The sequence below is a fragment of the Marinomonas aquimarina genome (genome assembly GCF_900089755.1).
GTDB lineage: Bacteria > Pseudomonadota > Gammaproteobacteria > Pseudomonadales > Marinomonadaceae > Marinomonas > Marinomonas aquimarina.
Genome location: NZ_FLOC01000007.1, coordinates 1 through 167,054, shown reverse-complemented (window position 1 = coordinate 167,054; position 167,054 = coordinate 1). Strand labels below are relative to the sequence as shown.

Annotated in this window: 157 protein-coding genes; 69 read left to right on the top strand and 88 right to left on the bottom strand. The window is 50.4% G+C overall.

The annotated features are described in order from the left end of the window. Nucleotides 1–494 precede the first annotated feature (494 nt). The gene (gene purL, locus MAQ5080_RS07850; protein WP_067208513.1) at nucleotides 495–4,391 is read right to left on the bottom strand and encodes a phosphoribosylformylglycinamidine synthase; all 3,897 of its coding nucleotides are present in this window, start codon (nucleotides 4,389–4,391) and stop codon (nucleotides 495–497) included. Between the two features lie 104 nt (nucleotides 4,392–4,495). Then, on the bottom strand, nucleotides 4,496–5,032 hold the full coding sequence (gene tadA, locus MAQ5080_RS07845; protein ID WP_067208510.1) for a tRNA adenosine(34) deaminase TadA: 537 nt from the start codon (nucleotides 5,030–5,032) through the stop codon (nucleotides 4,496–4,498). Between the two features lie 48 nt (nucleotides 5,033–5,080). Here tadA and MAQ5080_RS07840 point away from each other — a divergent pair, with 48 nt between their 5' ends. Beyond that, nucleotides 5,081–5,491, top strand: coding sequence for a CBS domain-containing protein (locus MAQ5080_RS07840; protein ID WP_082861060.1), 411 nt, complete (start codon nucleotides 5,081–5,083; stop codon nucleotides 5,489–5,491). A gap of 54 nt (nucleotides 5,492–5,545) precedes the next feature. Here the strand turns inward: MAQ5080_RS07840 and MAQ5080_RS07835 are convergent, their stop codons facing one another. The 4 genes from MAQ5080_RS07835 to MAQ5080_RS07820 form a co-directional block, all read right to left on the bottom strand. Next, entirely contained in the window at nucleotides 5,546–5,788 is a 243-nt protein-coding gene (locus MAQ5080_RS07835) for a cold-shock protein (protein WP_067208506.1), read from the bottom strand. 65 nt (nucleotides 5,789–5,853) lie between these two features. Next, nucleotides 5,854–8,637 (bottom strand): valine--tRNA ligase, encoded by a 2,784-nt coding sequence (locus tag MAQ5080_RS07830; protein WP_067208503.1) that lies wholly within the window; start codon nucleotides 8,635–8,637, stop codon nucleotides 5,854–5,856. A gap of 85 nt (nucleotides 8,638–8,722) precedes the next feature. Further along, the gene (locus MAQ5080_RS07825) at nucleotides 8,723–9,184 is read right to left on the bottom strand and encodes a hypothetical protein (RefSeq protein ID WP_067208501.1); all 462 of its coding nucleotides are present in this window, start codon (nucleotides 9,182–9,184) and stop codon (nucleotides 8,723–8,725) included. A 284-nt stretch (nucleotides 9,185–9,468) separates the two neighbouring features. Continuing rightward, nucleotides 9,469–10,926, bottom strand: a complete 1,458-nt coding sequence (locus MAQ5080_RS07820; RefSeq protein ID WP_067208498.1) for a leucyl aminopeptidase — start codon at nucleotides 10,924–10,926, stop codon at nucleotides 9,469–9,471. Nucleotides 10,927–11,055: 129 nt separating this feature from the next. Between MAQ5080_RS07820 and lptF the strand changes: the two genes are divergently transcribed. Continuing rightward, on the top strand, nucleotides 11,056–12,174 hold the full coding sequence (lptF, locus tag MAQ5080_RS07815; RefSeq protein WP_067208495.1) for an LPS export ABC transporter permease LptF: 1,119 nt from the start codon (nucleotides 11,056–11,058) through the stop codon (nucleotides 12,172–12,174). Continuing rightward, nucleotides 12,167–13,228, top strand: a complete 1,062-nt coding sequence (gene lptG / locus MAQ5080_RS07810; protein WP_067208492.1) for an LPS export ABC transporter permease LptG — start codon at nucleotides 12,167–12,169, stop codon at nucleotides 13,226–13,228. Before lptF ends, lptG begins: the two co-directional genes overlap by 8 nt. Before the next feature lie 21 nt (nucleotides 13,229–13,249). Here lptG and MAQ5080_RS07805 read toward each other — a convergent pair whose 3' ends face one another. Next, complete coding sequence (locus tag MAQ5080_RS07805; protein WP_067208489.1) at nucleotides 13,250–13,672, bottom strand: RDD family protein; 423 nt, start codon at nucleotides 13,670–13,672, stop codon at nucleotides 13,250–13,252. A gap of 116 nt (nucleotides 13,673–13,788) precedes the next feature. Then, nucleotides 13,789–14,949 carry an aminotransferase class I/II-fold pyridoxal phosphate-dependent enzyme gene (locus MAQ5080_RS07800; protein ID WP_067208485.1) on the bottom strand — a complete coding sequence of 387 codons (1,161 nt, stop codon included), beginning with the start codon at nucleotides 14,947–14,949 and terminating at the stop codon, nucleotides 13,789–13,791. Nucleotides 14,950–15,116: 167 nt separating this feature from the next. On the opposite strand from MAQ5080_RS07800, the gene dksA reads away from it, so the two are divergent. From dksA to pgi, 8 genes are all read left to right on the top strand, one after another. Then, nucleotides 15,117–15,551, top strand: coding sequence for an RNA polymerase-binding protein DksA (gene dksA / locus MAQ5080_RS07795; protein WP_067208481.1), 435 nt, complete (start codon nucleotides 15,117–15,119; stop codon nucleotides 15,549–15,551). Between the two features lie 3 nt (nucleotides 15,552–15,554). Then, a complete protein-coding gene (gene gluQRS, locus MAQ5080_RS07790; RefSeq protein ID WP_067208478.1) occupies nucleotides 15,555–16,436 on the top strand; it encodes a tRNA glutamyl-Q(34) synthetase GluQRS in 882 nt (293 codons plus the stop codon). 65 nt (nucleotides 16,437–16,501) lie between these two features. Next, nucleotides 16,502–17,926, top strand: coding sequence for a sigma-54 dependent transcriptional regulator (locus MAQ5080_RS07785; protein ID WP_067208474.1), 1,425 nt, complete (start codon nucleotides 16,502–16,504; stop codon nucleotides 17,924–17,926). 538 nt (nucleotides 17,927–18,464) lie between these two features. Further along, nucleotides 18,465–19,895 (top strand): polynucleotide adenylyltransferase PcnB, encoded by a 1,431-nt coding sequence (gene pcnB, locus MAQ5080_RS07780; RefSeq protein WP_067208471.1) that lies wholly within the window; start codon nucleotides 18,465–18,467, stop codon nucleotides 19,893–19,895. Between the two features lie 8 nt (nucleotides 19,896–19,903). Then, nucleotides 19,904–20,389, top strand: coding sequence for a 2-amino-4-hydroxy-6-hydroxymethyldihydropteridine diphosphokinase (gene folK, locus MAQ5080_RS07775; RefSeq protein ID WP_067208467.1), 486 nt, complete (start codon nucleotides 19,904–19,906; stop codon nucleotides 20,387–20,389). 2 nt (nucleotides 20,390–20,391) lie between these two features. Continuing rightward, nucleotides 20,392–21,219 (top strand): 3-methyl-2-oxobutanoate hydroxymethyltransferase, encoded by an 828-nt coding sequence (gene panB, locus MAQ5080_RS07770; RefSeq protein ID WP_067208464.1) that lies wholly within the window; start codon nucleotides 20,392–20,394, stop codon nucleotides 21,217–21,219. Then, on the top strand, nucleotides 21,216–22,067 hold the full coding sequence (panC, locus tag MAQ5080_RS07765; RefSeq protein ID WP_067208461.1) for a pantoate--beta-alanine ligase: 852 nt from the start codon (nucleotides 21,216–21,218) through the stop codon (nucleotides 22,065–22,067). The genes panB and panC overlap by 4 nt, the downstream gene beginning before the upstream one ends. Before the next feature lie 30 nt (nucleotides 22,068–22,097). Then, the gene (pgi, locus tag MAQ5080_RS07760; RefSeq protein WP_067208458.1) at nucleotides 22,098–23,741 is read left to right on the top strand and encodes a glucose-6-phosphate isomerase; all 1,644 of its coding nucleotides are present in this window, start codon (nucleotides 22,098–22,100) and stop codon (nucleotides 23,739–23,741) included. A gap of 81 nt (nucleotides 23,742–23,822) precedes the next feature. On the opposite strand, the gene MAQ5080_RS07755 is transcribed toward pgi, so the two are convergent. From MAQ5080_RS07755 to nrdR, 16 genes are all read right to left on the bottom strand, one after another. Beyond that, a complete protein-coding gene (locus MAQ5080_RS07755) occupies nucleotides 23,823–24,395 on the bottom strand; it encodes an Lcl C-terminal domain-containing protein (RefSeq protein ID WP_067208455.1) in 573 nt (190 codons plus the stop codon). Continuing rightward, the gene (locus MAQ5080_RS07750; protein WP_067208452.1) at nucleotides 24,388–25,758 is read right to left on the bottom strand and encodes an Lcl C-terminal domain-containing protein; all 1,371 of its coding nucleotides are present in this window, start codon (nucleotides 25,756–25,758) and stop codon (nucleotides 24,388–24,390) included. Before MAQ5080_RS07750 ends, MAQ5080_RS07755 begins: the two co-directional genes overlap by 8 nt. Nucleotides 25,759–25,899: 141 nt before the next feature. Continuing rightward, nucleotides 25,900–26,376 carry a transcription elongation factor GreA gene (greA, locus tag MAQ5080_RS07745; protein WP_067208449.1) on the bottom strand — a complete coding sequence of 159 codons (477 nt, stop codon included), beginning with the start codon at nucleotides 26,374–26,376 and terminating at the stop codon, nucleotides 25,900–25,902. Then, nucleotides 26,376–29,594 (bottom strand): carbamoyl-phosphate synthase large subunit, encoded by a 3,219-nt coding sequence (gene carB / locus MAQ5080_RS07740; RefSeq protein WP_067208446.1) that lies wholly within the window; start codon nucleotides 29,592–29,594, stop codon nucleotides 26,376–26,378. The genes greA and carB overlap by 1 nt, the downstream gene beginning before the upstream one ends. Nucleotides 29,595–29,611: 17 nt before the next feature. After that, nucleotides 29,612–30,742, bottom strand: coding sequence for a glutamine-hydrolyzing carbamoyl-phosphate synthase small subunit (gene carA / locus MAQ5080_RS07735; RefSeq protein WP_067208442.1), 1,131 nt, complete (start codon nucleotides 30,740–30,742; stop codon nucleotides 29,612–29,614). Between the two features lie 248 nt (nucleotides 30,743–30,990). Beyond that, nucleotides 30,991–31,542, bottom strand: a complete 552-nt coding sequence (locus tag MAQ5080_RS07730) for a DJ-1 family glyoxalase III (RefSeq protein WP_067208438.1) — start codon at nucleotides 31,540–31,542, stop codon at nucleotides 30,991–30,993. 12 nt (nucleotides 31,543–31,554) lie between these two features. Further along, entirely contained in the window at nucleotides 31,555–32,013 is a 459-nt protein-coding gene (gene rimI / locus MAQ5080_RS07725; protein WP_067208433.1) for a ribosomal protein S18-alanine N-acetyltransferase, read from the bottom strand. A 7-nt stretch (nucleotides 32,014–32,020) separates the two neighbouring features. Beyond that, nucleotides 32,021–32,827 carry a hypothetical protein gene (locus MAQ5080_RS07720; protein ID WP_067208429.1) on the bottom strand — a complete coding sequence of 269 codons (807 nt, stop codon included), beginning with the start codon at nucleotides 32,825–32,827 and terminating at the stop codon, nucleotides 32,021–32,023. Nucleotides 32,828–32,986: 159 nt separating this feature from the next. Then, entirely contained in the window at nucleotides 32,987–33,472 is a 486-nt protein-coding gene (locus MAQ5080_RS07715; RefSeq protein ID WP_067208425.1) for a phosphatidylglycerophosphatase A family protein, read from the bottom strand. A 17-nt stretch (nucleotides 33,473–33,489) separates the two neighbouring features. After that, complete coding sequence (thiL, locus tag MAQ5080_RS07710; protein ID WP_067208422.1) at nucleotides 33,490–34,440, bottom strand: thiamine-phosphate kinase; 951 nt, start codon at nucleotides 34,438–34,440, stop codon at nucleotides 33,490–33,492. Between the two features lie 65 nt (nucleotides 34,441–34,505). Beyond that, nucleotides 34,506–34,985, bottom strand: a complete 480-nt coding sequence (gene nusB / locus MAQ5080_RS07705; RefSeq protein WP_067208418.1) for a transcription antitermination factor NusB — start codon at nucleotides 34,983–34,985, stop codon at nucleotides 34,506–34,508. After that, the gene (gene ribH / locus MAQ5080_RS07700; RefSeq protein WP_067208415.1) at nucleotides 34,985–35,464 is read right to left on the bottom strand and encodes a 6,7-dimethyl-8-ribityllumazine synthase; all 480 of its coding nucleotides are present in this window, start codon (nucleotides 35,462–35,464) and stop codon (nucleotides 34,985–34,987) included. The genes nusB and ribH overlap by 1 nt, the downstream gene beginning before the upstream one ends. 15 nt (nucleotides 35,465–35,479) lie before the next feature. Beyond that, the gene (gene ribBA, locus MAQ5080_RS07695; protein ID WP_067208412.1) at nucleotides 35,480–36,619 is read right to left on the bottom strand and encodes a bifunctional 3,4-dihydroxy-2-butanone-4-phosphate synthase/GTP cyclohydrolase II; all 1,140 of its coding nucleotides are present in this window, start codon (nucleotides 36,617–36,619) and stop codon (nucleotides 35,480–35,482) included. Nucleotides 36,620–36,651: 32 nt separating this feature from the next. Next, nucleotides 36,652–37,320 carry a riboflavin synthase gene (locus MAQ5080_RS07690; protein ID WP_067208409.1) on the bottom strand — a complete coding sequence of 223 codons (669 nt, stop codon included), beginning with the start codon at nucleotides 37,318–37,320 and terminating at the stop codon, nucleotides 36,652–36,654. Then, a complete protein-coding gene (gene ribD / locus MAQ5080_RS07685; RefSeq protein ID WP_067208405.1) occupies nucleotides 37,320–38,459 on the bottom strand; it encodes a bifunctional diaminohydroxyphosphoribosylaminopyrimidine deaminase/5-amino-6-(5-phosphoribosylamino)uracil reductase RibD in 1,140 nt (379 codons plus the stop codon). Before ribD ends, MAQ5080_RS07690 begins: the two co-directional genes overlap by 1 nt. After that, on the bottom strand, nucleotides 38,460–38,933 hold the full coding sequence (gene nrdR / locus MAQ5080_RS07680; protein ID WP_067208401.1) for a transcriptional regulator NrdR: 474 nt from the start codon (nucleotides 38,931–38,933) through the stop codon (nucleotides 38,460–38,462). Nucleotides 38,934–39,261: 328 nt separating this feature from the next. Here nrdR and ettA point away from each other — a divergent pair, with 328 nt between their 5' ends. Continuing rightward, nucleotides 39,262–40,923: an energy-dependent translational throttle protein EttA gene (gene ettA / locus MAQ5080_RS07675; RefSeq protein ID WP_067208398.1), complete on the top strand. Its 1,662-nt coding sequence runs from the start codon at nucleotides 39,262–39,264 to the stop codon at nucleotides 40,921–40,923. 165 nt (nucleotides 40,924–41,088) lie between these two features. Here the strand turns inward: ettA and MAQ5080_RS07670 are convergent, their stop codons facing one another. The 3 genes from MAQ5080_RS07670 to MAQ5080_RS07660 all read right to left on the bottom strand — a co-directional run bounded on the left by MAQ5080_RS07670 (nucleotide 41,089) and on the right by MAQ5080_RS07660 (nucleotide 43,440). Then, complete coding sequence (locus MAQ5080_RS07670) at nucleotides 41,089–41,493, bottom strand: type II toxin-antitoxin system HicB family antitoxin (protein ID WP_067208395.1); 405 nt, start codon at nucleotides 41,491–41,493, stop codon at nucleotides 41,089–41,091. 9 nt (nucleotides 41,494–41,502) lie between these two features. Then, nucleotides 41,503–41,688 carry a type II toxin-antitoxin system HicA family toxin gene (locus MAQ5080_RS07665; RefSeq protein WP_067208392.1) on the bottom strand — a complete coding sequence of 62 codons (186 nt, stop codon included), beginning with the start codon at nucleotides 41,686–41,688 and terminating at the stop codon, nucleotides 41,503–41,505. 138 nt (nucleotides 41,689–41,826) lie between these two features. Continuing rightward, complete coding sequence (locus tag MAQ5080_RS07660; RefSeq protein WP_067208389.1) at nucleotides 41,827–43,440, bottom strand: methyl-accepting chemotaxis protein; 1,614 nt, start codon at nucleotides 43,438–43,440, stop codon at nucleotides 41,827–41,829. 202 nt (nucleotides 43,441–43,642) lie between these two features. Here MAQ5080_RS07660 and MAQ5080_RS07655 point away from each other — a divergent pair, with 202 nt between their 5' ends. Both MAQ5080_RS07655 and MAQ5080_RS07650 read left to right on the top strand, forming a co-directional pair. Beyond that, nucleotides 43,643–44,881, top strand: a complete 1,239-nt coding sequence (locus MAQ5080_RS07655) for a DUF2868 domain-containing protein (RefSeq protein WP_067208387.1) — start codon at nucleotides 43,643–43,645, stop codon at nucleotides 44,879–44,881. Nucleotides 44,882–44,885: 4 nt separating this feature from the next. Then, nucleotides 44,886–46,244, top strand: a complete 1,359-nt coding sequence (locus MAQ5080_RS07650; protein ID WP_067208385.1) for a GTPase/DUF3482 domain-containing protein — start codon at nucleotides 44,886–44,888, stop codon at nucleotides 46,242–46,244. A 15-nt stretch (nucleotides 46,245–46,259) separates the two neighbouring features. Here the strand turns inward: MAQ5080_RS07650 and MAQ5080_RS07645 are convergent, their stop codons facing one another. From MAQ5080_RS07645 to MAQ5080_RS07635, 3 genes are all read right to left on the bottom strand, one after another. Beyond that, nucleotides 46,260–46,973 carry a 1-acylglycerol-3-phosphate O-acyltransferase gene (locus tag MAQ5080_RS07645; RefSeq protein ID WP_067208382.1) on the bottom strand — a complete coding sequence of 238 codons (714 nt, stop codon included), beginning with the start codon at nucleotides 46,971–46,973 and terminating at the stop codon, nucleotides 46,260–46,262. 66 nt (nucleotides 46,974–47,039) lie between these two features. Continuing rightward, nucleotides 47,040–47,990, bottom strand: a complete 951-nt coding sequence (gene rlmF, locus MAQ5080_RS07640; protein ID WP_067208380.1) for a 23S rRNA (adenine(1618)-N(6))-methyltransferase RlmF — start codon at nucleotides 47,988–47,990, stop codon at nucleotides 47,040–47,042. Nucleotides 47,991–48,073: 83 nt separating this feature from the next. Continuing rightward, entirely contained in the window at nucleotides 48,074–49,006 is a 933-nt protein-coding gene (locus MAQ5080_RS07635; RefSeq protein WP_067208377.1) for a LysR family transcriptional regulator, read from the bottom strand. 113 nt (nucleotides 49,007–49,119) lie between these two features. Here MAQ5080_RS07635 and MAQ5080_RS07630 point away from each other — a divergent pair, with 113 nt between their 5' ends. Both MAQ5080_RS07630 and MAQ5080_RS07625 read left to right on the top strand, forming a co-directional pair. After that, the gene (locus MAQ5080_RS07630; RefSeq protein ID WP_067208373.1) at nucleotides 49,120–50,121 is read left to right on the top strand and encodes a DMT family transporter; all 1,002 of its coding nucleotides are present in this window, start codon (nucleotides 49,120–49,122) and stop codon (nucleotides 50,119–50,121) included. Between the two features lie 64 nt (nucleotides 50,122–50,185). After that, nucleotides 50,186–50,602, top strand: a complete 417-nt coding sequence (locus MAQ5080_RS07625) for a CBS domain-containing protein (protein ID WP_067208369.1) — start codon at nucleotides 50,186–50,188, stop codon at nucleotides 50,600–50,602. A gap of 7 nt (nucleotides 50,603–50,609) precedes the next feature. Here the strand turns inward: MAQ5080_RS07625 and MAQ5080_RS07620 are convergent, their stop codons facing one another. From MAQ5080_RS07620 to MAQ5080_RS07580, 9 genes are all read right to left on the bottom strand, one after another. Then, nucleotides 50,610–50,972 (bottom strand): DUF6164 family protein, encoded by a 363-nt coding sequence (locus tag MAQ5080_RS07620; protein WP_067208367.1) that lies wholly within the window; start codon nucleotides 50,970–50,972, stop codon nucleotides 50,610–50,612. 73 nt (nucleotides 50,973–51,045) lie between these two features. Then, nucleotides 51,046–51,588: a DUF3833 domain-containing protein gene (locus MAQ5080_RS07615; RefSeq protein ID WP_067208363.1), complete on the bottom strand. Its 543-nt coding sequence runs from the start codon at nucleotides 51,586–51,588 to the stop codon at nucleotides 51,046–51,048. Between the two features lie 25 nt (nucleotides 51,589–51,613). Beyond that, on the bottom strand, nucleotides 51,614–52,312 hold the full coding sequence (locus MAQ5080_RS07610; protein WP_156496543.1) for a hypothetical protein: 699 nt from the start codon (nucleotides 52,310–52,312) through the stop codon (nucleotides 51,614–51,616). Then, a complete protein-coding gene (locus MAQ5080_RS07605) occupies nucleotides 52,305–52,829 on the bottom strand; it encodes a DUF2878 domain-containing protein (RefSeq protein WP_067208357.1) in 525 nt (174 codons plus the stop codon). The genes MAQ5080_RS07610 and MAQ5080_RS07605 overlap by 8 nt, the downstream gene beginning before the upstream one ends. Before the next feature lie 26 nt (nucleotides 52,830–52,855). Further along, nucleotides 52,856–54,118: an SAM-dependent methyltransferase gene (locus MAQ5080_RS07600; RefSeq protein ID WP_067208354.1), complete on the bottom strand. Its 1,263-nt coding sequence runs from the start codon at nucleotides 54,116–54,118 to the stop codon at nucleotides 52,856–52,858. 10 nt (nucleotides 54,119–54,128) lie between these two features. Beyond that, nucleotides 54,129–54,905, bottom strand: a complete 777-nt coding sequence (locus MAQ5080_RS07595; protein ID WP_067208351.1) for a DUF1365 domain-containing protein — start codon at nucleotides 54,903–54,905, stop codon at nucleotides 54,129–54,131. Then, complete coding sequence (locus MAQ5080_RS07590; protein ID WP_067208348.1) at nucleotides 54,905–56,158, bottom strand: NAD(P)/FAD-dependent oxidoreductase; 1,254 nt, start codon at nucleotides 56,156–56,158, stop codon at nucleotides 54,905–54,907. Before MAQ5080_RS07590 ends, MAQ5080_RS07595 begins: the two co-directional genes overlap by 1 nt. A 12-nt stretch (nucleotides 56,159–56,170) precedes the next feature. Further along, entirely contained in the window at nucleotides 56,171–56,926 is a 756-nt protein-coding gene (locus MAQ5080_RS07585; protein ID WP_067208345.1) for an SDR family NAD(P)-dependent oxidoreductase, read from the bottom strand. Next, nucleotides 56,927–57,376, bottom strand: coding sequence for a nuclear transport factor 2 family protein (locus MAQ5080_RS07580; protein ID WP_067208342.1), 450 nt, complete (start codon nucleotides 57,374–57,376; stop codon nucleotides 56,927–56,929). It lies immediately after the preceding gene. A 165-nt stretch (nucleotides 57,377–57,541) separates the two neighbouring features. Between MAQ5080_RS07580 and MAQ5080_RS07575 the strand changes: the two genes are divergently transcribed. From MAQ5080_RS07575 to MAQ5080_RS07540, 8 genes are all read left to right on the top strand, one after another. Beyond that, nucleotides 57,542–58,117, top strand: coding sequence for a sigma-70 family RNA polymerase sigma factor (locus MAQ5080_RS07575; RefSeq protein ID WP_067208339.1), 576 nt, complete (start codon nucleotides 57,542–57,544; stop codon nucleotides 58,115–58,117). A 5-nt stretch (nucleotides 58,118–58,122) separates the two neighbouring features. Beyond that, nucleotides 58,123–58,806: a ChrR family anti-sigma-E factor gene (locus MAQ5080_RS07570; RefSeq protein WP_067208336.1), complete on the top strand. Its 684-nt coding sequence runs from the start codon at nucleotides 58,123–58,125 to the stop codon at nucleotides 58,804–58,806. A gap of 84 nt (nucleotides 58,807–58,890) precedes the next feature. Continuing rightward, nucleotides 58,891–59,076 (top strand): PFL_1563 family small protein, encoded by a 186-nt coding sequence (locus MAQ5080_RS07565; protein ID WP_067208333.1) that lies wholly within the window; start codon nucleotides 58,891–58,893, stop codon nucleotides 59,074–59,076. A 147-nt stretch (nucleotides 59,077–59,223) separates the two neighbouring features. Next, nucleotides 59,224–60,957: a bifunctional ornithine lipid synthase OlsF gene (gene olsF, locus MAQ5080_RS07560; protein WP_067208330.1), complete on the top strand. Its 1,734-nt coding sequence runs from the start codon at nucleotides 59,224–59,226 to the stop codon at nucleotides 60,955–60,957. Nucleotides 60,958–61,314: 357 nt separating this feature from the next. After that, nucleotides 61,315–61,620 (top strand): isoamylase early set domain-containing protein, encoded by a 306-nt coding sequence (locus MAQ5080_RS07555; protein WP_067208328.1) that lies wholly within the window; start codon nucleotides 61,315–61,317, stop codon nucleotides 61,618–61,620. 259 nt (nucleotides 61,621–61,879) lie between these two features. Further along, nucleotides 61,880–63,337, top strand: a complete 1,458-nt coding sequence (gene betB / locus MAQ5080_RS07550; RefSeq protein WP_067208325.1) for a betaine-aldehyde dehydrogenase — start codon at nucleotides 61,880–61,882, stop codon at nucleotides 63,335–63,337. Nucleotides 63,338–63,351: 14 nt separating this feature from the next. Next, nucleotides 63,352–65,016, top strand: coding sequence for a choline dehydrogenase (gene betA / locus MAQ5080_RS07545; RefSeq protein WP_067208322.1), 1,665 nt, complete (start codon nucleotides 63,352–63,354; stop codon nucleotides 65,014–65,016). Between the two features lie 273 nt (nucleotides 65,017–65,289). Further along, nucleotides 65,290–65,736, top strand: a complete 447-nt coding sequence (locus MAQ5080_RS07540; protein WP_067208318.1) for a GNAT family N-acetyltransferase — start codon at nucleotides 65,290–65,292, stop codon at nucleotides 65,734–65,736. On the opposite strand, the gene MAQ5080_RS07535 is transcribed toward MAQ5080_RS07540, so the two are convergent. Next, nucleotides 65,733–66,413, bottom strand: a complete 681-nt coding sequence (locus MAQ5080_RS07535) for a zinc metallopeptidase (protein WP_231870808.1) — start codon at nucleotides 66,411–66,413, stop codon at nucleotides 65,733–65,735. The two genes, MAQ5080_RS07540 and MAQ5080_RS07535, sit on opposite strands and share 4 nt — an antisense overlap. A gap of 88 nt (nucleotides 66,414–66,501) precedes the next feature. On the opposite strand from MAQ5080_RS07535, the gene MAQ5080_RS07530 reads away from it, so the two are divergent. Beyond that, on the top strand, nucleotides 66,502–67,092 hold the full coding sequence (locus MAQ5080_RS07530) for a DNA-J related domain-containing protein (protein WP_067208315.1): 591 nt from the start codon (nucleotides 66,502–66,504) through the stop codon (nucleotides 67,090–67,092). A gap of 53 nt (nucleotides 67,093–67,145) precedes the next feature. After that, entirely contained in the window at nucleotides 67,146–68,300 is a 1,155-nt protein-coding gene (gene mltA / locus MAQ5080_RS07525) for a murein transglycosylase A (protein WP_067208311.1), read from the top strand. Here the strand turns inward: mltA and MAQ5080_RS07520 are convergent. From MAQ5080_RS07520 to MAQ5080_RS07505, 4 genes are read right to left on the bottom strand one after another with little or no spacing between them, the layout of a single operon-like run. Then, the gene (locus MAQ5080_RS07520; RefSeq protein WP_067208308.1) at nucleotides 68,266–69,087 is read right to left on the bottom strand and encodes an energy transducer TonB; all 822 of its coding nucleotides are present in this window, start codon (nucleotides 69,085–69,087) and stop codon (nucleotides 68,266–68,268) included. The genes mltA and MAQ5080_RS07520 overlap by 35 nt on opposite strands. Beyond that, nucleotides 69,084–69,524: an ExbD/TolR family protein gene (locus MAQ5080_RS07515; protein WP_067208304.1), complete on the bottom strand. Its 441-nt coding sequence runs from the start codon at nucleotides 69,522–69,524 to the stop codon at nucleotides 69,084–69,086. Before MAQ5080_RS07515 ends, MAQ5080_RS07520 begins: the two co-directional genes overlap by 4 nt. Then, a complete protein-coding gene (locus tag MAQ5080_RS07510; protein ID WP_067208301.1) occupies nucleotides 69,521–69,943 on the bottom strand; it encodes an ExbD/TolR family protein in 423 nt (140 codons plus the stop codon). Before MAQ5080_RS07510 ends, MAQ5080_RS07515 begins: the two co-directional genes overlap by 4 nt. Continuing rightward, on the bottom strand, nucleotides 69,933–70,607 hold the full coding sequence (locus MAQ5080_RS07505) for a MotA/TolQ/ExbB proton channel family protein (protein ID WP_067208298.1): 675 nt from the start codon (nucleotides 70,605–70,607) through the stop codon (nucleotides 69,933–69,935). The genes MAQ5080_RS07510 and MAQ5080_RS07505 overlap by 11 nt, the downstream gene beginning before the upstream one ends. Nucleotides 70,608–70,752: 145 nt before the next feature. Here MAQ5080_RS07505 and MAQ5080_RS07500 point away from each other — a divergent pair, with 145 nt between their 5' ends. Genes MAQ5080_RS07500 through MAQ5080_RS07490 form a run of 3 tightly spaced genes read left to right on the top strand, consistent with a single transcriptional unit; the run spans nucleotide 70,753 to nucleotide 75,109 of the window. Beyond that, nucleotides 70,753–72,075: a DASH family cryptochrome gene (locus tag MAQ5080_RS07500; protein ID WP_067208294.1), complete on the top strand. Its 1,323-nt coding sequence runs from the start codon at nucleotides 70,753–70,755 to the stop codon at nucleotides 72,073–72,075. Continuing rightward, a complete protein-coding gene (locus tag MAQ5080_RS07495; protein ID WP_231915734.1) occupies nucleotides 72,072–73,562 on the top strand; it encodes an FAD-binding domain-containing protein in 1,491 nt (496 codons plus the stop codon). Before MAQ5080_RS07500 ends, MAQ5080_RS07495 begins: the two co-directional genes overlap by 4 nt. Beyond that, the gene (locus tag MAQ5080_RS07490; RefSeq protein WP_067208286.1) at nucleotides 73,559–75,109 is read left to right on the top strand and encodes a cryptochrome/photolyase family protein; all 1,551 of its coding nucleotides are present in this window, start codon (nucleotides 73,559–73,561) and stop codon (nucleotides 75,107–75,109) included. Before MAQ5080_RS07495 ends, MAQ5080_RS07490 begins: the two co-directional genes overlap by 4 nt. Nucleotides 75,110–75,133: 24 nt before the next feature. Here MAQ5080_RS07490 and MAQ5080_RS07485 read toward each other — a convergent pair whose 3' ends face one another. The 6 genes from MAQ5080_RS07485 to MAQ5080_RS07465 form a co-directional block, all read right to left on the bottom strand. Next, entirely contained in the window at nucleotides 75,134–76,453 is a 1,320-nt protein-coding gene (locus tag MAQ5080_RS07485; protein WP_067208283.1) for an MATE family efflux transporter, read from the bottom strand. Nucleotides 76,454–76,494: 41 nt separating this feature from the next. After that, nucleotides 76,495–76,683, bottom strand: coding sequence for a DUF2256 domain-containing protein (locus tag MAQ5080_RS17220; protein ID WP_082861059.1), 189 nt, complete (start codon nucleotides 76,681–76,683; stop codon nucleotides 76,495–76,497). After that, complete coding sequence (locus MAQ5080_RS07480) at nucleotides 76,652–77,917, bottom strand: multidrug effflux MFS transporter (RefSeq protein ID WP_067208281.1); 1,266 nt, start codon at nucleotides 77,915–77,917, stop codon at nucleotides 76,652–76,654. The genes MAQ5080_RS17220 and MAQ5080_RS07480 overlap by 32 nt, the downstream gene beginning before the upstream one ends. Nucleotides 77,918–77,987: 70 nt before the next feature. Continuing rightward, on the bottom strand, nucleotides 77,988–79,550 hold the full coding sequence (locus MAQ5080_RS07475) for a cation:proton antiporter family protein (RefSeq protein WP_067208278.1): 1,563 nt from the start codon (nucleotides 79,548–79,550) through the stop codon (nucleotides 77,988–77,990). Nucleotides 79,551–79,631: 81 nt separating this feature from the next. Continuing rightward, the gene (locus MAQ5080_RS07470; RefSeq protein ID WP_067208271.1) at nucleotides 79,632–81,212 is read right to left on the bottom strand and encodes an L-lactate permease; all 1,581 of its coding nucleotides are present in this window, start codon (nucleotides 81,210–81,212) and stop codon (nucleotides 79,632–79,634) included. A 116-nt stretch (nucleotides 81,213–81,328) separates the two neighbouring features. Further along, a complete protein-coding gene (locus tag MAQ5080_RS07465; protein WP_067208269.1) occupies nucleotides 81,329–82,210 on the bottom strand; it encodes a LysR family transcriptional regulator in 882 nt (293 codons plus the stop codon). A gap of 130 nt (nucleotides 82,211–82,340) precedes the next feature. Between MAQ5080_RS07465 and MAQ5080_RS07460 the strand changes: the two genes are divergently transcribed. Both MAQ5080_RS07460 and MAQ5080_RS07455 read left to right on the top strand, forming a co-directional pair. After that, nucleotides 82,341–83,903, top strand: a complete 1,563-nt coding sequence (locus tag MAQ5080_RS07460; protein ID WP_197464587.1) for an NADH-quinone oxidoreductase subunit L — start codon at nucleotides 82,341–82,343, stop codon at nucleotides 83,901–83,903. Further along, nucleotides 83,903–86,305, top strand: coding sequence for a DUF2309 domain-containing protein (locus MAQ5080_RS07455; protein WP_231870807.1), 2,403 nt, complete (start codon nucleotides 83,903–83,905; stop codon nucleotides 86,303–86,305). The genes MAQ5080_RS07460 and MAQ5080_RS07455 overlap by 1 nt, the downstream gene beginning before the upstream one ends. 357 nt (nucleotides 86,306–86,662) lie before the next feature. On the opposite strand, the gene MAQ5080_RS07450 is transcribed toward MAQ5080_RS07455, so the two are convergent. Next, complete coding sequence (locus MAQ5080_RS07450; RefSeq protein WP_067208262.1) at nucleotides 86,663–88,357, bottom strand: flavodoxin domain-containing protein; 1,695 nt, start codon at nucleotides 88,355–88,357, stop codon at nucleotides 86,663–86,665. Nucleotides 88,358–88,476: 119 nt separating this feature from the next. Here MAQ5080_RS07450 and MAQ5080_RS07445 point away from each other — a divergent pair, with 119 nt between their 5' ends. From MAQ5080_RS07445 to MAQ5080_RS07405, 9 genes are read left to right on the top strand one after another with little or no spacing between them, the layout of a single operon-like run. Further along, the gene (locus MAQ5080_RS07445) at nucleotides 88,477–89,082 is read left to right on the top strand and encodes a PepSY-associated TM helix domain-containing protein (protein ID WP_082861058.1); all 606 of its coding nucleotides are present in this window, start codon (nucleotides 88,477–88,479) and stop codon (nucleotides 89,080–89,082) included. An 11-nt stretch (nucleotides 89,083–89,093) separates the two neighbouring features. Then, nucleotides 89,094–89,570, top strand: a complete 477-nt coding sequence (locus MAQ5080_RS07440; RefSeq protein WP_067208255.1) for a DUF2271 domain-containing protein — start codon at nucleotides 89,094–89,096, stop codon at nucleotides 89,568–89,570. A gap of 19 nt (nucleotides 89,571–89,589) precedes the next feature. Beyond that, nucleotides 89,590–90,399 carry a DUF4198 domain-containing protein gene (locus MAQ5080_RS07435; RefSeq protein WP_067208252.1) on the top strand — a complete coding sequence of 270 codons (810 nt, stop codon included), beginning with the start codon at nucleotides 89,590–89,592 and terminating at the stop codon, nucleotides 90,397–90,399. Continuing rightward, nucleotides 90,399–90,704 carry a hypothetical protein gene (locus MAQ5080_RS07430; RefSeq protein WP_067208249.1) on the top strand — a complete coding sequence of 102 codons (306 nt, stop codon included), beginning with the start codon at nucleotides 90,399–90,401 and terminating at the stop codon, nucleotides 90,702–90,704. The genes MAQ5080_RS07435 and MAQ5080_RS07430 overlap by 1 nt, the downstream gene beginning before the upstream one ends. Next, nucleotides 90,691–91,131: a hypothetical protein gene (locus MAQ5080_RS07425; protein WP_067208246.1), complete on the top strand. Its 441-nt coding sequence runs from the start codon at nucleotides 90,691–90,693 to the stop codon at nucleotides 91,129–91,131. The genes MAQ5080_RS07430 and MAQ5080_RS07425 overlap by 14 nt, the downstream gene beginning before the upstream one ends. A gap of 8 nt (nucleotides 91,132–91,139) precedes the next feature. Continuing rightward, nucleotides 91,140–91,988, top strand: coding sequence for a metal ABC transporter solute-binding protein, Zn/Mn family (locus MAQ5080_RS07420; protein WP_067208243.1), 849 nt, complete (start codon nucleotides 91,140–91,142; stop codon nucleotides 91,986–91,988). Next, nucleotides 91,985–92,683: a metal ABC transporter ATP-binding protein gene (locus tag MAQ5080_RS07415; RefSeq protein WP_067208240.1), complete on the top strand. Its 699-nt coding sequence runs from the start codon at nucleotides 91,985–91,987 to the stop codon at nucleotides 92,681–92,683. The genes MAQ5080_RS07420 and MAQ5080_RS07415 overlap by 4 nt, the downstream gene beginning before the upstream one ends. Beyond that, complete coding sequence (locus MAQ5080_RS07410) at nucleotides 92,673–93,569, top strand: metal ABC transporter permease (protein WP_067208237.1); 897 nt, start codon at nucleotides 92,673–92,675, stop codon at nucleotides 93,567–93,569. The genes MAQ5080_RS07415 and MAQ5080_RS07410 overlap by 11 nt, the downstream gene beginning before the upstream one ends. After that, complete coding sequence (locus MAQ5080_RS07405; protein ID WP_067208234.1) at nucleotides 93,560–94,309, top strand: metal ABC transporter solute-binding protein, Zn/Mn family; 750 nt, start codon at nucleotides 93,560–93,562, stop codon at nucleotides 94,307–94,309. Before MAQ5080_RS07410 ends, MAQ5080_RS07405 begins: the two co-directional genes overlap by 10 nt. 150 nt (nucleotides 94,310–94,459) lie before the next feature. Here MAQ5080_RS07405 and xdhC read toward each other — a convergent pair whose 3' ends face one another. The 7 genes from xdhC to MAQ5080_RS07370 all read right to left on the bottom strand — a co-directional run bounded on the left by xdhC (nucleotide 94,460) and on the right by MAQ5080_RS07370 (nucleotide 102,074). Further along, on the bottom strand, nucleotides 94,460–95,299 hold the full coding sequence (xdhC, locus tag MAQ5080_RS07400; RefSeq protein ID WP_067208231.1) for a xanthine dehydrogenase accessory protein XdhC: 840 nt from the start codon (nucleotides 95,297–95,299) through the stop codon (nucleotides 94,460–94,462). After that, nucleotides 95,296–97,656 carry a xanthine dehydrogenase molybdopterin binding subunit gene (xdhB, locus tag MAQ5080_RS07395; RefSeq protein ID WP_067208228.1) on the bottom strand — a complete coding sequence of 787 codons (2,361 nt, stop codon included), beginning with the start codon at nucleotides 97,654–97,656 and terminating at the stop codon, nucleotides 95,296–95,298. Before xdhB ends, xdhC begins: the two co-directional genes overlap by 4 nt. After that, entirely contained in the window at nucleotides 97,649–99,091 is a 1,443-nt protein-coding gene (gene xdhA / locus MAQ5080_RS07390; protein WP_067208225.1) for a xanthine dehydrogenase small subunit, read from the bottom strand. Before xdhA ends, xdhB begins: the two co-directional genes overlap by 8 nt. A gap of 229 nt (nucleotides 99,092–99,320) precedes the next feature. Further along, nucleotides 99,321–99,806: a DUF2059 domain-containing protein gene (locus tag MAQ5080_RS07385; RefSeq protein ID WP_067208222.1), complete on the bottom strand. Its 486-nt coding sequence runs from the start codon at nucleotides 99,804–99,806 to the stop codon at nucleotides 99,321–99,323. Nucleotides 99,807–99,882: 76 nt separating this feature from the next. Continuing rightward, nucleotides 99,883–100,431, bottom strand: a complete 549-nt coding sequence (locus tag MAQ5080_RS07380) for a M23 family metallopeptidase (protein ID WP_197464586.1) — start codon at nucleotides 100,429–100,431, stop codon at nucleotides 99,883–99,885. 108 nt (nucleotides 100,432–100,539) lie between these two features. Then, nucleotides 100,540–101,223, bottom strand: a complete 684-nt coding sequence (locus MAQ5080_RS07375; RefSeq protein ID WP_067208219.1) for a P-loop NTPase family protein — start codon at nucleotides 101,221–101,223, stop codon at nucleotides 100,540–100,542. Between the two features lie 188 nt (nucleotides 101,224–101,411). Then, a complete protein-coding gene (locus MAQ5080_RS07370; protein ID WP_067208215.1) occupies nucleotides 101,412–102,074 on the bottom strand; it encodes an NADPH-dependent FMN reductase in 663 nt (220 codons plus the stop codon). A gap of 210 nt (nucleotides 102,075–102,284) precedes the next feature. Here MAQ5080_RS07370 and MAQ5080_RS07365 point away from each other — a divergent pair, with 210 nt between their 5' ends. Continuing rightward, on the top strand, nucleotides 102,285–103,061 hold the full coding sequence (locus MAQ5080_RS07365; protein WP_067208212.1) for an SHOCT domain-containing protein: 777 nt from the start codon (nucleotides 102,285–102,287) through the stop codon (nucleotides 103,059–103,061). Nucleotides 103,062–103,151: 90 nt separating this feature from the next. Here MAQ5080_RS07365 and MAQ5080_RS07360 read toward each other — a convergent pair whose 3' ends face one another. Beyond that, nucleotides 103,152–105,374: a methyl-accepting chemotaxis protein gene (locus MAQ5080_RS07360; RefSeq protein WP_067332956.1), complete on the bottom strand. Its 2,223-nt coding sequence runs from the start codon at nucleotides 105,372–105,374 to the stop codon at nucleotides 103,152–103,154. Nucleotides 105,375–105,872: 498 nt separating this feature from the next. Here MAQ5080_RS07360 and MAQ5080_RS07350 point away from each other — a divergent pair, with 498 nt between their 5' ends. From MAQ5080_RS07350 to MAQ5080_RS07340, 3 genes are all read left to right on the top strand, one after another. Next, nucleotides 105,873–106,949, top strand: coding sequence for a phosphatase PAP2 family protein (locus MAQ5080_RS07350; RefSeq protein ID WP_082861057.1), 1,077 nt, complete (start codon nucleotides 105,873–105,875; stop codon nucleotides 106,947–106,949). Nucleotides 106,950–107,140: 191 nt separating this feature from the next. After that, complete coding sequence (locus tag MAQ5080_RS07345) at nucleotides 107,141–108,055, top strand: phosphatase PAP2 family protein (RefSeq protein WP_197464585.1); 915 nt, start codon at nucleotides 107,141–107,143, stop codon at nucleotides 108,053–108,055. Nucleotides 108,056–108,115: 60 nt separating this feature from the next. Then, nucleotides 108,116–109,237: a phosphatase PAP2 family protein gene (locus MAQ5080_RS07340; protein WP_067208195.1), complete on the top strand. Its 1,122-nt coding sequence runs from the start codon at nucleotides 108,116–108,118 to the stop codon at nucleotides 109,235–109,237. 113 nt (nucleotides 109,238–109,350) lie between these two features. Here the strand turns inward: MAQ5080_RS07340 and MAQ5080_RS07335 are convergent, their stop codons facing one another. From MAQ5080_RS07335 to MAQ5080_RS07300, 8 genes are all read right to left on the bottom strand, one after another. Further along, on the bottom strand, nucleotides 109,351–110,772 hold the full coding sequence (locus tag MAQ5080_RS07335; RefSeq protein ID WP_067208192.1) for an FAD-dependent oxidoreductase: 1,422 nt from the start codon (nucleotides 110,770–110,772) through the stop codon (nucleotides 109,351–109,353). Nucleotides 110,773–110,857: 85 nt separating this feature from the next. Beyond that, entirely contained in the window at nucleotides 110,858–115,309 is a 4,452-nt protein-coding gene (gene gltB / locus MAQ5080_RS07330; RefSeq protein WP_067208189.1) for a glutamate synthase large subunit, read from the bottom strand. A gap of 399 nt (nucleotides 115,310–115,708) precedes the next feature. Beyond that, nucleotides 115,709–117,322 carry an SPOR domain-containing protein gene (locus tag MAQ5080_RS07325; RefSeq protein WP_067208185.1) on the bottom strand — a complete coding sequence of 538 codons (1,614 nt, stop codon included), beginning with the start codon at nucleotides 117,320–117,322 and terminating at the stop codon, nucleotides 115,709–115,711. A 28-nt stretch (nucleotides 117,323–117,350) separates the two neighbouring features. After that, complete coding sequence (aroB, locus tag MAQ5080_RS07320) at nucleotides 117,351–118,448, bottom strand: 3-dehydroquinate synthase (protein WP_067208182.1); 1,098 nt, start codon at nucleotides 118,446–118,448, stop codon at nucleotides 117,351–117,353. 4 nt (nucleotides 118,449–118,452) lie between these two features. After that, nucleotides 118,453–118,992, bottom strand: coding sequence for a shikimate kinase AroK (aroK, locus tag MAQ5080_RS07315; protein ID WP_067208178.1), 540 nt, complete (start codon nucleotides 118,990–118,992; stop codon nucleotides 118,453–118,455). Between the two features lie 38 nt (nucleotides 118,993–119,030). Beyond that, the gene (locus tag MAQ5080_RS07310) at nucleotides 119,031–120,227 is read right to left on the bottom strand and encodes a secretin GspD/PilQ domain-containing protein (protein ID WP_156496542.1); all 1,197 of its coding nucleotides are present in this window, start codon (nucleotides 120,225–120,227) and stop codon (nucleotides 119,031–119,033) included. A gap of 1 nt (nucleotide 120,228) precedes the next feature. After that, nucleotides 120,229–120,909: a hypothetical protein gene (locus tag MAQ5080_RS07305; protein WP_067208175.1), complete on the bottom strand. Its 681-nt coding sequence runs from the start codon at nucleotides 120,907–120,909 to the stop codon at nucleotides 120,229–120,231. Then, nucleotides 120,906–121,778, bottom strand: coding sequence for a hypothetical protein (locus tag MAQ5080_RS07300; RefSeq protein WP_067208172.1), 873 nt, complete (start codon nucleotides 121,776–121,778; stop codon nucleotides 120,906–120,908). Before MAQ5080_RS07300 ends, MAQ5080_RS07305 begins: the two co-directional genes overlap by 4 nt. 188 nt (nucleotides 121,779–121,966) lie before the next feature. Between MAQ5080_RS07300 and MAQ5080_RS07295 the strand changes: the two genes are divergently transcribed. Continuing rightward, entirely contained in the window at nucleotides 121,967–124,432 is a 2,466-nt protein-coding gene (locus MAQ5080_RS07295) for a penicillin-binding protein 1A (protein WP_067208169.1), read from the top strand. 40 nt (nucleotides 124,433–124,472) lie between these two features. Here the strand turns inward: MAQ5080_RS07295 and MAQ5080_RS07290 are convergent, their stop codons facing one another. From MAQ5080_RS07290 to MAQ5080_RS07280, 3 genes are all read right to left on the bottom strand, one after another. Then, on the bottom strand, nucleotides 124,473–125,210 hold the full coding sequence (locus tag MAQ5080_RS07290; RefSeq protein ID WP_067208166.1) for a glycerophosphodiester phosphodiesterase family protein: 738 nt from the start codon (nucleotides 125,208–125,210) through the stop codon (nucleotides 124,473–124,475). 79 nt (nucleotides 125,211–125,289) lie between these two features. Then, a complete protein-coding gene (locus MAQ5080_RS07285; protein ID WP_067208164.1) occupies nucleotides 125,290–125,634 on the bottom strand; it encodes a hypothetical protein in 345 nt (114 codons plus the stop codon). Then, the gene (locus tag MAQ5080_RS07280; protein WP_067208161.1) at nucleotides 125,631–126,212 is read right to left on the bottom strand and encodes a DUF502 domain-containing protein; all 582 of its coding nucleotides are present in this window, start codon (nucleotides 126,210–126,212) and stop codon (nucleotides 125,631–125,633) included. Before MAQ5080_RS07280 ends, MAQ5080_RS07285 begins: the two co-directional genes overlap by 4 nt. Nucleotides 126,213–126,375: 163 nt before the next feature. Between MAQ5080_RS07280 and MAQ5080_RS07275 the strand changes: the two genes are divergently transcribed. The 9 genes from MAQ5080_RS07275 (at nucleotide 126,376) to MAQ5080_RS07235 (ending at nucleotide 137,975) form a co-directional block, all read left to right on the top strand. Next, nucleotides 126,376–127,110, top strand: coding sequence for a 5-oxoprolinase subunit PxpA (locus tag MAQ5080_RS07275; protein WP_067208158.1), 735 nt, complete (start codon nucleotides 126,376–126,378; stop codon nucleotides 127,108–127,110). Between the two features lies 1 nt (nucleotide 127,111). Continuing rightward, nucleotides 127,112–127,822: a 5-oxoprolinase subunit PxpB gene (gene pxpB, locus MAQ5080_RS07270; RefSeq protein WP_067208155.1), complete on the top strand. Its 711-nt coding sequence runs from the start codon at nucleotides 127,112–127,114 to the stop codon at nucleotides 127,820–127,822. Then, a complete protein-coding gene (locus MAQ5080_RS07265; RefSeq protein WP_067208152.1) occupies nucleotides 127,812–128,735 on the top strand; it encodes a 5-oxoprolinase subunit C family protein in 924 nt (307 codons plus the stop codon). The genes pxpB and MAQ5080_RS07265 overlap by 11 nt, the downstream gene beginning before the upstream one ends. 163 nt (nucleotides 128,736–128,898) lie before the next feature. Continuing rightward, on the top strand, nucleotides 128,899–130,101 hold the full coding sequence (locus tag MAQ5080_RS07260; RefSeq protein WP_067208149.1) for an ABC transporter substrate-binding protein: 1,203 nt from the start codon (nucleotides 128,899–128,901) through the stop codon (nucleotides 130,099–130,101). Beyond that, nucleotides 130,098–133,949, top strand: a complete 3,852-nt coding sequence (locus MAQ5080_RS07255; RefSeq protein WP_082861055.1) for a hybrid sensor histidine kinase/response regulator — start codon at nucleotides 130,098–130,100, stop codon at nucleotides 133,947–133,949. Before MAQ5080_RS07260 ends, MAQ5080_RS07255 begins: the two co-directional genes overlap by 4 nt. An 11-nt stretch (nucleotides 133,950–133,960) precedes the next feature. Then, a complete protein-coding gene (locus MAQ5080_RS07250; protein ID WP_067208142.1) occupies nucleotides 133,961–135,028 on the top strand; it encodes a response regulator in 1,068 nt (355 codons plus the stop codon). 134 nt (nucleotides 135,029–135,162) lie between these two features. Beyond that, nucleotides 135,163–135,720, top strand: a complete 558-nt coding sequence (gene ahpC / locus MAQ5080_RS07245) for an alkyl hydroperoxide reductase subunit C (protein ID WP_067208139.1) — start codon at nucleotides 135,163–135,165, stop codon at nucleotides 135,718–135,720. Nucleotides 135,721–135,918: 198 nt separating this feature from the next. Then, nucleotides 135,919–137,466 carry an alkyl hydroperoxide reductase subunit F gene (gene ahpF / locus MAQ5080_RS07240; protein WP_067208136.1) on the top strand — a complete coding sequence of 516 codons (1,548 nt, stop codon included), beginning with the start codon at nucleotides 135,919–135,921 and terminating at the stop codon, nucleotides 137,464–137,466. Nucleotides 137,467–137,582: 116 nt separating this feature from the next. Then, on the top strand, nucleotides 137,583–137,975 hold the full coding sequence (locus MAQ5080_RS07235) for a DUF3465 domain-containing protein (RefSeq protein WP_067208133.1): 393 nt from the start codon (nucleotides 137,583–137,585) through the stop codon (nucleotides 137,973–137,975). Here the strand turns inward: MAQ5080_RS07235 and MAQ5080_RS07230 are convergent, their stop codons facing one another. Next, nucleotides 137,976–139,166 carry a leucine-rich repeat-containing protein kinase family protein gene (locus tag MAQ5080_RS07230; RefSeq protein WP_067208130.1) on the bottom strand — a complete coding sequence of 397 codons (1,191 nt, stop codon included), beginning with the start codon at nucleotides 139,164–139,166 and terminating at the stop codon, nucleotides 137,976–137,978. A 12-nt stretch (nucleotides 139,167–139,178) separates the two neighbouring features. Further along, a complete protein-coding gene (locus MAQ5080_RS07225; protein ID WP_067208127.1) occupies nucleotides 139,179–139,457 on the bottom strand; it encodes a hypothetical protein in 279 nt (92 codons plus the stop codon). Between the two features lie 175 nt (nucleotides 139,458–139,632). Between MAQ5080_RS07225 and MAQ5080_RS07220 the strand changes: the two genes are divergently transcribed. Then, nucleotides 139,633–140,547, top strand: coding sequence for a DMT family transporter (locus MAQ5080_RS07220; RefSeq protein ID WP_067208123.1), 915 nt, complete (start codon nucleotides 139,633–139,635; stop codon nucleotides 140,545–140,547). On the opposite strand, the gene MAQ5080_RS07215 is transcribed toward MAQ5080_RS07220, so the two are convergent. From MAQ5080_RS07215 to MAQ5080_RS07205, 3 genes are all read right to left on the bottom strand, one after another. Next, nucleotides 140,544–141,017, bottom strand: a complete 474-nt coding sequence (locus MAQ5080_RS07215; RefSeq protein WP_067208120.1) for an NfeD family protein — start codon at nucleotides 141,015–141,017, stop codon at nucleotides 140,544–140,546. The genes MAQ5080_RS07220 and MAQ5080_RS07215 overlap by 4 nt on opposite strands. Beyond that, a complete protein-coding gene (locus MAQ5080_RS07210) occupies nucleotides 141,017–141,964 on the bottom strand; it encodes an SPFH domain-containing protein (protein WP_067208117.1) in 948 nt (315 codons plus the stop codon). Before MAQ5080_RS07210 ends, MAQ5080_RS07215 begins: the two co-directional genes overlap by 1 nt. Nucleotides 141,965–142,118: 154 nt before the next feature. After that, the gene (locus tag MAQ5080_RS07205) at nucleotides 142,119–143,174 is read right to left on the bottom strand and encodes a helix-turn-helix domain-containing protein (protein ID WP_067208114.1); all 1,056 of its coding nucleotides are present in this window, start codon (nucleotides 143,172–143,174) and stop codon (nucleotides 142,119–142,121) included. A gap of 138 nt (nucleotides 143,175–143,312) precedes the next feature. Here MAQ5080_RS07205 and MAQ5080_RS07200 point away from each other — a divergent pair, with 138 nt between their 5' ends. Both MAQ5080_RS07200 and MAQ5080_RS07195 read left to right on the top strand, forming a co-directional pair. Further along, on the top strand, nucleotides 143,313–143,657 hold the full coding sequence (locus MAQ5080_RS07200) for a DUF805 domain-containing protein (protein WP_067208111.1): 345 nt from the start codon (nucleotides 143,313–143,315) through the stop codon (nucleotides 143,655–143,657). Beyond that, complete coding sequence (locus MAQ5080_RS07195; protein ID WP_067208108.1) at nucleotides 143,657–144,181, top strand: hypothetical protein; 525 nt, start codon at nucleotides 143,657–143,659, stop codon at nucleotides 144,179–144,181. The genes MAQ5080_RS07200 and MAQ5080_RS07195 overlap by 1 nt, the downstream gene beginning before the upstream one ends. Here MAQ5080_RS07195 and MAQ5080_RS07190 read toward each other — a convergent pair. Both MAQ5080_RS07190 and MAQ5080_RS07185 read right to left on the bottom strand, forming a co-directional pair. Continuing rightward, the gene (locus MAQ5080_RS07190; protein ID WP_067208105.1) at nucleotides 144,178–145,434 is read right to left on the bottom strand and encodes an MFS transporter; all 1,257 of its coding nucleotides are present in this window, start codon (nucleotides 145,432–145,434) and stop codon (nucleotides 144,178–144,180) included. The two genes, MAQ5080_RS07195 and MAQ5080_RS07190, sit on opposite strands and share 4 nt — an antisense overlap. A 127-nt stretch (nucleotides 145,435–145,561) precedes the next feature. After that, nucleotides 145,562–146,068: a glycine cleavage system transcriptional repressor gene (locus MAQ5080_RS07185; RefSeq protein ID WP_067208101.1), complete on the bottom strand. Its 507-nt coding sequence runs from the start codon at nucleotides 146,066–146,068 to the stop codon at nucleotides 145,562–145,564. A 361-nt stretch (nucleotides 146,069–146,429) separates the two neighbouring features. On the opposite strand from MAQ5080_RS07185, the gene MAQ5080_RS07180 reads away from it, so the two are divergent. Together MAQ5080_RS07180 and MAQ5080_RS07175 are read left to right on the top strand one after the other, a co-directional pair. Then, the gene (locus tag MAQ5080_RS07180) at nucleotides 146,430–148,340 is read left to right on the top strand and encodes a putative bifunctional diguanylate cyclase/phosphodiesterase (RefSeq protein ID WP_067208099.1); all 1,911 of its coding nucleotides are present in this window, start codon (nucleotides 146,430–146,432) and stop codon (nucleotides 148,338–148,340) included. A gap of 97 nt (nucleotides 148,341–148,437) precedes the next feature. Beyond that, nucleotides 148,438–148,968 (top strand): DUF3750 domain-containing protein, encoded by a 531-nt coding sequence (locus MAQ5080_RS07175; protein ID WP_067208096.1) that lies wholly within the window; start codon nucleotides 148,438–148,440, stop codon nucleotides 148,966–148,968. Nucleotides 148,969–148,988: 20 nt separating this feature from the next. Here MAQ5080_RS07175 and MAQ5080_RS07170 read toward each other — a convergent pair whose 3' ends face one another. Both MAQ5080_RS07170 and prlC read right to left on the bottom strand, forming a co-directional pair. Continuing rightward, nucleotides 148,989–149,249: a YheV family putative zinc ribbon protein gene (locus MAQ5080_RS07170; RefSeq protein WP_067208093.1), complete on the bottom strand. Its 261-nt coding sequence runs from the start codon at nucleotides 149,247–149,249 to the stop codon at nucleotides 148,989–148,991. A 430-nt stretch (nucleotides 149,250–149,679) separates the two neighbouring features. Then, nucleotides 149,680–151,710, bottom strand: a complete 2,031-nt coding sequence (gene prlC, locus MAQ5080_RS07165) for an oligopeptidase A (RefSeq protein WP_067208089.1) — start codon at nucleotides 151,708–151,710, stop codon at nucleotides 149,680–149,682. A gap of 166 nt (nucleotides 151,711–151,876) precedes the next feature. Between prlC and MAQ5080_RS07160 the strand changes: the two genes are divergently transcribed. The 4 genes from MAQ5080_RS07160 (at nucleotide 151,877) to MAQ5080_RS07145 (ending at nucleotide 153,802) form a co-directional block, all read left to right on the top strand. Further along, nucleotides 151,877–152,428, top strand: a complete 552-nt coding sequence (locus MAQ5080_RS07160; RefSeq protein ID WP_067208086.1) for a gamma carbonic anhydrase family protein — start codon at nucleotides 151,877–151,879, stop codon at nucleotides 152,426–152,428. After that, nucleotides 152,428–152,880 carry a hypothetical protein gene (locus MAQ5080_RS07155; protein WP_067208083.1) on the top strand — a complete coding sequence of 151 codons (453 nt, stop codon included), beginning with the start codon at nucleotides 152,428–152,430 and terminating at the stop codon, nucleotides 152,878–152,880. The genes MAQ5080_RS07160 and MAQ5080_RS07155 overlap by 1 nt, the downstream gene beginning before the upstream one ends. Nucleotides 152,881–152,984: 104 nt before the next feature. Then, nucleotides 152,985–153,611, top strand: coding sequence for an RNA polymerase factor sigma-70 (locus MAQ5080_RS07150; protein WP_067208081.1), 627 nt, complete (start codon nucleotides 152,985–152,987; stop codon nucleotides 153,609–153,611). Then, nucleotides 153,608–153,802 (top strand): zf-HC2 domain-containing protein, encoded by a 195-nt coding sequence (locus tag MAQ5080_RS07145; protein WP_067208078.1) that lies wholly within the window; start codon nucleotides 153,608–153,610, stop codon nucleotides 153,800–153,802. Before MAQ5080_RS07150 ends, MAQ5080_RS07145 begins: the two co-directional genes overlap by 4 nt. Nucleotides 153,803–153,862: 60 nt before the next feature. On the opposite strand, the gene MAQ5080_RS17505 is transcribed toward MAQ5080_RS07145, so the two are convergent. Further along, nucleotides 153,863–154,000: a hypothetical protein gene (locus MAQ5080_RS17505; RefSeq protein ID WP_197464584.1), complete on the bottom strand. Its 138-nt coding sequence runs from the start codon at nucleotides 153,998–154,000 to the stop codon at nucleotides 153,863–153,865. Nucleotides 154,001–154,253: 253 nt separating this feature from the next. On the opposite strand from MAQ5080_RS17505, the gene MAQ5080_RS07140 reads away from it, so the two are divergent. Genes MAQ5080_RS07140 through MAQ5080_RS07125 form a run of 4 tightly spaced genes read left to right on the top strand, consistent with a single transcriptional unit; the run spans nucleotide 154,254 to nucleotide 156,661 of the window. Beyond that, the gene (locus tag MAQ5080_RS07140) at nucleotides 154,254–154,529 is read left to right on the top strand and encodes a BufA1 family periplasmic bufferin-type metallophore (RefSeq protein ID WP_067208075.1); all 276 of its coding nucleotides are present in this window, start codon (nucleotides 154,254–154,256) and stop codon (nucleotides 154,527–154,529) included. 10 nt (nucleotides 154,530–154,539) lie between these two features. Continuing rightward, entirely contained in the window at nucleotides 154,540–155,436 is an 897-nt protein-coding gene (bufB, locus tag MAQ5080_RS07135) for an MNIO family bufferin maturase (protein WP_067208072.1), read from the top strand. After that, on the top strand, nucleotides 155,420–156,178 hold the full coding sequence (locus MAQ5080_RS07130) for an HvfC/BufC N-terminal domain-containing protein (RefSeq protein ID WP_067208070.1): 759 nt from the start codon (nucleotides 155,420–155,422) through the stop codon (nucleotides 156,176–156,178). Before bufB ends, MAQ5080_RS07130 begins: the two co-directional genes overlap by 17 nt. A gap of 9 nt (nucleotides 156,179–156,187) precedes the next feature. Continuing rightward, nucleotides 156,188–156,661 carry a DoxX family protein gene (locus tag MAQ5080_RS07125; protein ID WP_067208067.1) on the top strand — a complete coding sequence of 158 codons (474 nt, stop codon included), beginning with the start codon at nucleotides 156,188–156,190 and terminating at the stop codon, nucleotides 156,659–156,661. An 82-nt stretch (nucleotides 156,662–156,743) separates the two neighbouring features. On the opposite strand, the gene znuB is transcribed toward MAQ5080_RS07125, so the two are convergent. From znuB to MAQ5080_RS07085, 8 genes are all read right to left on the bottom strand, one after another. Beyond that, the gene (znuB, locus tag MAQ5080_RS07120; protein ID WP_067208064.1) at nucleotides 156,744–157,538 is read right to left on the bottom strand and encodes a zinc ABC transporter permease subunit ZnuB; all 795 of its coding nucleotides are present in this window, start codon (nucleotides 157,536–157,538) and stop codon (nucleotides 156,744–156,746) included. Between the two features lie 17 nt (nucleotides 157,539–157,555). Further along, complete coding sequence (gene znuC / locus MAQ5080_RS07115) at nucleotides 157,556–158,338, bottom strand: zinc ABC transporter ATP-binding protein ZnuC (protein ID WP_067208061.1); 783 nt, start codon at nucleotides 158,336–158,338, stop codon at nucleotides 157,556–157,558. Next, nucleotides 158,335–158,832 (bottom strand): Fur family transcriptional regulator, encoded by a 498-nt coding sequence (locus tag MAQ5080_RS07110; protein WP_067208058.1) that lies wholly within the window; start codon nucleotides 158,830–158,832, stop codon nucleotides 158,335–158,337. Before MAQ5080_RS07110 ends, znuC begins: the two co-directional genes overlap by 4 nt. Beyond that, nucleotides 158,832–159,815 carry a nickel/cobalt transporter gene (locus tag MAQ5080_RS07105; protein WP_156496541.1) on the bottom strand — a complete coding sequence of 328 codons (984 nt, stop codon included), beginning with the start codon at nucleotides 159,813–159,815 and terminating at the stop codon, nucleotides 158,832–158,834. The genes MAQ5080_RS07110 and MAQ5080_RS07105 overlap by 1 nt, the downstream gene beginning before the upstream one ends. Before the next feature lie 80 nt (nucleotides 159,816–159,895). Continuing rightward, nucleotides 159,896–160,507 carry a MarC family protein gene (locus MAQ5080_RS07100; RefSeq protein ID WP_067208056.1) on the bottom strand — a complete coding sequence of 204 codons (612 nt, stop codon included), beginning with the start codon at nucleotides 160,505–160,507 and terminating at the stop codon, nucleotides 159,896–159,898. 35 nt (nucleotides 160,508–160,542) lie between these two features. Further along, the gene (locus MAQ5080_RS07095; protein WP_067208053.1) at nucleotides 160,543–161,175 is read right to left on the bottom strand and encodes a LysE family translocator; all 633 of its coding nucleotides are present in this window, start codon (nucleotides 161,173–161,175) and stop codon (nucleotides 160,543–160,545) included. Between the two features lie 57 nt (nucleotides 161,176–161,232). Then, entirely contained in the window at nucleotides 161,233–161,808 is a 576-nt protein-coding gene (locus tag MAQ5080_RS07090; RefSeq protein ID WP_067208051.1) for a DUF1007 family protein, read from the bottom strand. 3 nt (nucleotides 161,809–161,811) lie between these two features. Further along, nucleotides 161,812–162,774, bottom strand: a complete 963-nt coding sequence (locus tag MAQ5080_RS07085; RefSeq protein WP_067208048.1) for a homoserine kinase — start codon at nucleotides 162,772–162,774, stop codon at nucleotides 161,812–161,814. A 188-nt stretch (nucleotides 162,775–162,962) separates the two neighbouring features. Between MAQ5080_RS07085 and polA the strand changes: the two genes are divergently transcribed. Together polA and MAQ5080_RS07075 are read left to right on the top strand one after the other, a co-directional pair. Further along, on the top strand, nucleotides 162,963–165,728 hold the full coding sequence (polA, locus tag MAQ5080_RS07080; protein WP_067208045.1) for a DNA polymerase I: 2,766 nt from the start codon (nucleotides 162,963–162,965) through the stop codon (nucleotides 165,726–165,728). A gap of 139 nt (nucleotides 165,729–165,867) precedes the next feature. After that, nucleotides 165,868–166,851 carry a GNAT family N-acetyltransferase gene (locus MAQ5080_RS07075; RefSeq protein ID WP_067208043.1) on the top strand — a complete coding sequence of 328 codons (984 nt, stop codon included), beginning with the start codon at nucleotides 165,868–165,870 and terminating at the stop codon, nucleotides 166,849–166,851. Nucleotides 166,852–167,054 lie beyond the last annotated feature (203 nt).

The window sequence follows — 167,054 nt, the reverse complement described above, 5'->3', positions numbered from 1 at the left end:
ACCCTAAGATTAAAGAACGTAAAGCGAATTGACATGGTCACTTGCTTAAGACTTCAAAGTTTTTGAGAAGTCTCCAGCGAGCGCCCACACAAATTATCTGATTATCTATTTTAAAGAGCGTTGACACTGTTGCTTGCTGTTTCCAGTTCGCTTCGCAGTCCGTTGTGGTCTGCCGTGTCAGTGGAGGCGTATAATACGCATCAGAATTTTCAGCGCAAGCACTTTTTGAATTAATTTTAAAAAACATCGAATTTATAAGAGAAAACCGCAGAATTGATTGTTTATTAATCACAATCAAGCACTTATCGATCAATAAATAGACAAAGCAGTTTTTAATGCCCTTCAGAATTGAAAGGGGTCAGATCCCTTAACAGATAGAAGGCATTGGAAGCTGATACTTAGAAGGGATCTGCCCCCTGAGCCACGACCCTTAAAAACAAAAAGCCCGCTACGGAAATCCGTAGCGGGCTTTTAAATACTTTAAAGCTAAGCGATTAGCCTAGGAACTTGCGTGCGTTTTGGAATAGACGCAACCAAGGACCTTGCTCTTGCCAGCCTTCTGGCTTCCAGCTGTGTTGTACCGCACGGTAAACACGCTCTGGGTGAGGCATCATGATGGTGACACGACCGTCTTCAGACGTTACACCGGTAATACCTTCAGAAGAGCCGTTCGGGTTGAATGGGTAACGTTCTGTCGCTTGACCGTAGTGGTCAACGAATTGTAGCGCTACTTGACCATTCGCTTGCAGGATACCTTTGTGTGCGTCATCACGGTATTCCGTTTGACCTTCACCGTGGGCAACCGCGATCGGCATAACAGAACCGGCCATGTCAGCAAGTAGGATCGAGTTAGACTCTTTCACTTCTACCTGAACTAGACGTGCTTCGAACTGTGCAGATTGGTTACGTACGAACTTCGGCCAGTTTTGCGCACCAGGAATCAGGTCATGCAAGTTAGATAGCATCTGACAACCGTTACAGATACCTAGCGAGAAGGTTTCTTGACGGTTGAAGAAGGCTTCGAACTGCTCACGTGCACGAGTGTTGAATAGGATAGACTTCGCCCAACCTTCACCCGCACCTAGTACGTCACCGTAAGAGAAACCACCACATGCAACTAGGCCGTGGAACTCTTCAAGTGAGACGCGACCCGTTAGGATGTCACTCATATGAACGTCAACTGGATTGAAGCCAGCTTTATGGAAGGCTGCTGCCATTTCCACTTGACCGTTAACACCCTGCTCACGCAATACCGCCATGCGAGGTTTCGCACCAGTGCTGATGTAAGGTGCGGCAACGTCCGCATTGATATCGAAGCTTAGTTTCGCAGACAGACCAGGATCTTTCGCATCGAGCAAGTTATCGAATTCTTGCTGTGCTGATTCTGGATTATCACGCAGCGCTTGGATACGGTAGCTTGTTTCAGACCAAGTACGCTGCCAAGTGATACGATCTTGAGAAAGTACTTGTTCACCTTGGAAAGCGAAGTTCAAGGTATCGCTATCGTTTAGTGTTGCAATCGCTGTCGCAGAGACGCCTGCCATTTGGTAAGCTGCTAGTACTGCGTCCACTTCGCTGTTCGCTACTTGGATCACTGCACCTAGTTCTTCGTTGAACAAAGACGCCGCTAGAGACGCTTTATCTTTGGCAACGTTGGTTAGATCAACATCTAGACCGATGTGGCTTGCAAAAGACATTTCAGTCAAGGTTGCAAATAGACCACCGTCTGAACGGTCGTGGTAAGCAAGTAGTTTGCCTTCCGCGTTCAATGCTTGAGTGGTATCAAAGAAGCCTGCCAGAACTGCTGCGCTGTCTACATCAGGTGTTGCGCTGCTTACTTTGTTGAAGACTTGCGCAAGTACCGAACCACCTAGACGGTTTTGACCCGCGCCAAGATCCAATAGGATCAATTGGCTGTCTGCTTGCTTAAGCTCAGGCGTTAATGTCTTACGAACATCTTCAACTGGTGCAAACGCAGAAATAACTAGAGACAATGGTGAAGTAACCGCTTTTTCTTCGCCGTCCTCTTTCCATACAGTCTTCATAGACATAGAGTCTTTACCAACAGGGATGGCGATATCCAGTGCTGGACACAGTTCCATACCGACTGCTTTAACCGTTTGGTATAGCTTCTCGTCTTCACCTGCGTGACCCGCAGCCGCCATCCAGTTTGCAGATAGCTTAATGTGGTTACGTTTGGTGATTTTTGCTGCTGCCAAGTTGGTTAGCGCCTCACCTACTGCCATGCGACCAGAGGCTGGTGCATTCAATAGTGCTGCTGGCGTACGCTCACCCATAGTCATCGCTTCACCTGTGTAGCTGTCTAGAGACGAAGTCGTTACCGCTACGTCCGCTACAGGTACCTGCCATGGACCGACCATTTGGTCACGCGCCACCATACCTGTGATAGTACGGTCACCGATGGTGATCAAGAAGCTCTTAGATGCCACCGTTGGTAGGCTAAGCACGCGCTTCGCTGCTTCAGCCAATTCAACGTCAGAGCCGTCAAAGTCATCGCCTTTCACGTCCGCTTTCGCTGCTTCACGGTGCATTTTAGGTGGCTTACCAAATAGTACAGACATTGGTAGGTCAACTGGGCTGTTATCGAAGTGTGGATCTTCAACTTCTAGGTGCAGTTCTTCTTTCGCTTCACCTACCACAGCAAATGGACAACGCTCACGTTCACAGATCGCTGCGAACTCGTCGATACGGTTAGCCGGAATCGCCATTACGTAACGTTCTTGAGATTCGTTACACCAGATCTCTAGCGGTGACATGCCAAGTTCGTCGTTCAATACTTTACGTAGATCGAACTTACCGCCACGCTCGCCGTCTTTTACAAGCTCAGGCAAAGCATTAGACAGACCACCTGCACCCACATCGTGGATAAAGCTGATTGGGTTGTTATCCCCTAGCTGCCAACAACGGTCGATTACTTCCTGACAACGACGTTCCATTTCTGGGTTGCCACGTTGTACAGAAGCAAAATCTAGATCTTCGTTACCGTCTGCAGAGGCCATAGAAGATGCTGCACCACCGCCAAGACCGATCAACATTGCAGGGCCACCTAGTACTACTAGCTTAGAACCTACTTGGATCTCATCTTTTTCAACGTGCTCACGACGGATGTTACCGATACCGCCTGCTAGCATGATTGGCTTGTGGTAACCGCGTACTTCGTCACCTGTAGGACCTTGTACTGTCTGTTCGAAAGTACGGAAGTAACCTAGTAGGTTTGGACGACCAAATTCGTTGTTAAACGCCGCGCCACCGATCGGACCTTCGATCATGATGTCCAGAGGTGTCACGATACGGCTTGGTTTGCCGTATTGGCTTTCCCATGGTTGTTCAAAACCTGGAAGTTTCAAGTCAGATACGGTGTAACCTGATAGGCCAGCTTTTGGCTTAGCACCAATACCCGTTGCGCCTTCGTCACGGATCTCACCACCAGAACCTGTCGCCGCACCGGCAAATGGCGCAATCGCCGTTGGGTGGTTGTGGGTTTCAACCTTCATCAGAATGTCGATGTTCTCTTGTGAGAAATCGTATTCACGTGTTTCAGAGTTCGGGAAGAAACGGCCCGCTTTGTGACCTTCCATAACCGCGGCGTTGTCTTTGTACGCAGACAAGGTGCCATCTGGGTTATGTTCGTGTGTATTCTTGATCATCTTGAACAAAGAACGTTCTTGTTCTTCGCCATCGATGGTCCAAGATGCATTAAAGATCTTGTGACGACAGTGCTCAGAGTTTGCTTGAGCAAACATCATTAGCTCTACGTCATTTGGGTTACGACCCAATTCTTTGAATGACTCTACCAAGTAGTCAATTTCATCTTCCGCCAAGGCTAGACCAAGTTTTTGGTTAGCTTCTACCAATGCTTCACGACCGCCGCCTAGCACATCAACGCTGGTCATTGGCGCTGGCGTCGCATGGCTGAACATGGTTTCTGCCGCAGCAACGTCTAGCAATACACTCTCCGTCATACGGTCGTGTAGCAATGCTGCGATTTCTGTACGCTGTGCGTCAGAGAATGTTTCGCTTGAATGAATGAAGTACTGCACACCGCGCTCAGCACGCTCTACCAACTCAAGGCCACAGTTATGCAGAATGTCCGTTGCTTTAGAAGACCATGGAGAGATGGTACCTAGACGTGGCACTACCAAAACGTAGTTGTCAGATACTTGAATCGGCGCAGACTTAGCCCCGTAAGTCAGAGCCTGTTCTAGCACGCCTTGTTGCTCTGCTGTCAGTGCCTGACCTGACTTTAGCTCAACAAAATGTAGAAACTGGGCATCGATATCTGTGATAGATGGATACAGATCTTGTAGACCTGCTAAAAGCTTAGCTTTGCGAAACGCAGAAAGCGCCGCGGAACCATGCAGAGTCAGCATGTCGAGTTTTGCCTCATGTGGTAGTTTGGGGAAAAATTTGCCCGTATTTTAAATCAATGAGGCGTTTTGAAGCCAGTCTAGTCTGCGCAATATCATGACTTTCCTTACTCAGTGTCGTTATTTCGCGCCTTAGCCTGTTGTTTTAACCGTTTTTTTTGCTCGCGACGGTACTGAAAAAAGTTTGACAGCTGAGTACTGGCCCGCTCTGCCAGCACGCCACCAAGAGCTTCAACCCGATGATTCAAGAAACTATGGCAGAAAAACTGCTGCTGACTTTCCACCACACCGCTCTTAGGCTCGGTCGCGCCATACACCACACGGGCAATACGACTGTGTACGATCGCCCCAGCGCACATAGAGCAAGGCTCCAGTGTCACGTATAAAGTCGCTTCGGGCAGACGATAGTTATTCACATTTTTACAAGCATCACGGATCGCTTGTATTTCCGCGTGAGCCGTCGGATCGCAGGTATGAATCGGCGAATTAAAGCCTTGGCCGATAATCTTACCACCTTGCACCACGATCGCCCCGACAGGGATCTCACTCTCAGCCTCCGCCTGACTGGCAAGCGCCAAGGCTTTGGCCATCCAATATTCGTCGTTCTCTTGTTGTGAATGACACGGGTCTATTGCGCTGGGCATTTCAAATCTCCTAAACTCAGGGGAACTATTATACAAGGAGTTTGAAGCGTGCAAACTGTAGCAGATTTGATGGTCACCAATCTTGTCACACTCAAAGAAAGTGATTCACTAGCAAAAGCCAAAGCTCTGATGGCAGAAAAGAACATTCGCAACCTACCCGTTATCGACGATGAGAATAATTGCCTAGGCATGCTGACACAGCGCGAATACCTTAAACACGCCTTTTACTTGGTCAGCCAGTTCGGTACTCAGCAGCTTGCCAAAAAAGAAGAGCAAACGCCGGTGCGCAACGCTATGAACAAGGACACCTTGAGCGTAGAACCCAACATGTCTCTCAAAGCCGCGGCCGAGTTCTTTATTGCTAACAAATACGGCAGTCTACCTGTGGTAGAGAACGGCAAACTGGTCGGTATCTTAAGCCCAGTGGACTTCGTCAAACTGGCCCACAGCATGCTTTAAGCGTACTTAAATAACAAAAAACCAGCACTAGGCTGGTTTTTTTATAACAAGAGATCACACCTGGTCAGAGTGATTGAGCGTGGGACGTTTTTCCAGCATGACCTGTGACGCCTGCATACCAAAATCCGTTTCCATGATTTCAAAACTGACGGACTGCCCCTTTTTCAGGGTTTTATGCCCATCCGACAAAATCGATTTATAGTGCACAAATACATCCGGTAAATCATCACGCTTAATAAAGCCGATCCCCTTGGTGTCATTAAACCAGCGCACCTTACCAAAAAATCGTTCTGCCATTGACCACCTCTTATTATTGTTTTGAGCCAATCGCCCTAACCGCTATCGATTAGGGCTGACTGTTCTTACAAAGATTCGATGCTTGTCTTTTGCTCTTCTAAACGAGCCACAACAGATTTCAAATCTTCACACTTGGCCTTTTCTTTCTCTACCACTTCGGCAGGGGCTTTGGCCACAAATGACTCATTGCCTAGTTTGCCTTCGATACGCTGTAGATCTTTACTCGCCTTATCGATTTCTTTTTGCAGACGCGCAAGCTCTGCTTCCTTATCGATTAGACCTGCCATTGGCACAAGCACTTCCATTTCACCCACTAGCGCTGTGGCAGACATAGGCGCCTCCGCACCCGTTTCAAGCCATGTAATGGATTCGATTTTCGCCAGCTTCTGTAGGAAAGTTAGGTTAGCTTCCATACGCGCTTTATCTTGCTCAGAACCATGGCGGAAGAAGACTTCCAGCGGTTTAGATGGTGCAATGTTCATCTCACCACGGATGTTACGCACACCTTCGATAACACCTTTTAGCCATTCAACGTCGGCTTCTGCTGCCGCATCTTTTTTCGCTTCGTCGGTAGCAGGGAACGCTTGCGTCATCACCGTCTCGCCAGTTTGACCAGCAAGAGGCGCTACACGCTGCCAGATTTCTTCCGTGATAAACGGCATCATTGGGTGCGCTAAACGAAGGAAGGCTTCCAATACGCGAACCAAAGTACGGCGTGTACCTGCTAGCTGTGCTGGGGTTGAGTTTTCGTCCCACAGCACAGGTTTAGAAAGCTCTAGGTACCAGTCACAGTATTCGTGCCACATGAACTCGTAAATAGCTTGCGCAGCTAGATCGAATCGGTGCGTATCGTAGGCTTTGTTTACCGCTTCTTCAGCGTGCTGCAGACGGGAAATGATCCACTTATCCGCTAGTGATAGCTCTACATCGCCACCGCTTTGTGCACAGTCTTGGCCTTCTGTGTTCATCAACACGTAACGTGCTGCGTTCCAGATCTTGTTACAGAAGTTACGGTAACCTTCTAAACGGTTAAGATCGAACTTGATGTCACGACCACCAGACGCCAGTGAGCACAGCGTAAAGCGCAATGCATCGGTACCGTACGCAGGCATGCCGTCAGGGTAGGTTTCACGGGTGTTCTTCTCAACTTTTTCGGCTAGGCGTGGCTGCATCATGCCGTAGGTACGTTTCGCAACCAGCGCGTCTAGATCGATACCGTTAATCAAATCCAGAGGATCGATCACGTTACCTTTCGATTTCGACATCTTGTCGCCACGTTCATCACGGATCAGACCAGTGATGTAAACCGTTTTGAACGGCACCTTGTTAGTGAATTTCAAGGTCATCATGATCATACGGGCAACCCAGAAGAAGATGATGTCAAAGCCCGTTACTAGAACGTCTGACTCACCAAATAGATCCAGTTCTTCGGTTTGCTCTGGCCAACCTTGTGTTGCGAAGGTCCACAGTGCAGAAGAGAACCAAGTATCCAACACATCTTCGTCTTGGGTTAGCTCAAGGTCTGCCGCTAGGTTGTACTTAGTACGCACGGTTGCTTCGTCTTGACCCACGTAGAAGTTACCTTCTGCATCATACCAAGCCGGGATTTGGTGTCCCCACCAAAGCTGACGTGAGATACACCAGTCTTGTAGGTCACGCATCCAAGCAAAGTAGGTGTTTTCCCATTGCTTAGGTACGAATTGAATATCACCGTTTTCAACCGCTTCGATAGCCGGTTTCGCTAGGCTTTCCACCGCTACGTACCACTGATTGGTTAGGTACGGCTCCACCACTGTATTACCACGCTCGCTGCGTGGCACTTTTAATTTGTGATCGGCGATTTTTTCCAGAAGACCTAGGTCTTCAAAATCTTTCACCACTTCTTTACGCGCATCGAAACGATCTAGGCCACGGTATTTTTCTGGCGCTTCATTATTGATCGACGCATCATCGGTAAAGATGTTGATCATTGGTAGGTTATGACGCTTACCTACTTCATAGTCATTAAAGTCGTGGGCAGGGGTAATTTTCACACAACCCGTACCGAACTCTTTATCAACGTATTCATCGGAAACGATTGGAATACGGCGGCCAACCAATGGCAGAACCACTTCTTTGCCCACCAATGCAGCGTAACGCTCGTCATCTGGTGCGACCGCCACGGCGGAGTCACCTAGCATAGTTTCTGGACGGGTCGTCGCCACAACAATGTAGTCTTTACCTTCCGCTGTTTTAGCGCCATCCGCTAGCGGGTAACGGAAGTGCCACATGAAGCCGTTCTCTTCTTCTGACAATACTTCTAGGTCAGAAATGGCTGTATGCAGTTTTGGGTCCCAGTTTACTAGGCGTTGACCACGGTAAATAATGCCTTCATCGTACAGGCGCACAAAGACTTCTTGCACCGCTGCCGACATGCCTGGGTCCATGGTGAAGCGTTCTTTGCTCCAATCCACCGAGTCACCCAAGACACGCATTTGATCCGAGATAGTGCCACCAGACTGAGCTTTCCATTCCCATACTTTCTCAAGGAACTTTTCACGGCCCAATTCGGTACGAGTTTGATTCTGTGCGGCGAGTTGACGCTCTACCACCATTTGCGTCGCGATACCGGCGTGATCGCTGCCTGGTTGCCACAAGGTACGCTGACCTTGCATACGCGCACGGCGAATCATAGCGTCCATCAAGCTGTGCTGGAACGCGTGGCCCATGTGCAGACTACCTGTGACGTTCGGCGGCGGAATCATGATAGAGAATGGCGTGCCGTCACCCTTAGGCGCGAAGTAATGATTTTCTTCCCAGCGCGAGTAAATTGGCTGTTCGATACTTTGAGGTTGGTAAGTCTTTTCCATTATGGTGTCTTAAAGCTCTTGGATGGCAAAAATTAAGTTGCGGGAATTATAACGCTTACGCAGCGGCCGAGAAAGTCACGTGAAGCTACTGCTCTTCACGTTTTGAGATTTCTGTCATAACTTCTGCGACCAACTGTGGCAAGCGGCGTTCCAGAACACTGCGAATGGCCGCGGCGATAATCTGCGATTGATCGCTTTTACTGGACTTTTGCGGCGCTGTGGCAAGGGCTTCAGCACTCTGTTTCACTGACGAAGTGACAGTTTGCGCTACCTCTGCCACCGTGTCCTCTGGCGGTTCGTATTGAAACTCTGATTTGCGCGTTTCAGGGGGTTCGTATTGAAAATGCGTGGCCGCTTTTTCCGGCTCTTTGTCGCTTGAAAGCAGTTTTTTCAGATGCATTTCTTGGCTAACAGGCGTGGTAACCTCATCCGCCCCAACCACATCCATCAAAATAGGGATGTCATCTTTGTTGCGCAGCGCGGCCGTTAGGACAGTTTCGTCCGGCTCAGACAAATACATTTGAGCATCAGAAAGCACATCAGACATAAAAAACCACAATCAAAGCCAAGTTTATCGGCATCTTCAGGGGCAAACACGGCCACTGATTATCCCGTTAGGAAACGATCAAGTTGTACAACTTTCGCACTGACGCCCGCAAAAGTCCACCCTCAGCGGAGCGGCTCAATCTATACCCACCATTTGCTGCACACTAGTTACAGTCGCTAACATTTTCATCACGCTAACACTAAAGTCGCTACTCAGCGCCGACTAAAACTAAAAAGCCCCACCGCAATACATGACGGCAGGGCTTTTAAATACTTTAAAAGCAATTAGCTAGCTTTACTCAATAAATATTGAGTTAACAGGCCAACTGGTCGACCACTGGCACCTTTGGCTGCGCCCCCCGTCCATGCGGAACCGGCAATGTCCAAATGCGCCCAAGGGTAGCTTTCAGTAAAGCGCGACAAGAAACACGCTGCCGTAACAGAACCCGCTTCTGGGCCACCGATGTTACCGATGTCAGCAAAGTTACTGTCAAGTTGCTGTTGGTACTCTTCGTCCAATGGCATCTGCCATAATTTATCCGCCGCGTCTTTGCTGGCCACTTTAAGTGCCTCCGCCACGTCTTGTTTGTTGGCGTACATACCAGAGTTAACACTGCCAAGCGCCACGATACAGGCCCCCGTCAGGGTCGCGATATCCACAACAGATTGTGGTTTAAAACGCTCAATATAAGTCAACGCATCACACAGCACCAAACGACCTTCGGCATCGGTGTTCAGCACTTCAACGGTCTTGCCAGACATGGTTTTGACGATATCACCTGGCTTGGTGGCACGACCGCTTGGCATGTTCTCCGCAGCGGCAATCACTGCAGTGAAGTTCAATGCAGGTTTTAGCTCACAGATGGCTTTCATAGTACCAAAGACACTGGCAGCACCACACATGTCGTACTTCATCTCGTCCATTTTCGCACCTGGCTTCAACGAGATACCGCCAGTATCAAAGGTGATACCTTTACCAAGAAGTACATGCGGCGCTTCATCTTCTTTACCACCACGGTAATGCATCACGATTAGGTAGCTTGGTTGATCACTGCCACGGCCAACGGACAGCATACAGTGCATGCCCAGTTCATCCATCTTGGTTTCGTCGAGCAATTCCACTTCGATGCCATAGTCTTCGCCCAACTGCTGAGCTTTCGACGCTAGGTATGCTGGCGTACAAACATTACCTGGTAGGTTGCCCAGTTGACGGGTAAAGGCAGAACCAGCCGCTGTTGCCACACCTACTTTCAGTGCACCTTCGTTTGTGCCTTCGATTTGCAGCGTTTCAACCTTGCTTACTTTCTCTGCATCCGACTGTTTAAAACCAAGGAACTCATAGAAGGCTTCATTTAGCCATTGCGCCAACAAGGTAGTGATATTGTCCGCATCGCGCTCTTTCACTGACAAACCACTCGCCGCGACCGCCACATTAGCGTATGGCAAGGCTTTAATTTGTGCGCCCAATGCCGCTGCTACTTTTTTCACATTCATATCTGACAGTGTGTCTTTACCAGTTCCGACCAACAATAAAGCCGGCTGACCCGCTACTGTGCTTGGTAACAATAAAGTCTGCGCCACTGAGCCTTTGAAAACGGTTTGTTCACGAAGTGCGGCAATTTGACCATTCACTTTTTCATCCGCTTGCGCCGTTGCAGCTGGTAAATCCCCTTCACTTGGAACAAATACCGCAAGCAAGTCTGCCTGGACGTCAGCAACATTGTTGAACAATTGTGTTTTCATATTTCCCATCCAATTCAATAATCTTTCTAAAATACTGGCTACCTACGGCAACTATCGAGATAATATTAGCCGTTTAACTTTTTTGTAGCGATCACCTGAAGTCACGCTAGAACTCCAGTAGAGGTTCCTTTGAAACTATTCAGATACTTGGCTAAAGAAGTGTTGGTGTCAACCGCAGCGGTGACCCTCATCTTACTTCTTGTCATTTTAAGCGGACGCATTTTTAACTATCTCGGTCGCGTCGCGGATGGCCGCATGAGCTTTGACTTCCTATTTATTTTATTAGGTCTACACGTCCCAAGCTTTATTCAGGTCATTTTACCGTTAGCCTTTTTCCTATCGCTGTTGCTGGCCTATGGTCGACTTTACATCGAAAATGAAATGTCGATCCTATTCGCCAGCGGTGTCAGCAAGCTTAAGCTCGCAGGGTACACCCTAGGTATCGCATTTTTTGTGACAGCACTGTCGGCGTTTATCAATTTTTGGCTGTCCCCTACCTTTGAGTATAAAGCCCAAGAAATCACTCAAGCCCAAAATCAATTAACGGCATTTGACTTCTTACAACCCGGCAAGTTCGAAGGTTCTGGCCAACGGGCCACCTATATCGAAGACTTCACCCCCAACGAAGGCTGGATGGAGAACCTCTTTCTCTCTGACAATACCCATAAAGGTGGGCAACTGGTGCCATCACAAACCTTGGCACGCTATGGTGAGCTAGTACGTTTTGCCGAGCACGATGGTTTGCAATACCTAGTACTCAAAGACGGCGTGCGCTACGAAGGCCGCCCAGGCACGGGACATTACAGCATTACCACCTTTGATACCTATGCCATTCGTATTGAAGATACACCGGCCGGTGAAATCACTGCCGAAGAAGCCCAACCGACACTATCCTTGCTGAACGCGAGCGACCCGAAGCTGGTAGCAGAGCTGCATTGGCGCATCAGTTTGGTAGTGATCGTGCCGATTCTCGCCATGATTGGCCTATCGTTGAGCCAGGTAAATCCACGTCAAGGTCGCTTCTTTAAAATGCTGCCCGCCATCGTGTTACTGATCACCTATCTGGGATTGCTTATTTGGGGGCGCACCGCCCTTGAAAAACAGATCATCCCAGCCCAGCTTGGCTTATGGTGGGTGCATATGCTGTTTATTATGATCGCGACTTACACCTTCCTGCTGTTTAACCAAGCGTTTTCTCGAAAAGCGGCGCGTTTACCTGAGCAAAACACTGGAGGCCGTCATGCGTAAGCTCGATCGTTACATTGGCATGAGCGTTTTTCTTGCCGTCTGCTTGGTCGCCTTTGTCTTGCTCGGATTGGATTTTGCCATCACCTTTATCGAAGAGGTCAAAAAGGTAAACGAGCAATACACCGCCGCGACATTAATTCAAGTCCTCGGCTTACGTATCCCGGGGAAACTGGCCGAGTACCTGCCCGTCGCTTCATTGATCGGCACGCTAGTCGGCCTAGGCGCCTTGGCGTCGACCTCAGAGATTACCGTTATGCGCGCCGCAGGGGTGCCCCTATGGCGCTTGGGTTTTGCCGCTTGTAAACCCGTGCTGGCTTTGGCATTAGCTGGACTACTGGTGGCGGAGTATGTTTCCCCGATTGCGGAGCAAAAAGCCAACTTGGTGGACAAGCTACAAGTAGGTGTCAACAGCAACTTCGCCATTACCGGCGGTAGCTGGTTAAAAGCCAACGGCGACTATGTTTACATTGATGCTGCGGACCGCCAAGGTAAGCTGTACAACATCACCATCTACGATCGCGAACAGGACACCTTACAAGCCATCCACACCGCCCGAAGTGCAACCCAAGAATCAGAAAACACTTGGACGCTGCACAACATCGCCACCTCTACCTTTACTGAGGAGCAGGTGATCGTCAGCCATGCCGAGTCACAAGAGTGGTACTCGTCACTCAAAGCAAACTATTTGTACCTGTCGACACAAGAACCTGACAGTCTGTCACTGACGCAGCTGTATCAGTATTCGAGCTTTTTAAAAGAACAGGGGCTTAACCCTGGGGATTATGAGCTGTCTTTCTGGAGTAAGATGTTCCGCCCACTGTCTTCACTGGCACTGGTGATCGTGGCGATTTCAACGATCTTTGGGCCACTGCGATCGTCGACCATGGGGGGGCGTATCTTTTCTGGGGTATTGATCGGTCTCGCGTTTCAGAACACGCTCTACATCATGGGCCGCTTAAGCCTAGTCAGCTCTTTGCCACCGTTGGCGGGTATTCTATTGCCGATCCTAGCCTGCTTTGCAATCGGCCTATATCTGCTCAAACGTCGCCACTAAGGTCTAAAGCAACAACGCAACCTAAGAGGGGTTGCGTTGTTTATGATCAATAAACTCTAACCGAGTTTGCGACAACTTATCGTGCCAAGTCTGTTGATTCTTATCGATCAGAGCCCACAAGAAGCCCAATCCAAAACAGCCCCAAGACACCAACGCAAACACATAGCGAGCCGTCGCTTGTCGTACTGTCAGAGGGGCGCCATTTTCTTGCACCACACGAAACTTCCACACCTGCATGCCTAGGGTCTGACCTGGGTAACGCCAAAACTTTACAAAGAAACCCCAAGCAATCAACAGCAACAACCAAAACAGCCACATACCCTGCACTGCTTCGCCATCATTGGCCATTACAGCAATCCAACCGACTAAAAAGTACAAGGCAATTAATAGTAAGGAATCGTAGAACGCCGCTGCCAAGCGACGCCATAAATGAACTTTGTGCATTGCTACCCTTCACTTTTCTATGTTCATCACAATGGAAACTATAATGCAGAGTAATAATGCACATTTGAAGCAGCTTTTAGAAAACCTCAGCAGAACACGATTGAGGTCAATAAAAACTAGGCCTGTATAAAGCGCGCAATGCGCTCTAACGCTTGCTCAATACGCTGACAATCACAGGTGTAAGCGAAGCGCACATATTTGTGGGCATCTTTCATACCAAAGTCTGCCCCAGGGGTAAGCGCGACGAACTCTTGCTCTAATAAAGCTAAACACCATTGCATGGCATCTGTGGTAATGCTCGATACATCGACGTAGACATAGAAAGCCCCCTGTGGCGCAGAAGCAATCGGCAAGCCTAATTTCTCTAACCCCTTAAGCAAGGTCATACGACGTTCGGCAAGGGTTTGTCGACGCTGCTCACATTCGGCCAACACATCTGGCTGGAAGGCTCTTAAAGCTGCATATTGGGCAATCGAAGGGGCTGAGATAAACAGGTTTTGCGCCAGCTTGGTGGCCCCTTCAATAGCCCATTCAGGCACCACAATCCAACCTAAACGCCAGCCAGTCATGGCGAAGTATTTCGAAAAGCTGTTCACCACAAAGATGTCATCACTGACACTCAACGCGGTAAAGTCCTCGCCCTCAAATACTAAGCCTTGGTAAATCTCGTCCACCAACATATGACCACCCTGCTGTTGCACGATATCCCACGCTTTAACGACGTAGTCTTTGGCAAGCACTGAACCGGTTGGGTTCGCAGGCGATGCCAACCACAGCCCCGTGGTTTGCGCCTGCCAATGGGACGCCAGTGAATCTAAGTCAATTTCAAAGTTGTGCTCACTCAAGCACTCCAACATACGCGCTTGAGCACCCACTTGTAACAAGAAGTGTCGGTTACAAGGATAACAAGGGTCTGGCATTAAGACCTCTGAACCGACTTCAGCCATTAAAGAACTCAATAGCAGCAAGGCACCGGATGCCCCAGGTGTGACGACGATACGCTCCGGCGCCACCTGAACTTTATAACGTTCGAGATAGAATTCACTAATCGCCTGACGCAGTTCTGGCAGTCCAGTGGCTGCGGTATAACCCGTACGACCTTCACGAATCGCCGCTATGCCCGCTTCATTCACTACCTCAGGGGCCGTAAAGTCTGGCTCGCCCACTTCGAGGTGAATCACATCCTCTCCCGCAGCTTGCAGATGTTTAGCACGCTCCATCACGGCCATGACTTGAAAAGGGGCTATTTGCTCGACGCGTTTCGCTAAAGTCTGCATACTAATCTTTAAACTCCTTAAAAGTGCGCGACAAAAGAATAAAGTTTTTGCGCAAAAAATGTGGTTATGGCACAAATTATCTGATAACTTTCCGCCCGAAAATTTAAACCACCTTAACTTAATGTAAACAGGTTACCACAAGGACACCTGGGAAGTGAGGCAAGACTATGCCAAGTAAAAATCCTGAATCATTGATGAAAGACTTTACACCTTACGTTGCGGCGAAAGGTGAAGAGTACATGAACGAAAAACAATTGGCGCACTTTAAAAGCATCCTTCTCAACTGGAAGCAAAACCTAATGGAAGAGGTTGATCGCACAGTACACAACTTACAAGAAGAAGCGGTGAACTATGCAGATCCAAACGATCGTGCCAGCCAAGAAGAAGAATTTAGCCTAGAGCTACGTGCTCGTGACCGTGAGCGTAAATTGGTTAAAAAGATCAACCAAACGATCGAACGCATCAACGAAGACGACTACGGCTTCTGTGATGAGTGTGGTATCGAAATCGGTATCCGTCGTCTTGAGGCGCGTCCGACAGCGACCATGTGTATCGACTGTAAGACTTTGTCAGAGATCAAAGAGAAGCAAATCGGCGGTTAATTCATGCCCACTGCTTATCGCGGCCGGTTCGCCCCTTCGCCAACCGGCCCGCTGCATTTTGGCTCCCTCCTCAGTGCTGTGGCCAGCTATTTGGACGCCCGCCAACAGCAAGGGACTTGGTTAATCCGCATCGAAGATGTTGACGGCACACGCTGCTCTACAGCTTTTCAGCAAGCTATTATTAGTACCCTACATAGTTATGAACTGTTCTCTGATGAAGATATTCTGGTTCAATCTGAACGCTACGATTTATATCAGCACCACTTAGAAAAACTGATTGCGCGCGACTTGGCCTACCCATGTCAGTGCACTCGAGCCTCCTTGAAAGCCACACAAGGGTTACATCCAAGCCGCTGCCACAGTGACACCCAAACAGCGCATTCTTGGCGCGCCCAATGCGATCAAGGCATTTACGAGTTTATTGATCCGATTCAAGGGCCGCAGCATTTCGATGTTCGCCAACCGCTGAACCACCCAGTACTGAAGCGCAAAGACGATTACTTTTCTTACCAGCTGGCGGTGGTAGTGGATGACCACCTACAGAACATTAGCCACATAGTGCGCGGCGCCGACTTGCTGGAGACGACCGGTCAGCAACTGTGGTTGTATCAACAGTTTGCCTGGCAAGCGCCTGAGCTTTGCCATTTACCACTCATCATCAATGAGCATGGCGATAAGATCAGTAAACAGAACCACGCTAAAGCCATTCCCAATGGTGAGGTGAGAGTCCTACAACGGGTACTGCATTATCTTGGCCTAAGCAACATCCCTAGCGACCTTAACATAGCACGCTTATTAGACTGGGCCAGTGAGCACTGGTCACAACAGCGCCTATGCCAAGCAAGCCTCCCCCTGCAAGACAGCGATCAAGATTTCATCCGCTAATCCCACACTCGCACACAGGAGCAAAGTGAGTATAATCGTTACATCAAGTTACAAGGGGTGACAGGATGTATCACGTAATGGTGATTTGTGGCGACAACTCGCCACTTAAAGAAGTAGATCGCTGGCTAAGCCGCAATGGCTTTCACGTCAACATTAGCCAAACCATTGAGCAAGCCATCAAGTATTACGAACTGGATGACTTCGAACTGTTACTGATTGATGCTGAGGTTGCCCCCGACGAATCGCTGGCAAAGGTCAGCCAACAAACCTTTATCATCTTTGACCAACGCCCCAGCCTCAATAGCGCCATTGAATACATGGCCAAAGGGGCCAACTACTTTATCCCGTTACCTACCGACCCCGACACCGTACTGGCACAGGTCATCGAAGCGCTCGAAAAGCCGAAGCATGGCCAAACTAAAGGTGCGGAGCTAAAAGCAGATAGCACAGCGGACATCAGCCTGTTTGCCGAGCAAAGCCAGCCTCCCAGCAGCCCAACCTTAGGCTCTCCTGAGAGCGGCATCATCGGTAATAGCCCCGTTATGCACATACTGTTTGATGAACTGCAAAAAGTGGCCAAGACCAATGCCACGGTACTGATCCACGGCGAGTCCGGCACGGGTAAGGAATTGGTGGCCAAATCCATCCACAATCTGTCTAAGCGTAAAAACAACGCTTTAATCAGTGTTAACTGTGCCGCGATCCCGGAAAACTTAATTGAATCCGAACTATTCGGTCACGAGAAAGGCGCGTTCACCGGTGCCGTGTCGGCTCGCGACGGCCTAATCGTGGCAGCGGATCAAGGGACGTTATTCCTCGATGAAATCGGCGAGCTCCCCTTAGAGGCTCAGGCGCGCTTGCTACGCGTACTACAAGAAGGGGAAATTCGCCGCGTGGGTGCGGTCACGTCCACTCAAGTGGACATCCGACTGGTGACAGCTACCCACCGTAACCTGTTGCAAATGGTACAAAACGGCATGTTCCGTGAAGACTTATACTACCGTCTCTATGTGATGGAGCTCACCGTACCTGCCCTGCGCGAGCGTGGCGAAGATATCTCATTGATTGCAAAGACATTACTAGAGAAAGCCTGCAAAAAGCACGATAAACCGGTGCCCCCCTACAGTAAGACCTTTGACAAGGCGATCCGCGCCCACAACTGGCCCGGCAACGTGCGCGAACTGGAAAACGCCCTAGAGCGAGCTATTATTCTGAGTCCAGAAGGCAAACTAGAGGCCAGCAATCTCAAACTGAAAAGCAAAGACAGTCACACAAAGGTAACAAAAGACGTGCACACTGGCGGCGCCTCAGAAAGCCCCTCACAGTTTGTCATTGAAGGCACCACGCTAGACGATTACTTCAAACACTTTGTGCTGACGCACCAACATAAAATGACTGAAACTCAGCTTGCACAGTCTCTGGGCATCTCCCGAAAAAGCCTTTGGGAAAGACGCCAAAAGCTTGGCGTGCCCAGAAAAGTAACGGAATAAAAGTAACACTTGTTACGACACTACCCATCAAAACCTTGCAATATCGTAAAAAAAGTGCACAACATTTTTTAAAATTCCTTATTTTTCAGTATTTTGAGAAAATTGGCACAACAAATGCCTTATATAGGACACAACGATAACAAGATTGACATAATAAAAATAAGTTAATCATTGTGTACGTTCCTTCAAATAAAAATAAAATAAAAGGAACACCGTAGCCTCTGCAAATAAAAATAAAACCTGAGGCTGCGGATGGAAAGATCGCTTTGGATAATTGATTTTTTTAGATATACAAGCCGAAAGGCGATGAAAACATTGCAAAAATAAAAATAAAACCTGAGTAGAACTGCAGAAGCAGCACCCACTTTGTTTTCGGAACTAGTATCTTCGATGTATCCAAAGCGATTATTTTATTTTCGCTTCCCTCTTTCTTTTCTGTCACACCTTTCCAAGCTAATTCCTTCTCTGTTTATCGTGTATCTTCTATCCTAGCCGTGTAGAATAACTACACCCATCAATTGTTGAAATTAATTAAATAATGCTTGCAGGTTTTAGGTCTTTGGTTCGTAAAGCGACTTCCTTATTTGACTCAGATGAGTCTCGACAACTACCTCTAGAAATTCCTAGAGACCAACATACATTCTCGAGAAAGAACATCAGCCCCAATGCGCTGAAAGTTCTATATCGCCTTAATGAGGCAGGATTCGACGCCTATCTCGTTGGCGGCTGTATTCGAGATCACTTGATTGGCATAGAGCCAAAAGACTTCGATGTGGTGACTAACGCCACGCCGGAAGAAGCACACGCACTGTTCTCCAATTCTCGTTTGATTGGTCGACGCTTTAAACTGGTGCACGTCACCTATGGTCGAGAAATCATTGAAGTCTCCACCTTCCGCGCCAATACCGCCGCACAACAGCCAGCCGAACCAGAACAGCAAAAATCCCTAAAAAACAAAGACACGGCGCGCTCATCACACGGCATTATTTTACGCGACAACGTCTACGGTTCGATTGAAGAGGACGCGGAGCGCCGCGACTTCTCTTTCAACGCTCTGTATTACAACATCGCCGATTTCTCAATCAACGATTACTGTGGTGGTCTAGCGGATATTGAAAAACGTCAGATCCGTATCATTGGCGATCCACGTCAGCGCTATCAAGAAGACCCTGTGCGCATGCTGCGTGCGATCCGTTTTGCTGCCAAATTAAACTTTTCCATTGAAGCGGAAACTGCCGCACCAATCAAAGAAATGGCACACCTACTGGACCACATTCCACCGGCTCGTTTATTCGAAGAAGTACTCAAGCTGTTGGGCAGCGGCAACGGTGTCGAGACATTCAAGCTATTGCGCGAATACGGCCTATTCAAGTACCTGTTCCCAGATACCGACGCGCTATTGAAAAGCGGTTGGCAGCGTAAAGACATCGACCCTGAAGCCTTTATTATGCAAGGCTTACTCAACACCGATGAACGCATCCAAAGTGGTCGCAGCACCGCGCCTTATTTCTTGTATGCCATCCTATTGTGGCCAAGCGTCGCGTTGCGCCACGAAGAATTTGAAAAGCAAGGTTTACCAGAGCTACCAGCATTGCACCAAGCCGCAACCATGGTACTGGACAACCAAGTGGCTGCAACGGCGATCCCGCGTCGTTTCTCGACACCGATGCGTGAAATTTGGGATCTGCAATTCCGCTTACCAAAACGTTATGGCAAACGCGCTTTCACCCTGTTGCAACACCCACGCTTCCGCGCCGCCTATGACTTCCTATTGATTCGTGAGCAAAGCGGCACCAACCTAGGCGGTCTAGGCGAATGGTGGAGCAACTTCCAACAGGCTCCTGAAAACCAACAACGCGACCTGATCAACAAAGCCGATGAGCGTAAAGCGGACGATGCGCCAAAAGCCAAACGTCGTCGCCCACGCCGCCGTCGCAGCAGTAACGCGAAACGTTCACAAGAACAGTGAGATCATCTATGAACAAGGTATACATTGGCCTAGGCAGCAACTTAGAAAACCCGTTGGCACAGCTAAAAAGTGCCATTGAACAGCTATCTCAACACAGCGACATTGCCAACTTTCATTGTTCAACCATCTATTCAAGCAAGCCGGTTGGCCCGCAAGACCAACCGGACTACGTCAATGCCGTGGCGTGCTTTGAAACGCAGCTTGATGGCATTGCCACTCTGGATTTGCTGCAAGGTATTGAGCAAGACCATCGTCGTGTGCGTGAACGCCACTGGGGACCAAGAACCCTAGATTTGGACATTCTGCTGTTCAACCAAGACACCATTGCATTATCACGCCTGACCGTACCGCACCCATTTATGCTAGAACGCGGGTTCGTGATCCGTCCCCTGCTTGATCTAGCGCCAGAGCTGCTGCTGCACAATGGCAAAACCGTTGCAGAGCATGTCATTCAACTTGATACCAGCGACTTGGTAGCAATCGAAGAAGCATAACCATGTATTCAGACACGTCAGCGAAAAAACCAGCAAGCCCCATTACCCTGTCCAAGCTACAACGTATGAAGCAAGCCGGTGAGAAGTTCACCTGCCTCACTTGTTACGATGCAACCTTTACCCATGCCATGAACGAAGCAGGCGTCGAAACCATTCTGGTAGGCGATTCTCTCGGTATGGTGGTACAAGGACAAGACAGCACGCTGCCGGTTTCAATCGATGATATGTGTTATCACACGGCTGCCGTCAAACGCGGCAACAGCCATGCTTTCATCCTCGCTGACATGCCTTTTATGAGCTATAGCTCGCCCAACCAAGCCCTAGACAACGCCGCTAAGCTAATGCAAGCCGGCGCTCATATGGTCAAGCTTGAAGGCGGTAGCTGGCTCGCCGATACCGTACGCCTACTGTCTGAGCGTGGCATCCCTGTGTGCGCCCACTTAGGCTTAACACCACAGGCGGTTCACAAACTAGGTGGCTACAAAGTACAAGGCAAGGATCAGGCCGCAGCCGATTTGATCCTTCAAGAGTCATTAGACCTAGTGGCCGCAGGCGCTGACATTTTATTATACGAATGCATTCCTAGCGCGCTAGGCAAGTCTTTAACCGAAGCCGTTAGCGTCCCAGTGATTGGCATTGGCGCCGGCGCCGATACCGATGGCCAAGTACTGGTGATGCACGATATGCTGGGGGTCAACACTGGCCGCCCAGCGCGCTTCGTTAAGAACTTTTTAACCGATGGTCGCACCATTAAAGACGCGTTCGCCGCTTACGTCGACGAAGTGAAGAACGGCACTTTTCCAGCACCCGAGCACACATTTGACGCATGAAAACATTTCACACTGTAGCTGAACTTCGCACAGCCCTAAAAAGCGAACGCCTTCAAGACAAACGCATTGCTTTCGTCCCAACCATGGGCAATCTACACGAAGGCCATATGGATCTGGTCCGCCGCGCTCGCCAAGAAGGCGACGTGGTGGTGTCATCGATCTTCGTCAACCCAATGCAGTTCTCAGCCAATGAAGATCTAGAGCGCTACCCGCGCACCCTAAAAGAAGATCAACACTTGCTGGAGAGCAACGGTTGCGACTACCTATTCGCCCCTACAGCGTTAGAAATGTACCCAGATGGCAAACGCAGCCAAACCCAGATTGAAGTCACGGGTTTGTCCGACATCTTGTGTGGTGCCACACGCCCAGGCCACTTTGTTGGGGTGGCCACGGTGGTGACCAAGCTTTTTAACATTGTTATGCCAGACTGTGCGATATTTGGTAACAAAGATTATCAACAATTAAAAGTCATTGAAGACATGGTGCGCGACCTAAGCTCCAATGTAGAAGTCATTGGCGTGGATATTGCTCGTGCAGAGTCGGGTCTGGCATTAAGCTCGCGCAACGGCTACCTGACTGAGGCTGAGCGCAACACAGCCACAACGATTTACCAAACCCTTCTATGGGCGAAGCAACAAATCCTAGAAGGTCACGTAAGCTACGCTGACATTTGCGAACAAGCTCAACAGAAGCTTGAAGCAGTGGGGTTCAAGCGTGACTACTTTGAAATACGTGCACAACACGATTTACTAACACCATCAGAGAAAGAGACGCGACTAGTGATTCTAGTGGCCGCCTATTTAGGCAAAGCTCGGTTGATCGACAACCTCACCGTTGATCTACCGTAACCCTCTTATACTCAATCTAGGGAGATTGTCATGAGCTCACCAACGCAACACTCCGCGTGGCAAGCACTGGCACAGCATCAGCAAGAGATGGCTTCAGTAAAGATGACTGAGCTCTTTGCTGAGGATGCAACACGTGCCGAGTCTTTCAAAGCATCCGCGGCAGGATGGACATTGGACTACTCTAAAAACCGTGCCAACGCCGACACCATGAAATGGCTGCTGCAATTAGTCGAGCAAGCGGGCATGAAGTCTGCCATCACAGGTATGTTCCAAGGCGATCACATCAACAACACCGAAGACCGCTCTGTTTTGCATGTGGCTTTGCGCGCCAGCAAAGCGCAAGACAGCTTATTGGTTGATGGCGTGAACGTCCTCGATGAAGTGCGCCAAACCTTAGCGCAGATGGAGCAATTTGTTGAACAACTGCACAGTGGCACATGGCAGGGTCACAGCGGCAAGAAAATCACCGATGTGGTATCGATTGGCATCGGCGGCTCCTACCTTGGCCCAAAAGTGGTGGCCGAAGCACTGACGCCGTATAAGAAAGACGACATCAAGGTACACTTTGTTGCCAACATCGATGGTTCAGACATCACTGAAAAGCTCAAACTACTGAATGCGGAAACCACAGTCTTCATCGTTTCCTCCAAATCCTTTGGTACCTTAGAAACCCTATACAATGCCAACGCTGCCCGTGCTTGGTGTATTGCCGAAGGCGTACCAGAAGCAGACATTAAGAAACATTTTGCCGCGGTTAGCTCTAACGTTGAGAAAGCGGTGAAATTCGGCATGGCGGAAGAAAACATCTTCCCAATGTGGGACTGGGTTGGCGGCCGCTACTCACTCTGGTCAGCGATTGGCTTACCGATTGCGGTAGCCGTGGGTATGGATAATTTCTATGAGCTGCTAGACGGCGCCTACGCCATGGATGAGCATTTTAAAACCGCTCCATTTGCCCAGAACTTACCGGTCATCATGGGGGCATTGGGCGTTTGGTACAGCAACTTCCATAACGCTCAAACCCACGCACTGATCCCTTACGATCATTACCTACGTGCTATGCCTGCACACATCCAGCAGTTGGATATGGAAAGTAATGGTAAAGCTAACTTGGTGGATGGCTCAGGCGTAGCGACCGATACCGGCCCAATTATCTGGGGCGGCGCCGGCACCAATGGCCAGCACGCTTACCACCAGTTATTGCACCAAGGTACACGCCTAGTGCCGGTCGACTTTATCGCACCGTTGAAAACCCACAACCCAGTGGCAGATCACCATGCTCAGCTGTTTGCTAACTGCCTAAGTCAGTCGCAAGCGCTGATGGTGGGCAAGAGCCTAGCACAAGCCGAGAAAGAACTGCGTGATGCCGGTGCTTCTGAAGCACAAGTGGCGGCGATTGCACCGCACAAAGTCATTCCGGGTAACCGCCCTAGCAACACCTTACTGACAGAGCAATTAACGCCATTCAGCACTGGCTCTTTGATTGCACTGTACGAGCATCGCACCTTTGTGCAGGGCACCATCTGGGGCATTAACTCGTTTGATCAATGGGGCGTAGAACTGGGTAAAGTATTGGGCACCGACGTCTATCAGCGCCTTGTCACGGATACCGACAACAGCCAATTAGATGCGTCTACCCAAGCCCTGATCGCGGCATTTAAAGACGCTCAATAGCACTCACCTTAAGCTCTTCGCAGCCTAACAATAAAAAAGGCCTTCACGTTGGTGAAGGCCTTTTTCGTTTTGCTCTGCTCACTAGTGTGCGTCCCGCACTAAACGGAAGAAACGAATGTAGTTGTATTCCTGCAATGAGCTACGATCCAATTCACCAGTGCCAAAACTCACCGTCCAAATAAAGGTATCGGTTGAGTCATAGTAGGAAGTCGGCGTTGAGGTGAACAAGGTCATACTATTGATGGTGGTACGATCGTCCGCGGCATCCGTATTTTTCAGTGGAAACACTTCTTCGTTCAAGGATGGTCGAGCGCAACGCTCTTCAACGATACTGCGCAGCTCCTTCACGTTTGGCAAACGCCAATCGTTGTAACCCGCAAAACCCTCCCCTTCATTCAAGGCATCGATGTGCTCTACTGCTGCGACAAAGGTCGACTGCATCGCATCACCGGAGCGGCAATCAGCCCCCGTAAAGCCCTCGACGCAACGCTTCCACATCAAGCCTGTGGTGTGATCTAGCACCACACCATTGTCTTCATCAATGGTAAAGTTTTCATTCGGCGTAGTTGCCGCAATGGTCGAAGTATTACACGCCGCCTGCGCCTGCACAGCCAGTACGCCAGTTAGCATGGAGGCGATCAGAAACTTATTCATGGGCAGTCCTCACTAACATCACACCAGCACTGGTGCCCTTAGACATATTATTCATCTTGCCGAGGTTTTGGCCACTCGACACCGTGTCACGCAAGTAAAGACGCCAAGCACGGCTGGCATCACTGACGTCGTAATAGGGCGATGTGGTCCAATAACTGTCTACCACGGTATCAGCAGTAAACGGGAAGAAGTTGGTGTCAATGGCATAGGTCGTACGACGGGCAAAGCTGTCACCATAGTAGACAATACTCATCAACTCTCGCGCTGTCGGCAGACGCCAATCATTGTAGCCACACAATCCAGCCGCGTTAACCCGAGCACGGAAGTCAGAGGTATTACAGAAGCTGTCAGAGCCGTTGTAGCCAAAGCAGCTATCCGGCGCATTGGTATGCGATTCCACCCCCTCTGTCACACCCGAGCCACTGAGTGTCGGCTCATACCAAGTAAAAGCGTCGTCCGCATCATGCAAGTCACTGCTTAGGGCGTTGCCGCGGGCACTGTCACCAGCCGACTTCACTTCCCACATTAAGCCTGTCACCTGGTCTAAGACGCAATTCCAGTCTTCTGAGTCAGCGGTTAAGACACTGCCATCGTCACCGATTTTGCTCAAGCTAAAGCCAGCAATACCGTCGTCATCACCATTGGCAATGGTGTCCACATCACGACCAAAACTACAGTCTTGGCCTTGGCTAGCACGGTCGCCCTCGGCACAGCCCTCTAGGTGACTGTCCGACGTCGCCGCATAGCGTGTGCCGGTATCATTTAACTCACGCATCTGCACAAAGTCTTGCGCCACAACACCATTATCTTGCGGCACAAATGCCTTGATTGGACTAAAGCTACTGACACTGGTCGACGTCAGTGATTCCTTCGCCACCACGGCGACATAGTAAGGACTGCCATTGCTTAAATACGCCGCAGGAGAGATATAGCTGGTACTCTCTAAATTATCGACGGCGATCATCAGGCTGGATAGATCACTGTCTGCGGTGATTTCTTCCGTGGAGTAATAGACCGTATACGCAGCGGCATTGGGTGCCTCATTCCAGCGTAATACCACCTGTTGATTGGCGGCTACCGCCGTCAAAGACACTGGCGCCTGTAAGGCAGCATCGACCGTATACTCAGCAGGATCCGGTGTCTCGCTAGGATCGGTTGGCGTGGTGGGCTCAGTCGGTGTCTCTGGCTCTTCGGGTTCTTCAGGTTCTTCTGGCGTGGCTGGCTCGGTAGGCGTAGTCGGCTCAGTTGGGGTCGTTGGTGTTTCAGTACCACCATCGGTTTGCTCGCCATCCGCAGATTCCTCAGGCGTACCACAGCCTGACAGTATCGCGGCACAGAATACAGATAAGAGAATTCGGTTCATGAAAGCTCGTCCATTAGTTAAAACATCATGCGTCACACATAACGACTTGTCGGCGACTCTGACAAAAAATTTACTCTATCAAAACAAAAAAACGCCAAGAAGTCTCCCTCTTGGCGTTTTTCATATCAGCGATTGCTGAACTTAGATATGTTCAACGGTCTCAATTTCGTAAACCACTTCACCGGCTGGAATCTGAATGGCGACTTCGTCGCCTTCCATCTTGCCAATGATCGCTTTCGCGATCGGTGATGCGTAAGAAATTTTCTTCGCTTTCACATCCGATTCGTCATCACCCACGATTTTGTAAGTCACCGTTTCTTCTGTATCCACGTTGAACAATGTCACTGTGGTACCGAAGATCACCTTACCTGTGTGTGGGATAGATTTCACATCGATCACTTGTGAGTCTGAAAGCTTACCTTCAATCTCAGAGATGCGGCCTTCACAGAAACCTTGCTCTTCACGAGCCGCGTGGTATTCCGCGTTCTCTTTCAAGTCACCGTGTTCACGTGCTTCGGCGATGTCCGCGATCACACGTGGACGAACCACAGTTTTAAGATGGTTCAGCTCTTCGCGTAGACGCGCTTCACCTTCCATCGTCATAGGTACTTTTTTCATTATTTCCCCGAATGCAGATCTTGCAGTCTTCTGACTTTGATTTCTTCGTTAGCACTGCTAATCGCTAGGCTCATGGCATCAGCGCCGGCCAAAGTCGTGGTGTAACATACTTTGCCTTGCAGTGCTGTACGACGAATCACAGAAGAGTCTGCAATCGCTTGCGTACCAGAAGTCGTGTTGATGATGTAAGCGATTTCGCCATTCTTCAACATATCCACGATGTGTGGACGACCTTCGTTTACTTTGTTGACTTTCTTCACGTCAACACCGTTTTCCGCAAGGAACTTCGCAGTACCACCCGTTGCTACTAGATCGAAACCTAGACCAATCAGACGTTTAGCGACTTCCACTGCACCAGGCTTATCTTGGTCACGTACAGACATGAAAGCACGGCCAGAAGTAGGTAGTACGGTACCACCACCTAGTGCTGCTTTACCGAATGCTTCAGCGAATGTATCGCCCACACCCATAACTTCGCCTGTTGATTTCATCTCAGGGCCAAGAATTGGGTCAACGCCTTGGAACTTGTTGAACGGGAATACCGCTTCTTTCACGCTGTAGTAGTCAGGAATGACTTCTTCAGTGTAGCCAAGCTCAGCAAGAGACTTACCTGCCATGACTAGCGCTGCAAGTTGAGCGAGTGAACGACCGATGCACTTAGAAACGAATGGCACGGTACGTGATGCACGAGGGTTGACCTCGATGACGTAGATCTCACCGTCTTGCACCGCTAGCTGAGTGTTCATCAGACCGATAACACCAAGCTCAAGCGCCATAGATTTGATCATTTCACGGATGTCGTCTTGGACGTCCGCTGGCAATGAGTATGGTGGTAGAGAACAGGCAGAGTCACCAGAGTGAACACCCGCTTGTTCGATGTGCTGCATGATACCGCCGATCACGACTTGCTCACCATCAGAGATACAGTCGATATCGATCTCGATCGCTGAGTTTAGGAAGTGGTCTAGCAATACCGGGCTGTCGTTAGACACTTTTACCGCAGACGTCATGTAACGAGTCAATTCTTTCTCGTTGTAGACGATTTCCATCGCGCGACCACCTAGTACGTAAGAAGGACGTACCACTAGTGGGTAACCGATTTCAGCCGCTTTAACGATCGCTTGTTCCGTTGAACGAACCGTCGCGTTCTTAGGCTGCTTGTAGCCTAGGCGCTGAATCATGCTTTGGAAACGCTCACGGTCTTCGGCACGGTCGATCGCTTCTGGTGTGGTACCGATAATTGGCACACCTTCGTTCTGAAGGGCACGAGCAATCTTAAGCGGTGTTTGACCACCGAACTGAACGATAACGCCAGTTGGTTTTTCAGTACGAACGATCTCTAGTACGTCTTCCAGTGTTACTGGCTCGAAGTACAGACGATCAGAGGTGTCGTAGTCAGTCGAAACCGTTTCAGGGTTACAGTTAACCATGATGGTTTCGAAGCCATCTTCACGTAGACCTAGGGCCGCGTGTACACAGCAGTAATCGAACTCGATACCTTGACCGATACGGTTCGGACCACCACCTAGGATGATGACTTTTTGCTTATCGCTTGGCGCTGCTTCACACTCGTCTTCATACGTTGAGTACATGTACGCAGTGTTGGATGCGAATTCCGCTGCACACGTATCCACGCGCTTGTACACTGGGTGTACGTTGACTAGGTAACGGCGCTCACGTAGAGACTTCTCAGTTACGCTTAGTAGCGATGCTAGACGGGCATCAGAGAAACCTTTACGTTTCAGGCGACGCATGTAATCGTAATCAAGATCTGCAAGACCCGCGTTTTCTAGCGCTTGCTCTTCTTTGATTAGGTCTTCGATTTGTACTAGGAACCATGGATCTACGCCAGTCACTTCGTACACTTCGTCAACGCTCATGCCAGAACGGAAGGCATCACCGATGTACCAAATGCGGTCCGCACCTGGTGCTTTCAGTTCGCGCTGTAGCTTCTCTTTGCTGGTTTCATCAGCAAGATCTAGCTGAGGGTTGAAGCCGTCAGAACCCGTTTCAAGGCCACGCAATGCTTTTTGCATAGACTCTTGGAACGTACGGCCGATTGCCATTACCTCACCTACAGATTTCATCTGCGTAGTAAGACGATCGTTTGCGGTTGGGAATTTTTCGAATGTGAAACGAGGAATCTTCGTTACAACGTAGTCGATTGATGGCTCGAAGCTCGCTGGCGTTAGACCACCAGTGATGTCGTTCTGTAGTTCATCAAGCGTGTAACCGATCGCCAATTTCGCCGCGATTTTCGCGATTGGGAAACCTGTTGCTTTCGACGCTAGAGCAGAAGAACGAGATACACGAGGGTTCATCTCGATAACCACTAGACGACCAGTGTTAGGATCCATACCGAACTGTACGTTCGAACCACCGGTTTCTACACCGATCTCACGCAGTACCGCCAAAGAAGCGTTACGCATGATTTGGTATTCTTTGTCAGTCAGAGTCTGAGCTGGGGCAACGGTGATCGAGTCACCAGTGTGCACACCCATGGCATCGAAGTTTTCGATCGCACAAACGATGATACAGTTGTCGTTTTTGTCACGTACAACTTCCATCTCGTACTCTTTCCAACCGATTAGAGATTCGTCGATTAGAAGCTCGTTGGTTGGCGAAAGATCCAAACCACGAGTACAGATTTCTTCGAATTCTTCCATGTTGTAAGCGATACCACCACCGGTACCACCCATTGTGAACGATGGACGAATGATACATGGGAAGCCAACTTCGTTAAGTACACCAAGCGCTTCGTCCATGTTGTGCGCGATACCCGCACGAGGACATTCTAGGCCGATAGCCTTCATCGCTTCGTCGAAACGGTGACGGTCTTCGGCCTTGTCGATAGCGTCCGCTGTCGCACCGATCATTTCAACATTGTATTTTTCTAGAACACCGTGACGCTCAAGATCTAGGGCACAGTTCAATGCTGTTTGACCACCCATTGTTGGAAGAACAGCGTCTGGACGCTCCTTCTCAATGATCTTTTCAACCGTCTGCCATTCGATTGGCTCGATGTAAGTCGCATCCGCCATAACAGGGTCTGTCATGATGGTTGCAGGGTTCGAGTTCACAAGGATTACTCGGAAGCCTTCTTCACGAAGGGCTTTACAGGCTTGCGCACCTGAGTAGTCAAATTCACAGGCCTGACCGATGACAATCGGGCCAGCACCTAAGATTAAGACGCTTTTTATGTCAGTACGTTTTGGCATAGTCTTCTCGTTCTCGCTTAGGCTTTCGTTGCTTTGATATTTTCAATGAACTGATCAAACAGCGGCGCCACGTCGTGTGGACCTGGGCTAGCTTCAGGGTGACCCTGGAAGCTGAACGCTTTCTTATCAGTACGCGCAATACCTTGTAGAGAACCGTCAAACAACGATTTGTGTGTCGCTTCAAGATTCGCAGGCAACGTTGCTTCATCTACGGCGAAACCGTGGTTCTGGCTGGTAATCATCACTCGGCCAGACTGGATGTCTTGTACCGGGTGGTTGGCACCGTGGTGACCAAACTTCATTTTCACTGTTTGCGCACCGCTTGCTAGTGCAAGCAATTGGTGTCCTAGACAGATACCGAAAACGGGGATTTCAGTTTCTAGGATTTCTTTGATCGCATTGATCGCGTAATCACATGGTTCTGGGTCACCAGGGCCATTTGATAGGAAAACACCGTCTGGATTCAGTGCAAGTACGTCACTTGCTGGTGTTTTCGCTGGTACTACTGTCAAGCGGCAACCACGCTCAACAAGCATACGCAAAATGTTAGTTTTTACACCGTAGTCGTACGCTACAACGTGGAATGGGAATTCCGTTGGAGTAGTGTGGCCGTCTACCAAATCCCAAGTTGACTCAGTCCACTCGTAAGATTTGTCCGTTGTTACTTCTTTGGCTAGATCCATGCCTTTCAAACCAGGGAAAGCTTTCGCTTGTGCTACCGCTTCCTCTTCGTTGATGTTGTCGCCAGCCATAATACAGCCAGCCTGTGCACCTTTCTCACGCAAGATACGAGTCAGTTTACGCGTATCAATATCTGCGATGCCTACTACACCTTTGCGCGTTAGGTACGCGTCCAGTGATTCTTGTTTACGCCAGCTGCTTGCTAGCATAGGTAGGTCGCGGATGATCAAGCCCGAACACCATACTTGGCCAGACTCTTCGTCTTCGGCGTTAACGCCAGTGTTACCAATGTGTGGGTAGGTCAACGTGACCATTTGTCGAGCATAGGAAGGGTCGGTAAGAATTTCTTGATAACCGGTCATAGAGGTGTTAAATACAACCTCTGCGGTTGAGGAGCCATCTGCCCCGATCGACACTCCTCTGAATATAGTGCCGTCTTCCAGAGCAAGAATCGCTGATGTTGCCAAAGGAACCTCCCGTTAGAGCCTATTTTAGGTTGCAAAAAAGCGAGGTAAACTCGTGGCCCACCTCGCTTTCTTAAAATCATGCTGATGTCGTAACAAAACTACTGCTGTGTGATGAGCCGCTACGACTAAATAAATCCGGCCAATTTTACTCTTATATGGTGATAGCGTCCATACAAAAGAACGTCACAAACCACCAACTTCAGTGGTTTTTGCGCATTTTTACTTGACCAAAAAGACAAGTTAAAATATTAGCAAAGCAGACCTTGTGCCACTTCTTGGGTCTTTTCAATGCCCTCAAGGTTCGCCAGAACCGCCAAAGAGAAGGCCATTGCCATCGCTGGGCCTTGGCCAGTAATGATGTTATCGTCCATCACCACAGGCTGATCAGCGATGTATTCTGCGCCCGTCAAACCGGCTTCAAAACCTGGGTAACAGGTCGCTTGCTTGTCCACTACAAAACCGTGGGTACCAAACACCACTGCTGGCGAAGCACAAATCGCCGCCAGCAAAGCATCTTGGATATCATGCTTTTCCAACATATCGACCAATAGCTTGCAATCACGCAGGTGCTCCGCCCCAGGCATACCACCTGGCAGCACAATGGCATCGTACATTTGCTCTGCAACCTCTGTGATCAATACATCAGCGACGATGTTAGTGCCATTCGCCGCTTGGACTTGCTTATCGTCATGCACACTGGCTACGGTCACTTCTGCACCGCCACGACGGAGCACATCAATGATGGTGATCGCTTCAATGTCTTCACTGCCGTTGGCAATCGGTACCAGTACTGTGGTCATGGTTTCTCTCACTTATTTCAATTTGCAGGTCATGAGCACGGCATGTTCAGAGCCGCCCTCTGCTAATGGGTAATAATTTTTACGCAAGCCAACTTGCTCAAAGCCAAGCTGCTGATACAGCGTGATTGCCGCCTGATTGGATTGACGCACTTCCAACAAGCCTTCGATACAGCCTTGTTCTGTCGCCCACTGCAACCAATGCTTTAGCAGTCGTCTCCCCAACCCTTGGCGTCGCCGCTGCACGTCTGTGACGACTAACTCTAGCTCAGATTGGTCAAACAGCAATGAGGCGGTTAACCAGCCTACCAGCTGCCCCGATTCCGAGCACTGTAACAACCAAGTCTGGCGACTGTGTAGCGCCTCTTCAATCAGCTTAAGGCTCCATGGGTGGGGATTGGATTGCTGCTCAAATGCCTGAATGGCCGAAATATCAGCCGCCTGCGCTTCGCGCAGTACATAGGATGGTGTCATAACGACCTCAGTTAAAGCTGGCTTGCATCACTTTCCAAGCCTCTTTACGTAATTCAGGGATGCGCAGCATCTGTGGCAACGCGTGCACTTTGGCCAACGGTAGTGGTTTTAGGACATGCTGTTCACTTAAGCCATCGAAAAACTGCGCACAGTGTTCACCAGCAAGAATCACTCGCTGAGGCTGATGGCCAGCGATCTGATTTGCTAAAAACTGTTCGAAGCCCCCTAACGCCCAATCTTGACGCTGCACCAGATGATGGTTTTTCAGCTTACCAGGCCATTGGAATAGCCCCACATTCCATTCACCAACATCCTGTTTTAAGAGCGCTTTGGCAAGGCTCAAGGCCAGCTTATCCAGTGCCTCTTGCTCTTGGAAAGAGCGCGGCAGATCCGTGATCAGTAGCAATTGCCCAGCCAACAGATAAGCACACATTTGCGTCGGGATCGGCAAGCCAATCACTTTTTCCGACATCACGCTGTCAACCGGCGCTAAGGTTTCTTCAATTGGCTGAAGATCTTCAACGATCACTTCTGGCGCCGCTCCCAATTGACGACGCAAATCGGCCACCGAAGCATCTTTCTGCCTTTCGTCGACCACGGGTGCGGGTGGCACCGGAGGTTTAAAGGTGGATTCTGGTTGGGGTTGCTGAGGTGCAGGCGTTACAGGGGCCACCCCATCGGCGCGCGCCCATGGTTGTGGTGCACGAAACACCTCGCCCTGCACAGGCTGCTGCCCTTGCAGCCAAGTCACGACACCCAATTCTTTTAGGCATTGTGTTTGAAAGGCTTGCTGATGGGTAAGTTCGCGCGACACAGGCACATCCTAGTAACGAAATAATGCTCAAGATTATACGCACAGGAGTAGGCCGCGCCAAACACTCAAATAAGAAGATTGAGCGCTTCTGTCGACCCTGCAGAAGGTTCATATAAAGAGGCGATGAGCATGTCGGCCAAGTCCCCCATGCTCACGACCTTAGCCAATCAGTTGCACAAGACCTTGCAGAGCAAAGAAGGCAAAAATACCGGCTAAGATGTCATCAAACATAATACCGAAGCCACCGTGGACATGCTTGTCCGCTAGCGAGATCGGCCAAGGTTTCCAAATATCAAAGAAGCGGAACAGAATGAAACCTAAGATAATGTAGGTCCACCCCTCAGGGGCCATCCACATGGTAATCCAGTAACCAACAAACTCATCCCAAACAATGCCTGAATGGTCATGCACACCTAAATCATGGGACGTCTTACCACAGATCAAAATCCCCACCAGCGCCGTTACAATCAGCAATAAAAAGTAGTTGCTTACTGATAAGTCTTGAATCAACAGGTACAGTGGAATCGCTGCCAGTGTACCAAAGGTACCCGGCGCTTTATCGACGGTGCCAGAACCACAACCAAAGGCAAGAAAATGGATAGGGTTGCGCCATACTGAATCCGGCACTGGGTGTTTTTCAGCCATAAGTTCTCTCTAAATCATTAAAAGTGCTGCCAGCCTGCTGTGTCACCGTCGTATCCTTCCACCACAAAACCGGACTCAGTGATCTCACCAATGCGTGTACAAGGCAAATGCAAGGTTTGCAGAATCAACTGTATTTCATCGCGCGCACTGTGCGGTGCAGTAAAACACAGCTCGTAGTCATCACCACCGGTTAAAGCCAGAATACCAGCGCTTTCCGGCTGCCAATTGCGCAACATTTCAGAGATCGGCAACGCATTAAACTCGATACGCGCGCCGACACCGGAAGCACGAGTAATATGCTGTAAGTCCTGACCAATGCCGTCGGAGATGTCCATCATGCTGTGCACCACACGTTTCAATGCCATACCCGCAATCAAACGTGGCGAGGGTCGCCAATATTGCTCATAGAAATAGTCAAATCGCTCCGCCGTAACATGCAGCTCACCGGTGACAATCGGTACCGCCGCCGCGGCATCACCCAATGTCCCCGTGACATACACATCGTCACCCACCTGAGCTTGGCTGCGCTTTGGCGTCAATTCTGATTCCACATAGCCATGCACTTGCAAGGTAATCGTCAGCGGCCCCTTGGTGGTATCCCCGCCGACTAATAACAAGCCAATCGGCTCCGCTAACTCCGCCATGCCCTCGGCAAATCCCGCCAGCCACTGAGGGTCGGATTGTGGCAAGGTCAACCCTAAGGTAAAAAATGCAGGCTTGGCGCCCATGGCGGCTAGATCACTGACACAGGTCGCCACGGCGCGGTAGCCAATATCGACTGGATCTGCATCAAAGGGGAAATGTCGCCCCTCAACTAAGGTATCCATTGAGAAGACCAGACTCTGCCCCTCTGGCACCATTACCTGTGCACAGTCATCGCCGATGCCTAATAGGATATCGGAACGACCTTCGGTCTTGGCCATGATTGAGGATTGGAAGATGGAACGAATTAACTCAAACTCTTGCATCGCATTTCCTAAGCTAGATAAAAGAAAAGCCATCAATGGATGGCTTTTCTAACACGGCGTCTGGATTACTTCGCGTTACGACGCGCGGCGATTTCTTCGCGGCGCGCACGCTGGGCTAATTTATCTAAGATGCCGTTCACATACTTGTGACTTTCGCTAGCACCGTACGACTTCGCTAGCTCAACCGCTTCGTTGATCGCCACTCGGTAAGGCACATCTAGGCGCTCTACCAATTCAAACGTACCGATACGCAGCGTTGCTAATTCGATCGCATCCAGCTCCGATAACGGACGGTCTAGGAAAACTTCGAACTGCTCATCCAACGCTTTAGACTTAGACGCTACTCCGTACAACAATTCGCGGAAGTAAGTTTTGTCGCAGCTACTCATGTCGTGGTCAACCGCGAACTGAGCTTCAATTTCGTTTACCGATGAGTGGTTCATTTGCCACTGGTAAAGTGCTTGCAAAGCAAACGAGCGCGATGCGCTACGCAATTGTGAACGAGAAGGTTTCTTTGGCTTTTTCGCCTGTTCTTGATCACTCATTATTTGCCTTCCAATTCACGCAATACAGCAACAGTTTCTAGTGCAGATAGGGCCGCTTCGCCACCCTTGTTACCTGCTTTGGTACCCGCACGTTCGATCGCTTGCTCGATGGTATCCACCGTCAGCACACCGAAAGACACAGGAATGCCAAATTGCAATGCTAGTTGGCCTAGGCCTTTGACACATTCACCGGCAACGTATTCAAAGTGTGGCGTACCACCACGAATCACCGCACCTAGGGCAACGATGGCATCGTATTGGTTTTGCTCAGCAACCTTCTTAACCACCACTGGGATCTCAAACGCACCTGGCGAGTAGATCACAGTGATGTCTTCTTTTTTGATACCGTGGCGCACTAGGGTATCGATGGCACCTTCTTTTAAGCTCTCAACGATGTAGCTGTTAAAACGGCCAACGACAAGCGCGAATTTGGCGCCTGGTGCTGCGAAATGACCTTCATAAGTCTTAATATCGCTCATATCTGCCTCTAAACTTTAAACTTGATCGGCACTAACGGGAGTGCCCTTGTATGGAATGAATTCCACGGCTTCTAAATCAAATCCTGTGACGGAGAATTTTCTTGGTGAACTTAGTAGGCGCATTTTGCAAACCCCAAGATCACGAAGAATTTGAGACCCCGTGCCGACGGTCAAGTAAGTACCTGAACCGCTCTTGTCCGAACCCTTACCCGCAGGCGGGTTAAATGTCGCCGCGAAGCTTTCAGCGAGATCGGTTGGGCGATCTAACGAATCCACCAACACCACTACACCGGCGCCTTCTTTGGCAATGTATTCTAATGCTCCTGACATCGACCATTTTTGCTCGCCATCAGCACTGATGATGCCAGCAATATCACGGGCTGGATCACGTACGTGAACGCGAACGAGTGTCGGTGTATCAGGAGAAATGTCACCCTTCACAAACGCCATATGGCTTAGGCCGTGAACCGTGTCACGGTAGGTGATCAGATTAAATTCGCCCACTTCGGTTTGTACCACTTGCTCAGCTTCACGCTGTACCGTAGCCTCGTTCAGTGTGCGGTAATGAATCAGATCGGCGATTGTACCAATTTTTATGCCATGTTTCTCGGCAAACTTTTCCAAATCTGGACGTCGCGCCATGGTGCCATCATCGTTGATGATTTCGACGATCACAGAAGCCGCTTCATAACCGGCCATGCGCGCCAAATCACAGCCAGCTTCAGTATGGCCAGCACGGGACAACACACCACCAGGGCGCGCCATCAATGGGAATACGTGCCCAGGTTGAACGATATCAGCCGGTTGAGCATTCGCCGCCACGGCACGTTTTACCGTCAGCGCACGATCGGCCGCCGAGATACCTGTGGTGACACCTTCTGCGGCTTCGATCGACAAGGTGAAGTTGGTACTAAACTGAGCACCGTTTTGCGTCACCATCAATGGCAGATTCAGTTGTTCACAGCGCTCTGGCATCAAGGTAAGACAAATCAAGCCACGGGCGTGAACCGCCATGAAATTAATGATTTCCGGCGTGATGCATTCCGCCGGTACAATCAGGTCACCTTCGTTTTCACGATCTTCATCGTCCATCAGAATGACCATTTTGCCTTGACGCATATCCGCCAAGATTTCTTCAATGGTATTGATTGCCATGCTACTTCACCTTTTTTATTCGATTACGGACGTTAACGACGCCCCATAAATCCATGTTCAGCCAAAAATGCGGCGCTTAATGTCGACTCTTTACTTGGCGTAGGGGCCGTTTGCGGAGCAATCAAACGCTCTAAGTAACGCGCGATCTGATCCACTTCTACGTTTACTTTAGTGCCTACGTTATAACCCGACATAATGGTTTCATCGGCAGTATGCGGCACTATGCTAAGCTCAAACTCATCCGCGTCGAGCCCCGTCACGGTTAAACTAATGCCATCGACACAAATGGAGCCTTTCAGGGCAATATAACGCATTAGCTCAGGCATTACTTTGACACGGTAGCGGATACTGCGTGCATCCGGCCAAATTGCACTGATTTCCCCAATTGCATCCACATGACCACTGACAAGGTGGCCACCTAGGCGCGAAATCGGCTGCAGGGCTTTTTCAAGGTTCACGGTTTGACCCACCTGCCATTGGCCCAGTGTGGTGTGGGCTAAGGTTTCCGCCGACACATCGGCCCAGTAGCTGCTGCCTTCTAAACGCGTTACCGTCAGACACACGCCATTGGTAGCGATACTGTCGCCCAGTTTCACATCGGACATATCCAATGTTTGTGCGTGAATCTTTAATGTCAGATCACCGCCTTTGCGCTGTAATTGCGCCACGCGGCCAAAGCCTTCGATGATGCCTGTAAACATTATTCGTCTTCGTCCTCACGGTACAGCGGCTGGTACACCAACTTAATGTCGTTGCCCACTTTCGCCATATCCAACAAGTTTAGCTCAAGCGCATCAGACATGTTCTGAAGTGGCAGGCTAAGCAGTGGACGTGCTTCAGAACCTAGCAGCTTAGGTGCCATATAAATCACCAACTCATCCACTAGGCCGGCGTCTAGGAAGGCTCCTGCCAATACGGCACCGGTTTCCACCAAGACTTCATTGATGCCATCGTCTGCCAGTTGCCCCATGGCTTCCACCAGATCCAAACGGCCATCTTCGGCAAGCGGCAGGAAGCGTACATCGACTTTTTTCTTCTCTAGCGCTTGCAGATGCTCTGGCTCGATTTCTTCTTCGTCACAGAACACCAACACTTCATTCGTTGGGTAAAGAATCTTGGCTTCCGGTGGAATCGATAGCGCGGTATCTAAGATCACGCGCAGTGGCTGACGTACCGTTTTCGTGTCCGCTTCCTGATCGTTTTCGTCGATGCGCACCGTCATGCTGGGATTATCCATGATCACTGAGCCGATGCCCGTGACGATGGCCGAGCTCTGCGCACGCAAACGTTGCACATCTTGGCGCGCGGCAGGACCTGTGATCCACTGGCTTTCACCCGACTCCATCGCTGTGCGACCGTCGACACTCATGGCCATTTTTACGCGCACATACGGTAGGCCCTCTTCCATACGCTTAATAAAGCCAGGATTAAGGGCACGACATTCGTTTTCCAATACCGGTCCGATGACATCAATGCCTGCATCAGAAAGTATTTTGAGACCATTACCCGCCACTTGAGGGTTGGGATCCTGCATACCGTAGACAACTGTCGCGACACCCGCTTTGACCAGTGCTTCCGCACACGGTGGTGTACGACCATGATGACTGCAGGGTTCCAGCGTCACATAAGCGGTGGCGCCTTTGGCATCTGTGGTTAGGCTTGCCAGCGCTTGCACTTCGGCATGCCCTTCGCCGGCTTTTTTGTGAAAGCCTTCGCCGATGATCTGACCGTCTTTGACAATCACACAGCCCACACGAGGGTTCGGATGCGTGCTGTACAAACCCTGACGTGCTAATTGCACTGCGCGGGCCATATATTGTTGATGCAGAGGCTGCGCCATTTATTTCTCCTCAGGGGTGGTTCGACCACTTTCTAGGCGTTCAATTTCTTCGCGGAATTCGCTGATGTCTTTAAAACTACGATACACGGAAGCAAAGCGTACGTAGGCCACTTGGTCTAAGCGCTTTAGCTCTTCCATGACCGCTTCACCGATAATGCGAGAAGGCAATTCACGCTCACCGGTGGCTTGTAGCTTCTCTTTAATACGGGCAATGGCCGTTTCAATCGACTCAATACTGACTGGGCGTTTTTCCAACGCTTTGATAATGCCGGAACGCAGTTTGTCTTCATCAAACGGCTCACGGCTGCCGTCATTTTTGATCAGCTTCGGCATTTGTAATTCGGCAATTTCAAAGGTCGTGAAACGCTCTTGGCAATGTCCACAGGTGCGACGGCGACGGACTTGAGCACCTTCTGAGACAAGGCGGGAATCCAGCACTTTGGTATCTTGAGTACCACAAAAAGGACAACGCATATTGGTTCCAGTGATCGAGAAAGGTTCGTTCGATAACAGTCAGTTTGGTATGACTGATAATGTAGACAAATGATACCAACCTAGGCTCATATTGGCTACTAAAGCCCAAGTTTTGCTCAGCTTGGCAGGCGCTTTTGTGTGGTACATCAAACACTTTCGAAAGCCCCGCTATTTTCATCTTCCTGTCACGGGGACTTATTCTGAATTACACCTTGTTGTGCTATGCTTAGCGCCATTATTTTTAGCCTTCTAATTGGGTTGCTAGCGGCCTGAATAGGCTAAATCAGCGACTCAATTCGTTTTTTCAACTTAGGACAGACATAACCTTATGGCACAGTTTGTATACAGCATGAACCGCGTTGGCAAAGTAGTACCGCCAAAACGCGAGATTCTAAAAGACATCTCTCTATCGTTCTTCCCTGGCGCTAAAATCGGTGTTTTGGGTCTAAACGGTTCTGGTAAATCCACCCTTCTTCGCATCATGGCCGGCGTTGACCAAGAGTACAACGGTGAAGCACGCCCAATGCCAGGTCTAAAAGTTGGTTACCTACCTCAGGAACCTGAGCTAGATCCAAGCAAAGACGTACGTGGCATCGTGGAAGAGTCTGTAGCAGACGTAAAAGAAGCCCTAGTTCGTCTTGACGAAGTCTACGCAGCTTACGCGGATCCAGATGCCGACTTTGATGCACTAGCGGCGGAACAAGCCGAGCTTGAAAACCTGATCACAGCCAAAGACGGTCACAACCTTGATCGTGCCCTAGAAGTGGCGGCAGACGCCCTACGTCTACCACCTTGGGAAGCGAATGTTGAACACCTATCGGGTGGTGAGCGTCGTCGTGTGGCCCTATGTCGTCTGCTACTAGACAAGCCTGACATGATCCTTCTAGACGAGCCGACCAACCACTTGGACGCAGAGTCTGTGGCATGGCTAGAACGCTTCCTGAAAGATTACCCAGGCACTGTTGTGGCGATTACCCACGACCGTTACTTCCTTGATAACGCGGCGGGCTGGATTCTTGAGCTTGACCGTGGTCACGGTATCCCATACGAAGGCAACTACTCTTCTTGGCTAGACCAGAAGAATGCGCGTCTTGAAATGGAAGCGAAGCAACAAGCATCGCACAACAAAGCGATCAAGTCTGAGCTTGAGTGGGTTCGTCAGAACGCCAAAGGCCGTCAGTCTAAGTCGAAAGCACGTCTAGCTCGTTTCGAAGAGATGAACTCGAAAGAATTCCAAGATCGTAACGAGACCAACGAACTGTACATTCCACCGGGTCCACGCCTAGGTACCAAAGTCATCGAAGTCGAAAACGTTTCCAAAGGTTTCGATGGTCGCGTCTTGGTAGAAGACTTCAACATGGTGGTACCACAAGGTGCGATCGTGGGTGTGATCGGTGGTAACGGTGCCGGTAAATCGACACTGTTCAAAATGATCGCTGGTCAAGAACAACCAGACACAGGTTCCGTGACACTGGGTGAAACGGTACAACTTGCTTACGTTGATCAGATGCGTGAGCTAGATGGTGAGAAGACAGTATTCGAAGAGATCTCTGATGGTCAGGACATGATCACAGTGAACAACTGGAAAGTGCCGTCACGTGCCTACATCGGTCGTTTCAACTTCAAAGGTTCTGACCAACAGAAACTGGTGAAACACCTTTCTGGTGGTGAGCGTAACCGTCTGCACCTTGCTAAGCTTTTGAAAGAAGGCGGCAACGTATTGCTATTGGACGAACCGACCAACGACTTGGACGTTGAAACCTTGCGTGCCCTAGAGGAAGCGCTACTAGCGTTCCCAGGCTCTGCCATTGTGATTTCCCACGACCGTTGGTTCCTTGACCGTGTCGCAACACACATCCTAGCGTACGAAGGCGACTCAAAAGCCGTGTTCTTCGAAGGTAACTACGCAGAATACGAAGCCGACTACAAAGCTCGTACCGGTAAAGACGCAACGCCTACACGTATCAAATACAAACGTATCGACGCGTAATCTTCCCGATTACCCGTTTAGACACGAAAAAGCCGCTTCAAATGAAGCGGCTTTTTTACACATAAATAGACCTTTTGTGCTTTGTAGGACCGCACTGCGCGCGGGAACAACGTTGCACACCCAAAAGCACTTCCCTCGGGAACCGAGGTCCTACAATAAAAGCCCCTACGATAACTGCAAAATTTTCTTCGATGCCTCAGCCAAGAACCCAGAGCGGGATTTATACTTGGGATTCGCTGCCACTACTTTATCAATCTTGGTAATCAATAAATGCGGCAGAGTGACATTGATCTTCTCGCTTTTGCCTAGCAGTGGTGTGATATCCACATTTACAATCGCCCATACACCATCTCTGTAGTCTGGATTGTCTTTTAGCTCGGCAATCGGACTCGCCACAGGGATGTCCTCACCGTCTTCGAGCATCAACTCTAAGTGACTAAAAATCGCTTCTTCGGCCATTTCCAAGGCTTCATCAAAGGTATCTCCAGCAGAGAAACAACCTGGCATATCAGGAACGGTAACGCCGTAGCTCTCGCCATTATCTGTGTGTAATACAATGGGATATTTCATGGTTTGTACCTACTCATCAAGCTGGGCTTGTTTTTTGATGCTATTAAAAGTGCCAAGGGGTAAGTCCTTTTTCGGGTGTGGCACTGTGACCGTGCCACGCTTAGTAGGGTGTTTAAACTGCACATGACTGCCTTTGACCCTGAGCTGAAACCAGCCATCTTCTAGCAGCATTTGAATCACATCACGACTCTTCATTAGATCATTCCTTTGATCTGTTCCTAATTAAAAAGATAACCCCAATAACCCCAATTTTCCAGTCTACACATTAACCGGACGTAAAAAAGCCGTATCTGAAGATACGGCTTTTTGAAAGCAATTAAGCCGAAGCGGAACTTACACCTTAAAACTGCCCACCTGGCGATCCAGCTCTTTAAACAGGTCACTGATCTGACGCGATTGCTCTTGCACCAGTTCAGACACCGATTGCACTTCATCGGTTTGATGTTTCATAGACGACAAATTGACGTTGATATCATCGGTGACCGTGGACTGCTCTTGGGTGGCTTGCGCCGTTTGCGCCGCCATTTCCTGCACTTTACCAAAGGACTCTTGCAACGCTCCAAAGATACGAATCACCTCATCAAAGTTCGATACCGTGGTGTCAGCATTCGTACGGCTATTTTGAATGGCTCGCGACGAGCCTTGCACGTTCACCTTCAACTGCTCGATCATGGTTTCGATTTCATTGGTGCTGTCCTGGGTACGCGTTGCTAGGGTTCGCACCTCATCGGCCACCACGGCAAAGCCACGACCTTGTTCACCAGCACGAGCCGCCTCAATCGCTGCGTTTAGCGCCAATAGGTTCGTCTGTTCGGCAATATTACGAATCACTTCCAATACCGAGGCAATGGCTTCTGAGCTTTTCTCTAGCTCTGTGGCACGTGACAAGGCATCGTTGATATCCCCCACTAAACTGTCAATGGCCGCTTGTGAGTTGTTCACCGCACCAATACCTTGGTCTGCCAAAACACTGGAGTTTTTCGCCTCACTTGCCGTGTCATTAGCCACACCCGCCATTTGCTGACTCGACATACTCATCTCATGGGCGGCACTGACAATCGAGTTTGAAGCATTCACGAGGGTCGACGTTACACTGGATGTACGCTCGGCGGCATGTCCCAATTCTCCTGTCATGCCCCCTAGGGAGTGTGCCTGATGATGGATACTGCTGATGATACCGCGCAAACGTTCCACGAAGTAATCAAACTCATTGGCCAAATCCCCTAACTCATCTTTGGCGCTGGAGTTAATACGCTGAGTTAAATCGCCATCCCCTTCAGCGATTTCTTTGATGCGATTCACTAGGTGTGAGACGCGCGCATTTAAACGCTTAGGTACGATGTAACCCGCAATGGCTGCAATCAACACCGCAATGGCAATAACCAGCATCGAGGTTCGTTCAAACACCTCAATGGTGGCAATGGCTTGTTGCTGGTCTTGTGTGGCGCGTTCACGAACGGCCTCACCGGCCTGATCCAACACATCACGAATGCGTGAGAAGCTGGCATCTGCTGTGCTAATCATCGCACGCGGATCTTGGCCCGCCTGAATACGATTCAATAACGCTTGCTCATTGGCTTGCCACTGTTTAAACAGTGCATCAAAGTTTGAGAATTGGCTAAGCAACTGAGTCTCGCCGCGTAACGCCGTGCGATAAGCACGAAAACGATCTAACACCTGTTGCGCATTCTCTTCAAAATCCGCCAAATGAGCACTCACGTCACCCTGTTTATTAACGATGGCGTTGCGTGCCACTAAGGCTTGATAAATATCGCGGTCGGCGTTCAGTACTAAGCTGTTCGCGGCAAAATAACTCTCTGCCTGACGCACCATCCCCTGCTTCTCCATCTCGATCAGGTAAGAGGAAGAGATAAACGAACCAATTAAGATGACCGTTAGCAGGGCAATTGGGGCTGTGACTTTTGTTCTTATAGAATTTAAACGCATGGTATACCCACCTATCCTGTGACTATGCTTCTAGTTTAGCCGATACTAATAGCGCGATTAGAAGATCAGCAATGCCGCGTAACAATTTCAAACAGATTCCTGAAATAATTAACAATTCGCCAATTCCTGTTGCCGATTGCTAGACTCTATATAACGTGTTAACTCGTTAACGCACAAAGATTTATGTCAAGGAAATCACTGCATGACGATGCCACAAAACGAGCAAACAGCCTTACAGGGCCTGACAACAGGTGACGCTCCCCTAAACGTAGCAGATGTCACCTTTATTGAAAGCTATGGCAAGCTACTGGGGCTGGCCAAGTATCTGCAAATGGGCCTAATTCTGGTTTGCTTTATCCTTGGCAGCATTGCCGCACCGCTGGCTTTTCGTACCGATCACGACCAACAATTAAATATTTTCTGGTTATTGATCGTGCTGCTCGGCACCCATTTTTTAAGCCTCTTGTTGTGGCTGTTCAGTCGCTTGCGTCAGCCCACACAGAGCGCTCACCAAAGTGCTTGGTTTACGCTGCTGTTAAAAAAGTTGGCCCCGACGGTCGGGGCCTCTGAGCAAACCTTAGCGCACTTTATTCGCCTGCGTTTTAGCGGTGCCGCTGGGGCATGGCACTTAGGGCGGATCGTGCACAGCGCTTGGACCGGCTACCTCATCGGTGGTTTATTGAGCGCTCTGCTGTTCCTTATGACTCACCAAGTGCAATTTGTCTGGGAAACCACACTGCTAACACAAGCGGATTTTCGCGCCCTCACACAAGCCATTAGTCTAGTGCCAGCTTGGTTTGGCGTCGCAGTTCCAAGTCTCGATGACATTGCCGTGAGCCAAATAAACAGCGCGCTGCAATCCGACGATACCCGTAAAACATGGGCGCTGTGGATCCTCTCCTGTGTCTTGATCTACGGCGTTGCCCTGCGCTTATGCCTCAGCACCCTGTGCCATCTGCTGTATCGCCAACAACGCCAAATCCTATGGCGCTCACTGGCACCACAACCTGCTGTGAAGACCCACAGCCAGCGTGAAGTGATTGATGCGGACCACACTCCCGAGAAGCCAACCGCCGACGGTCCACGCCAGCCGCTAGCAAAGGCGCCACAGAATCAGGGTGAGCCGTTGCAATACTTCTTATTTGAATGGAGTCGTGCCACGCCGGCTGGTTTACCGAAAACGGCGACCATCCAAACCATCAATGACAGCCAAGCGCAACAGGACTATCTTGACGGAACAGCTGACCATGCACGCATCATTGTGATCGACAGCAATGTCAGCCCAGATCGAGGCAGCTTGCGCTTTATGCGCCAAGCGCAGGCGTTTACCAGCCGCTTTTACCTGTCGGGGCAGGACTTCAACGACGCTTGGTCACAGGCTTTACAAGAGCGCGGCATTGCCCCAGATCAGATCGCCCATTTATTGGATAGAAAAGGATGACGCCATGCCTACGTCGTTATTAATCGTCGGCCATGCCAACACCGGAAAAACCTCACTGATCCGCACCTTAATTCGTGATCATGAGTTTGGCGACATTCAAAATTACTCTGGCACCACGCGCCACGTGGAGAAAATCAGCTTACAACTGAACGATCAGCCCCTACTGGATCTCATCGACACACCAGGCTTTGAAGACTCCATTGGCCTGTGGCAGACCCGCCAAGCCGCTGGCTATCAAGCTATGACCCATGAGCAATGGCTCAACGGGGTCCTGCAAGACCAGGGGCTGGCCGAAGATTTTGAGCAAGAGTTTAAAATCCTTAAGCAACTGAGCCGCTGCGACATCATCTTGTATGTCATCGATTTGCGCCAAGCACCACTGGGCAAGTACCTCGATGAGCTGAATATCCTCGCTTGCGCCAATAAGCCTATCGTTCCGATTCTAAATTTCTGTCAGGCACTGGATAACCACGAAGCCGCCTGGAAACGCTGTCTTGCCGAGCGCCAACTGCATGCCCATGTGCGCTACGATACGGTGGCGTTTTATCTGGCCGATGAGCGCAAACTCTATCAAACCCTACAAAGCCTATTGCCGGAGCAATACGATGCCCTCCAAGCTTTGATCAAACAGCGTGAAGAGGACGCCGCGCAGCGGCTAAAGAACGCGCAACAGGCCTTAGCACAGACGCTAGTACAATGTGCCACCAACCACTATGTCTGCCAAAGCACGACCCCAACCGCCCCTGAAACGGCAGCGTTTGAAGAGAGTATTCGACAACAAGAACGCGCCTTGATTAAGCACTGCTTGGCGCTCTATGCGTTTCGTGAAGAAGATGTCGCGCTGGACCATTTGCCTCTGCAAGAAGGCCAATGGCGACAAGATTTATTTGATGCCGAGACACTGAAAAGCTGGGGCATTAGCACCGGATCCAGTGCCGCCGCTGGGGCTGCTATCGGTGCCGGCATTGATATTCTAAGCGCCGGGCTCACACTGGGAACCGCAACGACCATTGGCGCGCTGCTGGGGGCTGGGGTGCAAACGGGACGCTCGTTCAAAGCGACCCTGATGAATAAACTGCGTAAGCGCTCAATTCTGGCACTGAAACCAGACAGTCTGATTGCCCTCATGTGGCGTGGCGCGCAGCTAATCGAACATTTACACCACCGAGGTCATGCGGCGCAGAAGGTCTATCAGGGAAACTCTGCGACGCCCGTCACTAAAGCCGACATGACACAACTGGAAACGCTGTTTAACAAGCTCAGCCAACGCAGTGAATGGCATGGACTCGCTTGGCTACCCGAGCATGATTTGGTGACCCAGTTACAAGCGGCTATCGCCCAAACGCTGGCAGAGGAACCCTAAGCAGCACGCCATAGATTACACTAAGGCCTCATCCAACTCTTCTTGCTTTGCCTGCATCAGGGCTTCGCAGCGGCTGACCAGTGCGGGGATGTCTTTTTCTGTCATACCTTCGGTGTAGATGGGGTCCATGACTTCCACTTTGACGTGTCCGTTATCAAGGCTATTAAGTTTGACTTGATTATGGGTCGAGCTGCACACCACAGGGATAATCGGCACTCCGGCTTGAATCGCCGCATGGAAAGCACCACGTTTAAATGGCAGCCAGCCGCGACCACGACTGCGCGTGCCTTCCGGAAACATCCAAATCGACAACCCGGTGTCACGCATTTGCTCGACAATCTGCGCAATGGTGGCAATGGCCTTATCGCGATCGTTTCGGTGAATCAGAAAGTTACCGGTCGCCCAATACAACCAACCAAAGAAAGGCAGCCATTTCAGGGTGCTTTTACCCACCGTCACCGTGCCATGGGGCAACACATGGGAAAAGGTAAACAAATCATAGTTGTTTTGATGATTGCCCACATATACCGCCTGTTTGACGTCGTAGGCCTTGTAGGAAACATGCTTATGCACGGTTAGACCGAACAATTTGGACACCGGTGCAAAAGCTTTGGCAATGTAATAAACACGGTCTTTGGAGCGCATCAACAGCAGGCTCATCAGCAAGCCCCCTGCGGTCACTAAAATGATCAGTAAAAATAACACCAACAGCCGAATGCATGCGATCATCACAGCCCCTTTTTTATCCTCTGATCTTATCATTCTAGCTTATGATCGAGATGACCATACAAAGCGTTATTTACGCCAGCGGGTATCACGCCAAAAATCGATCTGCGCCGGCTCTAAGAAACTCCAAGCGACAAAGCGGCTAACTTTCTGCCCTTGCGCCATTTCGATGGTTTTTACTTGCGCCGCCCCTACCGCTTGTAACGCGCGGTAGACCGCCGACAAATTTTCTTTGCGCGCCACCAAACTGGTGAACCAGAAGCAGCGCTCTTTGTAATGCACACTTTCTTTGATCATACGCGTGATAAAGCCTGCTTCACCGCCTTCACACCACAACTCAGGGGCATGGCCACCGAAGTTCAAGGTGCTGTTATGGTTGTCCCCTTTCAGCCCCCGCCACTTGCGTTTGTTCTCCGACACCATGGTCGCTTCACTGTCGTGAAAAGGAGGGTTGCACAAGGTCACATCAAATAGATCTTCTGACTGCCAGATGCCATCAAAGATCGACTGCTGATCGTTTTGCAGACGCAGTTTAATACGCTTTTTCAAGCTGGCATTGGCGTCCACCACCGCTTGCGCAGCGTTAATAGCAATCGGGTTCGCATCGCTGCCGACGAACTGCCAGCCGTATTCTTGCGAACCAATGATCGGATACACACAATTCGCTCCCGTGCCCACATCCAAGGCACGAATGCCGCGGCCACGGGGAATCTGTCCGTCATTACTGTTGGCCAATAAGTCCGCAAGATAGTGAATGTAGTCGGCACGACCTGGGATCGGCGGGCATAAATAGCCTTCGGGAATGTCCCAAAACAGCACTCCATAGAAATGATTCAGCAAGGCACGGTTGAGCACTTTGACCGCAGCAGGATCGGCAAAATTGATCGTTTGGCTACCGTATTGGTTCAACTGAATATAAGGCGCAAGCTCAGGACACGAATCCGCCAACAAGGAGAAGTTGTAGCGGCTGCGATGCGGGTTGCGTGGGTGTAGCTTTAGCTTGTGCTCTTTTTTCGACATGCGTTAAGTTGGCCAAATGGGTAGATAACAGGTTGGTAAGCGCCCTTATTTTAAAGGCTTTTACCGTGAACTAACAAATACTACTACGAAGCAGGATAGGGAATCATATCCTGAACGACGCCAGCACAGAGGTTTCGCAGCCAAATCCCTCCCGGATCATTGGTCTGCTCAGAAGGCCAAGTCAGATAATAATGAACCGACGGGTAGTCAAACGGTAGCGGCTTAATCGTTAAACCAAACTGTTCTTGGAAACGATAGGCCAGTAATTGACTGGTACTAAACAGTAATTCGGTTTTCCCCACCGCCTCCAATGCAGACATAAAATAAGGCGTTCTTAAAGTATAGCGCCGCTCACGGGCACGCTCACCTAATGCGCTTTCACTGTAAATATGACTACTACTGCCCCCTAGGGTGACTAAAACATGATTAAAGCTCAGAAAGTCATCTAGGCTAATCGCCGCTTGATCGGCTAATGGGTGATGCTTCGACATGATACAGCCAAACTTTTCTTGCCCAAGTAAGCGCTTATCAAAGCGTGTTGGCAGCTGCATATACTCACTGCACAGCACGGCATCGACGATCTGATTTTCCACCCTAAGCAAACTCGACTCGGTGATCAGGCTGGCTTCTAAGGTAGCGTGGGGGGCAAGTTGATAGAAACGTTCCGCAATAGTGGGCATATAGGCTTGAGCTTGGTAGTGAGAGGTCTGTAGACGGAAGATACGTTCCGATTTCTCCGGTTTGAACTCGCGCTCATTCTCCAAGCCATCCATATGTTCTAGCATTTGCCGCAAAGGCATCTCTAAGGAAAGCGCCTTGGAAGTAGGAATCATGCCCTTGCTGGTACGAATAAATAACGGATCATCAAACGCTTCTCGCAAACGGTTGAGGAGCCGGCTCATGGCAGGCTGGCTCAAGTACAGACGCTCTGCTACGCGACCGACATTCCGCTCCTCTAACAAATATAAAAGCCCCGTCAGACTCTTGATATCCAAATGCATTAGGTTTGATTTCATGAAAGCTTTTTCCACTTATCGAATAATCGTCAACCACATTATGCATTGGATAACACTGCAAAACCACTTCATGCTTAGCGCCTAGTGAGTCAGGTCGGAATAAGGAGGGATCTATGCCATTAACAAGTCGTCAGCAGTTTTTATACGGGCTGTTTTTCAGCAGCGTCTGTGTGCTCTTTTGGAGTATGTTGCCGATCGCCCTGAAGCTCAGTGGCGATTTTTCTGATCCGGTCACGCTCACCTGGTTTCGTTTCGCTGGCGCAGGGGTTGTGCTGCTGGTGTGGCAAGGGCTACATGGTCACTTAGCAGAATTTCGCCAGCTAACAGGCAAAAATTGGCTAACTCTGTTCAGCGCCGGTGCGTTTCTCATCGTCAACTACACTTGCTTTGCTTGGAGTCTAGATTACTTACACCCAGGCATTGCCCAACTCAGTTTCCAAGTGGCGCCTTTCTTTCTCGCCTTAGGGGGTTGGGTATTTTTTAAAGAGTGGATACGTTGGCAACAATGGGCCTGCTTTGCCGTACTCGGCCTGGGTATGCTGCTGTTTTTCCACCCAGTGCTTGGCGGCGGACTTGCGGCACAGTCCTTGGACACGACCCTGATTGGCTTTGTGATTGTGCAAACCGGCGTGGTCTGTTGGAGTATTTATGCGCTGCTGCAGAAGTCATTATTTAGCAAACTGTCGCCCACCAACATCTTGCTTGGCATTTATCTGTTTGCCTTGGTTTCCATGCTGCCCTTCACGCGTCCGAGCGATCTGTTGGCCATGAATACCTCGGAAACACTGGTCGCCGTGTTTTGTAGCCTCAATACACTGGTGGCCTATGGCTCTTTTGCCCAAGCAATGAAGTACTGGCAAACCGTTCAAGTCAGCGTATGTGTTGCCTTAACACCCGTTATCGCCTTCATTCTAACGGAAGTATGCGTGGCACTGGGTCTTTGGAGCAGCGTGATTGTCTCCATTAATGCCGACTCTTTAAGTTTATTTGGCATGGCACTGGTCATTGCCGCGGCCATCATTGTGCAAGTGATCACGGCGGCGTTCAATAAACGTCAGCTAAAGGTCAATCAACGTCAGCTAAAGGTCAATCAAAACGAAAAAGCAGCGGCCTAATACGCAAAAAACAAATCCCCCGCTACACTGAAGCAATAGCCAATGTTGTAATGGGGGGAAGCTTATGAAATTTGATGCCCTGACGGTGCGAGATGTCATGTCCCGTGACACCTTTCATGTCTATCCAAACACGCAAATAGATGACTGTGCTGCACAACTTGCTCTGCATAAGCTGAGTGGCGCCCCGGTAACCGATCGCTACGATCATGTAATTGGTTTTGTGTCTGAACAGGACCTGCTTGAGCCCTTGAGCCAAGCCGTCTACTACTGCCATCAACCGGGCAATGTGGAAAACGTGATGCGCGAGGATGTGTTAACCGTCTCTCCATCCATGCAGGTGATGCAAATCGCTAAATTGATGATGGAAGACAAGCCCAAGATCTTCCCAGTGGTTGAAGACGGCCGCCTCATTGGCGTTATAACTCGTCGTTTGGTGATGAAAACATTACTGCAAGCACACCGCAGCTGTGTCCCGGTCTAGAGCGAGTCTAGCTAGCCAGTTGCTTGCCAATGTAGAACGGAATCACACTGAGGGATAGCACCAACAGCAGTGCTACCAGCGTAAACGCAAACTCCACAGGATTTTGTCGCGCATGGGTTAAAAAGCCTGCGATCCAATCGCGGGCTGTAATCTGTTGCGCTCTAGCAGCCCGCTGTGATTGGTCTTCGGCGATCAGAGCTTTGGCACGCTGTGCTTGCTCTTTATCGCGTACCCAAATCCCCGCCATGGAAATCTGCCAACGCCCGGCACTGGTTTCGTAAAACTCAATCTCATGTTCGTTCAAAAGCGCACGAATATCATCCGCTTCCTCGTCTGGAACATTCTTCAAACGAAATACCAATTGTGCCACGCCAATGTCTCCACTCTATTGTTACTCTTTCATCGCCGCGCAGAATAGCAGACCCCTTTCGGCAAGCAAACGCTTATTCACTTGCTTGGTGAGCCTTTTGGCGAATGCTGAGCGTAATCGAGGCCACTTCAAAACCGAATTTGGTCAGCACAGATTCATTGATTAAATGATCTGGCGTGACCAAATACATGCGATCGTCTACTTTCAAATCAATGGTATCGCCATCGTAAGGCACGCGCAGTACATATTGCATAAACAAAGCATTGCCCGCCGTTTCCAGCTGGCCAGCGCCGACCACATCGCCCGCCGTCGCGGTATAACTGCCATCGCCATTCGGGGTCAAAGTCCAAGTACGCTGCTGGCGTTCGCCGTCATCAAACACAAACCACTCATCTAAGGTGCCGACACCATTCTCCCAGCTGCCGTTTAGATCCGCATAAAAAGAACGCGTGACCTCGCCGCTACGGTCTTTCAGAACGCCATGGGCGACTAGGTCCCCTTGGAAGAACTCTTGTACCTTAAACTCCGGCTGATTATCGGCATAGGCTTCAATACGGGGCGAAGAACACCCACTTAACCAGACAAGGGATAACAACAAAGCAAGAATACGAAACATGACAGCCTCCAACCGCTTTCAACGGTTACTCTGGGTATTGGTAATGAATGTCGACGGTTTGGTATTTACCGGAACTGCTAGCAATATTGCCGCGTCCATTAAAACGCAATAGATTCTGTGTGGCAGGGTCATAGGCCACCGTGATGGGATCGACGGCGAGGGAAACAAACCAAGAAGTCGGAGCAATGGCAAAACACACTGCCTCTTCAGGGGTACCGGATAAACACTCCACGCGCCCCACTTCGAAGCCTACGGTGGTCAAACGGCTCGGCACCAAATACTCAATTTCGCGCTTTTGATTTTGCACCAAGGCATCCCAATGCAATTTGACATAACGATCAAACCCCGCATCCACCAACAGATGCTCATTGACCTTAATGCGTTTATCGAACACCACGGAATCGGACTTCTCACGGTATTCCACCGTCAGCTGATCACCATCGCCGGAGACCTTGATCCACTCGCCGCGTAAGCTATTGGTTTGCTCAAAGGCCGGCGCCTGCTGGTATTCACCATAGCGCAGTAGCTTCTCAGCAAACAATTCGCCGGCAGGATTGTAGTATTTTACTTCGTGCTGGTTGCCCCCCACATAGCGGTGTTTTTCCACATACAACAGCTGTTTTGACTGGCTGTCATATGCTTCACCAATCACAGTTTTAGGGGCTTGTGCACTGACCTGTAGCGCGCACAATGATAGGGTCGCGATTGCAATAAGTTTAAGCACGATGTCTGCGTCCATTGTGTTTGAGTGTGAGTTTGGCGGCAAAAACGCCTATCTGCATCAGCCAAAACCAGATAAACGCCATTAACGCCCAGGTAGCGATGGTAGAACGCCCTAATGACACTTCTGCGAAATCGGCACCAACGATGTAACTCATCGGCGCGAAAAAGGCGGCCAGTGCACTCAACAGCCAAGGGCGATCAATGCCCCAACTCAAGCAATGTAAGAATAACGAACCGACGCCTGCCCAAAGGCCCAGCAGCCAAGGTGGAGGAATGGGGAAGGTCCAGATGGAATTGGGCATCAGTAACCAACCATCAAAAATGAGGGCACCATCAATGACTACGCCTAGCGCAACGAACAAAAGGATAAGCCACCACTCATTCGGGGTGTTTACGAAGTAAACATGATGTACCACAAAATACACCACGATGGCCGCTACTGCCCAGTTATCACCACCGAGCACACAAGCGAACCAAAACAACTGAAAAAAAACAGCATTGAGCAGAGACTTTAACATGTTAGGCCTCCGGCGTTTTCCTACGCCTAATGTCGCGGAAAACGGTAACGGGGTTTGGCGAACACGAATTGCCCGGTACTGATGGCACGCTCACGGAAGCCACCTTCACAGTAGGCTAGGTAGTAATCCCACATGCGGCAGAAGACATCATCGAAGCCTTGCTGTTTGACCGTTTCGAGAGCGTTATGGAAACGCTCACGCCAATCCGCCAAGGTATCTGCGTAGTGCTCGGTAATGTCTTCCAATGCCACAATTTGCAAATCAGTTTTGCGAGCGACCTTGTCAGCAATCACAGCATTAGAGGGTAAACACCCGCCAGGGAAAATGTAACGTTGGATAAAGTCCACTGACTGACGCGCATAATCGTAGCGCTGATCAGCAATGGTAATCGCTTGAATCACCATCAATCCGTCTGGTTTTAGTAGCTCACTGCATTTACGGAAGTAGCTGTCGTAATACTCATGCCCGACTGCCTCAATCATCTCGATGGACACCAGCTTGTCGTATTGACCTTCCAGATCACGGTAATCTTCTAGCAACAACGTCACTCGATCTTGTAGACCCAATTGCAACACTTTGGCCTTAGCGTAATCGTATTGCTCTTGAGAAATGGTGGTCGTCGTCACATGACAGCCATAATGTTGCGCCGCATGAATGGCCATACCGCCCCAGCCGGTTCCGATTTCTAACAAGTGGTCATCAGGACCTAACTCGAGTTTCTGACAAATACGTTCTAATTTGTGGACCGACGCTTCATGTAAGGTCGCCTGTGCGGAAGGATAGATGGCCGCCGAATACATCATGGTCGGATCTAAGAAGAGCTCGAAGAAGTCGTTACCCAAATCATAGTGCGCGGCAATGTTTTTTCGTGAGCCGTTCTTAGTATTGGCATTCAACGCATGAAAGGCTTTAGTCGCCAAACGAGACCATACCGGACGTTTCGCATCGACTTCGTTAATCATACTCAAATTGACACACATCAGACGAATCACGGCAGTCAAATCAGGCGTGCTCCAATAGCCTTTCATGTAGGCTTCTGCCGCACCAATGCTGGTATTACTGAAGACGTCTTTGTAAGCATGGCTATCGTGCACGGTGATGTGGGCATGGTATTGGGCACTGGCCAGACTTTCACCAAAGGTATAAGTATTGTCACCGTCTTCTAGCACCAAATGGCCCACTTCTAAGCGCTGCAAAATCGCCAACACTGCTTTTTTCGCCGCCTTATCAACCATACTGCCACGACGAGTGGTCTTTTTTCCCAATCCGACACTGACTGAGTTGATCATTGCGTACTCCTTAATCCGAAGAATGCCCTAACTTATGTTTAGGGTGATCGTGTATTGGTACACGTTTCATGAACAGCTTTAAGGCTTGCCAATAAATGCCCCATGCCACCTTCGCCGTCATCCAAGGATAACGCCATAAAATCCGATTCAGGCTGGCTTTGCTGATGGCTTCTCGACGCAACGATAAAGTCGCGTCAAACACACATTGCTGTTCACCATCTTGTTCTTTGTTTTGCATGTGAATCGCTAGCTTTTCACCCGGCTGATTACTGCGCCAATCATAGAAATGGTCCATCGGATGAAACGGCGAAACATGCATCGACTTGTTGATATGAATACGCTGAATCGGACGCTCTGGATCACAAGAAAATACGTAAGAGATCTTTTCCCCCCATGGCGTATTGGTCACCTCCAGCATCATGGCACGCAGCTGTTGTTGCTGGTCATAGCAGTAATACACGGAAATGGGATTGATCAAATAACCAAAATATCGGGCATTGGTCAGCAGACGCACAGGACCATCTAACGCCAGCCCTAAGCGGCCATTTACCTCATCCAGCACCGCTTGCTTTAACGGTATGGCTGGGTCACCAAAATAGTCGGCACGTACAAAACGCGCCGGACGCCAGCGCTTCGCTGACCACCAGGGGGAGAGAGCCAATAGCTGTTCCACTTCATCTAAATCAAACAGCACCATGGCCACTTCATATGTGAAAGCATGCTGTCGCGGCGTAAAGCGGCGATGGCGCACCTGCCCGGTATACAAAGCACTGGCCCAATCAGACATTACCAGTTCACTCCTAATGCTTTGGCTACACGTACCCCACTCCAACAGCCGTCTTCATGGAAGCCATTGCGCCAATAGGCGCCACAGAACCAAGTGTTGCCGAAGTTAATCTCGTGCCAACGCTCTTGTGCTTGAATACCGGCAAGGGTAAAGGTCGGATGAGCGTAGCTGTAACGGCCAATGATTTTATTAGGATCAATCCCATCACTGTGGTTGAGCGTCACCACGAAGGTTTCACGGGAGCCTTCGATACCCTGCAAAATGTTCATGTTGTAACTGAGCGTGGCAGGCTTCGTTTGATCAGCACCCAAATGATAGTTCCAGCTCGACCAAGCCAGCTTTGCCTTCGGCAGTAACGCCGTATCGGTATGCAACACCACTTCGTTGTCGCGATAAGGAATCGCCCCTAGAATCTCTCGTTCTTGGGCGGACGCATCCTCGCCTAGCAGCGCCAGCGCTTGATCACTGTGGCAGGCAAAGATCACATGCTCGAATTCCTCGTGGCTGTGGTCAGCGAAGTACAACGTCACCTTACCCGGCGCACGAACCACCTTTTCAATCTGACTATCGAGTCGAATCTTGTCTTTAAATGGCTCTGTTAGTGGTTTTAAGTAGGCTGCTGAGCCGCCCTTAATAACATGCCACTGTGGGCGGTTATTGACACTTAGTAAGCCATGATTCTTAAAGAAGCGGACAAAGAAAATCAGCGGGAAGTCCATCATTTCCTGAAGCGTCGCCGACCAAATGGCACTGCCCATGGGGATCAGGTAATGGCTCGCAAAGGTGTCACCATAGCCTTGGCGTTTTAAATATTCCCCCAACGTAATCGACGCCTCTAACTTGCCCGATTCCAAATCTTGGATCGACTCTTTGTTAAAACGCAAAATGTCTTTCAGCATGGTCAGGAAAGACCAATTCACCACGTTTTTACGCTGCGCAAACAAAGTATTTAAATTGTTACCGCCATACTCCAGCCCAGTACGCTCACAGCTGACGCTAAAGCTCATTTCGGTTGGTTGGGTCACCACTTTTAGCTCTTTCATCAAGCGAATAAAGTTGGGGTAGGTCCAGTCGTTGTAGACGATGAAGCCGGTATCGATATGACGTTCAATACCTTGGTCGTCAACCACCTTAGTGGCCGTATGGCCCCCAATACGCGCATCACGCTCAAACACTGTGATGTCATATTCACTGCGCAGCAAATAGGCTGCCGTTAATCCTGAAATACCACTACCAATGACGGCAACTTTCATGTGTCTTGTCCTTTATTTGGAACGCTTGCGCGCGTTGTGCTTAAACCATGTTCTAGGAAACAAACGAGCCAGTGCCAATACCGCAGACAGACGTTTTGGAAAGGCATATTCGTAAACGCGTTTGCTAATGGCTTGCTCAATACGGTGGGCGGCCTGCTCAGGAGACATAATAAACGGCATATCAAAATCGTTTCGCTGGGTCAGTGGCGTGTCGATAAAGCCTGGCATAATACAGCTTACGGCAATGTCATCCGGTGCCAGATCGAGGCGTAATGAATCCAATAGATAACGCACTGCGGCCTTGCTCGCGCCATAGGCCTCGGAGCGGATAAAAGGCGCTTGCACCGCTTGCGAGCAGACCCCAACTAAGTGCGCCTCTGGGGTGGTTTTTAACAGTGGCAAACACACCTGTAACGAACGCACCATGCCCATGTAGTTGACTTGGTTGACCCGTTCAAACAGCGCCCAATCTGGGGTTTCAATGTCCAAATATTCGCAGGTGCCGGCATTAAGGATGGCCAGATCCAAACGCTTAGTACGTTGCTCCAATGCCGCTTTAGCCGTATCGATGTCACTGTCCTTGGTAACATCGAATGGAATAAAGTAAAGCTCATCTGGATACAGGCGCTGCAGATGTTTCAGCTCACCTTCACGGCGCGCTGACGCGATCACCTTATGGCCGGTCAGTAGATAATGCTTTACTAAGGCCAGCCCTAACCCAGAGCTGGCACCAGTAATCCATACTGTTTTGCTTGTTGTGGTACTCATTTACCCCTCCGTGGTGAGACGTTTGCGCAGTCGTTTGACCGCCCAACCGACAACAGGCACATGTTCGTAAACCATCTGCCCCATATCGTAAACGTCTTCATGATAATAAATACGATCGTCAAACTGGATTTGCGACATGCCACGTACAATAATGGTCTCGCTGCCAAGTTTAGGATGCTGGAAGTACATATTCCATTTTATGTAGGCGGTATCCGTGCCGACTAGTTGGTCTAAGAATTCAAACCGACCACTGCCCACACTTTCACACATGTCATAAAGGTAAGCATGCAGCTTATCTAAACCTTGGACTTGGTGTATCGGATCCCGGAACTTAACCTGACTGGAATAGACTTCGCCAATAGCATCAAGACGCGGATGCTTGACGTCCTTGTAGAACGCTTTAAAGCGTTCAATTAAGGCATGTTTGGGATTCAAGTCGGTTGTCTGCATACAGATTGTCCTGAGCGTCCTAGAATGAAGTATGTCTGTGCGGTAATTACGTTGTAAAAAAGTCTTTAGATCACTGATCCAAGCCAAATACTTCTTCGTATAATGCTACTGCGAAGGGGTCTTCGCCACACCCAGACTGACCCACGTGCACGTTTGGAGCTTAGGATGAACACTGTTTCTGAAACCAGCGCCGACACCAGTTTGGTGGACGCCATAACACAAGTTGCCACCGCCCGAGATACTCGAGCTCTGGAACGCTTGTTTGATCATTACGCGCCACGTATCCGAGCTTTTTGCCTTGCGGCACAGCCTGGTGCCAATTTAATGGCGGATGACATTGCACAGGAAGTGATGATCCGTATTTGGAATAAAGCGCATTTGTATAACCCAGCGACAGCATCGCTAAACACATGGATTTTTACCATCGCTCGTAATGCGCGCATTGATTACATGCGCAAGAATGGTCGTTACCAAAGCGATATAGATCCAGAAGATTTTTGGAGCGAGATGGCGGATGAAAACGCCGATCCATTTCGTGAAGCACAACAGCAACGTGATGAAGAGCGTATCCGTGACGGTTTAAGCCAATTGCCCAATGAACAACAGCAGGTGCTGTCAAAGGTCTATTTGGAAGGTAAAAGCCACTCGGAAGCGTCGCAAGAACTGGGCCTGCCTTTGGGTACGGTGAAGTCTCGCGTACGCCTTGCGTTGCACAAGTTATCCGTAATTATAAAGAGGTAGTCGTTATGCTTAGCTGCCACCCAACACTCGACATATTGACCGAATATTCTGCGGCAAGCCTGCCCCTCGCTCATGCGTTAGCGGTGTCCGTGCATCTTGATCAATGTTCCCAGTGCCGCGAGCAAGTAAGACGTCTTAATATGGTCGGCGCAGAGATGTTAGCCAGCCATACTGAAACCGCCAGCCAAGCGCACATGGCCAAACTTAAAAGCAATGTGTTGGCAGCCATCACACAAGCGCAACCGGACGCCGAGACAGAGGTACGCGAGGGCATGCGGTATGTACCTGAATCCTTGCGCCGCTTTATTCCAAAAGGCTTTAATGCTTTGAACTGGATTCATTTAACCCCCTCGTTCAAGCTGGCTACTCTTAGTAATGAAATGGGTGGGGTACAGATTGCCTTATCCCGCGTCAAACCGGGTGCCCGCCTGCCAAGTCATCGCCACACCGGTAATGAAATTACCGTGGTACTCAAGGGGGCGTTTTCCGATGAAGACGGATTATACCGCGAAGGTGACTTTATTTGTCGCGATCAAAGCCACAAACATCAACCTCGGGTAACCAAAGATGCTGAATGTATCTGCTTGATTGTGCTCGACTCCCCAATCGAGTTTACCGGTTGGATGACCCGTTTACTCAATCCGATCATGCGCTACTTTCACCCTAGTAGTGCATTGAACAGCGGCTAATATCGTCGAAAAAATAAACTAAAGCCATGGCCCTTGAAATTTGATATAATTAGAACTCAATCTAAAAATTACAAGGAATACACCGTGGCTGCAAAAAAGAAACAAGCCGATGTTCCAATGGAGACATCCGCGACAATTGAAAAACAAATGGAAGAGTTTTTGGCACGTGGTGGACAAATCGAGCAAATCGATCCTGGCGTTAGTGGCCAGAGCAATTTTAAAGGCTCACGCCATATCACCCTCGGCAACAGCAAACCTAAAGCCGAATAATTCTCTAAAGCCGATCACCGATCGGCTTTTTTGTGGCGCCACAAAACTGTTCACTTTGTCATCAAGCCGACACAAATTCGTCACTCCCCTGTCACCGTCACTCCCTAGCCTGTTTACGAGATATGTAAAGGTTAGCGGAGCAATATCGTGTTACAAGTCGAACAAATTATTTCCAGTAAGGCCCCCGGTTTTTTTGATAAGAGCCCTCTTATTACCAAACCCACTGTCAGCTTTTTAAAACGTCTTTTTCACGAAAGCGAAGTTAACCAATTCCTCGAGCAACACGGCAGCTGTGTCGGCTTTGAGTTTATTGATCGCGTGCTGGACCATTTCAATTTTGGTTATCAAGCGAGCCAAGTAGATCGCCGCAATATCCCAGCCATTGGCCGCACCTTGATCGTTGCTAACCATCCTCTCGGTGCCTTAGATGGCCTAGCGATTCTGCGCCTTATTGCTGAGATCCGCCCCGACGTTAAGATCGTTGCGAACGACTTGCTGATGGGCTTTGACGCCCTAAAAGGTCTGGTACTGCCAGTCGACAACATGGGCGGCAAAACGGGACGTAAGCAATTAAAAGCCATCATGGACTGCTTACATCGTGAAGAATGCGTCATTATCTTTCCTGCAGGGGAAGTATCGCGCCTCTCACCGAGCGGTGTGAAAGACCTGAAATGGAACTCCAGCTACCTTAAGATCGCTGAGAAAACCAACAGTCAAATCTTGCCCGTGCATATCGGTGGCCGTAACTCGATGATGTTCTACACCAGCTCTTGGGTATACCGTCCATTGTCGACCATGCAGCTGGCCAACGAGATGTTCCGCCAACGCAATCGTCGCATCCCGATTCAAGTGGGTGAACCAATTCCGATTCAAGAATTGGCTAAGTTGCCACTCAGCAGCAAAGAAAAGAACAAGCTGGTGAAGCGTCATTTGTACCGCATTGCCAAGGGTCGCAAGCCTCTGCTTAAGACCGAAAAAACCATCTCGCATCCCCAAAATCGTCAGCAACTAAAATTAGAGCTCAAACGAGCTGAGCACTTGGGATCGACTAAAGACAACAAGCAAATCTACTTGGCCGAATACGAACATGAGTCGAGTTTGATGCAGGAAATCGGTCGCTTACGCGAGATCGCTTTCCGTAAAGTGGGCGAAGGCACTGGCGAGCAAAAAGACTTGGATAAGTACGATCAGTACTACCGCCATTTAGTATTGTGGGACGAAGAGGAGCTGGAAATCGTCGGCGCATACCGCATTGGTGAAGTCTACCGTTACCTAAAATCCGACAAAGACCAAAGCCTTTACAGCAGCACTTTATTTAGTTACAGCTGTGATATGGAGTCTTATTTCGAGCAAGGTATTGAGCTTGGCCGTAGCTTCGTGCAGCCCAAGTATTGGGGCAAACGCAGCCTAGATTACCTCTGGTACGGCATTGGTGCCTACCTAATGAAACACCCAGAAGTACGCTATATGTTTGGTCCCGTCAGCTTGAGTGGCAATTTCCCACCACTGGCGAAAGACATGATTGTGCACTTCTACCGCACCTATTTTGCCGACCAAGATCATCTAGCGGCTTCTTACAACCGTTACACGATTCAGCCAGAGCACAAAGAACTATTGGCTAGCTACTTTACAGGCGACAGCTACGAAGAAGACTTCCGTAGCCTGAAAGAGCAGTTAGGCAATCTCGGCGCCGCCGTGCCGACGCTGTTTAAACAATACAGTGAACTGTGTGACGACGGCGGTGTGCGCTTCCTCGACTTTGGTGTCGACGCAAGCTTTGGCTACTGCGTGGACGGCTTGGTATTGGTGGATTTGAATAAGGTCAAAGACAGCAAACGCAAACGCTACCTAACCTCTCATGAGGCGACTCAAGAGTCGTGATGGGAGTGATGCTTGTCCTGTTGATGGTGTTTGAGATACCACAGATAGGCAAGTTTAAAGACTAAGGCGACGGCTAAAATAAGTAAGACCACATGAGCGAATTCCATGGAAACCTCCTCATTATGATTGTGTTACTGCTAATATTTTAGCCGCTTAAGCCAAGAAATTGTGCATAGTTTAGACAATATGCCCTCATTTTTAGCGCTCATATTATGTAGTATCGGTTATAGGAGCGCTTTACAGTGGCTGGACTGGGGATAACCCCCTAACTTGTCCCCATTGGCGTAAGACTTGCTTGCAAAAAAACTGGATGTGCATAAGTCACATGAATCCTGTTGCGGACTCAAGGAGCTGAAGATGATCGAAAAAACCTATTTGAAAACCAAACCCGAGTGCAAAGTGAAGTTTGCCCTGCCAGTCGACCAACTGGAAGGGGTGAAGAAAGTCCACCTTGTCGGAGACTTTAATAATTGGGACGAATCGGCCACACCGATGCGTAAACAGAAAACCGGCGTATTTTCCTCCACCATCAACTTGGAGAAAGACAAGCAGTATCAATTTCGCTACTTGATCGACGGCACCACTTGGCTCAACGATGACAGTGCCGACGCCTATGCGCAAAGCCCAGTTAGCCCAGAACACAACTGCGTACTCGAAATATAAACACTTTCGTCTACGGTTCCGAAGGGCCTTTACTCATTGAGTAAAGGCCCTTTTTTTGTCTCTGAGCGCCCCAACACCACCACTTTTTCCACCCCGAGCGAAATTTTTTTGCCGTTATCCATTTCAAAATCACTCATTTTATGTACAATGATTTTTATTAAACGCTCATTTAATAAAAAATTAGCCCAGTGCTAAGTTATCTCGAGCCCCCTATTTCAGTCCCATACAGGACCCGTTATTTAGTTTTGAGAGGTGATACATGGCAAATAAGCAGCAATACATCAATGGCCGCTACCTTGCGTCAACGACTGGTGAAACTTTTAACACTTACAACCCAGCAACAGGCGAATTACTAGCAACGATCGAAACTGCCGGTGCTGCTGAACTGCAAGCCGCCATCGACTCTGCGAAACAGGGTCAACGTATCTGGGCCGCAATGAGTGGTGTTGAGCGTGGCCGCATCCTAAAACGCGCGGCTGATCTACTGCGTGAAAACAACGAAGAAATCGCCAAGCTTGAAGTATTGGATACCGGTAAACCGCTGCAAGAAGCCATCGTGGTCGACATCCAAACCGGCGCCGACGTGATCGAATACTACGCCGGCCTAGCCGACAAAATTCAAGGCGACTTCCAAGACCTCGATGCGGACAGCTTCTTCTACTCTCGTCGTGAACCACTGGGCATCTGTGCTGGTATCGGCGCTTGGAACTACCCGATTCAAATCGCTTGCTGGAAATCTGGTCCAGCGTTGGCGGCAGGCAATGCGATGATCTTCAAACCTTCCGAAGAAACACCGCTAACGGCGTACAAACTGGCGGAAATTTTCACTGAGGCAGGCCTTCCTGACGGCGTGTTCAACATCGTGCAAGGCAACGCCAGCACCGGTCAATTGATCACCAACCACCCAGAGATCGACAAAGTATCCTTCACCGGTGAAGTCGGCACAGGTAAGAAAGTGATGTCGGCATCAGCATCATCGCTAAAAGATGTGACCATGGAACTGGGCGGTAAATCACCGCTGATCATTTTCCCTGATATGCCGGTTGACCAAGCGGTATCCGGTGCCATGCTGGCCAACTTCTACACTCAAGGTGAAGTGTGTACTAACGGTACTCGCGTATTTGTTCACGAAGACATGCTAGACGCCTTCAAAGCAGAACTAAAACAGCGTACCGAAGCCATGATCATTGGCGACCCAATGGATATGGACACTCAAGTAGGCTCATTGATTAACCAAGACCACATGGAAAAAGTCCTAGGTTACATCCAAGCGGCAAAAGACGCGGGCGCAACCTTGTTATGTGGCGGCGAACGCCACACAGCAAACGGCTGTGACAACGGCGCTTTCGTTCAACCAACCGTTTTCACTGACTGCACTGACGACATGCCACAGGTTCGTGAAGAGATCTTTGGCCCAGTCATGTCAGTACTAAGTTTCAAAGACGAAGACGAAGCGATCCGTCGTGCCAACGACACAAAGTATGGCCTTGCAGCAGGTGTTTTCACCAAAGATGTGAGCCGTGCTCACCGTGTGATCAAACAGCTAGAAGCGGGGATTTGTTGGATCAACACTTGGGGCGCGTCGCCAGCAGAAATGCCAGTAGGCGGTTACAAAGAGTCTGGTGTGGGTCGTGAAAACGGTATTGAGACACTACGTGCTTACACCCAAGTGAAAAGTGTCTTGGTTTCAATGACAGATATTCCTAGCCCTTACTAAGCAGCGGAGGCAGCATGAGCAACGTATACGATTACATCATTGTTGGTGCAGGTTCCGCAGGCTGTGTGCTGGCGGACCGCCTAACGGCAAGCGGTGAATACAAGGTGTTACTACTGGAAATGGGCGGCTCTGATAAGAGCATCTTTATCCAGATGCCGACCGCTTTATCTTACCCAATGAACACCGACAAGTACGCGTGGCAATTCCACACGGACAAAGAACAAGGCCTAGACGGCCGAGAAATGCACTGCCCGCGCGGTAAAGTGTTAGGCGGTTCGTCTTCTATTAACGGCATGGTCTATGTGCGTGGCCATGCCTGCGACTTCGACGAGTGGGAAGAGCACGGCGCCAAAGGCTGGAACTACCAAACCGTGCTGCCGTACTTCAAACGCGCCGAATCTTGGAAAGGCGGGGCCGACACTTACCGTGGTGGTGACGGCCCATTGTCGACCAACAACGGTAACGACATGACCATGAACCCTTTGTACCAAGCGTTTATCAACGCGGGGGCCGAAGCGGGCTACGGTATGACCGACGACTACAATGGTTACCGTCAAGAAGGCTTTGGTCCGATGCATATGACGGTCAAAGATGGCGTACGAGCTTCCACCTCAAACGCCTACCTTCGCCGCGCCATGAAACGCCCAAACCTAACACTGGTGACCGGCGTACTGACCAAGCGCGTGTTGTTTGAGGGCAAACGTGCGGTGGGGCTTGAGTACCGCCAAAACGGCCAGATCAAGCACTGCAAAGCCAACAAAGAAGTCATCTTAAGTGCTGGCTCGATTGGTTCACCAACGATTTTGCAACGTTCAGGTGTCGGCCCTAAGGCGGTGCTGGACAATGCCCATGTGCCAGTCGTGCACAACCTACCAGGGGTGGGTGAAAACCTACAAGACCACTTGGAAGTCTACTTCCAATACTGGTGTAAAGAACCGGTGTCACTGAACAGCAAACTCGGCCTGATCAGCAAAGGCATGATCGGCACCCGTTGGATTCTGTTTAAAGACGGCTTGGGCGCCACCAACCATTTTGAATCCTGTGGTTTTATCCGCTCTCGCGCTGGACTTAAGTCGCCAAACATTCAATACCACTTCCTACCGGCCGCGATGCGCTACGACGGTCAGGCAGCGGTAGAGGGTCACGGCTTCCAAGTACACGTGGGTCCGAACAAACCCGAGAGCCGTGGTAAAGTCTGGATCGAATCAAACGACCCAGAAGCGAACCCACGTATTCAGTTTAACTACATCAGCACCGAGCAGGACAAACAGGACTGGCGCGATACCATCCGTTTGACCCGTGAACTGCTGCAACAGTCAGCTTTGGATCAGTACCGTGGTGAAGAAATTCAACCGGGTATGCATGTTCAGACGGATGAACAGATCGACCGTTGGGTAAAAGACAACGTCGAAAGCGCCTACCACCCATCTTGTACGTGCAAGATGGGTGCAGACGACGACCCAATGGCGGTTTTGGACGAGGAATGTCGAGTTCGCGGCGTAGAAAATCTACGCGTAGTGGACTCATCTATTTTCCCAACCATTACTAACGGCAACCTCAACGCCCCGACCATCATGGTCGCCGAGCGTGCGGCCGACATGATCTTAGGGAAATCCCTACTTCCGTCTGCGAACGCGCCAGTATGGATCCACCCTGAGTACCAAACTCAACAACGTTAGTTGCTGGGTCCAGCGTTACTCCTTATTTAGGCCTCCTCGGAGGCCTTTTTTTGTGTTTATCCAGCAAGCCTCTCATGTTCCCTCCCCTTTTCAAGGGGAGGGTTATATAGAATCGTACGACCCGACTCCGCTCGGGGAGCAACCTTCGCATCCCCTCAGGTAGCTAGACGAGCGGCCCCCACAAGATTGACTGATTTATAGCAAATCACTTTTTAGTCAAAGACGCACCATGCCTTTTCTTATAAAGTGATCCAAACGATGTAAGGAGCTCACATGAAGATACGGACATTAACCCCTCAAGATTTGGACGCCGCCAGTACGGTCTGTTTAGCGGCTTTTCATCATTCGGTTGCGCCAATGCTGTGCGCTGAAGGCATTGCGACATTTCAAAGCGTCGCAGCACCTGAAGCTTTTCGAGAACGTATGAATAAGGATACGACAATGCTGGTGGCAGAAGCAGACGGTGAAGTCTTCGGTGTCGCAGAGCTGCGCGAAGGCCATCATTTATCCATGCTATTTGTACGCCCTGATAAGCAGGAGCAAGGCATCGGCAGAGCCTTGCTCGAAGAGTTATTGAACCATGCCGGTAGTGATACGGTGACGGTTAAAGCGTCTCTAACGTCCGTCTCTGCTTATGAGAACTATGGTTTTGAGATCACCGGAGAAGTGGGTCAAAGCGCAGGACTCACCTATCAGCCTATGGAACTGGTCATTCTCTAACGTCTCGGCACACGCCAGAACAACAAGATATTCATCAAGGCTGACGCCACATAGGTCATGGCACAAGCGGTCAAAATACGGCGTACTTTGGGGATATCTTGGCTCGGCAAATAGCGGCCTTTTTTCAGCATAGGTAAGGCTTTATTAAAGCTCGCGTCCCACTCCTCCGGCAAGATCGCCAGCTGCACAAACACAGTGACCAAGCCCAACGTGACGATCACCAGACCATGTAGCAGCGGCGTATAGGGCAATCGAAGGGCGGCGCTCAGCAATGGCCAAGCAAACAACATAATCACGGCTAAGCGCTGTACCATCATAGCCACTGGCAAATAGCGGGTGCGTAGGCGTGCCACGGTTTCTTGGCGGTGATGAGCGATGGCATGCCCCACTTCATGGGCCGCCACTGCCACCGACGTCAATGAACGCTCGTTCAAGACATAGGGACTGAGCCGCACCACCTTCGCTTGAATATCATAATGATCTCGCCCCTCATCCGCCGCTTCGACTCTAACATCATGTAATTCATAACGTTTTAGCAGATGCTCAGCAAGCTCCCCACCGCTACCTGGTAGGTCTGGTCGTGGTGAGCGATACTGCTTTAAGACTTTTTTGACCCATATCTGTGGGCCAAAGAAAATCGCTATTAACGCCAAAAGTAACAATATGTAAACTATCATAAATAAAAATAACCTCATGGTTACATGTCGCGCTTTGACCCAGACAATTTGCGTCACCTACACTTTTAAGAAGGCCAGGAGCAACGCAATGAGAAACCCTCTTATTCCAGATATTTTAGCCATTCTTCGCGATCATCCCGAAGGCATCGGCGAATATGACCTGTTAAAAGCGCTTAAGGAAAAGCACGCCATGCTGACAAAGCTAGCAGACGATCCAAATTTACTGCTGTTTCGTCAAAACTTTCTCATCATGAACGCGCTCTACCAATTGCAAAGCAGTCTCTGGCAAGAGGAGCAGATCAGCCTCAACATCACTGGCTTGCACATCCATCTACAATACGGTGCGGCCGAGCCCAACACAGGCACCACAGATATGTCCAATGGCCACGATGCCAAGCTAGCGGCCTACTACTCGGACTGGGAAGAATACGTCAATACGGATAAAGACGATGTCGAGCAGCTACTGCAAAGCTTTTATCTGGGCATTGCTAGCGTAGACGAGCGTAAAGATGCCTTAAAGACACTAGCATTAAACCATGACTTGATTGATGATAAAGACGCGATTAAACGTCAATATCGCAAGCTGGCACGGGACGCACATCCAGACCGTGGCGGCGATCCCGAACGCTTTATCAGTCTGCGCCAAGCCTATGAATGTCTAATGCATGCGCTCGCGTGAACTTATTAAGCAATTCCTCTGTCTGATCGGTTTTACGCCAAGCATTTGTTTCTATGACACCAAGATTCTTAGTTTTACTGCTACCCTTGTTGATTTTATCCGCCTGTAGCACCCGCGAGATTGATTCCTCTAACGATTTCCCCAATAACGGCCGCGACACAGACGCCCCCAAGCGCGAGCAACTCTATTTAGATGAGCGCTTGCCACCTGGCTTGCCCTATCCAGACGCTTCGTTTATTCACGGCATTCAACAGCAGGTGCGCTACCTAGATCGCATCAGCGCCCGCGACTATGAAGTCGGTAACTTGCGCATCAGTCGCGACGACTTGCGTGCCACCGCTGAAGAAATCCGTACCTGGGTCGATCATCCTACCTATTGGCCACAACTCAGTGCCCATCAGATCTCGGGCATGGACCAACGCGGTAATGTGCAAATCACCGGTTATTATGTGCCGGTGATGTCGGTGCGCCATGAACCAGATGACGTCTACAAATACCCTCTGTATCGCAAACCCAACCTGCCTAAGGGCACACCTCTGCCCTCTCGCGAGCAAATCGACTTTGAAGGTGCGCTGGACGGTCAGGGCTTAGAAATTGCGTACACTGCCAGCCTCGTGGATAACTTCTTTTTGCATGTGCAAGGCTCAGGTATGGTCGAGTTTGAAGACGGCGAACGCCGCTTGTTGTCTTGGGGCGGTGTCAATGGACACGCCTACCGCAGTATTGGTAAAGTGCTGATTGAACGTGATGAGATTCCACGCGAGCAGATGTCCGCCCAAGCCATTCGTGAATGGCTCGCAGATCACCCTGAAAAGATGCGCGAAGTGATGGCCACCAACCCAAGCTACCTATTTTTTAGTGAGGGCTTAACGCAGCCAGTGGGCGCCGCCAACGTACCGTTAACGCCCCTGCACTCGGTGGCAGTGGATCCGAAAGTCATCCCGCTAGGCAGTATTTTACTCGGCGAAGTGCCGAAGCTGGATGCTCAAGGCGAGCTGGTCGGCCATGAATTTCGCTTATTGTTGGCGCAGGATAAAGGCGGAGCCATTAAAGGATCTGGCCATATCGATTGGTACCAAGGCATTGGTGAGGAGGCCCACTTCCATGCCGGTCAACTCAAACACTTTGGCCGAGTGTGGTTACTGTTACCACGCTCGGCCAAGTCGACCGCGCTCAGTTTTTCAGCTGAAACGAAACCGGTAAGGTAATCTCTAGTGGGTTAGCACCCATCTCCAAGGTGAACGCTGGCAAAGGTTGCGAGCGTTGTACCATGTCGATGGCCGCCTTATCCAAGCGCGTCGAGCCAGAGCTCTTCGTCACTTGGATCTGTTTGGCGTCACCATTTGGGTACGCCACAAACGAAACCGTGACCACCCCTTCTTCATTACGACGACGCGACGCACGAGGGTAACGTTTGTTGCTGGCTAACTTGGCCGCCAGCTTCGCGTAATAGTCCGCCTTAGCACCGGCCTGCCCACCATTTGAGCTGGCACTGGCACGCCCTGTGGTCGCTTTCTGCTGCACCACCGTTTGCTTGGCATTGGCTTGCTCTGCAACAACCGGAGTCGGCTTTGGTTTCGGCTTAGGCTTAGGTTCTGGCTTCGGCTCAGGTTTTGGTTCCGGTTTAGGCTCTGGCTCTGGTTCCGGTTCAACAATCTCGCTTTTTTGCTTCACCTCAACTTTCGGCACCGGCTTCGGCTCGGGTTTGGGTTCCGGCTCAGGCTCAGGCTCAGGCTCCGGTTCTGGTTCTGGCTCTGGTTCAGGCTCTCGCTCGGGTTCCGGCTCAGGCTCTGGTGGAACGACTTCGGCTTGCGTCACAATACTCTCTTCCTCCGCGCCCATATCACCGAGCATGCCTAGATCAAACTCAATGCCCTGCTCTCCAGCGGCGAGGCTGCCAGAGGCATCACTCGAGCTCAGAAATACGGTATAGAAAGCCCCTGCATGCAAGGACACCGCTAAGCCACCGGCCACGATCCAATGTGTTTTTTTCACTCGGAGGCTCCTTTACTTAGCTGGGTGGCGATACTCACTTTGGTTAAGCCCGCTTGGCGAATTTCAGAAAATAAAGGGCGCATTTTTTCGATGTTCAGTTGACCATCTGCTTTGACCTGTACCCAAAAAGCCTCTGGGTCTTGGGCTTGATCAAACAAGTTGGATAAACGTGTTTGCACCTCTTCAAGCACCACCAGGTCGTCATTTAAGTAGATTTCACCAGCACTGCCCACCACCAGCATAACATTCGGTTCAGTGCTAGGACGCTGCTCGTTAATGGAGTCCGGCGGCGTGATCTTAATTGGGTCAGATTTCTGAATCTGGCCGGCCACCATAAAGAAAATCAGCATCAAGAAGACAACATTGATCAAGGGAATGACGCCGTCATCGCCACTATGACTGTCACGTTGGGCAATAAATTTTTGCTTGATATTCATGGTTGAGATTCATTAAACGCGTTTGCGATCGAGAGCTTCTCTGCTCCCTGCAGTTTCAATTGGTCAGCAAGCGTCATCAATGTTTGTAACGACACCTCGTCAGCGGCTTCAAGAACGAACAAACGATCCTTATTGTTGTGCACGATATCGCGAATTTGGTCACTGTTGCTGACCGAGATGCTACGGCCATCAAACCAAACTTGGCCATCATTACCACGTAATTCAAACATTAACGGATCTTGCTTATCTTGTTCAGGGGTTTGACTCGCGTCTGGGGCAGGCATGGGGGTATCCAAGGTTCTCCATGCGACAAAGGAAGAGGTCAGCATGAAGAACAACAGAAGGATAAAAACCACATCAATTAACGGTGTTAAGCTGACGGCCTGCTTCTTGCGCTTCTGCTCAAGATTAAGCGGCATTCAACACCTCACGCGCCGCCACAGCTGCCAAGCGTTCACCTTCCTTTGAGGTAAAAACCTGAGTCACAGCATCGTTCATGTTGTGTGCCACGCGCTCTACTTTACGCTCTAGCCAAGCGTGCATCGCAATCACTGGAATCGCCACAGCAATACCCACCGCCGTGGTTAGCAATGCTTGCCAGATACCACCGGACAATACCGATGGATCCACTTGCGCACCCGCACCTTCCATCTGTTGGAAAGCCGTGATCATGCCCAATACCGTACCGAGTAGACCTAACAGCGGGCTCAATGAACCAATAATTTCCAGTGGGCGTAAAAATGAACGCAGGTCATGCAACGTATTCATAGCGCGACGCTCTGCTTCTTCACGCACCACCGATGCTTCACGTTTGGTGCTTTGCAGCGCTTCCATACAGTATGCCACGACCCCTTCTACAGGACGTTTATCCGACAAGATCGCCAGTGCATTATTAATATCGTGAGCGCGCCAAGCGTCTAGCGCTGCGTTGATCGCTTTGCGGCTTTCGGCACGTAACAGTGCCAATTGCCATAGTTTCACTATGAAAATCGTCAGCGCGATCATAGAGAAGCCCAGTAGGATCCATACTACAGGCCCGCCAACAATGAGAAAGTCTTTAATCTGTTCCATAGTGCTATTCATTGCACGCTCCAGTTAATAGGGAAAAGTAAATTTATGCCAATGATATTTATTCTCACCTACATTTACAAGAAGATCCTACCGATATTGTTGCAATCCAAAGGACAGTTTGTTGCGTAAATGAGTAAGACAGTAACAGGAGCCCTTTATGAGCATCGGAGTTGTTTGGTTTGGTAATGACTTGCGCACCGCAGATCAAGTCATGTTGTGGCACGCTATGCGGGAAGTAGACCAGCTCATCTGTGTCTATTGTGACCCGTTATTACCGCAACACTCCGCCCTCAACAGTCTCTCTTCCCCCTCCCCTAAGCGTGATCGCTTTTTACGGGATGGTTTGGATGAATTGGCACTCAACTTACAGGCACTCGGCCAAACCCTATGGGTGACACAAAAGCATGCCCAAGTCGCGCTACCGGTTTTGTTTAACGAATTGCCGATTACCCATGTCTACCGCAACCACCATGCGGGTTGGTATGAACAACAGGCGCTCAATCAGATTACATTCGACTTCCCTGATATTCAAATTAAACAATTCTATGGCTTAGGCTTGTTTGCACAAAGCCAGTTGCCTTTTGCGCTGGCAGAACTGCCTGACAGTTTTTCCAAGTTCCGTAAAATGATGGAAACCATTGAGGTGACCGCGCCATTACCTGACGCTGCACAACTGCCACCGATGCCCGCCTTTAGCCTGCCCGACTTTAGCCCGTGGCAAGTGCGACCAGCCAAAACCGAGCAAGCGCGCTTTAATGGCGGCGAACGCGCCGCGCTGACCCAGTTAAGTGATTACTTTGCCACCGACTTGCCCAGCACCTACAAGGCGACGCGTAACGAGCTAGATGGCTGGGAGAACTCGACCAAATTCTCCCCCTGGCTGGCACAAGGCAGTATCTCGGCGCGCCAGATTAAAGCGTGCTTAGAGGTCTACGAAGGCGATCATGGGGCCAATGAGTCCAGCTATTGGATTTTCTTTGAATTGCTCTGGCGCGAGTATTTCCACTGGTACGCCAGCCGCTATGGTAAGCGTCTGTTTGCCGCCAACGGCATCCAGCAGCGCACCACACAACGCAGCTTTTACCCAGAACGCTTTCGTAAGTGGTGTTACGGCAATACCCCCTACCCGATCGTCAATGCCTGTATGAAACAGTTGAATGAAACGGGCTTTATGAGCAATCGTGGCCGTCAATTGGCTGCCAGCTGCCTGATCTATGACTTAGGGGTGGACTGGCGTTATGGTGCCGCCTATTTTGAATCACAATTACTGGATTACGATGTGGCTTCAAACTGGGGCAATTGGCAATACATCGCGGGGGTTGGGGCGGATCCCCGTGGTGGTCGTCATTTTAACCTTGAGAAACAAACTCAGCAGTACGACCCTGAGCATCACTTTATTGAAAAGTGGTACGGCCATCAGTTTGATGAGCAGTTAGATTCAATGGACGCCGCCGACTGGCCCATTTCCCCTAAACCATGATGACCCACACCTCGAAAGCGCCAGTGCTGGTGTGGTTCAAACGCGATCTTCGCCTTAGCGATCACGCTCCGCTGAGCCAAGCCATTGCCACAGGGCATCCAGTGCTGTTGCTGTATGTGTTTGAGCCAGAGCTGATCGATGACCCCCACTATGATGAGCGCCACTGGCGCTTTGTCTGGCAATCCCTCCAAGACATGCAGCAAGACCTCGATGCCTACGCTGCGACACTGCACATCCGCTTTGAAAATGCCTTGTCGGCGCTGCAGGCATTACATCAGCAACTGGGCTTTTGTGCGCTCTACAGTTATCAAGAAATCGGTATCCAACGCACCTTTGAGCGCGATAGAGCGATTCAAGCTTGGTGCCAAACAGAGCAGATCGACTGGCAGGAATCCCCCAGTGGCGCGGTGATTCGCGCACTCAAGGATCGCGATCAATGGGATAAACACTGGCAGCAGCTGATGCGCCGCACGATTGTGCCAACGCCCTTGGCGCACGCGCATTGGTGTACGGCGCAAAGCCCTATCTGCCACCTCCCCAACAGCTGGCAGACACCACAGCGTGGCATGCAAACTGGCGGCGCCACGTTAGCATGGCAAACCTTAGCAAGTTTTTATGATGGCCGCGGTCAAAACTATTACCGTGAACTGTCTAGCCCGCTCACCAGCCGCAACGCTTGTAGTCGCCTATCGCCCTATTTGGCGTGGGGCAATATTAGCCTGCGCGAGGTCTATCAAGACCTGCTCTCACGATGGCACACCAAGGGCTGGCGGTGCACCTTAGTCGCCCTCAGCTCACGCCTGCATTGGCACTGTCATTTTATGCAAAAATTTGAGAGTGAGTGCGACATGGAGTGGCGTCCGATCAATCGGGGCTATTATAATTTTCCTTACCGTCAGGATGATCAGGTCAGCCAGGATTTATACGCTTGGCAAGTGGGGCAAACAGGCTTTCCCATGGTCGATGCGTGCATGCGGGCTTTACACTCTACTGGCTATATAAACTTTCGCATGCGCGCTATGCTGGTGAGCTTTTTGTGCCATCATCTAAATATTGATTGGCGTTTGGCAGCGCATCACTTGGCGCGCCTGTTTTTGGACTTTGAGCCGGGCATCCATTACCCACAATTGCACATGCAGGCGGGCATCACTGGCGCAAATACCATACGCATTTATAATCCAGTGAAGCAATCTCAGGAGCAAGATCCTGAGGGCATATTTTTACGACGCTGGCTGCCTGAATTAAAGGATGTGCCCAGCCCACTGATCCACACACCTTGGGAAATGACGACCATGGAGGAAACCTTGTATCAATGCCGCATTGGCCACGATTATCCCAGCCCAATCGTATCCTTAAGTGACGCAGCCAAAGCCGCCCGCGAACGCCTGTGGGGATTTCGCTCGTCCGCACAAGTGCAACAAGAAAAGCAGCGCATTTTGGCCACCCATGTGCGCCGCAACAGCCGTCGTAGCGGAGACCGCTCATGAGCCAATACCACACCCTGCGCGTTGTCCTTGGCGACCAACTCAACGCGGCCCACAAATGGTTTCGCAAGCCTGAAGCCGGTGTGCTGCATTTGATTGCCGAACTGCATCCCGAAGCCACTTACGTAAAGCACCATATTCAAAAACTGTGTGCTTTCTTTTTGGCCATGGAAAACTTCGCCAAAGCGCTGCAAGATGCGGGACACCATGTGCAGTACCTGACCCTAGATGACACCCAAGGTCAGACTCTGGAATCACTGGTGCTCGGCATGGCCAAGGCCTACCAAGTCAGCCGTATCCAGCTGCAACGCCCCGATGAGTATCGCGTGATGATGGACTACCAGGCCATTGCCAGCAACGCATCGGTGCCGGTATCGCTCACCGATACCGAACACTTTATGCTGCCGTTTGAAGAAATTCCGCGCCATTTCAAGGCCAAAACCACCATCCGTATGGAACACTTCTACCGCAAGATGCGCCAACGTTTTAACATCTTGATGGAAGAGGATCACAGTCCCGTCGGTGGTAACTGGAATTACGACAACGCCAATCGTCAGGCGCTCAAACAGAAAGACTTGGCACATATTCCTGAACCCTTGCTGTTCAGTCACGATGTGACGCATATTGTGCAACGCATCGAACAACATCAGATTCCTTATATTGGCAAAGCGCAGACGCAGCTCTTGTGGCCCGTGTCACGCCATGATTCGCTGACCCTGTTGCAGTATTTCTGTGACCACTTGCTGCCCAATTTTGGCCGCTTCCAAGACGCCATGACCGATCAAACACCCCATGGCTGGAGCCTGTACCACTCGCGTCTATCGTTTGCGCTAAACAGCAAGATGCTGCACCCCAGCCATGTGATCAAAGCGGCGGTACTCAGTTACCGCTATCGCAAAGACATCGACATTGCGCAAGTAGAAGGCTTTGTGCGGCAGATTTTAGGCTGGCGTGAATACGTGCGTGGCATGTATTGGATCAATATGCCGGACTACCATGAGCAAAATGCCCTCAATGCCGAGCGCGATTTGCCGGAGTATTTCTGGACCGGCGACACCAAGATGAACTGTTTGGCCAACGCCATTGGCCAATCTTTGGATTATGGCTATGCCCATCATATTCAACGTCTGATGGTCACGGGTAACTTTTGTATGCTGACGGGTATTCACCCGGATCAAGTGGATGAATGGTATTTGGGCATTTATGTGGACGCCATCGAATGGGTCGAGCTGCCCAACACACGCAGCATGAGCCAGTTTGCCGATGGTGGTTGGGTCGCTTCAAAGCCCTATGCAGCGAGCGGCAGTTACATTCAAAAGATGAGCGATTATTGTTCGTCGTGCCATTACAACGTCAAAGAGAAAGTCGGTGAGCAAGCCTGCCCGCTGAACAGCTTGTATTGGCGCTTTATGATTCAGCACCGCGATAAGCTGCTGAAAAACCCTCGTATCGGCATGATTTACGGTAACTGGGATAAACAAGACAAGGCACAGCAGGATGCCGTGTTAGAACGCGCAGAGTGGTGTTTGGATAATATCGAAGCGCTGTAGCGCTTCGATATTATGGTCTGAATGCTAGGCCGCTTTTACGTCACAGGCGTGTTTAAAGGTATTTTGGTAAATCCACCAAGCGGCAGCGCCGGCCATGATATTGCCCAAGGTGGCACCAATAAATAAGCCCCATAAGCCACCGATCTGACCGCCGATCCACAGACACGGCAAAAAGAACGCAAACAAGCGCAGCGCCGACATCCATAAAGCGCGATAAGGCTTGCCCAAGGCATTGGCCGCCGACACCATCATCATACAAATCCCCAATGGCCCAAGACTGATCGTCACCCACATTAGGTGCCAAGTGACAATCTCGATCACTTGCTCATCGCTGGACATCAAGCCTGCCAGCCAAGATGCCCCAAACCAGACTAACACCGCCACCAAGGTCTGAAACACCAGGACATAGACCACAGCAATACGTATCAACTGTTTGATTTCATTAAATTTACCAGCGCCATAAAAACGGCCCACCATCGGCGGCAAGGTCATGGTTAATGCTAATACGGTGACAATGGCAAAGAATTCAAAGCGCGATCCTACCGCCCATGCCGCAACGGCCGCGGTGCCAAAGCCAGCTAACAGCTTGGTGGCTAACACCGAAGACACAGGAGGCAACAACTGACTGACCATGGCCGGTCCCATGATATGGCCAATTTTGCCTAGGGTTTCAAGCAAGTTCAGACTACTGAAGTCGAACGTTAACCAATGGCTGGACAGACATTTGGGCACAATAATCAGCATGCCGATGGTAAATGCCAGAATGGTGGCAAAAGCGGCACCGACAATGCCCATGTCCAAGACAAAAATAAACAATGGGTCGAGGGCAATGTTCAACAGACTGGAGACCACCATAATGACGCCCGGCAACATGGTATTACCATTGGAACGACAGATGCTGTAAAAGAAATAGATCATCGCCCCCATCCAGGTGCTGAACAACCACCAGCCCCAGTATTCATCAATGATCGGCGCCACACTGTCGGGCGCACTGAGCATATCCAACACCGCCCCGCGGAAAAACCACACCAATAAGGAGACGACAAAAATCCCTAGCGCCCCCAGCACCACCACTAGGCCACCTAGCTGTTTCGCGAACAAGCTGTCATCGGCGCCTAGAGCACGGGATATCAACGAGGTGGAGGCGATACCAAGGCCGACCTGCAGACCGATAAAAATTAAAGCGATCGGTGCCGTGAAACCTTGTGCCGCCAAGGGTAATACCCCCAGCTGACCAATAAAGGCACTGTCTACCAATTGAAAACTCATAATCGACAAGATGCCAAACAACATGGGCCAGGTCATAGAGAAGAGCTGTTTCGCGAGATAGGACGAGGATTGCATTAAGGTTCCTTGGCATTATTGGCTAAGTAGTCAGCGCAGCATTATAAAAGAGAAGCGTGACACTCCGGCGAACTTTCCCCGCTTTTTTCTTGGTTGGCGCGCTGTCGGCGACAGCGCTCGGAGCAGTACTTAACGCCCTCCCAACAACTGGCCCACTTCTTACGCCAAGCAAAGGGGCGCTGACAGATGGGACAGATCTTACTGGGAAGGTGTGGTTTCTTGTGTGACATGGTTCGAGGCTTTATGCATCCGGTTGGCGGTTAACATCAATACGAATGCCAAGCCAGTAAAGATCACATACCCCGCCGCCAATGGCACCACGGTAAAGTTATAGAAGGCACCGATGATCACCGACAGCACCACCGCGGTTAGGCTGGTGAGCGACGACGTGACCGAAGAAGCGATGCCGGCCATCTTTCCTAACGGCTCCATGGCCATGGCACTCATATTGCCAAACAGCAGCCCCATGCTAAAAAAGATCGGTACCCCAAGACACAGAAACAGCCACAGTGGTGGCACGCCGCCTAACAACCAAGCCGCCAACAGCATGCTATTGGCAGCGGTCAGCTTCAGGCTTAGGGCGACCCATACCAAACGTCGCATCCCCAAACGCATCACCAGCTGACCATTGGTAAAAGACGCCAAGCCGGCCCCTCCGGCCATGATGGCAAAGTACAAGGGAAAGGCATCGCCAGTGTCATAGAGGTCTTGGAAGATCGACTGGGACATGCCCAAATACAGCATCAGCCCCGCAAACGTCAGCCCCGACATGCCGGTGTAACACATCACTTCGCGATGGCTGACAATATAGCGCGCCTCGCGGACCAAGCGTTTCAATTCAAAGCGATGACGGTTCTCAGGGGCTAAGGTTTCCGGCTGGCGTGTGATCAGCCAGACAGAAGCGATCAAACCCTGCAACATCAAGGCGGCAAAGATCCAACGCCAATCCCCTACCAATAACACCATCTGACCAAAGGCGGGGGCCAACATGGGCACTAGGATAAACACCACCATGATGTAGGACATGATGCGCGCCATAGCGCGACCTTGGTAAAGATCTCGGACCAGCGCCCGAGACACCGTTTTCGGAGCTGCGACGCCGAGGCCTTGGATAAAGCGCCCAAGCAGCAACACCTCTAAAGTGTGAGCCGTCATCGCAATCAGGCTACCAAGGATATAAATCGCCACCCCCGTCAGAATGCTTTTCTTACGCCCGATGACATCCGATACCGGACCAAACACCAGCTCACCAAACACCATACCAGCGATCAGCGCCGATACTACCCATTGGATTTGGGTTACATCCGTTAGCGCGAGAGCATTCGCCATGTCCCGAAATGCGGGCAACACCGCATCCATACTGAGGGCGGTCAGCGACATAATGGTGGCAAACAGAGCGATAAACTCTTTCTCAGACAGGGCTTTTTGCGGTGCACCACGGGATGCAAGGGTTGGGCGTTTCATGCTTATATCGATATCCTTATGATTAAGCTAATAAGGCTAGCATGAAACGCCCCGTTACGAGAGCAGACGCTTAGCGCAGCAGCGCCAAACTTTCCTCACCGAAGCCGGCACCGGCCTCAGAGTAGAAGTTGAACACGTTATTGATGCCCGCTTCCATCATGTAGTCACGCTCATCTTGGTAGCGGGCAATCGCTGCCACTTGGCCATTAAAGCCAGTGCTGCGCAGCTGTTTCACCACGTTGACGCTGTCATCCGCCGCCGGCAACGCCAGCAGAATCAGCTTCACATTGGACAGGTCCAAGTGCTCCCAAAGGTCGACGTCTTCACCGTCACCAAAGAACACATTGTGATTCTCTTCCTGCATTTGCTTAATACGGAACTTATCCGCATCCATGCCAGCCACATCAGCACCAATCATATTGCTTATCGATTCAAACGCGCCTCGTCCCACGCGTCCAAGCCCCACCACAAGTACTTCCATGTTCTTCGGCTGGGTAAAGCAGTCTTCTGGCAATGGCACTGGATTTTCGTAGTGGCGAATACGGTCCTTGTAACGACGGAAGTAGCTGTGTGCCTTGCGATAAATCACACTGGTAATGACAAACGAGAAGGACACTGCCAAGGCCAAGATCACCAACCATTCGTTTTCGATCCAACCTGCTTGCACACTAAGCGCCACCACAATCAGGCCAAACTCGCTGTAGTTCGACAGCGCCAAAGCACCCAAGAACGAGGTACGACCGCGCAGACGCAAGCTGGTAAAGAAGAAAAAGAACAGCACAAACTTCAGCACCAGCAACGCCGTTAAGAGCAAGCTCAAACCGAGCATTTCCCAAGTGGGCAAGGCACTGAAGCCAATCGATAAGAAAAAGCCAATCAAGAAGATGTCTTTGAAGTTCATTAACGACCGGTTTAGCTCGGAGGCTTTACTATGGGATGCGAGCAGTATGCCGAGGACCAGAGCCCCTAAATCCCCCTTTACTCCAACGAGGTAAAACAGCTCATAGGCCCCTAAGGCAAAGAAAATCCCCGTCAGCGGTAGCATTTCCCCGTGGCCAGATTTGTCTAGAATACGGCCTAACACAGGACGCAGCGGGATCAAGGCAAACAATAGAATTGCCCACAGTGACGGAATTTCACCGGTTGCCAGCACCAGGAAGACCACAGCAACGATGTCTTGCATCACCAAGATACCCAATGCCAATTGACCATGGCGGGTTTTCATCTCACCGGCTTCTTCGAGCAGCTTCACGATACACACGGTACTTGAGAAGCTGAGGGCAAAACCGATCAAGGCTGCGGTACGCAATGACAGCACCTCAAAGGCATGTAAGCCGACCAAACCAAGCAGCGATACCACGCCGATTAACAGAATGGTCCAAGCTCCCATATGACCCAGGGTTGAGGCCCACACTTCACGCTTCAGCAAGTCCTGTACATGCAGTTTTAAGCCAATGCAGAACAGCATCAAGGTGATGCCCATATTGGACAGCTGCTCCAACACGTTCGAGGGTTCGAACTGTAGAAAATTAAGAAGAAAACCTGCCGCCAAAAAACCAATCAAAGGCGGCAGGTTCACCAGCTTGATGGCTAGACCACAGAGAAACGCAAACAGTATCCAAATAAATTCCATAACGACGACGTACTTTTCCTAGAAATAACAGCACCCAACGTGCCCTTGGCAAGAAAGCATAACCACAAAATGCACAGCTTTCTATATGAGTAAGTGCAGAATTAACTGTCCCATCAGGGCGGCAATCAGTGCATACACCAGCATCGGCACTATGGTGCGTTTAATCATCGCCCCTTCTTGGTTTTTAATGCCCAAAATCGTACACACAGCAATGATGTTATTCAGGCAAATCATATTGCCCATCGCAGCGCCTACCGATTGCAACGCTAACACCACAGTGATGGGTAAACTGGTTTGCTCGGCGATGCTGTATTGAATGCCACCAAAAGTCAGGTTTGACACGGTGGCGGAACCAGAGAAGAACGACCCTAGCGCCCCCAACAGCGCCGCGACGTAACTCCAATTAGCGCCCATGGTGCTGGCTAACGTGTTGGCAATGATAAAGATCGGCGCTTGTTCGCCTCCTTGCATCATAAAGTTCACCATCATCAAAGCGCCAATCAAGGCTAGGATGGGCAATTTAATACGCGCCCAGGTGTCGGCCAGCGCATGGCTAAGATGACTTTTTGACAGCGATAAAATCGGAATCAACAGCACTACCGTGACCACAAAAGGAATCAAGGCGGGCACATAAAGGGTCTTATATGACCAAGCAACATCGCTGCCTAAAATAGACGACCAAGACACTATCAAGGCTTGGCTAAGGGCCACATCGCCAACACTGAGCCATGGTGTGCCATCGTTGAGCCAAGCTTTAAAGGGCCACTGCTGGATGCGCGTCACCAACAAAATTCCGATCAATAGAATAAACGGCGACAGGGCTTTAATGACGGCGATATTCGTCAAATTCGCAGACTTCTCAGGCCGATCTGATGACATCTTCTGTAAACCAAGCTGGTATTTCGCCGCCAAAACTGAGCCACATAAGCCCATGGCACCGCCAATCAAGGAGGGAAATTCATAGTTCACCTGCGCCAGCAAGTAAAAGGGCACGGTACAACTTAAGGCACTGATAACAATAAATATTAGGTTGTCACGAATCGCTTGCCAGCTCACTAAAAAACGTAACGCCAACAGCGGAATCATGACGCTGGCCACGAGGTGAATCAGTGCGGTCCATTGCGACGTTGCCAATAATTGCGCATCACTGAGGTCGAGCGCAGCAAAGCCAAACCAGGCCGGCGTCCCCACCGCCCCAAAAGACACCGGCACACTGTTCATAACGAGGGTTAGCAAGGCCACCGGCATGGCCGGAAAACCTAACCCCACCAAAATCGGCGCCGCAATGGCCGCCGGTGTACCGAAGCCCGAAGCCCCCTCCAACATAAAAGCAAACGCCCAGCCAATGATCATCAACTGCGCCACTTTATTGGGGCTGATGCTTTCCAACCACTGGCGTAAGGTATTTTCCGCCCCCGATAGCACTAGCACCCGATTTAATAGAATCGCCCCGGCGACAATGGAAATCGGCGTTAACACGGACAAGCCGCCCGCGATCGCATTGGCCATCAGCGTTAGCAGGTCCGCTTGAAAGTAGAACGCCTGCAGCAATGCTGCCAATGCTGCGGTCATTGGCAAGGCCACATGCGCCGCCAACGGTTGTGGCTTGGTCATGCCCCAGACCAAAAAGACGACTGGGGCAAGCGCTATCAAAGTATCCATACACACTCCAAGTGTTTGATCCCGCCATTATCCCTGTCAGTCAATGCAATTACAGTGCAAGGATCAGAAAAGTGCACGATTGCCGCTAAAAAAATACCTGGCCAGTGTGACAAGGATTATTCCAATTGATGACTACGCAATAAATGCAGTAACACTTCGGGAATGAATTTACGCGGCATTTGCAGCGCATAGAAATGCTCGTACGCCTGCGGAAGCTCTTGATAAACTTGAAGTTTCTTAGCCTCAATCTCGTCTTTTACCACCACTGGCGGCATCACCGATAAAAAGCCACTGTCACGGGCCAAGAGACGCATCATCGCCATATCATCCACTTCTGCTTTGATCTCGGCGCGATATTGCTGGGTGGCACAAAACGACTCAAATACCGAGCGAATGCCCATGTTTCGCGCCGGCAAGATCCAGGTTTTATCTTCATACCCTTCGGGGAAGGGCCGATCGGGCTGTTCACCATAGGGCCCCACAATCGCCACCGATTGCCGTGCCACAAGCTGGTTTTGCCATAAGATGCCGTGCACATCATTGGCCAAAGCCCGGTTGGTCAAGGCGATATCGAGTTCATGATTCAGCAGCCCCTCCATCAATCCATTCATGGTGCGGGCATATAGGGTAAAGCTCACGGTTGGCTCATTGAATAACGGCGTGATAAAGGCTTCGATAAAGTTACGCGATAAGTGGGTTTCAAAGCCGATGTTTAGATGGGTGTGGTCAGTGTTGCCGCTTTTCAGAAATTGCTCTAACTCTTCGCCGGTGGAGAAAATATCTTGCGCGTAGAGCTGCACCCGTTTGCCCACATCGGTCAGTACTAGTCGTCGCCCTTCGCGCTCGAACAGGGGTTGGCCAATATTGTTTTCCAGCTGCTTAATCTGCGCTGAAAGGGCCGATTGTGAGATATGCAATTGCTCTGCGGCCTGAGTGAGATGACCGATACTGGCCACACGCCAGAAATAATAAAGGTGATGATAGTTAAGACGTGCCATGGAAATCCCTCAAGAACGGCCCTTTAATATATAATCAAAACAGAACAATTTATTAAAATATATGTATTTTTATTAACTTTAAAGTCTCTGCATACTGGCGCCATCTTCGATTACTTGTATGGCGAGCCCAATGACCTTCATGACTTTTCTGCTGCCAGCCCTGTTTGCCTTCACAGGGATCTTATGTGGCTTACCCAAATTGCGCGAGCGTGCCGCTGGCATTGCCTTGTTCAGCGCGCGCATCGCACCGCTACTCTTAGCGGCAATTTTGACGTCTTGGTTTTTTGTCACACCCGATCCACAAGCCCCTTTTCATGGATCTTTGTTGAGCGCTCTGATGCTGATTTTGGTGGTGTTTATGGCCTGGGTGCTGGTGCAATTTTCCCAGCACTACATGGCAGGGGAGCAGCGGGTAGCGCAATACTACCGTTCCTTGATGCTGACCCTCGCGGCGGTATCGCTGACGTTAAGCAGTAATCATTTATTAGGCTTTTGGGCTGGCTGGCTAGGCATCAGCTTAGGCCTGCACGTACTGCTCACCTTTTACCCAGAACGTCCACGCGCGATCTTGGCGGCGCACAAGAAGTTTATTCTGGCTCGCGTGGCAGAACTGTCGTTGCTGGTGGCATTCAGCCTATTGTATCTAGAACACAACACTTGGTACCTCAGTGAATTGATGTCCGAAATGCAGGGGCCCTTGTCGACTTACGAACAGATTGCTGCTGTGTTGATCGCCATAGCGGCCCTGATGAAGTGCGCCCAGTTACCGGTACACGGTTGGTTAATGCAAGTGGTTGAAGCACCGACTCCCGTCAGTGCGCTATTACACGCTGGCATCATCAACTTAGGCGGTTACCTGGTACTGACTTTCTACCCTCTGCTACACCTCAGCCCTATCGCCATCTGGCTATTGTTGATTGTCGCGGGTCTAACCACTTTGATCAGCGCCTTGATCATGACCACACGCATCAGTGTTAAAGTCCGTTTGGCCTGGTCCACCAGTGCACAAATGGGCTTGATGTTACTGGAATGCGCCCTAGGTATGTACGAACTGGCGGTCCTACACTTGCTCACCCACTCGGTGTACAAGGCTCACGCTTTCTTAAACTCCAGCAATGCGGTGCATGAATTTCTACTGCGTAAAGTAGCACCGGATGAGACACCAAACGCTCTGGCTTGGGGCGCGGCCGTGCTGTTTGCGACGGCGGCGGTATGGCTTTCGATCTGGCTTTGGGACTACCAAGGACCACTCAGCCCATGGTTGTTGATGGGCATCGCATTAGCCTTATTGGTCGCGCAATGGCGCAGTGTACCCCACCCTACGTCGTTGCTGCGTTTGGCCTTCATCGCGCTGGCGCTGTCTGCCCTGTACGGCGGCTTAAAAACGGCCACTGGCTGGTTATTACAAGACCATATCGCCGCCCACACAAGCGCAGCCTTTAGCGCGGCTGACCTATGGGCCTGTGGCATCTTTATCAGCTTGTTCGTATTGGCGGTCTGCCTGCGCTACTACGCGCATTTACCGTGGGTACGCCGCTTTTCCGTCAACCTGTTTGCGGGGCTTTATTTAGATGAATGGTTTACCAAAATCACCTTAAAAATCTGGCCTGTGACGCTGCCAGCGCATTCAAAAGCCAAACACCACGGTGTCGCTTTGCTGTTCCCTAACTTGTCAAAAGGCTGGAAGAAATAATGATGGATACTCAAGCAACTGTTTCTTTAACGGCGACGCAAAAGACGTCTCTGCAGAAAGCCACACAATGCCTCGCCCCCAACTGGCCACTGGATCGTATGATTGCAGTGAACCCGCTGTGGAAGTTGGTCGACCGCCCGTTTGATCAAGTCGCGACAGACATGTCTTTACTGGCGGGGATTCGCTGTCATATGCCCGTAGCCACCTACTTAGAATGGTATGAGCAAGGTCGTACCGACAACGACTGTCTGTTGCAAGCCGCCAGCGAATACGGCGTTAGCCTGGCGCTGGAGTCTTTGATCATGTATCTCAGTAAAGACTCTGGCCGCGTGCAAAGTTGGCGCAACATCGCTGACTGGGCGGATCTAACCCGTAGCAATCACAAGATGTCTTGGCACGATGAGATCACCCATCAAATCAGTCAGTTCTGTGCCGCTCACTACCAAGAACAGCGTCCTATGCTGAACCGTCAATACCGCCAGCATTCCTTGAACCTGTATCAACACTGGCTGCAAATCGCTCGTCTTGACCGTGGTTTATCGATCATCATGTCCGAAGCCAACCTGGATGAGGAATTTGATTTACTGCCCGACGACCAAGAGAGCCTGTTTGCCGAGGCCATCAACACCTTAAAGGTGACCAATAACAGCCTGCAGCACTATGGACAAGCGCTGTTACTGGACATCAACGGCTGGGGCTCTTACCTCGCTTATCGTGCCTTTGAAGCGGAGAAGCAAGGCAAAACTCAGGACGATGTGCGCTCTCTATTGGCCATTAAAATGGCTTGGGAGTTAGTGGTTTGGCGCTATTTAGAAAAAACCAATAGCGCCGATTTTGAGATACTGAATGAACGCTGGGGACAGCAACTGCTGCATGTGAATGAGCTACGTGGTCAACATCATGATGCGCTCTTGATTCCACGCATCTGGGCCCGCGCTTTAGAGCTTAGCGAGCAACGCAGCTTGCAACAACAGCTAGTCAAGGTCGCGCCACAACGCCCAGACGCGCCAGCATTACAGGCCATATTCTGTATCGATGTACGCTCGGAGGTCTACCGTCGCGCGCTTGAGCATCAAAGCAGCGCCATCGAAACTTACGGCTTTGCTGGCTTCTTTGGTCTGCCGATCGAATACGAGCAAGCGGGTACGCAAGTGGTACGGCCACAGTTACCCGGTCTTGTGCCGGCCGCCATTCGCGTGTTTGAAAGCCAAGCCAACGATGAGCAATTGGCCAAAGACAACCGCAGCGCCAGCTGGAACCGTTGGGGGAACGCAGCGGCCGCTACCTTTTCCATGGTGGAGTCCATGGGCTGGTGGTACGCCTTTAAACTGTTTAAGAAAAGCTTAAGTGGCGACTCTTCGCATGCCTTAGCTCCCAACCGTCACAGCCACTGGACGCTGACACGCCAAGGACGCACCTTGAACATTGATGACCAAGCACAGCTGGCCAAAGGCATTCTTGACACCATGGGGCTACACAACTTTGCCAAAACGGTGATGTTGGTGGGACACGGTAGTCACAGCTGCAATAACCTACAGAGCGCAGGCCTTGAGTGCGGTGCCTGCGGTGGTCAAAGCGGTGAGGTGAACGTTAAGGTGCTGGCGCAGTTGCTGAATAACTTAAAAGTCCGTGAAGCGCTGCAAACCATGGGCTATGACATTCCCGATCAGACTCAGTTTGTGCCCGCACTGCACAACACCATTACCGATCACATCACCTGCTACAGCGATGTCAACGATCCGGCTGTGGTCGATTGGCTCAAACAGGCGACCTACTTAACGCAACAAGAACGCGCCGCCCGAGTCGATGAAAAACTGTTGAGTTTAACACCACAGCAACGAGACGCGGCCTATCAGCGGCGGGCCAGCGACTGGTCACAAACGCGCCCAGAGTGGGGTTTGGCGGACAATCATGCGTTCATCATTGCACCGCGTCACTATACCCGTGAACTGGATCTGCAAGGCCGTAGTTTCTTACACGACTACGACTTTGAACAAGACGGTGACGCCGCAATCCTAGAACGTTTGATGACGGCCCCCATGCTGGTGACCCACTGGATCAATATGCAATACAACCTCTCTACCACCGATAACTTTAAGTTCGGCAGCGGCAATAAAGTACTGCATAACGCGGTCGGTGATCACATTGGGGTATTTGAAGGCAACGGCGGTGATTTACGCGTTGGTTTGGCCATGCAGTCACTGCACGATGGTGAAAAATGGATGCATACGCCAGAACGCTTGGCTGTGTACATTCGTGCTCCAAAGAAGTTCATCGAAAACATTGTTAAAAAGCACGAACTGCTGCAAAACTTGATCAATAACCAATGGCTATACGTTTTTCAGTGGGATGGTCAAGCCGTTAATCGCTACAATTGTGGAGAATGGGCTGCGCAAGCTTGATAGAAGTCAAAGCTGAGCTATAAATATTTATAATGCAAATAATTCTCAATTGTATATTAACATTTGCAAATAATTGTATATAATTCACTCATCGGTGCAGTAATTTTCCGATGCCAAGGTCCACAGCGCTGCACGAAAGGCTGTGACATCTTGGTTGAAACAAAAGCTGAATTTATGCGGATGCTTCGTCATCCGCTTTTTTTTGCCTGATGTTTAGGCCTACACCCGAACTAACAACCCCATCCTAACCTTCCCCTTAAAGAAGCAAGGGGAAGGAACACGAAATATCGCGGGACCACAAAGCTAAGCTTCTCCCCCTTGCTAAGGGGGGAGATTGAGAGGGGGTTATCAAGCTGCCTAATACAAATCCGTATGCAGCTGCTCGTGTAGTTGCTGTGTCGTTAAGATCTCCTCCAGCACGGCCAACACCGATTCACCAAAGCCAACGCGGCTGCCGCAAACATAGATATGGGCCCCTTTTTGCTCGACCCAGTGGCGTAACGTCTGTGCCTGTTGCTGTAACAGGCTTGGCACATACACGCCATCGGATTTCGACCAAGCACAGTCCATGCGCGTCAGAATCCCTTGCTTCTTCAGTTCGTCTAAGTCTTCGGCAAAGTAGTTATCTTGCTCTTGGTAACGCTCACCAAACAGCAGCCAGTTCTCGGTCTGGCTGTGCCATGCGTATTTCTGTTTCAAAAAGCCAATAAAGGGTGCCAAGCCAGTGCCTGCACCGATCATAATAAGCGGCACATCACCCACTAGGCGGAAGTTAGTATGCTCCCGTAAGCTCGCTTTTAAGGTCGCATTAGGCGCTAAGTCGGTTAAATAGCCGGAGCCAACGCCAACACTGCCGTCTTCTCGAATATGGCGCCGCACCAATAATTCGATATGCTCATCCGCGCACGAGGCAATGGAGTACAAGCGCTCCTCTTGCGCTACGCCATCGATTTCTGGCTGTACCGCCAATAGGTCACCCACTTGGTATTGGGCGTGTGGGGCGTACAAAGCAATGCGATAAGCCAAGCGTTCGCTTTGCTGTGGGTTCAAGCAACTGTTTTCGGTGACGGTAAACTCATTGTACTCAAGGGCCACGGGCTGACCCGCAATCCCTAACAGCTGACATACTTGCCCCCACCAAGTGTCCACCGCGCTTAAGTCCATGCGATCCACCGTTTGTGTCGGCAAAAGGCGCTGGAAGCCTTTTTCGTGGAGCAGATCTGAGAGCTGATAACCAAACGCACAAAAAGTCTTATACGTACGATCCCCAAGTGCCAGCACACTAAAGTGAGTATCAAGCGCAGTACTTGGCGTTTGCTGTATGTCTTTCAGCAATCGGTAAGCGGTGTCAGGCGCTTCACCATTACCATGAGTACTGACCACAAAGAAAACTTTGCGGTAGTTTTGTAATTGCTGCGCCGTTAACTCCGACACACAACGCAGATCTACCAAGGATTGTGCTGACTTGGATAGCTGTTGCGCCAAGCGTTTGGCTGTGCCCGTTTGACTGGCATAAGCAATCAAAGTAGCCGACTGACGGTTGCCCATGCGATAACGACGCGTTTCCCAATAACTGCCCAGCACCAGTAAGGTGAGCTGACATAAAACGCGTCCGATATTGACGTCTTGGTTGGCACCAAAGCCATACACCGATGGCAGTAATAATTGCAACGCTAGCAGCGCCATCACAACACCATAACGGCGTGCCATACGGTGTTTCATCACAATTAAGCCAATAACGACCACACTCCAAAGCACACATTCGCTGACTAATGACAAGCCCTGCAGCCACTGCACTTCTTGCACGGAAAATAAGTAGAGCAGCGCGCCTTCCTGAACTTGCGCAATGCCGCCACCGGCCAGTTGATACACCTCATGACCGGCTAGGGTAAACAAGGGCCAAGCAGGGATCTGCACCATGACATGACCGGCATTGGCGGAGGCACTGTCGAGCACGCTCCATAGGTACAACATGAAAAATAATGTCATGGCCGCCGCCACATACATCATGCGATCCAATTGCTGAATCAGCTTAGAAAACCACCAAGACACTCAATTTCTCCGTAAACCTATGTAAATCTTATTGATAACTATTCTTATTATATTGCACAAACGATAATTAAGCGATTATGATTAGCATCCTCAATGATATTTGAAGATTGTTTCCCGTTATGACAAGCAAATTTCTAGCAATGAACCGCTGGGCAAGATGGCTACATATTTACAGCGCTGCCCCCGTTCTATTGCTGATGATGTTTTTTGCTCTGACTGGCGTCACGCTGAATCATCTTAGTTGGAACCTAGGGGACACCGAACAATCGTCACAGTCCTTAGAGTTGCCGAGTGCGCTGCTCGACCTAGACTGGCAAAGCGAGTCGAGCCAAACCGCGTTAAGCGTGCTCGCTTGGTTGGACCAAGAGCATGGCTTTAATGGCGTCGATATTGAGATTAATTGGGAGCTAGAAGAGCAATTGCTTCTGCTCCATTTGGAAGGGCCTCAAGGTAGCTATGCCATAGAGGTATACCCAGAGGATGAAATGGTCGATGTGTTTGTCCGCGATCTGCCCTTCCTAGAAATGTTGAACAACTTACACCGCGGCAAGCATGTCACCGGGTTCTGGCGCTGGCTGTCAGACATCTCAGGAGTGTGCATGCTGATTTTTTGCCTATCAGGCTTATGGCTTTTGATGGTTAACACTGTGCAACGTGCGACCACGTTAAGTTGGGTCAGTATGGGCTCAGTCGTGATGGTGTTAACCGTATATTTAATGCATTAAAGGAGTGCTTAATGCGTTCATTGATTCGTACCTCTGTGTTGGCAGCCTCCTTGGCTGCTGCAGGCTTAGCGCAGGCCACTAGCGTGCAGGTAGACTTCGAAATTCCACGTCCAGATGCCGAGCGTTATGCTAAGCCATACGTAGCGATTTGGGCCGAAAACGGTAGAGAGTCGGAACACTTATTGATTTGGCATTTACAGGGCGAAAAGGACAAATGGTTATCTGATCTGCGCCGCTGGTGGCGCAAGATCGGCCGTTACGACCATCATGTGGATGGCCTAACGGGGGCAACTAAAGGCGCCGGCCATTACAGCGAAACATTCGACGTCAATGACAACTGGGATAAGTTCACGCTTTACCTAGAAGCGGCTCGAGAAAATGGCGGCCGTTCTCTGGTGAAGTCAAAGATCGATCTCAGCAAAGGTCAATCAGAGTACCGCATTCCAGCGGAAGACGAGCTCGGCGACATCCTCATTACCATCAAATAATTCATTCAAGGACTATTCAATGTTTAAGGCAACACTTTGCACCCTTGGTCTGCTGGCTGCGAGCAGCACCATGGCCCACGAACTTATGATCATGCCAACCAAGTCGATCGTGACACAGGCACCAGCGACCGTGGCCATTGATATCTCTGCGTCACATGGTGTCTATCGTCCAGATAAAGGTGTGGGGGTCGACAGCATCACTGTCCTCGATGCTGACGGCAAACGTGTTCGCGATATCGGTACTGTGGTGAAGGGAAAAACACGTACTTCATTTGAATTGCCTATCGAAAACGATGGTACTTACAAGATCATGTACGGCGGCTCTGAGCCAATGTACCTCACCAACTACACCATTGGCGCTCGTGATACACAAAAACGTATCCGCGGCAGCAAGGAAGAAGTCAAAGACCTGATTCCTGAAGGCGCAAAAAACATCGAAACGGTAAAAATGAACCGCTACGGTATGACGTTTATCACCGCCAAAATGCCGACAGATGCAGTGCTGCAACCGTCTAACGAAGGCCTTGAAATCATCCCTGTGACACACCCTGCTGATTACATCAATGGCGAAGAAATCGAATTCAAAGCCTTGTTGGATGGTCAACCTACAGAAGGAGTAGAGATCACGGTAAAAGCCGAAGCGGCGCTGTACAACGGTGACCTAGAGCCAATCAAAGCGACCACTGACGAAGACGGCATGGCCAGTGTCGTGATTGAAAACGCGGGCCGCTACGCGGCAACGTTTGCTTTCCAAGGCGACAACCCTGGCGCGGATGCGGACAAGGCCTTCTACTCTGTGTTTTACACCTTTGAAGTGGTATACGAATAATGACCAAAGCTACCATTCTTATGGGTAGCCTAGTGGCTTTGCTTTCGAGCAAAGCCCTAGCCCACTACCCGACACTTGACTGTGTCCTTGAGCAACAACAAGTCAACTGCGCCGCGGCTTACAGCGACGGCTCCTTAGCCTATAACGAAACCATCGAAGTGCGCAGCTACGATGAAGAGCTACTGCACTCTTTGACCACGGATAATATGGGCGAAATTCATCTTGCCCAGCCGGCCGGTGAATACTATCTGATCTTCGACCCAGGTCACGAGGACCCAGCTGAGTTTGACTATGCCGAGTTCTAAGGTCGAAATCATTTCACCTCTGGACGGCCGTGGTGAAACGCGCAATTTCTTACTGATATGCGCCGGCGTACTGGCCTTAGCGGTATTGCTGCTGTCTATGATTGATCGACAGTCCGGCCAAGCCATGCCTGAGCTACCTCATGAGCTTAGTAATATGGCCACACAAATCAGTAATGCCGTCGAAGAGGTCGCGCTATTAGAGGAAGCCGGACTCATCAGCCAGCCCTATCAACTGATAGATCTACCGCTTCCAAGCTTCAAAAACGCTGTCTTTGAACAACTCGACGAGACCTGCTTTAGCCTGTTTCAAGGGGAGCACGTGTTTGTTGTGGAGCGTCAGAAAGCCGCATGGACAGCACACTGGGCCACCTCGACACAGCCTCTCGATTGTCACGCCGCCGTTACTTGGCACTCGCTAAACCAATAGGATTCTCCATGAGATACTTACTACTCAGCCTTCTCGTTTTATGCAGTACTCACGCCAGCGCTCGTCTACAAGTCGGCGTCACATTGCACCCCTATTACTCTTATGTCAGCAACATTTTGGGCGACCGTGGGGATACCCTGCCGTTGATCTCGAGCGGTTTTAACCCACATAACTACCAATTGAACCCAGCCGATATCGAGCGCCTAAATGGCTTAGATGCGTTGGTGGTGAATGGTATCGGCCATGATTTGTTTGCTACCAACACCGTCGATCGCCTGCAGCCTGAAGGCCTGACGGTGATCTACGCCAACCAAGACGTGCCCTTGATTGGCCATGACGAAAAGGTCAATCCACATTCGTTTGTCTCCATCGATGCGGGGATTCGTCAGGTGTACACCATTGCCAAAGAGCTAGGCAAATTGGACCCTGACAACAAATCTTATTTTTTGAAAAATGCCCTAGCGTACGCCAAGACACTGCGCGCTTTGAAGCTCCCTGTGCAACAAACATTATTGGATAAAGACGTGAGTGACCTACGCATTGCCAGCACCCACGGTGCTTACGCCTACCTGCTACAAGAATTTGGCTTGACCGTCTCTGCAGTCATTGAACCAGCGCACGGCGTGTCGCCAACGGCATCACAGCTCGAAGAAACCATCGAAACCATTCTTCAGCAAAACATCGATGTCTTGTTCACCGAGCTCAATATGGAGAATCAATACGTCAATGTCATTGAGAACGAAACCGGCATCAAAATTTACTACTTCAGCCATATGACCCATGGCGAATACAGCAAAGACCAAGTGGAACGAGAAATGGGCGCCAACCTGAAAAAGCTCGCTGAGGCACTGCAATGATGGGCCCGAGCTTAAAACTGCAGGGGTTAGGGGTGACCATCAAGGGCATGACCTTGTTGCAACCGCTTAATCTGACTTTGTCTGGCAGTCTGTGGCATGGCATCGCTGGCCCGAACGGCGGTGGTAAAAGCACCTTGCTGAAAGCCATCGCTGGGTTGCACAACCATCGCGGCCAGATTGAATTGCACTGGCCTAACGGCAAAAACAACATCGGCTACATGCCACAGCTGTCGCCATTCGACGCTTCGTTACCAGTCACTGCGCTGGATTTTTTGCGTATGCATTGTGATAAACGCCCAGTCTGGCGCCGCTATAAAGGCGACCCGAAAATCGCAGCGGTGGTCGAGCGTGTCGGTATGCAAAAGCTACTCAGCAAACGCCTAGGTACCCTATCCTCCGGTGAGCGCCAACGTGTGCTGTTAGCCTGCGCGTTATTAAACGAGCCACATATTTTATTACTGGATGAGCCCATGGCAGGGGTTGATAAAGACGGTCGCGAACAGATTCTTGAGATCTTAGTCGACTTTAAAGCGCAAGGCGGCACCATCGTGATGATTGAGCACGACTGGCAAATCCTGCAGCAGCATTGCGACACCCTGGCGTGGATCGACGGCGGCTTAGAAGCCCATGACACGCCTACCGCCATCTTCGACAACCTACAAGCGCCAACACTAGGGATGCGTCATGCTAGCTAATATTCACAGTTTCTTTTCTGGCTTAGTAGACAGTGGCATGCTGCCCTCCATGTTTGGCTATGGCTTTGTCGTCAATGCCTTTATCGCCTGTCTCATGATTGGTCCATTACTCGGCATGCTGGGCACCCTAGTGGTGGTCAAACGTTTAGCGTTTTTATCGGAAGCCGTGGGCCACAGCGCTTTAACGGGCGTGTCGATTGGTATTTTGCTAGGCGAGCCAGCCACGGAGCCATGGATCAGTTTGTTTGCCTTCTCAGTGCTGTTCTCGCTGACCTTACAATGGGTCCGTGGCCGCACCACGGTTCCCTATGATGCCTTGATCGGCGTGTTCTTGGCCTTTGCCTTGGCCATGGGTGCGGCACTGCTAATGTTTGTGGCGAAGAAGATCAACGCTCACTTGGTGGAACAAGTGTTGTTTGGCTCGATCCTAACGGCATCCGCTTACGATCTGATCATTCTTGCTGTCATCACTGCCATCGTCATGGCATTGGCCTTCTTTAGTGCCAACCAAGCCTACCTCAATGCGCTGAGTCCAGACATTGCGCGTTCACTCCGCATACCAGTGACATTGCATGACTACGCTTTTGTACTATTGATCGCCTTGGTCACCGTCGCCGCGGTAAAAATCATTGGTGCTATTTTGGTGGGTGCTCTGCTATTGATTCCTGCGGCCAGCGCACGCCTGATGGCCCGCGATCTACGCGGCATGGTTGGCTTTTCTGTCTTAATTGCCACCACCAGCGCCTTAATCGGCGTCTTACTGCCTATGCATATGAAATGGGCGATAGGTACGGGACCGGCCATTATTTTGGTGGCCTGTGTTTGGTTCATCATCGCCATTTCTGTTTTCACTCTACGTAAAGGAAGCTCTGCCGCATGCGCCTAATCGTTTCCAGCCTATTCTTACTTTTGGCCAATATGGCTGTGGCCGCCAACATCGCAACCGTCACCCCGATTGCTTACAGCATGACCTCTGCTCTGGTGGCAGACAGTGATATTGAAGCCACTTATCTACCGCCAACACGCTTGCCAATTAACCGCATTCCGAGCTGGTTAAAGCGCAACGATACTGAGCCAATGGCGCACTTTGATGCCATTGTAAACATCAGCTCACTGCGTCCAGAGCTGGATTTCTACAAGCCCCTGCGCAGTACCAATGTGCGTATTGTGCCGATTGATATCGCCCAAGCCTTGATCCCAGGCGGGGAACAAGTCGCCACCCATGAAGCAGATGAATACTTTTGGCTCAACAGCAATAACGCCCTGCTGATGCTGGGGATTTTGAAACGAGATTTGATCGCCCTGTGGCCCGATCAAGCCGAACAGATCAGCGCTAACTTCCAAGCCACCAGCAAGGCGCTACGCCAAGTGGCATTGGACATTGACGATGCTTTATTGATGTCTGGCTATGATGCGCTGAGCACGGCCAAAGCCTCACTGACGCCGTTTAGCAAATCGCTATTGCTCCCCACTCTTGGTAAAGAAGAGCAAGACGGCATGAATACTTTGATCATCAACACCAAAGGCGGTGATCAGACTTGGCAAGTGGATGATTTCAGTCGCTTCAGCAAACAGAGCTTTATTGAACGTTGGCAGGCCGTTTTACAAGGCATCCCCACCGCGTAACCTCAAGCCGCATCTGTCTTTTGCAACCAAAGCAGAGCGGCCCGCTCTGCTTTCTGTCACATCAGAGTTAGCTGGAAGCCGCGTTTCTAAAGCGCACTCGCGCACAAGATTTCCTTTCTTTGAGTAGCTACTGGCTGCTCTTTTTTTACCTTAGGTTGGCTGATCGAGCTCTTGCTTAAGGGACGCCCAATCAATCGCCTGTTGTTTTTGCTGTGCGGGACGCTGCGCTTGATAAAGGGAAATCAATTGCCCAGCAATGGAAATGGCCACTTCCATAGGTCGTTTACCCGGCACTTGCGCGAGCCCAACCGGACAGGTCAGCTTGGCGATATCGGCTTCACTAAACTGTCGATGGCTTAAACGTTGGCGAAAACGCAGCGCTTTGGTGTCTGAGCCAATCACGCCAATAAATCCAAGATCGCCACGTTTAAGAGCGGCTTCGGTGAGTTCATAATCCAGCTGATGATTGTGGGTCAGCACCAACATATAACTACCCGCTGTTGCTCGGCTTAATTCGCCGACCGGATCATCGCTCAGGCATTGCTGTACATTTTCTGGAATATGTTCCGGGAATTGCTCGGCACGACTGTCCACCCAATGCACGCGCAGCGGCAGCTCTGCCAACAGCGGCACCATGGCTTTGGCCACATGACCGGCGCCAAATAACCACACGTCTTTGCCGCGCTCGGAAAAATGCTCAAACAGCACGGATACCTTGCCGCCACAGCATTGCCCTAAGGTCGCGCCCAGTGGGTATTCTTCAATATGCTGGCAGTCTTGCTGTTTCAGTAGCAATTCTCGGGCTTTGGCAATGGCTTTGTATTCCAAATGCCCGCCGCCAATGGTGTCAAAGCTATGCTCCGTGGTGACCACCATCTTACTGCCGGTTTCCCGTGGCGAGGAGCCACGGGTACCGATCACGGTGACCAGTACATAGGCCTCACCGCTGCGTTGTAATTGTGCGACCACATCGGTCCAAGGTTTCATCATCGGCCCTTCCCTTTTTGCTCAGCAGCCTGTTCTCGTGTCGCCATCATAGCATTCAACACCCGCTCAGGTGTGGCGGGTGTATCCAAAGGCGGACTCACTTGGTAGTTGGACAAGGATGAAATGGCATCGCGTAACGCCGACCATACAGAGATGGCTAGCATAAACGGCGGCTCGCCGACGGCTTTGGAGTGATAGACTGTGTCTTCTTCATTAGCGCGCGCAAACAAGTCCACCTTAAAGCGCTTCGGCGTATCGCTGATCGCTGGGATTTTATAAGTCGCTGGGCCATTACTGAGCAAGACCCCCTTGTCGTTCCACTTCAGTTCCTCGGTGGTGAGCCAACCCATGCCTTGGATAAAACCGCCTTCGATCTGACCACAGTCCAGCGCTGGGTTTAGGCTGCGCCCCACATCGTGCAGGATGTCGACAGCGAGCACTTTGTATTCACCGGTTAGGGTATCCACCACCACTTCCGATACCGCGGCACCATTAGCGAAATAGAAGAACGGACGTCCTTTGGCTTGCTCACGGTCATACCAGATTTTTGGCGTTTTGTAGTACCCCGTGGCTGACAAGGAGACACGGTTTTCATAGGCAAACAGAGCGCCATCGGCAAAGCTCATGGATTCCCCCTGATCCCCCCAATAGATACGCCCGTCGGCAAAGCGCACGCTGTCGCGGCCGCAAGCTTTATGCTCAGCCACACACTCCGCAATACGCTGCTTCAAGGTCAAAGCCGCGTTGCGCGCCGCTTGACCGTTGAGGTCGGTACCACTGGAGGCGGCTGTGGGTGAGGTATTGGGTACCTTATCCGTGCGCGTGGCCGTGATTTGGATTTCATGCGGATCAATGGCGAGGGCTTCGGCCACAATTTGGATAATCTTGGTGTGCAGCCCTTGGCCCATTTCTGTGCCACCGTGGTTCACTTGAATGCTGCCGTCGGTGTAAATATGGATCAGCGCACCGGCTTGGTTAAGGTGCTGTAAGGTAAAGGAAATCCCGAACTTCACTGGGGTCAGTGCTAGGCCTCGTTGCAACACACGACTGGTTTTATTCCACTGCGTGATTTCAGCGCGGCGCGCACGATAGTCACTGTTTTGCTCAAGCTGTTCGATTAATTCTAACAGTACATTGTGCTCAACCGTTTGATGATAAGGGGTGGTATCACGACCACCGGCGCTGTATAAGTTGAGCTTCCGCACATCCAACGGGTCTTTGCCCACAGCCCGAGCAATATCGTCCATGGCGCGCTCAATGATCATCATACCTTGCGGCCCACCAAAGCCGCGAAACGCCGTGTGCGACACGGTATTGGTCCTACAGCGATGACCGGCAATGCTGACATCCGCGAGGTAATAGGCGTTATCGGCGTGAAACATGGCCCGATCAACAATCGCATCAGACAAATCCGCTGAGTGACCACAGTTACCGGCCACCATAATATCCGCTCCCTGGATCAAACCTTGTTCATCAAAACCAATGTCATAGGTGTTGTAGAACGGATGGCGCTTGCCGGTCATAGTCATATCATCAACCCGCGGCAAGCGCAGCTTCACAGGTTTACCGGTTTTCAGCACCAAGGCTGCCGCCATACAGGCCCACCCGGCGGCTTGGCTTTCTTTACCGCCAAAGCCACCGCCCATACGGCGCATGTCCACGGTGATACGATTGGCCGGCACACTGAGGACTTCGGCCACCAACTTCTGCACTTCGCTCGGATGCTGCGTCGAGCTGTACACCAACATGCCACCATCTTCGGCGGGCACCACTAAGGCCACCTGGCCTTCTAGGTAGAAATGCTCCTGACCGCCCACATGCTGCTCGGCCTGCAAGCGTTTCGGGGCTTTCGCCAAGGCGGCTTGGGCATCGCCATGGCTCATAAAATGGGAAGGACGCACAAACTGTTGCGCTGTTAGCGCTTCGATCACATCCAAGGTAGGCACGTCTTCGACAAACTCAATCTTAGCCTGCTTCACCGCGCGGCGCGCTTGCTGCTCGGTTTCCGCCACGACCACAAAGATTGGCTGACCTTGGTATTTGATTTCCTCCGAGGTCAAAATCGGATCGCCACCAAACACCGCGCCGATGTCGGTCACTCCGGGAATATCCTCCACCACAAGAATGTCTACGACGCCTTCACTTTGACGCACGGCCGAGAGGTCCATCCCTGTAATGCGCCCTTTAGCAATCGAACTGTAGCCAACCGCTCCATACAAGGTGCCGCGCGGCTCGAGCATATCGTCCACATAAATGGCTGTGCCCGACACATGTTTGGTGGCACTCTCATGGACACGGGCCACCCCTGTGGTCCCAGCGACTTGACTGGCAGGGCTGCCCTTAGCTTTGAGATTACGCATACTGCACCACCTCCAAGGCTTCAGCCGTGGGATTATCTTGTTCGAGCACCGCACGCAGCAGTAGATTCTGCGCCACTTGCAAACGATAAGCCCCGCTAGCACGCACATCATCAATCGGACTAAAATCTTGTGCCAGCGCCTGTTGTGCTGCCTCGATGCCCTGTTCGCTAAAAGGCTGTCCAAGCAGCGCTTGTTCCGCATGAAACGCTCGTGCGGGGGTGGCTGCCATGCCGCCAAAACCTAGACGCGCTTGCTGCACTACACCGTCCTTGAGTTCAATAGAGAACGCGGCACACACGGCAGAGATATCATCATCAAGGCGCTTAGAAATCTTATATACATACAGCTGTCGCTCTGGCTGCAAAGGTATTTCAATGGCTTCAATAAAGCCCGATGTAGGCAATTTGGTTTGACGGTAGCCAGTGAAAAACTCTGCAATGGGCATGGTGTGGCGACCTGCGGGGCTACGCAAATGTAAGATGGCATCAAGTGCCAACAATACCGGCGGTGTATCCCCAATTGGTGAAGCGTTGGCAATATTGCCACCCAAGGTACCTTGATTACGCACCTGTAACGAACCTAAGCGCTCTAGTAACCGCGCAAAGCTTGGAAAGTGCTGTTGCAGTAGAGGTTCGACATCCGTGTAAGAGAGTGCCGCCCCCAGTTTGAGCCACTGCTCGCTTTCTTCAATCTGTGTCAGCTCTGCCACGCGACCGGTGTAAATCAGGGTGTCGGGCTGCTGCAGCTGTTGCGTAATGGTTAATGAAAAATCGGTTCCGCCTGCCACCAATTGCGCCTTGGGGTGCGCTGTTAACTGAGCCAGTAACTCATCGCTGGAGGTGGGCACTAGAAAGTGACGTTGGCCCGCTTGCATCGAGGCACTGATGGGCTGCTGCAACATGTCCGTTAAACGAGTAGCGACTGCCGCTTCTTGCTGTGCCAACGCGTCTGCAACGCCTTGACCCGCCAGGCTCAGCGCCGCATCAATAATGGGGCGATAACCTGTACAACGGCATAGATTGCCCGCCAAGGCACGCTCTACCTCTGCCCGCGTTGGCTGATGGTCATTCCTATAGAGGCAAAACAGGGACATGATAAAACCCGGCGTACAAAAGCCACATTGAGAACCGTGCTGATCCACCATCGCTTGCTGTACAGGGTGTAAGGCGTCATGCTGTTGCAAATGCTCGACGGTGAGCAATTGCTTGCCATGCAGGCTACCCACTAAGGTAATGCAGCTGTTGAGCGTACGGTAGCGTAAGCGCTGCTTCACCACCTCGGCGACCACCACGGTACAGGCACCGCAATCCCCTGAGGCACAACCTTCCTTACTACCGCGCTGTTCCGCCTTGGTGCGTAGGTATTCGAGCACCGTCATCTCTGGGGCGCTATTCTCGAGACACACTTCTCGATCATTCAGTAAAAAACGGATCATGTTCCCGCTACTCCTATCCAGACAAGGCGACCACACGCTTCCTTGTCACAGTAACCTGTTCTTTTTTCTCAGATTATACAGTTCGTTTTCTGGCAGTCTCGCACACACAGGCGCGCTTCTACCAGCGGATACTGTTTAAGGTAGCAGGATTCTTGCCAAAATTAACCATTCGGTTAAGTTTGACAAAAGGAAGGGTCAGACCGCCATCATAGTGCGGCCGTTGGTGCGGCTATTTTTCTGTGGCGACATTTGCTTGGTAAAAAGCACGGATCTTTTGCTTCAGCAAATATTCTTTCTTCTGCCCTTCTAACATGCCCATTTGGGCACCGTATTGCATCAGTCGAGGCTCTTCTTGCAGGGTTTTCTGACCGGTCGGCGACAGGTAAAAGTCGATCATGTCTTGCATTTCAGCTTTGCTGTAAGTGTTATCGTATTCCAGCGCAATGGCTTGGATCATGGCGTCTAGGTCCAGATCGTTGACAAACCACTCACGGTGCAATTCACGAAACGCTTCTAACTGTTCAGGGCTCAATTGCCAATGCTGAGCTTGTGTGTCAATCGCGGGCATCATGGCATTAAAACCGTCGAGCATCGCTTGTTCGGTACGGAGCACTTCGAGCAGCTCCATGACTTTGGCACTTGGTTGCTCTTGTGCCTGGAGCGATGACATCCCTAAGCTGAGGCATAACGCGGCGATGCAGGTAAAGCGTTTCATGTACAAATCCTTTTATTGCGGTTTCAAGAGCAGAAGATCCTATACGAAACGGCCAACAAATAAAACAGATTCTCATTTACATATTGATCGCAGGGGCAAGATAGTCAATCGGATTTAACCAGTGCGCTTTCTGCTCACCTAGCGTGGCATCATCAATGCGAGATCTATCCGCAAACACCAGACGAATGCCGTAATGTAGGTGCGGCGGCTTGCCTTGGGCGTTACCAGAGCTTCCGACGGTCCCCAGCTGCGTGCCAGCATCGATATACCCTGCCAGATCTTCGACGATGCTATCTAAATGGGCGTAGTAATGTAGACGCCAGTTCGGCCCTAATGCCCAAATGTTTTTACCGCCACGGGCGCTGTCATTGACGGACAGGATAATGTGATGGGTCGCGGCGACAACAGGCGTGCCACGTTCGGCAAAGATGTCCATGCCCTTGTGAACTAAGGACTGACCCCAAGGTTCATACCAGAAGGTGTCAGGATGCCAATCCCGTGATGTTGCCCCGACCACTGGCATTACCTTAGGCTCGGACCAGTTATGATAGGTAGACCAAGCGCCACCTGTGACACCTAAAGCAGCCATCATCAGTGCGCCTGTCGCTAGCCTAACTTTGTTCATGGTGGACTCCATTAAATAGACGTCCTACCACTATCCCTAGCGGCTTCCTCTTTCTCAAGGCGAAATAAGGAAGCGCTGTGATCTAACTTTGAAAGCGTCTTTGAGGGCTTACTCTAGAAACGCTAGCTCATCGTAAGCATTGCGTAACCAGACTTTCATACGTTGACGCTCTGCGATGTTCATTAAGCTGCGGTTATTGGCCACCGCCCAGAAGCTGCTGTTGTTGAAGTCAATTTTTTGCGTCAGCTTGCTTTGTAGCTTTGGCAATTCAATGATGAAAGCCTCGCGTTGCTGCGCTTTTTTGAAGGTCTCGGACTTCTGAAAGCGAGAAAAGTCGGTACCGCGACCAAGGTTTTGTACCACAATGAATTCCAGTTCAGGTTGCTGGTAACGCTCCAACAATTGCTCCAACAACAAAACCGAGTCAGCACCATCATCCATCACGTGCCAAAGGCACACTTGGTAATCCATCTCGTCTAATAGACCAAACACATCAGTATCATCAATCCACTCGCCTAATGGCTTGGCCGCTTGCGCCGCTAGGTCAATGATTAAGTCTTTATCTGGGTTGGCTTCCATCGATTCAAGTAAGCCGTCTAGACTGTCTTCTTCGCCAATCACCACAGGTGATGCGAAGTCGCTGTAAAAGCGTGAAAAGGTGCCGTGCGAGGCATCGCAATCAAATCCTAGAAAAGGCAGCTCTTGGTCAATGTAATACTGCGCCAATAAACGTGCCGTCATTGACTTGCCCACACCACCTTTTTCGCCACCGACAAAATGTACTTTCCCCATGTATCGCTCCCTGTATTAACGGATCATTGCCCTACTATATGCATGGCTTTATGACGGGGTGATGACCCCGTTTAACAAACATACAACCAAGCTTCGAAAATGGGAATGCGCCGCCCCCCTGATCACTCAACTTTCGCAAGCGTTCGACATTTTTTAGAGAAACTTAGGCAAAATGTCGCCAACATTCACTATTTTGGTGCGTTACGCTGAGAAGGATCCTTTTTAAATGCCGCGCTTTGCGCAAAGGGGTCGGACTTATGGCGTTGCACTAACGTCGCTTCGGCCCACCAGAGCAGTTGACTGAAGGTGCGGCCAAAATACCCCCGCCAGCGTTCCTCATCTACGCCTGCAAGCGTTTGTCCGCTGTCATCAAACACTTCTTGCGCCTTGGGGACATGGATCATCGCTGATACGGGTAAACAGCCCAACTCCGCTAAAAAAGCACGCATACCCATGGCTGCTCGCATGCCGCCCCACTGCCCTGCGGAATAGGTAACAATGGCACTCGGCTTAAAAGAGAACAAGGAGCTACCAAAGTGGTTGAGTAGGTTCGCCAGGGCTGGGCTCATTGAGTGATTGTACTCGGGGCTCACCATGACATAGCCATCGGCCTGCTGGATTTTATCCGCCAGTACATCGAGGTCGTGAGGCGCCTTATTTTTGGCGTAGGCAAAATGTGGCTTGAAGACTGCCCCTTGCTCATAATCAAGCGGATCAATCAGCTCGAATGTGTGTTCTGGGTAAGCGCTGCTGAGCAGGGCTAAGCAGGCATTGGCAACCCGCTCGCCCAACCGTGCCGGACGCGGCGGGGTGGACGTTCGTACGGAACCGAGAAAAATCAGAATATTCATCAGTACACCTTTATCGCTTATTGGTCTTAGAAAGCGCCATCGATCTGTATAAATAACAAACAAAAAGGTAGCTAATGTGTCACAATGCGCCACTATCATAGTCACAAACTTGTGGCACTGCCGTGTCACAATGTACCCACGCCCCTCAGTCTGAGCCCGAGTGTATGACTGCATTCTAACAAGGACCGATGCCAATATAGGACACCGATCATGCAACAGCTTACGAACGCCGGACAACAACTTGTTAATGATATCTCATACCGCTATGGGCTGAGCCAGGACGCGGTCGTGCATATGCTCATCGCCGTTAATAATGGCTCAGGTAGCATGGCGCAATTTAACTGCCCAGAGCTCGGTGGCTCAGGCCAGTGGATGCGTGGCGGCATGACCATGGTCGGCGATATGTTTAATAACGGTCTCAAAAATACCGTAGATAATCTCTGTAATGAATTGGCGAATGCGCTTGCTAATACGACCATTTTTCCAGCGCCCAAGGCCGGCGCAGCTAACTCACAACAATGGTGGCCAGCCGATCTTGGCCAGCCGTTTAGCAGCGGCGCGCAAAATAATCTGCGTTACGCCGTCTTCCCCGGCCGTTTAGCCGTTGACGTCAATGGTAGCGTCACCGTATACGATACCTTAAACCATAATATTGGTGGTGTAAGCCAACAACAAGGTGGCAATCAATCACTGACCTTTAGCAGCCAATTCGGCACCGTGTCGGTAGACAGCTTACCCATTATCTCTGGTGCATCGACACAAACGTCTCCGGCACCTCAACACAACAACTTTGCCGAACCGCAACCAGACTATGCGGCTCAACCTGGGCAAGGACTTTCTCAGCCAACCGCTAACACGCAACCCCTACCCGCTAATAGCGATGAAATTTTTGCCCTGTTAGAGAAGCTCGGGGGGTTGTATGAGGCTGGCGTACTTACCCAAGATGAGTTCAATGCTAAGAAGTCTGAGCTACTTAGCCGAATTTAGCCAGCAACCTTGCGAGTATTACGAAAGACAGTCAGTCGAACACAAAAAAATGGCGCCCGATAGGCGCCATTTTTCATGCTTAATCACTTGCTAGGCGACCTTAAATTTATCGACCAGCACATTCAAGTCTCCCGATAGACGCGACACTTCCTCACTGGAGCGCGAGATTTCTTCCACCGTTTGCTCGATCTGCGACGAACTGGCACTGAGTGTCTCGATGTTGCCACTGATTTCGGTCGATACCGACGTCTGTTGCTCTGCAGCACTGGCGATCTGTAGTGTCATGTCATCCACATGATCCACCTTACTCATGGCTTCTCGCAACTTCTCTGCCGTATCGGTGGTTTGCTCAGACACTTTGCGAGAAGACTCAATACCGTTACGAACCAGCTGCTGTGCTTGCTGCGCACCACTTTGCAGTTGACTGATGATATTGGAAATCTGTTCGGTTTCTTGCTGGGTACTCTGTGCCAAAGTGCGCACCTCATCCGCTACCACCGCAAAACCACGGCCACTCTCACCTGCACGGGCAGCCTCAATCGCGGCATTCAGAGCCAACAAATTCGTTTGATCTGAAATACCTTGAATGCTTTCTAGGACCGAGGAAATAGACAATACCTGCTGCGCTAAGGTGTCCACCTGCTCACCTGATTTTTCCAGTTCCTGCGCCATGACCCGCAGCGCTTGTGAAGCAGACTCGGCATTGTGTGCCCCTTCGGTCACCTTGTCTTTGGCATCGCGGGTAGCCCCCGCCACGTTTTGAATGGTCTGCGACACTTCGCCAGAGGTGGCACTCATTTGCGAGGTCGCCGCGGCAATTTGTGTCGTGTTGGCATGCTGCTCGCGGATCGCCCCAGAGGTTTGTTCCGAAATAACGGCCAGTTCATGGGCCGTTTCCGATTGATGCTGGGCACTTTGGCGAATCTGTTGCACTAGGTCACGTAGCGAAGCACTCATCAAGGCCATCGAACGATACACACTGGCATCATTGCTGGGGTTAAATTGCATGGTCAAATCACCATTGGCGATACGATCCGCGATTTCACGCATGGCATTTGGCTCGGCACCTAACGGACGCAACACCATGCGCGCGACCAATAGCGCAATCACTAAGCCAAGTACGGCGGCTAGGATCACTAATAACACACTGATCGTAATCATCTGATTGCGTGCTGCCATGGCTTCCGCTTCATCCATCTCAGCGACAATGCTCCAGCCCAATCCGGCAAACGGCAGTGGGGCAAAGGCGGACAACACTGGGTGACCGTTGTAATCGGTAATAATACGTGTGCCAGACTGATTGCCCTGTGCTGCACGCACCGCCTCCGTATTCACTTTACCGTTCTCTTGATCGGTAAAGGACGCGAATACCGAGCGTCGCTCTGGATCTAAGTAAGAGTCTGAACGCATTAAGTTATCTGCGCCAACGAGATAAGTCTCGCCTGTCTCGCCAAGGCCATCTCGGGTGCCCATGACGGCATTCAGTTGATCAATCGGGAATTGGGCTATCATCACCCCCACTTTCTGGCCATTCTCGAACACCGGAGAAGAGATAAAGCCTGCAGGGGCGTCATACGAAGGTAAGTATAAGGAGAAGTCGGTGACATTCACTTGGTTCGGGCCCAACGCCAACGCTTTATGGTAAGCATCTGCCAAGCCAGAGTTCGCATAGGGGCCATTTTTCAAGTTCGTAGAAAAATCCAACTCTTTAAAAACCGTATAAACCACTGCCCCCTGCATGTCGACAATAAACAAATCGTAGAAGCCAAAGCGCTGCTGAATGGCACGCATATAGGGATGAACACGCTTATGTTCCGCGCTGTAAGCGCTATTGCCTGCATCTTGTAGTAGATTGTCTTTTGCGCCCACTGGGTGTCTATTGTTAGCAATGTACTGGTATTGCAGATATTGCGCCTCTGGGGTCAGCCCATTGACCAAACCCGCCACCGCTTGCATGTTCGCTTGTTCGCTTTGCTCTTGCCAACGCGGTAAAAACTGCTGTTCGTAATAACTGCGAAGCGATTGACGCTGTCCCGCCGAGAGGTCGGTCGGCAGCGAATAAAACGCACTATCAAAAGCCTTCAAGGCCTGCTTTACATCTGGGCTTTGCGCCAATATCTCCACTTCATGGGATAAGGTGTCTAGGTAATGGGTCACCGTCGCTGCTTTTGCACTTCGCGTCGAAGACAAATGATCAAATACGGCTTGGGAAAGGGATTGAGAGGATAGCCACGTCAAAATGGCCGACATCATTAGAGCTGGCAAAACGCCCACACCTAACAAAATAAGTACAATCTTACGCTTAAAACTCATTAGTCCGTCCTATTGTGACTAGTTAAACGATAGAGAAAGAGCCCCATAACAGCCACAAACAACATGACCTGATTATTTTTTATACTTATTTTTCGATTTTGTGATATGAGCAAAAATCTTTCAAGAGAAATATAACTATCTTTTATCAAGCCAACTTTATTTAGCGAAATGTTTCGATAAAGCATTGAAAAGGCTATTAAGAAGCGCGAAATATACGCCTTAAGTATGAGATTAAGATGACTGATTACGCCAAGATTTGTTTCCGCGCAGGCAAAAATTGACATAAATCAATATTTTCACCTCTCACTAATACCCGCCCTCCTCAAAAAGCCATTTCGGCCAATGGCGAGCAAACTGCCACCCTGACGATCTTAGACGTTCCGAGAACTTTGGACTAAAGTTGAATAAAGAGCACCTAACAAAGACCTTCGTCCAGCGGTGGCTCACGCATCTGATAGCTGTTTGTTGACTTCATTAACCCTGACAGAATGGTGAGCTATGACAGTATTGAATACCGCCCCTTTTCAGAGAGACAGATACATTTATGCCACCTGTTTTATGGTGATCGTGCTGCATTTCGTAGCCCATCAAATTCTTGGTACACCTTTTCTCTCCAGCTTTTATATCCTGTTTACCTTTAAAGCCTTTGCGATGACCTGCCTGCTAGGCTTTGTCGTTTACTTTTTCGTACTGCTGTACCGCAGAGAAAAAAGCCCGCTCAGCCAATATGCCAAATTCATTAGTTACCCTTTTAAACACCCTAGCGAAGCGCTGAATATAGCGCTCATGCTGACAGCGATTTCTTTGATCCTATCGGTCTATACCAGCGTCAAAGATGCTATTTCTTTTATCAATCCGTTTTATCTAGATCCCCTACTGATCTCGCTTGAGGAAAAAATCCACTTTGGCTATCAGCCCTGGCAGCTGACTCATGCCCTGTTCAACAGCAGTTTAGCCACAGGTGTGATCAACTTGTTTTATAACCTGTGGTTCTTCTTTTGTTGGATTTTCATCATTTATTTCTGCGTCGCCACCCGCAACGCCCAGTTGCGCCAACAAGCTCTGATCAGTTTTATCGGTTGCTGGATGCTGATTGGCGGGGTCTTAGCGATTCTGTTTTCATCAGTGGGCCCCTGCTTTTACGGCAACGCCTATGATCAGAGCCCCCTATTCGATCCTTTGATGACACTGTTAAATGCGCAGCATAATGAGCTGTTAGAACAAGACATGTACATCGCTGTGTGGGCCTTAAAAACCCAGGATTTACTCTGGTCATCCCATATCGCCAACGCATCTACCTTTGGCGAAGGCATTTCGGCCATGCCCAGTATGCATGTGTCCATGGCAACCCTAATGGCATTAAGTTTATCCGCATTAAATAAAAAGCTTGGCGTGCTAGGCTGGCTTTACCTAGTGATGATTCAAATCGGCTCAGTGCATTTAGGCTGGCACTATGCGCTCGATGGCTATGTGTCGATTCCTTTAACCATCGCGATTTGGTATGCGGTCAAAAAACTCGTTCCGAGCCCTAACGCTATCAGAGAGAAACAACCAAGAATGAGACCCTATGCATAAAACAAGGCAGTTAGGCCATGAGAATAAATTTAGATTCAAAACCCATTAAAAGAGACATGGATATATATCTATTATGTACCCTAATAGTGCTTATCCATTTCAGCACACATCTTCTATTAGATGTGCCTCTTAGTACTTCGATCTACTTTGAGACAATCATAAGAGCCTCTATCCTAACCGGTACACTAGCAATGATTGTCAATTTTATAAGAATCATCATTATTCGTGAGAAGAAGCCCATCAGAGCTTTTTTAAGCCCGCTTCTACACCATATAAAAAACCCTTACGAATCCATCAACTTAATAATCATCCTCTGCTTTGTCTCTGTTGTATTTTCCATCTATACCACCACCAAACAATTTATACCGAACCTGGTGCCTTTCTATCTTGACCCATTTCTAGTAAAAGCAGACTACTATCTTCATTTCAACAACCACCCATGGGAGCTCACTCATAAACTATTCAACACTAGCTTTTTATCAGGAACACTAAACCTATTTTATAACCTTTGGTTCTTTTTCTTCTGGATATTCTTAATGTACTTTTGCTTTTCAAAAAGCAGGGAGAGCCTAAGAAAAAACTCCATCATTACTTTCTTATTATGTTGGGTCATAAACGGAAATATTCTTGCTATCTTATTTTCTTCCGCTGGGCCTTGTTACTACGACAATCTTTACCAAAACTCAGCCCCATTCGGAGCCTTATTTGAGGTTCTCAATGCGCAGAATCTTGAACTTGTACAAAACAATCATTTCCTCGGTATTTGGTCGCTGAACATACAAGACCTGCTCTGGCAGTCCTACATTTCTGGGTCCTCAACGTTCGGTGGGGGGATATCCGCCATGCCAAGCATGCATGTGTCTGTTGCTACTCTTATGGCGCTTTCTCTGGCCAATATGAATAGGATATTAGGCCTCCTTGGCTGGCTTTATCTCATTATTATACTGATTGGCTCGGTACACCTAGGCTGGCATTATGCTCTGGATGGCTACATCTCTATTCTCACCACCGTGGCGATCTGGTATGCGGTGAAGAAGTACCTGCCAAGTTCAATTAACAGAACAACCGAGTCCACTAATACGCCTTCCTTACAGCAGGGGCTTTAACATGACAGGGCAAGGGTACGAAATAGAAACGATTAAGACACCGTCGCGGGCGCTAGTACTATGAACAGACACTTACTAGAAATCCTGTTCCCGATACTAAGAGACAAGGCAATCTACTTTCTGACCTTGCTCATTATTCTATTTCAAGGAATTATTCAGCTTTACCTTGAAACACCGCTATTTGACATAAACCTATATCGAAAGCCATTTCTTATCACTATCGTTATATCATTTATCGCCTATGTCATTTCCTACTTGATTTACCTTATTGCAACACTAGATAAGCGCCCATTAACCAAGTTACTTTCACTCATCGCCAAACCTTTTATCCATTGGCCTGAAAGTTTGAACTTTATCCTACTATCACTTTCCATTGCTTTAATTCTATCTATCTACACATCTATCAAGTCCTTCTTGCCTGAAATAGTGCCTTTCTATTTAGATCCTGTCCTTGTAGAAATAGATAAAACCCTCTTTTTTGGCGTACACCCTTGGGAAATTACACACATGCTTTTTCCTGACGCCTTAACCAGCAGCCTAATAAGCCTGATGTACAGTATATGGTTTTTTGTGATATCCACATTCTTAATCGTATGCATGATTAAGGTGGACCTAAAAGAGAAAAGGCTGCAGATCATCCTATCCTTTATGCTTTGCTGGATCCTCATTGGAAACCTTTCTGCGATAGTATTTTCCTCTGTCGGTCCCTGTTTCTATGGTCTAACGTATCCGGGAGAAGACCCTTATCACGAGTTAATGACCATTCTCAATACTCAAAATGAACGCTTAGAAGCGCAAGGTAGCCCCTTTAAAATTTGGTCGTTATTCATTCAAGACCTACTATGGGAGCACTACAGCTCAGATATAAGAGACATTGGTTCAGGGATTTCTGCACTGCCCAGTATGCATGTCTCCATTACCTATCTAATGTCGACCTCTGTATACAGCATCAACAAGAAGCTCGGTATCCTCTCATGGATATACACCGTTATCATCCTAATAGGGTCGGTGCACTTAGGCTGGCATTATGCGTTTGATGGTTTTGTAGCTATCTTTTTCACTGCCGCGATATGGCTTCTGGTTAAGAAACTCCTAGGCAAAGCGCCAAGCATTTCGCGAGCTAACGCTCTAGAGTTTGTCCCCAGCGGCCAAAAGAAGGCAGTGATTGATCACAACCGTTAAGCAATACGTGAAGTCGAGCGACGATTTCCCCTAAAGGTCTTAGGCAAAAAAAAGCCCCTACCATAGGGTAGGGGCTTAGATGAGACACCACTAAGTGGGTCACATGACGAAACTTAGATGTCTAGGAAGTCCATGATGCCTTCTGCGGCTTTACGACCTTCATCGATCGCTGTCACCACTAGGTCAGAACCACGCACCATATCACCGCCAGCAAAGATCTTTTCATTGGTGGTTTGGAACAGGAACTTGCTATCGCTCGGCGCGAGCACGCGGCCACGGCTATCGGTTTCGATGCCGAATTTCTCAAACCATGGTGCCGGGCTTGGTTGGAAACCAAACGCTACTAGAACCACATCCGCAGGGATAATTTGCTCACTGCCTTCGATGATTTCCGCGCTACGACGGCCATTTTCGTCTGGCTCGCCCATTTGCGTTTCCACTACCTTGATGCCTTCTACTTTGCCATCACCGACGATTTCCACGGGCTGACGGTTAAATAGGAACTGCACGCCCTCTTCACGGGCATTGCGCACTTCTTTGCGTGAGCCTGGCATGTTCTCTTCGTCACGACGGTAAGCACAAGTCACTGTCTTGGCACCTTGACGGATCGAGGTACGGTTACAGTCCATCGCCGTATCACCACCGCCTAGTACCACTACTTGCTTGCCTTTCATACTGATGAAGTCATCTTCGTCTTCTTCAAAGCCTAAGCAGTGGTTTACGTTAGAGATAAGGAAATCTAGCGCATCGTAAACACCCGGTAGATCTTCACCAGGGAAGCCACCTTTCATGTATTTGTAAGTCCCCATGCCTAGGAATACCGCATCGTATTCTTCTAGTAGGTGTTCAAACGGTACGTCGTCACCAACACTGGTACCCAGTACGAACTCAACGCCCATTTCTTCAAACACTTCTCGACGGCGTGTCATCACCGACTTCTCAAGTTTGAACTCTGGGATACCAAAGGTCAGTAGGCCGCCGATCTCTGGGTTCTTGTCAAACACAACCGGCTTGACACCGTTACGAACTAAGATGTCCGCACAGGCAAGGCCTGCCGGGCCCGCACCAACGATGGCGACGGTTTTATCAACCGGCACCACTTGAGACATATCTGGACGCCAGCCTAGTGCGAACGCCGTGTCGGTGATGTACTTCTCCACCGAACCAATCGTCACCGCACCGAAACCGCCTTCACCAAGGGTACAAGCGCCTTCACACAGACGGTCTTGTGGACACACACGACCACACACTTCTGGCAGTGAGTTGGTTTGGTGGCTAAGCTCGGCCGCTTCTAAAATATTGCCCTCAGATACCAACTTCAACCAGTTTGGGATGTAGTTATGTACTGGACATTTCCATTCACAGTAAGGGTTGCCACACTCAAGACAACGATGTGCTTGATCTTTGGCCTGTGGCTCTTCGAATGGACGATAAATTTCCACGAACTGAGATTTACGCGTCAGCAGTGGCTTTTTCTTTGGATCTTTACGATCTACTTCAACAAATTGAAATACGTTGTTCAAGCGCTCAGACATAAGCTGCTATCTCCTGTGGCCGCGCACCGCGCGGCACTCTTTCAAATGGGTCAAACTGGGTTAGGAACGTTCTCTTAAACCAAACTTATTCTGGACGCTGACGTGTGTTCGCCAACAGTTGTCCAAGGCTTGCGGCTTTTGGTTTCACTAACCAGAACTTGCCGATGTAATCGTAGAAGTTCTCTAGGATTTCATGGCCCCACTCGCTATCAGTTTCGCGAACATACTCTTCGATCACGCTACGTAGGTGCGAACGGTATTCTTCCGTCAGCTCTGTGCCTACACGCTGGATCTCAACCAACTCGTGGTTAAATTTATCAACGAAGGTACGATCAAGGTCGAGTACGTAAGCAAAACCACCGGTCATACCGGCACCGAAGTTGTAACCCGTGTTACCCAGTACCGTCACCAAGCCGCCGGTCATGTATTCACAACAGTGATCGCCTGCACCTTCAATCACGGCGTGACAACCAGAGTTACGCACACCGAAACGCTCGCCCGCTGTACCAACGGCGTACAAAGTACCGCCCGTGGCACCGTACAAACAGGTGTTACCAATGATCGCTGACTTATTCGATTCAAACGCCGAACCTTTTGGTGGACGAACCACCAGCTTACCGCCGGTCATACCTTTACCGACGTAGTCGTTGGCATCGCCTTCTAGGTACATGTTCAAACCACCGGCGTTCCAGACACCAAATGACTGACCTGCGGTACCTGTTAGCTTCAAGTTGATGGGTGAATCAACCATGCCTTGGTTGCCGTAACGTTTGGCAATTTCACCCGATAGACGGGCACCGATGGAACGGTCTTGGTTGGTCACATTAAATGCAAACTCACCGCCCTCTTTTTCTTCCACCGCGTTTTGTACCGTTGCCCACATTTTCTCAGCCAACAGACCTTTGTCATGTGGTGGGTTGAACGGTACTTGGCAGTACTGTGGTTTTTCCGCTGGGATCGCATCGTTGTTCAAGATTGGCGACAGATCCAAGTTCGCTTGTTTGCTGGTTTCACCCGGCAATAGCGTTAGCAGATCCGTACGACCAATCAGGTCGGCCATCTTAGTGACGCCCAATTTCGCCATCCACTGACGCGTATCCTCAGCCATAAAGCGGAAGAAGTTTTTAATCATTTCCACCGTACCGATGAAGTACTCTTCACGCAGTTTTTCATCCTGCGTTGCCACACCGGTAGCACAGTTGTTTAGGTGACAGATACGTAGGAATTTACAGCCCATTGCCACCATTGGCGTGGTACCGAAACCAAAGCTTTCAGCGCCTAGGATCGCCGCTTTCACCACATCTAGACCGGTCTTCAGACCACCGTCTGTTTGCAGGCGGATCTTGCCACGTAGATCGTTGGCACGAAGCGCTTGTTGCGCTTCCGCAAGACCCAGCTCCCATGGCGAGCCCGCGTGACGGATCGAGGTAATAGGCGATGCCGCCGTACCACCGTCGTAACCCGAGATGGTGATCAAGTCCGCGTACGCTTTCGCTACACCTGCGGCGATCGTACCGACACCTGGCTCAGACACCAGCTTCACCGACACCAAGGCATCTGGGTTCACTTGTTTCAAGTCGAAAATGAGCTGCGCCAAGTCTTCGATCGAGTAAATGTCGTGGTGCGGTGGTGGCGATATCAGCGTGACACCTGGCACCGAGTAACGTAGACGTGCGATTAGACCGTTTACTTTACCGCCTGGCAGCTGACCACCTTCACCTGGCTTGGCACCTTGTGCCACTTTGATCTGTAGCACTTCAGCGTTAACTAGGTATTCTGGTGTGACACCGAAACGGCCGGACGCGATCTGCTTGATCTTAGAACGACGCTCGGTACCGTGACGTGCAGGGTCTTCACCCCCTTCACCAGAGTTGGAGCGACAACCGAGTTCGTTCATCGCTTGGGCGAGGGCTTCGTGGGCTTCTGGTGACAAGGCACCTAGGGACATACCGGCAGAGTCGAAGCGCGGTAGGATCTGTTCGATCGCTTCCACTTCCTCAACGGCCACTGGCTTAACGTCTTCCTTAAGACCAAATAGGTCACGCAGCATCGACGCTGGGCGAGTGTTAACAAGCTCTGCGTATTTGCTGAAATCTTCAAACTTACCACTGCTTACCGAGGTTTGTAGGTTACGCACCACATCAGGGTTAAAGGCATGGTATTCCTGACCGTGAACGTATTTTAGGTAACCACCTTGGTTGATTGGCTTACGCGCCTTCCAAGCATTGTCAGAAATAAGCTGCTGCTCACGTTGGAAGTCTTCGAACGTCGAACCTTGGATACGGCTTGGTACCCCTTTGAAACATAGATCAACGACTTTGCTGTCTAGACCAACCGCTTCGAATAGCTGTGCGCCACGGTAAGAAGCAACCGTTGAGATCCCCATCTTAGACATGATTTTCATCAGGCCTTTGTTGATACCCTTACGGTACTTCTGGTGACACGCAATTGGGTCACCCAAGACTTCGCCTTTGTCGATCATGTTATTGATCAGACGGTAAGACAGGTATGGGTAAACGGCTGTGGCACCAAAGCCTAACAGCACGGCGAACTGATGTGGATCGCGCGCAAAGCCCGTGTCAGCCACGATGTTGGAATCACAACGTAGACCGGCTTCGGTTAGGTGGTGGTGTACCGCACCCACGGCCATTGGCGCAGGGATTGGCAAGTGACCTTTCTCGATTTCACGGTCGGTTAACACCACGATCACGGCACCGTTACGTACCACTTCTTCGGCACTCAGTTGTAGGTTGCGGATCGCTTGCTCAAGACCAATGTCATCTGGGTTGTAAGTGGTGTTCAGGCGCACTAAACGGAAACGGTGATCATCCATCGCTAACAAACGGCTGTACTTGCGTGGTGACAGCACTGGCGAGGATAAGATGATACGGTTGGCGTGTTTTGGCGTTTCCTCAAACAGGTTACGCTCCACCCCAATCAATGTTTCAAGCGACATCACCACGGATTCACGCAGAGGGTCGATTGGCGGGTTGGTGACCTGTGCGAACTTCTGACGAAAGTAATCCGACACCGGACGCGTCTGGCTCGACATCACCGCCATTGGCGTATCATCCCCCATTGAGCCAACCGCTTCATGCCCACTTTCAGCTAATGGACGGAAGATCTGATCACGCTCTTCAAAAGACACTTGGAACATCTTTTGGTAGGTCGACATTTGCTCTGGTGTGAAAGGTTCAAACGCCATGGTGTGCTCTTGCAATAGAGCCTCAATGCGCAGACCTTCTTGCTTCAACCATTTTTTGTAAGGATGTGCGGACTTCAGTTTGTTATCGATGTCCTCAGTATGCAGCACTTGGCCGGTCTGAGTATCCACCACCAACATCTTACCTGGGCCAACACGACCTTTAGAGACCACGTCTTCTGGCTTGTAGTTGTAAGTACCGACTTCAGAGGCTAGCGTGATGTAACCGTTCTTGGTCACCACCCAACGGGCAGGACGTAGACCGTTACGGTCCAGCATACAGATAGCATGACGGCCATCGGTCATGACTAGGCCAGCTGGGCCATCCCATGGTTCCATGTGCATCGAGTTGAATTCGTAGAAGGCACGGATTTCTGGGTCCATGTTCTCAACGTTTTGCCATGCTGGTGGAATGATCATACGAGCGGCGCGGAAGATATCCATACCACCAGTCACCAATAGCTCCAACATGTTGTCCATCGACGACGAGTCAGAACCGGTTAGGTTAACCACAGGCGTGAGTTCTGGAATTTCTGGCAACAACGGTGAACGTAGTTTGCTACCGCGAGCAATTGCCCAGTTACGGTTACCTTCGATGGTGTTGATCTCACCGTTGTGCGCCAACATGCGGAATGGCTGTGCTAGTGGCCACTTCGGTAGAGTGTTAGTTGAGAAACGCTGGTGGAAAACACAGATCGCGGTTTTAAGTTTTTCGTTACCAAGATCTTTGTAGAAAGTTGGCAGATCCACCGGCATCATCAAGCCTTTGTAGGCCAATACTTTGTCTGACAAAGAACAGATGTAGAAGTTTTCATACTGTGCTAGTGCGATTTCAGAACGACGACGCGCTACGAACAAACGTGTAGCAAACGTGCGCGCATCCAGACGATTGCTGTCGACAAACACTTGTTCAATACGCGGTAGGCAATCTAGTGCAATGGTACCAAGGCAAGAAGGATCCACTGGCACATCACGCCAGCCCACAACGTTTAATCCTTCGGCTGCTAATGCTTTGGTTAAGGTTTCACGCTGTTCATCTGCTAACGTCGCATCTTGGTCCATAAAGACCATGCCCACGCCGTATAGGTCAGAGAACACATGATTGAACAGCGTTTGCGCTTCTTCACGTAGAAAAGCATCTGGCTTTTGAATCAACAGACCACAGCCGTCACCCGTTTTACCGTCGGCAGCGATACCACCACGGTGTGTCATACTGGTTAAGGACTCGATTGCGGTCTTGAGAAGGTCGTGACTTGACGTGCCTTCCATGTGAGCGATTAGGCCAAACCCACAGTTGTCTTTGAACTCGCCAGGACGATAAAGGCCTGCATTCATACACCAACTCCCACAGTTAAAATGTAGAAAACTCTACTCGATTACTTCATATAAAAATTAGGCGGACAAGCAGACTGAAGTGCTTGAGGAATGATTGTTATAGACCCACCTAACCATTCAAACTGCAAACGATACTACTCCGCGATTTGAAAGCGCTCAAATGACGACGCCTAATAATTGACCAAACAGTAGGAAAAACAGCCCCTAGATGAAAACCATTCTCACAGAAAAGGAGAATTATCTATGGTTGGCCGAATTGGGGGCAGAAAAAATCACTGGGATTGGGGGTTATTCAGTTGAATATGGTTTTTTTTACTTTTTTCGCAAGTTTTTTATAAAAAAGCGACAAAAACGACCCTGAAAAAGCATTTCAGCGGCGTCGACAGTCATATTTCTTACTTATTGCGCACCGGCTCTGCGAATATCTTGCTGAATTCCACGCACACTTCGCGCCCAAGGATTCAGCTGTCTTAAGCCTTGCGGTAGGTTCTCGACGGCAGCAATGGCTTCACTGCGGTTACGGTATTCACCGTAAACCACCACGTACCAATCGCGGCCATTGTGCAACGCATGGAAGTAGCTAAAGGCATCTAAACTGCCTTGGTCACGGATAAACTCCTGCACCGTATCCTGGTTATGTGTGCCCAGCAGTTGCAAGGTGTAACGGTTTGGATTGCGCTCTAACCAAGCTTGGGTTTTATCAAATGGGTCACGACTGGCGGTTTGCTCAAGTGGCACACTTTCCGTTTTCGGCTCATTAGTCGCTTGGGCTTGTCCCGCTGTCTGCAGGATCGGAGTGCTCACCACCGGAGAATTGTCTGTATCAGGGGCTGGCGCAGAAGATTCTACCGGGGCCAAACGAATTGGCGCGCTGGCAATATTCGAGGAGGGAGCACTGCCCTGAGCGCTATTATTACTCTGTACTTGGTTCGGTTGCAGCGCTTCCGCTGGAATCGGCGGCAATGACATCGGTGAGTCTTGGCCAATCTGGCGCTGCATGGCTTCGATGCGAGCTATGGTTTCCGAGCTGGCTTGGCGCGGTGCATTCTGACCAATCGGCGCCACTCGTGTGCTATTAGTCGGCGCGTCCTCCTCACCATCGTTAAACACCACTGCCACGAGAATGCCGAGCATGATCACCGACATTAAGGCCATGTGTACCACAGGAAAGCCAAATGACAGGCCCGTCTTAGGTCGCTTAAACCAAGACTTTTTTTCTCCCGCTAACGACTCAGCCGCTTGCGCGTCGCCCATCATGGCCAACGCCGCTTTATTGATTGCGCCAGGCATACCGCCTGACTGCTGGTAGATTTTCTTAATTTGACGCTCATTGAACGGCAGATTAATCCCGCCACCGATCGCGCGCACACGATGCAACAGATAGGCACGGGTTTGTTCTAATGAGAAAGGGGCTAATTCCAGCTCATGACTGAGCTGCTCGTAACGGCTACTTTGATAGGCATCCAGATTGCGCGCCAACGAATGTTCGGTGAATAGAGCAATATGCGGTACTTCTTGCGACTCGGTGGCCAATGACATCATATCCATCAGCATGATGATGGCATCGGTGTTGAGCTCATGGGCATTATCAATCAAGATAATCGCCTTTTGCCCTTTGGCCTCCGCTTCGTGGGCAAACTTTAACAGCGGCCCAAAGGAGGTACCGGCCTGGCTGCTGTCCAACACATCGGCATAGCCAGCATAGATCGCTTGCAACAATTGCCCTGCGGTCATCAGCATACTGGCTTTTACATGACAGAGGATCGCACTGTCGTTTTGTAAACGAATGAATTCTTGCAAGAAGCGTGTTTTACCACTGCCACTGCCCCCCTCCACTACAGAGAGTAGATTCGAGTAGCGACTTAAGTGCTCCAACATCCCCAATTGTTGGTTGCGTTCTTCGCTCGAGAAAAAGACTTGAGTGTCATTAGAGCCAAACGGATTCCTCAGCATCACTTTGGGTTGCTGATCTAAGGCTTCCTCCAGATCGAACTGAAAGTTTGGCTCCGCCATGGGTGTCCTCAAGTCTTAGTTTGCTAGTTTAACCGGCACTCGCCGCTTCAATCGCGTCATTCAGACAGCCATTGAAGTCATCCATAGAAAAGTCCGATGTGACGCAAGCATCGCCCAAAGCATTCAACAAGACTAGGCGTAAATTGCCATCAAGTACTTTCTTATCCAATAGCATACGATCAATAAAGGCTTCTCGCCCCATGCCTTTAGGCGGCAATACCGGCAGCTTAGCTTTGGCTAACAATGCGACACTGCGCTCGACGTCTTGTTCCGTCAGATTGCCCATGCGCCATGATAAATCGACCGCTAATACCGTACCCGCCGCCACGGCTTCACCGTGTAACCATTCACCGTAGCCCATTTCCGTTTCGATCGCATGACCAAAGGTATGACCTAGGTTCAAGATAGCACGAATGCCACCTTCTTTTTCATCTTGTGCTACCACACGTGCTTTTGCGGCACAGGATTCATAGATGGCATGAGTAATTTTCTCATTATCCAGTGCCATAAGATCGTCAACATTCTCTTCCAACCAAGTAAAGAATGGGGCATCACAGATCAAACCGTACTTAATCACCTCTGCCATGCCGGCAGACAGCTCGCGCTCAGGCAGTGTTTTCAAAGTATCGTTATCGATGATCACCGCCTGTGGCTGGTAAAAAGCACCAATCATGTTCTTACCCAGTGGATGGTTGACACCGGTTTTACCGCCCACCGACGAATCCACCTGTGACAACAGCGTCGTCGGTACTTGGATAAATGGCACACCACGCTGATACGTCGCTGCGGCAAAGCCCGCCATATCACCTACGACGCCGCCACCTAGGGCAATAATCGTCGTGGTGCGGTTGTGCTTCGCTTCCAACAAGGACGTCATAATGCTTTCGTAAGTGGCCAGCGTTTTATACTGTTCGCCATCCGGCAGAATACACGTATCGACCTTGTAGTCAGCGCCGAGCAAAGCCACTAGATCCGCCAAATAAATATCGGCCACCGTGGTGTTGGTCACGATCATCACTTGTTTGCCAGCAATCGCTTTACTGAACAATTCTTTTTGCTGGCGAATACCTGAGCCAATGTAAATCGGGTAACTGCGTTCACCTAAGTCAACGGTAAGAGTGCGCATTAGGTTAAACCTCCGTAGCCAAATGCTTTTTAATGGCGTCCATTACTTTGTTTGCAACGGTCTTAGGATGACGGGAGTCCGTCTCAACGATCACGGATGCGACCTCACGGTACAATGGATCGCGCAGGGCGAACAAACGCGTCAAGGTTTCCTTAGGGTTGCCCTGCTTTAACAGCGGGCGATTATTGCTTTTGGACGTGCGCTGTAGCTGTTGCGCCACGGAAGCAAATAAGTAAACCACTAACGGCTGCTGCTTGAGCATGGCACGGTTTTCTTCCTTCATCACGATACCGCCCCCTGTTGCTAACACAACAGGCTGCTGTTCTTCGCTGAGCATGGCTTCTAGCGTTTGCGTTTCGCGGCGACGAAATCCTTCTTCACCTTCCTTTTCAAAGATCCAAGGGATGTCTGCACCAGCGTTCTCTTCAATCACCCGATCGGAGTCGAAAAATTCTCTGTCTAACTGTTGCGACAGAAGGCGCCCAATGGTGGTTTTCCCTGCACCCATCGGACCCACGAGTATAATAGTCGGGGCGTTAATCATGTTTTTGTACTTCGAAGTTAACTGTTTTCGGCTAGTGCCTAGTTTACCGACATTTTTAGCAGTTTTGGCGTGATAAATACAAGTAGTTCCCTTTTTTCTTGTTGTTCAGTACGTTGGCGGAACATTGCGCCGAGTAAAGGCACGTCTCCGAGCACCGGAACCTTGCTAATAGTGACCAATCGCTCCTCACGAAAAATGCCGCCAAGCACCAGGGTTTCGCCATTTCTGACCTCCACTTGAGTCTGCACACGATTGGTTTCTAAGCTCGGCACACCATTGACCATATCGCCCACCGAGTCCTGATGTATGCGCAGGTCGAGCAATAACGTCGAGGCGTCTTTCACCTCAGGTGTGACCTCTAATACCAAACCGGCTTGGCGAAATTCAACACTGAGGTTGTCATCGTTCATCACCTGATAAGGCACCTCAGTCCCCGACTCAATGCGCGCAGGCTGCCCTTCGGAAGTCACAATTTTGGGTCGAGCAAGAATATTGGCTGAACCATTGCGCTCTAACCAATCCAGCGTCGCCGATAAATTCACCAAGCCACTAGTGCCAGCAATGCCCATATTCACCGGTGCCGAAGCAATACCAAGGTCCACATTCCCTAAGACACCATTCTCGGCGGAATCAAGCAGCCGTGCTTGCCAGTTCACTCCTAGCTGCTCTTGAACACTGTCACTGACTTGAGCAATCTCCGCTGAGATTTCAATTTGCCGCATGGGGCTATCAAGCCATACGATGGCGCTTTGCAGTACGCTGTCGCTGCCACAATAGTGGGTCATGATGGCATTGGTGCGGGCATCGATGATGACGCGGATATCAGTAAAGTACTGTTTCACATGCTCCCCCACCAAAGCGGCTTTGGCATGTTTCAAGTGCCAGATGCGATCGTTACAGTGCTCCTTTCCAGTGGTCGTATCATCTGCGGTTTGTGACAGTGCAGGCGCCTGAGACAGGATGGCAATCTGGTCCTGCCAGTGCAGCGACAATTGTAATTGCTGCGCCACTGCCGACAATACTTGCTCCCAAGTTGCCTCACGGATCGACAGCGTCACGTCGGCATCAATCAAGGGATCTAACACCACACTGGTACCCAGTTCGGCCGCTAATTGAGGCAATACCTGCTGCACCGGCTGTTGCCGCACAAACACATCCAATGCCGATGCATTGAGGCTGACAGCGAGCCCACCTAAGGCGAACACAACGCAAGCGATAGCGCGGAACATCGACATATTAGGGCTCCTTATGAGTACTCGCTCTAGGGGATGTGGCAGCACTTAGATACAACTGACGCCGCTCTCCTTGTCCACTTTGTAGTACCACATACTCTTGATCCACTTGGGTCAGGGTTGCCTGTAACTGCGGCAGCCAATTCCCCTCATACAGCCACATTTCCTCTTGATCGACCTTGATTAAGGCGGCCGAACGCTGGCCATGTAGAGTACTGACTAATGTCCCTTGGCTCGGCCACGTTTGCTGGCGTTCAAACGGCAAGATATTCAGATCCGGTTTCAAGGTACTCGGCCGCACAAAGTGCCAAGTAATGTCAGCAAACCACTGATACCCTTCACGGCGCCATTGCACCGCCGTCGGTGTTAGCCAAAAGCGCTTATGCAGTTCATCAATTAGATGGCGCCACGCCGCGATCTCCATGGTTTGCTGTAACCGCATGCCCACCACCGCCTCATCCCCGTAGAGCATTTGCACGGGCAAGTCGTGTGGGATGGTACGGATCGCTTGATTCAAAGCACGCCACTGATTCTCTTGATAGTGGTAATAGCCTATCGAGCGCTGACTCTCATTTTTATGCTGCCAAAGTGCCTGTACCGCCCAAATGGCTAAGGCACATTCTAGAGCTAGCAAGCAGGTTAAATAGCGGCTCGAGGTCAATTTGCGTAACACCACAGTGGTCATATTGGCCCTTCCCCATTCAGCATGATTAGCAGTGGCGGCAACTGCTCTGGCCAATTGGCTTGCCACAGCACAACATCGGCCGCATTGCCTGTCACCGATAAACGAATGCGGCTCTGGCTAACACGCACATCATCCAGCCGGACTGAGGCAGGCAAGGTACGCAAATAGCGTAAGCTGTCCATCATCTCCATGCGCTCCGTGTCCACACTGGGCCAGGGCCACTGAAAGGCGGACATCGGCTCCGGTGTCTGCTTAATAAGGTGGGCGGCGAGCCAGCCACTCGATAACGCGACCAATACAATAAGCGCGACCAAGGTGCAGCGATAGCGGTGCTCGGTTTGACGTTCTAGATAGTCGTCTTCATAAGAGACAAAGGATTGCATAGCACTGGATAACTGACGCCAAGAACTGAGCTGGCTGCGCCAAATCAGTCCTTCGCTGTACAGCTTGGTGATGCCCAACTGCGTAAAGGCGTCAAAGTAAGTTTTGGCTAAGGTAGCCACATGCATCGCCGCGTGCTGTTTATGATGGGTCACATAACTGATCATAGGCGGCAAACTTTCGCGCACCGACATTTGTCCCGCCTGAGTATGGGCAGCCAACAAATGCAGCGACTGAGGTAGGTCTTGGTCCAAATCGCACTGACTAATCTCTAGCCAAGCATCCGGCAATAAAATAGCACTCGGCTTACGCTTACGCTGTCTTAAAAAGCTGGCTAATTGCTGTAACGCCTCGTCTAAAGAACAGTCGGGGGACTCTGCTGGGGCAGCACTCTGATCATCCTGATTCTGAAAGTACTGTTGTTTTGATAGGGCCAACCAGGCGTTATCGCGCCAGATCAACACATAGGGTCGAGCAAAGAAAGACATGGTTCCCTCCATGAATAAGATGTCGCCTTCCGTAGCGTGCATACAAGTATGGCATGTTTTTACACTTGCTTATGCAATCTGCATCATATCTTTACAACAAGATAACATGAATTTTCAGGCCAACAAGCCTCCAAGGGCAACTCAAGTCAGGTATAATCGCCCGAACACTAAATAACCAGTGACCCAACATGGCCAAAACATTCAAAATTCTCTTTATACTTGCTTTGCTCGGCGCATTGGCAGCTGCCGGTATTACCTATGCCGTCTACCTTCAAGTCAAAGACAGCATTCCTACCAAGCAAGAAATGAAAGCCATCGAATTGCAGATTCCATTACGCATTTATACCCGTGATGAGCAATTGATCGGTGAGTTTGGTGAACAACGTCGTACCCCCATCCGCTATGAAGACATTCCAATGGATTTAGAGAATGCTGTGTTGGCCGCGGAAGACAGTAACTTCTACCATCACCCTGGCGTCGACGTCATGGGACTGATGCGGGCGGCTTATCAACTGGTCACCAGTGGTGAAATTCAAAGTGGTGGTAGTACCATCACCATGCAGGTCGCACGTAACTACTTCCTATCCTTTGAACAAACCTTCATGCGTAAATTCACTGAGATCTTTATCTCTTTGAAAATGGAGCAAGAGCTCTCTAAGCATGAAATCCTAGAGCTCTACATGAACAAGATCTACTTGGGTAAGCGTGCCTACGGTTTTGATGCCGCCGCCCAAGTCTATTACGGTAAACATTTAAGTGAGCTGACGCTGGCCCAATACGCCATGATTGCTGGCCTACCGAAAGCTCCCTCGCGCTTCAACCCAGTTGCCAACCCTTCCCGTGCCTTGATCCGTCGTAACTGGATTCTGCAACGCATGTTGACCCTAGGCATGATTGATAAAAATGCTTATCAAGCCGCTGTTGAGGCCCCTGTTACCGCCAAAAACTACGGTATTCAAGCCGATGTCGAAGCCAACTATGTGGCGGAAATGGTACGTCATGAACTGTACCAGTCCTACGGCGATAAGCTCTACAGTGAAGGCTTGGTGGTCTACACCACGATCAATTCTGAGCGCCAGCGCAACGCCAACCAAGCGGTTTACCAAGGCGTATTGGACTATGATGAGCGCCATGGTTACCGTGGTACTCTAGACACTCGCAAAGACCTACTGGACGAAGACTTAGCGACGCAACAAGAAGCACTAGAAGAGTTCAGCAACATTCCGTCTTGGACCATGGCGTTGGTGTTAAAAACCTCCGCTGACAGCGCCTCTTTGCGCCTACAAGATGGCTCGGCGTTTGAACTGCCGTTTAGCGCCATGAGCTGGGCCGCACCTTACTTAAGTGAAAACTCTCGTGGCAAAAAGCCCGAAACCGTCTCTGACGTCTTAGTCGCTGGCGATATTATTCAGCTACGCCCAAGTGACGACAGCACGTGGCGCTTAGCGCAAACACCAGCAGTACAAAGTGCCTTGGTGTCTTTGGACAGCAAAGACGGCGCCATCGAATCGCTGGTGGGTGGTTTTAACTTTTTTGCCAATAAGTTTAACCGCATCACTCAGTCCAAGCGTCAGCCTGGTTCAAACTTCAAGCCGTTTATTTATTCCAGTGCCCTATCGAATGGCTACACTGCTGCCAGCGTGATTAACGATGCCCCAGTGGTGTTCCATGACAGCAACCTAGCCAGTGCCTGGCGCCCGACCAATGACGGCGGAAAGTTCTACGGCCCAACCCGTTTGCGCCAAGCCTTATACCGCTCTCAAAACGTGGTATCAGTGCGCCTACTCGATGAGATGGGCATTCGCACAGCACTTGAGTTTATGAAGCGTTTTGGCTTTGATCCGAACGAATTGCCACACAATTTATCTTTGTCATTGGGCAGCGCGAACCTCTCGCCGCTGCAAATTGCTTCAGGTTACTCGGTATTCTCAAATGGCGGTTACCGTGTGCAGCCATACTTGATTGAGCGTATCGAAGACCGTAATGGTGACATCATTTTCCAAGCGGAACCGGTCACTGTGTGCCAAGACTGCACCTTACTAGAACGACCGCAGAACGATGATTCAAGTGCAACCTTACTCAGCCAGAAAGGTTTGTTCGACACCCAGCAAGGTGTGGTTGAGCGTCCCGTCGCGCCACGTGTGCTGGACGAAGACGTGGCCTACATCATCTATGACATTATGCGTGACGTCATCCGCTACGGTACGGGCCGTCGTGCCCGCGTTCTAGAGCGCGATGACATTGCTGGCAAAACCGGCACCACCAACGATGGTCGTGATGCCTGGTTCTCTGGTTTTAACGGCGATGTGGTGACAACCGTGTGGACCGGCTTCGATGATATGTCGCCTCTGGGTCGTGGCGAATGGGGCGGTTCGGCGTCTCTACCCACTTGGATTGACTACATGCGTCCGGTATTAGCGGACACGCCAGCCAGCTATGTTGATAAGCCCTCTTCCTTGGTGACTGTGCGCATTGACCCCAACACGGGCGAACGCGCTTACCCTGGCCAGAAAAATGCGATCTTTGAGGTGTTCCGCAGAGACCATGTGCCAGCCGCCAATGTCGCTGCCCGCCCCGAAGCAAGGGATGGTCAAAATGCGGATCCCGCCCGGGTAACACCGTCGACAAATTCGGCGCTGGAAAACTTATTCTAGCCGTCCGCTGAATGAAAAAACGCTGCCTCGGCAGCGTTTTTTAATGCTTATGTTCTAGATGGACAAACTGTCGTGGATCATCGGTGACCACGCTGTCCATGCCCCAACGCCAATGTTCACGCACCAGATGTGCTTCGTTGGCGGTATAACACACCAATAAGTAACCCGCCGCTTTGACCGCGCGCGCCTGATGCTCCGTCAAAGGCTGATAATGACAGCCTAGGCAACAGGCATTAATGGCCGCCAGTTTGAGCAACCAATCATGGGGCACTTCTTCAACGAGATAACCTAAATGAACCGTTGGGCTTAAACGGCGGCACAATTGTAAGGCGGGATAATTGAAGCTGGAGAGCAGTAATTTATCAGGGTCCTGCCAACGCTCGGCCAAGGTGGCAAGGATCGCTGGCACCACCGCCTCCACGTTGCGACCGTCATACTTAATCTCAAGATTCAAACCTAAGCCCAGCTCTTGTAGACAATCTATGGCCTGCTCAAATGTGGGGATTTTTTCGCCTTGGTGCTCATGACCAAACCAATGCCCAGCGTCCAGTGACAAGATAGTTTCAAGACTGGCTTCCATGGTGCTGCCAAAGCCGTTGGTACAGCGCTCCAAGCGATCATCGTGAAAGATAATCAAACCACCTTGGGCAATTGGGTAGACATCAATTTCGACCCATTTGGCGCCAGCGGCGGCGGCCGCGCGAATAGAAGCTAAGGTATTTTCTGGCGCCAAGGTGGCCGCACCACGGTGGCCAATGACTTTGCTTAGTTTAAGCATGCGTCCATCCTCCTTTTCCAACCCTAGGGCTAGCCTCGGGTATTGCCAAGTCAGCCACAACTATGACAACCGCTTCCCCCTAAGGAGCCTGCAGCTCGCGCAGGATCGCTTCTATTTCTTGTTTTTTCTTACGTGACTTAAAAAAGTTAGCGTTCACTGAAGCCGCGGTAATGCCAATCAAGGCCGACAACATATCATCGTTGCCAAAGCTGACAATAAAACTGTAGATCAAAAGCACACTGCCAACGATGAGAATCAGTGGCTGATAAGACAAGGTTAACTCACCCGTCTTGCTATTTTGTACGATGGTCACACCGTAAAAGGAGCCGATTGAGCCCACATAAATACGACGTGGGAATGGTTTAAGTTTGGCTGGATAGCCCTTTTCTTCAAGTAATTCGGTGATCTGTTCTAATTGCATCATGATTTATTCTTCGATTGCACGCCACCTGTCACGGCAATGCGCATGGCCTCTTCCATGGAAATGTCTAGCGGGGTCAACTTATCACGCGAAACATACACCGTCATGCCGCCAATTTGATAACTCAAGGGCAGATACACACCAACCAAATCTTGCTCGGCAAATAAGCGTTGCCCCATTTTCTCACCCGTAACAAAACCAATCAGCTGCATTCCTTGGATTTCCAAAGTCACCACGCTTTGCTTACCGGTTTTGTTCGATAGACTGAATACCGTCATCATATCCTGCAGAGCGCCGTAGATGGACTTCACTAGCGGAATTTTTTCAAACAGGCTATGGCTTAACTTCATTAGGTTACGAATGCCATAAAAGTTCACCACCAAGCCCACTACTGCCAACAATAGTAGGCAGGTTAAGACGCCTAAGCCGACGAAGTATTCTTGCTTGGGCCAAACCAATAATACCAATGGGCGTGCCAGCTCTTCCGCTGTCGTAAACAGCCAGTAGAGGAAGTACACCGTGAGGCCGATCGGCAGTACCGTGACCAGCCCTTTTAAAATCAAGGAAATCAGTTTGTTCATTACGCTCTCCAATGGGATCTTTAGAGCATACAAAAGCCGTTCCAACTTGGGTAGCCGCTGACCACGTAAAAGCTCAGTAAAAGCCATGCAACGTGGCGCACTTGTTGCCAAGCGGTTAGCTGGTTACTCTTAGACGATACAACCTTGGTTTTTGGAGTTTAGAATGAAGTTAAATTGTGACATGGGTGAAGCGTTTGGTGCTTGGACAATGGGACGAGATGAGGAGATTATGCCATTTGTCGACCAAGCCAACATTGCCTGTAGTTTCCACGCTTCCGATCCTTTAACCATGAGCAAGACCGTTGCCTTGGCTAAACGACACAATGTCACCATCGGCGCCCACCCCGCTTACCCTGATTTGGTGGGCTTTGGCCGCCGTAATATGGACATCGCACCGCATGAGTTAAAGGCCATCATTCAATATCAAATCGGTGCTCTACAAGGCATTTGCCAAGCCCACGGTACAAAGGTGACTTATGTGAAGCCCCATGGTGCCCTTTACAATACTATGATGTCGAATTTCACGGTGCTAGAAACCGTGATGGAGTCCGTCAGTGAACTCGATGATTCGTTGATCTTAATGCTGATGGCCATTCCTGAAGAGCACCATGTAAAAGCCTTAGCAGGGAAATATGGCTTAAAACTCTGGTTTGAAGTTTTCTCAGATCGACTGTACACCGACGAGGGTCGCCTCACTCCGCGCCAGCAAGCCGATGCTGTCCATAAAGACTTTGGCCTTATCGAACAACAAGTGCAGCAGTTAAGCGAACACGGTACGCTCACCACTGAATCCGGCAAGTCTTTAGCGGTACATGCGGACACTATTTGTGTGCATGGGGATGGCGATCATGCGGTGGAGGCCGTGCAGCGTATCCGCGCGCTCGTGGGTAAGCGCTAATATGAATGAGGCACTCATCTACCCGCCACAGATAGAGCTGGTCAGTGATCATGCCTGCTTACTAACCTTTGCCGAATCCATCAATGATGCGGCAGCGGATGTGATCGCCTTAGTGACTAAAGCTCTACGCAACTGCGAAGGCATCATTGATCTAGTGCCGTCCTATACCACGCTCTTGGTCGTGTTCGACACTGACCATTATGATCGTTTTAAGATTACCAATAAGATCAAAACCTTAGCTAATAAAATTGAGTTAAACAGCACGAATACAAGCGCTCGACGTGAAGTGGTCATTCCCGTTTACTACGCACCTGAAGTAGGACCTGACCTAGAAGAAGTGGCCAGCCAATGCAACTTAACGATCGACGAAGTGATCAAGCTGCACAGCGAAACGGCCTACCGCGCCTACGCCATTGGCTTTGCCCCAGGTTTTGCTTTTTTAGGCAACACCCCTGAGGCCATTCGCATGCCACGTAAAACCACCCCACGCTTAAAAGTACCCTTAGGCAGTGTCGCCATTGCCGAACAACAAACGGCGGTTTACCCCAGTGTTACCCCCGGCGGCTGGCAGATTCTCGGGCGTACGCCTGTGCAGCTGGTTGACTGGCAAAGCGATAGTCTAGCCTTGATTGAAGTGGGCGATACGGTGCGTTTTGAACCTATCACAAGAGAAGAGTTTCTGGCCCAAGGAGGTCAGCTGGATGGCTTTTAAAGTAATCAAACCGGGCATGCTCGCCCTGCTACAAGACATGGGCCGCCATGGCTATCAGCACCTTGGCGTGACCACAGGTGGCCCCATGGATGAACTGGCCTTTCGTTGGGGCAACGCCCTGTTAGACAATGACAGCAATGCCGCGCAGATCGAGATTACCTTCGGTGGCTTTACTGTGGAAGCACAACAGAGCACCAGCATCGCCATCACGGGCGCAGACTTAGGCGCTACGCTGAATGGTAAAGGCATCTTACCTTGGCAAACCTATGCCATTCAAAAGGGCGATGTGCTGGTCTTCCAGCAACCTAAATTCGGTTTGCGTGCCTATCTTGCCGTCAAAGGCGGCTTTTTGGCTACCTCAGTACTCGGCAGTGTGGCCACCGTTATGCGTGAGAAATTGGGCGGTCTGACGGGAAAAGGCGACAAATTAGCCGTTCACGATGTATTGCCCTTTCATAGCACCACCCAACACACCGCACGCCATGTTCCCCGCTTAGCCATTCCCAACTACGAGCAAATGGAAATCAATGTGGTAACGGGGTATCAATTCAAACACTTCTCAGGCTTAGAGCGAGCACGTTTTTTCAGTAGTACTTATAGCGTCAGCCAGAACTGTGACCGCATGGGCTATCGGCTTGAGGGCACCGCGGTGGGGCAAGATCAGCCAGGCATTATTTCAGAAGGCATTGCCTACGGTGCGATTCAGATCCCCAATGACGGCCAGCCGATTGTCTTGTTTCGAGACCGACAAACCATTGGCGGCTACCCCAAAGTGGGCTGTGTTACCAGTTTCTCTGGCGCGTTACTGTCCCAGAAAAAACCTGGAGACCGCATTGGCTTTCGTTACATCAGCGTCGATCAAGCTGAACATGAGCGTCACCTGCAATTAGCGCGAATTCACCAATGGCGCTAGTCAGCGACAACGGTTTTCAGGTGATAAGCATTACATTCAGTGACATATTTGCAGCCGCAGTTTACATTATTTTCTTCTAAACTAATCAGACCTTGAATTCATGTATGGTGCGCTTCTGCGCCCATTCGCTTTGCGCGAAAAACTGTCGACTAGGAAGTATGCTGTGCGCCAACGCCATGCTGTACTGAGCACATTATTGTTAGGCTTACTCTGCCTGCTGTCATTCAACAGCCGTGCAGAGGAGCTTCGCTTTGGTTTTACCGGCCCCCTAACCGGCCCCAGCGCAAAAATTGGTGCGGAGCTAGTGCAAGGCATAGAGCTCGGCTTCAGCCGTATCAACGCTAGCAAACAACTGCCTTACTCACTCAAATTAATCGCCAAAGATGACGGCTATGAACCTAAGCTAACCCCGCCATTGATTCGCAGCATGGTTGAGCAAGACAATATTGCTGGGCTGATCAGCAGCGTTGGAACCCCAACGATTGTCAGCGCTACCCCCACCCTAAAAAAGTATCAGATCCCGCTGATCTTTCCGATTAGTGGCAGCAGCGCTCTCAAGCACAGCGATATCCGCCAGTTAATCTTCACAGAACGAGCCAGTTATCATGATGAGGCCACGCTGTTGGTCAAAACCGTGGTAGAAAAATTCGGCATCGCCCCCAGTGACATAGCGGTCTACCTACAAAAAGACAGCTACGGCGAAGGGACACTGCGCAGTATTAATGAAGCACTGCAATCCTATGGCCACGGTAAAGCGCACGATCTGTTGCAGCTCTACTACGATCGTAACCACCCCGCCGCCGAAGATGCTGTGGCCAAAATTTTATCCCAGCCTAAGCAGCCAAAAGCCATCTTCTTAATCAGCACCTACCCCGCTGCCGCAGAATTGATTTCCTTGCTCGATCAAGTCGGTGTCTCGCCGCTGTTCGCGACCTTTTCCTTCGTCAGCCACGATACACTCATCGCCGAATTGCAACACACGCAAGCCAAACTCCTTTCTACCTTGGTTAGACCCTGCATGGAGCAAAGCCAATCGCCGCTGATTCAGGAGTTCTTTGCCGATGTGCTCGAGTATGGCAATTTAGAAACCACCTCTCCGATGGAGTTAGAAGGCTATTTGGCCGCACGCTACGTGGAAGCGGTACTGTTGCAGCGCGTGACGTCTACAGCGCCAAGCCGCAGCGAACTCCTCGACCTCTTACGCGCCTACCAAGAGTCACAACTCGCAGCTACTTCAGCACTGGTAATTCCACAGGAATTAGAGCATTCTCAATATCCTATCTGGTTAGAGTTTAAAGATTTAAAGAACAAACAAAGTTACTGTGGTAGTGCCATACCGTCTGAATTGATACGAGGTAGCCTATGACTAGAATGGGCCGATTCCAATCGCCGATCTCGCCTTTAGTATGGCTGATGGCTGTATTCAGCCTACTTGCGATCGTCGTGGGCGCCTCCATTCTCGCCAACACTGCCGCTGATCTCAAAAAGCAGCAAATAGATATTCGGGCGCAACAGGCCACCATGATAGGCGCCATCTCAGAATTACGCGAAACCGTGCCCGCCCTGCGTGGCCGCCTACGTCAGGCGCTGCAGGAAGACATTAATGAGTCTTATCTAGACCAAACCATGATGTCTCGCTTCGAGCAGTCGACCAACGCCCTCGTCCAAGCCGCGAAAGCCGACTCCGACTTGGTGGAGCTGGGCGAAGCGCTGCGCATCCGCAGCCATCATATCCACAATTTGACTGACAATGTGGCGCGCTGGTACACCCTGAGGGAGGAACTAACCAAACACTCTGAGCGCGACAGTTTGATGCGTAACAGCTTGGCCAATACCGATGTTATCACCGGCATGCTGCGGTCATTGAATAGCCGCCACCGCTTACAAGAGGGCGTGCTACTGTTTCAATACCGCAGTGCCACGGACAGCGAAAAGCAAGACATTGCGGAACGCTATATGACACTGCGCGCCAGCGCCATCGAAAGCTCTCTGTCCTCCGCGCTGGAAGACATTTTGCAACTCGAACTGGCGCTTAACAGCTTACCTTTAGTCAACTCTCAAGCGCAGCTGTCCGATCTACTCAATAACCGCATATCCCCCACCTTTGAGCGCCTAGACTACGCCATTTCGCAAACCCAAGATCAGTTTCCGGAAGCCTATCGCGACCTAACTCGAGAGTCCGAGAACCTTAAACGCTTAATTTATGGCGAAGGTTTTTACTACAATCAGCTGCATGCGGTCGAACTGGGCGAATCGGGGCTGATGCAGGAACGCTTTGCCTTTATGGCGATGGAGAGTCAACGGCAAGAGATCAGTGCTGAGATCGAAGCCATTTTCTCGCCGCTGTCACGCCTGCTCGATAATATTAGCCATGCGGTACAAGACGAAACCCATCGCCTCGACATACAGATTGAGCAACAACTCTCCAGCCTCAGCACCACCATTGTTTGGGTGAGCAGCATTATCAGCGCCATCATTTTGCTGCTGGCGTGGGCCATTTCACAACGGGTAAGACGTCAAGTTAACACCTTGATCGAAAGCGAAGATCGCTTCCGCTCCATGTTCGACGCCTCCCCTGACCCCGCTTGGATACTGCGAGATAACAGCATCATTGAATGCAACAATGCCGCCGCCAAGGTGCTGCGTTACCCCAGTAAAGAGCGCCTTCTAAAGGCCGAAATGCAGGATGTATCGCCCCCCTCCCAATCCGATGGCAATCACTCTTTAACGCAATTAGAAATTCTCTTTGAGCAGGTGACAGAACAAGGTCACTCCTACCAAGAATGGGTCTTTAAAGACTTTCATGATGAGCTGATTTATGCCGACATGACCATGATTGCCGTGGTGTTAGATGACCAACCGGCCATCATTTGTACGTGGCGCAACATCTCCGAGCGACACAAATACCAGCTTTCCCTACAGCACTACAAACAAGAGCTGGAGCAAGAAATTGCCGAGCAAACCAAAGAGCTGATACAAGCCAAAGACAATGCCGAGCAAGCGAATCATGCTAAGAGCGACTTCTTAGCCAATATGAGCCACGAGATTCGTACCCCAATGAACTCCATCATTGGCATGTCTTATTTGGCGCTGCAAACCCAGCTCAACGAACGTCAGCGCAACTATATTCAAAACGTGCGAAATTCTGCCGAATCCCTGTTGGCCATCATCAATGACATACTCGACTTTTCCAAGATCGAAGCGGGTAAGATTGAACTCGAAAACACACCGTTTTACTTACAAGATGTGTTACGAGAAATCGCTAATTTACTGACCATCAAGGTGGAGGAGCGAGATCTGGAACTGATCTTCGATATTGATGAGAATTTACCGCAAGTGTTTCGCGGCGACGCCACACGACTACGCCAAGTGCTGCTGAACTTGGGTAACAATGCCGTGAAATTCACCCCCCAAGGGGAAGTCATTATCAAAGCCCGTTATCAGCAACACAGTCATGATCAGATCAAAGTGAGCTTTTCGGTAACGGATACCGGCATTGGTATCAGCCAAGAAAATCAACAACACCTATTCCATTCCTTCTCTCAAGCTGACACCTCCACCACACGCCGCTTCGGTGGCACCGGACTCGGTTTAGCGATTTCAAAACAGCTGGTAGAACTGATGGGAGGAGAGATTTGGTTGGAGAGTGAAGAAGGGCAAGGCAGCACCTTCCACTTTACCGTCACCCTAGAACGTGTCGACGATGAGATCCCATTAAGCCAAGGAGCCTCGTCACTGGGCCTTTCCATTGCCCTGATCGTGGATGACAACGACAGCGCACGCGAGGTTTTAAAAGCCAACATGGAGGCCTTGGGCATTCCCTGTCATGAAGCGTCTAGCGGCTATGATGCTTTGGCCATGATCCAACGCGCAGAACAGCAGCAACACCCCTATGAGTTAGTGCTAGTGGACTGGAAAATGCCGGATTTAAACGGCATCGAAACCTGTCGCCAAATCATTGAAAGCTCACCTCATAAGTACCCAACCATGATCATGGTGACCGCGTACGGCCTCGAAAAAGTCAAACAAGCGGCACAAGGTTTAGACATTTCTGGGTTCTTAACCAAACCCATTACCGCCTCTAGCCTGTTTGACTCCATTGCCAACAGTTTCGCTATGACCAATACCACACAAAGCCAGTACCACTCTGCCGAGGCTGATCAAGAGCGCTACGACGACAAACTCTACGATGCGACCCTACTACTGGTAGAAGACAATGAGATCAACCGTGAACTGGCCACTGAATTACTGACCCAAAAAGGCATTCAGGTGGTGGTCGCCGTCAACGGTGAAGATGCTCTGGTGAAGTTGGCAGAAGACGATTTTGACTTAGTACTCATGGACTGCCAGATGCCCATTATGGACGGCTATCAAGCGACCCAAAAAATTCGCCAAATGCCACAGCACGCCGAGCTTCCCATTATCGCTATGACCGCGAACGTTCTGCCACAGGATGTGGAGCGAGCCCTGCAGGCGGGTATGAATGATCACATTGGCAAACCGATTAAGATCGAGCAAATGTTTGCTACATTAGAAAAATGGATGCCAGCGCAAAAATGTCATCGCCAGCGCGCGCCACTTCGCCACGCAACAAACCAGGTTGCCAGCGAAGAGGCCGAGCTGCCTGCCCTACCTCAGATTGATACGGTAATGGGCCTACAGCATACGCAAGGTTTAGCCTTGTATGTGCGCTTGTTAAAGCGTTTTGTCACCAGCCAAGTAGAGCTGGACAGCACCCTACAGCAACTTCTGGCCCGCGAACAATACGACGAAGCAACACGTTTGATCCATACTTTAAAAGGCACCTGCAGCACACTCGGTATGGTGCAGCTTGCGGAATTAGCCGCCACCTTAGAAAGACAACTGGAGCACCACAGCTACTCGGCATCGACTGTCCAAGCGCTGAGCCAAGAGCTGACCATCATTCTCGATGGTTTAGACACTTGGCAAGAGACAACTGCCAGCGCGACGCCGCCTGCCGCGGAGGTGGTGTTCATGAGTGCCGATGACAAACGACAGCAATTAATGCAATTGCAAGACTACCTTGAACAGGGGTTATCCGAGGCGCGGGAGTTAGCCGATAGCTTAGCGCCCCAATTCAGCGATCGCCAAAACAAAGCATCGATGAACGCCCTGAGCAAGGCCATTAGTGTGTATGATTTTGACCGAGCTTTAGAACATACCAAAGCTCTACTGGTTCGTATTAAGGATTAAGCGAGTGAGTTATGCTAGAAAACAACATAAGCATTCATGCGCAGCAAGAAAATGAACAGGACAGCAAACCCACCTTGTTAGTGGTGGACGATATTCCGGAGAATATCGACGTGCTGGTGGCATCACTGCGTGATGAATACCGCATAAAAGTGGCCCTAAATGGCCCGCGCGCACTCACGATCGCAAAAAGTGACGCCAAGCCAGACCTGATTCTGCTCGATGTGATGATGCCAGACATGGACGGTTACGAGGTCTGCAAGCGTCTCAAAGCCGACCCTGTCACCGCTAATATCCCCGTCATTTTCGTCACGGCGAAGCACGACGTGCAAGACGAAGAGCGTGGCTTTGCCATGGGTGCGGCAGATTACATCGCCAAACCCATCAGCCCCCCTTTAGTGCGCGCACGGGTGCGTAACCAAATTGCTCTGTACGATCAGAATCGTCAATTGATGAAGAAAGTACGCGAGCGTACGAAAGAGCTGCACGACAGCAAAGTACGCATCATTCATCACCTTGGTCGCGCGATGGAGTACAAGGACAATGAAACTGGCGCCCATGTGGTACGCATGAGCTACATTTCCAAGCTGATTGCCGAACAATGTGTCGATGATCCGGACTGGGTCGAAAAAGTCTTTCTCGCTGCCCCAATGCACGATGTCGGTAAAATCGGCATCGCCGATGCCATTCTACTAAAGCCCGGTAAGCTGGCGCCTGAGGAATGGGAGGAAATGAAGAAGCACACCCTGTTTGGCGCGGAAATTTTAGACGTCGAGGGCGAGCCATTACTGGATATGGCGCGCACCATTGCTTTGACCCACCACGAGCGCTGGGACGGCAGTGGCTATCCTAAAGGCCTAAAAGGCGACGCCATTCCCTTGGAAGGGCGCATTGTCGCCTTGGCGGATGTGATCGACGCCCTACTCTCGAAACGCCCCTACAAAGAGGCCTGGAGCACGGAACAAGCGTTTGCCTATGTGCGGGATCAAGCTGGCCAGCATTTTGATCCCAAACTGGCGCAAATTGCGCTAGATTTGACCGAGGAAATAGTCGAGTTACGTAGCCAATATCCGGACGAATAGGTTTTTACTATTCTTGATAGTTTTTTTTTATCTAAGTTTTAGTTAATCACAATTTCAATTCGTCACATCGGCCCCATAATATAGGCACTGTTGGTAACGCAAACAGCGAAACACACTTTACTAAGGAGCAATACATGATTAACACTCAGATCAAGCCATTCAATGCAACAGCATTCAAAGCAGGCGAATTCGTTGAGATCTCTGAAAAAGACGTACTAGGTAAATGGGCCGTATTTTTCTTCTACCCAGCTGACTTCACTTTCGTTTGCCCAACTGAGCTTGAAGACCTAGCGAGCAAGTACGAAGAACTACAATCTATGGGTGTTGAAGTATTCTCTGTATCAACAGACACTCACTTCTGTCACAAAGCTTGGCACGACACTTCTGAAGCAATCGGCAAAATCAACTACTACATGGTAGGTGACCAAACTGCGACGATCACGAACAACTTCGGTGTTCTACGTGAAGGTCAAGGTCTTGCTGACCGTGCGACTTTCTTGATCGATCCAGAAGGTACTATCCAAGCAATGGAAATCACTGCAGAAGGCATCGGCCGTGACGCAGAAGACCTAATGCGTAAAGTGAAAGCAGCTCAATACGTAGCGGCTCACCCAGGCGAAGTTTGCCCAGCTAAATGGAAAGAAGGTGAAGCGACTCTTGCTCCATCTCTAGACCTAGTAGGCAAAATCTAAGAAGCCTCTTCCTTTGTTGGGCGCCTAGCGCCCAACATCGGGCTTTGCCTTCCAGTGCAAGGCGTTAAAGCCCACAAGATATTTTTCGAGCCAAGGAACCTCACGCCTCCCTCTCCATATGAAGACAGGTGCTGACCTCACTCGCCCGAAATTTATAGGCACTGTAATCACACTCAACTAAATAACGGATTAAAAAATATGTTAGACGCAAATATGAAACAACAGTTGGGCACATACCTTCAAAACATCGTTAGTCCGATTGCGATTACCGTGTCCTCAAATGGCAATGCTAAATCAGAAGAGCTAGTGGAATTAGCCCGTGAAATTACCGAGCTAAACCAAGCCAAAATTTCTTTGTCTGTGACAGAAAACCCACAAGGCCGCGCACCGCAAATGTCGGTTGGCCCTAAAGATAGCCAAGCGCGCGTGCATTTCGCAGGCATCCCGATGGGACATGAGTTCACCTCCCTTGTACTGGCCCTACTACAAGCCGGTGGTCACCCATCTAAAGCAGCACCAGAATTGCTGCAACAAATTAAAGACCTAGACACTGAGCTGAACTTTGAAGTGTACATTTCCTTGTCATGTCACAACTGCCCAGACGTGGTTCAAGCCGTTAACTTAATGGCAACACTTAATCCGAAAGTCACCGCGACTATGATCGACGGCGGCCTATTCCCACAAGAAGTGGAAGATCGCAAGGTCATGGGCGTACCAGCGGTATTCCTTAACGGCGAACACTTCGGCCAAGGCCGCATGACGCTGGATGAGATCCTAAATAAAGTCGACACTGGCGCCGAAGCGAAACAAGCCGCTGCCCTTGCAGAAAAAGAAGCTTACGACGTATTAGTCGTGGGTGGTGGCCCAGCAGGCGCTGCCGCTGCCATCTACGCAGCGCGTAAAGGCATTCGTACCGGTGTCGTTGCAGAACGTTTTGGTGGTCAGGTATCTGACACCATGGCGATCGAAAACTTTATCTCAGTCAAAGCCACTGACGGTCCAAAATTGGTCGCTGGCCTAGAGCAACACGTCCTAGATTACGATGTTGACTTAATGAAAACGCAAAAAGCGGTTCGCGTTGAGAAGAAAGATCTGATCGAAGTCGAGCTAGAAAACGGCGCGGTACTGAAAAGTAAAACCATTGTCTTGGCAACCGGTGCCCGCTGGCGCGAAATGAACGTTCCTGGTGAGCAAGAGTACAAGAACAAGGGCGTAGCTTACTGCCCACACTGTGACGGCCCATTGTTCAAAGGCAAGAAAACAGCGGTCATCGGTGGCGGTAACTCAGGTATCGAAGCGGCGATCGACCTTGCAGGCCTAGTCGAGCACGTTACCGTACTAGAGTTCAGCGACACTTTACGCGCTGATGATGTACTGGTGAAGAAAGCTAAATCACTACCAAACGTGACCATCATTACGGAAGCGCAAACCACTGAAGTATTGGGTAACGAAGAGCATGTCACAGGCCTTCAGTACACTGACCGTAAAACAGGTGAATCACAGACATTGGAACTGGCAGGGATCTTCGTTCAGATCGGTCTGGTGCCAAACAGTGAGTTCCTAAAAGACACAATTGAATTAACGGAACGTGGTGAAGTAGTGATCGACTCTCACGGCCGTACCTCAATGGAAGGTGTGTTTGCCGCAGGTGACGTTACCAACGTACCATACAAACAAATCATCATCTCCATGGGCGCTGGTGCTACCGCCGCGCTGGGTGCTTTCGACCACTTGATCCGCAACTAAGCAGATCAACGAAACACTGCAAAGCCAACCGCTCTCAGGCAACTGAGGGCGGTTTTTTTATACCCGAAACCCCACCCAATACTGCTACACTCGCACTTTTACACTGCAGGTTTGAAATGAAATATTGCCTCGCTCTATTACTGGTTCTATTTGGTCTCTCAGCGCCAGTCTTTGCCGATGATGTGCGCCTACAACAGGCCTATGCCGCACAACAAAGCGACCTGCAAATCCAAGGCAGCGGCACTGTGATTAAAGTATTAAAAGACGATACTAAAGGTTCTATGCATCAGCGCTTTATCTTACAGCTGGACAGTGGACAGACCTTGCTGGTGGCCCACAATATCGACCTTGCGCCACGCATCCCGACGCTAAAGGTGGGCGATACGGTCGAGTTCTACGGTGAATACGAATGGAATAAAAAAGGCGGTGTGATGCATTGGACGCACCATGATCCACGCGGGCGACACCCACATGGCTGGCTCAAACATAATGGCCGAACATACCAATAGTTAGTGCGTCACTAACCCTAGTATATCCTCTTCAAAATAGGCTAGAGCGCGGCGCTCCATGCGGCGGATACCCGCTTGTTGTGCTGGGGTGAGGTGGTGATATTTTGACGCTGCGCCAAAATCGCCAAATAAAATATGGCTATCTTGATTGATCAGCACATTATGAGCGTAGAGATCCCCATGGCTGACCTGCTTGTTTTCTAAGTGTGCCACGACAGCACGCATCTGCGCGATAATAAAGTCAGCTTGCTCTGCACTAAAAGATTGCCCTTGAGTAAAGGTATCACGAGTACAAGATACCAAGCTCGGCGGCTGACCCAAGTTGTGATAGTCAGCTGGGATGAGAGCCATCAGCAACGCCGCACAGTCAGGCTCATGAATATGCGCCAAGGGTTTGACTAGGTTTTCATGGGCCCCCACGGTCAAGCAGGCATCCAGCTCATCTTGCGGATAACCATCGCTGGTGATGCCGCCTTTATAGACTTTTACAGCCACGTCATCAGCCAAGCCATTTCCATTGTGAGTCCAAGTGGCTCGGGAAATCAGTCCCGATGCCCCCTGCCCCAATACTTCGTGCAGGGCTAAATCTACCGCAGCCACTTGCGTAAAATCCGAATGCTCATCTCGTGGGGCGCAAAACGGATTGCCGGAAAAGGCCAACCAAGCCAGCTGTGGCAGCGTTAGCAGTATTTCAGGAAAAGCCTCTAATTGATTGGCAGCGAGCCGTAATAGGCGCAAGTTAGTCAGATTGGCAAATGTGTGTGGCAACTCGCGAATGGCGTTACCTGCCAGCATCAGTTTTTCTAGGCGCGTTAAGCGACCGATTGCATCAGGCAATGCCGCAATCTGATTATCGGTCAGGATCAACCAACGTGTACACGCGGGCAGGCAGTGCTCTGATACGGTTTTAATCTGACAGGACTTAAAGCCGATCATCTCCAACTCGGGCATTTGTCCCAATACCTCTGGCACCTGCTCAAAGGGATTATTTGAGGCAAAGAAAATGCGCAGTTTCGTCAGGCAAGCAAAGTCCGACGGTAACTCAGTGAGTTGATTATCCGACAGATCGAGTACTTCGAGTGTGTCGGCAAGGGTATAAATTTCCTTTGGAAATTCAGACAGTTGCTCACTCAATTTGAGATGCGTCGCGCCTTGGTAATCACCGCGGCGCAATTGTTCTAGGGTGTGCACGTGCGCTGCAGCCTAGTCCTGAAAGGCGCTGGGTAGCATGTAAAACAATACGAACAAAAACCAGACAATCGCAAAGCTACCAAATACCCAAATCATCCAACGTAAGCCCAGTGGCTTGCTTGGCTTTGTTTCATGATAGCCAGCGCGGAATTGCGCGATGGCTTGATCCGCATCCTGTGCGTCGAATTGCCCCATCTTTTCATAACCACACAGCGTCCACTGCTGAATGGCGTCAGAGTCCTGCTCGGCACGGACAAGGTCATCGCGTTTTAAAACGGTATAGGTCGGCATTGGGTTGTCTCTTGCTAATAGCGCTGTTTTTCATGGGGCAAATGCTACCACTTCTCAACAATGATAGGGAGTCACTTCGTCGCCATTGCCACACTTAGCCAACGCTGACGTCTATGAAAGACCCGCACAACTGTTACAATGCCGCCTTGTTCTCAACTCAAATGGATCTGAGATAATGCCGCTGTTATTTATTCTACTGGTTGCAATCTGGTCAACGGGCTTTATCACAGGCAAATTTATTGTCGGCCTGATCGATCCGAACGTTTACTTAGCCATTCGCTTTACCTTGGCCGGCGCCATATTCTGGTTGTTGGCGATCGTCTTCAAACGCCCTTTTCCGCCCCGCTCAGACTGGCCGAAACACATTATCGCTGGCTCACTGCTCAATGCGTTTTATCTCAGCCTAGCTTACATCGCCCTAGCGCAAGGATTACCGGCAGGGGTGATGGCACTGATTGGTTCGATGCAACCCATATTGGTAACGCTCTTGGCATTGGTATTGATCAAAGAAAAAACCAGCCTGTTCGGCGTGCTGGGCATGCTGATTGCCATCGCTGGCTTACTGCTGGTCATCAGTCCATCGCTACAGCACTCAGAGACCACGGAGAGCTTCAGTGTTTGGTTGGCCATTATCGGACTGGGCGGTGTGATCAGTCTGGCGCTGGGCTCCATTTATCAAAAGATGTCGATCTCTGGCTCCGACATCATTGCCTCGATGGCACTGCAAAACCTATCAGCGGCAGTAATTTCCGGCGGTTTTATGCTGGCACTGCAAGAAAGCTTATTTGTCCACAACCTCACCGCCTACGCCTTGGTTGCTTGGGGCGTGATCGTGCTGTCCTGTGGTGGCGTGTTTCTGCTGGTATGGCTATTGCGCAAAATCCCCGCCTCTCAGGTCTCAACACTGATGTTGCTGGTGCCACCTTTAGCCGCCATCGAAGGCTATTTCCTATTTGATGAAGCGCTGTCCCGTTTGCAGCTGATGGGGGTGGTCACCACATTAGTCGGCGTCTATCTAAGTCGCGTCAAGTGGGGCTCAGGCAAACAGCCAGCGCCAGCAGACGAGGATGGCGCTGAACAGCAGGGTTAATCCGAGGCGTCTTCGGCCGAGGCGGCCTGAATCACGAGCGTGCCCACTTGCACATCAATCACCTCAACCAGTGTCCCTTCCGCGATGGGCTGCTGACTGACGAGACGCCAATCAACACCGGAAAAACGGTAGCTGCCGGGCTGCTTCGCAGACGTAGCCATCGGCAGATAGAAGCTGTGGCCAATCAAATCACTTTGCACGGCTTTGTGTTGCGATGGTGTTTGTATACGTTTAAAGAGGGGCCACAACACCACGCCGAGCAATACGGTATAACCCGTGGTCGCCATAAGCGCCCACTGCCAGGTACTGGGCAGCCAACCGAGGTACATAGATAATGCGGTCAACAACAAGCCTAACCCCGTGAGCAGCAAGACCAGCGTACTCATCCCCAGTACCAAGACTTCGATGGCCAACAGCGCTAACCCTAAAATAGCCAACGCTTCGATAAAGTAAGACGACAAAAACTCCATTACACACTCTTATTCAATTGGTTGATGATCGAGGTGGCTTGCGCCACTAATGCGCTGGCCTCGGTGGCATTATCCGGCAAAATCACCATCGATGATTCTTTCGCAATGGCCTGTTTGGCTTCGATCGCTTTACTGGCCAAATCCAGCTGAATCGCCTTTTGACCGTCTTCGGTATTCGCTTGCGCACCAATGGTTTGTAAGGCCTGCGCCTTGGCATCCGCGACCGCAATGATGGCTTTCGCTTCACCTTCTGCACGCAGCACTTGCTCCGCTTTTTCTGCCTCCGCCGACAACACGATCGCTTGTTTCTCCCCTTCAGCACGGTTGATGGCCGCCTGACGATCGCCTTCGGATTCCAGAATCTGGGCACGTTTCACCCGCTCAGCCTTCATCTGCGCTTCCATCGCTTCCATCACTGACTGCGGCGGAATGATGTCTTTAATCTCGTAACGCAACACTTGGATTCCCCAAGGGCCCGAGGCCTCATTGATAGAGGACACGATATTGGTATTGAGGGCATCACGCTCTTCGAAGGTCTTATCCAATTCCATCTTACCCAGCTCAGAACGCATGGTGGTTTGTGACAATTGAGTCACTGCAAATACATAATCGTCGACGCCATAGGTCGCCTTGTAAGGGTCCAAGACACGGAAGTAGAGCACGCCATCCACATGCAGCGAAATATTGTCTTTGGTGATCGCGCTCTGCTTAGGCACGTCCACCGCCTGCTCCTTTAACGAACGGTCGGCGGCAATTCGATCAATGAGAGGGATAAGGAAGTTCAAACCCGCTTCTCGGGTACTCTGGTATTTGCCAAATCGTTCTATGATATAGGCGCGGTTTTGCGGTACGAAAATAACCGAAGATTTAAGAAACAGCAGTGCAAAGATAAGCAGCGCCACCGGCACCGTAATCAGATAATCTAACAAAAACTGCACGATATCCATGAAACGCTCCTTTTCAGACAGTGATGCGCTGGCAGCGCACGACACAAAAATCGATCAACCGATATACAAACATATACCATATAAGGCGAAAATGCCTCGCTCACCGCATGAATTTCAGCACCTTAGCGCGGGACATTTCAGCCGCCCTATCCACTTACACACTTTGTCGATATTGAGAGGGCGTCATGCCCATGATGCGAGAAAACTCACGATGAAAGTTAGACTTGGTTTGAAAACCTGAATCCAAATAGATTTGCGTGATGGCATCGTCACTGCTGGCAAGACGCTGGGCCGCGTGCGCGATACGGTATTGATTCACCCACTGGGAAATATTTTGCTGCGTGACGCGATTGATGGCAGCGGAAATCTGACGCGCTGGTATGCCACTTTTGCGCGCCAGACGGGCCAAGGTTAAATCTGGGTCGAGAAACATTTGCTGATCGACCACTACCTTCGTCACCTGCGCTACCACGGTTTGATCAGCGGCCTCCGATAGGCCTGCCGCTGGCTCCGCCGCAGTGATGGCTGGCTCCGAGGTGGTATCTTTGGTCGCCTGCAAGCAAGGCGTTGGTGCACTCGGCGGCGCTTCGGAAGTGCTTAAACTCAAGCTCATCACAGCCAAGGCTAACGTGGGCAGTAGTAGCGCGTGCCCTAGAGACAAGATCCACATTGCATGCTGCCCCTGCGCTAACAGAAAGTCTAACGTCAAAGCACCATCAATTAGGGCTGAGAAAAGTAGCATCAGTGCCGCAATCCGCTGTGCCCGAATCGCCCACACCCAATCGCTCAAACGGATATATTCGGGCGGCTGCTGCTCCGTATCAGCGGAGCGCCACAGCAATAAGCTGTACAGCACATACTGAGCAGTGATCAGCGCATCAATGGGCGGTTCCCATAAGGGGTAAGACAACGAGCCAAAAGCAATCAGCATAGGCAGTAATGCATGCCACCCAGACGGGCGGCGGGCGCTTTTCGAACGCGAAAACACCCACCAACCGACAACGGGAATCAAGCTTGCAAAGATCGGTTGTAGCATGCGCAGTAGTGCGAGATCGAATGTCCAACGCAGCCCGACAAGGGCCGTTGTCAGCGCACACAGCAGCAAAAAACCACAGGCCAATAATGCCGAGTGGCGGCGCTGTCCCCACAAACTGCCCGCTAACACTAACAGTAGTAACGACACCACAAAGGGTAATGGAATCGCCAACATGGTTTCTCCTTAACTCAGTCTGTTTCGCTCTCAGTATGTCCTAAGTCGCAAAGCAAGACGTCCTAAATCCTGATCGAGGACGCGTCATCACTGACTTTGACGCATCTTTGATTCTGTTTTTAACACAGGAGACTGCTTATGTATTGGTATATCGATGCCTTGAAACATTACGCCGATTTTCGTGATGTCGCCCACCGACGGGCGTTTTGGATGTTTATGCTGATCAACCTGATCATCAGTGTAGCGATTATTATCATTGAGCTAGCGACCGACCATCCTGGCTGGCTCGATGCCCTGTATTCGATCGCCACACTCATTCCCCTCATCGCGCTGATGACGCGTCGCCTGCGCGATACCGGACTGCCCCTTTATAGCTGGTTGGTACTACTGATCCCCGTTATCGGCCCCTTGCTCATGCTTTACTTCCTTTGCTTGCCGAGCCAGCCTCGAGCTCAACTGACCACTCACACAGGAGTGTTATAATGCCATGCTTTATCAGTGTTCTGATCGCTACCGTTTGCGCACTGTTCGCCACGCACAGTCCAGCGTCACCGCTCGCGGCAATCCCTGCGGATGCCCAAGGCATCGTCTTGATACGCTTTGTTAAAAGTGGCCATTTGCCCTTCTTGCATGGTTTGAAGGGCGAAGGGGTGTACCTCACCCGTAACGCTCAAGGCAGGCTTTGCCAAGTCGCCCCCGTCCCATTGATCGCCGGTGGCTTTAATGGCCAAACCATTGGCTTTGGCGCCAGCCAGCCCATTGAATTGGTCATTTATCAGGCGGAGCTATCACAACGTTTACAGGCTGGTCGCAAGGTCATCAGTACCGATTACGATGTCTCCGACCGTCACATGACTCAGCATGGGGACATTCAAATTCGCTCAGGCCTCACCTTGGCAGAGGGCTTTATCTTGCATCCACGCAAGGCTTGGTCGAGTTGGTTTGGCTTTGCCCCAGCACAACTTGAGTGCGAGCCCGTGCCTGAAGAGCATAACGGAGCCTTTTAAGGCTCCGCATTTTCTGCAGTGGTGTTTGATGCCTGCTGCACTAGGTAATAGCGACGGTAGAAGGTGATCCCCAAAATAAACGCGCACAAGGCTGACAGTCCCCCGATACCAATTGACCAGCGGGCACCAAACGTATCGGCGATCCAGCCCACCAAGGGTGCGCCCAAAGCAGTACTGCCGAGCATGGTGGCCAAAGCAATGGCCATCACGCGACCACGGTAAGCACGTACCGTTGAAAGCTGAATAAAGGTAAACGACGAGATCGTCAGCAACTGCATTGAGAACCCTAATACAATCATCATCAGAGCAAAGGTGAAGAAGCTCGGCGCTAAAGCCAACAAGGTACTGCTGATGGCCACTCCGGCGGGTAAGCATACCAGAAAGCCAAAGGTAGGCTGTTTACGACTGGCGGTCGTCAACGCCCCTGCAATGGAGCCAATCGCCATCATAGAAATTAACAAACCATACTGCCCTGCATGCCCTGCAAAGACCTGAACCGTCATGGCTGATAAGTACACTGGGAAATTCATAATCAACGCGGTGATCATCGCCACCATCGCGAGCACGACAATCATTTCACGGTGCTCGTTTAAGTAGCGAAAGCCCTGTAAAAAGCCCGTACTTTGACTGTTCTCGGCTTTGCCTTGTTGCCCGATCAAGGTGCGCTTACCCAATAGGTACAAGGCCACTAACAAGGGACCAAAGGTCACCACATTTAAAATGAACACCCAACCAGCACCGACCACGGCAATCAAAATCCCGGCAATGGCGGGACCAATCAAGCGTGCAGAGTGAAACGACATCGAGTTCAAAGACACCGCGTTCGGCACCTCTTTTTCGCTCACCACATCCGAGACAAAGGCGTGACGTGCGGGGGCATCAAACGCCGCCACGATACCTAAGCCAAGCGCACAGGCATACACATGCCACAGCACAATCACTTCGGTGATGGCCAACACACCTAAGACGAATGCCAGCAACGCCATCGCGATTTGCGTCCCCAATAACAGCTTGCGTCGATCAATGCGATCAGCGGCCCAACCGGTGATGGGCAATAATAGAATTTGCGGAATAAATTGTAGGAACACCACCACCCCAACAGCCGCTGCATTGTGATCCGACAATTCGGAAATAACGATCCAATCTTGCGCGGTACGTTGTAGCCAAGTCCCGATATTGGAGACAAAAGCCGCGAAGACCCAGAGACGGAAGTTGGCATTGGATAAGGCGCGGAAGGTGGCAGGTAATTGCATTTCGCTAGGAAGGTCCTGTTTCAATAGTGGGGCATACTATTGAAACAGGTTCTGAGAAAGCTGCAATGAAGAACACAATGTTTCCCCGAAAAGCAGCGAAAATACTTATTTCGGTACTTATTAACCGCTAATCAGCCAGTTCAACCACCAAATCACTGCTGATGGACTCGACTGCTTTTTCCAAAGTTTCCACGGAACAGCCAGTCGGCAATAAGACTTCCAATTCTGCTTTGAATAACATTTCAGAGCTCATCGGTGCCGGCTCGCAGTAACTGTTCAGGTCGATCACATTGGCGCCCAACACACTCAGTGTTTTCGACACTTCACGGATAATGCCGGTGCGATCATTGCCCATCACAGATAGCACCACTAACTCACCTGATGCCGTGCGTGTATTCGCCACTTCTACCGACACCTTTAAGCCGACAGTAGACAGATCCTGTAGCGCTTTAATCAGCGATGTTTCATTTTCTTTTGGAACTTCAACGGTCACGATACCGGCAAATTTATCGGCCAGATGGGCCATGCGGCTCTCGCTCCAGTTACCATGATGCTCGGCCACAATATGAGATAAAGCTTCTACCAATCCTGGTCGATCATCACCAATTACCGTTAACACTAAGTGCTGTGTCATAAGGCCATCCTTTTATTGTTGTTACTGCATACGATGATTTCAGTATAAACCTGTCTCTCGACTTACGTCAGCAAGAAAAACACTTTCCTCGACTCGGCAAATAGATATATGTAAGGTTGTAACCAAAATCCGAGTAGGGATTTTCAGACAGTAAAAGCTATCTAAAACAACATGATGAACACAACCGAAGTAAACAAACTTAAAGAATTGCCGTTCACATTCGACAACTTAGATATAATTAAATGCTATCTTAAATAGTGTGCTTTCGATGGAGCAACCAACCTAGTTAGGTAACGCTCCGATCATGGACTGACGCCGATGCGCTGCTTAGTGCATTTTATAGAGATAAAATACGACCCCTATGCTCCCAACAGAATTATCGAAAGTGGAACAAAAAGACGCCGTTTACCTACTCTACAGCAACGTAGGGATGGGGCTGTTCATCACGTTTATCACTTCCACCGTGCTGGTCCTTACCTTTCCCCATGACGGCGCACAACGTGTCTCACAAATGCTCTGGTGGGGGGTACTCAACCTAGTCCTGCTGCTGCGTTTTCTTGACCTTGGCTATTTCTTCATTCGCTCGCGCCATAAGGAAAGTTTCAGCTTCCAACGCGCTTTAACACGTTTTACCGGCGGCGCCCTGCTCACTGCAGCCTTATGGAGCCTGTATTCCGTTATGGTGGTGTACCATCAGGATTGGGCTGAGCTGGCCATCACCTGTATTATCATTGCCGCGTTTTCCGGTGGTTCGGTGACCTTCTTATCTGCGTCTCGAAAAATGTCGATGGTGTATTGCGCCTTGCTATCTCTTCCACTGGCCATCGCCCTCATGCTGTCCCCTATCGAGAATTACGACACGCTGGGCTACCTGACGATTGCCTTTGTCTTCGTGATGGTCACCGGAGCGAGCAAAGCGGCGCGCTATACCGCACGCTCGATTCACTTAAAGCACCAGAATGACCACCTTTTGTCCCATATGGAGCAAGAGGTCGCTAAGCGTACTCAAGAAATCTATTCGTTATCGAATATCGACCCACTAACCGGTCTTTTTAACCGCAAAGCGTTTTCCGAAAAGCTCGAGTACCGTCTACAAACGCAGCCTAACGCCAAGCTGGCGGTACTGTTTATCGACCTAGACGGCTTTAAAACCATTAATGACTCTCTTGGGCACGAGACTGGAGATCAAGTGATCCGCGAGGTCAGCAAGCGCATTCAACAGAACATCGAGCCGTCCGATCTGCTATGCCGTTGGGGCGGTGATGAATTCCTGTTAACGGTGGAACAACACGATCAGTTGCTCGAAGACGCCCAAGAAATCATTGATCTGATTTCTATTCCTTATGTAATCGATGGCTCTAAGTTGTCCCTCGGTGCCACAGTCGGTATCTCCTATTACCCGCAGCATGGCACACAGCATGAGCGTTTGATTCAGCGTGCCGACATGGCCATGTACAACCAAAAACGTTCGAAAAAAGGTCAGGTTGGGATCTTTGATGAATCGCTTCGGGAGCACTTGTTACGTGAAATCCGTTTGCGTGACCATCTGGAAAACGCCATTCATCGCCATGAGCTGTTCTTGGTCTATCAACCTATCATCGCCACAGAAACGGGACGCATTGATTCAGTGGAAGCGCTGCTGCGCTGGCGTTTAGACAATGAAATGATTCCGCCAGATGAGTTCATCGGCATCGCCGAACAATACGGCTTTATTCGTGCCATTGGTTTGTGGGTACTCGGGGAAGCCTGCCTCGCTGGCAAGCGTATGCAGGCTCATCATGAGGGCCTTGGTGTGAGTGTCAACGTCTCGATTCAACAGTTGCTAGACGATGATTTCCCAGAAGAAGTCGCGGCGACGCTCAAGCGTACGGACTTCCCCGCCCATTGCTTGGACTTAGAAATCACCGAATCTCTATTCGCGCACGACAAACATCGCTTGATCAACAACATCAATCGACTAAAAAGCCTTGGGGTACAGGTATCAATTGACGATTTCGGTACCGGCTATTCGTCGCTCTCAGTGATGCAGGAGTTTGATGTGGATTTCGTCAAAATTGACCGCTCCTTTATCTGGACCATGGATACCGGTGGCCGTGCGATCGTTGAAGCCGTTTCGCAAATCGCCAGCGCGTTTGATTACAAGGTGGTGGCCGAAGGGGTGGAAACCGAAGAGCAGCGCCGTTTGTTAACCAATATGGGCATTGAATACTTACAGGGCTACCTGTTCCTGCCACCCGTGCCAGAGCATGAGCTGATGCAACACCTTGGCTAACACGACAAAGATTATGAATTAATTCTGGAACTCTACCTAAAGGGGCGCGTATTGCGCCCTTTTTTTGTCAAACTGAATAGATGACAAGGAGATAACCATGAACAAGAGTCTAACCATTGTAGCCTTAGCCACACTCGTCAGTGCCTGCTCTAATGCCGATTGGCGTACCGCCAGCCGAGAGCCTGCTGGCATTGCCCCCGATCCGCAACAGGAGCAAGAGGCGGTGATCGAGGTCTATGGTGCCGATGCCTTCAGCTGGCGTGGCTGGTTTGCCATTCACACCTGGATCGCTACCAAAGAAGCTGGTGCATCAGAATATAAAGTCCATGAAGTCGTTGGCTGGCGTGTCGAACGAGGTCAACCTGCCTTGTACAGCTATCACACCGAAACACCTGATCGCTACTGGTACGGTGCCAAGCCAGAGAAAATCTTATCCCTTAAGGGCGAGCAAGCGGCGCAGTTGATTCCTAAGATCAATCAAGCGGTGCAGAACTACCCATGGAAAAATGAGTACAGCGTTTTCCCAGGCCCCAACAGTAACACCTTCCCCGCCTGGGTCAGTCTACAAGTGCCCGAACTGGGTTTAGAAATGCCCTTCAGTGCCATCGGCAGTGGCTACGCAAACTAGCGTAGTCATTGCCAAATATATCAGAGCTTCGTCGTGCCAGGGTTCGGTACGAAGTTAATCACGGCCGTATCCCCTTCTGGAGCAGACGAGTGGGGCTGGTTCACTCGGGTCGCGATTTCTTGTGGTTGCGCTTGCACCACCGTTGACTGCTCATCTTCGTAACCACAGGCCACACACTCGCGGTACTGTTTCTCAGCCTCGTCATCGCGCCATGCACGGATTTTGTCCATCTCGTTACAACGCGGGCATACTGCCCCCGCGATAAAGCGTTTGGTTGTCATATACACCTCAAATCTGCTCGAACAATGATTACTTGTCGATTACTGTCTATGGCTTGGCTTTCACTTGGTTCCTTTTCACTCGGCCGTGGCGCATCCCTGCGCCAAAGCACTCGCGCCACCTTCCTTGGTGGCTGTTGAAAAGGAACACAAGTGACGCCTAATCAGACCTTAGTATTCTCTGCGAACGCACTAGCGAGTTGATCCAGATCCCTTTTGACCGCGTCCATGGATGGACGCACGAAACGTTAGGTGCAGGGATGCACCTTCGTTGAGGCAAAAGGGTCTGGAGCAATAAGCCTTTGCTGATCTGTTATTACTCAAAAGCAGACACCATGGATGGCGTCGACCGACCGTGGGGCAGGGATCCCCCACGGTCGGTGTTGAGTAATATCAGCTCAAGAGCACGCCCAGAAACCAGCAGCCTTAGAATTTAAGCCGCAATGCCACTATGGCGTAATAACGCATCGACACTTGGCTCACGGCCACGGAAAGCTTCAAATAGCTCGGCCGCTGGGCGTGATCCGCCATTTGCTAATATGGTATCACGGAAGTGGGCACCGGTTTCAGTGTTGAAAATGCCATCTTCCTCGAATTTAGAGAAGGCATCCGCAGATAGCACTTCCGCCCATTTGTAGCTGTAATAACCCGCAGCGTAACCCCCAGCGAAAATATGCGAGAAGCTATTTTGGAAACGGTTAAACGCAGGCGGTACGGTCACAGCCACTTGGCTACGCACTTCGTCTAATACGTCTTGTGCCTTGATGCCGTCTTTATATTCACGGTGTAAGCGGAAGTCGAATAGAGAGAATTCCAACTGACGCACCATCTGCATCCCCGACTGGAAGTTCTTCGCCGCGAGCATCTTGTCTAATAGATCTTGTGGCAGTGGCTCACCGGTTTCAAAATGACCAGCGATATGCGCTAGGGCTTCAGGTTCCCAACACCAGTTTTCCATAAACTGACTTGGTAACTCGACTGCATCCCAAGCAACACCGTTGATACCTGACACAGACGACACTTCAACCTGCGTTAGCATATGGTGCAGGCCGTGACCGAATTCGTGGAACAGTGTTGTCACTTCATCGTGGGTCAAAAGCGCAGGCTTATCACCGATTGGCTGAGTGAAGTTACAAACAAGGTACGCCACAGGCAGTTGCAGACGGCCATCGTCTAAGCGACGACGGACACGGCATTCGTCCATCCACGCGCCACCACGTTTGCCTTCACGAGCGTAAGGGTCAAGGAAGAAACGCGCGATATCTTCGCCATTTTTCGAGATGGTAAATAGCTGAACGTCTTTGTGATAAGTATCGAAGCCTGACTCTTCACAGATATCCACACCAAACAGCGTCTGCGCAGTGTAGAACAAGCCTGATAATACCTTGTTGATCGGGAAGTAAGGGCGCAGCACTTCTTGTGAGATGGCGTATTTCTTCTCGCGCAGTTTCTCAGCGTAGTAGCCCACATCCCAAGAGTTTAGCTCTTCCACTCCATGCTCTTCTTTGGCGAAGGCTTTCAGATCGGCCAAGTCACTTTCCGCAGAAGGCTTAGACTTCACGGCAAGATCATTCAAGAAGTCCACCACTTGCTGACCACTTTCAGCCATTTTGGTTGCCACCGACAATTCTGCGTAGTCTTCAAAACCTAGGATCTGTGCCATTTCATGACGCAGCGCGAGAATTTCATCAATCAGTGGTGCGTTGTCGAACTTGCCTTCGCTGCTGAGTTCAGACGCGCGCGTGGCGTAGGCGGTGTACATCTCTTTGCGCAGTTCTTGGCTGTCGGCATAGCTCATCACTGGCAGGTACGATGGGATATCTAGCGTAAACAACCAACCTTCCTGCTCCTTCGCTTCGGCCATTTGTTTCGCTTGTGCCAAGGCCGACTCAGGCAAACCAGCAAGCTCTGCTTCTTCAGTGATTAGCTTGCTCCAAGCACGGGTAGAATCCAGTACGTTTTCACCAAACTGGCTACTTAGTTCTGACAAGCGTGAGCTGATTTCGCCGTAGCGTTTTTTCGCTTCGCCTTCTAGGCCAACACCAGACAGTTCGAAATCACGGATGGTTTGCGTCAGCGCTTCCGTTTGCGCAGGCGTCAGAGATTGCGCTTCATCGCTTTCCGCTAGAGCTTTGTAGGCTTCATACAAGGCTTTGTTTTGGCCCAGTTCCGTGTAGTAGTCGCTTAGCTTTGGCAAACTGCCATTGTAGGCTTCACGGATCTCTGGCGTATTTTGCACCGAGTTTAAGTGACTGATCGGCGACCAAAAATGGCCTAGGCGATCATGAATTTCATCCAATGGCGTTACGAGACTCGCCCAAGTTGGCTCAGCGTTCTTTTCAACCACGGCGGCGATGTCGGCACGGTTCTTCTCAAGTAATGCTTCCAAGTCGGCAACGATGTTGTTCGGCTCGACCTTGGAAAATTCTGGCAATGTCGTAGCGTCCCATACGGATTGTGTCATATCGTGATATCCTTTTTGGCGTTTGCAGGATGCAACGGCACCCTTGCAGAAATAGGTTTAGTTCTGACCTATAAGATATGTGGTCTTGGCGCTTTTTCAATGGGCAAACGCCGATCACGTCCATAGCTTTCATTAATACTGCACTGTATGTGCTAAGGAAGAGACAATGGCAATTAAGACATTTCGTGGCCATACGCCAAAATTGGGCGCCCGTGTTTGGGCCGACGACAGCGCTGTGATCATCGGTGATGTAGAAATCGGTGACGACAGTTCGGTTTGGCCATTGGTTGCCATTCGTGGTGATATGCACCGTATTCGTATCGGCCAACGCACCAGCATCCAAGACAACTCTTGTCTGCACATTACTCATGCCAGCACTTACAAGCCAGAAGGCCACCCCTTAGAAATCGGTGATGACGTCACCGTGGGTCATATGGCGATGCTGCATGGCTGCAAGATCGGTAACAAAGTCTTGGTCGGCATGGGCACTACTATCTTAGACGGTGCGGTGATTGAAGACGAAGTCATCATCGGCGCTGGCTCTTTGGTACCGCCAGGCAAACGCTTAGAATCTGGCTACCTGTACATGGGCTCACCGGTGAAACAAGCGCGTCCTTTGAGTGAAAAAGAAATCGAATACTTCCAGTATGCCGGCCTTAATTACGTCAAACTAAAAGACGAATACCTCGCTGAAGCAGAGGCTGCGGGAGACGCCTAATGAGTCGCTTAACCACCCCTTTCATCGGCGTAGCCTTGGTTGCAGGTGCGTTCTGGGTCGCGACCCAGTCGTACCAGAAAAACTTCTCAGGCCCAGCCCTAGATGACGCCCAGCAGGCCGAGCTCGGCATTCAGCTGATCGAATTCCCACGCCAAGTGCCACCACTTGAGCGCCTTGAACAAGGCCAATGGCATGCCATCCGTCTGCAGCCCAGTCTCTGTGATGCGGTCTGCCAAGGCCAAATGGTGCAACAAACTGCGGCCGGCATTCATGTGGTACCCCCTAGCCAAGCGGTATACCAAGATTTGCTGCAAGTGACCAGTGCTGAGAACTATGCCGCTCACCAAGGTCATGTCTTGCTGCTCAATAAAGAGGGCCGCTTCGCAGGCTCGCTGCTACCGCCTTATAACAAAGACCGTGTCAGCGCGGTGCTACAGACCCTCAATCACTAACTCTTTGCCACTTTTTCTGCAAAGAAGTGTAAGAAAACCTCGGCTTGTTCCGTCTAGTTGGCTACATTGCTAGTTAACCCTTTTTCGACAAGCCGAGATTTAATATGACACAAGCCTTATCTCGCTCCAGCGACGACGCATCAGGACAGATGTTTCACGACAATGTGTTTATGGAAGAGCTCCGTCGGCAAATGCTTAAGTTCGCCATCCTACAGGTGCGCAACGAAACCATCGCCGAAGACGCGGTACAAGAGGCCATGTTATCGGCTTACCAAAACATTGAGCGCTTCAATCGCCAAGCTGCCCTAAAAACTTGGGTGTTTGCCATCCTAAAAAACAAACTGATTGATATTCTGCGTAAGGAAAAGCGTTATACCAGCGCCAATCTACTCGAGGAAGGAGCTGGCCGTAACGACGAAGCACTACTAGAAGAGTTATTCAGCGAAAAAGGCCACTGGCAAAAAGAGCAGCGCCCACAAAAGTGGGACGAACCCGACCACGGCATTGAAAGTCAGCAGTTCTGGCGTACCTTTGATGTCTGCCTAGACGCTTTACCCGCCAAATACAGTCGCCTGTTTATGATGCGAGAATTCCTAGAACTGGACACCAATGAGATCTGTGACAACGAAGAAGTCAGCGTCAGCAATCTCAACACCACCCTGTTTCGTGCCCGCTTGCGCTTGCGCGAATGCCTTGAAGATAACTGGTTTCAAGGGGAGAAAACCACATGATGAAATGTACCGAAGCCACGCAACTTTTGTCAGAAAAGATGGATCGTCCGCTATCGAACAAGGAAAAGATTAACTTAGGCGTGCATACCGCCATGTGCCCAGCGTGTCGTCAGTTTGGTAAGCAGATGCTGAGTCTTAGAGAGATTTGCCAGCGCTATGTGAAGCAAGCTGACCAAGAACAGAATAAGTGAAGGGAAATGTGCGGCGGAGCCTTATGGGCTCCGCTACTAGAATGCTTGCTAACGCAGAGATTACTTCTTAGAAGCTTTCTTATCAGACGTTTTCTTCAGTGACTTCTTCAACTTAGAAATCTTAGCTTTCTGCTTCGCGACTTTTTCTTTGCGTGCTTTGATTTCAGATTTGATCGCTTTCACTTCTTTTTTAGACATATCCATAGTCTCCTATTTTTAAGTGTTTTCAATAAGTTGAGCCATTTACAATACGCCCCTTAAATCGGGAAGGATACCCAAAATGGCGCATTGTCATAAAAACTTAATACACAGATCATGAAAGCGCCATATTTAACCTAATTTTTCTGCGCGCAATTTTTTCAAGTTTTTCGCCCCCCCCGTGTAAGAAAGCGCAACCCTACTCCGTCCAAAGAGAGTCATTAACAAAATGTTCCTTTGGAGGATCCAAGTCATGTCTACTAAAAACACATCCCTAGCCCTAGCTCTTGGTACAGCCGTCGCCCTGTCAGCCGTCGCGGTTCCCGCTCAAGCAGCGGACAAAGAAAAATGCTACGGCGTTGCCCTAGCCGGTCAAAATGACTGTGCGGCTGGCCCAGGCACGTCGTGCGCTGGTACCTCAACCGTGGATTACCAAAGCAATGCTTGGAAGCTTGTCCCAGCCGGCACTTGTATGGACATGGAATCGCCAACATCGCCTACTGGTCACGGTAAACTGGAAGCCTTCTAAGGGGTTCCTTATGGATACCTACTTGAACCAGCAAACCGAGGATAGTCATCTATCCTCGGGCTTTGCTCAACGCACCGGCATCAGCCTAAAGCCCAGCTACTACGAGCAAATCTTGCGCGAGCAACCGGACGTGGGCTTTTTTGAAATCCATGCGGAAAATTATCTCAGTGCTGGTGGTCCTGCGCCCTACTACTTAGATCGTGTGTGCGAACAATACGATATCACGGTGCATGGGGTTGGTTTGTCTCTCGGCGGTGAAGGCAGCTTAGATGCAGAGCATCTAGAGCACGTCGCCCAGTTAGTAGAGCGGGTACAGCCCAAGGTATTTTCCGAGCACCTCGCTTGGTCGACCCACCAGCAAACCTTTCTTAACGACCTGTTGCCCGTGCCCTATACAGAGCAACGTTTAGCCTTGTTATGCGAACATGTGGATCAGGTGCAGAATCGTTTGCAGCGAAAAATCCTCATCGAGAACCCATCCACCTACTTCGAGTTCAACTCCAGCGCCATCAGTGAAACCGAGTTTATCGCCGAGTTAGTCAAGCGCACAGGGTGTGGTTTATTACTGGATGTAAATAACGTTGAAGTGTCTTGTTTCAATCATCAACGCAGTGCCGCGGAATACCTACATCAGTTTCCGATGCACGCAGTGGGACAAATTCATCTGGCTGGCTACAGCTTAGATGAAAATGCCCAACCCGCCCTCAAGATTGACTCCCACGATCAGGCGGTGGCGCACGAAGTTTGGCAACTCTATCAACACGTACTGCAGCTGATTGGCGATTGCCCCACCTTGATTGAGCGCGATGGCAATTTCCCTGCTCTATCTGTCTTGCTGCAAGAAGCGGAGCAGGCCAATCAGATACGACGTTTGGCAAAGGAAGAAGCCGATGCAAAGACAATTTAACCAAGCCCTGTTTTCCTCTACCCCAGAGGCACGCGACAGCCTGCTACAAGACATTCGCGGTGACAATATGCGCGAATGTAATCAACGTCTCAATGTCTACCGCAATAATGTCTTTGTGTCCCTAATGGATGCATTAGGGGAAGTCTTCCCTGTCTGTAAGCAGGTGGTCGGGGAAGCATTTTTCAATGCTATGGCACGGCAATACATCGAGCGCCACCCCCCAACTTCGCCGATCTTAAGTGGTTATGGCGATCAGTTCAGTGAATTTGTACAAAACTTCTTCCCTGCCCAATCACTGCTATACTTACCTTGCTTGTGCGATGTCGAGTACCGTTTGCTGCAACTCACCCATGCAGCAGAAGTCCCCACATTGAGTTTAGAGGCTGCCCAGCAGCGCTTAAGCCAAGTGCAAAATCCAGAGGCACTCAGGCTTCATCTAGACCCACAATGTGAGTTGCTCAGCGTGCCCTTTGCGGTCGGCTCCTTATACCTTGCCCACCAATCTGAGACGCCCAATCTTAACCAACTCGACATCGCTCAAAACGAATATTTGCTACTCGCCAAGGCGGGCTTATATGGCCGCATGTACTTGATCAGCGCCGCCGAGTTCGACTTTTTAAGTGCCCTACAAAGCGACCCAAGTTTGAGTCAAGCGTTACCCGATCAGGCAGACTTTGAGCTCGGGCAAACCTTAGCACGACTGATGACATGGCAAGTCTTTCATGACATTCAAGAATCCTAGGAGGTGACTATGTTGATCTTGCCAAACCGTACTACCGGACAAATGTGTCGAGACATTCCCGAGTCCTTGGTCTTGTTTATGGCACGCTTTGCGTTAGCGGCCGTGTTTTGGCTCTCAGGCCAAACCAAAATCGAAGGCCTTGCCCTCAACCCCTTTGCCGGCTTGTTTGAGGTCGGTTGGCCAAGCATCAAAGAGAGCACCTTTTACTTGTTTGAACACGAGTATGCACTGCCCATCATTCCCCCAGAAATGGCGGCCTATATGGCAACCTTTGCTGAGCACTTATTGCCACTTATGTTACTGTTTGGCATTTTCACGCGCCTTGGTGCGGCCGGTGTTTTGCTGATGACACTGGTCATTCAAACCTTTGTTTACCCAGAGGCCTATGCACTGCATGCCACTTGGGCAGCTCTAGCACTACTGCTGATAAAGAGTGGTGGCGGTAAATTCTCGTTGGACGCATTAATCACTCGACCTTATTAGCCGAGCCGCTCTGCGGCATAAAAAAAGCGCTGTCTTCGTGAGAAAACAGCGCTTTTTTATAATCAATTGGCTGGCGAAGGCGTTAGGCTGCCATTTTACGAGTGGGTAAGGTGTAGGCAAGCAAGAACAAAAACGCCGCACACACCACCACACTTGGGCCAGTGGGGGTATCCCAGTGGTAGGACGCCCACAGACCGCCACAGACAGACAAACAACCTAATACGCCGGCAATGGAAGCCATCTGCACCGGCGTTTGCGACAACTTACGGGAAGTCGCCGCAGGGATAATCATCAAGGAAGTAATCAGCAGCACGCCAACGATTTTCATTGCCACCGCGATCACTACAGCGACCAACAGCATCAGCAGTAGACGAATGGTTTCTACCGGATAGCCTTCGACCTTGGCCAACTCTTCGTTTACTGTGAGCGCCAGCAAAGGGCGCCAGAACGCCACCAGCAATGCCATCACAGCCAGGCCGCCGCCGTAAATCCAATACAAATCGGTTTGGCTAATCGCCAGCAGATCACCAAACAAATACGCCATCAAATCGATGCGCACATTGTCCAAAAAGCTCACCGCCACCAAGCCCAATGACAGTGACGAGTGCGCCAAGATCCCGAGCAAGGTATCCGTAGCGATGATCTGCTTTTTCTGCAACGTCACCAACACCAAAGCGAGGCCAACACACAGCACGACAATGGCAAGATTCAGGTTAATGTCCAATAAAAAACCCAACGCCACACCCAGTAGCGCCGAGTGCGCCAGGGTATCACCAAAGTAGGCCATACGACGCCATACCACAAACGCCCCTAACGGTCCCGCCACAGCGGCCACGCCTAGGCCGCCAATCAGCGCGCGCATTAACAGTTCTAACATGTTCTGGTTTCTCCGGATTAATGGGCGTGATGATTGCAGTTCGGACCGTGCACATGGCCTTCTTCGACCACCTCACCACTGTCATCATGGACATGATCATGCTGGTGCGAATAAATCGCTAAGGAAGTATCGGCGCCAGGAATACCAAACAGAGCCTGATAGGCCGGATGGTCTTTGACGTGTTGTGGGGACCCAGAGCAGCACACATGCTGGTTGATGCACACCACGGTATCGGTTTGCGCCATCACTAGGTGCAGATCGTGGGAGATCATCAACACGCCGCAATTTAACTCATTACGAATCACTTCAATCAGGTTATACAGTTCCACCTGACCGCTGACATCAACCCCCTGAACGGGCTCATCTAGCACTAATAAGTTCGGACGATTTAACAACGCGCGAGCTAATAACAAGCGCTGTGTTTCACCACCAGACAGTACATGCACTTGGGAGTTTTCCAAATGAGGAATGCCGACCTTGTTCAGGGTGGGACGGATGTCTTTCTTGTTGACACCTCGCACCAATCCCAAGAAGTGTTTCACCGTCAACGGCAATGTCGGATCGATGTGCAGCTTCTGCGGCATATAGCCAATGCGCAAGGTACTGTGACGAATTACCTGTCCCGATGTGGGCTCCTGCAGGCCCAGCAAAGTACGAATCAGAGTACTTTTACCACTGCCATTGGGGCCAATCAGGGTCACGATTTCCCCTTGGTGTAGGGTGACGTTAATGTTGCTTAACAACTGACGATCACCAAAACGAATGCCAATATCTTGCAGCTCTGCTAATCGTGTACTCATGATTCAGAGGATTCCTGTGCACGACACTCCGCACATAAACCGGTCAGTTCAATGGTTTCGGCACGCAGTTCAAAGCCCTGCTCAGCCGCTTTCTTAACCAGTGATTGGTGAATGTCTTGGTAGTCGAACTCCATCACATTCTGGCACTCGTCACAAATCAAGAAATAGCCCTTGTGTGGCTGATCCGCATGGGCACAGCCCAAGTAAGCGTTCATCGACTCCACTTTGTGGATCAAACCTGCCGCCAACAGAAAGTCCAGCGCACGATACACCGTCGGTGGCGCCGAGTTAAAGCCCTCTTCTGCCAGCTTTGCTAACAGTTGGTACGCCCCTAATGGACGATGGCTTTGCCAAATAAGCTCCAAGGCACGACGACGCACTTTCGTCAGACGTTGGCCCTGCTCAGAACACACAGCTTCCGCTGTTTCCAGTGCTTGCTCGATGCACACATCATGGTTGTGCGCGTGTTCATGAGAATTATGATGTTCGGTCATTAGAATGCCCGCCCTGCTACCTGTAGGTCACTGTAAATCATAGTGACGCTAATAAAAATTAAGGCACACGCCGCAACCACACCTAACGCTTGGGTCACACGGCGACGCCATGCACTGGGGCTTAAGGCAAAACTGCCGTCTCGCACCAACACGCTTAAAAGCGCCAAGGCCGAAACCGTAATGCCAGTACCAAGCGACATCACAAGTGTCGCCAGCATTCCCCATTGAAAGATTCCTGTACTGGTGGCAAATAATAACACCAGTACCGCCCCAGTACAGGGACGAATACCAATCGCCGACACCATCGCGATGGTACTGCGCTTGGCGGTTGTCACTTCTTGGCTAGAGTCATCCAGAGCTTTCTCAGCATGCCCTGGCAGAGATTCGTGGTGATGATCATGGCTACAGCTATGTCCATGCCCATGGTGATGGCCGGTGCAGGCATGACCATGCGGGTGCTCATGCACATGATCCCGACTGTGATCATGACCACAGCTCGACTTACCCCGTGCAATACGCCACAGCATCCACGCTCCAATCAAACCAATGGCGACGTAGGACGCTATTTCCAACACGCGCGTGGTTTCCGTGATCTGACTGGCTAAGTCTAGCACCTGCGCCAGCGACCAAACCAATGTAATGGCCACCACACCTTGCGCCAGCGCGGATAAAAAGGACAGCTGAATGCCTTTGCGTAACGGCGCTTTGGTGGCCAGCAAATAGGATGCGATCACCGCTTTACCATGGCCAGGGCCTGCAGCATGAAACACACCGTAGAGAAAGCTCGCCACCATCAGACTGCCCAACAAAGCGGGATTCTCTTCTCTGGCTAACATTTGCACTAGACGAGCAAGTTCGCGATGAAAATCGCGCTGCTGCTCCATCACCCAGCGACTGATTTCAAAGACCATCGTCTGCTCTGCTGCCCAAGCACCGCTCGACAACAGCAGACCAACCATGCCTAACCACTTTATATTGCGCACACTGAGCTCCACAAACGTCAAAACCAAAATGTTATAATATAACATTTTGGTTTAATAGGTAAATAAGACTGATTGCCACCTTAACTGGTAGCTGGCTGCAAGAAGCCCATTACACCACCCATAAAGATTTGCGCCGCCATCGCCGCCAAAATCAAACCAGTAATCTTTGACAGGATGTTTAGACCCGTACGCCCCAACAATTTCTCAATCAAAGAGCTGGAATACAACAATACCGCTAGGGTCAGCAAGGCGCCGACTAGGCCCATCACTCCGATCACTAGCTCCCAACCTTGGAACTCCGCACCGTACACCAGAATCGTACCTATGGTGGCAGGGCCGATAATGGTCGGTACCGCTAAAGGCACCACAGAGACATCATCCCGCTCTTCGTTCGGCATGCCAGTGGCGTGGTTACGGGTACCGTCTTTGACCAAACTGATGGCCGACATAAACAGCAAAATACCAGCGCCAATACGGAACGAATCTAAGGTAATGCCCAGCACATCAAACAAGGCCCCGCCGAAGAACATTAGCACCAGGGAGATCGCCAGCGCGGCGATGATCGACTTGTTCGCCACATGACGGCGCGCTGCTGGGGTTTCGCCTCGGGTCAGTGCCAAAAACATGGACAACACAAAGAACGGAGCAAACAGAAAGAAGAACTTAATCCAAGTGGAAATTAATAAACTCATGTTGGGGAATACCTAGAACGACGCCTGCCACACGATCAGCGTTGGGTCAGCGCCAATTTAATGCCAAAGCCCACCAGCAATACGCCGGTTAAGCTATCCAAGACTTGCGCCACTTTTGGTCGCGCCAGCCATACTCTTGCTCGGTGAACCATCACCGCAAGAAACGTTTGCCACACCATCGCTATGATAAAGTGAAGGGCGGCCATAAACAGAGATTGTGCGATTGCCGAGTGTTCTGGGTTAATGAACTGCGGCAAAAACGCCATATAAAACACGATGGTTTTGGGGTTTAAAATATTCGACAAAATGCCCTGACGAAACGCCATTTTCGCGCTCATTTGGCGACCTTCGGGCAGGTTTAACGTTAAACCTTTAGGTCGCCATGCGCTGCGCAGGGCTTGTATGCCGAGGTACACCAAATACAGCGCACCAGCAATTTTAAAAGCGGTAAATAAGGTCGCAGATCCCAGTAGAATCACCGACAAGCCTAGCGCTGAGATGGTGGCGTGGGCAAACAACCCCAAGCAAATTCCTAAGCTACAGACAAAACCGACACGCCAACCGGCCACTGCCGAGCTGCGCAATACCAACAAGGTGTCCACGCCCGGACTCATGGTCAGCACGGTGATCGCCAGTAAAAAGGGTAACCATTGAAAGTGTTCTAACATCTCGCGCCCCCGACAGTCGCAACTCGGACGCCCTCGCCCAGTTGCTAAAGTGATACGTTACGATGCATCGCAGCGCAGGTCGACCCAGCCTTCCATGTAAAACTCATCCGCGTCTTGTTCCATCGGCGTACAGGTTTCCGCCATCAGCCCCGTCAACTTAATTAAGCCCGCTTCGGGAATCACCAGGGCAAAGTAATTCTCAGGATCACCAAAGCCCAACGTCATGGTGCTGGTTTTCAGATCTACCGTTTCCGGTAGGACCACACCCAACTGCACCGTTAACGCTTGATCTTGAATGCCGATGTCGACAATTTCCACATGCGTCGGCTGCAACGCGCGGCCATCAACTTGGATTTTTAAGAAGTAATCGTATTGCGCCAAATTGGTCATGGCTTGGGCCGCATCGGCCTTCTCTAAACCATTTAACTGACCATCGGCGTCCTGATCAAAGGCCATCAACATATCAATACTGGAGAACACGTCGAACTTCCAGTACGCGTCCACTGTCTGCACCGCAGGCGTGGTTAAGTTGACCTGATAGTAGGAATCAATCCAAATGTGCGGATGCGCCAACGCCTGCCCTGCTCCCAGACACATCAAGGTCGCGGTACACAACTGACGCCAGCGCTTCATAGATTAGTTTTCCGTTAGGCTTGGTGCATGACGCACGCGAGACTCAAGAATACGTTGAAATTCCATTGGATCGTGCTGCTGTGCCAAACGCTCAGGATCGTCTTTGGCACCGTGCCACGCTTCTAGACGCGATAGCCAGAAACGCAGCGCGGCGATTTTCAGCATGTGCGGCCAAGACATAATTTCCGCCGCGCTTGGCTCACGCTCATGAATGTAAGCGTTGACCATGGCATGGTATTTATCCATATCCAGCTCGCCCGTAGTGATGTCAGAACACCAGTCGTTGACCACGATCGCTAGGTCGTACATCAACCAAGAGTAACAAGCGTTGTAGAAATCGATGATAGCCGACAGCTCGTCACCTTCAAATAGGGTGTTGTTGTAGAACAGATCCGCGTGCACCGTGCCTTTTGCTAATTGATCGTCGTATTGCTCAATAAACTTATCGAACTCACAAATTTGCTCTAGCAATAGATGCGCTTGTTCACCTTCCAGCTCTGGAGCAATTTCTTTCGCCGTAGCACGCCACCAGTCAATACCACGATGACTTGGACGGTGATCAGGAAAATCCATGCCCGCTGTGTGCAGCTGCGCCAACACTTGGCCCATCAAACGGCAAGACTCCACTGTGGTGCTTTCTAGCAGGCCGCCAGGGAAGCAATCGACAATGATCGCTGGACGGTTTTGCACCACGCGTAGGCGTTCGCCTTCGGCATCCACGAGTGCCGCCGGCACGTTAAAGCCTTTTTGTTGTAGGTGCGATACCACATCTAGGAAGTATGGCACTTCGTTAAATTCAAACTCTTCAAACAGGGTCAGTACGTACTTGCCCGTGGTCGTGGTGAGAAAGTAGTTGGTGTTTTCCACACCACCAGAAATGCCTTGAAAAGACACTAATTCACCTAAATTGTAATCGGCCACTAGGCCGCGCATATCAGAGTCCGAGAGAGAAGTGTAAACAGCCAAAATCTGTACCTAATAGTATTAAATTCGCGCAACATCGCATTCAACCGCTAATGCTCCACAATCAGAGCAAAAAGGTCAATTGGACGCCACGAAAAATGGGGCGATTATGTTAATCTTAGACGTAATTAACCAATGATTTGAATGTAAACTGCCGTCGCGGCCTCGACCAGCGACGCAAGAGGGAAATTATGTCGGCTCAAGACTCACTGACCAATGCAGCGCCAATGGTATTGGTAGACGGTTCTTCTTACCTGTACCGCGCCTTTCACGCCATTCCACCACTGACCACCAGCGACGGCCAACCGACCAACGCTGCCCGTGGCGTGATCAGCATGATCCGTAGCCTAATCGGCCGCTACCCGAACTCCCCAATCGTGGTCATTTTCGACGCCAAAGGCAAAACCTTCCGCGACGACATGTACAGCGAATACAAGGCACAACGTCCACCGATGCCGGATGACCTACGCCTGCAAATCGAACCGATTCACCGCATGATCGAAGCCATGGGCTTACCTTTGGTCATCATCGAAGGCGTGGAAGCAGACGACGTGATCGGCACCATCGCCAAACAAATTGGCGAAGAAGGCCGCGAAGTGGTGGTCTCTACCGGCGATAAAGATATGGCCCAGCTGGTGACCGACAAGGTTACGCTGGTGAACACCATGACCGACACCGTGATGGATGTGGAAGGTGTTAAAGAGAAATTCAAAATCCCACCTGAGTTGATCATCGACTTCCTAGCGCTGATGGGCGATAAGGTCGATAACATCCCAGGTGTACCGGGTGTCGGCGAGAAAACGGCTCTGGCCATGCTACAAGGCATTGGTAGTCTAGAAGAAATCTACGCACGCCTTGATGACATTGCACCACTTGGCTTCCGTGGTTCAAAAACCATGGCGAAGAAAATGGAAGAACACCGTGAGATGGCCGAGCTAAGCTACAAGCTTGCGACCATTAAATGCGATGTGGAACTGCCATTTGATCCGCACACATTGAAAAATGAAGAGATCAACAAAGAAGCGCTACGCGAGTGGTTCACTAAGCTGGAATTCAAAACGTGGCTACGTGATATCGATAAAGCCCCAGCTTCCGGCACAGCAGACGACACGGTCGACAACGATGATGAGCCAGCGCCTGCGGCCAACATCGATGTGGAATACGACACCGTTCTGGACAAAGACAGCTTCAACGCTTGGCTAAAGAAAATCGAAGAAGCCGAACTTGTGGCCTTTGATACCGAAACGACATCTCTTAACTACATGGCCGCTGAGCTGGTTGGCGTGAGCGTTTCGGTTGAGATCGGTAAAGCCGCTTACATTCCCGTGGCTCATGATTACGAAGGCGCGCCAGAGCAGCTTGACCGTGATTGGGTACTGGAACAGCTAAAACCTTGGCTGGAAGACGACAACCAGAAGAAAGTCGGTCAGCACCTAAAATACGATGCCAACGTATTGAACAACTACGGCATCACCCTGCGCGGTATCGCTTACGACACCATGTTGGAGTCTTACGTACTGAACTCCACGGCGACTCGTCACGATATGGACAGCCTAGCGTCGAAATTCCTTGGCCACACCACAGTGAGCTTTGAGGAAATCGCAGGTAAAGGCGCGAAGCAGAAAACCTTTAACCAGATCGACCTAGAGCAAGCCGCCTTCTACGCAGCAGAAGACGCAGACATTACCTTGCGTCTGCACCATGCGATCATGCCGAAGCTGGAAAAAGAAGGCGACTTGATTAACGTCCTAAAAGACATCGAACTGCCATTAGTGCCAGTCTTAGCAAAAATGGAACAAACCGGCGCTTTGATCGATCCAGACCTATTGCATGCACAAAGCTCTGAGATCGCTGCTAAATTGCAGGAGATCGAGATCAAAGCCCACGAAGAAGCGGGCCAAGCCTTTAACCTAAGCTCACCAAAACAGCTGCAAGAAATCCTGTTTGAAAAGCAAGGCTTACCGGTCATTAAGAAGACGCCAAAAGGCCAACCTTCAACCGCTGAGCCAATCCTGCAAGAACTGGCGGAGCAATACGAACTGCCACGGTTGATTATGGAACACCGCAGTATGTCGAAGCTTAAATCGACTTACACCGACAAGCTGCCAGAGATGCTGCAAAAGACCGGCCGTATTCATACCTCATACCATCAAGCGATCACGGCAACGGGACGTCTATCGTCGTCTGATCCAAACTTGCAGAACATCCCGATCCGTACCACCGAAGGTCGTCGTATTCGCCAAGCGTTTATCGCCCCAGAAGGCTACAAGCTGATCGCGGCCGACTACTCACAAATCGAGCTACGCATCATGGCGCACCTATCACAAGATAAAGGTCTATTAGATGCGTTCGCCCACGATGTAGACGTGCACAAAGCCACCGCCGCAGAAGTCTTCGACACCACGGTGGACGAGGTCACCACAGAGCAACGCCGCCGCGCCAAAGCCATCAACTTCGGCTTGATTTACGGCATGTCTGCCTTTGGTCTAGCGAAACAGCTTGGCATTGGCCGCCCAGAAGCACAGCAATACGTTCAGCGTTACTTTGAACGCTACCCAGGTGTACGCACCTACATGGACAACACCCGTGAAAGCGCCAAAGAAAAAGGCTATGTAGAAACCATCTTTGGTCGTCGTTTGTACCTACCAGAGATCAAAGCCCGTAACGCCATGATGCGCCAAGCCGCCGAGCGCACCGCGATCAACGCCCCGATGCAAGGCTCCGCCGCCGACATCATCAAACGCGCCATGATCAACATGCACAACTGGCTCGCAGAAACCGACCTAGACGTACGCATGATCATGCAAGTACACGATGAATTGATCTTTGAAGTGGCCGAGAAAGACCTAGATGCCGCGCAAGAGAAAATCGTCGATATTATGCAGACCAGCAGCGAAATCGACGTGCCGCTGTTGGTGGAAGCTGGGGTTGGAAACAACTGGGACGAGGCGCATTAAGCGCCTCTTACTTTCAAGGCTCGTACTCTCAGGGGTCAGATCCCTTATACACCGAATTTGGTTGAGACTAACACTTAGCCTTTACGTGAAAGGGATCTGACCCCTTTAGTATGGGATGCTATAACCTCATGGAGCATATATGGATATTAGAAGCAACAAAGAGCTATTTCTTGAGAATCTAGAACTAGATAATGATCAAAAACGTGCTGTCGAACTAGCAATTGACTGCATCATTGAGAATGAGTCTCGCGAAGAAGACTTACCTATTGTCTTAATAAGTACTACCTCATATTTGCTTGAACCGGCATTAGATGCTGTACAGGCTTTTTTCGAGCAAATCTATCCCAAAGCCGATGCAAACCTTTTTGTTCAAAGAAGGTTAACGATTTGGTCTTCTTCTTATGAAGATGCCTGCGTTGAACTAATAAAACAGCTAAGGGTCGATTCAGGGTTACTTTACTATGCCGAGAGCTACTCAAGTATATCTATGCTCCCTAGTGATATTTTCCATGTGGTTACTCTAGAGCGAGGAGACGTTACACGTGGCAAGAACCAGAGAGGTCAAGCTCCAGAACCAAGTTATATCACCTACAAGAAACATACTATCGAGGATGAGCTTTTCACTAACTTTCACCACTCTTCCTCGAACGAAATTACCACTGAAGATAAATTTTATCTTGAAGCTGACTCAAAAATATTGAGACCCATTCCAGCCCCAATGGGGGCTGAATTCGATAAAGAAATAACCATTAATTCACCCACTTGGCAGAAACATGCTTGTGTGGCTTTAAGAAGATACCAAGCAAAAGAGTGTCGAGATGGCATGCAATGGAACGTAGCTGATGAAGGGTGGCAAAATGTGATTGTCTACCCTGTTATTGATGTAGTTCAGAGCCTTGATAGATCTACAGTGAGAGAATGCTTAATAGGGTTAATCACTGTAAACACTGGTAATCCTGATCACCCATACCTTTCAACTGCGTGGATTCACCCCTTTTATCGTCGCCAAGGAAGAATGACAAAACTCTGGAAACAACTTACCGATAAATACGGGACACTTGATGTAGAAGGGCCAAACTCTGACATGCAATCATTTCTTAACAAGGTAAACAACCGCCCCTAATCCCAAGGGGTCAGATCCCTTATACACCGAACTTGTTTGAGACTATCATCAGGTCTTGATATGAAAGGGATCTGACCCTGAGGTATCCCCACAAAATTTCAATATAGATCAGAATGTTAGCGTAAGAAGGGAACGTTCATAGCTCTTGGCGATCAATAATTTCGCCAAAAACAACTCACCACCAGAGCCATGAACGCGACCGC

Coding starts and splice junctions, on each gene's coding strand:
- purL (WP_067208513.1), bottom strand. CDS start 4,391: ATGCTGACTCTGCATGGTTCCGCGGCGCTTTCTGCGTTTCGCAAAGCT.
- tadA (WP_067208510.1), bottom strand. CDS start 5,032: ATGCCCAGCGCAATAGACCCGTGTCATTCACAACAAGAGAACGACGAA.
- MAQ5080_RS07835 (WP_067208506.1), bottom strand. CDS start 5,788: ATGGCAGAACGATTTTTTGGTAAGGTGCGCTGGTTTAATGACACCAAG.
- MAQ5080_RS07830 (WP_067208503.1), bottom strand. CDS start 8,637: ATGGAAAAGACTTACCAACCTCAAAGTATCGAACAGCCAATTTACTCG.
- MAQ5080_RS07825 (WP_067208501.1), bottom strand. CDS start 9,184: ATGTCTGATGTGCTTTCTGATGCTCAAATGTATTTGTCTGAGCCGGAC.
- MAQ5080_RS07820 (WP_067208498.1), bottom strand. CDS start 10,926: ATGAAAACACAATTGTTCAACAATGTTGCTGACGTCCAGGCAGACTTG.
- lptG (WP_067208492.1), top strand. CDS start 12,167: ATGCGTAAGCTCGATCGTTACATTGGCATGAGCGTTTTTCTTGCCGTC.
- MAQ5080_RS07805 (WP_067208489.1), bottom strand. CDS start 13,672: ATGCACAAAGTTCATTTATGGCGTCGCTTGGCAGCGGCGTTCTACGAT.
- MAQ5080_RS07800 (WP_067208485.1), bottom strand. CDS start 14,949: ATGCAGACTTTAGCGAAACGCGTCGAGCAAATAGCCCCTTTTCAAGTC.
- dksA (WP_067208481.1), top strand. CDS start 15,117: ATGCCAAGTAAAAATCCTGAATCATTGATGAAAGACTTTACACCTTAC.
- gluQRS (WP_067208478.1), top strand. CDS start 15,555: ATGCCCACTGCTTATCGCGGCCGGTTCGCCCCTTCGCCAACCGGCCCG.
- MAQ5080_RS07785 (WP_067208474.1), top strand. CDS start 16,502: ATGTATCACGTAATGGTGATTTGTGGCGACAACTCGCCACTTAAAGAA.
- pcnB (WP_067208471.1), top strand. CDS start 18,465: ATGCTTGCAGGTTTTAGGTCTTTGGTTCGTAAAGCGACTTCCTTATTT.
- folK (WP_067208467.1), top strand. CDS start 19,904: ATGAACAAGGTATACATTGGCCTAGGCAGCAACTTAGAAAACCCGTTG.
- panB (WP_067208464.1), top strand. CDS start 20,392: ATGTATTCAGACACGTCAGCGAAAAAACCAGCAAGCCCCATTACCCTG.
- panC (WP_067208461.1), top strand. CDS start 21,216: ATGAAAACATTTCACACTGTAGCTGAACTTCGCACAGCCCTAAAAAGC.
- pgi (WP_067208458.1), top strand. CDS start 22,098: ATGAGCTCACCAACGCAACACTCCGCGTGGCAAGCACTGGCACAGCAT.
- MAQ5080_RS07755 (WP_067208455.1), bottom strand. CDS start 24,395: ATGAATAAGTTTCTGATCGCCTCCATGCTAACTGGCGTACTGGCTGTG.
- MAQ5080_RS07750 (WP_067208452.1), bottom strand. CDS start 25,758: ATGAACCGAATTCTCTTATCTGTATTCTGTGCCGCGATACTGTCAGGC.
- greA (WP_067208449.1), bottom strand. CDS start 26,376: ATGAAAAAAGTACCTATGACGATGGAAGGTGAAGCGCGTCTACGCGAA.
- carB (WP_067208446.1), bottom strand. CDS start 29,594: ATGCCAAAACGTACTGACATAAAAAGCGTCTTAATCTTAGGTGCTGGC.
- MAQ5080_RS07730 (WP_067208438.1), bottom strand. CDS start 31,542: ATGACCACAGTACTGGTACCGATTGCCAACGGCAGTGAAGACATTGAA.
- rimI (WP_067208433.1), bottom strand. CDS start 32,013: ATGACACCATCCTATGTACTGCGCGAAGCGCAGGCGGCTGATATTTCG.
- MAQ5080_RS07715 (WP_067208425.1), bottom strand. CDS start 33,472: ATGGCTGAAAAACACCCAGTGCCGGATTCAGTATGGCGCAACCCTATC.
- thiL (WP_067208422.1), bottom strand. CDS start 34,440: ATGCAAGAGTTTGAGTTAATTCGTTCCATCTTCCAATCCTCAATCATG.
- nusB (WP_067208418.1), bottom strand. CDS start 34,985: ATGAGTGATCAAGAACAGGCGAAAAAGCCAAAGAAACCTTCTCGTTCA.
- ribH (WP_067208415.1), bottom strand. CDS start 35,464: ATGAGCGATATTAAGACTTATGAAGGTCATTTCGCAGCACCAGGCGCC.
- ribBA (WP_067208412.1), bottom strand. CDS start 36,619: ATGGCAATCAATACCATTGAAGAAATCTTGGCGGATATGCGTCAAGGC.
- MAQ5080_RS07690 (WP_067208409.1), bottom strand. CDS start 37,320: ATGTTTACAGGCATCATCGAAGGCTTTGGCCGCGTGGCGCAATTACAG.
- ribD (WP_067208405.1), bottom strand. CDS start 38,459: ATGGCGCAGCCTCTGCATCAACAATATATGGCCCGCGCAGTGCAATTA.
- nrdR (WP_067208401.1), bottom strand. CDS start 38,933: ATGCGTTGTCCTTTTTGTGGTACTCAAGATACCAAAGTGCTGGATTCC.
- ettA (WP_067208398.1), top strand. CDS start 39,262: ATGGCACAGTTTGTATACAGCATGAACCGCGTTGGCAAAGTAGTACCG.
- MAQ5080_RS07670 (WP_067208395.1), bottom strand. CDS start 41,493: ATGAAATATCCCATTGTATTACACACAGATAATGGCGAGAGCTACGGC.
- MAQ5080_RS07665 (WP_067208392.1), bottom strand. CDS start 41,688: ATGAAGAGTCGTGATGTGATTCAAATGCTGCTAGAAGATGGCTGGTTT.
- MAQ5080_RS07660 (WP_067208389.1), bottom strand. CDS start 43,440: ATGCGTTTAAATTCTATAAGAACAAAAGTCACAGCCCCAATTGCCCTG.
- MAQ5080_RS07655 (WP_067208387.1), top strand. CDS start 43,643: ATGACGATGCCACAAAACGAGCAAACAGCCTTACAGGGCCTGACAACA.
- MAQ5080_RS07650 (WP_067208385.1), top strand. CDS start 44,886: ATGCCTACGTCGTTATTAATCGTCGGCCATGCCAACACCGGAAAAACC.
- MAQ5080_RS07645 (WP_067208382.1), bottom strand. CDS start 46,973: ATGATCGCATGCATTCGGCTGTTGGTGTTATTTTTACTGATCATTTTA.
- rlmF (WP_067208380.1), bottom strand. CDS start 47,990: ATGTCGAAAAAAGAGCACAAGCTAAAGCTACACCCACGCAACCCGCAT.
- MAQ5080_RS07635 (WP_067208377.1), bottom strand. CDS start 49,006: ATGAAATCAAACCTAATGCATTTGGATATCAAGAGTCTGACGGGGCTT.
- MAQ5080_RS07630 (WP_067208373.1), top strand. CDS start 49,120: ATGCCATTAACAAGTCGTCAGCAGTTTTTATACGGGCTGTTTTTCAGC.
- MAQ5080_RS07625 (WP_067208369.1), top strand. CDS start 50,186: ATGAAATTTGATGCCCTGACGGTGCGAGATGTCATGTCCCGTGACACC.
- MAQ5080_RS07615 (WP_067208363.1), bottom strand. CDS start 51,588: ATGTTTCGTATTCTTGCTTTGTTGTTATCCCTTGTCTGGTTAAGTGGG.
- MAQ5080_RS07605 (WP_067208357.1), bottom strand. CDS start 52,829: ATGTTAAAGTCTCTGCTCAATGCTGTTTTTTTTCAGTTGTTTTGGTTC.
- MAQ5080_RS07600 (WP_067208354.1), bottom strand. CDS start 54,118: ATGATCAACTCAGTCAGTGTCGGATTGGGAAAAAAGACCACTCGTCGT.
- MAQ5080_RS07595 (WP_067208351.1), bottom strand. CDS start 54,905: ATGTCTGATTGGGCCAGTGCTTTGTATACCGGGCAGGTGCGCCATCGC.
- MAQ5080_RS07590 (WP_067208348.1), bottom strand. CDS start 56,158: ATGAAAGTTGCCGTCATTGGTAGTGGTATTTCAGGATTAACGGCAGCC.
- MAQ5080_RS07585 (WP_067208345.1), bottom strand. CDS start 56,926: ATGAGTACCACAACAAGCAAAACAGTATGGATTACTGGTGCCAGCTCT.
- MAQ5080_RS07580 (WP_067208342.1), bottom strand. CDS start 57,376: ATGCAGACAACCGACTTGAATCCCAAACATGCCTTAATTGAACGCTTT.
- MAQ5080_RS07575 (WP_067208339.1), top strand. CDS start 57,542: ATGAACACTGTTTCTGAAACCAGCGCCGACACCAGTTTGGTGGACGCC.
- MAQ5080_RS07570 (WP_067208336.1), top strand. CDS start 58,123: ATGCTTAGCTGCCACCCAACACTCGACATATTGACCGAATATTCTGCG.
- MAQ5080_RS07555 (WP_067208328.1), top strand. CDS start 61,315: ATGATCGAAAAAACCTATTTGAAAACCAAACCCGAGTGCAAAGTGAAG.
- betB (WP_067208325.1), top strand. CDS start 61,880: ATGGCAAATAAGCAGCAATACATCAATGGCCGCTACCTTGCGTCAACG.
- betA (WP_067208322.1), top strand. CDS start 63,352: ATGAGCAACGTATACGATTACATCATTGTTGGTGCAGGTTCCGCAGGC.
- MAQ5080_RS07540 (WP_067208318.1), top strand. CDS start 65,290: ATGAAGATACGGACATTAACCCCTCAAGATTTGGACGCCGCCAGTACG.
- MAQ5080_RS07535 (WP_231870808.1), bottom strand. CDS start 66,413: ATGATAGTTTACATATTGTTACTTTTGGCGTTAATAGCGATTTTCTTT.
- MAQ5080_RS07530 (WP_067208315.1), top strand. CDS start 66,502: ATGAGAAACCCTCTTATTCCAGATATTTTAGCCATTCTTCGCGATCAT.
- mltA (WP_067208311.1), top strand. CDS start 67,146: ATGACACCAAGATTCTTAGTTTTACTGCTACCCTTGTTGATTTTATCC.
- MAQ5080_RS07515 (WP_067208304.1), bottom strand. CDS start 69,524: ATGAATATCAAGCAAAAATTTATTGCCCAACGTGACAGTCATAGTGGC.
- MAQ5080_RS07510 (WP_067208301.1), bottom strand. CDS start 69,943: ATGCCGCTTAATCTTGAGCAGAAGCGCAAGAAGCAGGCCGTCAGCTTA.
- MAQ5080_RS07505 (WP_067208298.1), bottom strand. CDS start 70,607: ATGAATAGCACTATGGAACAGATTAAAGACTTTCTCATTGTTGGCGGG.
- MAQ5080_RS07500 (WP_067208294.1), top strand. CDS start 70,753: ATGAGCATCGGAGTTGTTTGGTTTGGTAATGACTTGCGCACCGCAGAT.
- MAQ5080_RS07495 (WP_231915734.1), top strand. CDS start 72,072: ATGATGACCCACACCTCGAAAGCGCCAGTGCTGGTGTGGTTCAAACGC.
- MAQ5080_RS07490 (WP_067208286.1), top strand. CDS start 73,559: ATGAGCCAATACCACACCCTGCGCGTTGTCCTTGGCGACCAACTCAAC.
- MAQ5080_RS07485 (WP_067208283.1), bottom strand. CDS start 76,453: ATGCAATCCTCGTCCTATCTCGCGAAACAGCTCTTCTCTATGACCTGG.
- MAQ5080_RS17220 (WP_082861059.1), bottom strand. CDS start 76,683: ATGTCACACAAGAAACCACACCTTCCCAGTAAGATCTGTCCCATCTGT.
- MAQ5080_RS07480 (WP_067208281.1), bottom strand. CDS start 77,917: ATGAAACGCCCAACCCTTGCATCCCGTGGTGCACCGCAAAAAGCCCTG.
- MAQ5080_RS07475 (WP_067208278.1), bottom strand. CDS start 79,550: ATGGAATTTATTTGGATACTGTTTGCGTTTCTCTGTGGTCTAGCCATC.
- MAQ5080_RS07470 (WP_067208271.1), bottom strand. CDS start 81,212: ATGGATACTTTGATAGCGCTTGCCCCAGTCGTCTTTTTGGTCTGGGGC.
- MAQ5080_RS07465 (WP_067208269.1), bottom strand. CDS start 82,210: ATGGCACGTCTTAACTATCATCACCTTTATTATTTCTGGCGTGTGGCC.
- MAQ5080_RS07460 (WP_197464587.1), top strand. CDS start 82,341: ATGACCTTCATGACTTTTCTGCTGCCAGCCCTGTTTGCCTTCACAGGG.
- MAQ5080_RS07455 (WP_231870807.1), top strand. CDS start 83,903: ATGATGGATACTCAAGCAACTGTTTCTTTAACGGCGACGCAAAAGACG.
- MAQ5080_RS07445 (WP_082861058.1), top strand. CDS start 88,477: ATGACAAGCAAATTTCTAGCAATGAACCGCTGGGCAAGATGGCTACAT.
- MAQ5080_RS07440 (WP_067208255.1), top strand. CDS start 89,094: ATGCGTTCATTGATTCGTACCTCTGTGTTGGCAGCCTCCTTGGCTGCT.
- MAQ5080_RS07435 (WP_067208252.1), top strand. CDS start 89,590: ATGTTTAAGGCAACACTTTGCACCCTTGGTCTGCTGGCTGCGAGCAGC.
- MAQ5080_RS07430 (WP_067208249.1), top strand. CDS start 90,399: ATGACCAAAGCTACCATTCTTATGGGTAGCCTAGTGGCTTTGCTTTCG.
- MAQ5080_RS07425 (WP_067208246.1), top strand. CDS start 90,691: ATGCCGAGTTCTAAGGTCGAAATCATTTCACCTCTGGACGGCCGTGGT.
- MAQ5080_RS07420 (WP_067208243.1), top strand. CDS start 91,140: ATGAGATACTTACTACTCAGCCTTCTCGTTTTATGCAGTACTCACGCC.
- MAQ5080_RS07415 (WP_067208240.1), top strand. CDS start 91,985: ATGATGGGCCCGAGCTTAAAACTGCAGGGGTTAGGGGTGACCATCAAG.
- MAQ5080_RS07410 (WP_067208237.1), top strand. CDS start 92,673: ATGCTAGCTAATATTCACAGTTTCTTTTCTGGCTTAGTAGACAGTGGC.
- MAQ5080_RS07405 (WP_067208234.1), top strand. CDS start 93,560: ATGCGCCTAATCGTTTCCAGCCTATTCTTACTTTTGGCCAATATGGCT.
- xdhC (WP_067208231.1), bottom strand. CDS start 95,299: ATGATGAAACCTTGGACCGATGTGGTCGCACAATTACAACGCAGCGGT.
- xdhB (WP_067208228.1), bottom strand. CDS start 97,656: ATGCGTAATCTCAAAGCTAAGGGCAGCCCTGCCAGTCAAGTCGCTGGG.
- xdhA (WP_067208225.1), bottom strand. CDS start 99,091: ATGATCCGTTTTTTACTGAATGATCGAGAAGTGTGTCTCGAGAATAGC.
- MAQ5080_RS07385 (WP_067208222.1), bottom strand. CDS start 99,806: ATGAAACGCTTTACCTGCATCGCCGCGTTATGCCTCAGCTTAGGGATG.
- MAQ5080_RS07380 (WP_197464586.1), bottom strand. CDS start 100,431: ATGAACAAAGTTAGGCTAGCGACAGGCGCACTGATGATGGCTGCTTTA.
- MAQ5080_RS07375 (WP_067208219.1), bottom strand. CDS start 101,223: ATGGGGAAAGTACATTTTGTCGGTGGCGAAAAAGGTGGTGTGGGCAAG.
- MAQ5080_RS07370 (WP_067208215.1), bottom strand. CDS start 102,074: ATGAATATTCTGATTTTTCTCGGTTCCGTACGAACGTCCACCCCGCCG.
- MAQ5080_RS07365 (WP_067208212.1), top strand. CDS start 102,285: ATGCAACAGCTTACGAACGCCGGACAACAACTTGTTAATGATATCTCA.
- MAQ5080_RS07360 (WP_067332956.1), bottom strand. CDS start 105,374: ATGAGTTTTAAGCGTAAGATTGTACTTATTTTGTTAGGTGTGGGCGTT.
- MAQ5080_RS07350 (WP_082861057.1), top strand. CDS start 105,873: ATGACAGTATTGAATACCGCCCCTTTTCAGAGAGACAGATACATTTAT.
- MAQ5080_RS07345 (WP_197464585.1), top strand. CDS start 107,141: ATGATTGTCAATTTTATAAGAATCATCATTATTCGTGAGAAGAAGCCC.
- MAQ5080_RS07340 (WP_067208195.1), top strand. CDS start 108,116: ATGAACAGACACTTACTAGAAATCCTGTTCCCGATACTAAGAGACAAG.
- MAQ5080_RS07335 (WP_067208192.1), bottom strand. CDS start 110,772: ATGTCTGAGCGCTTGAACAACGTATTTCAATTTGTTGAAGTAGATCGT.
- gltB (WP_067208189.1), bottom strand. CDS start 115,309: ATGAATGCAGGCCTTTATCGTCCTGGCGAGTTCAAAGACAACTGTGGG.
- MAQ5080_RS07325 (WP_067208185.1), bottom strand. CDS start 117,322: ATGGCGGAGCCAAACTTTCAGTTCGATCTGGAGGAAGCCTTAGATCAG.
- aroB (WP_067208182.1), bottom strand. CDS start 118,448: ATGCGCACTCTTACCGTTGACTTAGGTGAACGCAGTTACCCGATTTAC.
- aroK (WP_067208178.1), bottom strand. CDS start 118,992: ATGATTAACGCCCCGACTATTATACTCGTGGGTCCGATGGGTGCAGGG.
- MAQ5080_RS07310 (WP_156496542.1), bottom strand. CDS start 120,227: ATGTCGATGTTCCGCGCTATCGCTTGCGTTGTGTTCGCCTTAGGTGGG.
- MAQ5080_RS07305 (WP_067208175.1), bottom strand. CDS start 120,909: ATGACCACTGTGGTGTTACGCAAATTGACCTCGAGCCGCTATTTAACC.
- MAQ5080_RS07300 (WP_067208172.1), bottom strand. CDS start 121,778: ATGTCTTTCTTTGCTCGACCCTATGTGTTGATCTGGCGCGATAACGCC.
- MAQ5080_RS07295 (WP_067208169.1), top strand. CDS start 121,967: ATGGCCAAAACATTCAAAATTCTCTTTATACTTGCTTTGCTCGGCGCA.
- MAQ5080_RS07290 (WP_067208166.1), bottom strand. CDS start 125,210: ATGCTTAAACTAAGCAAAGTCATTGGCCACCGTGGTGCGGCCACCTTG.
- MAQ5080_RS07285 (WP_067208164.1), bottom strand. CDS start 125,634: ATGATGCAATTAGAACAGATCACCGAATTACTTGAAGAAAAGGGCTAT.
- MAQ5080_RS07280 (WP_067208161.1), bottom strand. CDS start 126,212: ATGAACAAACTGATTTCCTTGATTTTAAAAGGGCTGGTCACGGTACTG.
- MAQ5080_RS07275 (WP_067208158.1), top strand. CDS start 126,376: ATGAAGTTAAATTGTGACATGGGTGAAGCGTTTGGTGCTTGGACAATG.
- pxpB (WP_067208155.1), top strand. CDS start 127,112: ATGAATGAGGCACTCATCTACCCGCCACAGATAGAGCTGGTCAGTGAT.
- MAQ5080_RS07265 (WP_067208152.1), top strand. CDS start 127,812: ATGGCTTTTAAAGTAATCAAACCGGGCATGCTCGCCCTGCTACAAGAC.
- MAQ5080_RS07255 (WP_082861055.1), top strand. CDS start 130,098: ATGACTAGAATGGGCCGATTCCAATCGCCGATCTCGCCTTTAGTATGG.
- MAQ5080_RS07250 (WP_067208142.1), top strand. CDS start 133,961: ATGCTAGAAAACAACATAAGCATTCATGCGCAGCAAGAAAATGAACAG.
- ahpC (WP_067208139.1), top strand. CDS start 135,163: ATGATTAACACTCAGATCAAGCCATTCAATGCAACAGCATTCAAAGCA.
- ahpF (WP_067208136.1), top strand. CDS start 135,919: ATGTTAGACGCAAATATGAAACAACAGTTGGGCACATACCTTCAAAAC.
- MAQ5080_RS07235 (WP_067208133.1), top strand. CDS start 137,583: ATGAAATATTGCCTCGCTCTATTACTGGTTCTATTTGGTCTCTCAGCG.
- MAQ5080_RS07225 (WP_067208127.1), bottom strand. CDS start 139,457: ATGCCGACCTATACCGTTTTAAAACGCGATGACCTTGTCCGTGCCGAG.
- MAQ5080_RS07220 (WP_067208123.1), top strand. CDS start 139,633: ATGCCGCTGTTATTTATTCTACTGGTTGCAATCTGGTCAACGGGCTTT.
- MAQ5080_RS07215 (WP_067208120.1), bottom strand. CDS start 141,017: ATGGAGTTTTTGTCGTCTTACTTTATCGAAGCGTTGGCTATTTTAGGG.
- MAQ5080_RS07210 (WP_067208117.1), bottom strand. CDS start 141,964: ATGGATATCGTGCAGTTTTTGTTAGATTATCTGATTACGGTGCCGGTG.
- MAQ5080_RS07205 (WP_067208114.1), bottom strand. CDS start 143,174: ATGTTGGCGATTCCATTACCCTTTGTGGTGTCGTTACTACTGTTAGTG.
- MAQ5080_RS07200 (WP_067208111.1), top strand. CDS start 143,313: ATGTATTGGTATATCGATGCCTTGAAACATTACGCCGATTTTCGTGAT.
- MAQ5080_RS07195 (WP_067208108.1), top strand. CDS start 143,657: ATGCCATGCTTTATCAGTGTTCTGATCGCTACCGTTTGCGCACTGTTC.
- MAQ5080_RS07190 (WP_067208105.1), bottom strand. CDS start 145,434: ATGCAATTACCTGCCACCTTCCGCGCCTTATCCAATGCCAACTTCCGT.
- MAQ5080_RS07185 (WP_067208101.1), bottom strand. CDS start 146,068: ATGACACAGCACTTAGTGTTAACGGTAATTGGTGATGATCGACCAGGA.
- MAQ5080_RS07180 (WP_067208099.1), top strand. CDS start 146,430: ATGCTCCCAACAGAATTATCGAAAGTGGAACAAAAAGACGCCGTTTAC.
- MAQ5080_RS07175 (WP_067208096.1), top strand. CDS start 148,438: ATGAACAAGAGTCTAACCATTGTAGCCTTAGCCACACTCGTCAGTGCC.
- MAQ5080_RS07170 (WP_067208093.1), bottom strand. CDS start 149,249: ATGACAACCAAACGCTTTATCGCGGGGGCAGTATGCCCGCGTTGTAAC.
- prlC (WP_067208089.1), bottom strand. CDS start 151,710: ATGACACAATCCGTATGGGACGCTACGACATTGCCAGAATTTTCCAAG.
- MAQ5080_RS07160 (WP_067208086.1), top strand. CDS start 151,877: ATGGCAATTAAGACATTTCGTGGCCATACGCCAAAATTGGGCGCCCGT.
- MAQ5080_RS07155 (WP_067208083.1), top strand. CDS start 152,428: ATGAGTCGCTTAACCACCCCTTTCATCGGCGTAGCCTTGGTTGCAGGT.
- MAQ5080_RS07150 (WP_067208081.1), top strand. CDS start 152,985: ATGACACAAGCCTTATCTCGCTCCAGCGACGACGCATCAGGACAGATG.
- MAQ5080_RS07145 (WP_067208078.1), top strand. CDS start 153,608: ATGATGAAATGTACCGAAGCCACGCAACTTTTGTCAGAAAAGATGGAT.
- MAQ5080_RS17505 (WP_197464584.1), bottom strand. CDS start 154,000: ATGTCTAAAAAAGAAGTGAAAGCGATCAAATCTGAAATCAAAGCACGC.
- MAQ5080_RS07140 (WP_067208075.1), top strand. CDS start 154,254: ATGTCTACTAAAAACACATCCCTAGCCCTAGCTCTTGGTACAGCCGTC.
- bufB (WP_067208072.1), top strand. CDS start 154,540: ATGGATACCTACTTGAACCAGCAAACCGAGGATAGTCATCTATCCTCG.
- MAQ5080_RS07130 (WP_067208070.1), top strand. CDS start 155,420: ATGCAAAGACAATTTAACCAAGCCCTGTTTTCCTCTACCCCAGAGGCA.
- MAQ5080_RS07125 (WP_067208067.1), top strand. CDS start 156,188: ATGTTGATCTTGCCAAACCGTACTACCGGACAAATGTGTCGAGACATT.
- znuB (WP_067208064.1), bottom strand. CDS start 157,538: ATGTTAGAACTGTTAATGCGCGCGCTGATTGGCGGCCTAGGCGTGGCC.
- znuC (WP_067208061.1), bottom strand. CDS start 158,338: ATGAGTACACGATTAGCAGAGCTGCAAGATATTGGCATTCGTTTTGGT.
- MAQ5080_RS07110 (WP_067208058.1), bottom strand. CDS start 158,832: ATGACCGAACATCATAATTCTCATGAACACGCGCACAACCATGATGTG.
- MAQ5080_RS07100 (WP_067208056.1), bottom strand. CDS start 160,507: ATGAGTTTATTAATTTCCACTTGGATTAAGTTCTTCTTTCTGTTTGCT.
- MAQ5080_RS07095 (WP_067208053.1), bottom strand. CDS start 161,175: ATGTTAGAACACTTTCAATGGTTACCCTTTTTACTGGCGATCACCGTG.
- MAQ5080_RS07090 (WP_067208051.1), bottom strand. CDS start 161,808: ATGAAGCGCTGGCGTCAGTTGTGTACCGCGACCTTGATGTGTCTGGGA.
- polA (WP_067208045.1), top strand. CDS start 162,963: ATGTCGGCTCAAGACTCACTGACCAATGCAGCGCCAATGGTATTGGTA.
- MAQ5080_RS07075 (WP_067208043.1), top strand. CDS start 165,868: ATGGATATTAGAAGCAACAAAGAGCTATTTCTTGAGAATCTAGAACTA.